General features: G+C 71.1%; 174 protein-coding genes, 6 pseudogenes and 1 riboswitch (2 of these 181 cut by a window edge). Of the genes and pseudogenes, 88 read left to right on the forward strand and 92 right to left on the reverse strand.

Annotated features, from left to right (window positions below):
- From ACZ69M_RS35030 to ACZ69M_RS35050, 5 genes are all read left to right on the forward strand, one after another.
- A protein-coding gene (locus ACZ69M_RS35030; protein WP_470056312.1) for a DUF4188 domain-containing protein crosses the window boundary here: on the forward strand, positions 1-186 show its end. The gene continues 306 nt to the left of window position 1, outside the view; the window shows 186 of its 492 coding nt (coding positions 307-492); its start codon lies off the left edge, out of view; it ends in the stop codon at positions 184-186.
- An 807-nt stretch (positions 187-993) separates the two neighbouring features.
- Positions 994-1821, forward strand: a complete 828-nt coding sequence (locus ACZ69M_RS35035; RefSeq protein WP_470056314.1) for a ZIP family metal transporter — start codon at positions 994-996, stop codon at positions 1819-1821.
- 699 nt (positions 1822-2520) lie between these two features.
- Positions 2521-2698, forward strand: a riboswitch (M-box (ykoK) riboswitch).
- A 304-nt stretch (positions 2699-3002) separates the two neighbouring features.
- Positions 3003-4379: a magnesium transporter MgtE N-terminal domain-containing protein gene (locus ACZ69M_RS35040; protein WP_470056316.1), complete on the forward strand. Its 1377-nt coding sequence runs from the start codon at positions 3003-3005 to the stop codon at positions 4377-4379.
- Entirely contained in the window at positions 4376-5665 is a 1290-nt protein-coding gene (locus tag ACZ69M_RS35045; RefSeq protein ID WP_470056318.1) for an NRAMP family divalent metal transporter, read from the forward strand. Before ACZ69M_RS35040 ends, ACZ69M_RS35045 begins: the two co-directional genes overlap by 4 nt.
- Positions 5666-6157: 492 nt before the next feature.
- A complete protein-coding gene (locus ACZ69M_RS35050) occupies positions 6158-8197 on the forward strand; it encodes an SGNH/GDSL hydrolase family protein (RefSeq protein ID WP_470056320.1) in 2040 nt (679 codons plus the stop codon).
- Positions 8198-8615: 418 nt separating this feature from the next.
- Here ACZ69M_RS35050 and ACZ69M_RS35055 read toward each other — a convergent pair whose 3' ends face one another.
- The 7 genes and pseudogenes from ACZ69M_RS35055 to ACZ69M_RS35085 all read right to left on the reverse strand — a co-directional run bounded on the left by ACZ69M_RS35055 (position 8616) and on the right by ACZ69M_RS35085 (position 20705).
- On the reverse strand, positions 8616-9836 hold the full coding sequence (locus ACZ69M_RS35055; RefSeq protein ID WP_470056322.1) for a lactonase family protein: 1221 nt from the start codon (positions 9834-9836) through the stop codon (positions 8616-8618).
- Positions 9837-10284: 448 nt separating this feature from the next.
- The gene (locus ACZ69M_RS35060; protein ID WP_470056324.1) at positions 10285-11583 is read right to left on the reverse strand and encodes an ArsB/NhaD family transporter; all 1299 of its coding nucleotides are present in this window, start codon (positions 11581-11583) and stop codon (positions 10285-10287) included.
- Between the two features lie 39 nt (positions 11584-11622).
- Positions 11623-11906 (reverse strand): annotated as a pseudogene (locus tag ACZ69M_RS35065) (cation:proton antiporter); the annotation flags it as partial.
- 503 nt (positions 11907-12409) lie between these two features.
- Complete coding sequence (locus ACZ69M_RS35070; RefSeq protein WP_470056326.1) at positions 12410-12874, reverse strand: CBS domain-containing protein; 465 nt, start codon at positions 12872-12874, stop codon at positions 12410-12412.
- Positions 12875-13027: 153 nt separating this feature from the next.
- A complete protein-coding gene (locus ACZ69M_RS35075; protein WP_470056328.1) occupies positions 13028-17866 on the reverse strand; it encodes a DNA repair ATPase in 4839 nt (1612 codons plus the stop codon).
- A gap of 79 nt (positions 17867-17945) precedes the next feature.
- On the reverse strand, positions 17946-20024 hold the full coding sequence (locus ACZ69M_RS35080) for a flotillin family protein (RefSeq protein WP_470056330.1): 2079 nt from the start codon (positions 20022-20024) through the stop codon (positions 17946-17948).
- Between the two features lie 66 nt (positions 20025-20090).
- Positions 20091-20705 (reverse strand): hypothetical protein, encoded by a 615-nt coding sequence (locus ACZ69M_RS35085; RefSeq protein WP_470056332.1) that lies wholly within the window; start codon positions 20703-20705, stop codon positions 20091-20093.
- 249 nt (positions 20706-20954) lie between these two features.
- On the opposite strand from ACZ69M_RS35085, the gene ACZ69M_RS35090 reads away from it, so the two are divergent.
- Positions 20955-22013 carry a PucR family transcriptional regulator gene (locus ACZ69M_RS35090; RefSeq protein WP_470056334.1) on the forward strand — a complete coding sequence of 353 codons (1059 nt, stop codon included), beginning with the start codon at positions 20955-20957 and terminating at the stop codon, positions 22011-22013.
- Between the two features lie 30 nt (positions 22014-22043).
- On the opposite strand, the pseudogene ACZ69M_RS35095 reads toward ACZ69M_RS35090, so the two are convergent.
- From ACZ69M_RS35095 to ACZ69M_RS35115, 5 genes and pseudogenes are all read right to left on the reverse strand, one after another.
- Positions 22044-22305 (reverse strand): annotated as a pseudogene (locus ACZ69M_RS35095) (hypothetical protein); the annotation flags it as partial.
- A 244-nt stretch (positions 22306-22549) separates the two neighbouring features.
- A pseudogene (locus tag ACZ69M_RS35100) lies at positions 22550-22666 on the reverse strand (TfoX/Sxy family protein); the annotation flags it as partial.
- 43 nt (positions 22667-22709) lie between these two features.
- Complete coding sequence (locus tag ACZ69M_RS35105; RefSeq protein WP_470056336.1) at positions 22710-23159, reverse strand: SRPBCC family protein; 450 nt, start codon at positions 23157-23159, stop codon at positions 22710-22712.
- Between the two features lie 13 nt (positions 23160-23172).
- Positions 23173-23595: an SRPBCC family protein gene (locus tag ACZ69M_RS35110; RefSeq protein WP_470056338.1), complete on the reverse strand. Its 423-nt coding sequence runs from the start codon at positions 23593-23595 to the stop codon at positions 23173-23175.
- Positions 23596-23680: 85 nt separating this feature from the next.
- Complete coding sequence (locus ACZ69M_RS35115; protein ID WP_470056340.1) at positions 23681-24109, reverse strand: SRPBCC family protein; 429 nt, start codon at positions 24107-24109, stop codon at positions 23681-23683.
- 113 nt (positions 24110-24222) lie between these two features.
- On the opposite strand from ACZ69M_RS35115, the gene ACZ69M_RS35120 reads away from it, so the two are divergent.
- From ACZ69M_RS35120 to ACZ69M_RS35140, 5 genes and pseudogenes are all read left to right on the forward strand, one after another.
- Positions 24223-24537, forward strand: a complete 315-nt coding sequence (locus ACZ69M_RS35120; RefSeq protein ID WP_470056342.1) for an ArsR/SmtB family transcription factor — start codon at positions 24223-24225, stop codon at positions 24535-24537.
- Positions 24534-24980 carry an SRPBCC family protein gene (locus ACZ69M_RS35125; RefSeq protein WP_470056344.1) on the forward strand — a complete coding sequence of 149 codons (447 nt, stop codon included), beginning with the start codon at positions 24534-24536 and terminating at the stop codon, positions 24978-24980. Before ACZ69M_RS35120 ends, ACZ69M_RS35125 begins: the two co-directional genes overlap by 4 nt.
- A gap of 863 nt (positions 24981-25843) precedes the next feature.
- Positions 25844-26950, forward strand: a complete 1107-nt coding sequence (locus tag ACZ69M_RS35130) for an alpha/beta fold hydrolase (protein WP_470056346.1) — start codon at positions 25844-25846, stop codon at positions 26948-26950.
- A 115-nt stretch (positions 26951-27065) separates the two neighbouring features.
- Positions 27066-27293, forward strand: coding sequence for a hypothetical protein (locus tag ACZ69M_RS35135; RefSeq protein WP_470056348.1), 228 nt, complete (start codon positions 27066-27068; stop codon positions 27291-27293).
- 26 nt (positions 27294-27319) lie between these two features.
- Positions 27320-27466, forward strand: a pseudogene (locus ACZ69M_RS35140) (transposase); the annotation flags it as partial.
- A 503-nt stretch (positions 27467-27969) separates the two neighbouring features.
- Here the strand turns inward: ACZ69M_RS35140 and ACZ69M_RS35145 are convergent.
- From ACZ69M_RS35145 to ACZ69M_RS35190, 10 genes are all read right to left on the reverse strand, one after another.
- Positions 27970-28524, reverse strand: coding sequence for a TetR/AcrR family transcriptional regulator (locus ACZ69M_RS35145; protein ID WP_470056350.1), 555 nt, complete (start codon positions 28522-28524; stop codon positions 27970-27972).
- 258 nt (positions 28525-28782) lie between these two features.
- Positions 28783-30027 carry an NAD(P)/FAD-dependent oxidoreductase gene (locus ACZ69M_RS35150; protein ID WP_470056352.1) on the reverse strand — a complete coding sequence of 415 codons (1245 nt, stop codon included), beginning with the start codon at positions 30025-30027 and terminating at the stop codon, positions 28783-28785.
- A 109-nt stretch (positions 30028-30136) separates the two neighbouring features.
- Positions 30137-30934 (reverse strand): 3-(cis-5,6-dihydroxycyclohexa-1,3-dien-1-yl)propanoate dehydrogenase, encoded by a 798-nt coding sequence (gene hcaB, locus ACZ69M_RS35155; protein ID WP_470056354.1) that lies wholly within the window; start codon positions 30932-30934, stop codon positions 30137-30139.
- A 2-nt stretch (positions 30935-30936) separates the two neighbouring features.
- Positions 30937-31311 (reverse strand): bifunctional 3-phenylpropionate/cinnamic acid dioxygenase ferredoxin subunit, encoded by a 375-nt coding sequence (locus ACZ69M_RS35160; protein WP_470056657.1) that lies wholly within the window; start codon positions 31309-31311, stop codon positions 30937-30939.
- Between the two features lie 5 nt (positions 31312-31316).
- On the reverse strand, positions 31317-31883 hold the full coding sequence (locus tag ACZ69M_RS35165; protein ID WP_470056356.1) for an aromatic-ring-hydroxylating dioxygenase subunit beta: 567 nt from the start codon (positions 31881-31883) through the stop codon (positions 31317-31319).
- 5 nt (positions 31884-31888) lie between these two features.
- Entirely contained in the window at positions 31889-33226 is a 1338-nt protein-coding gene (locus ACZ69M_RS35170) for an aromatic ring-hydroxylating dioxygenase subunit alpha (RefSeq protein WP_470056358.1), read from the reverse strand.
- A gap of 239 nt (positions 33227-33465) precedes the next feature.
- On the reverse strand, positions 33466-34488 hold the full coding sequence (gene dmpG, locus ACZ69M_RS35175) for a 4-hydroxy-2-oxovalerate aldolase (protein ID WP_470056360.1): 1023 nt from the start codon (positions 34486-34488) through the stop codon (positions 33466-33468).
- On the reverse strand, positions 34485-35429 hold the full coding sequence (locus ACZ69M_RS35180; RefSeq protein WP_470056362.1) for an acetaldehyde dehydrogenase (acetylating): 945 nt from the start codon (positions 35427-35429) through the stop codon (positions 34485-34487). Before ACZ69M_RS35180 ends, dmpG begins: the two co-directional genes overlap by 4 nt.
- Positions 35426-36238 carry a 2-keto-4-pentenoate hydratase gene (locus ACZ69M_RS35185; RefSeq protein WP_470056364.1) on the reverse strand — a complete coding sequence of 271 codons (813 nt, stop codon included), beginning with the start codon at positions 36236-36238 and terminating at the stop codon, positions 35426-35428. The genes ACZ69M_RS35180 and ACZ69M_RS35185 overlap by 4 nt, the downstream gene beginning before the upstream one ends.
- 251 nt (positions 36239-36489) lie before the next feature.
- On the reverse strand, positions 36490-37308 hold the full coding sequence (locus tag ACZ69M_RS35190) for an IclR family transcriptional regulator (RefSeq protein ID WP_470056366.1): 819 nt from the start codon (positions 37306-37308) through the stop codon (positions 36490-36492).
- A 484-nt stretch (positions 37309-37792) separates the two neighbouring features.
- Here ACZ69M_RS35190 and ACZ69M_RS35195 point away from each other — a divergent pair, with 484 nt between their 5' ends.
- Positions 37793-37927, forward strand: coding sequence for a hypothetical protein (locus ACZ69M_RS35195; protein WP_470056368.1), 135 nt, complete (start codon positions 37793-37795; stop codon positions 37925-37927).
- A 52-nt stretch (positions 37928-37979) separates the two neighbouring features.
- Positions 37980-38966: an aldo/keto reductase family protein gene (locus tag ACZ69M_RS35200; RefSeq protein ID WP_470056370.1), complete on the forward strand. Its 987-nt coding sequence runs from the start codon at positions 37980-37982 to the stop codon at positions 38964-38966.
- A 469-nt stretch (positions 38967-39435) separates the two neighbouring features.
- Here the strand turns inward: ACZ69M_RS35200 and ACZ69M_RS35205 are convergent, their stop codons facing one another.
- The 4 genes from ACZ69M_RS35205 to ACZ69M_RS35220 form a co-directional block, all read right to left on the reverse strand.
- Positions 39436-40314, reverse strand: a complete 879-nt coding sequence (locus ACZ69M_RS35205) for a VOC family protein (protein WP_470056372.1) — start codon at positions 40312-40314, stop codon at positions 39436-39438.
- 48 nt (positions 40315-40362) lie between these two features.
- Positions 40363-41205, reverse strand: coding sequence for an alpha/beta fold hydrolase (locus tag ACZ69M_RS35210; protein ID WP_470056374.1), 843 nt, complete (start codon positions 41203-41205; stop codon positions 40363-40365).
- Between the two features lie 353 nt (positions 41206-41558).
- Complete coding sequence (locus ACZ69M_RS35215) at positions 41559-42578, reverse strand: aldo/keto reductase (RefSeq protein ID WP_470056376.1); 1020 nt, start codon at positions 42576-42578, stop codon at positions 41559-41561.
- 47 nt (positions 42579-42625) lie between these two features.
- Positions 42626-43522 (reverse strand): helix-turn-helix transcriptional regulator, encoded by an 897-nt coding sequence (locus ACZ69M_RS35220; RefSeq protein WP_470056378.1) that lies wholly within the window; start codon positions 43520-43522, stop codon positions 42626-42628.
- 290 nt (positions 43523-43812) lie between these two features.
- On the opposite strand from ACZ69M_RS35220, the gene ACZ69M_RS35225 reads away from it, so the two are divergent.
- The 4 genes from ACZ69M_RS35225 to ACZ69M_RS35240 all read left to right on the forward strand — a co-directional run bounded on the left by ACZ69M_RS35225 (position 43813) and on the right by ACZ69M_RS35240 (position 46632).
- Positions 43813-43995, forward strand: coding sequence for a hypothetical protein (locus ACZ69M_RS35225; protein ID WP_470056380.1), 183 nt, complete (start codon positions 43813-43815; stop codon positions 43993-43995).
- 173 nt (positions 43996-44168) lie between these two features.
- Positions 44169-45053, forward strand: coding sequence for an aldo/keto reductase (locus tag ACZ69M_RS35230; protein WP_470056382.1), 885 nt, complete (start codon positions 44169-44171; stop codon positions 45051-45053).
- 90 nt (positions 45054-45143) lie between these two features.
- A complete protein-coding gene (locus ACZ69M_RS35235; RefSeq protein WP_470056384.1) occupies positions 45144-46211 on the forward strand; it encodes an NAD(P)-dependent alcohol dehydrogenase in 1068 nt (355 codons plus the stop codon).
- Positions 46212-46260: 49 nt separating this feature from the next.
- On the forward strand, positions 46261-46632 hold the full coding sequence (locus tag ACZ69M_RS35240; RefSeq protein WP_470056386.1) for a DUF2255 family protein: 372 nt from the start codon (positions 46261-46263) through the stop codon (positions 46630-46632).
- Between the two features lie 243 nt (positions 46633-46875).
- Here ACZ69M_RS35240 and ACZ69M_RS35245 read toward each other — a convergent pair whose 3' ends face one another.
- Entirely contained in the window at positions 46876-47298 is a 423-nt protein-coding gene (locus tag ACZ69M_RS35245) for a hypothetical protein (RefSeq protein ID WP_352053317.1), read from the reverse strand.
- A gap of 365 nt (positions 47299-47663) precedes the next feature.
- On the reverse strand, positions 47664-48827 hold the full coding sequence (locus ACZ69M_RS35250; protein WP_470056388.1) for an NAD-dependent formate dehydrogenase: 1164 nt from the start codon (positions 48825-48827) through the stop codon (positions 47664-47666).
- Positions 48828-49037: 210 nt separating this feature from the next.
- On the opposite strand from ACZ69M_RS35250, the gene ACZ69M_RS35255 reads away from it, so the two are divergent.
- From ACZ69M_RS35255 to ACZ69M_RS35280, 6 genes are all read left to right on the forward strand, one after another.
- Positions 49038-49607, forward strand: coding sequence for a fluoride efflux transporter FluC (locus tag ACZ69M_RS35255; RefSeq protein ID WP_470056390.1), 570 nt, complete (start codon positions 49038-49040; stop codon positions 49605-49607).
- Positions 49595-49972, forward strand: a complete 378-nt coding sequence (crcB, locus tag ACZ69M_RS35260) for a fluoride efflux transporter CrcB (protein WP_470056392.1) — start codon at positions 49595-49597, stop codon at positions 49970-49972. The genes ACZ69M_RS35255 and crcB overlap by 13 nt, the downstream gene beginning before the upstream one ends.
- Positions 49973-50119: 147 nt before the next feature.
- Complete coding sequence (locus ACZ69M_RS35265; RefSeq protein ID WP_470056394.1) at positions 50120-50398, forward strand: FmdB family zinc ribbon protein; 279 nt, start codon at positions 50120-50122, stop codon at positions 50396-50398.
- Positions 50399-50588: 190 nt separating this feature from the next.
- Positions 50589-51224, forward strand: coding sequence for an AmiS/UreI family transporter (locus tag ACZ69M_RS35270; RefSeq protein ID WP_470056396.1), 636 nt, complete (start codon positions 50589-50591; stop codon positions 51222-51224).
- A 27-nt stretch (positions 51225-51251) separates the two neighbouring features.
- Positions 51252-52502, forward strand: a complete 1251-nt coding sequence (fmdA, locus tag ACZ69M_RS35275; RefSeq protein WP_470056398.1) for a formamidase — start codon at positions 51252-51254, stop codon at positions 52500-52502.
- A 119-nt stretch (positions 52503-52621) separates the two neighbouring features.
- On the forward strand, positions 52622-53122 hold the full coding sequence (locus ACZ69M_RS35280; RefSeq protein ID WP_470056400.1) for a hypothetical protein: 501 nt from the start codon (positions 52622-52624) through the stop codon (positions 53120-53122).
- Positions 53123-53548: 426 nt separating this feature from the next.
- On the opposite strand, the gene ACZ69M_RS35285 is transcribed toward ACZ69M_RS35280, so the two are convergent.
- Both ACZ69M_RS35285 and ACZ69M_RS35290 read right to left on the reverse strand, forming a co-directional pair.
- Positions 53549-54592 (reverse strand): NAD(P)/FAD-dependent oxidoreductase, encoded by a 1044-nt coding sequence (locus tag ACZ69M_RS35285; protein ID WP_470056402.1) that lies wholly within the window; start codon positions 54590-54592, stop codon positions 53549-53551.
- Positions 54553-57078, reverse strand: a complete 2526-nt coding sequence (locus tag ACZ69M_RS35290; protein WP_470056404.1) for a twin-arginine translocation signal domain-containing protein — start codon at positions 57076-57078, stop codon at positions 54553-54555. The genes ACZ69M_RS35285 and ACZ69M_RS35290 overlap by 40 nt, the downstream gene beginning before the upstream one ends.
- Positions 57079-57475: 397 nt before the next feature.
- Here ACZ69M_RS35290 and ACZ69M_RS35295 point away from each other — a divergent pair, with 397 nt between their 5' ends.
- From ACZ69M_RS35295 to ACZ69M_RS35345, 11 genes are all read left to right on the forward strand, one after another.
- Complete coding sequence (locus ACZ69M_RS35295; protein ID WP_470056406.1) at positions 57476-58522, forward strand: magnesium and cobalt transport protein CorA; 1047 nt, start codon at positions 57476-57478, stop codon at positions 58520-58522.
- Positions 58523-58835: 313 nt separating this feature from the next.
- Positions 58836-59252 carry an SAV_915 family protein gene (locus ACZ69M_RS35300; RefSeq protein WP_470056408.1) on the forward strand — a complete coding sequence of 139 codons (417 nt, stop codon included), beginning with the start codon at positions 58836-58838 and terminating at the stop codon, positions 59250-59252.
- A 69-nt stretch (positions 59253-59321) separates the two neighbouring features.
- The gene (lysA, locus tag ACZ69M_RS35305; RefSeq protein ID WP_470056660.1) at positions 59322-60713 is read left to right on the forward strand and encodes a diaminopimelate decarboxylase; all 1392 of its coding nucleotides are present in this window, start codon (positions 59322-59324) and stop codon (positions 60711-60713) included.
- 133 nt (positions 60714-60846) lie between these two features.
- Positions 60847-60936: a K(+)-transporting ATPase subunit F gene (gene kdpF / locus ACZ69M_RS35310; protein WP_470056410.1), complete on the forward strand. Its 90-nt coding sequence runs from the start codon at positions 60847-60849 to the stop codon at positions 60934-60936.
- The gene (gene kdpB, locus ACZ69M_RS35315) at positions 60936-63101 is read left to right on the forward strand and encodes a potassium-transporting ATPase subunit KdpB (RefSeq protein ID WP_470056412.1); all 2166 of its coding nucleotides are present in this window, start codon (positions 60936-60938) and stop codon (positions 63099-63101) included. The genes kdpF and kdpB overlap by 1 nt, the downstream gene beginning before the upstream one ends.
- Positions 63102-63103: 2 nt before the next feature.
- On the forward strand, positions 63104-63991 hold the full coding sequence (locus ACZ69M_RS35320) for a potassium-transporting ATPase subunit C (RefSeq protein WP_470056414.1): 888 nt from the start codon (positions 63104-63106) through the stop codon (positions 63989-63991).
- A 2-nt stretch (positions 63992-63993) separates the two neighbouring features.
- Positions 63994-65643, forward strand: coding sequence for a potassium-transporting ATPase subunit KdpA (gene kdpA, locus ACZ69M_RS35325; protein WP_470056416.1), 1650 nt, complete (start codon positions 63994-63996; stop codon positions 65641-65643).
- Between the two features lie 106 nt (positions 65644-65749).
- Positions 65750-66037 (forward strand): serine hydrolase, encoded by a 288-nt coding sequence (locus ACZ69M_RS35330; protein ID WP_470056418.1) that lies wholly within the window; start codon positions 65750-65752, stop codon positions 66035-66037.
- 445 nt (positions 66038-66482) lie between these two features.
- Positions 66483-67292, forward strand: coding sequence for an SDR family NAD(P)-dependent oxidoreductase (locus ACZ69M_RS35335; RefSeq protein ID WP_470056420.1), 810 nt, complete (start codon positions 66483-66485; stop codon positions 67290-67292).
- 25 nt (positions 67293-67317) lie between these two features.
- The gene (locus ACZ69M_RS35340) at positions 67318-67401 is read left to right on the forward strand and encodes a 50S ribosomal protein bL37 (protein ID WP_470056662.1); all 84 of its coding nucleotides are present in this window, start codon (positions 67318-67320) and stop codon (positions 67399-67401) included.
- Between the two features lie 61 nt (positions 67402-67462).
- Positions 67463-68239: a GNAT family N-acetyltransferase gene (locus ACZ69M_RS35345; protein WP_470056422.1), complete on the forward strand. Its 777-nt coding sequence runs from the start codon at positions 67463-67465 to the stop codon at positions 68237-68239.
- Between the two features lie 15 nt (positions 68240-68254).
- On the opposite strand, the gene ACZ69M_RS35350 is transcribed toward ACZ69M_RS35345, so the two are convergent.
- The 4 genes and pseudogenes from ACZ69M_RS35350 to ACZ69M_RS35365 form a co-directional block, all read right to left on the reverse strand.
- Positions 68255-69454, reverse strand: coding sequence for a cytochrome P450 (locus ACZ69M_RS35350; protein WP_470056424.1), 1200 nt, complete (start codon positions 69452-69454; stop codon positions 68255-68257).
- Between the two features lie 31 nt (positions 69455-69485).
- Entirely contained in the window at positions 69486-70859 is a 1374-nt protein-coding gene (locus ACZ69M_RS35355; protein WP_470056426.1) for an NAD(P)/FAD-dependent oxidoreductase, read from the reverse strand.
- Positions 70849-71058, reverse strand: a complete 210-nt coding sequence (locus ACZ69M_RS35360; RefSeq protein WP_470056428.1) for a ferredoxin — start codon at positions 71056-71058, stop codon at positions 70849-70851. The genes ACZ69M_RS35355 and ACZ69M_RS35360 overlap by 11 nt, the downstream gene beginning before the upstream one ends.
- Before the next feature lie 76 nt (positions 71059-71134).
- Positions 71135-71398: pseudogene (locus ACZ69M_RS35365) on the reverse strand (saccharopine dehydrogenase); the annotation flags it as partial.
- 240 nt (positions 71399-71638) lie between these two features.
- Here ACZ69M_RS35365 and ACZ69M_RS35370 point away from each other — a divergent pair.
- The 6 genes from ACZ69M_RS35370 to ACZ69M_RS35395 all read left to right on the forward strand — a co-directional run bounded on the left by ACZ69M_RS35370 (position 71639) and on the right by ACZ69M_RS35395 (position 80296).
- Complete coding sequence (locus ACZ69M_RS35370; protein ID WP_470056430.1) at positions 71639-74548, forward strand: AfsR/SARP family transcriptional regulator; 2910 nt, start codon at positions 71639-71641, stop codon at positions 74546-74548.
- Positions 74549-74662: 114 nt separating this feature from the next.
- Positions 74663-75460: a helix-turn-helix domain-containing protein gene (locus tag ACZ69M_RS35375; protein ID WP_470056431.1), complete on the forward strand. Its 798-nt coding sequence runs from the start codon at positions 74663-74665 to the stop codon at positions 75458-75460.
- Positions 75439-77337 (forward strand): AfsR/SARP family transcriptional regulator, encoded by a 1899-nt coding sequence (locus ACZ69M_RS35380; protein WP_470056432.1) that lies wholly within the window; start codon positions 75439-75441, stop codon positions 77335-77337. Before ACZ69M_RS35375 ends, ACZ69M_RS35380 begins: the two co-directional genes overlap by 22 nt.
- A 172-nt stretch (positions 77338-77509) precedes the next feature.
- The gene (locus ACZ69M_RS35385; RefSeq protein WP_470056434.1) at positions 77510-78421 is read left to right on the forward strand and encodes a helix-turn-helix domain-containing protein; all 912 of its coding nucleotides are present in this window, start codon (positions 77510-77512) and stop codon (positions 78419-78421) included.
- A gap of 138 nt (positions 78422-78559) precedes the next feature.
- Complete coding sequence (locus ACZ69M_RS35390) at positions 78560-79531, forward strand: alpha/beta hydrolase (protein ID WP_470056436.1); 972 nt, start codon at positions 78560-78562, stop codon at positions 79529-79531.
- 42 nt (positions 79532-79573) lie between these two features.
- Positions 79574-80296 carry an alpha/beta fold hydrolase gene (locus tag ACZ69M_RS35395; RefSeq protein WP_470056438.1) on the forward strand — a complete coding sequence of 241 codons (723 nt, stop codon included), beginning with the start codon at positions 79574-79576 and terminating at the stop codon, positions 80294-80296.
- 51 nt (positions 80297-80347) lie between these two features.
- On the opposite strand, the gene ACZ69M_RS35400 is transcribed toward ACZ69M_RS35395, so the two are convergent.
- A complete protein-coding gene (locus ACZ69M_RS35400; RefSeq protein WP_470056440.1) occupies positions 80348-81841 on the reverse strand; it encodes a sensor histidine kinase in 1494 nt (497 codons plus the stop codon).
- Positions 81838-82602 (reverse strand): response regulator transcription factor, encoded by a 765-nt coding sequence (locus ACZ69M_RS35405; protein WP_229889185.1) that lies wholly within the window; start codon positions 82600-82602, stop codon positions 81838-81840. Before ACZ69M_RS35405 ends, ACZ69M_RS35400 begins: the two co-directional genes overlap by 4 nt.
- A gap of 91 nt (positions 82603-82693) precedes the next feature.
- On the opposite strand from ACZ69M_RS35405, the gene ACZ69M_RS35410 reads away from it, so the two are divergent.
- From ACZ69M_RS35410 to ACZ69M_RS35455, 10 genes are all read left to right on the forward strand, one after another.
- The gene (locus tag ACZ69M_RS35410) at positions 82694-84037 is read left to right on the forward strand and encodes a ferredoxin reductase family protein (protein WP_470056443.1); all 1344 of its coding nucleotides are present in this window, start codon (positions 82694-82696) and stop codon (positions 84035-84037) included.
- A gap of 10 nt (positions 84038-84047) precedes the next feature.
- The gene (locus ACZ69M_RS35415; RefSeq protein WP_470056445.1) at positions 84048-84506 is read left to right on the forward strand and encodes an FMN-binding protein; all 459 of its coding nucleotides are present in this window, start codon (positions 84048-84050) and stop codon (positions 84504-84506) included.
- Positions 84507-84510: 4 nt separating this feature from the next.
- A complete protein-coding gene (locus ACZ69M_RS35420; RefSeq protein ID WP_470056447.1) occupies positions 84511-85233 on the forward strand; it encodes an FAD:protein FMN transferase in 723 nt (240 codons plus the stop codon).
- Positions 85230-85505, forward strand: coding sequence for an AbfB domain-containing protein (locus ACZ69M_RS35425; RefSeq protein WP_470056449.1), 276 nt, complete (start codon positions 85230-85232; stop codon positions 85503-85505). Before ACZ69M_RS35420 ends, ACZ69M_RS35425 begins: the two co-directional genes overlap by 4 nt.
- Positions 85506-85975: 470 nt before the next feature.
- Positions 85976-93115, forward strand: a complete 7140-nt coding sequence (locus ACZ69M_RS35430; RefSeq protein WP_470056451.1) for an SDR family NAD(P)-dependent oxidoreductase — start codon at positions 85976-85978, stop codon at positions 93113-93115.
- Positions 93116-93159: 44 nt separating this feature from the next.
- The gene (locus ACZ69M_RS35435; protein WP_470056664.1) at positions 93160-97677 is read left to right on the forward strand and encodes a beta-ketoacyl synthase N-terminal-like domain-containing protein; all 4518 of its coding nucleotides are present in this window, start codon (positions 93160-93162) and stop codon (positions 97675-97677) included.
- Entirely contained in the window at positions 97667-98014 is a 348-nt protein-coding gene (locus ACZ69M_RS35440; protein WP_470056453.1) for an acyl carrier protein, read from the forward strand. The genes ACZ69M_RS35435 and ACZ69M_RS35440 overlap by 11 nt, the downstream gene beginning before the upstream one ends.
- 1 nt (position 98015) lies before the next feature.
- Positions 98016-98822, forward strand: a complete 807-nt coding sequence (locus tag ACZ69M_RS35445; protein ID WP_120985773.1) for an alpha/beta fold hydrolase — start codon at positions 98016-98018, stop codon at positions 98820-98822.
- Complete coding sequence (locus ACZ69M_RS35450; protein WP_470056456.1) at positions 98823-100010, forward strand: glycosyltransferase; 1188 nt, start codon at positions 98823-98825, stop codon at positions 100008-100010. It abuts the gene before it with no gap.
- Positions 100007-102145, forward strand: coding sequence for an ABC transporter ATP-binding protein (locus ACZ69M_RS35455; RefSeq protein ID WP_470056458.1), 2139 nt, complete (start codon positions 100007-100009; stop codon positions 102143-102145). The genes ACZ69M_RS35450 and ACZ69M_RS35455 overlap by 4 nt, the downstream gene beginning before the upstream one ends.
- Before the next feature lie 98 nt (positions 102146-102243).
- Here ACZ69M_RS35455 and ACZ69M_RS35460 read toward each other — a convergent pair whose 3' ends face one another.
- The 3 genes from ACZ69M_RS35460 to ACZ69M_RS35470 all read right to left on the reverse strand — a co-directional run bounded on the left by ACZ69M_RS35460 (position 102244) and on the right by ACZ69M_RS35470 (position 105701).
- Entirely contained in the window at positions 102244-102438 is a 195-nt protein-coding gene (locus tag ACZ69M_RS35460; protein ID WP_470056460.1) for a Sec-independent protein translocase subunit TatA/TatB, read from the reverse strand.
- Positions 102439-102461: 23 nt separating this feature from the next.
- The gene (locus ACZ69M_RS35465; protein ID WP_470056462.1) at positions 102462-104225 is read right to left on the reverse strand and encodes a hypothetical protein; all 1764 of its coding nucleotides are present in this window, start codon (positions 104223-104225) and stop codon (positions 102462-102464) included.
- Positions 104226-104486: 261 nt separating this feature from the next.
- Positions 104487-105701, reverse strand: a complete 1215-nt coding sequence (locus ACZ69M_RS35470) for a cytochrome P450 family protein (RefSeq protein ID WP_470056464.1) — start codon at positions 105699-105701, stop codon at positions 104487-104489.
- 246 nt (positions 105702-105947) lie between these two features.
- Here ACZ69M_RS35470 and ACZ69M_RS35475 point away from each other — a divergent pair, with 246 nt between their 5' ends.
- From ACZ69M_RS35475 to ACZ69M_RS35485, 3 genes are all read left to right on the forward strand, one after another.
- Entirely contained in the window at positions 105948-107183 is a 1236-nt protein-coding gene (locus ACZ69M_RS35475; RefSeq protein ID WP_470056466.1) for an ankyrin repeat domain-containing protein, read from the forward strand.
- Between the two features lie 199 nt (positions 107184-107382).
- Positions 107383-107835 (forward strand): SRPBCC family protein, encoded by a 453-nt coding sequence (locus tag ACZ69M_RS35480; RefSeq protein WP_470056468.1) that lies wholly within the window; start codon positions 107383-107385, stop codon positions 107833-107835.
- Positions 107836-107899: 64 nt separating this feature from the next.
- On the forward strand, positions 107900-110857 hold the full coding sequence (locus ACZ69M_RS35485) for a SpoIIE family protein phosphatase (RefSeq protein ID WP_470056470.1): 2958 nt from the start codon (positions 107900-107902) through the stop codon (positions 110855-110857).
- Between the two features lie 48 nt (positions 110858-110905).
- Here the strand turns inward: ACZ69M_RS35485 and ACZ69M_RS35490 are convergent, their stop codons facing one another.
- The 5 genes from ACZ69M_RS35490 to ACZ69M_RS35510 all read right to left on the reverse strand — a co-directional run bounded on the left by ACZ69M_RS35490 (position 110906) and on the right by ACZ69M_RS35510 (position 117551).
- Entirely contained in the window at positions 110906-112057 is a 1152-nt protein-coding gene (locus tag ACZ69M_RS35490; RefSeq protein ID WP_470056472.1) for an XdhC family protein, read from the reverse strand.
- Positions 112058-112113: 56 nt separating this feature from the next.
- A complete protein-coding gene (locus tag ACZ69M_RS35495; protein WP_470056474.1) occupies positions 112114-113571 on the reverse strand; it encodes an NCS2 family permease in 1458 nt (485 codons plus the stop codon).
- A gap of 109 nt (positions 113572-113680) precedes the next feature.
- Positions 113681-116065, reverse strand: coding sequence for a xanthine dehydrogenase family protein molybdopterin-binding subunit (locus ACZ69M_RS35500; RefSeq protein ID WP_470056476.1), 2385 nt, complete (start codon positions 116063-116065; stop codon positions 113681-113683).
- A 2-nt stretch (positions 116066-116067) separates the two neighbouring features.
- Positions 116068-116652, reverse strand: coding sequence for a (2Fe-2S)-binding protein (locus ACZ69M_RS35505; protein ID WP_060901054.1), 585 nt, complete (start codon positions 116650-116652; stop codon positions 116068-116070).
- On the reverse strand, positions 116652-117551 hold the full coding sequence (locus ACZ69M_RS35510; protein WP_470056478.1) for an FAD binding domain-containing protein: 900 nt from the start codon (positions 117549-117551) through the stop codon (positions 116652-116654). Before ACZ69M_RS35510 ends, ACZ69M_RS35505 begins: the two co-directional genes overlap by 1 nt.
- Positions 117552-117893: 342 nt before the next feature.
- Here ACZ69M_RS35510 and ACZ69M_RS35515 point away from each other — a divergent pair, with 342 nt between their 5' ends.
- Positions 117894-119621, forward strand: a complete 1728-nt coding sequence (locus tag ACZ69M_RS35515; protein ID WP_470056480.1) for a PucR family transcriptional regulator — start codon at positions 117894-117896, stop codon at positions 119619-119621.
- A 149-nt stretch (positions 119622-119770) separates the two neighbouring features.
- On the forward strand, positions 119771-120544 hold the full coding sequence (locus ACZ69M_RS35520) for a hypothetical protein (protein WP_352048393.1): 774 nt from the start codon (positions 119771-119773) through the stop codon (positions 120542-120544).
- A 63-nt stretch (positions 120545-120607) separates the two neighbouring features.
- On the opposite strand, the gene ACZ69M_RS35525 is transcribed toward ACZ69M_RS35520, so the two are convergent.
- Positions 120608-120907, reverse strand: a complete 300-nt coding sequence (locus ACZ69M_RS35525; protein ID WP_470056482.1) for a hypothetical protein — start codon at positions 120905-120907, stop codon at positions 120608-120610.
- Between the two features lie 132 nt (positions 120908-121039).
- Positions 121040-121882 carry a GntR family transcriptional regulator gene (locus ACZ69M_RS35530; RefSeq protein WP_470056484.1) on the reverse strand — a complete coding sequence of 281 codons (843 nt, stop codon included), beginning with the start codon at positions 121880-121882 and terminating at the stop codon, positions 121040-121042.
- 156 nt (positions 121883-122038) lie between these two features.
- On the opposite strand from ACZ69M_RS35530, the gene ACZ69M_RS35535 reads away from it, so the two are divergent.
- Together ACZ69M_RS35535 and ACZ69M_RS35540 are read left to right on the forward strand one after the other, a co-directional pair.
- Entirely contained in the window at positions 122039-122917 is an 879-nt protein-coding gene (locus ACZ69M_RS35535; RefSeq protein ID WP_470056486.1) for a (2Fe-2S)-binding protein, read from the forward strand.
- A gap of 318 nt (positions 122918-123235) precedes the next feature.
- Entirely contained in the window at positions 123236-124285 is a 1050-nt protein-coding gene (locus ACZ69M_RS35540) for a DUF2637 domain-containing protein (protein ID WP_470056488.1), read from the forward strand.
- A gap of 64 nt (positions 124286-124349) precedes the next feature.
- On the opposite strand, the gene ACZ69M_RS35545 is transcribed toward ACZ69M_RS35540, so the two are convergent.
- The 3 genes from ACZ69M_RS35545 to ACZ69M_RS35555 all read right to left on the reverse strand — a co-directional run bounded on the left by ACZ69M_RS35545 (position 124350) and on the right by ACZ69M_RS35555 (position 129029).
- Positions 124350-124832: an ATP-binding protein gene (locus tag ACZ69M_RS35545; RefSeq protein ID WP_352048390.1), complete on the reverse strand. Its 483-nt coding sequence runs from the start codon at positions 124830-124832 to the stop codon at positions 124350-124352.
- 478 nt (positions 124833-125310) lie between these two features.
- Complete coding sequence (locus tag ACZ69M_RS35550) at positions 125311-127053, reverse strand: pyruvate dehydrogenase (RefSeq protein ID WP_470056490.1); 1743 nt, start codon at positions 127051-127053, stop codon at positions 125311-125313.
- Positions 127054-127136: 83 nt separating this feature from the next.
- On the reverse strand, positions 127137-129029 hold the full coding sequence (locus ACZ69M_RS35555) for a PP2C family serine/threonine-protein phosphatase (RefSeq protein WP_470056492.1): 1893 nt from the start codon (positions 129027-129029) through the stop codon (positions 127137-127139).
- A 476-nt stretch (positions 129030-129505) separates the two neighbouring features.
- Between ACZ69M_RS35555 and ACZ69M_RS35560 the strand changes: the two genes are divergently transcribed.
- The 3 genes from ACZ69M_RS35560 (at position 129506) to ACZ69M_RS35570 (ending at position 133504) form a co-directional block, all read left to right on the forward strand.
- Positions 129506-130486, forward strand: a complete 981-nt coding sequence (locus ACZ69M_RS35560; RefSeq protein ID WP_470056494.1) for a helix-turn-helix domain-containing protein — start codon at positions 129506-129508, stop codon at positions 130484-130486.
- A 36-nt stretch (positions 130487-130522) separates the two neighbouring features.
- The gene (locus tag ACZ69M_RS35565) at positions 130523-131005 is read left to right on the forward strand and encodes a DUF456 domain-containing protein (protein ID WP_470056496.1); all 483 of its coding nucleotides are present in this window, start codon (positions 130523-130525) and stop codon (positions 131003-131005) included.
- Between the two features lie 186 nt (positions 131006-131191).
- On the forward strand, positions 131192-133504 hold the full coding sequence (locus ACZ69M_RS35570; RefSeq protein ID WP_470056498.1) for a glycosyl hydrolase family 95 catalytic domain-containing protein: 2313 nt from the start codon (positions 131192-131194) through the stop codon (positions 133502-133504).
- Here the strand turns inward: ACZ69M_RS35570 and ACZ69M_RS35575 are convergent.
- Positions 133501-134751 (reverse strand): SGNH/GDSL hydrolase family protein, encoded by a 1251-nt coding sequence (locus ACZ69M_RS35575; protein WP_470056500.1) that lies wholly within the window; start codon positions 134749-134751, stop codon positions 133501-133503. The genes ACZ69M_RS35570 and ACZ69M_RS35575 overlap by 4 nt on opposite strands.
- Positions 134752-134947: 196 nt before the next feature.
- On the opposite strand from ACZ69M_RS35575, the gene ACZ69M_RS35580 reads away from it, so the two are divergent.
- Complete coding sequence (locus tag ACZ69M_RS35580; protein ID WP_075031088.1) at positions 134948-135316, forward strand: PPOX class F420-dependent oxidoreductase; 369 nt, start codon at positions 134948-134950, stop codon at positions 135314-135316.
- A gap of 36 nt (positions 135317-135352) precedes the next feature.
- On the forward strand, positions 135353-136093 hold the full coding sequence (locus tag ACZ69M_RS35585) for a Type 1 glutamine amidotransferase-like domain-containing protein (protein WP_470056503.1): 741 nt from the start codon (positions 135353-135355) through the stop codon (positions 136091-136093).
- Positions 136094-136118: 25 nt separating this feature from the next.
- On the opposite strand, the gene ACZ69M_RS35590 is transcribed toward ACZ69M_RS35585, so the two are convergent.
- From ACZ69M_RS35590 to ACZ69M_RS35600, 3 genes are all read right to left on the reverse strand, one after another.
- Positions 136119-137519, reverse strand: a complete 1401-nt coding sequence (locus tag ACZ69M_RS35590; protein ID WP_470056666.1) for a bifunctional transcriptional activator/DNA repair enzyme AdaA — start codon at positions 137517-137519, stop codon at positions 136119-136121.
- A 191-nt stretch (positions 137520-137710) separates the two neighbouring features.
- On the reverse strand, positions 137711-138820 hold the full coding sequence (gene rsgA / locus ACZ69M_RS35595) for a ribosome small subunit-dependent GTPase A (protein WP_470056505.1): 1110 nt from the start codon (positions 138818-138820) through the stop codon (positions 137711-137713).
- Positions 138821-139391: 571 nt separating this feature from the next.
- Positions 139392-142109: a SpoIIE family protein phosphatase gene (locus tag ACZ69M_RS35600; RefSeq protein WP_470056507.1), complete on the reverse strand. Its 2718-nt coding sequence runs from the start codon at positions 142107-142109 to the stop codon at positions 139392-139394.
- Between the two features lie 158 nt (positions 142110-142267).
- Between ACZ69M_RS35600 and ACZ69M_RS35605 the strand changes: the two genes are divergently transcribed.
- Positions 142268-142774 (forward strand): hypothetical protein, encoded by a 507-nt coding sequence (locus ACZ69M_RS35605; RefSeq protein ID WP_470056509.1) that lies wholly within the window; start codon positions 142268-142270, stop codon positions 142772-142774.
- 37 nt (positions 142775-142811) lie between these two features.
- Here the strand turns inward: ACZ69M_RS35605 and ACZ69M_RS35610 are convergent, their stop codons facing one another.
- The 13 genes from ACZ69M_RS35610 to ACZ69M_RS35670 all read right to left on the reverse strand — a co-directional run bounded on the left by ACZ69M_RS35610 (position 142812) and on the right by ACZ69M_RS35670 (position 167107).
- Positions 142812-144941, reverse strand: a complete 2130-nt coding sequence (locus ACZ69M_RS35610) for a hypothetical protein (RefSeq protein ID WP_470056511.1) — start codon at positions 144939-144941, stop codon at positions 142812-142814.
- The gene (locus tag ACZ69M_RS35615) at positions 144938-147073 is read right to left on the reverse strand and encodes a hypothetical protein (protein ID WP_470056513.1); all 2136 of its coding nucleotides are present in this window, start codon (positions 147071-147073) and stop codon (positions 144938-144940) included. Before ACZ69M_RS35615 ends, ACZ69M_RS35610 begins: the two co-directional genes overlap by 4 nt.
- Positions 147074-147131: 58 nt before the next feature.
- Positions 147132-149726 carry a hypothetical protein gene (locus ACZ69M_RS35620; protein WP_470056515.1) on the reverse strand — a complete coding sequence of 865 codons (2595 nt, stop codon included), beginning with the start codon at positions 149724-149726 and terminating at the stop codon, positions 147132-147134.
- Positions 149723-153271, reverse strand: a complete 3549-nt coding sequence (locus ACZ69M_RS35625) for a tubulin-like doman-containing protein (RefSeq protein ID WP_470056517.1) — start codon at positions 153269-153271, stop codon at positions 149723-149725. The genes ACZ69M_RS35620 and ACZ69M_RS35625 overlap by 4 nt, the downstream gene beginning before the upstream one ends.
- A gap of 136 nt (positions 153272-153407) precedes the next feature.
- Positions 153408-155681 (reverse strand): VWA domain-containing protein, encoded by a 2274-nt coding sequence (locus tag ACZ69M_RS35630; protein ID WP_470056519.1) that lies wholly within the window; start codon positions 155679-155681, stop codon positions 153408-153410.
- 99 nt (positions 155682-155780) lie between these two features.
- Entirely contained in the window at positions 155781-156329 is a 549-nt protein-coding gene (locus ACZ69M_RS35635; protein WP_470056521.1) for a Pycsar system effector family protein, read from the reverse strand.
- A complete protein-coding gene (locus ACZ69M_RS35640; RefSeq protein WP_470056523.1) occupies positions 156326-157423 on the reverse strand; it encodes a hypothetical protein in 1098 nt (365 codons plus the stop codon). The genes ACZ69M_RS35635 and ACZ69M_RS35640 overlap by 4 nt, the downstream gene beginning before the upstream one ends.
- Positions 157416-159935: a hypothetical protein gene (locus tag ACZ69M_RS35645; protein WP_470056525.1), complete on the reverse strand. Its 2520-nt coding sequence runs from the start codon at positions 159933-159935 to the stop codon at positions 157416-157418. The genes ACZ69M_RS35640 and ACZ69M_RS35645 overlap by 8 nt, the downstream gene beginning before the upstream one ends.
- Before the next feature lie 5 nt (positions 159936-159940).
- Positions 159941-160795 carry a hypothetical protein gene (locus tag ACZ69M_RS35650; RefSeq protein WP_470056527.1) on the reverse strand — a complete coding sequence of 285 codons (855 nt, stop codon included), beginning with the start codon at positions 160793-160795 and terminating at the stop codon, positions 159941-159943.
- 114 nt (positions 160796-160909) lie between these two features.
- Complete coding sequence (locus ACZ69M_RS35655) at positions 160910-161623, reverse strand: Crp/Fnr family transcriptional regulator (protein ID WP_470056668.1); 714 nt, start codon at positions 161621-161623, stop codon at positions 160910-160912.
- A gap of 419 nt (positions 161624-162042) precedes the next feature.
- Positions 162043-163542 (reverse strand): cellulose binding domain-containing protein, encoded by a 1500-nt coding sequence (locus tag ACZ69M_RS35660; protein ID WP_470056529.1) that lies wholly within the window; start codon positions 163540-163542, stop codon positions 162043-162045.
- Between the two features lie 346 nt (positions 163543-163888).
- Positions 163889-165235 carry a radical SAM protein gene (locus ACZ69M_RS35665; protein ID WP_388144900.1) on the reverse strand — a complete coding sequence of 449 codons (1347 nt, stop codon included), beginning with the start codon at positions 165233-165235 and terminating at the stop codon, positions 163889-163891.
- A gap of 864 nt (positions 165236-166099) precedes the next feature.
- Positions 166100-167107, reverse strand: a complete 1008-nt coding sequence (locus ACZ69M_RS35670; protein WP_470056531.1) for a hydroxyacid dehydrogenase — start codon at positions 167105-167107, stop codon at positions 166100-166102.
- Between the two features lie 197 nt (positions 167108-167304).
- Here ACZ69M_RS35670 and ACZ69M_RS35675 point away from each other — a divergent pair, with 197 nt between their 5' ends.
- From ACZ69M_RS35675 to ACZ69M_RS35720, 10 genes are all read left to right on the forward strand, one after another.
- Positions 167305-168555, forward strand: coding sequence for an FAD-binding protein (locus ACZ69M_RS35675; RefSeq protein ID WP_470056533.1), 1251 nt, complete (start codon positions 167305-167307; stop codon positions 168553-168555).
- A gap of 93 nt (positions 168556-168648) precedes the next feature.
- Entirely contained in the window at positions 168649-169884 is a 1236-nt protein-coding gene (locus ACZ69M_RS35680) for an ROK family transcriptional regulator (protein ID WP_470056670.1), read from the forward strand.
- Positions 169885-170075: 191 nt separating this feature from the next.
- Positions 170076-171338 (forward strand): ABC transporter substrate-binding protein, encoded by a 1263-nt coding sequence (locus ACZ69M_RS35685; protein WP_470056535.1) that lies wholly within the window; start codon positions 170076-170078, stop codon positions 171336-171338.
- 32 nt (positions 171339-171370) lie between these two features.
- A complete protein-coding gene (locus ACZ69M_RS35690) occupies positions 171371-172333 on the forward strand; it encodes a carbohydrate ABC transporter permease (protein WP_470056537.1) in 963 nt (320 codons plus the stop codon).
- Entirely contained in the window at positions 172330-173211 is an 882-nt protein-coding gene (locus tag ACZ69M_RS35695; protein ID WP_470056539.1) for a carbohydrate ABC transporter permease, read from the forward strand. Before ACZ69M_RS35690 ends, ACZ69M_RS35695 begins: the two co-directional genes overlap by 4 nt.
- Positions 173212-173253: 42 nt before the next feature.
- Positions 173254-176121: a glycoside hydrolase family 2 TIM barrel-domain containing protein gene (locus ACZ69M_RS35700; RefSeq protein ID WP_470056541.1), complete on the forward strand. Its 2868-nt coding sequence runs from the start codon at positions 173254-173256 to the stop codon at positions 176119-176121.
- Entirely contained in the window at positions 176114-177286 is a 1173-nt protein-coding gene (locus ACZ69M_RS35705; protein WP_470056543.1) for an MFS transporter, read from the forward strand. The genes ACZ69M_RS35700 and ACZ69M_RS35705 overlap by 8 nt, the downstream gene beginning before the upstream one ends.
- The gene (locus tag ACZ69M_RS35710) at positions 177283-178278 is read left to right on the forward strand and encodes an ABC transporter ATP-binding protein (protein WP_097286714.1); all 996 of its coding nucleotides are present in this window, start codon (positions 177283-177285) and stop codon (positions 178276-178278) included. The genes ACZ69M_RS35705 and ACZ69M_RS35710 overlap by 4 nt, the downstream gene beginning before the upstream one ends.
- Positions 178279-178349: 71 nt before the next feature.
- On the forward strand, positions 178350-179084 hold the full coding sequence (locus ACZ69M_RS35715; protein WP_470056672.1) for an ABC-2 family transporter protein: 735 nt from the start codon (positions 178350-178352) through the stop codon (positions 179082-179084).
- 62 nt (positions 179085-179146) lie between these two features.
- Positions 179147-179947 (forward strand): ABC transporter permease, encoded by an 801-nt coding sequence (locus ACZ69M_RS35720; protein ID WP_470056674.1) that lies wholly within the window; start codon positions 179147-179149, stop codon positions 179945-179947.
- Here the strand turns inward: ACZ69M_RS35720 and ACZ69M_RS35725 are convergent.
- Positions 179937-181223 (reverse strand): MFS transporter, encoded by a 1287-nt coding sequence (locus ACZ69M_RS35725; protein WP_470056545.1) that lies wholly within the window; start codon positions 181221-181223, stop codon positions 179937-179939. The genes ACZ69M_RS35720 and ACZ69M_RS35725 overlap by 11 nt on opposite strands.
- 121 nt (positions 181224-181344) lie before the next feature.
- Between ACZ69M_RS35725 and ACZ69M_RS35730 the strand changes: the two are divergent.
- Together ACZ69M_RS35730 and ACZ69M_RS35735 are read left to right on the forward strand one after the other, a co-directional pair.
- Positions 181345-181974, forward strand: a pseudogene (locus ACZ69M_RS35730) (class I SAM-dependent methyltransferase).
- A gap of 119 nt (positions 181975-182093) precedes the next feature.
- Complete coding sequence (locus ACZ69M_RS35735; protein WP_470056547.1) at positions 182094-183500, forward strand: vanadium-dependent haloperoxidase; 1407 nt, start codon at positions 182094-182096, stop codon at positions 183498-183500.
- A 582-nt stretch (positions 183501-184082) separates the two neighbouring features.
- Here ACZ69M_RS35735 and ACZ69M_RS35740 read toward each other — a convergent pair.
- A complete protein-coding gene (locus tag ACZ69M_RS35740) occupies positions 184083-184949 on the reverse strand; it encodes a polysaccharide deacetylase family protein (protein ID WP_470056549.1) in 867 nt (288 codons plus the stop codon).
- Positions 184950-185089: 140 nt separating this feature from the next.
- Here ACZ69M_RS35740 and ACZ69M_RS35745 point away from each other — a divergent pair, with 140 nt between their 5' ends.
- Positions 185090-185353, forward strand: coding sequence for a hypothetical protein (locus tag ACZ69M_RS35745; protein WP_470056551.1), 264 nt, complete (start codon positions 185090-185092; stop codon positions 185351-185353).
- Here the strand turns inward: ACZ69M_RS35745 and ACZ69M_RS35750 are convergent.
- From ACZ69M_RS35750 to ACZ69M_RS35775, 6 genes are all read right to left on the reverse strand, one after another.
- Positions 185346-187655 (reverse strand): peptidoglycan recognition protein family protein, encoded by a 2310-nt coding sequence (locus ACZ69M_RS35750; protein ID WP_470056553.1) that lies wholly within the window; start codon positions 187653-187655, stop codon positions 185346-185348. The genes ACZ69M_RS35745 and ACZ69M_RS35750 overlap by 8 nt on opposite strands.
- Positions 187656-187847: 192 nt before the next feature.
- Entirely contained in the window at positions 187848-189962 is a 2115-nt protein-coding gene (locus tag ACZ69M_RS35755; RefSeq protein WP_470056555.1) for a transglycosylase domain-containing protein, read from the reverse strand.
- A 501-nt stretch (positions 189963-190463) separates the two neighbouring features.
- The gene (locus ACZ69M_RS35760; protein ID WP_470056557.1) at positions 190464-191318 is read right to left on the reverse strand and encodes a helix-turn-helix domain-containing protein; all 855 of its coding nucleotides are present in this window, start codon (positions 191316-191318) and stop codon (positions 190464-190466) included.
- Positions 191319-191761: 443 nt separating this feature from the next.
- Entirely contained in the window at positions 191762-192715 is a 954-nt protein-coding gene (locus tag ACZ69M_RS35765) for an alpha/beta hydrolase (RefSeq protein WP_470056559.1), read from the reverse strand.
- A gap of 76 nt (positions 192716-192791) precedes the next feature.
- Complete coding sequence (locus ACZ69M_RS35770; RefSeq protein ID WP_470056676.1) at positions 192792-193253, reverse strand: cupin domain-containing protein; 462 nt, start codon at positions 193251-193253, stop codon at positions 192792-192794.
- A 2-nt stretch (positions 193254-193255) separates the two neighbouring features.
- A complete protein-coding gene (locus tag ACZ69M_RS35775) occupies positions 193256-193714 on the reverse strand; it encodes a nitroreductase/quinone reductase family protein (RefSeq protein WP_470056561.1) in 459 nt (152 codons plus the stop codon).
- Between the two features lie 191 nt (positions 193715-193905).
- Between ACZ69M_RS35775 and ACZ69M_RS35780 the strand changes: the two genes are divergently transcribed.
- Positions 193906-194445 carry a hypothetical protein gene (locus tag ACZ69M_RS35780; RefSeq protein WP_470056563.1) on the forward strand — a complete coding sequence of 180 codons (540 nt, stop codon included), beginning with the start codon at positions 193906-193908 and terminating at the stop codon, positions 194443-194445.
- A 26-nt stretch (positions 194446-194471) separates the two neighbouring features.
- Here ACZ69M_RS35780 and ACZ69M_RS35785 read toward each other — a convergent pair whose 3' ends face one another.
- Entirely contained in the window at positions 194472-194966 is a 495-nt protein-coding gene (locus tag ACZ69M_RS35785) for a DUF1877 family protein (protein WP_470056565.1), read from the reverse strand.
- 185 nt (positions 194967-195151) lie between these two features.
- On the opposite strand from ACZ69M_RS35785, the gene ACZ69M_RS35790 reads away from it, so the two are divergent.
- Both ACZ69M_RS35790 and ACZ69M_RS35795 read left to right on the forward strand, forming a co-directional pair.
- Entirely contained in the window at positions 195152-195811 is a 660-nt protein-coding gene (locus ACZ69M_RS35790; protein ID WP_470056567.1) for an RNA polymerase sigma factor, read from the forward strand.
- Positions 195812-195898: 87 nt separating this feature from the next.
- Positions 195899-196633: a hypothetical protein gene (locus ACZ69M_RS35795; protein ID WP_470056569.1), complete on the forward strand. Its 735-nt coding sequence runs from the start codon at positions 195899-195901 to the stop codon at positions 196631-196633.
- Positions 196634-196682: 49 nt separating this feature from the next.
- On the opposite strand, the gene ACZ69M_RS35800 is transcribed toward ACZ69M_RS35795, so the two are convergent.
- The 3 genes from ACZ69M_RS35800 to ACZ69M_RS35810 are packed head-to-tail and all read right to left on the reverse strand — an operon-like array spanning position 196683 to position 203025.
- A complete protein-coding gene (locus ACZ69M_RS35800) occupies positions 196683-197666 on the reverse strand; it encodes a tetratricopeptide repeat protein (protein WP_470056571.1) in 984 nt (327 codons plus the stop codon).
- A complete protein-coding gene (locus tag ACZ69M_RS35805) occupies positions 197663-202195 on the reverse strand; it encodes a hypothetical protein (RefSeq protein ID WP_470056573.1) in 4533 nt (1510 codons plus the stop codon). The genes ACZ69M_RS35800 and ACZ69M_RS35805 overlap by 4 nt, the downstream gene beginning before the upstream one ends.
- Positions 202192-203025, reverse strand: a complete 834-nt coding sequence (locus ACZ69M_RS35810) for a hypothetical protein (RefSeq protein WP_470056575.1) — start codon at positions 203023-203025, stop codon at positions 202192-202194. Before ACZ69M_RS35810 ends, ACZ69M_RS35805 begins: the two co-directional genes overlap by 4 nt.
- A 333-nt stretch (positions 203026-203358) precedes the next feature.
- On the opposite strand from ACZ69M_RS35810, the gene ACZ69M_RS35815 reads away from it, so the two are divergent.
- Positions 203359-203877, forward strand: coding sequence for a Pycsar system effector family protein (locus tag ACZ69M_RS35815; RefSeq protein ID WP_470056576.1), 519 nt, complete (start codon positions 203359-203361; stop codon positions 203875-203877).
- A 17-nt stretch (positions 203878-203894) separates the two neighbouring features.
- On the opposite strand, the gene ACZ69M_RS35820 is transcribed toward ACZ69M_RS35815, so the two are convergent.
- Positions 203895-204605, reverse strand: a complete 711-nt coding sequence (locus tag ACZ69M_RS35820) for a Crp/Fnr family transcriptional regulator (protein WP_470056578.1) — start codon at positions 204603-204605, stop codon at positions 203895-203897.
- A 313-nt stretch (positions 204606-204918) separates the two neighbouring features.
- Between ACZ69M_RS35820 and ACZ69M_RS35825 the strand changes: the two genes are divergently transcribed.
- Positions 204919-208239 carry an AfsR/SARP family transcriptional regulator gene (locus ACZ69M_RS35825; protein WP_470056580.1) on the forward strand — a complete coding sequence of 1107 codons (3321 nt, stop codon included), beginning with the start codon at positions 204919-204921 and terminating at the stop codon, positions 208237-208239.
- 259 nt (positions 208240-208498) lie between these two features.
- Here ACZ69M_RS35825 and ACZ69M_RS35830 read toward each other — a convergent pair whose 3' ends face one another.
- The 4 genes from ACZ69M_RS35830 to ACZ69M_RS35845 form a co-directional block, all read right to left on the reverse strand.
- Entirely contained in the window at positions 208499-209521 is a 1023-nt protein-coding gene (locus ACZ69M_RS35830) for a DUF418 domain-containing protein (RefSeq protein ID WP_470056582.1), read from the reverse strand.
- A gap of 188 nt (positions 209522-209709) precedes the next feature.
- Complete coding sequence (locus ACZ69M_RS35835; RefSeq protein WP_470056584.1) at positions 209710-210225, reverse strand: hypothetical protein; 516 nt, start codon at positions 210223-210225, stop codon at positions 209710-209712.
- Positions 210222-211928 (reverse strand): PHP domain-containing protein, encoded by a 1707-nt coding sequence (locus ACZ69M_RS35840; RefSeq protein WP_470056586.1) that lies wholly within the window; start codon positions 211926-211928, stop codon positions 210222-210224. The genes ACZ69M_RS35835 and ACZ69M_RS35840 overlap by 4 nt, the downstream gene beginning before the upstream one ends.
- A gap of 119 nt (positions 211929-212047) precedes the next feature.
- Positions 212048-212500, reverse strand: coding sequence for an ATP-binding protein (locus tag ACZ69M_RS35845; RefSeq protein WP_470056587.1), 453 nt, complete (start codon positions 212498-212500; stop codon positions 212048-212050).
- 114 nt (positions 212501-212614) lie between these two features.
- Between ACZ69M_RS35845 and ACZ69M_RS35850 the strand changes: the two genes are divergently transcribed.
- Together ACZ69M_RS35850 and ACZ69M_RS35855 are read left to right on the forward strand one after the other, a co-directional pair.
- Positions 212615-213442 carry a helix-turn-helix domain-containing protein gene (locus ACZ69M_RS35850; protein ID WP_470056589.1) on the forward strand — a complete coding sequence of 276 codons (828 nt, stop codon included), beginning with the start codon at positions 212615-212617 and terminating at the stop codon, positions 213440-213442.
- The gene (locus ACZ69M_RS35855) at positions 213439-213681 is read left to right on the forward strand and encodes a DUF397 domain-containing protein (protein ID WP_470056591.1); all 243 of its coding nucleotides are present in this window, start codon (positions 213439-213441) and stop codon (positions 213679-213681) included. Before ACZ69M_RS35850 ends, ACZ69M_RS35855 begins: the two co-directional genes overlap by 4 nt.
- Positions 213682-213718: 37 nt before the next feature.
- Here the strand turns inward: ACZ69M_RS35855 and ACZ69M_RS35860 are convergent, their stop codons facing one another.
- Both ACZ69M_RS35860 and ACZ69M_RS35865 read right to left on the reverse strand, forming a co-directional pair.
- Positions 213719-214102 carry a VOC family protein gene (locus tag ACZ69M_RS35860; RefSeq protein WP_470056593.1) on the reverse strand — a complete coding sequence of 128 codons (384 nt, stop codon included), beginning with the start codon at positions 214100-214102 and terminating at the stop codon, positions 213719-213721.
- Positions 214103-214319: 217 nt separating this feature from the next.
- Positions 214320-215417, reverse strand: coding sequence for an alanine racemase (locus tag ACZ69M_RS35865; RefSeq protein WP_470056595.1), 1098 nt, complete (start codon positions 215415-215417; stop codon positions 214320-214322).
- Between the two features lie 120 nt (positions 215418-215537).
- Here ACZ69M_RS35865 and ACZ69M_RS35870 point away from each other — a divergent pair, with 120 nt between their 5' ends.
- Positions 215538-216143: a TetR/AcrR family transcriptional regulator gene (locus ACZ69M_RS35870; RefSeq protein ID WP_470056597.1), complete on the forward strand. Its 606-nt coding sequence runs from the start codon at positions 215538-215540 to the stop codon at positions 216141-216143.
- Complete coding sequence (locus ACZ69M_RS35875; protein WP_470056599.1) at positions 216136-216933, forward strand: alpha/beta fold hydrolase; 798 nt, start codon at positions 216136-216138, stop codon at positions 216931-216933. The genes ACZ69M_RS35870 and ACZ69M_RS35875 overlap by 8 nt, the downstream gene beginning before the upstream one ends.
- Positions 216934-216954: 21 nt before the next feature.
- Here ACZ69M_RS35875 and ACZ69M_RS35880 read toward each other — a convergent pair whose 3' ends face one another.
- Positions 216955-217398 (reverse strand): CAP domain-containing protein, encoded by a 444-nt coding sequence (locus tag ACZ69M_RS35880; RefSeq protein ID WP_470056601.1) that lies wholly within the window; start codon positions 217396-217398, stop codon positions 216955-216957.
- Between the two features lie 294 nt (positions 217399-217692).
- Positions 217693-218469 (reverse strand): isocitrate lyase/PEP mutase family protein, encoded by a 777-nt coding sequence (locus ACZ69M_RS35885; protein WP_470056678.1) that lies wholly within the window; start codon positions 218467-218469, stop codon positions 217693-217695.
- Positions 218470-218637: 168 nt separating this feature from the next.
- Between ACZ69M_RS35885 and ACZ69M_RS35890 the strand changes: the two genes are divergently transcribed.
- Positions 218638-220038, forward strand: coding sequence for a hypothetical protein (locus tag ACZ69M_RS35890; RefSeq protein ID WP_470056603.1), 1401 nt, complete (start codon positions 218638-218640; stop codon positions 220036-220038).
- Here the strand turns inward: ACZ69M_RS35890 and ACZ69M_RS35895 are convergent.
- Together ACZ69M_RS35895 and ACZ69M_RS35900 are read right to left on the reverse strand one after the other, a co-directional pair.
- Positions 219983-221713, reverse strand: coding sequence for a DUF2264 domain-containing protein (locus tag ACZ69M_RS35895; protein ID WP_470056605.1), 1731 nt, complete (start codon positions 221711-221713; stop codon positions 219983-219985). The genes ACZ69M_RS35890 and ACZ69M_RS35895 overlap by 56 nt on opposite strands.
- A gap of 78 nt (positions 221714-221791) precedes the next feature.
- Positions 221792-222835: a rhamnogalacturonan acetylesterase gene (locus ACZ69M_RS35900; RefSeq protein ID WP_470056607.1), complete on the reverse strand. Its 1044-nt coding sequence runs from the start codon at positions 222833-222835 to the stop codon at positions 221792-221794.
- Positions 222836-223024: 189 nt separating this feature from the next.
- On the opposite strand from ACZ69M_RS35900, the gene ACZ69M_RS35905 reads away from it, so the two are divergent.
- Entirely contained in the window at positions 223025-224695 is a 1671-nt protein-coding gene (locus ACZ69M_RS35905; protein WP_470056609.1) for a rhamnogalacturonan lyase B N-terminal domain-containing protein, read from the forward strand.
- Between the two features lie 2 nt (positions 224696-224697).
- Here the strand turns inward: ACZ69M_RS35905 and ACZ69M_RS35910 are convergent, their stop codons facing one another.
- Positions 224698-226107: an RICIN domain-containing protein gene (locus tag ACZ69M_RS35910; RefSeq protein ID WP_470056611.1), complete on the reverse strand. Its 1410-nt coding sequence runs from the start codon at positions 226105-226107 to the stop codon at positions 224698-224700.
- A 159-nt stretch (positions 226108-226266) separates the two neighbouring features.
- On the opposite strand from ACZ69M_RS35910, the gene ACZ69M_RS35915 reads away from it, so the two are divergent.
- Complete coding sequence (locus ACZ69M_RS35915) at positions 226267-228363, forward strand: autotransporter (protein ID WP_470056613.1); 2097 nt, start codon at positions 226267-226269, stop codon at positions 228361-228363.
- Between the two features lies 1 nt (position 228364).
- Here the strand turns inward: ACZ69M_RS35915 and ACZ69M_RS35920 are convergent, their stop codons facing one another.
- Positions 228365-230158, reverse strand: coding sequence for a leucine-rich repeat domain-containing protein (locus tag ACZ69M_RS35920; protein WP_470056615.1), 1794 nt, complete (start codon positions 230156-230158; stop codon positions 228365-228367).
- Between the two features lie 47 nt (positions 230159-230205).
- A protein-coding gene (locus ACZ69M_RS35925; RefSeq protein WP_470056617.1) for an aminoglycoside phosphotransferase crosses the window boundary here: on the reverse strand, positions 230206-230686 show its final stretch. It continues 821 nt past the right edge of the window; 481 of the gene's 1302 nt are visible here — the last part of the coding sequence; the start codon falls outside the window, past its right edge; the stop codon is at positions 230206-230208.

Genomic DNA, 230686 nt, shown 5'->3' on the forward strand with positions numbered 1-230686 from the left:
CGACGAGCACGCGCCGGGAAGGGTCATGTGGGTATCTGGCACGAGACGTTCATCGTCCCGGCGGGCTCCTATGAATCGGTGTACGTCGACATGCCCGCGTACGGCCTCGGCGCCGCGACGGGTGTCGTACCGGTCGGCCGGCGCGGCGACACGGCGGCCCAGCGCCTGAGGGCGGGAGAGAGGTAGGCGTCCGTTCCGCGAGAATCGCTCACGCAGGGGACCTCGGTCGTGGGTGTGCAGGGATGGTGCCGAGGTTCAGGTGGCTGGCCGTGACAGCGCCGTATTCCGTGATGGTGGGTGCCTCGCGCCCGTAGGCGAGCAGGATCATTCTCAGCGAGGCCAGGCCGCACGCCCAGTTGGACCATTCCAGCCTGTCTCCCAGTGCCCACCGCGGAGCCCGTGCCGGTCGAAGGCCTACTCACCCGTTTCGATGACGCACCCGTCATCGTGTCCGTCACCGAGCAGCTCCCCGACGACGGACGTTCGGGAGGCCACCTCGTCATCCTTCGCGGCTACGGGGACAGCCCCCGACCCGCCCCGCCCCGCCATGTGCAAGAACCACGGGGATGCCAGACATCCCGACCCACCGACGAACGCCTTCGTTCCGGTACCCGGCTGCCGGCCCTGCGTCTCCGTCGAAGGTGTCGCCCGGGCGGCCCGGCGCCGCGAGGGCGGCCTCACCCTGCGCGACTGGCTGCCAGAGCCACCCGGTCGGCTCATCGACCATTTTCGGCTGAAGCTCCTCATTCATTCCGATTTCACGCGAGTCGCTTCCTCTCCATCCATACGAGTAACGACGCTCGACGGATTGATCGGCGCGGCGTTCGCCCGCCCCGACACGACTGCCCGGCCCAGGAGCGGCCCTCGGAGCTCACCTCGCCCCCGCGTAATGACTTCACCAAGCTTGCGCGAAATGGCGCTTCAAGGGTTGTTAGGCAAGCCTCATCTAACCTTTACTCACTCCGCGTCCCCGCACGTCAGACCGGAGTCCCCATGTCCAGCGCGAACATCACCCTGCTCGGCGCCATCGCCGGCTTCACCATCTACCTCGGCCTCCCGATCGGCCGGCTTCGCACAGCCACCCCCCGCCTCAAGGCGGGCCTGAACGCCGTGGCCATCGGCATCCTCGTCTTCCTCGTGTGGGACGTGCTGACCCACGCGTGGGAGCCGGTCGACGAGGCGCTCAGCCGGCACGAGTGGGGAACGGTCGCTTCCGGGGGCGGCACCCTGGCCGTGGGCCTGACGATCGGTCTGGCCGGTCTCGTGCATTACGACAGCTGGATCAGCCGCCGCCGGGCGGCCGCCGACCGCCCGTCGGGACCCGGCGCCGCCGCCACCGCCGAGCTGGCCCCGAAGGTCCGCAGCCAGGCAGGGTCCCTGGCGCTGATGATCGCCACCGGTATCGGCCTGCACAACTTCGCCGAGGGCCTGGCCATCGGAAACTCCGCCGCTCAAGGCGAACTCTCCCTGGCCGTCCTGCTCATCATCGGTTTCGGCCTGCACAACGCCACCGAGGGCTTCGGCATCGTCGCCCCACTGGCAGCGGAAGGCGAACGCCCGTCCTGGCCCACCCTCCTGTGGCTCGGCCTGATCGGCGGCGGCCCCACCTTCCTGGGCACGCTCGTCGGCCAGCACCTGGTCAACGACACCCTGTCGATCGCCTTCCTGGGCCTCGCCGCCGGTTCGATCCTCTACGTGGTCATCGAGCTGCTGGCCGTCGCCCGCAGGACCGGACTGAAGACACTCACCACCTGGTGCATCCTGCTCGGCCTCCTCCTCGGCTTCGCCACGGACGCCGTCGTCACGGCGGCCGGAGCCTAACCGGTCCGGCAACGCGAGCCGATAGCTGGCCCTGCCGCACACGACACACCCCTGGTGCCCCACCGTGGGCATCAGAACGGCACGAGGAGATGCACCACATGACCCACGTCGGTGACGACGCCGACAGGACATGGTGCATCTCGGAGGTCGACATCTTCCGCGACCTCAGCGAGCAGAAAATGGACGCCCCCGCGCGGCCGGCCGAGGCGCTTCCCGGGGCCGACTCGCTTGTTGGAGGCCACTGGGTCAACGCGGCTTTCGGCGCAGCGGTGCACAGGGTGGCCGTGGCGCGGCGTCGCTGGTGTGACAGTCTTCCGGCGCGGTGCCCGCGTCGGCGGCCGGGGAGGTGTCGGTGCGCTGTCCGCACCGGAGCGGGATCGGGTGTGTGGGCGCGCGGCAAGTACCGTGGCGCACGCGATGGCGTACGACGGCGGTGATGGCGGCGCACGCACGGCGAACGGGGACCGAGCCAGGGGCCGCCGCTCCTGGTCATGGTAGGAGCGTGGTGTGAGTCCGGTATGACGACGGTGCCGGCGCAGTAGGCACGACCGGCCCAAGGAGCAGGCGGCGCAGGCCGCCTCGACGGGCCGGTTGCCGTGAGCGGAGGGCGCGACCGTCGTTGTGTGGCCGCTCTTACCGATGGTGACCGGCGCGTTGGTGGCGGTGACCGCGGCAGGCGTATGCTGTGCGCGGTTTGAACAGGCACCTCGTTCGGTGAGGCGTCTTCACGGACACAGGCCACTGACCCGACGACGTCGAGAGACGCCCAGGTTCAGGACACCTCTCCCCGGCCTAAGGGGTGAGGCCAAGTGGCTTCCCGCCCGGAGGGTGGGATTACGCCGTGGAGTGCCAAAGCTCTGACGAGTTGGGGTGTACCAGGAGCATCGCGTCCTGGTCGCTCCTTGCCGAGTCGTTGTGACGCCTTGGGTGTCCCGGCCGGAGGGAGGCGAGTGATGGACAGTAGTCCCGGCCATAGTCGGCCCTCTTCCGCGTTGTCCTCGTCCTTGCCGTCCTGCCGCGGCACGAGGCAGCCGATCGCTCCCTGACCGCCGTCCGGCACCGTCGTCGGCCGTCCGCTCGCGCCTGCCCGCTCCCGAGCCTGCTCGCGTGATTTCCCTGGCCAGGGGCGCCTGCGCTGTCCGGTGCCGCCCGGCGCCCCGCCGTCTCGTCGGGGCAAGGAGGTGTTCACCTTGGCCACCAACACTCTGCTCATGTCCACCAGCGCCCGCCTGCGCGGCCGCCGCGTCCAGCTGGAACGCCGCGCCACCGCTTCCAAGGCGGTGCGCGCGTCCCTGGTCTCGCTGGCCGGGCTGATCGGCGGGCCGGTCACCAACCAGGCCGGCGAGGAGGTCGGCCGGGTCGTCGATGTCGTCGCCCGGCTCTACGGCGCCGAGCCCTACCCGCCGATGACCGGCCTGGTCGTACGGGTCGGCCGCCGTCACGCCTTCCTGCCCGCCGACACCGTCGAGAAGGTGCACTCCGGGCGGGTCGCGCTGCGCAACGCGCGCCTGGACCTGCGCGAGTACGAGCGCCGCCCCGGCGAGGTGCTGCTCGCCCGCGACGTGCTCGACCACCAACTCGTCGACGTCGATGGAGTGCAGGTCACCCGCGCCGCCGACCTCTATCTGGCCCCGCTCGCCGACCGGGTGGTGCTGGTCGGGGTGGACGTGTCGCTGCCGACCCTGCTGCGCCGGCTCGGTCCGCGCCGCTGGCAGTCCCGGCCGACCCCGGAGCGGGTGCTGGACTGGCAGGCCATGGCGCCGTTCGCCGAGCACGCCACCGACGGACCCGCCCAGGTCCAACTGCGTGCCTCCCGGGGCGCGTTGCACCGGCTGCGACCCGCGGACCTGGCCGACCTGCTTGAAGACCTGGGCCGGGCCGAGCGGCAGCAGCTGCTCCACATGCTGGAACCCGCCGCCGCGGCGGACGCGCTGGAGGAGATGGAACCGGCCGAGCTGGAGAACCTGCTGCGCGAGGCCGAACCGGAGCATGCCGCCCGGCTGGTGGAGGAGATGGAGCCGGACGAGGCCGTGGACGCGCTGCGCGACCTGCACGAGGACGAGCGGGAGCGCCTGCTGGAGCGCATGCCCGCCGCTGAGGCCGGGCACCTGCGCCGCCTGCTGGCCTACCCCGAGGACACGGCCGGCGGTGCAATGACCACGCTGCTGGTCAGCGCCCACCGTGAGCAGAGCGTCGCCGAGGTGCGCGCGGTACTGGCCGCGCAGGCCGAGCACCGCACCGAGATCGATGCGATCGCCGTGCTGGACGACGACGGCCGCCTGGTCGCCGACGTCGCCCTGTTCGATCTGGCGGTGGCCGAGGACGCCACCAAGGTGGCCGATCTGACCGGCTGGCTGGCCCAGTTCGGCCCGCCGGCGACCGTCCATCCGGACACCCGTCTGACGGAGGCGGCCGAGCAGCTGGTCGCCGCCCGCGTCTCCTCCCTCCTCGTCGTCGACGACGAGGACCGCCCATTGGGCCGCATCCTCGCCGACGACGTCCTGGACACGCTGTTGCCCGAGAGCGGGCGCCTGCACTTTCGGAGGTTCCTGCAGTGACCCCCGAGCTGGACACCACTCCGGCCCAGTCCGCCGTCCCCGTCACGCGGCGACGTGGCCTGGGGCGCCTCGCGGTGATCGCCGCGGTCGCCGGGCCCGGCCTGGTCGCCGCGAACGCGGGCAACGACGCCGCCGGCATCGCCACCTACGCCTCCGCCGGGTCCCAATTCACCTACGGCACGCTGTTCTTCATGGTGCTGGTCACCATCGCCCTGGTCATGGTTCAGGAGATGGCCGTACGCCTCGGCGCACACACCGGAAAAGGACTCGGCGCCCTGATCCGCGAGCAGTTCAGCCTGCGGCTGACCGCGCTTGCCGTGTTCTGCCTGTTGCTGGCCAACACTGGCCTGGTGGTCTCGGAGTTCGCGGGCATCGGCGCCGCTTTCGAGCTGCTCGGCGTGCCGAAGTGGGCGGTCATCCCGCCGGCCGCGATCCTGCTGTGGTCACTCGTCCTGTTCGGCTCCTACCGGTGGGCCGAACGCATCTTCCTGCTCATGTCGCTGGCGTTCTTCGCCTACCCCATCGCGATGATCCTCGGCCATCCGCACTGGGGCGAGGTCGGCAAGCACCTGATCGTTCCGCACATGGAGCCCAGCAAGGACTTCATCCTGCTCGCGGTCGCCCTGATCGGCACCACGGTCAGCCCGTACATGCAGTTCTACGCGGCTGCAGGCGTCGTCGACCGCGGCGCCAAGCCTGAGGACTACCGGCTGATCAAACTGGACGCGGTGCTGGGCGCGGTGTTCGCCTGCGTCATCAGCCTGACCATCATCATCGCTACCGCCGCCGTGATCGGCGGCACCGGCCCGCTCAACTCCGCCGCCCAAGCCGCCGAAGCCCTCAAACCGGTCGCCGGACAGAACGCCGAACTCCTCTTCGCCCTCGGCCTGATCGGCGCGTCCGCCCTCGCGGGCGCGGTCGTCCCGCTGTCCGCCAGCTACGCCATCGGCGAGGCCGCCGGCGTGGAACGCTCCGTCTCCCGCAGCTTCCGCGACGCGCCCCTGTTCCTGGGCCTGTTCACCGCCCAGATCGTGCTCGGCGCGGTCGTCGCGATGACCCCGGTCGACGTCATCCAGCTGCTCATCGGCACGCAGGTCCTGCAGGGCCTGATCAGCCCCATCGTCCTGGTCTACCTGCTGGTCCTCACCAACCGCCGCTCCCTGCTCGGCGCTGCGGCCAACAGCCCGCGCTACCGCATCGCCGCGACCACCGTCGTCGGCGGCGTCGCGGGCATGTCCACCATCCTGCTCGTGCAAACCGTCCTGGGCTGGTTCGGCCTCGGCTGACTCCAGCCCAAGAGGAAGGCCCCGCAAAGAATCGCAGCGTCGTGGCCCACGCCGGAACCCTCGGTCAGTTGCGAGAGGCGGTGGGTTCTCACGTCGGCGACGGTGATCCTTCAGCCCGACTCGAAGGCCGAGCGTTGAGCCCCATCGCGGCAGCAGGGTTGAAGCTGGTACGGCCCCGGCACCGGTGCCGAAGTCCATCTCCTGCGGGAAGTCGGCACAAAGCGTAAAGAATTTTCCCAAGAAGAACAAAAGAACCACCCGCTCCGGAACACATCTCGGCTCACATGAGCCAAAAGCGGACTACAGGCGGGCGCTTGGCGATCAATAAGTGATGGACCGCGCACACACCGACCTCCAGAATGCACAGCGGCGCGGACCCACCGGGGGACCGCCTGAGCCCCGGGAAGGGCCCCGACCTCCATGTCCGTCTTTCGCTTACCCATACCTGTCCCCAGACGTCCCGCGTCAAGGCCGATCGCCGCCGTCATCGTCGTGGCCGCGGCCCTGGCTGCCGGGTCACTGACGACCACGGCGCCGGCCCACGCGGCGTCCGGCGCCCCGGCTCAATCACCCCGGGCGACATCGCACAGCACTCGCACCCAGTCCGCCGCCCGACTCACCTGTGCGATCAACGACACCAGCGGCTGCCTGAACAACACCGCCACCAGCACCTTCACCACCACGACCAGCCCTGCCGACGCCGACGGTTCCGGCAACAGCTTCAACGCCACCGACCTGACGAGCACAGCGGGCTGGCAGAGCGGCAAAACCGTGACCGTCGACGGCGCCACCATTACGCTGCCGAATTTCGGCACCGGCACCTACGACAACATGCTGGCCTCCGGCCAGACCGTCACCGTGCCCAGCAGCGGCGCGGTCAACACCGGCGACGCCCTGGTCTTCCTCGTCTTCGCCACCGGCGGCGCCGCCAAGGACACCGGCGGCACCATCACCTACGCCAAGAACAACTGCGTGGACCAGAACAACCCAACCGATCAGCCTTACCAACTGGACACCGTGCCCGACTGGCTCTCCGGCCCGTCCTCCGCGGCCTCGATCACCCTGGTCCATGAGAACCACAGCGACAACACCCAGACCAGCCCGAGCTCCGGCCCGAAGGTCTACGCCATCAGCGTCCCGCTGGCCTGCCCCGGCTCGGTCATCAGCAGCGTCTCCCTGCCCCTGTTCACCGACGGCGTCCAGGCAGGCCAGCCCACCCCGCACATCCTCGGGCTGGGCATACGGCCGATGACCGTCACCGGCAGCGGATCCAGCGCCCAGCACTGGGTCGGCACCTGGGCCTCGGTCCAGGACACCGACAAGGTGCAGTTGTCCAACGACAGCACAGCCACCGTCGACGACCAGACGCTACGCATCCCGGCCCACATCAGCATCGGCTCCGACAGCGGACACGGGGCACGCATCCACTTGTCCAACGCGATGGGTGCCACCCCGGTGACCTTTGACGCGGCCTCCGTTGCCTTGCAGGACACCACCGCAGGCGGCGCCACCGCAGCCGCGGCACCAACAACGCTGACCTTCGACGGTTCCGCCTCCGTCACCATTCCCGCAGGCGGCGACGCCACCAGCGACCCAGTCACCCTGACGGTCCAGCAGCAAGCAACCGTACTGGTCAGCTTGCAGGTGCACGGCTCGGTGTCCGCCATGCCCGGCCACTCTGTGGCCCGGACTCCCGTCTGGGTCAGTGACCCCGGCAACCGCACCGGTGACACAGCCGCCGCCCACTACCTGCAGACCACCTACACCGGTCTGCCGTACCTCTCAGGCATCGACGTCACCACCTCCACCTCAAACCCCACCGGCTCGCTCGTCCTCTACGGAGACCAGAGCGTCAACGGGGACACCGCAAGCGACGACGGCCGGCATCACTTGAGTGATGCGATCACCAACACCCTGGTCAACGATCCCCACGGGGGCACCTCCGTGGACTACGGCGTGCTCAACGCGGGCACCCACAGCAATAGCCTGCTGCCGCAGATCACCGACAGCACCAATCCGTTCAACGCGCCCAACCCCCTGGACCGCAACGTGTTGGTCCAAGGCAACGTGCGCACCGTCCTCGTCTCCACCGGCGCCGCCGACCTGCTGAACTGCACCAGCAACGCCGACACCTGCGCCACCGACGTGGAGAAGGGACTGGCTTTCCTCAAGACCCAGCTGAACTCGTACTACACCGACGACAGCCAGATCTACATCAACCAGCAGCCGATCACCCAGAACTCCAACATCACCGTCTACCTCGCCACCATCCCGCCGTTCACCGCCGCCCACCCCGGCACCGCGACTCAGGAGGCCGCCCGCGAGCAGGTCAACAACTACCTGCTCGACAGTTACCCCGGCGAGTTCCTCGACTTCGCCGCAGCGGTCTCCACCGACGGCACCGCCACATCCTCGACCGTCAAGGCCGCCGACCTCTCGGACGGCAACCCGTCCGACGCGTACTACGCCGACCTCGCCGACCGATACGTCAACGACGTCGACTCCGGCGCACTCCTCTACCCGCCCAACTGACCCCACTGCCGGCCCCAGGCGCCGCCGCTCCCACCACCGCATGGCTGGCGATTGCGCGCTGTTGCGGAGGAAGGCATCAACGGGCCTCGTCACGGGGCTCCAGCGTCTCTCCGAGTACGGCGATCCTCCGGCCGCCTCCGGCCTCGGTCGTGCCGCCGTCCGCCTCGGTCATCAAGACTCACCGTGCCGTCCTGCCCACACGCCCGGTCAGGGCTTCACCGTCGCCCGCGACCGCGAGACGGCGCTGACCCGAGCGGGCCTGGTGCTGTGCGCCCTGAAGCGCTTCCGTAGGCGCGGATCGATCTGCTGGACGCGTGCCGTTCCAGCGGCCGGATCGCCGCGCTCACACCTACCGGTGCCTGGCGCCCCGGGCAGGGACCGTCCTGTCCGGGGCGCCGGTGCCGCGATGGCCGCTTCTTTACACCGCGGCGATGCCCTCCATGCCGGACTCGGCGAAGGGGGGCAGTCCAGTGGTCGTGCCGACCTTGGTCAGCGAGCCGTTCCGGCCGATGCGGAAGCCGTCGACGGTGCCGGACGTCGCGTTCTGCACGTACAGGAACCTCTCGTCCTTCGTCACCGCCAGGTCGATGACGCCCTGGGACTTGGCCGATGGCGGGGTGGCGACCCCGACGTCGTTGGTGAGCGTCAGCCTGCCGTGACGGTCCGTGCGGTAGCCGGTGACGGTCGAGTTGCCGGTGTTGCCGCCGTAGAAGAAGTCACCGGCACGCTCCAGCCAGCACAGCGTGTTCTGACCGTTGGGCAGGGACTTCTGGACGACCTTGAGCCTGCCGTCGCCGCGTACCTCGTACGTACTGACCGTGGACTCCTTGGCCTCGGCCACGAGCATCCGGCCGGCCTTGTCGAAGGTGACCGCGAACGGGACGGCACCGGCGGAGCCGTTGACCACCGCCCGCCGCGCGGGGCGTGCGTCGCGCGTCATCGGGAAGACTTCGACGGTGTTGGCGGACTTGGTGGTGACGACCAGTTCGCGGCCACCGGGAGTGAACGCGACCTGCCCGGGCGAACTGCTGAACAGCGGCACCTTCTTGTTGTCCAGCCCGAGGGAACGGTGAGCGTCACTCAGCGGTACCAGGCCCTTGGTCGTGATCCGGAAACCCTGGACGCTGCCCGCTCCGCCCGCGTTCATGACGTACGCGAGCCTTCCCGTGACGGCGATCGACGAAGGGAAGTCCCCGCCCGAGCGCACCACCCTGCGGTCCGTCAGCTTCTGTCCCTCGACTCGGAAGGACGTCACGGTGCCGCTGCCCGCGTTGACCGCGATGAGCAGGCCGGACCGGTCGTCGTAGACGAGCGAGCCCTGCGAGGCGAGCGAGTCGGTGGGCGCGTCGACCTGGTCTCCGCCCTTGCCACCGGTCGCATAGCTGCCCGCGGGACTCAGCCTGCCGTCCTGCGCGCGCTTGAAGACGTGGACCGTGTTGCCGTCGAGTTCGTTGCCCTGCACGAACACCGCGTGGTCGGCTCCGGCCTTCGCGCTCCCCGCGTCGTCGTGCCCACGGGAGACCTCTCCCGCCGAGGCGACGGTCACCGTCGTCACGGCCGCCGCCGCGGCGAGGATTCCCGCTCCGACGACGGTCAGCTTGACCTGTAAAGGTGACCTGCGCCTGTTGTGCCTGCTCATACGTCACTCCTCGGGCCTTCGCCACCACCGGGAGCCGGTGGAGGGCAGGACCAGAGTTGCCCATGAGGTGATCGAGGCATGAGGGATTCGACTGCCACGTCAGCTTCCCGTAATAACTCCATGTGCCCTCTCCCGGTCCGCGGCGTCCGCCATCCGGCAGGGAGGCGAACTCGGCCTTGGGCGTGGAGCAGTGGTGTGCGAACGGTCAGGTGGCGTAGTCGGGCCGGCGCGGGTCTGTCACGGATCGGCCGTGGCCGGGATGCCACCCGGGGACGCCGGGCCGGCACCGCGTCCACGTCCATCTCGGGGAACACGGAGCCGCGACAGGCCAGTTCCCCGCGCGGGACCTGCTCCAGGCCGTGCGGGGTGCCCCGTACCGGGCTCGGTGATCGCTCCTACGAGATGCCTGCCGAGACACGCGACCGTACGCCGCGCAATCGGCCGCGAGTCAGCCGAAGGCGAAGTAGCGCAGCCACACGTAGCCGAGGGAGATGGTCACGGTGACGGCGGTGACGATCAGGCCGTACTTGGTGAACTGCCAGAAGGTGATGGGCTGGCGGTTGCGTTCGGCTATGCCGAGGACGACGACGTTCGCGGAGGCGCCGATCGCGGTGGCGTTGCCGCCCAGGTCGGCGCCGAGGGCGAGGGCCCACCACATGACGTGGTCGCTGCCGCCCCCCATGTTGTGCACGAGATCGCTGGTGATGGGCGCCATGGTGGCGACGTACGGGATGTTGTCGACCACACCTGACAGCACCGCCGAGGCGCCCAACAGGGTCAGGGAGCCGCCGAGTTCGTTCGTGCCGATGATGTCGGCCAGCGCCTTGGAGACCTCGTCGATCACACCGGTGTCGATCAGGCCCCCGATCATGATGAACAGGCCGGCGAAGAAGGCGAGGGTGGGCCACTCGACTTCGGACAGGACCTCGCTCGTGTCGGCGGTGGAGACGGCGACGAGCAGTCCGGCGCCGAGCAGGGCGACGACGCTCGGCTCGTAGTGCAGCACCGGGTGCAGGACGAATCCGGCGACCACCAGGGCGAGCACGATCAGGCCCTGGATCAACAGGCGTGGGTCCTTGATGGCCTCGCGTTCCTCCAGGGCCATGATCTCGGCGGCGCGGTCCTCGTCGTACACGAACGCCTTGCGGAACATCACCCGGCACAGCACGACGAGGACGACGACCAGCACCGCGGACAGCGGGGCGAGGTGGACCAGGAAGTCATTGAAGGTCAGGCCCGCCCGGCTGGCGATGATGATGTTCGGTGGGTCGCCGACCAGGGTCGCGGTGCCGCCGATGTTCGAGGCGAACACCTCGGCGATCAGGAACGGCGCGGCGGGCAGCGCGAGACGCTCACACACCAGCAGGGTCACCGGGGCGACCAGCAGGACCGTGGTGACGTTGTCGAGGAGGGCGGAGGCGACCGCGGTGATGACGACGAGCATGGCCATCACCCGGAAGGCCTTGGCCTTCGCCTTCTTCACGGACCAGATGGCCAGGTACTCGAACATGCCGGTCTTCTTCAGCACGCCGACGATCATCATCATGCCCATCAGCAGGAAGATGACGTTCCAGTCGATGCCGGAGTCCTCGGAGTAGAACGCCGAGACGTCGTCGGTCGCCCCGATCGCCAGCATCAGGCCCGCGCCGCCCAGGGCCACGGCGACGCGGTGGATCTTCTCGCTGATGATCAGGGCGTACGCACCGACGAACACGACGATCGCCGCCCAGCTGTGCCAGTCGTTCACAGTCCTCCGATGACGGGGTCCAACAGGTTTCCCCTACGGGGTCGTCCAGTGCAGGTCCACCAGGTAGTGGGTGACGAGCGCCATGAAGACGAACGCGAGCGGGCATGCCCAGGCCCAGGGAGTGCGCCGGGTGCCTCCAGTCGGCGCGCAGCTTGGGCAGCGAGACGTGCACGCCGTCTGTGGATCAGCCCGAGGAAACCGTCACTGACGAGCGCGCCGCCCACCAGGAAGGGGAAGGACGTGGGGAGCACGGTGCGAGCCGCCAGGCCCGACAACAGCACCGCCACCAACAGCGCGGCCCCGAACACCACCACGAGCACCATGCCGAACGCCCCGATCGGAAGAGAGAGTGATCCCCTGCTCGCCGACCAGGCTTCCCGGCACACCGCCGGGAACCCTACAGGCCCTTGACGCGTCTTTAACAGACTCTTGGCGCGCACTTTGAAGGCCGCCAGGTTGCCGGATTCCGGCAACCTGACAGCAGAGTCCACCCGGGCGTCGGAGTACTCGAACCACCCGGCCCGAGCGGCGGCCACCGCACTCTTCGCCCGGGCGGACCGGGAAGTCCGGTCGGCGGTCGGCCACCCGCCGGCACAGAGCCTCGAATGCCGGATTCGTCGTCCGCTCACGACCCCCACGAGCACCGAGGATTGATGGACCTCGGCAGGGTGACCTACCTCAGCAGCGACGGCTGTACGGCCTTGGTCATGGCGTTGCTCGCGGCACGGCACCCGGGTGACCGTCACGCACGCTGACCCGGCTGGGCCTCACCCGCGTCCTCGACATCTGCGAAGAGGCCGGCCCATATCGCCCGTGACGGTGGCCGTCAGCACGCCGCGGCGGCGAGCAGCCGCTCCAGCAGGTGCGAGGCAGTGATGACTCCGAGCAGCCGCGTACCGCTCTTGTCCTTGTCGACCACGGCCACCAACGGGCTGCGGACCCGCGCCATCTGGGCGGCGACCTCCAGTGCCGTGTCGTCCGGGGCGGCGACGGCGGGCGGCGGCGCGGTCTTCGACAGACAGTCGCGGACCTTGCGTCCCGCGAGCGCCTCGCACAGCCGGTCGGCGTGGCGCTCGTCGACGACCGCCGCGAGCGTGGGGTCCTCCACGACGTACCCAGGCACCAGGATCTTGATCATCTGGGAAGCGGGCAGGATCGCCTTCGGCGCGCCCCGCTCGTCCACTACGAGAAGCGCGGGCAGCCGGTGTTCGGCCATCAATCGTGCGGCGTCCAGGGCATCGCTGTCGACGCCGACCGTCTCGTACTCCACCGCCAGGTCACGCGCACGCACCCTCGGCTCCTGTCTCGCTCTCGGCCCACCGGCAGACACGGCCACGAGGACGTGCCACCAGGCCGGCACTTCGAACGATACAACCGGCCCGCCAATACAGAGTGTGCCCGAGGACCGGCCTTTCGCCGCTCGGCCGTTCCATGCCGTCATCGGCTAGATGCAGTCCGACGGGTGGTGAGGGTCGGCGGCCCGGTCGATCGCGGACTCGACGGCGGAGATCCGGTCGGCGAGCAGGCCGAGCGCGGCGACCGCGCGGGACAGGGGGGCCTCGTCCGTGCCGCCGAGGGCCTGCGCACGGAGATACGCGGCCTTCACCTCCGTCCAGCGGAGCGCCTGTCCGGGGCTGAGGGTGCCGCGCAGTTCGGCCAGTTTCAGCAGGTTCGCCTCCGCGCCGGTCGTGAGGGTCTGCGCCTCGGCCGTGTAGTGGTCGTCGATGACGGCGCCGAGTTCAGCGTCGTTCATGACCGGCTGGATGCGTTGGGCGATCTTGTTCATGGTGCGGTAGGAGCCCTGGAGCCGGAAGGGCGGCTCCGTGCGGGTGGCGTCGGTCCGGGCGGCGGAGGCGATGTAGGCCGCGTTGACCGCGAGGACGGTCGCGCGGGCTGTGAGCAGATGGCGCAGGACGGCGAGGATCCGGTCCAGTTCGGCGGCGGCGTACGGGTGGGTGAGGCGGTCGGCGCGGGCGGTCGTGTCGCCCTCGGCGAGTCGGATCAGCAGGTCCAGGTCGGTGCGCTCGCGCCCGGCGAGCGGCGCGAGGACCGGGTTCGCGGTGAGGGCGTTCTCGACGAAGCTGACGGCGAAGGCGTCCTCCTTGCCGGTCAGGACGTCGCCGAGGTTCCGGACGTCGGCACGGTTGGCGAGCATGTCGGGGACGTGGAAGCGGCTGCCGGACTCGGTGTAGGGATTGCCCGCCATGCAGACCGCGAAGCGCTTGCCGCGCAGGTCGTAGGTGCGCGGCTCGCCGTTCCACACGCCCTCGACTCGGCGCGTGGCGTCGCACAGCGGGATGAACCGCTGGAGCAGCTCGGGCGAGGTGTGCTGGATGTCGTCCAGGTGGAGAAGGGTGTTGTTGCCCGCTTCCAACGCGAAGTTGATCTTCTCCACCTCCTGGCGGGCGGTGGCGTTCGGAGCCTCGGCCGGGTCGAGCGAGGTGACGGCGCTGCCGAGCGAGGGCCCGTTGACCTTGACGAGGACGAGGCCGAGGCGGTCGGCGACGTACTCCATGAGGGTCGTCTTGCCGTAGCCGGGCGGGGAGATGAGCAGGAGCAGGCCGCCGGTGTCGGTGCGCTTCGCATCGCCTGTGGTGCCGAGCTGTCTGGCGAGGTTGTCACCGATGAGGGGGAGGTAGACCTCGTCGATGAGGCGGCCCCGGACGAACGAGGACATCACCCGCGGGCGGTACTCGTCCAGCCGTAGCCGGGTGCGTTCGGCGGTCACGAGGGTGGTGCGCTGCCGCTGGTAGGCGCGGAAGGCCGGGGTGTCCTCAGCCCTGAACTCGCGGGTACGGGCGAGGAGTTCGTCGATGCGGATGGTCAGAGATCGGTCGGTGATGCGCGGATGCGTGCCCAGCAGCCCCCTGACCGTCTCGGTCAGCGGCGCGTCGGACTCGTAACGCGGCAGGTCCGGGCACAGTTCGGCGGCCACCGCCTCGGCGAGGTCTCCGGGGGTGATGTCCGTGCCGGTGGCGGAGGTGTACGAGGACAGCCACGCCTCGACGAGCTGGCGGCGCGCGGCGAGGTCGCCGAGGGCTGCGAGGTCCTCGTCGTAGGCTGAAGTGCCCACTGTGCGGCGGAACTTGTCGAGCAGGGTGCGGGTGGCCGTGCTGACGACGAAGCCGTCGGGGTCGGTCGTCAGCTCCTCGAAGAGGTATGCGGCGGACGCCTCGCCGACATGGAGCGCCAGCTCCGCCCGGAAGTCGGCGATCGCGGGGGTGAGGCCGAACGTGTCGCGGGCGCGGGCCAGCGCCACCGCGCGGCGTTTCAGGGTCGCGCGCTCCTCGGCGGGAAGCGTGTGGGCCCAGAACAGCTGGGCGGCGGCGCGGGCGGCGGGCTCGTGACGGAGGAGGCCCGCCCTCTCGTGCAGGCGCAGCACCGCGGTGAGGATCGCGGTCGCGTCGTGGTCGTGGACGCCACGCTCGTGGCCTTCGTCGTACGCCGTCTCCGCGGCCTGTCGTACGAGGTCGGGGAGGTCGGCGTCCGCGAGGGCCGCCGGGCCGTGCTCGTCCAGCAGCCGGGCCGCGAGGTGCTCGGCGCGGTAGACCTGGGGCGATTCGGAGGGCAGCAGCCGGTCCCAGTACGGACGGGTGGCGGCGAAGTCCGGGTCCGTGACCGGAGAGCGGTAGTCGGTGCCGGTGAGCGCGAAGGCGAGGCCGTCGGCGGCCGGGACCAGGGTGAGGTCCAGGGGCTCGGTGTTCACGGCGAACCGGTGGCCGCCCAAGCGGATGACGCGGCCGTCGTCGGTGTACAGGTCGGTGCGGTCGCGCAGGGCGCGGAACGCTTCCTGGCGGGCGGCCTTCAGCCGGCCGTCCAGTTCCTCCGCCCGTACCCGGTCGCCGAGTTCACGCAGCTCGTCCGCGGTGCGCCGGACCTTGGCGACCATCGGGTCGGAGGCGAAGTACGTACTGACCGCGTCGGTGTCGGCGAGCGCGGCGCTTCGGCGCGCGACCGTTTCCAGGACCCGGTACGCCGAGGCGACGAGCTGCTCGGCCCGGCGGGCCCGGGCGTCGGCGAGGGTCTGCTTGCGGGCCGCGAACGCCTCGTACACCTCGGTCCGCTTGTCCGCCAGCTCGCCGAGAAAGTCGTCGAACTCCGGGAAGCGGGCTTCCAGGTTCTCCACCTGCACCAGCAGCCGCGCGAGTTGCTCGTCACAGGACTCCGGGCTCCCCGCGGCGGCGAGCGCGCTCGTGACCGACTGGCCGAGCAGAGCGAACTCGGCGGCGAACTCGGCGCGCCCTTCGTGCTCGAGGAGTTCGCGGCGGCGCGCGTCGAGCGTGGCGCGGGCGCGGTTGACGCCGCCCAGTACCTCGGCGACGCGTTCCAGGACGGACGTCCGCACCGTGGCGTCGCCGATGTCCAGTCCCGCGACGACCTCGGTGACGGTCCGCAGTCCGTCGGTCAGTTCGTCGACGCGGGTGGTGACCGGCGCCGCCTCGGCGACGGTGGCGAGCGACTCGGCTTCCGCGACGAGCTGCTCGACGGCCTGGTGGTGACCGGTGAAGGCGTCCTCGCGGGCCAGGAAGGCGACGGCACGCTGCCCGAACGAGGCGAGGTCGGCCTCCGCGTCGGCGGCGAGCTCGTCGATACGGACGGTGTCGGCGTACCGCAGCTCCTTGAGCGTGAGCAAGTGACCCTGGGCGCGGCGAAGTTCGGCCAGACCGCTCACCCAGGCCGGGGCGTCACGGGGCGCCTCACCGCGCAGGCGCCGTACGACCGTGGCGATGTGCGCGGCGGCCTCCGCGAGTGCGTCGGTGGCCTGGCGGGTGAGGGCCTCGACCGTCTCGAATTCGGCCAGTACCTGCTCGGCCGTGGCGCGGACCGCGTCCAGTGGGGTGCGCAGGTCACCCAGGTCGGCGTCGCCGAGCCAGTGGTAGGTGTCGGCCGCGCGGACACAGGCGGCGAGCAGCGCCTCGTACACCTCGGCTGTCGGGGCGGTCTCCGAGACGGTACGCGTGAGGGACAGGCAGTCGGAGATGCCCCGTACGAGGTCGGCGTTGCCGACACGTCCCAGCGCACCCGCTGCGGAAGGCTGGGCATCGGCATAGGTGTCCGAGACGTACGGGGACCGCCAGAGCTGCAACGGGTGCACGCGTGCCGGCTCCTCGGAGTCCGCCCGCAGCACCGTCAGCGTGCCGTCGTCGAAGAGCGCCCAGCCGTGGCAGGTCAGCGGGGTCGCGACCTCCTTGCGGATCATGTTGTAGGGGAGCAGGAGGCTGCGGCCCTCCACACGCGCGTGGAAGACGAAAAGGACGTCCTCGCCGTTGGGCGAGCGGATCACCCGCTCGTACTCCAGGGCTGCCGTATCCACCGGGGCGGCGGTCCCGTCGAACGTCTTGTACGCCCCCGTGGCCAGGCAGTAGCCGTCGGGGAAGACGATTCCCTGGTCCGCGGGGAGGCGGCGGCACGCCTGCCCGATGCCGTCGAGGCGCACCACGGACCTGGTGAGTGTGTTGAAGACCAGGTAGCGGTGCGCGTCCTCCTTGTAGGGGCGGATGCGGAGCAGAGTCAGGGCGCCCACGCGCGCGTACGCGATGTCCGCGTCGGCGAGGGACTGGAGCGGTTCGTCGACCGGCTCGGCGTAGATCCCCTCTCCCGTCTCGGTGTTGTCCTCAATCTTGACGGTGAGGGTGCCACCGACCGTCTCGACGAAGACCTCGCCCTCGATGGAGACGTGCGGGTGGCGGCCGAGGACATGGTCCTCCCGTGTCGTCTCGCGCCACTCGAAGTCGTGCGAGGGCGGGAAGACGTGATCGCGCTCACCGCGTGCGTCCAGGAACGACGCCCGGCCGTCGGCCGAGAGGGCCCACCGAAGGACGCGGATGTCGTCGGCCTTCTCACCGGTCTGGAAGACGGCCAGCAACTTGCCGTCCACGTGCCGCAGTCGCAGGAGGTGAGCCGCACGGTAGTAGCGGTACAGAGCGGCGAGTTCACGTACGAAGGCGGGGTCGTCGAGGAGGCCGGGGACGGCGTCCTCGGGCAGCCGGTTGAGGTCTCGGTCGTGCAGCGCGAAGACATCGCCCACCGTCGTCTCCGGCCTGGGGCCGAGCAGGACGTTGTATCCGAAGAGCAGAACGTCACCGACGGACACGATGTCGCGGGGCACGCAGTGGTGCTCGGTGAGGATGCGTTCGGTGCCGGTGAGCTCCAGCCGGGTCGAGCCGAACTGCTCGGTGCGGCGGGTGTTGAGCGCCTCGGCACGCCGGGCGAGTTCGCCTGCCTGTGCGGCGAGCCGGTCGCGCAGCACGTCGTACGTACCGGTGTCCAGGCCGGTGGTCATGGAATCCCTTTCAGGAAGGCGGGACATGAGGTCCGGAGCCGCCGTCCCCTGTTCGGCGGCTCCGGACCTGGCTTGGGGCTCAGACTCCGGCGCTGCCGTTCAGGGCGGCGAGTGGCATGTCGGAGAGACCCAACTCACCGGCCTTGTCGAGCAGTTGCTGCACCTGCCCGGCGCCGGCGCCGCCCGTCTTCATCAGCTTCGTCAGCAGTGCGGAGACCGTCAGGTTCTGCACGTCGGCCGTGGACACCGAGGAGAGGATCCGGCTCAGGTCGTCGGTGAAGCTCGACGTGCCGTCCAGCCACGGCTTCGCCAGCGCCTGCGCGGTCTCGGAGTGCCGCATGAAACCGTCCACGCCCTTGCCGAGTGCGATCGAGGAGACGAGGCGGTCGAAGAAGACCGACTCGCCGCCGACGATGTTGATGTCGGCGTTCTCCAGGCCGGTGGCGAGCACCGTGGCCTGCGCCTCGGCGACCTGCCGCTGGACTTCGAGTCCGGCCAGCCGGATCTCCTTCTCGGCCTGGATCCGCAGCCGGTACTCCTCGTGGCCGCGGGACGCGTCGTCCAACGCCGCCATCGCGACGGCCTTCTGGCTGAGGCCCTCCGCCTCGGCCTTGAGCTTCTCGCCGATACCGGTGGCCTCGGCGAGCGCCTTGGCCCGCGAGCCCTCGGCCTCGGCGCGCAGCCGGGCCTCGGTGCCCTCCGCCTCGGCACGCAGCCGCGCCTCGGTGGCCACGGCTTCGGCACGGCCGGCCTTCTCGGTGACCTCGGCCGCCTTGTCGCGGACCTGCACGTCGGCGAGACCCGCGGCGGCGGACTCGGCCTGGATGCCCTCGGCGAGCCGCAGTTTGGCCCGCGCGTCGAGGTCGGCCGACTTCAACCGGGCGTCGGCAAGCGTCAGTTGCTCGGCGGCGCGGTGCTTGGCCGCGGTCTCCGCCGCCTCGGCCGCCTTGATGTCCTTGACCAGCTTCTCCTGGGCCTGCGCCTCGGCGGCGATGATCACGGTCTGCCGTCCGCGCTCGGCTTCCTCCACGGCCCGCAGCTTCTTGATGGACTCCTCCTGCTCGGCGACCGTACGGTCCACCGCGACCCGCTCCCGGATGACCTCGGCGATCTCCCGCTTCTCGGCCTCGACCTCCTTGTCGGCGGCGATACGGGTGAGGCTCGTCTCCCGTTCCCGGGCGATGACCTCCAGCAGCCGGTCCTTCTCGATGCGCTCGTTCTCGACGGCGATGACCCGCTCGCGGTTCTTCTGCGCGACGGTGATCTCGCGGGCCTGGTTCTCGCGCTGGATGCCGAGCTGCTCCTCGGTGCGGATGAACGCGCCCTGCGAGCCGAGCCGCTCCTCCTCCTGTACCTTCGCGGTCGCGGCCTCCTCGCGGGCGCGGAGGGTCTCGACCTCGCGCCGCTGCTTGATCTCGGCCTCGGCCTGCCGGCGCTCCAGCTCCAGGATGGTCTCCCGGGCGTCGACGTTCTGCCGGGTGATCTCCTTCTGCTCGGTGCGCTGGAACTCGTTCGTGCGGACGTGCTCGATCGTCGTCAGTTCGGTGATCTTGCGGATGCCCTGGGCGTCGAGGATGTTCTGGTTGTCGAGCTGCGTCATCGGCGTCTGCTCGAGGAAGTCGATGGCCGCGTCGTCGAGGTGGTAGCCGTTGAGGTCGGTGCCGATGACCTGGATGATCCGGTCCCGGAACTCCTCGCGCTTGGTGTACAGGTCGACGAAGTCCAGCTGCTTGCCGACCGTCTTGAGGGCCTCGGAGAACTTCGCCGCGAAGAAGTCCTGGATCGCCGCCGCGTCGCTCGCGGTCTCGGTGCCGATGGCCTGCGCGACCTTGATGACGTCCTCGACCGTCTTGTTGACCCTGACGAAGAAGCTGATGTGGATGTCGGCGCGGATGTTGTCCTGGCAGATCAGACCCTCGCGGCCGGTACGGCGGATCTCGATGGTCTTCACCGAGATGTCCATGTACTCGGCCTTGTGCAGCACCGGCAGCACCACGGCGCCGGTGAAGGTGACATCCACCTTCTTCGTCTTGGAGATGATCAGCGCCCGTCCCTGCTCCACCTTGCGGAACAGCCGGCCGACCACCAACAGCATGGTGATCGCGATGAGGAGGACAACGGCGACGAGCACGCCGATGCCCAAGGAGATGACATCCATGGCAAACGTCCTTGAGGCGTAAGGAACTTCAGGCGGGTGAGAAGAGGCGGAGCGGGCACGGTCGGCTCACGTGCCGTGGCCCCGCGGGTCGAGCGCCGTGTCGTACGGCGCGACCCAGAAGAACTCGCCCACCTCGTCGTAGGCGTACAGCAGGCCGGTACTGCCGCTGGTGAGGGCCTCCTCCGCGGTCTGGCGCACCTGCACCACCGCTGTGGAGCCGTCCTTCGCCGCGACCTCGGCCTGCCCGAACCCGGCGTCCACCCGCCCCGTGCGGATGGTGCAGGTGAGTCCCACGAAGTCCAGCCGGGACGGGCCCGGTTCATCGGGGAAGAGGTGGCGCAACGGCCGTACGAGCAGACGGGTCACACGCCAGGCGATCAGCAGTGCCCCCGCCAGGACCACCAGCCCGGCCGGCCCGCGGACCAGCCCGGAGGGCACCAGGGGATCGAGCAGGACGGTCGCGCTCAGACTCAGGAACCAGCCGATCGCGGTCACCAGGGAGAAGACGACCGTGACCGGGACCCCGCCCATCCCCCAGGCGTCGAAGTGCACGTGGCCGTCGAAGCCGTGAGACTCCGCCGCTCCGACCGCGACCAACAGCCAGAAGCCGACGACCACGACGAGCGCGGCCGTGAACAGGATGGTGGGAAACCCGCTGACGGCCACGAGAAACGACCACATGCTCCTGCCCCCCGCTCGTCCTGTTGTGCTGCCGGCTTGTTCCGGTGGGTGCACGGCTCCCCTCCGGCCCTCGGTGCCGGACACCGGCAGGCGTCCGGCACCGAGACCATCCGCCGTGCTCCCCTGCGCACATCGTGCATGTCAGGTACCGGCCAGCGCATTGCCGGTTCCCGGCAGTGTTCACTAAGGTCTGCATGCCGGTCGCCGCTAAGAAGTCGTCACCGGGCCGTCAAGAAACCGGGGGACGACGTGACGGAGCGGGAGATACCTGAGCAGTATCTGGAAGGCTATGCCCGGATACTGGCCGACGTCTCGGCCACCGGCCGCCGCCTCACCCGCGACGAGATCGAGTCACGCCGCACCCTTGGCGAACAGGCCGCCGACGCCGGTCACGGCCTGCGCGCCCTCGTCAGCGCCCACCTGTCCGCCGCACGCGCCGCCTGGCCCACGACGCCCGGTTCCGTCGACAGCACACTTGCCGCGATCCAACAGGTCATCGACGCCTTCGCCGAGGGCTTCGAACGAGCACAGTTCCTCGCCGTACGGAAAGAGGAGGCGGCGCGCCGCGAGTTCATCGACGACCTCCTCTACGGCCGCAGCGACCTGGGCCGCCTCGCCGAGCGCGCCGAGCGCTTCGGACTGCGCCTCTCCCACGCGCACGTCGTCGCCGTCGCGCAGGGCACGACGGCCTACGACGAAGGCGCCGCGGTGCCACGACAGGTGGAACAGTCCCTCATCGCACGGTTCGGCGACCGGAGCATCCTGCTCACCACCAAGGACGGCCGGATGCTGTGCGTCGCGCCCGGCGACCAGGACGACGTCCTCACCTACTTCGCCAAACAGGCGTACGCGGCCACGGACGGCGGACGTGTCGCCATCGGCCGCCCCCAGACCGGCCCCGGCGGAGTCGTCCAGTCCTACGAAGAGGCACTGAACACCCTCGAACTCGCCGAACGCCTCGAACTCGACGACCCGGTACTGCGCGCCGCCGACCTGCTCGTCTACCCCGTCCTCACCCGGGACCGCCAGGCGATGGCCGACCTCGTCCTCGACGCCCTAGGCCCGCTCACCACCGCCCGCGGCGGTGCCCAAGTCCTCCTGGACACCCTCACGGCGTACTTCGACTGCGGCTGTGTGGCGGCCGAAGCGGCCCGCCGTCTCTCCCTGAGCGTGCGCGCCCTGACCTACCGCCTGGAACGCATCCACAAACTCACCGGCGCCAACCCCGCCGACCCGGCCCACCGCTACACACTCCAGACCGCGGTCATCGGCGCCCGACTGCTGAACTGGCCCGCCCAGAGCCTGTGACCCGGACGAATCAGCGATAGTCGGGGTTCGGGGCGTCCGGACGACAGCCCGCGTCCCATTCCGTTGGCCGACCGCGTCCAACCCTCGCGTGAGGGCCCGGTCCGCCCCCGCGTACAAGGGCACCAGTACCAGATCGTGCAGGAGCGCCACCCCCACGAACCACGGCGCCACCCCGAACCAGTCCCCCCGCGAGCAGCCGCACCCCGGCGTACCCGGCGAGCGCGAACGAACAGGCCAGCAGCGGGATCTGCAGCGGACTGCCCAGGACGGGCTTCCCGAACGGCCACCGCATCACAGGTCTCCGCGACTCCTCGGACGGCACGCCGTCGCGGGTCATTGGGGCGGCTGGCCCGCTGCGAAGGTCTGCCCCTGCTCGATCCAGGCGTGGAGGGAGCGGTCCTCGGGGAGCACGGACGCGGCGACGACGACCCAGCCGCGCATGGGCGGCCGGTGAGGTCGAAGGCCCGCGTGCCGGGCCGGGCCAAGGCGGCGTCGGGCCCGACCCGGACCATCAGCTCGTCCCCGATCACTCCCACCGCCATGTTCCCGTAGTGCAGGAACGCCAGGCCGCCGAACATGCGTTTCTCACTCATCGCCGGATCGGCGCCCAGCCGGGCGCGGATCCGTTCCGCCGGCCCTTCGTCGTATGCCATACGCCATCACAGACCTCGGGTCGTCAGGAGCGAGGGGGTCGGGTCATTCCTGGGCTTGCAGCCTGCGTTCGAGGTCGCGCAGGTCCTTGCCGAGGGAAGAGCGGACCTTCCTCCTCATGAGAGGCGCGGCCAACCGGTAGTACCGGCTGGAGTCGCCCTGTACGCGGATGCGCGCGAGCGTGCCTTTCGGATGGGGGCCGAAGGTGTAGGTGACGTGCATCGGTATCGGTCCGGCGACGGACACCATGTCCAGCAGCCGCCCTGGTTCGTGGGCGGCGACGCGGAGCACGTAGTCGATGCGCTTGCCGAGGAAGTACGCCGTACGGGTCACCTCCGCCCCGACGCCGAACCCGCCGCCGTCCGCCTCCCGGGTCAGGGCCGCCTCGCGGATGCCCTGGGTCCACTCGGCATCGTGGCGCCAGTCCATGGCGTAGGCCGCCACCTGGCCGGGCGGAAGCGGGATCGGCCTCTCGGCCGTCACGTCGATCGACATGACCCGTCCCCGCTCAGAGGGTGAAGAAGGGCTGCGCCGTGCCCGTCTCGGCGTACTGCTTGAGCCGCGTCATGAGCCCGCTCCAGGTGTCGTCCGTGTGCGGGAGGTCGGGGTCGTCGGCGGCGAATCCTGCGTGCCGGAAGTCCACCTGGGTGCCAGTCCCGTCGGGGGTGTCGGTCAGCTGCCAGGTGATGACGGTGCCGGACCAGTGGGGCGGGAAGGCGCCGATCGACGTCCACACGATCTCCTCCTTGTCCGCGCGGTCCCGGCGGAGCCGGAAGGGCTCGGGGATCTCCGGGAAGTCGAAGAGGAGGACCTCGCCCTCGCGGTTCACGCCGGTGGTCCACCAGCCGGTGAGGCCGTCGTGGGTGTTCAGCGCCTCGTACACCTTGGTGCGGTCGGCGTCGATGTCGGTCCGGAGGGTGATCTCGGACATTGTGCTGCTCCTTGCGTGTGCGGGAAGAACGGGGCGGGGGCGAACGGGGCGGGGGCGAACGAGGCGGGGGCGAACGGGGCGGGGCTCAGAGGGTGAAGTACGGGACCGGGGTGCCGGTCTCCACGTACTCCTTCAGGCGGCCGAACATGCCCGCCCAGCCCATCGTGACCTCGCGGAACATGTCGTCGATCCCGGCGAACCCCATGTGGTCGAACCGGACCACCGTGCCGCCCTCGGGATGGGCCTCCAGGGCGTAGACGATCTCGGTGTCGATCCACTGCGGCGGTCCCGCGACCACGGTCTGTGCCAGGCGCTTGCCCGCCGCGGCATCGTCGATGCGGAAGTCCCAGGTCATCGGTGCGCCGGGGAACGACAGCCGGTGCAGGGCGCCGACGCCCTCGCCGATCTCGGCTCCGGTGGTGAACCAGCCGACGACGCCTTCGGGGGTGGAGACGGCGCGGTACACGGTCTCCGGGTCGGCGGCGATACGGATCTGCAGGGCGATGTCGGGCATGGTGACGTCCTTCTCGTCGGGGGTTCGGCGGCGCGCCGAACCCTTCGCTTTAGCTCACACTAAAATGACTCTGGGTGACTTGGCAAATTGCAGTGGGCGCTAAAATGAGTTGTATGGATGCGGTACGGGCGGTCGCCGAGCCCAGGCGGCGCGAGATTCTGCGGCTGGTCTGGGACTCGGAGCTGTCGGCGGGTGAGATCGCCGAGCGGTTCGACGTCACCTTCGGCGCGGTCTCCCAGCACCTCAAGGTGCTCAGGGACTCCGGCCTGGTTACGCTGCGCCAGGACGGCAAGAAGCGGTTCTACCGAGCGGACCACGAGGGCATGGGCCCCCTGGCCGACTACCTGCAGTCCATGTGGGCCACCAAGCTCGACGCCCTCGCCGAACTGGCCGAGGCCGCCGAGCGTGCGGAGGGAACGGACGCATGAGCGTGAGCGGCGACGCCGTGGTCACGGTCGAGCGGCACATCGCCGCCCGCCCCGAGATCGTGTTCTCCTTCTTCACCGACCGGGACAAGTGGCTGTCCTGGATGGGCCGGGAGGGTGAGTTCGTGTTCGCGCCCGGCGGTGCGTACCGTACCCACGTCACCGGCGAGAACGTGGCCGAAGGCCGGTTCGTCGAGGTGGACCCGCACAAGCGACTGGTGTTCACCTGGGGCTGGGCCGAGGGCGGAATGCCCGTGCCACCCGGCTCGACCACCGTGGTGATCACCCTGCAGCCCACCTCGGACGGCACCCTGCTGCGCCTGGTCCACCGCGGCCTGCCCTCGCCCGAGGCGTGCGCCGCCCATGAGGAAGGCTGGAATCACTACGTGCAGCGCCTCGCCGTACGAGCCGAAGGCCGCGACCCGGGCCCCGACCACTGGATGTGACCGTCGCGCCCGCTCACCCACACCATGGGCCGTCCCCTTACGGAGGGGTGATGTGCCGGGCGTGGACCCGGGGTGCGGCGGGTACGCGGTCTTTCCGTGACTCGCCGGTCTCGACCCGGCCGAGACCGACATGCGCGCGATCCTGCTGGTCGGCTCTGGCCGAGCGGCCGCCACTGAATCCACGTCCGTGTGCTCCCGCAATCGATTCCTTCCAGCCCGCGCTCGCTTCCAGGGCCCGGTCGGCCGTCAACCTCCGAGAAAGGATTCCCGCACGCCTCCGAGTCCGCGGCGTGCCCATAGCGTGCCCGTAAGACCGGTCAACCGCGGTCAACAACGGTGCGACCCCGCACTCTCGGGCCGCCAGGAAAGATCACAGAAGCCTCAGAACGACGAATAGACCGAGGCCCGCCGCTATGTGGGACTCGACCTGCCGGCCAAGACCGGACCAGGACTGATGCTCCTCGTCCTCCAGCCGAAGCCGATGGCTCGCGCTTGACCGAACTGCCGAACACCTTTGTTCCGGAGGGTGGAACTCCACCCTGGGGCGCCGTCGCCTCAGCACCAATAGTCGTCCTCATGAGGATGGAGACGCCCGCTGTTTCGTCGCCCGGCATCAGCCGTACGACGGAGGGTCTGCGGGTCACGGCCACGAAGCGCAGCCCTTGCGCCCCCAACAGTGACCTCATCAGGCGCGACAGTCTCTTCGCTGCCTTCGCTGCCTTCGCTGCCTTCGCTCCCTTCGCCGTCCAGCCGCGACAAACCTGACCGGGAAGCCTCGGCTCTCGGCGGTTGGCCAGTGTTGATGCGACCTTCCTCGACGACGGGCTCCGTCTCCGCACATCTACAAGAAACGAGAACCGAACATGGCGAACGACGTCTCCGTCGGACCAGATCTCACCGATGAGGGCATCATCGACCTTCCCGGACTGGCGAGCCGCTGGGTTCGACTGGCCGACGGCAGCCGAGCCCACTACGTGACGTGCGGCGACAAGGGCCCCGCGGTCATCCTCCTGCACGGCGGCATCGAGGGGTCGTCAGGATCCGCCGGCTGGCGCTGGATGGCACCATTCCTCGGGGCCAACGGATTCCGTGTGTACTGCCCCGACCGCCCGGGCTTCGGGCTGGCGGACACCAGCAAGCCGGAGTATCTGGATGCGGGCCCCAAGGCTCAGATCGACTTCGTGAAGATGTTCGCGGATGCCTTGTGCCTTGACCGGTTCCACCTCAGCGGCAACTCCATGGGATGCGTCGTCGCCGCGCATTTCCTGGTGAATCACCCCGAGCGCGTTTCGAGCGTCGCCTTCATCGCCGGCTTCCTGGGCAACGTGTGCGAAGAACGCTTCAGCCCGAAGGAGGGGCGGTTCACCCCCAACCCCGACTACACGATGCCGAAGTTCGACGGCACGCACCAGGGGATGAAGGACCTCATGGACGGCATCATCTACAAGCCCGAAGCCGTGTGGCCGGAAGTGGTGGAGATGCGCGTTCGGGCGGCACTGGCTCAACGCGAAGCCCGGGAGCAGGCCGGGTTGCCTCCACTGTTCCCCGCCGGCCTCTCGACCAACGATCCGAACATGATGCAGATCATCTCCACGAAGGACCGCATCACGCGTCTGACGGTTCCGATGATCTATCTCTACGGGATGAGCGACGTGCTGCTTCCGGTCGAAAACGGCTTCAGCCAGGAGGACCACGTCCCGAACATCCAGTTCTTCTACCCGGATCACACCGGTCACCAGGGTCAGACCGACCGGCCGGAGCTGTTCAACCAGACATTCCTGGAGTTCTTCCGCGACGGGAAGGTCTCGTGGGACACCGCGCGGACGGCCGGCGTCTCGCTGCGGCGGCCGGTCGATCCGCGCTACGTCGAGGAGCCCGCCGACGGGTTCCCCGAGCCGCGGCCCGAGTTCTACACCGACATCGAAACCCTTCGGAGCGGCCTCGCCGAGGTGGGTTGGGGCGAGGAGTAGTTCCGGACTCGTAGCAGCTCGGCGTTCCGGTGGGCTGAACCGCGCCGCTGGGTGCAGCCACCGGACGGCGAAGGATCGCGAACCATGGCTCGTCAAGGTCGAAGCAGATGGGGCGATGGGCCGCCCGGCTGAACTGCACGACGCGATCAACACGGAGCCGGGTCGAGAAGGCACGCCCGTTTTCAGCGTGGCCAACACCGACGGTTCCACCGAGTCCGGCTCCCTGATCGACGAGATCGTGCGGGAGGGCGCTCGACGGATGCTCGCCGCCGCGCTGGAGCAGTTCCCCGTCGGCACGGCCGGCCTGCCGGCGGCGACCGTGACCCGGCTGACCAGGCAGTGAAGTGACGGCCATGCCGCTTTCCAGGACGGACGTCCACCGAGTCGTGGGCCGGCCTGCTGCTCGACTGCCGCCGACGCGGCATGCGCAACCCCGAGTTGGTGGTCGGTGACGGCGCGATGGGCCCGTGGAAGGCCCTGGCCGAGATGTTTCCCGCCGCCCGCCATCAGCGCTGCTCGGCGTGCGCGCGGTCCTCTGCGATCGAGTCCACGTTCTTCACCGTCAAGTTGCGGACCCAGGTCACTCACGGATCCGGGCCGGACGATGGTCCGGTCCGCGGTGCGCCACCCGTTCCTGGCTCGGCGCCTTCAGGAGTGGTTTCGTACCGAAGCGCTCCAGATCCTCGCCGAAAGGGGTCGCACAAAGCGGATCCGCGACACCGGCAGAGCGAGCCTCGAACAACTGGGCAACCGCTGAACCGCGCGTCAACTCATCCACAGCTCTTGGTCATTGCTTCCCCTGTCGAACGAGGCGCCGCAAAGGAGCGCGAGCCGCGTCAACCGCTCACACTGCGAGGGTCGTCCTCGCCCTGCCGGTGGCACAGAAGCAGGCGGTTCACAGTCCGCCAGGCGCTCTCAGCGGCGGACCGAGAGGGCACGAAGGGTGAATCGAACGGCCGTATTCTGAAGACCGGCGCGGAACGGCCGGCCCCGTACGGACGCAAGAAGCGCGGGCGCCGTCAGTCGCCCAGGCACGCCTCGATCATCCGCATGATCCGACGCTCCATCGCTGCGGCGACGTCGGGAGAAAGGCCGGCTGCCCCTTCCTCGCCCATGAGCGTGCCGAACCCGAAGAGGCCGAGCCCCATGGTGATCGACTCGAGCAGGCGCATCTTCGCCTCCGCCTCATCGTCGCCTTCCAGGAGCAGGCGCCAGGGCTCGCGCAGCCTTCTTTCCAGTTCACGGCTGAGGAGCTTCCCGCCGTCCAGGTCGATGGACCGCACGAGAGCGAGCGCGGGTGTCCTTTTGTCGGCGTCCTGCCAGTAGGCCATCAGACGGTTTGCGAATTCGCTGATCTCTGTCCCGGGTTCCACAAGGCTGAACTGGGACTGGGCCACCAGTTCGAACAGCGCCCGCTTGGAGACGAAGTACCGGTTGACGAGGGCCGGGGTGACGCCGGCGTCGTCGGCGATCTCCTGAAGGGTCACGTGGGCGTAGCCGCGTTCGGCGAACCGCCGCGATGCCGCTTGCAGGATGTCGTTGCGTGTCGCGGCCGAGTCCTTGGTGCGCTGCACGTCACGCCGCTTCGAACGAGCCGGTCGCGTACCCTCCGATGGACCAGCTGAGCTCATACATTCCAGTCTGCCACACACGTTGTTCGTGTCCTGGTCAACGAGTGCCGCACCCCGGAGAGCGGTTGCCGGCCTCGGTTCCGCAGCTGACCAGAACGAACTCTTCCGGGGCGTTGTTGTCCGCAGGGCTTCAAGGCCGTGCCCTCGGCCGCGGGCCCCCCGCCGCCCTGCGCACCGGTGTCCCTCCCCGGACACGGGCGGCTACCGGGCCGGCACGGCCGCGGGACGCGGCAGCCGACGGGCCAGCGCCCTCAGATCGGTGGACGGGTCCGTGAGCACGTCGGGCGCCACCGCTGCCCCCATGTCGAGGATCGCCTTCGCGGCGCGGACCGCCTTCGTCTCGTCGAGACCGGCGACGGCGGCGAGGCGGCCCTCACGGAGCCAGAACGCCAGGAACCGCTCGGGTGTCGCGCCCTGCCTCAGCACCATGCGGTCCCCCTGACGTCCTCGGCCGAACATCTGCAGAGACTTGCCGTACTGGTCGGACCAGAAGTACGGGGCCGCGTCGTTGACCGTGGGGTGGCCGACCATCGAGGCACCCACCGCGGCGCCGTGGCGCATGGCGACGTCCCAGTGCTCGATCCGCCCGCGGAGACCCGTGCGGGGGTGGACCTGACTGGCCACGTCGCCGGCTGCCCAGAGCCAGGGGTGATCGGTGCGGCCGAGTTCGTCCACAACGACGCCGCCGTGACAGGTGGCGCCCGCGGCGAAGGCGAGTCCGTCGTTCGGGACCACTCCGACACCGACGATCACTGTGGCGGCGGGCAGCCGTTCACCTCCCGTCAGCACGACTTCATCCACGGCGTCGCGGCCGACGTACGTCTCCACGGTCCGGCCGCTCATGACGCGCACGCCGTGCTCTCGGTGCAACTGCGTCATGAGCTGGGCGGCCCCCGGTCCCAGAGGGCCGAGCAGGGGCAGTTCCGTCGCCTCGACGACCGTCACGTCGATGCCCATCGTCCGGGCCACCGCGGCCGCTTCGAGCCCGATGAACCCTCCACCGACCACGACCAGCGGCCCGCCCAGGGCCAGGCCGGCGAAGATGTGCCGTGCGTCGTCCGCGTTGCGCAGCGTGTGCACATGCGCCAGCCGCTCTCCCGGCGTGCCCAGACGCCGTGCGGAGACGCCCGTGGTGAGCAGCACCCGGTCGGCGGGCAGTTCTCCGCCACCGGCCAGGACGACCCGTCGGCGTACGTCGTCCAGCCGCTGGACCGGGGTGCCGAGGAGCAGATCGATCCGGTGATGCGTGTAGTGCTCCTCGGGGAGAATGGGCCGCAGGGCCTTCTCGGTGTCCGCCACCTTCGACAGGGGCGGCTTCTCGTAGGGGAGCAACGGCTCGGCGTCGACCACGGTGATTCTGCCGTCGAAGCCGTTCTCGCGCATCGCCACGGCAGCCGATACACCGGCGATGCTTCCTCCGATGATCACGTGGTGGGACTTGGACACGGTGGCCCTCTCGGTCGGGGTGCGCGCGGGCCGCCGAAGGCGCGAGCCTTTCGGCGGCCCTGTGACGCACGGTCGGATGGTTGCCGGGAGTTCGATCGCCCCGGCCGGTTCACGGAGCAGTGGGCCGTCGGGGAATCCCGACGCTGCTCACGTCGATGACGGTCCCCGTCACGGTGGAGGACTCCTCGCGTGCCGCCAGGAGGACGTATGAACCCACGTAGTCCTCGGGCCGGATGTCGAGGTGCAGGGCTGTGGAGTTCCTGATGATGTCCCTGATCGGAACCGCTTCCTCGATGGAGGTGGCGGCCAGGCCCATCGACTCGGGTCCGCGCAGGTCCGTGGCCATGCCGCCCGGCGCGACCGCGTTGACGCGTACGTCGGGGGCAAGTTCGTAGGCCAGTTGCCTGACCAGACCGACTCCGGCGTGCTTGGACGCGACGTACAGCGGGCCTCCGCCGCGTGGGTAGAACGACGCGTTCGACAGCGTGAACACGATCGATCCACGGGACTCTCTCAGCGCCGGCAGCGCGGCTTTGGCTCCGAGCAGACAGCCCTTCACGTTCACCGCGAACAACTCGTCGAAACCCGACGCGAGCTCGTCGGGGGTGCTGTCGGGCAGCGATCGGCCGAAGTCCCACAGCCCCGCGTTGCCCACGAAGGTGTCGAGCTTTCCCCACCGGTCGACGGCGGCCTCGCAGGCCCGGAGATTGTCCTCGTAGCGGGTGACGTCACCCACCACGGTGATCACCGAGTCGCCGAGTTCGGCCTTGAGCTTGTCGAGTTTCCCCTTCGACCGGTCGAAGGCGACGACGCTCGCGCCTTCGGCGGTGAAGCGGTCGGCGATGGCGCGCCCGAGCCCGGAACCCGCTCCGGTGACGACCACGGACGCGTTGGTGAGCCGTCCCACGATCATCCCTCCTTCACCAGGTAGTTCGAGGGGAGCGCGACGAAGACGACGCCATCGACGCAGGACACCGGATGGGTGGCCACGGGTGTGGTGGCCGGGGGTGACACGACCTCGCCGGTGCGGAGGCTGAACTTGGCCATGTGCAAGGTGCATTCGACGACACAGCCCTCGACCCACCCGTCCGCGAGCGAGAAGGTCTCGTGCGTGCAGGTGTCGTCGATGCAGAAGACCTCGCCCTCCGCCGCGAAGACGGAGGTCGGCGGAACGGTCGTGAGCTTGAAGCCTTCGTCCTCCGGCAGGTCGTCCACCGCGCAGGCACGCACCCAATTCCTGTCGGGGAGTTCGGGCAGGGTCTGGAGAAGAATGTGCTGGGTCATGGTGCTCACAGGAAGATGCTGAGGCTCGGCGCGAGGAGCGTGGTCTGCTCCAGGACGATCTTCCGAGACGCGATCCGGTAGGGGTAGCCGGTGGTGGCGTCGGCGGGGCGCAGGCTGTCGAAGCGCTCGCCGACGAACCAGTCCTGGTGACGTTCCAGGCGGCTGCGGTAGACGTAGAAGTTGGAGACGACGTCGAGTTCCCCGGAGTTCGAGCCGGGAGTGACGCGGACGTTGGTGATGAGCCGGCGGGTGCGGGAGGGCGGCTCCTCCGACCAGGAGATGCCGGAGGTGTAGCGGCGCACACGGCCGGTGAGGAAGTACTTGTCGTCGTCGATGAGGGCGGTCTCGTCCTCGCCGGCGATCTCGCGATGGCGTTCACGGTGGGTGCGTGTCATGCGCGTGGGCAGCCAGTAGTGGACGTCCTCGGTGAAGAGGTCGATCCACTCCAAGTAGCGGTGCTGGTCGAGGAGTTCGGCCTCGGCGTAGAGGAACTGCTCGACGGTGTGCTGAGTCTGCAGGTCGGTGGCCCGGAACACCGTGGCGGGTGTCTCGGTGCGGTCGATGGTCGTCATGGCGCTCACACCTTCTCCGTGAGGGCGGCCCCGGCGGCCTCACGCGCTCGGTCCGACTCCTGGATCTCCGCCCACGGCTTCCCGGTCACCAGGTCGCTCCACCGCCGGTAGAAACCGCGCGCCGCGTGCTCCGCGTACACGTCGTTGGACTCCCCCGGCAGCCCGTGGACGTCACGCTCCTCGTAGCCGAGGCCCATACCCGTGTGGAACTTGTTCTGCCGCGCCTTGAAGCCGCGCAGCACGTGCTGGATCTCGGTCCAGTTCTCGCCGTCGTCGGTCTCGAACGACCCCGCCGGACTGAACGTCCGCTGCGTGATCTTCCGCATCTCGGCCTTGACCTCGTCCGGGGCGTTCTTGGGCAGGTAGCTCCAGGCCCACACCTCGATCTGCCCCGGCCCGCGCGGGTGCCAGACCCGCATCGTCGAGAGACCGAAACCGAGCCAGGAGAAGTTCGGGAAGATCGTGTTGTGGTTGTGCACCTTCAGCGCCCGGTCGAGTCCGAGCCGTTCGATCGTCTCCTCTTCCCTGCTCTTCATCCACTCGTAGGTCCGCTGTGTCATCTGGGCCGACTGTGCGACGGGCTCCGGCATGAAGAAGCCGCCGGACCCGTGCCCGTTGCCGCCGAACTGTCGGCCGGGCATGGCCGGGCTACTGAAGACGGCACCGCCCTTGGGGTCGTCGGTCAGTGCGATCATGGCCGAGGCGTGCGACACCGGCGCGTGGTACATGTCGCTGGCGAACTGCTCGCCGGCGAACTTCCAGTTGCAGTCGATGACCCACTTGGTGGTCCCCGGAGCCAGCTCCAGGCCGCCGTCGAAGCGGTCGACGACCGCGTCGAAGTAGAACGCCATGTCGCCGAGGTACTCGTCGAACTCCGGCGTCTCCTCCGACCACGTACCGAAGTAGAAACCCCGGTAGTTCGCGATCCGCGGGACCTTCAGAGCGCCCCACCGGCTCTTGTCGATCTCGTTGTGGTACGCCCGCTCCTCCAGCGGCACGTTGATCAGGTTGCCCTCGAGGTCGTAGGCCCACCCGTGATACGTGCAGGTGAAGGTCTTGCTGGTGCCCGCGTCCGACCGGCAGATCCGCATCCCACGGTGCCGGCACTGGTTCAGGAAGGCCTTCACGGACCCGTCCCGCTGCCGGACCACCAGAACCGGGTCCTCGGCCATGTACGTCTGGATGAAGCTGCCGGGCTTCGGCAGCTGCGACTCGTGCGCGAGGAACAGCCAGGTCCGCCCGAAGACGTACTCCAACTCACGTTCGTACACATGCGGATCCGTGTAGATCCGTGGATCGTTCCATCCCCGATCGGGGTCGACCATCGTGCTCAGGTCAATCATGTCCGCTCCTGCTGGAGGCGATGCGACTCGTTCAGAAGGAAGCCTGCGGCAATGAGTCCCGAAGACGAACAGCCCCGTTCAGAGGGGTGGAACAGTTCGACGGCGCGTACCCGCCCGGCGTCGTGGGTGAGGTGTCGCCGCTGGTCAGCGGCCTGTCGGAAGGCACGTCAAAGGGCGCCTGCCACCGTGACGACGATGACGGGCGCCCTTTGACGCGCCTGGGTCGAACGGCCCAACGGTCAACCAGCTACGGAGTTCTCGGCCAGGAGCGTGAGCGCGATGTCGATGATCATGTCCTCCTGGCCGCCGACCAGCCCCCGGCGGCCGCACTCCATCAGGAGGTCACGGACGTCGACGCCGTACTGACGCGAGGCGTTCTCGGCATGACGCAGGAAGGACGAGTAGACACCGGCGTACCCGAGAGTGAGCGTCTCCCTGTCGACCCGGACCGGCCGATCCTGCAGCGGCCTGACCAGGTCGTCAGCGGCGTCCTGGAGCTTGAACAGATCGCAGCCGTGCTTCAGCCCGGACAGGTCGGCGACGGCGATGAACGCCTCGATCGGGCAGTTTCCGGCGCCCGCGCCGTGGCCCGCGAGCGAGGCGTCGACCCGGTACACGCCGTGCTCGACGGCGACGACCGAGTTGGCGACGGACAGCGAGAGGTTCTCGTGGGCGTGGATGCCGATCTCGGTGGCAGGATCGAGCACGTCCCGGTAGGCACGGACCCTGGCCTCGACGTCCTTCATGGTCAGACGGCCGCCGGAGTCGGTGACGTACACGCAGTGCGCGCCGTAGGACTCCATCAGCTTGGCCTGCCTGGCCAGTTCCTCGGGCGGGGCCATGTGGGAGAGCATCAGAAAGCCCGAGACGTCCATGCCGATCTCGCGGGCGGAGGCGATGTGCTGCGCGGCGATGTCGGCCTCGGTGCAGTGCGTGGCCACCCGGACGGAACGCACCCCCAGGTCCCAGGCCCGCTCGAGCTCGTGGATCGTGCCGACGCCGGGCAGCAGCAGGGTCGTCAGCCTGGCCCGCTTCACCACGGAGGCGGCGGCCTCGATCCACTCCCAGTCGGTGTGCGAACCAGGGCCGTAGTTGAGCGATCCGCCTGCCAGTCCGTCGCCGTGGGCGACCTCGATCGCGTCGACGCCGGCGTCGTCGAGAGCCGTGACGATGCGCTGGACGTCCTTGGGGGTGATGCGGTGCCGGACGGCGTGCATGCCGTCGCGCAGGGTCACGTCCTGGACGAAGATCGAGGTGGTCATCGGGCCTCCGTCCCGGCGGCGATGCGCTCGGCGACCTGCAGCGCTGCCGACGTCATGATGTCGAGGTTGCCCGCGTAGGCGGGCAAGTAGTGAGCGGCGCCCTCGACCTCGAGGAACACCGACACCTGATGAGTGGGCCGGGGGCCGCCGTCCTCCACCAGCGTCCGCACCGGCTGGTCGGCGGGGATCTCGGCGATCTGGACGTCCTGCTTGAGCCGGTAGCCCGGAACGTAGGCCGCCACGTCCGCGACCATCTTCTCGATGGACCCGCGGATCTCCCGGTGCTGCCGCGGATGCGGCGCGTCGACGAGACAGAAGACCGTGTCCCGCATGATCAGAGGCGGTTCGGCGGGGTTCAGGATGATGATCGCCTTACCTCGTCGGGCTCCGCCCACCTCGACGATGGCCGCCGAGGTGGTCTCGGTGAACTCGTCGATGTTGGCCCGGGTTCCGGGTCCTGCGGACTTGGCGGCGATGGACGCGACGATCTCGGCATACGCCACCGGGACGACCCGGGACACGGCGGCCACGACGGGAATCGTCGCCTGACCGCCGCAGGTCACCATGTTCACGTCGGGTGCGTCGAGGTGATCGCCCAGGTTGACCGCCGGTATCACGTAGGGGCCGATCGCGGCGGGAGTCAGGTCGATCAGCTGCTTGCCGTAGGGCGCGAGCTTGCCGGCGTTGTACTCATGGGCCTTGGCCGATGTCGCGTCGAAGACAATGCCGATGTCGTCGAACCCGGGCAGGGCAATGAGTCCGTCGACGCCTTCGGCCGTGGTGGCGAACCCCAGCCGTGCGGCCCGCGCAAGGCCGTCGGACTCCGGATCGATGCCCACCATGACGCTCATCCGGAGATGCCTGGCCGTTCGCATCACCTTGATCATCAGGTCGGTGCCGATATTGCCCGAACCGATGATCGCGACCTTTGATCCGCTCACGACTCTCCTTCGCCGAAACTCACGGTCACCGCGCCGAGGGGGGAGATCCTCGCGGTCACCTTGTTGCCTGCCGCCACCGGACGCATGGGGCCGAGAGCGCCGGACAGGATCACCTGGCCGGCGAGGAGCGGCTCGCCGAGCTCGCGGGCCTGACGGGCGAGCCAGGCGACCGCCTTGAGCGGATCCCCGAGGCATGCGGCACCGTTCCCGGCCGACACTTCCGTGCCGTCGATCGACATGGACATCTCGACATCGCGGGGCTCGAACTCATGCAGCCTCATGCGCCGCGGTCCCAGGACGAATGCGCCGCTGGACGCGTTGTCCGCCACCGTGTCGGCGAAGCTGATGTCCCAGTCGTGGATCCGGCTGCCGCAGATCTCCAGGGCGGCGACCGCGTAGTCGACCGCGTTGCGGACCTGGGCGATGTCGAGAGGACCTTCGGACAGGTCCTCGGCGAGGACGAAGGCGACTTCCGCCTCGACACGTGGCTGCATGAGGGAGCCGATCGGGACGGTGTCGCCGCCGAGATAGGCCATGTCATCGAGCAGGATGCCGAAGTCCGGCTTGTCCACGCCGAGTTGCTGTTGCACTGCTTCCGAGGTCAGGCCGATCTTCCTGCCGACCGCGGCCGCGCCTGCAGCGAGCCGCGACGCGACGACACGGCGCTGGACGCCGTACGCGGCGTGGAGGTCATCGGGGCCGATGAGGTCCCGCACGGGCGCACAGGGCACCCGGGACGCTTCGGCGTGGAGCAGGCGCTGGGCAGCCTCCTCCAGCACCGGTTCCGAGAGGGTGATGGACTCTTTCATGCCCCGATGGTCGGCGAGCGGGCCCGGTGGAGAACACAGTGGAGTTCCACGGGACGGCACAGCGTTCACACCACTTCGGGTGGCCGTGACCGGGCGGGGCGGGAGCATGTCCGTCGAGGCACAGACAGAGAGGCAGCGGCACGGCAAGTCCGGTCGTCGGCCACGGATCGGTCGTGGGCCATGCGTCCGCGCTGCTTCGGACAGGCGCGACGGGAGTGCGCACGCCCTCCGCGTTCCGCTCGTGCCACAGGTCAGGCAGCGGCACGGGAGAGATCGCGGGCCATGCCGATGAGCTGGGGTGCGTAGCGTTTCAGGCTCTGCGGCCGGAAGGTACAGACGGAGATGGCCGCCACGGCCGTATGGGTCTCGGGATCGAGGATCGGCACGGCAATGCAGTGCAGTCCGTCCTGCAGCTCACCCTCGTCGTACGCGAGGCCGTCCCCGCACACCCGCTCCAGCTCTTGTTCGAGTCGGGCCGCCGTATGGATGGTCCGAGCGGTGAACCGTCGGAACGGACCCGACATGACCCGTTCCACCTGTTCGTCCGAGGCGTACGCGAGCATGGCCTTGCCCAGCGCGGTGGAGTGCGCGGGCCGTCGCGTTCCGACGGCCGTGGGAGAGCTTCCGGTGTTGTGGCCAAAGAGCTTCTCCAGGTAGAGCACGTCCGTACCGCTCAGGGTCGCCAGGTGCACCGTGTCGCGGGTGCCGGCGTACAGCTCTGTCAGGTAGGGCATCGCCCGGCGCCGCAGACCGGTGGATCGGATGGCGCTGGACCCGGCCCGGTTACCGACCTCGAACAAACGCTCGGTAAGGCAGTAGCGCGTACCGATCTTCCGGACGAATCCACCCTCGACCATGATCGAGAGGAGCCGGTGCGCCGTCGATTTCGGAACACCGACCGCCTGGGCGAGTTCCGTCACGCCAAGAACGGTCTTCGGCCCCCTGAAGGCATCGAGCAGGACCAGGACCTTCGCCGCCGAGGTGTCCGCAACCCCCGCCCTGCCCGCCGCCGCGGACCCGGCGGGTCCAGAACCAGGCACGCCGACGGGGACGCCGAACAAATCGCTCACTGATGTCGCCTCCCTTGCCGACGCCCAGCATGTAAATCACCATTTACATGTACGACATCTACGCCCGCTCGGGGCGGGGTGTCAAGCCGAGGAACGGAAGGCGGGCCGGGCCGCGCGGACGGACTCGGCGGCCAAGACGCAACCTGCCGTGAGCGAGCCGACGGCCACACGGGCCTCCTGACATCGCGGGGCGACGACTCTTCGGGGCCCGCGGCCGACGCGGTGCATCGGGCAGCACGAAGGGATCCGGGTCGCCACTCCGCTGCCGATGTGGCGTCAAACCCCCGGCAGGAGCAGGAATCGTCCTCGCCGCGCGGATCGCTGCCCGGCCGATCACGGCTCGCCGCGCGTTCCGCGGGCCAGAACACACGCACGCAACGACGCCGACCACCCGTGCACGACGGTCGGTTGAGGCCGAGCCCGGCACACGGACCTCCGTGGCCCCGGCAACGCCCGTACTCCGCAGCCCAACAGAGGGGACGTCATGCGACCGCAGGCAGGGAAGTACGAGGCGCGCCCTCGCGACGTCGTCGCCGAGCACGTACGCCGCTACGAAGGGACGGGGGACCTGCGCGCGGGCCCCTTCGAGGGCCGGCCGACGATCATCCTCACCACCTGACCACCGCCAAGAAGTGGAGGGACTCGCCGGTATCCGCAAGTAGGGTCGCGTCATGGAGTTCCGAAATCTCGGCTGCAGCGGCCTGACGATCAGCGAGATCGCGTACGGCAACTGGCTCACCCACGGTTCCCAGGTCGAGGAGGACGCCGCACTCGCCTGTGTGCGCGCCGCCCTCGACGCGGGGATCACCACCTTCGACACCGCCGACGTCTATGCGCAGACGCGAGCCGAGTCCGTCCTCGGCCGAGCTCTCAAGGACGAACGCCGGGAAGGCCTGGAGATCTTCACCAAGGTCTTCTTCCCGACCGGTCCGGGCCCCAACGACCGGGGCCTGGGCCGCAAGCACATCATGGAGTCCATCGACAACTCGCTGCGCCGGCTGCAGACCGACTACGTCGACCTGTACCAGGCGCACCGCTACGACGCCTCCGTCCCGCTGGAGGAGACCATGGAGGCGTTCGCCGACGTGGTCCGCTCCGGCAAAGCCCTGTACATCGGCGTCTCCGAGTGGACCCCCGAGCAGATTCGCAACGGTCACGCGCTCGCCCGGGAGCTGCACATCCCCCTGGTCTCCAGCCAGCCGCAGTACTCGATGCTGTGGCGTGTGATCGAGGACGAGGTCGTGCCGACCTGCGAGGAACTGGGCATCGGGCAGATCGTCTGGTCGCCCATCGCGCAGGGCGTCCTCACCGGCAAGTACGCACCGGGCGCCCCGCTGCCGGCCGGCAGCCGCGCCACCGACGAGAAGGGCGGCGCGAGCTTCGTCGGCCGGTTCCTTCAGGACGAGGTCCTGGAACGCGTCCAGCGCCTCAAGCCGCTCGCCGAGCAGACCGGGCTGTCCCTGGCCCAGCTGGCCGTCGCCTGGGTCCTGCAGAACTCCAACGTCTCCGCCGCCATCATCGGCGCCTCCCGACCCGAACAGGTCGCGGAGAACGTCAAGGCGGCAGGGGTCAAGCTGGACGCCGAGCTCATGAAGGCCATCGACACGATCCTCGACCCTGTCGTGGAGCGCGACGCGGCCAAAGCCGGACGGATCTGACGTTTCGCGCGCCGCCGTCTCGCCTCAGATGTGCGTGCCAGATCCCGCGTCTGCGGCATGACGGGCCGGACAGGTCCTGGTTGGCGACCTGGAGGTAGCCGTCGACCATGAAGGCCGGCAGCCCGCCGTTGGTTCCGGTGACGCGGACGGTGTCGAGCGACGACAAGTCGGCGGGCTGCCGTCGTGGCAACGGCAGCCCGCCGAAGCGGGCCAAGGGGCGGACCCGCTTGTCGCCGGTGCGGACGGCGACGGTCAGGGGCCGGGCGGCCGTGGATCCGCTTTCGCCCGGCGCGATGAGTGCGATGAGTGCTCCGGGAAGCGAGCGGTGGCCCAGGGACGGCCGCCTCGCAGGCGGTTGTTCCGGCCGCGCGTGAGCGGACCACTGCCCATGCCCGGAGTCGAGGCAGGCGATGCGTACGGAATGATCAGCAGGCCGGCGCCAAAGACCGGCCGAGGCAGGCCGGGTGACTCACACATCCGGCTCGTCGGGATCGGCCTTCCGGTGACCCCAGTAGCTCGCCGAGTCGTAGCGGGCCGGTGCCCAGGTCGCGTCGTCGATCAACTTGCCGCCGTACCCGTACTCGACCTGGAACCCGGAGGGCGTCTTCACGTAGAACGACAGCATCTCGTCGTTGGTGTGCTTGCCGAAGGTCGCCGCGATGGGGGCCGCACCGTCCTGGACCTTGTCCCAGGCACGCCCGATGAGGTCGAGATCGTCGACCTCGAACATCAGGTGCCCGACGCCGGTCAGCCCGGGGATCGGGGCGAACGCGAACGAGTGATGGCGCTGGTTGGCGTGGAGGAACGTGCCGCTGAGGCCGGGGCCGAAGTCGATGAAGTCGCTCAGCCTGAAGCCCAGGAGCTCTTGGTACAGCTTGCTCTGGGCCGCGCCGTCCGTGGCGAACTGGAAGAGGTGGCCCATGCCGCCCGCCCCGGTGACGAACCGGGCTCCGGTGGGCGAGACGAAGCGCTGCTTCGACTCCATCAGGCCCCAGAAGAGCTCCAGCCTCTGGCCCGCAGGGTCGTCGAATTCGACGAGCCCACTGACCTGCCGCTCCTTGACCGCGTCGGCGCCCGCCCGCTTGACGGAGTAGCCGTTGCTCTCCAGCAGCTCGGAGATCTCCTCCAGCTCCCGCGGGCCCTTCACCTCCCACCCGATCGCCGTGACGCCTTCCGCGTCGCCGCGACGGATGTCCAGGCGGTACGCCTTCTCGTCCATCCGCAGCACGAGCCTGTCCGGCGTCTCCACGGCCGGCTGCAGGCCGAGCAGCTCGCAGGCGAACGCCTTCCAGGCGGCGAGATCGTGTGCCTCGACGACCACGTATCCAAGGCCGATGACCTCAGCCATGTCCTGCCCCTTCCTGAAGTTCCGCTGTGTCCGGGCGAGTTGCCGGGATCACGGGGTGGAGACGAAGTCGGCCACGAGCCGGTTGAACTCGTCGGCGTGTTCGAGCTGCAACCAGTGACCGCACCGGTTCATCAGCACCAGACGGGAGTCGGGGATCAGCGTGACGAGCTTCAGCGCGCCCTCGTAGTGCACGACCCGGTCGTCCCGTCCGTGGAAGAGCAGGGCGGGGACTCGGATCCCGGCGATCTCCTGCGGGGTGGCGGCGCTGCGGCGGATTCCGCCGAATCCGTCCGCGAGGAAGTTGGCCAGGTGGTCCGGGCGCCTGCGCGCCTCGTCCGAGCGCTGGCGGATCAGCTCGTCGGTGACGAAGGCCGGGTCGTAGGTCATGATCTCGACCAGCTCGCGAATCGTCTCAGGCGACGGGTCGCGGTATCCCTTGAGCAGGACCTTCAGGCCCTCGCTCGGGCCGTCTCCGGCAGCGAAGAGGGAGGGGCCCGAGGCTCCGGCGCCCATGGTGATCAGATGCGAGATCCGGTCGGGGTGCCTGACCGCGAAATTGACGGACGTGAAGCCCCCCATCGAGTTCCCGACGAAGGCCGCCTTGTCGATCTCCAGGGCGTCGAGCAGTTGCAGTGCCGCTTCGACGTGGTCGCGGTCCTCGGAGGTGACGGCGTCGGACGCGCCCCAGCCCGGCATGTCGACAGCGATCACGCGGAAACGGTCGGCGAGCGTCTTCATGTTGGGGCCGAAGTTGCTCCAGCCGGTGGCGCCCGGGCCGCTGCCGTGCAGCATCAGGATCGGCTGTCCCTCGCCCGCCTCGTTGTAGTGGATCTTCCAGTTCTTCGTCTGGACCGTACGGCTGGTGCCCTCGGCCGTCAGCGTCTGCGGCATAAGAATCTCCTTCGTAGCTCGCGCCCACCGATCTGGCCTGTCGCACGTCCCTGGTTCGACTGTGGATCGGGTGGGCCGACGTGGTTCACACTGCGCTGTTGGCAGTGGGCGTCGGAAGCGCGATGTTCCACATCGCGGCACAACCAGGGCCCGGCAGGAGCCGTGAGACCGCTCGGGACGAGCAACGGGCCGCTCCGGTCAGGAGCGGCCCGTTGGACCACCTTGGCGCCGGAGCCGCGCCGGCCGGTCGAGCGGGTGACCCGGACAGCAGCGGGCACGGCACCCTGGTCGACGCGAACGGCCGCCGGGTGACTGCAACGGCGGCCGTCCGTGACCCATGAATCCGCCTCGTGTCAGCGACGCCGCTGGTCGGCCCGCAGCTCGAAGTCGCCGTAGCTGTTGTCGACCGGGTTGACCGTGACCCCGGGGGCCACGATGTCGTCGATGGCGTCGAGCACATCAGCCGGGAGTGTGACGTCGGCGGCGGGCAGGAACGCCTCCAACTGCTCCATGGTGCGCGGGCCGATGATCGCCGAGGTGACGCCGGGGTGGTTGATGACGAAGGCGACGGCGAGCTCGATGAGTGTGAGGCCGGCCTTCTCGGCCAGGACGGCGAGCTGCTCGACGGCGTCGAGCTTGCGCTGGTTGGCCGGGGCGCTCATGTCGAAGCGGGCCTGGGGGCGTGCCGCCGAGACAGGCCCCTCGGAGGTGTTCTTGCGGTAGCGGCCCGAGAGCCAGCCGCCGGAGAGCGGGCTGTAGGTGAGGGTGCCCATGCCGTGCCGGCGCACCGTGGGCAGCACGTCCTCCTCGATGCCGCGGACCAGGATCGAGTACGGCGGCTGCTCGGTCACGAACCGCTCCAGGTGCCGCTCCCGGGAGACCCACTGGGCCTCGACGATCTGGGAACCGGAGTACGAGGAAGAGCCGAGGTAACGGACCTTGCCCTGGCGCACGAGATCGGAGAGGGCGCCGAGGGTTTCCGAGACGTCGGTGTCCGGGCTGGGGCGGTGGACCTGGTAGAGGTCGATGTGATCGGTGCCCAGGCGCCGTAGGGAGTTCTCCACCGCGCGAATGATCCAGCGCCGTGAGCCGCCGCGCTGGTTGGGGTCGTCCTGGTCCATCGGCATGAAGAACTTGGTCGCCAGGAACACGTCCTCGCGCCGGCCCTTGAGCGCCTTGCCGACGATCTCCTCCGAGACACCGGCGGAGTAGACGTCCGCGGTGTCGACGAAGTTGATGCCCGCGTCGAGGGCACGGTGGATGATCCGGATCGAGTCGGCCTCGTCCTCGTTGCCCCAGGGGCCGAACATCATCGCGCCCAGGCAGAGCGGGCTGACCTGGACGCCGGTGCGGCCGAGCGGTCGGTACTGCATGAAGCGGTTCTCCTCGTTCGTGTGGTCAGTGGGTTCCGGACGCACGGTCAGTCGGTTCCGGAGGGGACGGCCATACCGGTGGTCGTCCAGCCGGCGAGGAGGCCGAGGGCCTCCCGCTCCGGAGAGTCCGGTTCGGGGGTGTAGAAGTTGAGGCGCAGTCCTGGGTCGGACGGCAGCTCCATCGCCTCGTAGGGCAGGGCGAGATCGCCGACCAGCGGGTGATGGAGTTTCTTGACGCCGGAGCGGTGGAACTTCACGTCGTGGCGGGCCCACCGGCGGGCGAACTCGTCGCTCCTGGTGGTCAGTTCTCCGATCAGGTCGGTGAGCGCCTTGTCGTGCGGTGCCCGGCCCGTCTCGGTGCGCAGGAAGGCGACCGCGTCGTCCGCCCCCTTGTCCCAGTCGACCCAGAAGTCCTTGCTCGCGGGGTCCAGGAACATGAAACGGGCGCTGTTGACCGGCCCCCGCTGGACGAACAACGGCGAGTCGAAGACCGGGGCGTACAGCGCGCGTCCCAACACGTTGGCGGCCACGATGTCGAACCGGGCGTTGCGTACGAACGCCGGCACACCGGTCATCGAGTCCAGCAGCCGCAGGATCGTGGGCCGCACCCGGGAGGAGGTCACCGTGGTCCGCCGGCCCGACGGTGTCGACGCGCGGGCCAGGTCGTAGAGGTGGGTGCGCTCGGCCTCGTTGAGCTGCAGGGCGTGTGCGAGGGATTCGAGCACCGAGTCCGAGGCGCCGGAGAGGTTTCCGCGTTCGAGACGGACGTAGTAGTCGACGCTCATGCCCGCGAGCAGGGCGACCTCCTCACGGCGCAGACCCGCGACGCGGCGGTTCCCGCCGTAGACCGGCAGTCCGGCCTGCTCCGGGGTGATCCGTGCCCGCCGGGTGCTCAGGAACTCGCGGACCTCGGCGGCCAGGTCCTTCTTGTCAGCGCCGGCCATCGTCGGACTCCGCACGGATGTGCCGCGGCGCTGCCGGAGGGCATGACGCGAGGCGGATGGTGGCTTCGGCGGGGGCCAGGGACACGGGGAACTCCTCCTGATCGGCGAACATCTTGCGCCGGCCTCTTCACCGTAGGTCCGTTGGCCACGGCCTGCGAGGTACTGCCAGTACCCGGAAGAGCAGTGACTCCCACCTGCGGGCCCGCGCGCTGTTCCCTGGAGAGGACCGAGAGCGGGCCACCCGGAACCGGGCCCGGCTCCCCGACTCCGAACCGACCTGAAGGAGCACCGTGCGCGCAGCACTCATGTACGAAGCCGACGACGTCCGCGCCGGGCATGTCGCCGACCCGGTCCTCAGGGAACCCACCGACGCCCTGGTCCGCATCACCGCCGCCTGCGTCTGTGGCAGCGACCTCCACCCGTACCGGGCGATGGACGCGCGCGAGGCTCTCAAGGTGCTGGTACGGCCATGAACAGGCACCCTTCGATCAGCACGGCCGACGCGCCTGTACGCCTCGACGGCACCTCGTCCACCGTCCGGACAGGGCCCCGCTGACCGGCTCCGCCGTCCTGCTCGCGCCCGCACTCGTGGCCGTCTCGACCCTCATCGTCCCCACCCGCGCCCCTACCACCCAAGGACACCCTGATGCAGACCCTCACCCTCAACAACGGCGTCCAGATGCCCGCCCTCGGACTCGGCGTCTTCCAGACCCCGCCCGACGAGAGCCGGGCGGCCGTCACGGCCGCCCTCGACCTCGGCTACCGGCACATCGACACCGCCGCCGCGTACGGCAACGAACGCGAGGTCGGGCAGGGCATCCGCGACTCCGCGGTCCCCCGCGACGACCTCTTCATCGAGACCAAGATCTGGATCAGCGACTACGGCTACGACGAGACCCTGCACGGCTTCGACAAGAGCGCCACGAAACTGGGTGTCGACCGGATCGACCTGCTGATCCTGCACCAGGCCCTGCCGTCGGACTTCGACAGGACCCTCGCGGCCTACCGTGCTCTGGAGAAGCTCCTGGCCGACGGCAAGGTCCGGGCGATCGGCGTCAGCAACTTCATGGTCGACCACCTGACCATGCTGCTCGACGCCACCACCGTCGTCCCCACCGTCAACCAGCTGGAGATCCACCCCTACTTCCAGCAGCGCGCCGTCCTCGCCTTCGACGACGAGCACGGCATCCTCAACCAGGCGTGGTCCCCGATCGGCGGCATCACCTTCTATCCCGGCTACGGCGAGGACCGCCGCAGCGTCCTTGAGGACCCGGCCGTCACCGCCGTCGCTGATGCGCACGGCAAGAGCCCCGCCCAGGTGCTGCTGCGCTGGGGCATCCAGCAGGGCCGCTCGGTGATCCCCAAGTCGACCAGGCGCCACCGGATCGCCGAGAACATCGACGTCTTCGACTTCGCACTCACAGCGGACGAGCTGAAGGCCCTCGACGCCCTGGAGACCGGCCGGCGCGGCGGCCCCGAACCGGAGGCCATCACTCTCGCGAACTACGGCCGCGCGATCCCGGAAGCCTGATCGTCCTCCCCGTACCTGCGAACCCCGTACCTGCGAAGCCGTACCTGCAACCCCGTACCGACGACCCCGTACCTGCGAAAAGGAATCACCGTGTCCACCACCGTCAACGCGTTCGGCGCCCCCGAGGCGGGCCGGCCGCTCACTCGCGTCACCATCGAGCGCCGTGACGTCGGCCCGCACGACGTCAAGGTCGACATCCTGTACTGCGGCATCTGCCACTCCGACATGAACTACGCCGACGGCACGTTCGGCCCGCTGCCCATCAGCCCGCTCGTGCCCGGTCACGAGATCGTCGGCCGGGTCACCGAGACCGGCTCCGACGTCACCCGCCACCAGGTCGGCGACCTGGTCGGTATCGGCTGCATGGTCAACTCCTGCCGGGAGTGCGAGAACTGCCAGGCAGGCCAGGAGCAGTACTGTCTGGGCGGCAACACACTGGTGTTCGGGGCCCCCGACCCCGCCGAGCCCGGCGCCCACACCCAGGGCGGCTACTCCGAGGCGATCGTCGCACCCGAGGACTTCGTCGTCCGCGTGCCGGAAACCCTCGACCCGGCCGCCGCCGCTCCCCTGCTGTGCGCCGGCATCACCGTCTACTCCCCGCTCAAGCGGTTCGGCGCCCGGCCCGGCACCAAGGTCGCGGTCGTCGGCCTCGGCGGACTCGGCCACCTCGGCGTGAGGATGGCCAAGGCCATGGGCGCCGACGTGACCGTCCTGTCCCAGTCCGACAGCAAGCGCGAGGCCGCAACGGCCCTCGGCGCCGACCACTACGCCGTGACCGGTGACGGCTCCGCGTTCACCGAGCTGGCCAACACCTTCGACATCATCCTCAACACCGTCAGCGCACCCGTGTCCCTGCCCGACTACCTCGGGATGCTGCGCCTGCACGGCACCATGGTGAACGTCGGAGTGACGACCGAGCCGATGCCGATGGAGGTCTTCCCCCTCCTCCAGAACGGCCGGTCCTTCGTGGGATCACTGTTCGGCGGCATCGCCGAGACCCAGGAAATGCTCGGCTTCGCCGCCGAGCACGGTGTCACGGCCGACATCGAGCTGATCGACGCACAGGACATCAGCACCGCCTACGAGCGGATCCGCGCCTCCGACGTCCGCTACCGGTTCGTGGTCGACGGCGCGACCTTCGCCGGTCGGAAAGCGTGACACGCACCACGGACAACGCTCGAACAACACCCCACGGAAGGTGAGGATCATGACCGCCTGGAACGACTCGGACCTGAGGAAGGTCGGCTCGGCGGAGGAACTGGACCTCGCGTCCGAACGCACCGACGGCACACTTCGCGCCCCGGTGACCATGTGGGTCGTACGGGCGGGCGATCACCTCTACGTCCGCTCGGTCAAGGGCGTCGACGGCCCCTGGTACCGGGGCACACGCTCGGGCAGCCAAGGACGTATCGCGGCCGGAGGCGTCCGGGCCGAAGTCGTCTTCCACGAAGCCGGACCCGGCGAGTACGCCGCCGTGGATGCCGCCTACCGGGAGAAGTACGGCCGGTACACGAGCATCGTCGAGCACGTCCTGACCGACCGGGCCCGCGCCGCCACCCTGCGTCTCGAACCCCGCTGACCCACGTTCGAGCGTCGTCCGAGCGTCGAGAATCGCCTGCGGCGGCGGACCATCGTCACCCGCGCGATCGTCGCCATACCGTGGAACCGCAGGTCAGGCCACCCTGGACGGGCAGGCCGTCGGCTCGGCAGCCGGTTCCAGGATCGCGACGCACTCCACGTGCGAGGTCATCGGGAGCACGTCGACCACGGCACCGCGTGCCCTTGGACTGCCGGAGGCTCGCTCCGCAGCCGCTCGGGCTTCTCAGAGCTTTCCGCCGATCTCGCATGCCTGGCACGGCGGCCGGCCGCAGGTGCACTGCGTGATGGCCTCGAGGACGTCGCGATCGTGGTAGAGGCACTCGTCCTTGCAGGTGTGGCGCGGGATGAACCCTGCCGGGATCTCACCGGGCCACGGCTCGTGACCGTCCCGGCAGCGCGCGAACCGCTCAGGGTCGGTGGAGTGCAGGTCGTGCATGCGCGACCGCGCCTCGTCCTCCAGTTCCCGCACTCGCTCCACCAGGCTCTTCAGCTCGGTGGCGATGCTGGAGTACCGGTCGGCGCCGGTCCTTACGTGTGCGGCCCGCAGGGCCATCGCCGCGTTGCCCAAAAACCGGCCGGCATCCTGAAGATCGGTCACGTGATGCAACTGAATGCCGTTCACGCCCCGGACCCATACGGCGTCCATGCTGCTCACTGATCCACCTTCCCGACGTTCGCCTTGATTATCTTGCGAAACAGTATGCGCGGCGCCGGAGCGTCCGCATAGAAAAAATCTGTCTGTTTAGCAAACTAAAGGTCTCGGCCGCGCCCCGCCAGCAAATTCGTGGTGAGTCGGATCACAGGAGGTACGGGCTCGCAACAGGCACGACATAGCCGAAGGTCCATTGCCCACTCATGTGGTGGATCTTCGGCTTCATCTTCCAATGGATCTTCTGATGATTTCCGCCGCCCGCAATTGAGCCGGAATTAACAGGGTTCCCTGTCGGTAAGACGCCGACCACAGGCGTCGCCATGCCCGGTGGCAACAGCGTCGTTCCGGCTCAATATGCGCTATCCGGCGACCGTGTAGGAGCGCGCTCCCGTCCCGGCGAGCCCACCGCCGTCGACGATCAGGTACTCCGGGCGGATGGGGCGCCCGTCGAACCAGCATTCCAGGATCTCCCGGGTACCGGCGGCATAGCGGGCCTGCGCCGCGAGGGTCGAACCGGACACGTGCGGCGTCATCGCCTCGTACGGCATGGTGCGCCAGGGATGGTCGGGCGGTGGCGGTTGCGGATACCAGACGTCACCGGCGTAACCGGCCAGTTGGCCGCTGTTGAGGGCCCGCACCACGGCATCCCGGTCGACGATGAGCGCGCGTGCGGTGTTGACGATGTACGAACCGCGCTTCATGGCCCCGATCAGGTCGTCGTCGAAGAGGTTCTGCGTCTGTGGATGCAGCGGAGTGTGGATCGAGAGCACGTCGATCGAGGAGGCCAGCGAACGCACGTCGGGATGCCAGGTCAGCTCCAGTTCCTCTTCGACCTCCGTGGGCAGCCGGTGCACGTCGCAGTAGTGCAGCTTGACGTCGAACGGCTTGAGGCGGCGCAGTACCGCCTGGCCGATACGGCCGGAACCGAGGACGCCGACGTCCATGCCTTCGAGGTCGTAGGCGCGCGCGACGCTGTCGGCGATGTTCCAGCCCTTCTTGGCGGTCACCCAGTCGTGGGCCGGCATGTAGTTGCGCACCAGGGTGAGGATCTGCATGACGGCGTGCTCGGACACGCTGATGCTGTTGCTGAAGGTCACCTCCGCCACCGTCATGCCGTGGGCGATGGCGCTGGGCAGGTCCGTGTGGTCCGACCCGATGCCGGCTGTGATCGCGAGTTTGAGCCGGGGAGCGGAGGCGATCCGCTCGGGGGTCAGATACGCGGGCCAGAAGGGCTGCGAGATCACCACGTCGGCGTCGGGCAGCTCACGGTCCAGGGTGGAGTCCGGTGCTTCCTTGTCGCTGGTGACGACATAGGTGTCGCCTCGGTCCTCCAGGAACCGGCGTAGTCCCAGTTCTCCAGAGACGCAGCCGAGGAGCTGCCCCGGGGTGAAATCTATGGATTGTGGAGTCGGCGTTGTCTGACCGCCCGGATATCCGGTGATGACCGGAATCTCGTCGCGGGCGTAGTCGGGAGGATAACCGCCCACGGGGTCGGGATAGAGCACCGCAATGATCTTTGCCATGGCTGTCCTCCATCGGTGAGGCCTCCGCTCCGGCTGAACCGGTCGGGTACCGATGATCACGAATTTTAGTTGAGCAGGCGTCGGCGCTGCAATCCCCGCGGATACCATGGAGGGTGCGCCAGTGGATAAGGATGCGGATATTCGATGGGGCCTGCGCCGGGAGTCGGGGCGACAGAGCGTACCGATCCGTATTCCGTGCGGAGGCTTCTGATGCGGGCGTACGAATCCGGGCCCGAGAGGGAATCCCGAGGGCCTACACACATCTCCGGTACCGAGCCCGAGCCGCGAGCCGAGCCCGAGCCGGGAGGCGATCCAGCGCCGTCACGCGAGCCGTTCCGCTCACGTCTGCGCAAGGGCGTCCTGGCGGCGGTCGCGCTCGGCGGCGTTCTGGGCGGGGCGGCCCGTTACGGACTTGGACTGATGTTTCCCGCGCCTCGGGGGGCGTTTCCGTTGACGACGTTCGCCATCAACGTGTCCGGTGCGTTCCTGCTGGCGCTGCTGCTCGTGTATGTGCTCGAGATCTGGCCGCCGACCCGGTACGCGCGACCGTTCGCCGGCGTCGGGTTTCTCGGCGCCTTCACCACTTTCTCGACGTGGATGGTCGACACCGATCACCTTCTGGGTCTCGGCCACTACGCGCTCGCGGCGCTCAACGTCTTCGGCAGTCTGTTCGCCGGCCTGGCCGCGACCACTCTGGGCCTGGCGATCGGCAGGATGGCCCTGGCCCGGCGGTTGCGGCTCACCGCGCGGCGCGGTCGCTACGGCTGGTGGATCCGGTGATCACCCTGGTCGCCGTCGGTGCCGCGGCCGCGGTCGGGGCAGTCGCACGCTACGTACTCGACCAGTACGTGCAGTACAGACACCCGGGCCTGTTCCCGCGCGGCACGTGGCTGATCAATATCACCGGTTCGTTCGTGCTGGGCGTAGTGGCGAGCCTCGGCGCGCGGCACGGGCTGCCGGAGCAGGCCGTACTCATTGCCGGTGTCGGATTCTGCGGCGGCTACACAACGTTCTCCACCTTCAGTTACGAATTGGTCCACCTGCGCGAGAAGGGACAGGTCGGAAGGTCTCTGCTGTACGGCACTTCGAGCCTCGTGGTGGGTCTGTCGGCGGCAGCGGCGGGGCTCGCCGTCGGGTCGCTCTGAGAAAGGTCAGGCACAGCCGTCGGCGACTTGACACGTAGATTTACGAGACGTCTCCTTGATAGTGAGAAACATGATGTGGCGCGCCGATCCGGGCACGCCGCACCCGCTCGGGGTTGGCCAGCGTCCACCGACATCCGGAGGCTGCTGATGGCAACCTACGAATATCTATGCAGCCGCTGTGGGCCCTTCGATGTGAAGTTGGAAATCGGGACGGCGCCCAAGGCTTACGGTTGCCCTGTTTGCGCGGGCACTTCGAGACGTGTGTATTCCTCGCCCGGTCTCTCGCTGACCTCTCACGCGGTCGCCGCCCTCCATCTCTCGGAGGAGCAGGCGCGTGAGGCCCCGGCAGTGGTCTCCCAAGTGCCGCCACGCAGAAGGGTGCCACGGCACCCTCACCCCGCACTCGCGCGGCTGCCGCGTCTCTGAGGGCGGTGGTCGACAAGGCAGAACGTCTCATGCGGGTTTCGACGTCGGAGCACGACGGCGTTCCCGTAGTGGTGCGCGATTCGGAATCACGGAAGGGGCGCCGGGAGCCGAGCCGTATCCTCGGCAACTCATCGGCGGCCTGGGCTCCACGAGATTCCGCCCCCCACGCGGACTTAGGAGGTGTGTCCCCGTGGGAAACGTGGGACTGCTCTTTGTCGGTGCCGTTCTGTTCATGAACGGGCTGTTGCTGCTGGGGAAGGCCGACGCCAAATCCGCAGCAGTGTTCAACCTCTTCGTGGGTGGGCTGCAGGTTCTGACGCCGACCTACCTCATCTTCACGGCCGGCGATGACCCCATGAAGATTCTGGCGGCATCCGGCATCTACCTGTTCGGATTCACCTATCTGTACGTGGGAATTGTCCTGCTCGCCGACATCGACAACGTCTGCGTAGGCTACTACTCCCTCTTCGTGGCGATCGTCGCCCTAGGGTATTCGTTCGCCAATTTCCACCTCTTCAAGGACTACCCGTTCGGAGTCATCTGGCTCTACTGGTCCTTCCTGTGGTTCCTGTTCTTCCTGACGCTCGGTCTCAAGAAGAAAGAGCTGTCCACGTATGTGGGCTGGGTGACGGCGATCGAGGGCTGGGTCACCGGTGTCATTCCTGCGGCGCTGCTGCTGTCCGGCTACTGGAAGCACACCACGGAGATCGCCATCGCCCTCGGGGCCTTCGGTGTCGTCGTCTTCGCGGCGCTGTGGCCGCTCACCAGGAAGTCGCGGCAGCCGGTCACGGCTGGATCGGCCGGAAGTACGGGCACAACGTCCTGACCGGATCAGAACTAATGAGGAGCTGTCATGCCCGAAAATCTCTTCAGCGTGGACCACAGCAAGTCGATGCGTGACCAGGCCGTGCCCGGCCACAACAGGTGGCACCCGGACATTCCCACCGTCGCCATGGTGAAGCCGGGAGCGGAGTTCCGCGTGGAGTGCCGCGACTGGACCGACTGCCAGGTCGGCAACAACGACAACGCCAACGACGTACGCGACATCGACCTGACCATCCCTCACATGCTCAGCGGACCGATAGGCGTGGAAGGTGCCGAACCCGGCGACCTGCTCGTCGTCGACATACTCGACCTCGGCCCCGTGCCGCAGCAGACCGGGGACGCGGCAGGCCAGGGCTGGGGCTACACCGGCATCTTCGCCAAGGCCAACGGCGGAGGCTTCCTGACCGACTACTTCCCGGACGCCTACAAGGCGGTATGGGACTTCCACGGACAGCAGGCCGTCTCCCGCCACCTTCCCGGGATCCGCTTCACCGGAATCACCCACCCCGGGCTGTTCGGAACCGCCCCTTCCACCGAGATGCTCGCCCGCTGGAACGCCCGCGAGAAGGCGCTGATCGACACCGACCCGAACCGGGTCCCGCCGCTCGCCGTACCGCCGGACGCCACCAACGCACTCGCCGGCACAGCCACCGGGAACCTCGCACGGCGCATCGGTGAGGAAGGCGCGCGCACGGTGCCGGCCCGCGAGAACGGAGGCAACCACGACATCAAGAACTTCACCCGGGGATCGAGGGTCTTCTACCCCGTACACGTCAAGGACGCGAAGCTGTCCGGCGGCGACCTGCACTTCAGCCAGGGCGACGGAGAGATCACCTTCTGCGGCGCCATCGAAATGGGCGGCTTCATCGACTTCCACGTCGACCTGATCAAGGGCGGCATGGAGACGTACGGCATCTCCACCAACCCCGTGTTCATTCCGGGCAACGTCGAGCCGAGGTACACGGAGTTCATGACCTTCATCGGGATCTCCGTCGACCACGACACGGACACGAACTATTACCTGGACGCGACACTGGCCTACCGCCGTGCCTGCCTCAACGCCGTCGAGTACTTCAAGAAGTTCGGCTACAGCGGAGAGCAGGCCTACCTGCTGCTCGGCTCCTCCCCCATAGAGGGGCGCATCAGCGGCATCGTCGACATCCCCAACGCCTGCTGCTCGCTGTACGTACCCACCGCTATGTTCGACTTCGACGTGCGGCCGACCTCCGCCGGCCCGATGAAGGCCGACCGTGGCGAATGCGCGCTGACCACGACCTGAACCGCACATCAGGGGCGTCACCGAAACCTTCGGTGACGCCCCATGGCTGGACCTGTTCCATGGCCAGTGGGCTCGGCCGGAAAACGTTCACGCGGACGGTCGTTGCCACAATGACGGCCATGCGGAGCATCGAGTTTCTCAACTACCCCTTCGGCCAGTCGTCGGAGCTGCTGTGGGGCTTCCGTCTCGACGGCACGGATCTGCGCGTGCACGCCGCCGACGCCACTCGCGACCTCTGGCGCCAGGAGTGGGAGGAGGAATCCCGGTCCGAGGAGGAGCGCTTCCTCCTCACTCAGCATGCCGGCCTCTTTCTCTCCGAGGTCGACGACCCCCTACGGCATTTCCTCGGGGACCCCACGCCGGAGTTCGCTGATCCCTCCACCGGCACGACCCCGGTCCTGGGCTGCTCCTGCGGCCTCTGGGGCTGCTGGCCCCTGCTGGCGGTCATCACCACCACTCCGGCAACCGTCACCTGGGCATCCTTCCGCCAGCCCTTCCGGAAGGAGTGGGGCGAGCTGTCCATGGGCCCGTACGTTTTCGACCGCGCCGCCTACGACGCCGCGCTCGCGGAGCCGGTCCTCCTCTCCGAAGACCCGCTGCTCGTCACGGGGAGGAGCTAGCCACGCCGCTTTCGTTGACGGTGAAGTGTCCGTTCGCGGCGCCGTTGAGCAGGGGCGGCCTGGTCGGCCGCCGTAGGGCGTTCCCGATTGCGGGGTACAGCGCGGTCCGGAGCAGCCCTCCAGCAGCCACACGCCTCGCCCGGTTCGCGACCACTTCGGTCGCCGGGTCGCACACCCACCAGGCGCGGTCTCATAGGGCTCGGGGCCGTGCCGCATGGCATCTCCCGACCGGGCTGCCGTCTGTCGGTACGGCACGGAGGGATACCCACGGCTGGTGCCCGCTTGTCGTCCGGGGGCTGTCAGCAGCATCCTTCTGTGCGTGGTGACGCCCTGCCAGGCGGAGCAGCCGAACGGATCGACGTCGGCGCCTGCCCGGGTTCCCGGACCCGGTGGGCGGATCGCCGCGCCCACCGCGCCGTGCGCGCGTCAGCCGAACCCGTGGGCGCCGAGCTCGGCGTAGCGGGCGGCCAGTTCGGCCATGTCGCGTTCCGCTCCCTCCCGCAGCCAGCGCCCGTACATCCCGGCCGCCTCACCCTCCTTCAGGACGTGGCCCGCGACCCCCGAAGCCAGCGAGCCCGCCGTCCAGCCCGACAGGAGGGCCCGCAGCACCCCGTGCGACGAGGCGGGGTCCAGCAGGGCGCCCGCGTCCCCGGTCACGAACCAGCCCGGCCCGGCGGCCCTCGGGCACAGCCGCCAGCTGACGTCCGCGGACCGGGCCGGACCCTCGGGCACAAGGCCCGCGAACTCCTCCGGGGGCCCGCCGCGCGGCCGCCCCTGCTCCGGTACGAAGTCCAGCCGCATCCACTGGTACCGGCCGCGGCCCACCCGCGCGGTCCACGTCCAGCCGGAGCGGTCCGCGGCGATCGCCGGAGCCGCGTCCCGCTGCGGGCAGGACCCGGTCGCGTAGCCGTACCGGATCAGCAGTTGTGGCGAGCGCGGCGGGGCCATCAGGCCGAGGGCGCGGCTCAGCCAGCGGGCGCGGCCCGTCGCGTCGATGACGGTACGGGTGCGCAGCGGCGCGGCCGTCCCGGCCAGCCGGACCCCGGTCACCGCGCCGCCCTCCACCACCGGTTCCCGTACCCGGCAGCCGAGGCGGACCTCCGCGCCCGCCTCCCGGGCCCGGTCCATCAGCAGCGCGTCCAGCCGTCGGCGGTCCACCTGGAAGCCGTGCCAGGGCCCGCTCTCGTCCCGCCCGAACGGCTGGAACCGGGGCTCCGTGCCCCACCCGACCGTGATCCCCTCGTGCCGGGCTCCGACGGCGTCCGCGAATCCGCCGGGCAGCAGCCGGGCCAGCAGGGTCTCGGCGCCCGGGTGCAGGGCCTCGCCCGGGCGGGCCACGGGTGCGGCCAGGCGCTCGGCGAGCACGGTCCGCAGCCCGGCGGACGCGCAGACGATCGCCGCCGCGCATCCGGCGGGCCCGGCCCCGGCGATCAGGACGTCGGCGTCGGTACGGAAGTGTCGCGCCTCCACGGGCCTCCGTCCCTTCGCAGCAGTACCGTACGGCCGTCGGTGTAGGCCGCGACGTCCTCGGCGATCTCCACCAGCACCTTCTGGATGCTGCCGGGATCGCGGCTCTCGGCCCCGGGCCGGTAGACCCGGAACCGGTACCGCCGCGGTCCGGCCAGGCGGCCCCCGGCGGACCGTCCGGCCTCCGCGAGTCCCGGGTCGCCCGCCTCCACCGCGGTGAACGACAGGACCGCCCATGCCGACTTGGCCTTCAGGATCTCGATCACCGCCCGGTCCCCGAAGCGGGTCACGAACTCCGGGTCGTGGATGCCGAGGCTCCAGTAGACCGCCGACATGGCCAGCACGCGTGCCTTGGTCTCGGCGAGGTCCACACGCGCGGTGAGATACGCGGTGAGCCGGTCCTGGGTGGTGATGTAGTCGGCCCGGTCGATGTCCTGATACGCGACCACCGCCCGGCCGCCGACGGCCCGGACCTCGGGTCCCCTGATCCCGTCCCACGGCAGCCGGCCCAGTCCCCTGACCTCCTCCATGCCGATCTCGGCATCGGTCAGCGGCACGATCGTCGGCCACGGGTAGGGGAAACCGGATGCGTGCTTGAGCGGGGTGAAGGTCCGCGTCGCGTCCGGTGCCACGGCGGGCCAGTAACTGCCCAGTGCGGCGCAGAGCTTGGCGTCCTCCAGGAACGGCGTGCCGAGGCTGTACGCCTGCATGAAGCGCTGGAGCGGGGCCCCGGGCTCGTTGTAGACCAGTCCCTGGCTCACCTCCCAGCCGGGGTCGGTCACCCCGGCCGCCGCGTCGGGGAGGCCCGAGTACCGGCCGCGGGCGTCGTCGGGCAGGGGGCGGGCCACCGGGTCGCCGGGCGCGGGCTGCCCGACCACCGCGGTGAGGGTGTCGTCGTAGATGTCGAAGCCCTTGGGCAGGGTGATGTCGCCGGCGAAGCGGAACTCCGAGAGCGGCCGCGGCGGCAGGGTCCACAGGGCGTCCCGGGTCTCCTGGGGCACCGAGGTGCGCCACCACACGGCCAGGTCGTGCTGGTTGACGCAGGGGAAGAAGTCGGGGGGCGCGACGCTGCAGAAGGCGGGCTTGAAGGTGTCGATCTCCGCCGCGAGTTGCGGGCACTGGACGGAGACGAAGCCGTCGCCGGCGAAGTCGATCCAGTGCTGGGCCCGGTAACCGCCCTCGTGGATGATCGTCTCCATGTCCGGGTTGAGGTTGAGGTCCTCCAACCGGCCGTCGTCGTGCAGGCGGTGGCGGATGTTGACGTACTCGGGGGAGCGCCGGTCGTTGTCGGGGACGGCGCCCTGCGCGTACGTCGGCTCCGTCTCGACCGCGCCCGGGATGAGCTGGACGGAGGAGAAGTACAGGATGCCCGGGTCCTGGACCAGGTCGGAGGAGACGTTGAAGGTCAGCCACTTGCCCGCGAACCGGGCCCGGTCGGCGAAGACGTGCGGCTGCGGGGCGAGGACGCCCGAGCCGTGGGCCTGCTGCGCCGGGAGCAGTGCGGCGATCTTGTCGTCGCGGATGGTGAAGGGGAAGGCGTCCAGATCCTTGCCGGTCCACTCGGTCGGATAGCCCTGCTCCCGCAGGAAGAGGTGCATCCGCTTGAGTTTCTCGTTGACCATGCGGGAGTCGAGGGAGAGGGACAGGTCCAGGCCCGCGACGCACTCCCGGCCGGGGAACAGCTTGTGCAGCGGTACCCAGAAGGTCCGCTCGTCGTCGCCCGACACGACGTTCCGGGGCCCGAAGCGCCGGCTGTCGGCACCGGTCACCTGCATGGCGAGGTACGGGGCGAAGCGCTGCGGCACCGTGTGGAAGACGAACGGCCGCTTCGGGTCGAGGGGGGCGAACTGGCGGCCGCGGGCGTCGTAGCGGGGGCCGGTGGTACCCATGCGGGTGATGCCGGTGCGGGAGAAGCAGAGGTCGGCGTGGCGGCCGTGCACGGAGCCGGTCGCGTCGCGGTAGTCGAGGGCGAAGACGACGACGCCGAGGCGGTTGTCGCCGGCGATCCCCCGGAGCCGGTCGAGGGTGGGCGGGTGCACCCCGTAGACGTAGTTCTCGACGGCTTCGGTCTCGGCGAGGGTGGGGAACGCGCCGAGGGCGCGCCCGCGGCCGTCGGTGAGCACGGCCGCCGCGGCGAAGGCGTGATAGAGGAGGCTCCGCGCCGGGTTGCCCGGCTCGATACCGCGGGCCGGCAGGGACGGTGCGAAGTCCCCGAAGCCGGGCACCGTGCGGTCGAGTGCGGGGATCGGCTTGGCCAGCTCGGCAGCCAGGTCGCGGGCGCCGATGTCCAGGACCCCGCGGGTGACCGTACGCAGGAGCGTCCGCCAGCCCTGGTCGGCGAGGCGGGCGCAGGCCTGCGCGACGGCTTCGGCCAGAGGTCTCGACGATGGTGACGCCATGGCCTCGTACTGCACGGTGAGCCCGGGAAATCCGAGGAGGAGCCCGCCCGCGGCGGCCCCCTTCATGAGATCGCGCCGAGAGAGCTCCACGCCGTTCGCCTCCTGGGATGTGCCGGATTCCCCCTCACCGATCGGTGATTCTGACGGCTGGGACGCGGGGGGTACGCGCGCGACGCGGGATTGCCGCCCAATGGGTCAGCCGGTTGCCGCGCCGCGCCGGGTTGACCGTGGGGGTGTCCTGGCCGACATCAACCGTCTGGAGCAGTGGCGCGGCCGCCCGCCGGGTGCGTGCGGGCCGGCCCTGCGCGACGGCCGCGGCCTCGGGCGATGCGTCGGCCTCCCCCAGCGCACGCCGACTGCCCGCAGCCTCCCCGGGTGACGACCGCCCGGTCGGCACCGGCCGCGCCCCCGACGTGACTCGCGTCCTCGTGGAAACATGGCAACGGGCCCTACGCGCACCAGGCCGCACCCGTCGGGAGGAGACACCATGACGGCCGGCAGTACACCACCGGCACCTCCACCGCCGCGGTCGAACCCGGACTCCGTGGTCGACTGCGCCCTGTACGAACACGGCAAGCGCCGACCGGGCCTCCTCCCCCTCCACCAGGCGATGACGGCCTGCCACGCCACCCCGGACAGCTTCGTCTGGATCGGCCTGCACGAACCCACCGAGGACCAGCTCCAGACCGTCGCGCGCGCCTTCGGCCTGCACCCCCTGGCCGTCGAGGACGCCCTCGAGGCCCACCAGCGCCCCAAGCTGGAACGCTACGAGGACACCCTCTTCCTCGTCATGAGGACCGCCGTCTACCTCGAGCACGAACACCTCACGGCCACCAGCGAGATCGTCGACACCGGCGAGATCATGGTCTTCATGGGCGAGGGCTTCATCGTCGTCGTACGACACGGCCCCTCCCGCCGGCTCACGGGCGTCCGCCGTGCCCTGGAAAGCCGTCCCGAACTGCTCGCGCACGGTCCCGCCGCCGTCCTGCACGCCATCGCCGACACCGTCGTCGACCAGTACCTCGAGGTCGTCACCGCCGTCGAGACGGACGTGGACGAAGCGGAGGGCTCCACGTTCGCGCCCCAGCAGGCCCACGACATCCGCCGCGTCTACCAGCTCAGACGCGAGCTCCTGCAGCTCCGGCGCGCGGTGGCCCCACTCGCGGGGCCGATGCGGGAGCTCGCCGGAGGCCGGCTGCCCGGGGTGGACAAGGACGTCGCCACGTACCTCCGCGACGTCAGCGACCACCTCACCCAGGCCGTCGAACGCATCACGACACTCTGCGAGGTGACCGACACCGCTCTCGCCCTCACCCTCGCGCAGACCGGCGTCCAGCAGAACTCCGACATGCGCCGCATCAGCGCCATCGGCGCCCTCATCGCCGTACCCATCGGCATCGTCGGCGTCTACGGCATGAACTTCGACCACATGCCCGAACTCCACTGGCCCTTCGGCTACCCCCTGGTGATCCTCGGCATCATCGTCATCTGCGCCGTGATCTACCGGGCCTTCCGACGCAACGGCTGGCTCTGAGCGGCGTCAGCGCTGAGCAAGGCCAAGAGGCGGCGCGTCGTTGCGGTGGCTTGGCCCGCCGGCGCTCGATCTGCCGGGGCGCGCGCTGGTCGAGACGCTGCGTTCCGGTCGGCATGTCCGCCGGCGCGATCCCTCAGGCGCCCGCTGACCAGGCATCCTCCTGCCCATCAGCGTCGCGTTATGGGTCGGGGGCAGCGCGTCAAGCATCCATCAGTGAGGGGCCCCGTACCCGGCGGGGCGGGCATAGCTTCATCGAAGCGCCCGGCCGATCCGACCGGGCGGCGCACGTCGCCTTCTTCGAGGAGCAGCAACCATGTCTCCAGTCGAGCATTCCGAGGACCCGGAGCCTTCCGAACGCTTCCCGGCCGGACTTCTCTTCGTTCCTGTCCGGTCGGGGCCCGCGGGCTGTACGGCCCGGTTCTTCCGCACCCCGCTGGGCGGCCGTACGGCCGTCGGCTTCACCTCGGCGGCCAAGCTCACCGCCACTCTCGGCACGGACCAGGCCTGCATCCGGCTCTCCGAACCCGCACTGCGCGCCCTCGCCGCGCCCCTGGGCGTCACCGCCCTCACCGTCGACCCGCAGTTCTCCGCCCCCTCCGCCGACCGCACCGCGGCCACGGCCCGTGAACGCGAGAACTCCTGGCGCCGCTGGCATCCCCAGCACGTCGGCGCCCTGCGGGTGACCGGCGCCGCCGCCGTCGTCGCGTGCCTGAACCTGCTGATCGGCTGAGGAGGCGCCATGTCCATTCAGGAACTGCCCGTCCAGGAAACGCACGTGCAGGAACGGCCCGTTCAGGAAATGCCCGTTCAGGACAAGCCTGTTCAGGAACCGCACCGGGCACCCGGGGCCGACAGCCCCGGCGAAGGAGCAGCCCACGTCGACGCACGCGACGCCGAAGGCCTCTCCGTGTGGCCCCGCTCCGCCCGCCCCGAACCCCACGGGGACGTCTGCGTCGGCGGTGTCTCCCTCGCCGAGGCCGCCGACCGCTTCGGCACCCCGCTCTACGTCCTCGACGAACAGGAGGTCCGCGAGCGCTGCCGCGCCTACCGCACCGCGTTCCCCGACGCCGACATCGTCTACGCCGCCAAGGCGTTCCTGTGCCGGGCCATGGCCCACTGGGTCCAGGAAGAAGGCCTCGGTCTGGACGTCTGCTCCGCCGGAGAACTCGCGCTGGCCGTCACCACCGGCTTCCCGCCCGAGAAGATCGTGCTGCACGGCAACGCCAAGAGCCCCGAGGACCTGAGTACCGCGCTGCGCCTCGGTGTCGGTCGCATCGTCGTGGACAGCACCTCCGAGATCGCCCGGCTCGCCGCGCTCACACCCCCCGGCACCCGCCAGCCCGTCATGGTGCGCGTGGTCCCCGGCATCGTCGCCGGCGGACACGCCAAGGTACGCACCGGCACCGACGACCAGAAGTTCGGCCTCTCCCTCACCGACGGCTCCGCACAGCATGCCGTCACCCGGATACTCGACCAGCCGCACCTCGAACTCGTCGGCCTGCACTGCCACATCGGCTCGCAGGTCGCCACCGTGAAACCGTACGTCGCCGCCGTGCGACGCATGACCGGACTGCTCGCCCGCATCCGCGACCAGCACGGCATCACCCTCCCCCAGCTGAACATCGGCGGCGGCCACGCCATCGCCTACCGCCCCGGCGAAGAAAGCCTGAACATCTCCGTCCTGGCCGGACGGGTCCGCGCCGAACTGGAGGACGGCTGCGCCCGCGCCGGGCTGCCCGTGCCCCGGCTCACCCTGGAGCCCGGCCGGGCCGTCGTCGGCCCCGCCGGCGTCGCCGTCTACCGGGTACTGGCCGTCAAGCGCACCGGCTCCCACACCTTCGTCGCCGTCGACGGCGGCATGAGCGACAACCCCAGGCCCGCGCTGTACGGAGTGCGCTACGCACCCCGGCTCATCGGCCGCCCCTCCTCCGCACCGCCCCGCCTCGTCACCGTCGTCGGCCGGCACTGCGAAGCCGGCGACATCCTCGCGGACGAGGTCGCCCTCCCCGGCGACGTACACCCCGGCGACCTCCTCGCCGTCCCGGCAGCCGGCGCCTACCACCTGTCCATGGCCTCCGGCTACAACCTCGTCGGCCGCCCACCCGTGGTCGCGGTCCGCGACGGCATCGCGCGCGTGCTCGTACGACGTGAATCGCTGGACGACATGAGCCGCCGGGACGTCGGACTGTAGCGCCGGGTTCCTTCCCCGGACCTCCGCCGGGCTCCCGCGCGGCGGAGGGCTGCCCCTTGCGCAGCACCCGTAGTCCGAAAGATCAGCAAATGCTCCCTATTCGCATACCTCTATGTGTGAGGACGAGGTCTCGATGACCGTCGAAAACGCCGTCGGCCTGATCGTGGCCGTCTCACTGCTCGCCTACCTGATCGTCGCCCTGATCAAGCCGGAGAAGTTCTGATGTCCGCTCCCGTCCGGACCCGGCCCGCGCCCGTACCGGACTCCCCTCCGCCGAGCCCGGAACAACCGCGCCGGGTCGGCGCCGGAATGCTCGATCCGACGCAGCTGTGGCGCGCGCTCCCCCAGGCGCTGCGCAAGCTGAATCCGGTCACCCTGCTCCGTAACCCGGTCATGTTCGTGACCGAGGTCGGTGCCGCGCTGACCACGGGTATCGCGGTGGTCCACCCCAGCCTCTTCGGGTGGCTGATCACCGGCTGGCTGTGGCTGACGGTGGTCTTCGCCAACCTCGCCGAGGCCGTGGCCGAGAGCCGCGGCAAGGCACAGGCCGACTCGCTGCGCAGGACCCGGCAGCAGACCACCGCCTGGCGGCTCGCGGGCTGGGAGTCCGGGGCGCCTCAGGACGCCTGTCTCGAAGAGGCCGTCGCCGCGTCCGAGTTGAGGCGCGGCGACATCGTGTCCGTACCGGCCGGGGAGCTGATCCCCGGCGACGGCGACGTCATCCAGGGCGCGGCGAGCGTCGACGAGTCGGCGATCACCGGTGAGTCCGCGCCGGTCATCCGCGAGTCGGGCGGCGACCGCAGCGCGGTCACCGGCGGCACTCGGGTGCTCTCCGACCACCTCGTCGTCCGGATCACCCAGCAGCCCGGGGAGAGCTTCCTCGACCGGATGATCGCCCTGGTCGAGGGCGCCGACCGGCAGAAGACCCCCAACGAGCTGGCGCTGAACCTGCTGCTGGTCATGCTGACCTTCGTCTTCCTGGTCGCGGTCGTGACCCTGCAGCCGATGGCGATCTTCTCCAAGGACGCGATGGCCGCCGCGCACGACACCGCGGCCCTGACCTCGAACGGTGTCACCGCCATCGTGCTGGTCTCGCTGCTCGTCTGTCTGATCCCGACCACGATCGGCGCGCTGCTCTCGGCGATCGGCATCGCGGGCATGGACCGGCTGGTGCAGCGCAATGTCCTCGCCATGTCCGGCAGGGCGGTCGAGGCGGCCGGTGACGTCAACACCCTGCTGCTCGACAAGACCGGCACGATCACCTTCGGCAACCGGCGGGCGAGCGCGTTCCTCCCGGTCGGGGCGGCCCCCATGGAGCGGCTGGCGCGGGCCGCGCTCCTTTCCAGCTTGGCCGACGAGACGCCCGAGGGCCGTTCCATCGTCGAGTTCGCCTACGAGAGACACGAGTTGACCGAGCGGGTCGCGAACGGCGCCGAGTGGGTGCCGTTCACCGCCGCCACCCGCATGTCGGGAGTCGACCTTCCCAGCGGGCAACGGCTGCGCAAGGGCGCGGCGGCATCGGTCGCGGCCTGGGTGCGCGAGCAGGGCGGCGAGGTTCCGCTCGCGCTGGAGGCGATCGTCCAGCAGGTCTCCGCCTCGGGCGGTACGCCGCTGGCCGTGGCGCAGTCCACGCACGGCGGCCGGGCCGAGGTACTCGGTGTCGTCCACCTCAAGGACGTCGTCAAGCCGGGTCTGCGTGAACGCTTCGACGAGCTGCGCCGGATGGGCATCCGTACGGTGATGATCACCGGCGACAACCCGGTGACCGCCAAGGCGATCGCCGAGGAGGCGGGCGTCGACGGCTTCCTGGCCGAGGCCACGCCCGAGGACAAGCTGGAGCTGATCAAGCGGGAGCAGGCCGGCGGTCACCTCATCGCGATGACGGGCGACGGCACGAACGACGCACCGGCGCTCGCACAGGCGGACGTGGGCGTCGCGATGAACACGGGTACGTCGGCCGCCAAGGAGGCCGGCAACATGGTCGACCTCGACTCGGACCCCACGAAGATCATCGAGATCGTCGAGATCGGCAAGCAACTCCTCATCACCCGGGGCGCGCTCACGACCTTCTCGATCGCCAACGACATCGCCAAGTACTTCGCGATCCTGCCGGCGATGTTCGCCGCCGTGTACCCGGGGCTCGACCGGCTCAACATCATGGCTCTGCACTCGCCGCTGTCCGCGATCCTCTCCGCGGTCGTCTTCAACGCGGTGGTCATCGTGGCGCTGATCCCGCTCGCCCTGCGCGGTGTCCGCTACCGGCCTTCCTCAGCCTCGGCCCTGCTCACCCGCAACCTGTGGATCTACGGACTCGGCGGCGTGATCGCCCCGTTCCTGGCCATCAAGTTCATCGACTTCGCCCTCGTCCAGTTCATCCCGGGGATCTGACCATGGCACGCTTCCCGCACTGGCTCGCCCAGCACATCGCAGCGCTCCGGGTGGTCCTCGTCCTGACTCTGCTGACCGGCCTGGCCTATCCGCTGGCCATGGTGGCGGCGGCCCAGGTCCCCGGACTCGACGGCAGGCCGGAGGTCACCGGCGCCGACGGCGCACCGGCCGGATCCCCGCTCATCGGCCAGTCCTTCACCGACGCCAAGGGCAACCCCGTCAAGAAGTACTTCCAGTCCCGGCCCTCCAACGCCGGTACGGGATACGACGCCGCGGCGTCGGGGGCCGGCAACCAGGGCCCCGAGTCCGTCGTCGACGCCTTGGACAAGCCGAGCCTGCTCACCCTGGTGTGCGGGCGCAGCAAGGCGGTCGGCGACCTCGAAGGCGTCGACGGTTCGCGCCCGTACTGCACGGACGACGGCGTCGGCGCGGTCCTCGGCGTCTTCCACGAGGGCGGCACGAGCGGTCGTGTCACCAAGGTGGTCAGCCTCGACCAGGCCTGTCCCGCGCAGCCGTTCCTCGCCACGTACAAGGGAGTTCGCGTCTTGTGCGCGAAGCCCGGCGCGGACTACAGCCACGCCGTGACCGTCCCTGTGCGTGGCGACGCCCCGGCGGACCCGGTCGTCCCCGCCGACGCGGTCACCGCGAGCGGCAGCGGCCTCGACCCGCACATCAGCCCGGCGTACGCGAAGCTCCAGGCGCCGCGCGTCGCCCATGAGCGTGGCGCGAGCGTGGCCGACGTACGGGGACTGATCGCGAAGTACACCACCGGGCGTGCGCTCGGTGTGCTCGGCGAGCCGGGCGTCGATGTCGTCGAGCTGAACATCGCGCTCGACCGCAAGTACCCGACGACCGCGACCACCGCGTCGTCTCCGAAGCAGGGAGCCTGATCATGGCGGCCTGGATCCAGGCATCGATCGTTCTCGCCGTGGTCGTGGGGCTGCACGTCCCGCTCGGCGACTACATGGCCCGCGCGCTCGACGGCGGGAAGCACTGGCGGGGCGAGAGAGCTCTCTACCGCGTCTGCGGCATCGACCCGGACAAGGAGCAGACCTGGCGGCACTACCTCACCGCCCTGCTCGCCTTCTCCGTCATGAGCGTCGCGGCGCTCTTCGCCCTGTTCACCCTGCAGGGCAAGCTGCCCTGGTCGACGGGGCACGAGGGCATGCCGTGGCGGCTCGCGCTGCACACCGCCGTCTCCTTCACGACCAACACCAGCTGGCAGAACTACGCCGGTGAGTCGGCCACCGGACATCTCGCCGTCATGGCGGGCCTGGGCGTCCAGGCGTTCGCGTCGGCGGCGGTCGGTATCTGCGTGGCTCTCGCGCTGGTCCGGGGTCTGGTCCGGCGGTCCACGGACGACCTCGGCAACTTCTGGGTCGACCTGCTGCGCACGATCTTCCGCGTCCTGGTCCCGATGGCGGTCGTCGGCGGCCTGATCCTCATGGCGGGCGGTGTCATCCAGAGCCTCGGCGACGGACACACCGTCACCACGGTCGCGGGTGCCAAGCAGACGATCCTCGACGGGCCGGTGGGCTCCTGGGAGCCGATCAAGCTGTTCACCGGTGACGGCGGCGGCGTCTTCAACGCCAACAGCGCCCACCCCTTCGAGAACCCGAGCGCCTGGACCAACGCCTTCGAGATCGTGCTGATGCTGCTCATCCCGACGGCCTGCGTGCGCATGTTCGGCCGGATGATCAACAGCCTGAAGCAGAGCTGGACCCTGCTCACGGTCGTCGGCATCCTCTTCGGCCTGCTCCTCGCCGCGGGCACGCTCGCGCAGAGCGCCCACACCGGCACGGTCACCCAGGCGGTCGGCGGACCGTACGAGGGCACCGAGACCCGCTTCGGCATCCCCGGCTCGACACTCTTCGGCGTGGGGGCCACGGGTTCCGCGGACGGCGCGGCCAACTCCTCGTACGACAGCTTCTCCGGCCTCGGCGGCGGTGTGCTGCTGTCCGCGATGATGCTCGGTGAGATCGCTCCCGGCGGCACCGGCAGCGGGCTCTACGGCCTGATCATGGTGGTCCTGGTGGCCGTCTTCGTCGGCGGTCTGATGGTCGGCCGCACGCCCGAGTACCTGCGCAAGCGGATCGGGTACGGGGAGATGCGGTGGGTGGTCGTGTACGCGCTGATCCCGCCGACCGTGATCCTCGCGTGCACGGGTGTCGCGCTCGCCTTCGGCGACGGCCAGACCTCCATGGGGAACCCTGGAGCACACGGTCTGACCGAACTCATCTACGCGTACACCAGCAATACCAACAGCAACGGTAGCGCGATGGCCGGTTTCAACGGCGCCACCGACTTCCACAACCTGCTGATGGTGTGCGCGATGCTGGCAGGGCGGTATCTCCCGATGGTCGCCGTGCTGGCCCTGGCCGGACGCCTCGCCAAGCAGCAGCCGGGCGTCGTCACGGTCGGCACGCTGCGCGCCCAGGGCGTCAACTTCGTCGTCCTGGCCACCGCCGCGGCCGTCGTCCTGGCACTGCTCAACTTCCTTCCGGCGCTGTCCCTGGGCACCCTCGCGGACGGCCTGCTGTAGCGGCCCGAGCACCGGCTGAGCCTGCGATCCCTCACAGGCTCGGCCGGCACGACGCGGACGACGACATCGGTAGTGGGTTCGTGGCTGAAGACGGGGGTCCCACGGCGTGACGAACGTCGGGAACCCGCTGCCCGTCGACCGGGACACGCTGTTCGTGCTGGGCGCGGTCACGAAGACCGTCACGGCGACCGCGCTGATGCGCCTGGTCGCGGAGGGACGGGTCGACCTGGACGCGCCGGTGCGCCGGTACGTTCCCGAGCTCGTACTCACGGACGGGCGGGCCGCGGCGGAGATCAGTCACGAGCCGTCCGACGTCACGCCACGGACGGTCGTCCGTGTCCCCGTGCCGCTCAGTCCGGAACCGGTTTCGGTCACCGGCGTCGTCCGTTGGTGATCCCCTGACGTTTTCTCAGGTGACCTTGACGGTGCCTTGATGTGCCCGCGCCCTCGGCCGCATTCCTCACCCGAAGGCATCCGAATGGCCTCCCGGCGGCCACCACGCCCTGTCAGCCCGAACGGTCGCCGTCCTCTCCGACGTCCGTGCACGTCAGGAGCACGTATGGGAAGGGGAGTTGCTCTTGCCCAGGGCGTGCGGGGCGGCTTCCATGGAACCTGTGAACAGCGCATGGCTTCTCTTCGACCGGCCGCCGAGTCCCGGCGCGACCCGTCGTGCGCCTCGCTGCCCGGAAACGCCCGCGTCCGCCCTCCGCTGACGCCGACGCGCTGTCCGCAGCCCTCGGGGCGCCGTGATTCGTTCCGGCGCCCCTTCCTTCATACCCGCACAGGTCCGGCGTCCCCGTGGCTGAGGCCGCCGTCGTGCCCGCAACCTCGGATGGACCATGTCTGACTCCACCCTTTCCTCGCGTACCGTCCTCGTCACGGGGGCCACCACCGGCATCGGCCTGGAGACCGCCCGGCAGCTCGCCGAACGCGGTGCCACCGTGCTGCTGCACGGCCGCACCGCCGAGGAGGCGCGCGCCGCCGCCGACCGTCTGGTCGCCACGGCAGGCATCGACGCCGCCCGACTGCGCCCTGCGGCAGCCGACTTCACACACCTCGACGAAGTCGCATCCCTGGCGAACCAGGTCGTCGCCCAGCACCCGCACCTCGACGTCCTCGTCAACAACGCGGGCATCGCGGCGCCCGAGCGGCACACCGTCACCACGGACGGCAACGAGATCGCCTTCCAGGTCAACTTCCTCGCCCACTACCTCCTGACCTGCCTGCTGGAACCCGCGCTCACCAGCAACTCCGGCGGCCGAGTCGTCAACGTCTCGTCGTCCCTGCACCGCACCGCGAACATCCAGTGGAACGACCCGAACCGCGCCCGCCGCTACTCCCGGCTCGCCGCCTACGCCCAGTCGCAGCTCGCGCTCACCGTCTTCGCCGCCGACCCGCGCGTCACCGCGGTCTCCGTCCACCCCGGCGTCTGCGACACGGCGCTGATGCCGCTCTACGCCCACGAAGGCGTCACGCCCGCCGAAGGCGCCACACACGTGGCCCGGCTCTGCGACCCGGCCGTCGAGATCGTCAACGGCGCCTACTACGACCGCGCCGAACGCGTCATCCCGGCCCCGGCCGCCACCGAGGACCGCACGATCAAACGCCTCAGCAGACTCGCCGACCTGCTCGTCGGCCGCACCGCTTGAACTTCCCTTCCATACAACGGAGTTGATGCCCACGTCGAAGCGCGCCCGCAAGAAGAGGGCCCGCCGCAAGAAGAGAGCGAACCACGGCCGCAAGGCCGGTCAGCGCTGAGCCCCCGGGGCGACCCCAGCACACACCGGGGTCGCCCCGTACGCGGTGAAAGGCAACCCCCGTGATCCAGCTCCTCCCTCACCAACTTCCCGCCCTCTCTCGGTGGTTCCCCGCCGCAGCGCCCGGACCCGCCGCCCTCGCCGAGCACGCCCTGGCCACCGGGACCGGGCAATGGTGGGCCGACCGGGCCGTGCACCCACGCACCGTCGCCGTACGCTGCGCCGACCACGCCCTCCTGCGCGGAGACCCCGATGCCCTCACCGCCTCCGGCCTCACGCCGCTGGCCGACTGCTGGATCGACGCACCCGACCGCTTTCTCCCCGCCCTCGCCACCACCTTCGACCGGGTCACCCCGTGGGAGCGCATGGTCTACGTACAGCGCGTGCCGCCCTCCTCGACACCCCGTCTCCCGTGGGGCGTCACGGTGCGACGGCTGGCACCCGAGCACGCCCCGGCCCTCGCCGGGCTCGGCACCGACGCGGCCTGGATCCACGGCACATGGGGCGGACCGACCGCTCTCGCGGCCTCCGGTCTCGGCTGGGCCGCCCTCCACAAGAACCGCATCCTCGCCGTCGCCTGCGCCTACCTCCTGAGCAGCACACACGAGGACATCGCCTGCCTCACGGTCCCCGAGCACCGACGCGAACACCTCGCCCTCGCCTGCGTCACCGCCCTGTGCACGGACATCGCCGCCCGCGGCCACACCGCGAGCTGGTCCTGCTCCCGCGACAACCGCCCCAGCCGCCTGCTCGCCTGGACCGCCGGATTCCGGCTGGAACGCGAGTACGTGCACTACGCGACCGGAAACCCCGCGCGGCACGACCACCTCACCGCATAGCCGCCGTATCGCCGGTCATAGGTGGACGGTCAGGTGGCGGGGGCCGCGGAGCATGGCGTTCTGCCGGTAGGGGGGCGGGTCCTGGACCAGGCGGGCCGCGGCGAGGTGGGGAAGCAGCGCGCCGAGCGCGGTCTCGGCTTCGATGCGGGCGAGTGGTGCGCCGTAGCAGAGATGGATCCCGCTGCCGAAGCCGAAGTGCTCGTTGTCCGGGCGGGTGGGGTCGAAGCGGTCGGGCTCGTGGAACCGCTTGGGGTCGCGACTGCCCGAGGCCAGCGCCAGTACGACGGACGTGCCCTCGGGGATCGTGGTGCCGGCGACGTCGATGTCGGCGAGGGGGATCCTCTCGCGCATGTGGACCGGGGGTTCGTAGCGCAGCAGTTCCTCCACCACGCGCGGCAGCAGGTCGGGTTCGCGGCGCAGCCGGTCCAGCTCGTCGGGCCGGCGCATCAGGGTGAGGACGCCGTTGGTGATCAGGTTGACCGTGGTCTCGTGTCCGGCGATGAACAACAGGATGGTGGTTTCCGCCAGTTCCTCGACGGTGAGCCGCAGGGCGGGGTCCGGTTCGTTGACGAAGTCGGAGAGCATGTCGCCGGTGGGACGGCCGCGGCGCTGTTCGGCGAGGCCGACCAGGTAGCGGCCCATCTCCTGCCGGCCCTGCAGACCCGCCTTGTCCCGTTCGGTGGTGTCCTCTTCGGGTCCGATGTCGGCGGACGCGACGATCGCTTCGGTCCATCCCTGGAACAGTGCCTCGTCCTCGCGCGGGACGCCCATCAGCCGGCAGATGACGGTGATGGGCAGGGGGTAGGCGAAGTCGTCGACGACGTCGATCTGCTCGCGGTCCCGGAGCGCCTCGACCAGTTCGTCGGTGATGTGGGTGATCTCCTCGCGCATGGCGTCGACCCGGCCGGGGGTGTGCGGCGGCCCGAACGGCCGCATGGTCAGGGTGCGCAGTCTGTGGTGCTCGGGGTCGTCGAGCCGCAGGAACGGCGGCGTCGGCCCCTCGTCGGACGGCGACGGGGTGGTGCCGCTGCGCGGATCGGCACTCATCCGGGGGTCGTGGAGCAGAGCGGCGATCTGGTGGTAGGTGCCGATCAGACAACTGCCGTCCGCCTGCCACACCACGGGACCGGCCTCGCGGAGTTCCGCGTACAGCGGGTAGGGGTCGGGGCGGTTCGCGTAGTCGGAGATCCGTGCCAGCAAGGTCTCGGAGGCCATGATGGCTCCTCGTGGTCGGGCGGGACGTGGGTCAGCGCGTGGGAGGCACCACCGTCAGCCGTCGATCGGGCAGGTACCCGGTGAGCGCCACGGTGGGGCCGTGCGAAAGGACGCTCGGGTCGGGCACGTCGGACGGAATGGTGACGTCGGCCGCGATCGCGCGGTCCGCCGCGCCGGGCGGGGGTGGGAACGGAGCGGCCGTCTCGATCAGGTGCTTGTAGTAGTCGAGCGACTTGGCCATGTCGACGGTGACCGCGGCGGTGACCCGTCCCTGGTAGCCGTAGACCACCGCCAGACGGCGCGCCTCCAAAGAGCCCTGGGCGACGACCACGTGGTCGGAGTAGGTCGGCACGCCCACCGACTTGATGTTGAGCCCGAACTGGGTCGACCAGAACGTCGGGACGGCGAGGTGCGGACGCCGCAGCGGCCCCGGACTGACCATGTTGTGGGCCGCCACCTCGGCCTGCTCGACCGCGTTGCCCCAGTGCTCGAGGGAGAGCATCTGGTACCCGAACAGCGGGTGCGGGAACCGGGAGACGTCACCGGCCACGAAGACGTCGTCGGTGACGATCCCGTACATGTTGAAGGCCCGGCACCCGGCGTCGCAGGCGATCCCGCGCGGACCCGCCGCCAGCCCGGACTCCGCCAGCCACTCGACGTTGCGGACCGCCCCCAAGGCCACCACGCACACATCCGCCTCGACACGACTGCCGTCGGACAGGTCCGCGCCGGTGAACCGGCCGTTCCCGTCCCCGCGCAGAGCGGTGACCGTCACTCCGGTGCGCAGGTCCACGCCGTGATTGCGGTGCATGGCTGCCGCGAGTTGCGCCAGGGTGCCGCCGAGCGCGCCCACCAGGGGCGCGGGGCCCCGTTCCGCGACCGTGACCTCGATGCCCCGCTCCCGGCAGGCGGAGGCGATCTCCGAACCGGTGAAACCGGCACCGATCACCAGCACCCGCTCCGGCCCGGCGTCCAGCCGCTCGGCCAGCTTCCCGGCCTCGTCACTGGTGCGCAGGGTGAACACGCCGTCCAGGGAGGCCTCATCCGGGTCGGGCCAGGGGCGTGCCCGGGTCCCGGTGGCGATCAGCAGCCGGTCGTACGGCAGCGACTCGCCGTCGGCCAGCATCACCCGTTTCTCCAAAGGATCCACGCCGGTGGCGGCCACTCCCAGTCGCCAGTCGGCGTCCGGGTCCCGGCGCATCGGCAGCGCCGTGGTGTGCGCCGGCGCCTTGCCGAGCAGTACCTGCTTGGACAGCGGTGGCCGGTCGTAAGGCGCCCAGGGCTCGTCCCCGACCAGGGTCAGTGAGCCGGTGAAGCCCTGCTCGCGCAGCGTCTCCGCGGCCCGCAGCCCGGCCAGTGACGCCCCGACGATCACGATGCGGCCGTCGCTCAGATCACCGGGCACCGGCGCTCACCCCTTCACCGAGAAGGATCGCCTGGACCGGGCACGCCGCCGCGGCCTGGCGCACGCGCTGGACCTGGTCGTCCGGGACGGCCGTGGCGTACAGCAGTCCCTCCTCGCCGTGCAGCTCGAACATGTCCGGTGCGAGGAACACGCACTGCGCATAGCCCTGGCAGCGCGTGAGATCCACAACGGTCTGCATCCTCACCACCTCCTCCGTGGCCTCGCCCCCTCATTTCCAGCATGCGGGGAGATCCGCAGGCCCGCACGGCCACCGCTCATCGCCGTCGCGTGCCGCTGCGGCTTCCGCCCTGCCCGAGCAGTTCGAGCGAGATGTGCGGGGACAGGGCGCGCAGGAAGTCGGGCGCGTCGAAGATCTCACCGGCGGAGACGACACCGACCGTGCGGGTCCGGCCGGACAGGATGCGGTGGACCGCCTCCACCGCGAGCGGCGCGCTGACGGCGTAGATGTCCCGGCCGCGTGCCACAGCGCGCCGCTCGGTGCCACCGGAGCGTACGACGACGTCGACGACGAAGGTCTGGCCGAGTCCGTACGACCGCCGTCGGAGGCGGTCATCGCCGTGGACACCGCCCACGAGCACCCCGACCCCGTGCACCGGCTCGGTGACTGGCAGCGGGTATGACGACCGCCCCCTGCCGCCCGGGAAGACTGTGACGCGCGGTAACACACGCTGTGACGTAGGGTCAATCCCTGGGGCGGAATTCCTGGGGCGAAATTCCTGGGGTGGAATCCCTGGGGGGATTCTTTGAGGAGGGGCGAATTGGGGCTGGAGCCGGTGCGCTTCTCGGTTCTGGGGCCGGTCCGTGCCTGGCGGGCGGGAACGGAGCTGGACCTGGGGCGTCCTCAGGAGAGGGCGCTGCTGGCGCTGCTGCTGGTGCGGGCCGATCAACCGGTCGGCATGGACGAGATCGTGGGCGCGCTGTGGGGGCACAGCCCGCCGCACACCGCTGTCAACGTGGTGCACCGTCTCGTCGGTGCGCTGCGCAGGCTGCTGGAGCCCGGACTGCCCGCACGGGCGACGGGCCGCTGGCTGGTACGGGACGCGGGCGGCTACCGGCTGCTCACCGACAGCGGCTCCCTGGACCTCCTGCGCTTCCGTGAACTGCGGGACCAGGCCCGGCAGGCCGCCGCGGAGGGGGTGCCCGCACGCAGCGCGAAGCTGTTCGCCGAGGCGCTGTCCCTGTGGCAGGGGCCGGTCGCCACCGGGATCGGCGCACGGGTACGGACGCACGCGGCGTTCGGCCTGCTCAGCCGCGAGTACGTCACCGTCGTACGGGAGGCGGCCGACGCGGCGCTGCTCGCCGGTGTCCCCGGCACGGTCCTGCCCGCACTGCGCAGGGCCGCCGCCGAGCATCCCTTGGACGAACCGCTGCTGTCACGGCTGATTCTCGCGCTGGCCGCCGGCACTCGTCGTGCGGAGGCGCTGAGCACCTACCGGGAGGCCTGTGCCCGGCTCGCCGGTGAGCTGGGCATCGACGCGGGTCCGGAGCTGCGCGAAGCCCACCGGACGGTACTGCTGAACGACCCCGGCACGGCGGCGAAGGACGTGTCCCGGACGGACGTGGCCGAGGCGGGCGCGGTCGCCCCCGGGGCCGAGGAAACGGGCCCGGGTTCCGCCGGTCCACGGACACCTCCGGTGCCGGTCCCCGCCCAACTCCCCCACGACCTGCCGACGTTCACCGGGCGGGAACCCGAACTGGACGAGGCACTCGGGCCGCTCACCGGTGAGAAGGCGCCCGCGGAGACGGTGGTGATCAGCGCCATCGGCGGCATGGCCGGAATCGGGAAGACCACGCTGGCCGTGCACTGGGCCCATCAGGTCGCCGACCACTTCCCCGACGGGCAGCTCTACGTCAATCTGCGAGGGTTCGACCCGTCGGGCGCCGTCATGAGCGCGGCCGAGGCCGTGCGCGGGTTCCTGGACACCCTGGGCGTGCCACCCGAGCGCGTCCCGCACGGCGTGGACGCCCAAGCCGCGCTCTACCGCAGCCTGTTGGCCGGGCGTCGCTTCCTCGTCCTGCTGGACAACGCCCGCGACACCGACCAGGTGAGACCGCTGCTCCCCGGCACCCCCGGGTGTCTCACCCTCGTCACCAGCCGCAACCAGCTGTCCGGCCTTGTGGCCGCGCACGGAGCCCGCTCACTGACCCTGCGTCCCTTCGACGCCGACCAGGCCCGCGCCTTCCTCGCCCGACGGCTGGGCGCCGCGCGCGTCGACGCCGAGCCCTGGGCCGTGGCCGAGATCACCGCTCTGTGCGCCGGGCTGCCGCTCGCCCTGGCCTGCGTCGCCGCCCGCGCGGCCACCCACCCGGACTTCACGCTGTCGGCGATCGCCGCCGAACTGCGCGAGGCGCACGGCAGTCTGGAGGCCTTCGCCCACCCGGACACCTCGGCGGACATCGGCGCGGTCTTCTCCTGGTCCCTGGCCGCCGTCTCCGCCCCGGCCGCCCGGCTCTTCCGGCTGCTCGCCCTGCATCCCGGCCCCGACCTCTCCGTACCGGCCGCGGCCGCCCTCGGCGGACGTCCGGTGCGCGAGACCCGGCGGCTGCTGAGCGAGCTGACCGGCGTCCACCTCCTCAACGAACACGCTCCCGGCCGGTACGCCTTCCACGACCTGCTGCGCGCCCACGCCACCGAACTCGTCCACACCCAGGACTCCGAGGAAGACCGCGGCGCGGCCGTCCGGCGGCTGTTCGAGCGCTGTCTGCACACCGCCCGCGCGGCCGGTCTGCTGCTCGCCCCGCACGACGACCCGATGCCGCTGGAGCCGCCCACTCCCGAGAGCGTCCCCGAGCCGCTCGCCGACGACACCGCCGCGCTGGCCTGGCTCACGGCCGAATACGCGGGGCTGCTCGCCGTCGTCGACGCGGCCGCGGGCTCCGGTCACGACCGGCTCGCCTGTCTGCTCGCCTGGTCCCTCGAGCCCTTCTTCGACCGGCGCGGAGCCTGGCACGACTGGGCGGTCGTCGAGCAGACCGCGCTCGATGCCGCCGAGCGGCTCGGGGACCCGGCGATGCAGGCCCGCGGACTGCGGGCGCTGGCCCGCGCGGAGGGCAGGCTGGGCCTGCACGACCGCTCGCGCCCACGTCTCGAACGCGCTCTGGAGCTCTTCACCGGGCTGGGAGACGCGGTCGGACGGGCCGACACCCACCGAAGTCTGGGCTGGGAGAGCGAGCAGCGGGGCGACCTGCCCGGTGCCCTGCGCCACAACCAGCTGGCCCTGGAGCTGTTCCGGAGCGCCGGCCTGCGAGCCGCACAGGCCAGCGTCCTCAACTCGGTGGGCTGGTACCACGCCCTGCTCGGCGAGCACCGGCAGGCGCTGAGCCACTGTTTCGAGGCCCTGACCATGCTTCAGGACCTGGGGGACCGCTACGGCCAGGCGGGCACCTGGGACAGCATCGCCTACGCCTACCAGCACCTGGGCCGCCATCCGCACGCCCTGCTCGGCTACCGCAACGCGCTCTCCCTCTACCGGGAGCTCGGGGTGCCCTATCCGGAGGCCGAGACCCTCACCCGCCTCGGCGACACCTACCTCGCGATGGGCAACCACGGGAGCGCCCGCGCATCCTGGCGAGCGGCCCTCGTCCTGCTCACCGAACTCGGCCACCCCGACGCCGAACAGGTACGCGCCCGACTGCGTGCACGCGATGAACGACTCGGCTCCGCCTGAACGCGCGCGAACGCCCGGATCGCGCAGACGCCCGCGATCCACAGGGGCGAGCATGGACGTCGAGCATTTCCTCAGTCAGGGCCCTGGGCCCGACATCTCACCTCGGGGGTCCTCATGATCGACTCGGTGATGTCACGCGACACCGCACCGGTCCGTCGTCTCTTCCGGCTGCCGGACACGACCGACGACGCGTTCCTGCACCTGGGACTGCATATCCAGGGCTCGGTCTCGGTGACAGGGGGCGGCACCCAGGTGTTCCTGGCCCCCGGCGACCTGGTGTTCCACGATCCGGCCCGGCATGACCACCTGCGTTTCAGCGGCCCTTGCCGGCTGACGGTCTTCCGGGTGCCCCGCGGTCACCTGGGCGTGTCGCCCTCGGACCTGCACCGGATCATGGGCCGTCGCGTGCGGGGCGACGAGGGCGTCGGCGCGCTGGTGTCCAACTTCCTCTCGGCGCTCGCCGCCGAGAGGGACTTCCGCAGGTCGAGGACGGGCCACCGGCTCGCCCGCTCCGCCGTCGACCTCGTCGCCGTACTCGTCATGCAACTCCTCGGGGAGGAGACCCCCGACGCCTCGGACGTCGCCGCCGGGACGGTGTCGCGGATCCAGGCCTTCATCGAAGAGCATCTGACGGATCCGGATCTGTCACCGGAGTCGATCGCGCTCGCCCACCACATCTCCGTCCGCTACCTGCACAAGCTCTTCCGGCAGGAGGGCACCACGGTGGGCCAGTGGATACGGCGGCGCAGGCTGGACGCGTGCCGGCGCGAGCTGGGCCGCAGCGCGAACCGCAGGCCGAGCGTGGCCGCCGTGGCGCTGCGCTGGGGGTTCAGCAGCCCTTCGCACTTCAGCCGCGCCTTCCGGGACGCCTACGGCATGTCCCCCAGCGCATGGCAGAGTGCGACAAGGTGATGCGGTTCGAGGTGCTGGGTCCGTTGCGGGTCCGGCGGGCCGAGCGGGAACTCGACCTGGGGTTCCCGCAGCAACGCGCCCTCCTGGGGCTGCTCATGGTGCGGGCGGGGCGGCCGGTGCAGGTGAGCGAGATCGTGGATGTGCTGTGGGCGAGCCGTCCGCCGGCCAGCGCCCCGAACGTGGTGCGCCGGTATGTCGGTGCGCTGCGGCGGCTGCTCGAACCGGGGCTGCCGCCCCGGGCGCCCGGCCGTCGTCTGCCGCGCCGCACCGGTGCCTACCTGCTGGACGCGGAGCCTGACGAGATCGATCTGCTGCGGTTCCGCGAGCTCACCCTGCGGGGCAAGCGGGCGGTCGCCACCGGTCGGCCCGAGGTGGCGGTACGGCAGTTCGTCGGGGCCCTCGGCGAGTGGCGCGGGCCGGTGGCGATGGGGCTCCCCGCGTCGGCTCGCGAGCACGCCCTGTTCCGTGCCGTGGAGCACGAACTCGTGCTCACCACACGGATGGCGGCCGACGCGGCCCTGCTGTGCGGCGCGGCGGGCCTCGTGCTGCCGAGCCTGCGCCGGGCCGTCGACCTCGAGCCCCTGGACGAGTCCCTGCACGCCCGGCTCGTGATGGTGCTGGCGGCCTGCGGACTGCAGGCCGAGGCACTGACGGCGTACGAGGAGGTACGGCGCCGGCTGGACGCGGAGTTGCGGGTCGCCCCGGGCGCCGAGCTGAGCGCGGCCCACACCCGGGTGCTCCGTCAGGAGGTGCGCGCGTCCACGCCCCCGGTGCACCGACCGGTCAGGACAACGCTGTCCGAACCGGTGCAACTCCTCGCCCGGCCCGCCCAGTTGCCGCCCGGCCTGACGGTCTTCGCCGGCCGGAGCGAGGAACTCGGGGAGCTGACCGCCCTCGCCGGGGCGACTGCGTCCTCCGAGGCGCCCGGGACGATCCTGGTCAGCGGAATGGCGGGCGTCGGGAAGACCGCGTCGGTCGTGCGCTGGGCCCATGAGATCGCGCCTCGGTTCCCGGACGGCCAGCTCTACGTCGAGCTGCGCGGCCACGATGCGGCCGCCAGGCCCGCGCAGGAACCCGTGGAGGCGCTGCGCGGGCTGGTGGTGGCACTCGGTGCACCGCCCCGGCACCTCCCGGACGACATGGCCGCGCTCACGGACCTCTACCGCGAGCTGCTGGCGGACCGCCGGGTCCTCGTCGTGCTCGACGACGCTGCCCGCACCGAGCACGTACGCCCGCTGCTGCCCACCGCCCCGGGCTGTCTGGCCGTGGTCACCAGCCGTCACCGGCTGCCCGGTCTGATCACCTCCGGGGCCCGGCCGCTGCACCTGGAACTGCCGTCCATCGCCGACGCCCGCGCCGCGCTGGCCCTGCGCGTCGGCTCCGAGCGGCCGGCCGCCGAACCCGGGGCGGCCGAGGAGATCATCGAACGCTGCGGCCGGCTGCCGCTGGCCCTGGCCATCGTGGCCGCGCGCGCCGTCAGCCGCCCCGACTTCCCGCTGGCGGCCCTCGCCGCCGAACTCCGCGCCGCGCACGGGAGCCTCGACGCCTTCGCGGGCGTCGGCGGGACGGCCGACGCCCGCGCCGCGTTCGCCGCGTCCCACCGGTCGCTGCCGCCCGGCGACGCCCGGCTCTTCCGCCTCGTGGCGCTGCACCCCGGCCCCGGCATCGCGGCGGACACCGCCGCCGGGCTCGCCGGTCTGTCGCCCCGCGAGGCCCGGCCGGTCCTCGACCGTCTCGCCGACGCCCATCTCGTGTGCGAGGGCGCGCCGGGCCATTTCACCGTGCACACCCTGCTGCGCGCGTTCGCCGCCGAGCTCGCGGAGGCCGACGAGGCCGCCACGACGAAGTCCCTGTCACTCCCGCGTCACTCTTTTTGAACTTGCCCCGACCTACTCTCCGAGCGGAGTGGACGACCGTCCCACGAGGCGTCGTCGCTCCTCTCGACAGTTCGGCAGGGCTCGGAGGCAACGGCGGATGACGTCCAGTATCAGCATCGTTCGGACCGACCGCGGTGAGACGGATGAGACAGGTGAGACCGAGAGGTGCCGCATGCCCATGGGCCTCGACATCGTCGTCTCGGGCACGGCGCCCGCGGAGCTGCCCGGGGCGGGCCGGCCCTACCCGGCCCGGCGGGCACACCGGTTGGTCGCCCGGGACAGCGGCGAGTACCTCTTCGTCGGCATACGGGGCGCGGCAGGTGTACGGGGCGGGAGCGGCGTACGAGGTGGGAGCGGCGTACGAGGCGGGGGCGGCGCGCACGGTCCGCGGCAGCCCGAGGACGTCTTCCTCGGGCCGGGAGACATCTGCTTCTACGACGCGCACGGTCCGGCGACGCTCGACTTCCCCGAGCGGTTCCGCATGAAGGTGTTCCTCGTGCCGTACGAGTCGCTCGGGCTCGACGCGGCCGACGTGACCCGGCTCGCGGGGACACCGGTACCCCGGGTGTCCCGGCTGGGCAGCCTGCTGTCACCGTTCCTGTCGGAACTCGCCGACACGGCCTCCTCGTCCCGGCCACCGGTCGGCGACCTGCTCGCCTGGAACGCCGTGAACGTGCTGGCCACCCTCGCCGCCGAGCGGCTCCGGGACGCCACCGCGACGCCCGACGCCCGGACACCGCTGAGGGCCCGGATCCTGGAGTTCATCGACCTGCATCTGACCGACGAGGACCTCTCCCCCGAGACGATCGCCGGGGCCCATCACATCTCCGCGCGCTATCTGCACCGGATCTTCCAGGACGAGGGCACCACGGTCGGCCGGTGGATCCAGCGGCGCCGGCTCGAGGAGTGCCGCCGGGACCTGATGATCCGGGCCCGGGGCGGTCGGACCATCGCGGCGGTGGCCAACCGCTGGGGGTTCATGAGCGCCACCCACTTCAGCCGGGTCTTCCGGGCCGCGTACGGCATGTCGCCCAGCGAGTGGCGGGACACTGTCGGCCGCGGCACGCCCGCCGGGCGCCGCTGAGGTGATCGACGCGTTGGGCGCTGTGAGTTCAGCGGCGGTGCGCTGACGGACCATTCGCGCCCGCACCGCGCCTCTAGCGTGGCTGCGAGGCCGGAGCATTGCCCGGCGTACCCAGGAACAACGCTTCAGGAGATACCCATGTCCGACGCCGTAGAGCCGGTCAAGCCTGTACTGGAACCGGCGGCCGCCGCTTTCGCGGAAGCCACCGCCAATCCGCCGTACCTGTTCGACCTCGCCCCGGCGGAGGGTCGCAAGGCCGTCGACGAGGTGCAGTCCGGCGAGATCGACAAGCCGGCGGTCGACGAGGAGTGGATCACCGTCCCGGGCGGTCCGACGGGCAGCGTCCGCGCGCGGATCGTCAAGCCCGCCGGGGTCACCGGCACCCTGCCGGTGATCCTGTACATCCACGGCGCGGGCTGGGTGTTCGGCAACGCCCACACCCACGACCGCCTGGTCCGCGAACTGGCCGTCGGCGCCGAGGCCGCCGTGGTCTTCCCCGAGTACGACCTCTCGCCCGAGGCCCGCTACCCGGTCGCCATCGAGCAGAACTACACCGTCGCGCAGTGGGTCGTGCAGCAGGGCGCGACCAAGGGCCTGGACGGCAGCCGCCTCGCGGCGGTCGGCGACTCCGTCGGCGGCAACATGACCGCCGCGCTCACCCTGATGGCCAAGGAGCGCGGTGATGTCCCGCTGCTCCAGCAGGTCCTGTTCTACCCGGTCACCGACGCGAACTTCGACACCGGCTCCTACCACCAGTTCGCGGAAGGCTACTTCCTGCGCCGCGACGGCATGCAGTGGTTCTGGGACCAGTACACGACCGACGAGGCCGACCGCGCCCAGATCACCGCCTCCCCGCTGCGCGCCACCACCGAGCAGCTCACCGGCCTGCCCCCGGCCCTGGTCATCACCGGCGAGGCCGACGTCCTGCGCGACGAGGGCGAGGCGTACGCCAACAAGCTCCGCGAGGCCGGCGTCGCCGTCACCGCCGTGCGCTTCCAGGGCATCATCCACGACTTCGTGATGCTCAACTCCCTGCGCGGCACCCACGCCGCCGAGGCCGCCATCACGCTGGCCACCCGCACGCTGCACACCGCGCTGCACGCCGGCTGACCCGGTCCACAAGACCGCCAAGACCGCCAAGGAGACACAGTCATGTCCGGAAACACCACTCCCACCGCCCTGCTCGTGCACGGCGCGTTCGCCGACGCCGCCAGCTGGTCCGGCGTCATCGCGGAACTGCAGAACCACGGCATCCCCGTCGTCGCGCCGCCGAACCCGCTGCGCGGGCTCGCCTCCGACGCCGCGTACATCGCCTCGGTGGCCGCGCAGATCGACGGCCCCGTCGTGCTGGTCGGCCACTCCTACGGCGGCGCGGTCATCACCGTCGCCGGCACCGCGGAGAACGTGGTCGGCCTGGTCTTCGTCGCGGCGTACGTCCTCGAGGAGGGCGAGAGCCTCGGCGAGTTGCAGGGGCGCTTCCCCGACTCGCCGCTGGGCAGCAGCCTGAAGCAGGCCACGTATCCCGTCGAGGGCGGCGACCCGGCCGTCGAGGTCACCATCGTCCCCGAGGCGTTCCCGTCCGTCTTCGCCGCGGACGTCCCCGCCGAGGTCACCAAGGTGCTCGCGGTCGCCCAGCGTCCGCTCGCCGCCGGCTCGTTCACGGAGACGGCCACCGCCGCCGCGTGGAAGACCAAGCCCTCCTGGGCCCTGGTCGCCGCCGCGGACCAGGCGATCAACCCCGAGGTCGAGCGCTTCGGCGCGAAGCGTGCGGGGGCGACGATCCTGGAGGTCGAGGGCGCCTCGCACGCCGTCGCGGTGTCCCGGCCGAAGGTGGTCGCCGAGCTGATCCGCGACGCGGTCCGCGCGAGCGGCTGAGCGACCGGCTGAGCGAGCCGACGGCGGCCGTGCGGATGTACTCCCCCGTAGTCACGGGAGCGCGGGCGGGAGGGGGAGGCGGATCGTGAACGTCGTCGAGCCGGGGCGGCTGGTCACCTCGATGGTGCCGCCGTGTGCACGGACCAGTGAGCGGGCGACCGCGAGGCCCAGCCCGCTGCCGCCGCGGTCGCGGCTGCGGGCCTTGTCGACGCGGTAGAACCGGTCGAAGACCCGCTCCTGGTCGGCGGCCGGGATCCCGGGCCCGGAGTCGCAGACCCGCACGACCGCCGTGCCGGACGAGCCGACGCGCACCGCCTGCCCCGCCCCCGTGGCCGACACCTCCAGACGCACCTTCGTCCCCGCCGGGGTGTGCATGGCGGCGTTGGTGAGCAGGTTGTCGAGGACCTGACGGATACGCAGGGGGTCCAGGCGCAGGCGCACCGGGTCGGGGCCGGCCGTCACGGACAGCACGTGCTCCCCTCGTCCGGCGCGGAAGGCGTCCGCGGCCTCCCGCGCCAGTTCCGTCAGGTCCGCGTCCTCCAGCCGCAGCGGTGTCTCCACCTCGGCGGCGTCCAGGCGGGCGAGGAGGAGCAGGTCGTCGAGGAGTACGCCCATCCTGGCGGCCTCGGCGCGCAGCCGGGCCAGGTGCTTCTCGCGCTCCTCGGGCTCGTTGGCCGCGGCGTACTGGAAGAGGTCCGCGTAGCCGCGTACCGACATCAGGGGCGTCCGGAGCTCGTGCGAGGCGTCCGCGACGAACCGGCGCAGTCGCTGCTCGGCCTCGGTCCGGACGGCGAGCGCGTCGTCGATGTGCTCCAGCATGGTGTTGAACGCGGTGCGCAGTTCCTCGACCTCGGGTCCACCGCGCCCACCGCCGGCCCGCACCTCCAGCCCCGCCGAGCCGGTGAGGTTGTGCGAGGTGATGCCGCGGGCGGTGTGGGCCATGTCGCTGAAGGGCTTCAGCCCGCGCCGCAGTACCGTCCGGCCGATCACGACGAGCCCGAGCAGGGCGAGCGCGAAGGTGACGACCTGGACCGTGATCAGCTGCCGCACGGTGGCCTGCATGTCCCGCATGGGCGCCGCGGTGACGAGGACGACGCCGGGTTCGACCTCGCAGGCACGCAGCTTGTACGTGCCCTCCCCCGCGATGTGCGCGGTGCGCAGCAGGTGCGCGTCACCTCCGTCCGGCAGCGCCTGGGCGACGGCGGTGAGCGCGGCGGTGTCGGCGGGGACGTCGGCGGGCTTGCGCAGGACCGCCGTACGGCCCTGGACGTCGTACACGGCGGTGAACCAGCCGTAGTAGGGCCGCCGCTGGACGATGCCGTGCGCCTGGGCGTCCTTGGACTGGGTGACCTGGACGAGCTTCATCTGCTCGCCGAGCTGACGTTCCAGGTACTCCTTCATGTACGTCGTCAGGGCCGTGCCGACGACGGCGAACACGACGAGGGACAGCACGCCGATGCCGAGGGCCAGCCGGGTGCCCAGGCGTGTGCGGCGGTAGGCGCCCCGCAGACGGCGCAGCGCACCGCCGGTCCCGGGGCTGCTCACTCGGCGACCTGCCGCACCACGTACCCGACGCCGCGCACGGTGTGGATGAGCGACTCGCCGCTGTCGGTCTCGCCGTTGCCGTCGAGCTTGCGGCGCAGCCGGCTGACGACGAGTTCCACCACGTTGGAGCGGCCGCCGAAGCCGTACTCCCACACGTGGTCGAGGATCTGGGCCTTGGTGAGGACGGTCGGTGACTTGCGCATGAGGTAGCGCAGGACCTCGTACTCGGTCGGGGTGAGGGTGAGCAGCCGGTCGGCGCGGCGTACCTCCCGGGTGTCCTCGTCCATCGTCAGGTCGGCGACCTGGAGCACGGAGCGCTGGAAGCCGGGGCCCGCGGCGCGCCGCAGGACGGTCCGCAGCCGCGCCATGAGCTCCTCCACGGCGAACGGCTTGACGAGGTAGTCGTCGCCGCCTCGGGTCAGGCCGGCGACCCGGTCCGCGACGCCGTCGCGGGCGGTGAGGAAGACGACGGGCACCATCGTCCCGGACTGCCGCAGCCGGTCGAGGACGGCGAACCCGTCGAGGCCGGGCAGCATCAGGTCGAGCACCACGATGTCGGGGTGGAACTCGGCGGCCCGGCGCAGCGCGTCCTCTCCGGAGTACGCGGTCATCGCCTCCCAGCCCTCGTAGCGGGCGACCGTCGCGACGAGGTCGGCGATGGGAGGGTCGTCGTCCACGACCAGGAGGCGCACTTTTTCCACCTGCTCATAGTGCGTGACGTGGCCGCCGACGCCATAGCCGCCGACATCTCTGATCCACATCGATAAAAACTTGAAAGTTGAGCGACAGGAAAACGACAGCTCCCACCGGGCAGGCTCGGTGTCCCCACACCCGAACGAGGAGTTGCTCTCCGTGACCACTGTCGAACGTGTCCAGCCGCCCCCGACGGTGATACGCCCGAAGGTGGTGGCCCGCACCGGGCTGTACGCCCTGCTGGCCGCGAACGCGGCCGTCGTGACCGTGTTCTTCCTCCAGGCCGGGCCCGGCTCGGACACCCTGATCATGCTCGGCCGGCTGGCGGGCCTGTACGGGGCGCTCCTGATGGCCTTCCAGCTGCTGCTGGTCGCCCGTCTGCCGTGGCTCGATCACCGGATCGGCATGGACCGGCTGACCTCCTGGCACCGCTGGGTCGGCTTCGGCCTGCTGTGGACACTGCTGTCGCACGCGCTGTTCATCACCCTCGGCTACGCGGGTGCGGCGGCGCGGCCGGCGGACTTCTGGGACGAGCTGGTGGAGCTGGCCACGACGACCGAGGGCGTGCTGCGGGCGATCGTCGCGCTGGCCCTGATCCTCGTGATCGGCGGGGTGTCGGCGCGCTTCGCGCGGCGCCGGCTGGCCTACGAGACCTGGCACTTCATCCACCTCTACACGTATGTGGCGGTGGTGCTGGCCTTCACGCACCAGGTCGCGGTGGGCACCACCTTCACCACCTCGTCCGCGGCCACCGCTTACTGGTGGGGCCTGTGGGGCGTGGCGCTCGGTTCGGTGTTCCTGGGCCGGGTGGTCCTGCCGGTGTGGCGGAACCTGCGCCACCAGCTGCGGGTCTCGGCCGTCGTCCCCGAGTCCGACAACGTCGTCTCGATCTACGTCACCGGGCGCGACCTCGACCTGCTGCCCGCGCGGGCGGGGCAGTTCTTCCTGTGGCGGTTCTTGACCAAGGACCGCTGGTGGCAGGCGAACCCGTTCTCCCTGTCGGCCGCCCCGGACGGCAACCGGCTGCGGCTGACCGCGAAGACGGCCGGCGAGGGCACCGCGGCCCTACGGCACCTGAAGGTGGGCACGCGGGTCTTCGCCGAGGGCCCCTACGGCGCCTTCACCACCCTGCACCGCACCCGCTCGGAAACCCTGCTCGTCGCGGGCGGCGTGGGCATCACCCCGATCCGGGCGCTGCTGGAGGACCTGCACGACCATGTCGTGCTCATCTACCGGGTGGCCACGGACCGGGACGCGGTGCTCCTCGACGAGCTCCGGGAGCTCGCGTACGCCAAGGGCGCCGAGCTGCACGTGGTGACCGGACCGGCCACGCCGGACAAGCTGGCGCCGCGCGAGCTCGCGCGGCTCGTGCCGGACGTCGCCGAACGGGACGTCTTCGTGTGCGGGCCGCCCGCCATGACGAGCGCGGTGCTGCGTACCCTGCGCGACCTGGGCGTGCCCAAGCCGCAGATCCACTTCGAGCGTTTCAGCCTGGCGGGATGAGAGAGACACCGTGAAACGAGCACTGCCTGTAGTGGCCCTGTCCATCGCCGGTCTGATCCCGCTGTGGCGCTACGCACCGTCGAGCGGTACGACGATCACCGAGGTCGCCGCGCCCGCCTCGACTCCGTCTTCGTCTTCTTCTTCGGCACCTTCCCCGTCCTCGTCGTCCTCGTCGTCCTCGTCGCCCTCGTCGCCCGCGGCCTCCCAGGTCGTCCGGGTCGTCCAGGGGTCCACCGTCAACACATCCAAGGGCGCCGTGCAGGTGGAGGTGACCTTCGAGGGCGACAAGATCAGTTCGGTGCGGATGCTCCAGCAGCCGAACCACCCGCAGACCACGGCGGCCGTGCCGAAGCTGATCCAGGAGACGCTCCAGGCACAGAGCGCCGACATCGACTCGGTGTCCGGCGCCACGATCACCAGCGACGGATACGTCACGTCGCTGCAGGCCGCCCTCGACGCGAAGGGATAGCGGGATGCGGCGCGTCGAACAGGTCATGGGGTTCCCGGTCTCGCTGCGGATCGACGACGAGAGCGCGTCCGAGGAGACCGCGGACCCCGTGTTCGCGTGGTTGCGCGAGGTCGACGCCCGCTTCAGCCCGTTCCGTGCGGACAGCGAGGTGTCCCGCCTCGGCCGGGGTGAGCTCACCCCCCACGAGCTCAGCCCGGACCTGACCGAGGTCCTCGGCCTGTGCGAGGAGTACCGGGTCGCGACCGGCGGCGCGTTCGACGTGCGGCTGCCCGGCCGCGGCCTGGATCCCTGCGCGATGGTGAAGGGCTGGTCGGTACAGCGGGCCGCGAACCTCCTCAGCGCTCGGGGGACTTCCCGGTTCTGTCTGAACGCCGGCGGTGACGTGGTGGCCGCGGGCGGTCCCTGGCGGGTGGGCGTACGCCATCCCGAGCGGGCCGACCGGCTGTGCACGGTGCTGGAGATCACCGACGGCGCGGTCGCGACCTCCGCACGCTACGAACGCGGCGACCACATCCTCGACGGGCGCACCGGCCGTCCGGCCACCGGGCTGCTCAGCGTCACCGTCGTGGCGCCGTCGCTGACCGAGGCGGACGCGACGGCGACGGCGGCGTTCGCGATGGGCGCGGAGGGCGTCGAGTGGGCCGCGTCGCGCGCGGGGTGCGAGGTGTTCGCGGTCGACGCCGAGCGCAGGGTCCTGCGGACGGCGGGGCTTCCTGTGGCCGGATGACCACCCCTCCACCCCCACCCGAAGATCCCGTCACCGCATCCAACGACCACCGGAGGGCGGGCCTCGCCGACACGGCCTCCGGTGTCTCGTTCGAGTCGTACAGCGGCGCCGGCCGCTACCTCCGGCACTACGACTACCTGCTCTGCACCCAGCCCGCCGACACGGCGCTCGCCAGGGCGGACGCGACGTTCTACGCCGAGTGCCCCATCCCGGCACCTTGGGATCCAGCACGGCCCGGCCGCTCCCGCGGCCGGGCCGTGCTGTCGAAATGAGCCAACTTACCGGCGAGTACGAATCGTGGCCATTCATCCTCAAGTGCCGAAAATCCCACCCTTCCACCCCACGTGAATTTTGATTATGAAGAGGGGAACTAATAAAAGTTTCAATTTACAGCGGGGGAAACAGTTCGTTTCCGCAAGATCGAAGTGGACCCCGTGTTCGACACCGCGCCAGCAGGCATTGCCGCAGGCCGAATCGAGGTCGCGGCGCCCACCGACCAGCGGTCACCGACCCCCTCAACTCCCCGGTACGAGGCCTCTGTTGCCAGCTCGCACCTGGCTCGGCAACGGCTGTGTCGACCGTGTTACGTCCGGTAATGGAAGCCTCCTTGAGAGTTTGACTTTCACGGTGATGCGCAATAAGCATGAGCGTGCTTCGCATCAGCTGTCGGCTTGTTGTGAAGCGCAAGCGCTCTCCGCTCTCCCCCACCAATCCTCACCCTCGTGCGATTTGGAGCGTTCGCGTGCCTGTGTCGAAGTTCGATACTTCCGGCCTGTTTGCCGTAGAGGACATCGTCATCGCCCTGAACCCGTTCGCCGTCCCCTCGGCACGGGTCACGGCGGCCGCCGTACGGGCGGGCGGTCTCGGGGTGCTCGACCTCACCGCGGGTGGGCGCCGGGCGGCGGCGGAACTCGCGCTGTCCGAGGAATGGTCGGCCGCCGGTTTCGGCGTACGGCTGTGCGACAACGATGCCTTTCCCGCGCGGGACCTCCCCGCCTGTGTCCACACCGTCCTGCTGACCGCCGACGCCTCCTGCACGCCCGCCGACTTCCCCAGCCACCGCGTACTCGTCGAGGTGACCGGCCGCGCCCAGGCGTTACGGGCCGCCGCGGCCGGGGCGCACGGGCTGATCGCCCGGGGCCACGAGGCGGGGGGTCCCGTGGGCGAACTGAGCACCTTCGTACTGCTCCAACAGCTCCTCGGCGACGAGGAGTTGGACCTGCCGGTCTGGGCCTGCGGCGGCGCGGGCCCGCACACCGCGGCGGCCGTCGTCGCGGGCGGCGGGGCCGGTGTCGTCCTGGACACCCAGCTCGCCCTGCTCGCCGAGGCCGAGGCCGAACTGCCCGCCGGGACCGCCGCGCTGCTCGCCGGGCTCGACGGCTCCGAGACCACCGTGGAGGACGGCCGCCGAGTCGTACGGCGCCGGGGCGCCCAGGAGGGCACGCCCGCCCCCGAGGTCGGTCAGGACGGCTTCCTCGCCGCCCGTTTCCAGGAGCGCTGGGGCACCGTGCACGCGGCGGTACGGGGCGTACGGGACGCCGTCCTCGACGCGTTGAAGAGCGCGGGACCCGGTCTCGACCCGGCGAAGAGCGCGGGTGCCTCGCCCGGCCCCGACGGCTCGGGCAGCCGCCCGTTCGGGAGCGAACTGCCCGTCGCCCAGGGGCCGATGACCCGGGTGAGCGACCAGGCCGCGTTCGCCGCCGAGGTGAGCGGCCACGGCGGGCTGCCCTTCATCGCGCTCGCGCTGTCCGGCGCCGAACAGACCCGCGCCGTACTGGAGCAGACCAGGGACGCGCTCGGCGAGGCGCCCTGGGGCGTCGGCGTCCTCGGCTTCGCCGCCGAGGAGATCAAGGCCGCCCAGCTGGAGGTCGTACGGGAGATCCGCCCGTCCCACGCGATCATCGCGGGCGGGCGTCCCGCGCAGGCCGCCGCGCTGGAGGAGGTGGGCATCTCGGCCTTCCTGCACGTGCCGTCGCCGGGGCTGCTGAAGCAGTTCCTGGCAGCGGGCGCCCGCAAGTTCGTCTTCGAGGGCGCCGAGTGCGGCGGACATGTCGGACCGCGGGGCAGCTTCCCGCTGTGGGAGGCGCAGCTCGGCGTGCTCGACGACTTCCTGGCGGGCGCGAAGAACGCCACCGCCGGCGAACTCCAACTGTTCTTCGCGGGCGGGGTGCACGACGAACGCTCCGCCGCCATGGTCACCGCGCTCGCCGCGCCGCTGAGCGCGCGGGGCGCCGCCGTGGGCGTGCTGATGGGCACGGCGTACCTGTTCACCGAGGAGGCCGTGAGCGCGGGCGCGGTGCTGCCCCTGTTCCAGCGGCAGGTGATCGACGCCGAGCGCACCGACCTCCTGGAGACCGCCCCCGGACACGCCACCCGCTGTGTCCACAGCCCCTTCACCGACGAGTTCACCACGGTCAAGGCGGACCTGGCCGCCCGCGGGACACCCGGCCGCGAGGCCTGGGAGCACCTGGAGCGGCTCAACGTGGGACGGCTGCGGCTGGCCAGCAAGGGCATCGAGCGGGTCGACGGCGGGCTGAGAGCGGTCGGCGAGGACAGACAGCTCGCCGAGGGCATGTTCATGGCCGGCGAGGTCGCCGTGCTGCGCTCCGCCGTCACCACCGTCGCCGAACTGCACGCCTCGGTCACCAGCGGCGCGGCCGGCTTCCTGGCGGCGCGGCGGGAGGCCCTCGGCATCGGGGAACCCGCCGCCGAGCCCTCCCCCGAACCGCTGGACATCGCGATCGTCGGCATGGCCTGCATGTTCCCCGGCGCCCCCGACCTCGCCACCTTCTGGGCGAACGTACTGGCGGGCGAGGACGCCGTCACCGAGGTGCCCGCGACCCGCTGGGACGCCGAGCTCTACCACGACCCCCGGGGCGCCGGGGAGAAGACCCCGTCGCGCTGGGGCGGCTTCCTGCCCGAGATCCCCTTCGAGCCGCTGCGGTACGGCATCCCGCCCGCCTCGCTGCCCGCCATCGAGCCGGTGCAGCTGCTCGCCCTGGAGGCGGCGCGCCGCGCCCTGGAGGACTCCGGCTACGGCAGCCGCTCCTTCGACCGGGCCCGCGCGTCGGTCGTGTTCGGCGCGGAGGCGGGCAGCGACCTCTCCCACGCGATGACCCTGCGCTCCGTCCTGCCCGCCTACCTGGGCAGCCTGCCGCCCGCCCTGGACGAACGGCTGCCCAAGCTCACCGAGGACTCCTTCCCCGGCATCCTCGCCAACGTCATCGCGGGCCGGATCGCCAACCGCCTCGACCTCGGCGGCGCCAACTACACCGTGGACGCCGCCTGCGCCTCCTCCCTCACCGCCGTCGACGTGGCGTGCAAGGAGTTGGTGAGCGGGACGAGCGACCTGGTGCTGTGCGGCGGCGCCGACCTGCACAACGGCATCAACGACTACCTGCTCTTCGCCTCCGCGCACGCCCTCTCGCCCTCCGGCCGCTCCGCGCCCTTCGACAGCGCGGCCGACGGCATCGCGCTCGGCGAGGGCGTCGGCTGTGTCGTCCTCAAGCGGCTCGCGGACGCCGAGCGGGACGGCGACCGGGTGTACGCGGTGATCAAGGGCGTCGGCAGCGCCAGTGACGGCCGGGCGCTCGGCCTGACCGCGCCCCGGCCCGAGGGCCAGTACAACGCGCTGACCCGGGCCTACCGCAACGCGGGCATCTCGCCCGCCGAGGTCGGGCTCGTCGAGGCGCACGGCACCGGCACCGTCGTCGGTGACCGCACCGAACTCGGCTCCCTCACCCGGGTGTTCGAGGAGGCCGGGGCTCCGCCCGGCGCGTGCGCGCTCGGCTCGGTCAAGTCGCAGATCGGGCACACCAAGTGCGCGGCCGGACTCGCCGGACTGATCAAGACCTCGCTCGCCCTGCACACCGGTGTGAAGCCGCCGACCCTGCACCTGACCGAGCCGAACCCGGCCTGGGACGCGCAGAGCAGCCCGTTCGCCTTCCACACCGAGGCCCGCCCCTGGTCCGCCGCCCCGGCCGAACGAGTGGCCGGGGTCAGCGCCTTCGGCTTCGGCGGCACCAACTTCCACGTCGTCCTGCGGGCCTACGCGGACGGGCCGCCTCCGGTCACCTCGGCCCAGCACTGGCCCGCCGAGCTCTTCACGTTCCGGGGCGCGGACGCGGCGGCGGCGGTACGGGCCGCCGCCGAACTGCTCGCCCTCGTGGAGGCGGATCCCGGACCGTACGAGCCGTGGCGGCTGCGGGACTTCGCGCTCGCCGCGTCCCGGCGCGCGGAGGCGGCCACCACCCGGAGCACCGCGAGCACGGCCAGCACCACGGGCACGGCAAGCACCGCGAGCACCGGCGGTGCGCGGACCTGGATCGCCCTCGTCGCCGGGTCGACCGAGGAGCTGACGGCGCTGCTGCGCCGCGCGGTCGCCGGTGAACACGCCCCGAAGGAAGGCCTGTTCGCCGCCGACGAGGACGAGACGGGTGACGTGGCCCTGCTCTTCCCCGGGCAGGGCAGCCAACGGCCCGGGATGTTCGCCGAACTCTTCGTCGCCTTCCCCGAACTCCAGCGCCACCTGCGGCTCGACGAGACGACGGCCCGTGTCCTCTTCCCGCCGGCCGCCTTCGACGAGACGGGCCGCAAGGAGCAGCAGGAGCGCATCACCGACACCACCGTCGCGCAGCCCGCGCTCGGCCTGACCGGGCTCGCCGCGTTCCAGCTCCTGACCAGGGCGGGAGTGCGCCCGGCCATGGCCGCGGGCCACAGCTACGGCGAGCTGGCCGCGCTGGCCGCGGCGGGCGCCCTCACCCCGGACGCGCTGCTGCGCACCAGCCGCGCACGCGCCGCCGCCATCCTGCGCGCCACCGGCGAGGGCGACCCCGGCACCATGGCCGCCGTCGCCGCCGGCGAGCCGGAGGTCGCGGCGGCCCTCACCGCCGCGGGCCTGGCCGGCCCGGTGGTGACGGCGAACCGCAACTCGCCGCGCCAGACGGTGATTTCGGGTCCCACCGAGGACGTCCTCACCGCCGTGGAACGACTGCGCGCCCAGGGGCTCGGCGCCAAGCGCATCCCGGTCGCCTGCGCGTTCCACAGCCCGCTGGTCGCGGCGGCCGGCGAGACCTTCGCCGAGGTGCTCGCCGAAGTCCCGTTCGCCTCCACCGACTTCCCGGTCTGGTCGAACCGTACGGCCACCCGCTACCCGCGGGGCCCCGAGGAGATCCGGGCCGAACTCGCCGCGCAGATCGGCTCCCCGGTCCGGTTCGCCGACCAGATCGAGGCGATGTACGAGGCCGGGGCCCGGGTCTTCGTCGAGGCCGGACCCGGCTCGGTGCTGACCCGGCTGGTGGGTGCGGTCCTCGGCGACCGGCCGCACCGCACGGTCGCCCTGGAGGACGGCCGACGGGCCGGACTCGCCGGGTTCCTCGCCGCGCTCGCCCAACTGGCCGTCGCCGATGCGGACATCAGGACGGCGTGGCTCTTCCAGGGGCGGGACGCGATCCCCGCCGACGCCCGCGCCCCGCGTCCCCGGCGCGCCGCGTGGACGGTCGACGGCCATCTGATCCGTACGGCGGACGGCGCGATCCCCGCCGCCGCACTCCACCCCGCCGAGCGTGTTCCGGAGGCCCTCGTGACCCACAGCAGCCCGGTCGGACCGGTGGCGGCGGCCACCGGATCCGAGGCCCTGATCAGCGAGTTCCTGCGCACGAGCCGGGAGATGATCGCGGCCCAGCGGGATGTGATGCTGGGGTACCTGGGAGCGGATCCGGGGGTACGCCCCGCGGCCCCCGCGCCGAGCACGTACACCGGTGCCCCGGTCACGTACACCGATGCCCCGGTCACGGTGACCGCGCTGCCCGCCGCCACGCCGGTTGCGGTGGCCGTACCGGCAGGCGGCTCGGTGCTGTCGGTCGTGCTGGAGGTGATCGGCGAGCGCACCGGCTATCCGGTCGACATGATCGAACCCGACCTCGACCTCGAAGCCGACCTCAGCGTCGACTCCATCAAGAGAGCCGAGATAGCCGGCGAACTCGCCACCCGCCTCGGCCTCACCGCGACCGGCGACACCGACGTCGAAGAGCTGGCCAAGGCCCGTACCGCCGCCGCGATCACCGCGCTGGTCGAGCGGGTGACCGGCTCGGGTGCCACCCCGGCGCCCGTTTCCGCCCCCGCCGCAGGGACCGCACCCGCCGAATCCGTCCTCGCCGTCGTCCTCGACGTGATCGGCGAACGTACCGGCTACCCCGTCGACATGATCGAACCCGACCTCGACCTCGAAGCCGACCTCAGCGTCGACTCCATCAAGAGAGCCGAGATAGCCGGCGAACTCGCCACCCGCCTCGGCCTCACCGCGACCGGCGACACCGACGTCGAAGAGCTGACCAAGGCCCGTACCGCCGCGAGTATCGCCGCGCTGGTCGCGGGCGCCCGGGGTGAGTCGGCCAAGCCCGCGGGCCCGGAAGCCGGGCCTGCCGCCCCCGATCCCGTCGTCGTGGCGCCCAAGCGTCTCGTGATGCGGGAGTTCGACCTCGCCCCCGCCGATCCGGCGCCCTCCAGTGACCTGCTGATCGGCCGCAGTTTCCTGCTGCTCGGTTCCGGACCGGTCGCCGCGGCGCTGACCGCCCGCCTGACCGTGCACGGCGCCCATGCGGTGACCGCCGAAGAACCTCCGGGCGACGGAGAGTTCGACGGGATCGTGCACCTCGTCGCGCCGGAAGCCCCGCCCGTCCTGCCGGACGTCTTCCCCGCCTACCAGCGGGTGCTTGCGGGCAATCCGCGCTGGGTGCTCGCCGCGGGCGCCTCCCCCGGGCTGCGCGGCTTCTTCCGCTCGCTCGCCCGGGAGTACCCCGACACGGTCGCCCGGGTCGTCGAGCACGCGCCCGGCACCGCGCCCGAGGACATCGCCGCGGAGTTGGTGGCCGAGCTCACCGCGCCCGGCCACGAGCCGGTCGTCCTGCGCTCCCCCGGCACGAGGCGCGGACTGCGCATGGCCGAGGAGGGGCTCGGTCTGCTCGGCAGCACGGGCGCGGGGCCGGCGGGGGACGGTGTGGCCGAGGCCGCCGCGCTCGGCCTGGACGCCGACTCGGTCGTCCTGCTGGTGGGCGGCGCCCGGGGGATCACCGCCCGGTTCGCCGCGACCCTGACCGCCGCGAGCCGCTGCCGGATCGAACTGTTCGGCCGCACCGCCCTGTCCGAGGGCGCGGAGGACCCCGCGCTCGCCGCCGCGGACACCGCCGGTGAACTGCGGAGCGCGCTCATCGCGGGCGGGCTGCGCGTCCCCGCCGAGATCGAGCGGGCGATCGGCCGGATCCAGGCCGAACGCGAGGTGCGCGCCACCCTGCGCACTCTCGCCGCCCTCGGCTCCGAGGTCCGCTACCGCGCCGTGGACGCCCTGGACGGCGACGCCGTGCGCCGGGCGGTGAAGGAGATCCACGCCGAGCACGGGCGACTCGACGGCGTCGTGTACGCGGCGGGCGTGATCGAGGACAAGCTGATCGCCGAGAAGAGCCCGCGCTCCTACGACCGGGTGTTCCGTACGAAGGTCGACGGCGCACGCGAACTGCTCGCCGCGCTGGGCGAGTTGCCGGACGGGGAAGGCCCCCGGTTCGCCGTGCTGTTCGGCAGCATCGCCGCGACCCTCGGCAACCGCGGCCAGTCCGACTACGCCGCCGCCAACGACGCCCTGGAGACCCTCGGCGCCCGCTGGGCAAAATCCGGCAGCGGCCGCCGCGGGCTGACCGTCCACTGGGGTCCATGGGCGCCTACCGGCGACGGCAACCACGGCATGGTCACCCCCGAGCTGATGCGGCACTACGCGGGCCGCGGCATCCAGCTGATCGACCCCGACGAGGGCACCATGAGCCTGCTGCGCGAGCTGGCCTGGGGACCCGAGGGCGACACCGCCGTCGTCTACACGGCGTCGGGCTGGTGACCGAGGTGACCGGCCCCCGCGCCGAACCCGTCGCCATCGTCGGCATGTCGGTGCTCTTCCCCGGCGCCCCCGACCTCGCCACGTACTGGCACAACCTGGTCTCCGGTGTCGACGCCATCACCGAGGTGCCGCCCGGCCGATGGGACGCCGAGGAGTACTACGCGCCCGGCGCCGAGCCCCGTGCCGACCGGGTCTACTGCCGGCGCGGCGGCTTCGTGGACGAGCTGGCCGAGGTGGACGTCACCGAGTTCGGGATCATGCCGGCCGCGGTCCCGGCCACCGAGCCCGACCAGCTGATCGCGCTGCGGGTGGCCGCGGCGGCCCTCGCCGACGCGGGCGGCCAGGGCCGACTGCCCGCCGACCGGCATCGGGTCGGTGTCGTGCTCGGCCGGGGCGGCTATCTCACCCCTGGCCTGGTCCGGCTCGACCAGCGGGTGCGGACCGCGAGCCAACTCGTGCGCACCCTGGGCGAACTGCTGCCGGACCTCGGCGCCGACCGGCTGGAAGCGGTGCGGCAGGCGTTCACCGACCGGCTCGGGCCCGAGGCACCGGAGTCCTCGATCGGTCTCGTGCCCAACCTCGCCGCGTCCCGGCTGGCGGGCCGGCTCGACCTGCGCGGTCCCGCCTACACCGTGGACGCCGCCTGCGCCTCCTCGCTCATCGCCGTCGACCACGCCGTGCGTGAACTCGGCAGCGGGCGCTGTGACGTGATGCTGGCGGGCGGGGTGCACCACTGCCACGACATCACCTTCTGGAGCGTGTTCAGCCAACTCGGCGCGCTCTCCCCGAGCGAGCGCATCCGGCCCTTCGACCGGGGCGCGGACGGCGTGCTGATCGGTGAGGGCACCGGCGTCGTCGTCCTCAAGCGGCTCGCCGACGCCGAGCGGGACGGCGACCGGATCTACGCCGCGATCACCGGCACCGGCGTCGCCTCCGACGGACGTACGACCAGTCTGATGGCGCCCGACTCCGGCGGCCAGGTACGCGCGGTCCGCCACGCCTGGGAGGCCGCCGGGCTCGACCCGTCCACTCCCGGTTCGATCGGTCTCCTGGAGGCGCACGGCACCGCCACCCCGGCGGGCGACGCCGCCGAACTCACCACGCTGGCCGAGGTGTTCGGACCACCGCGGACGGACACCTCGGGGGAGGCGCAGGACGCGCCGGACGCCGTCATCGGCTCGGTGAAGTCGATGATCGGCCACACCATGCCCGCGGCGGGCGTGGCCGGGCTGATCAAGGCCGCACTCGCCGTCCACCACCAGGTGCTTCCGCCGACCCTGCACTGCGACGACCCGCATCCGGCGCTCGCCCGTACCCGGTTCACCCCCATCGGCGCCGCCCGGCCCTGGCGGACCGACGACCGGCAGCCGGTGCGCCGGGCCGCCGTCAACGCCTTCGGGTTCGGCGGCATCAACGCGCACGTCGTGCTCGAAGAGGTCGCGGTCGCCCGACGGCCGGCCGAGGTGTACGAGCCGGAGCCGGTGCTGCGGCTGACCGCGCCGACACCCGAGGCGATGGCCGCGCTCCTCGACCGCTCCGACTCCGCGATCATCGCCGCCGGTCTCGACGAACGCGCCCCCGCCACCGATCCGGTGCGGCTCGCCGTCGTCGGACCGACGGCCAAGCGGCTGGCGCTGGCCCGCAAGGCGGTCGCCAAGGGGAAGGGGTGGCGCGGTCGGGGCGACGTGTGGTTCGTGCCGCGTCCCCTGCTGGGCCCCGGCGGCGGCAGGCTCGCGTTCGTCTTCCCCGGCCTTGAGGCCGAGTTCGCGCCCAACTCCGAGGACGTCGCCCGGCACTTCGGGCTGCCCTGGTCGCGCGCCGTCACCGACGCCACCGTGGGTGACGTGGGCCGGCAGGGCACCGGCGTCTTCGAGCTCGGCCGGCTCCTCGACACCGCGCTGCGCCGCCTCGGCGTGGTCCCGGACGCGCTCGCCGGGCACAGCCTCGGCGAGTGGACCGCGATGGCCGCCGCCGGGATCCACCCTCCCGAGGAGGTGGACGCCTTCCTCGCCGACTTCGACCCCGACGCGCTGAGCGTCCCCGGGCTGGCCTTCGCCGCGATCGGCGCCCCCGCCGAGGTGGTACTGACCGAGCTGGACGGCCGCGGGGACGTGGTCCTCTCCCACGACAACGCGCCCCACCAGTCGATGATCTGCGGCCCCGAGCCCGCCGTCGCCGCACTGGTCGAGGTTTTCCGGTCCCGGGCGGTGATCTCGCAGATCCTGCCGTTCCGCTCCGGCTTCCACACCCCGATGCTGGAGCCCTACCTCGGCCCGATCAGGAAGGCCGCCGAGGCCTACACCCTGCGCCCGGCCGCGCTGCCCCTGTGGTCCGCGACGACCGTCGCCCCCTACCCGGACGAACCGGCCGCGATCCGCGAGCTGTTCATCCGCCATCTGCTGGAGCCGGTCCGCTTCCGGCCCCTGGTGGAGACGATGTACGCGGCGGGCTTCCGGGCGTTCGTCCAGCTCGGCGCGGGACAGCTCGGCTCGCTCATCGACGACACCCTGCACGGCCGCGACCACCTCGTGGTCCCCGCCCACTCCCCGCACCGCCCGGGCCTGCCCCAACTCCACCGTGTGGCGGGCGCGTTGTGGGCGGACGGGGCCGCGCCGGACCTCGTCCCGCTGCTGGGCGGCGCCTCGACCGTCGCACCGGCCCGTACGGTACGCCGTCCGGGCCGTCCCGTACGGCTCGACCTCGGCGGCGCGAACGTCTCGCTGGACGCGGAGACCCGCGACCGGCTGAGCGCCACGCTGGCCCGGCCGCCGCACACCGCGCCCCATGATGCGGGTGCCCTGGCGGAACAGGGCCCACTGGGCGCGGAGTTGTCGGCGCTGCTGCGGGACGCGACGGCCCTCGCCTCGGACGTGGTGACGGCGGGGCGACGCGGACGCGGGGCCCCGCCCCGCCCCCGTACGAGCGGCACGTCCCCGGACAACGGGGCCGATGTCCGTACGGCCGAGCCCGCCACCCCCGAACCCCAGCCCGGCCCCCGGCCAGACCCCCGGCCCCTCGAAGCCACCCTCCGCGTCTCCGTCGACACCATGCCGTACCTCCTGGACCACTGCTTCTTCCGGCAGCCCGCCCAGGCCGATCCCTCCGACCGCTGGCCCGTGGTCCCCGGCACCACCGTGATCGCCCACCTCATGGAGTTCGCCGAGCGGGCCGCGCCCGGCCGGCGCGCGGTGGCCGTCCACGACGTACGGCTGCACCAGTGGATCACCGCCACTCCGGCCGTCGACATCCCCGTACGGATCGTCCCCGAGGGCCCGGACACAGTCACCGCCTCACTCGGCCCGTACGCCCGCGCCGTGGTCGAACTCGCCCGGGACCGGCCCCGGTTCACGCCTCCGGAGCCCTGGACCTTTCCCGCCGCGCGGGAGGAGAAGCCCGAGCTGACCGCGGCGGAGCTGTACGCGCGCCGCTGGATGTTCCACGGCCCGCGCTTCCAGGGCCTGGACGAACTGACCGCGGTCGGCGACCGGCACGTACGCGGGGTGCTTCTCACCCCGCCCGCGCCGGGCGCCCTGCTGGACAACGTGGGCCAGCTCCTCGGCTACTGGATCATGGCCCGGCAGCCGGTGCGGACGACGGTGTTCCCGGTCGGCATGAAGGAGATCCGCTTCCACGGCCCGCACCCCGCTCCCGGCGAGCGCCTGGAGTGCCTGATCCGGATCACCTCCGTCACCGACGCCACCCTCGAAGCGGACATGCAGCTGGTCCATCGGGGGCGGGTGTGGGCGGAGTTCAGCGGCTGGCAGGACCGCCGGTTCGACAGCAATCCGCGCATCCGCAAGGTGGACCGGGAGCCCGAGCGGTACACGCTGTCCCGGATGCAGCCCGGCGGCTGGGCGCTGGTCCACGAGGAGTGGCCCGATCTGGCCACCCGCGAGCTGATCATGCGCAACATCCTGGCGGGCGAGGAACGCGAACGGTACGCGGCGCACGCCCCGCGCGGCCGAAGGCAGTGGCTGCTCGGCCGGATCGCCGCCAAGGACGCCGTACGGAACGTGCTGTGGGACGCCGGGGCGGGCCCCGTCTACCCGGCCGAGGTCAGGGTCGGCAACGATCCGGCCGGCCGCCCCTTCGTGACCGGCGGCTACGGCAGGACCCTGCCCGGACTGCATGTCTCCATCGCCCACCGCGGCGAGACGGCGGTGGCGATGGCCAGGAGGGAGGGTCCCTGCGGCATCGACATCGAGGAAGTCACCGACCGCCCCGAGGGCACCCTCGCCGTGGCCCTCACCACCGCCGAACGCGAGCTGCTCACGTCGCTCGTCCGCCGGCCCCAAGGAGCCCCCGAACGGCTCTGGTTCACCCGTTTCTGGGCCGCCAAGGAGGCCGTCGCGAAGGCGCGCGGCACCGGACTCGGCGGCGAGCCGAAGCGGTTCGAGATCATCTCGGCCGACGGCGACCGGCTGACCGTCCGCACCGCGGGCGAGGAGTACCGCGTGCGGCACTGTGCGCTGACCACCCCCCGGCCGTCCGCGGGGCCCGGCAAGGAGTACGTCGTGGCCTGGACGGCAGTCAACGATCAGGAGAACGAAGATGACCACTGAACTCGACCGTCCCGTGGGCCAGTCGGACAGGGGAGAGGCCTCGGCGCCCGACGCGGCGACCGCGCTCGCCGACATCTCGGCCATCCTGCGCACCGTCCTGGAGGAGTACGGGCTCGACGATTCCGAGATCACCCCCGGCACGTCCTTCCACGACGATCTGGAGCTGGAGAGCATCGACCTCGTCACCCTCTCCGCCCAACTGCTCGAGTTCTACGGCGAGCGCGTCAACTTCGCCGCGTTCATAGCCGACCGCGGGCTGGAGGAGATCATCGCGCTCACCGTCGGCGATCTCGTCGGCTACGTCGTGGACTCACTGGCCGTCGCGGAGGTGGGCTGACATGGCGACGATGCGGGTGAACGGCATCGACGTACACGTCCAGCGGCTGGGCCACGAGAGCGGCTCCCCGCGCCCCGTCGTGGTCCTCATCCACGGCCTGCTCATCGACAGCCTCGCCAGCTACTACTTCAGCCTCGCGCCGCGGCTCGCCGAGGAGGGCCTGGACGTCGTCATGTACGACCTGCGCGGGCACGGCAAGACCTCCCGGCCGCCGACCGGCTACCGGATGGAGGACTTCGTCGACGACCTCGACGGACTGCTGGACGCGCTGGCGATCGACCGCCCGGTGCACCTCGTCGGCAACTCCTTCGGCGGCGCCGTCGCGTACGCCATGGCCGCCGCCCGCCCCGAGCGGGTCGCGAGCGTGATCGCCATCGAGGCGGAGCCGCCGGCCCGGGCCTGGGCGCGGAACATGTACGAGGGCCTGGTCGGCGAACAGGGCGGACTGGTGGTCCAGCAGGTCACCCAATGGCTGCGGGAGAACCCGGGCGAGCGCAACGCCCGGCCGTTCCGGGCGGCGGGCCGGGTGCTCGACGAGACCGCGCTCGCCCAGGAGATCCCGCTCAGCGCTCTCCTCGACGAGGACCTGTCCGCGATCCGCTGCCCGGTCTTCGCCATCTTCGGCGGCGCGTCCAAGCTGTCGGCGCAGACCGGGATGCTGGAGGCCTCGCTCCCCCACTGCCGTACGGTCGTCCTGCCCGACCTCGGCCACTCGGTGCTGGTGGAGGCCACCCAGCAGACGTACGCCCTCGTCCGCGACTGGCTGCTGCTCGGCCAGGAGGCGCACGCGCTGCGGGAGGCCCGCTAGATGGGCCGGTTCCTGTTCGTGGTGCCGCCGCTGGTCGGGCACGTCAACCCGGCCGTGGGCACCGCGGCGGCACTCGCGGGACGCGGGCACGAGGTCGCGTGGGCGGGCCACCCGGAACTCGTCCGCGCGCTCGTCGGATCCGACGCCGTCGTCTTCCCCTGCGCCCTCCCCGAGGACGGACTCTCCCGGCCCGCCGACCTGAAGGGGCCGGCCGCGTTCCAGTTCCTCTGGGAGAGCTTCCTCGTCCCGCTGGCGGACGCGATGGCGCCCGGGGTACGGGCGGCGATCGAGGCGTACGACCCCGATGTCGTCGTCTGCGACCAGCAGGCGGTGGCGGGTGCGCTGGTCGCCGAGTCCCTCGGGCGCGTCTGGGTGACCTCGGCCACCACCTCCGCCGAACTCGTCGACCCGCTGGCCGGTATGCCGAAGGTCGCGGCGTGGCTGGACGGGCTGCTGGCCCGGTTGCGGAACCGGATCTGCGACGGGGCCGGCTCGGCGGATCCCCGCTTCTCCCCGCACGGCGTCCTGGCGTACACCACCCGTGCGCTGCTCGGCCCGGCCGAACTGCCCGACCGGGTCTGGCTGGTGGGCCCGTCCGTCGCCGCCCGCCCCGCGAGCGGCGACGACTTCCCCTGGGACTGGCTGGACGCGTCGCCGCTGCCCACCGTCCTGGTCAGCCTCGGCACGGCCAACAACGACGCCGGGGCCCGCTTCCTGAACGCCGCCGCGCAGGCGCTCGGCGGACTGGCGGGCCGCGTGCGGGCGGTGCTCGTCGACCCCGGCGGGCTCGTCGAGGGCCCGGTCCCCGACACCGTCCTCCTGCGCCCCCACGTTCCCCAACTCGCCCTCCTCCCCCGGCTCGACGCGGTCGTCTGCCACGCCGGGCACAACACCGTGTGCGAGGCGTTGTGGCACGGTGTCCCGCTCGTCGTGGCGCCGATCCGCGACGACCAGCCGATCGTCGCCGGGCAGGTCGTGGACGCGGGCGCCGGGGTACGGCTGCGGTTCGGCCGCGCCGACGCGGCCAGGATCCGCGCGGCGGTCGAGACGGTCCTCGACCCGGCCGGGGGCCACCGGAAGGCGGCCGAGGCCGTCGGTGAGTCCTTCCGCGCCGCGGGCGGCAGCACCTCCGCCGCCGCCCGCCTCGCGGCACTGCCGTCCGTGACGCGCGCACGAGGCGGCGCATGAACGACAACGGCACGACCGAGCACCGGCCGCCGGCCGACGGCCGTCGTCCCGACCCGGCCCGGGGCACCGCCCACACCGAGGACCACGGCCCGACGACGCCCAAGACGCCCGGGCCGGGCCCGCGGGCGCGCCCCCTGGCGCCGGGCGCGGACACGCCCTCCGCCGAGCGGGCGTTCATGCCCTCCCCCGGGAGACGCCCCCGTACCCCGACCGGCGCCGCGCCCGGGCCGGCCGTGCCGGACCCGCGGGGCGGCTTCCCGGCAGCGGCCGAGGAAGCGGCGCCCAACCCCTCCGCACACCGCACAGCGGCCCGCGCAGACACGCCTCGCGCGCAGCCGCACCCCGGCATTCCCACCGGCGCCGCGCCAGGGCCCGGAGTCATCGAGTCGCCTCCGCCCACCGGCTCGTTCGTCGCCCTTCTCGGCTACGCCCGGCCCCACTGGCGTGTGCTGCTGCTCTCCCTCGTCCTCACTCTGCTGGCCGGCGTGTCGGGGCTGGTGCAGCCGAAGTTCGCGCAGGCGATCCTGGACCGGCTGGACGGTGGCGGCAGCGTGGTCGCCCCGGTCGCGCTGCTCGCCGTGTTCCTGGTCGCGGGCGCCCTGCTCACCGGTCTCAACGCCTGGCTCCAGCAGCGGACTTCGGAGCGGGTGGTGCGGGAGGTGCGGCGCGGTCTGGTGCACCGCCTGATCCGGCTGCGGGTCGCCGAACTGGACCGGCGGGCACCGGGCGACCTGATCGCCCGCGTCACCTCCGACAGCACACTGCTCAAGAGCGCCGCCACCGAGGGCCTGATCATGACAGTCAACGGCGTCCTGACCTTCGCCGGGGCGCTGTTCATGATGGCGACGCTCGACGCGCGTCTGCTCGGCGTCACGCTGCTCGTGCTGACGACGGTCGGTGTCGTGATCACCGTCGTCCTGCCCCGGATCAAGGCGGCCGTCGCCCGCTCCCAGGCGTCCGTCGGAGCGGTCGGCACCGCCCTCGACCGCACCCTCGGCGCGGCCCGCACGGTCAAGGCCAACGGCGCCGAGGGCCGCGAGACGCGCACCGCCGAGGACGCGGTCGACGAGGCGTACGCCGCCGGGCTGGTCGGCGCCCGCTACAGCGCCCTCGTCACCATGGTCGGCGGCGCCGCCATCCAGAGCGCGTTCCTGGTGGTGCTCGGCGTGGGCGGCACCTTCGTCGCCCACCACTCGATGTCGGTCTCCGAACTGATCGCCTTCCTCCTGTACGTCTTCTTCCTGGCGAGCCCGGTGTCACAGCTGGTCGGCGGCGCGGCCCAACTCCAGCAGGGGCTGGGCGCGGTGGGCAGGATCCAGGAGGCGGGCGCGCTGCCGGTCGAGGACGACATCGACGCGACCGAACCCGCGCACACCCCCGCCCACGCCGCGCCACCTGCCGTCGAACTGACCGGGGTCGAGTTCGCCTACCCCGGCCGCGCCCCGGCCCTGCGCGGCGTGAGCTTCACCGTCCCCGGCGGCACCCGGACCGCGCTGGTCGGACTGTCGGGCGCGGGCAAGACGACCCTCTTCTCCCTCCTCCAGCGCTTCTACGAGCCGACCGCGGGCACCATCAGGATCGGCGACCAGGACATCGCGGCCCTGCCGCGCGCCGAGGTCCGGCGCAGGATCGCGTACGTCGAGCAGGACTCCCCCGTGATGGCGGGCACCCTCCGCGAGAACCTCCTGTACGCGGCGCCCTCGGCCACCCGGGAGCAGCTGGCCGAGGCGCTGGCCGTCACCCGCCTCGACACTCTCCTCGCCCGCCTTCCCCAGGGCCTGGACACGCCCGTGGGCCCGCGCGGCGTCACCCTGTCCGGCGGGGAACGCCAGCGCCTCGCCATCGCCCGCGCCCTGCTGCGCCGCCCTCAGGTACTTCTCCTCGACGAGGCGACAGCCCAGCTCGACGCCCGCAACGAACAGGCCCTCGGCGAACTCGTCGCCCGCACCGCGGGCCGCTGCACGGTCCTGCTGATCGCCCACCGGCTGTCCACGGTCACCGACGCCGACCAGATCGTGGTCCTGGAACACGGCGACGTCCGCGCCGTGGGCACCCACCACTCCCTGGTCGACGACGACGATCTCTACCGCGAACTGGCCACCACCCAACTCCTGGCCGCCGAGCCCCCGGCGTGAACGCTGACGAGGTCCGCTCGCGGCCGGCGCCGCCCCGTGGGCGAAGTCGGTGACGCGAGTGATCAGGCCGGGGACACTGGCAAACCCGAACAGCCCCATCAGAAACACCGGTATCGCCGACGCGACGCCGCTGCCGGCGAGCAGACCGAACACGGCCAGGGTGATGGCGAGTCCAGGTTGCCGATGACGAACAGCGCCACCAGGCCGGCGATCAGGAACTCGGTCAGCCCGATGCCGAACCCGCCGAGTGCCGGCGCGATCAGTCCACTCGGTATCCGCCGCTCCGCGATCACGGGGCCAGGGTGCGTCTCGAACTTCACCTCAGCGTCAACCGGTACGTCAGCGGTGAGCGCCCCGTGATCAGTACCCGCACCCCGTCCGGGGTCAGGGAGCCGTTCAGCCAGGCGTAGCGTTCGCCCGGGTCGACCACCGCGGGTTGGCGGCCGCCCTTGCCGTTGCCGGGGCCGAAGATGATGTGGTCGGTGCCGACGGCGTAGGTGGCCTCGCCGGAGACGAGCTGGAAGGTGTCCGGGGAGCCGGGGACGGGTTCGAGGCCGTCCCCGGTCAGGGTGCCGCCGGGGCGGAAGCAGAGTTCGAGGGCGAGCGGGCTCGCGCAGCCCTCGCCGGAGAGGTCGAAGGAGATGTCCCAGGCTCCACCGCCGACCTCACGGACCAGGACTTCGGTGCGCAGTGTGCGGTACTCCTTCGGGCGGTGCGGGAAGTCCATCGCGGACCAGAAGCGGCTGTCGTCGGTGAGGGGGTAGGCGCCGTCGGGGCGGCGGTGCTCGGGGGGCAGCGGGTGGTGGAAGGCGCCGCGGACCTCGGCGTGCAGCCGCCAGCCGTCGTCCGTGCGCTCCAGTCCCTCCGCCCGGAAGTGGCCGAGCGCGAAGAACCGCGGGGCCAGCCGGAGCGAGTCGAGGATCGCGGCTCCCTTGCGCATCTTGAAGAAGGTCGGGTTGGTGGACAGGCCGGACGAGATGGCGTGCAGTTCCGGGAAGTCGGTTCCGCCGAAGACGCTCGCCGTGTGCGTGCCGCGGCGGACCCGGACGAGGCGGCAGCTGTCGTCGTGGTGCTCGAAGTCGTCGGGCAGGGAGGTCACTTCGGGCAGGGGGGCGGCCAGCTCCGGCCGGTCCAGGACCTGGGCGAGGCGCTCACCGATCGGGGTCTCGCCGAAGGTCTGGTCGGTGCCGCGCTCCTGGAGCAGCGCGGCCACCGCCGCGAACCGTCCGTCTCCGTCGCGCAGCGCCATCTCCCGGTACTGGAGCCAGAACTCGGGCAGGTGGCAGATCCTCGTCTGGTCCTGGCGGCGCGAATGGACCGTCTCCACCTCGCCGTTGGGCTCGATGACGTAGAGGTTGGCGGCCAGGTTGTCGCGTACGTGCGCGTAGAGGTCCGTACGTCCGTAGTGGCGGGCCAGTACGAGCAGCGCCGGATTGGTCACCGCGGCCGAGTAGTTGGGGCTGCGTTCGCTGTACTCGCCGCCGGGCAGCTGGTCGATGCCCTCGGCGAGCCAGGTCTCGATGCGCTCGGGGTAGGCGGGGTCGGGCCAGCGGGCGTGGATGCGGGCGAGGGCCGCGCAGACCAGCCAGCGGTGGTTGGCGGTGTGGACGCCACCGGTGGCGAGGGAGGGGCCCGCCAGGCGCAGGATCCGCTCGATCGTCGCCCGCAGTCCGGTGGTCGGCTCGTGGGCGTCCTCGTCGAGCAGGTGGTGGATCAGGCTGAGGTCGACGATCGAGAAGGCGGTGTCCGCCGGGTTGCCGTCCGCCCCGTGCTCCCACAGCCCGTTGTCGTACTGCTCCTCGGCGAGCGCGTCGGCGAGTTCGGCGGCGGGGCCCAGGAGCACGGCGGAGTGGTGGTACACCGAGCCCTCGTGCACGTACACCGAGACGAGGGTGCGCAGCGCACGGGTGGCCGCGCGGGCCTCGCCGCCGTCACGGAGTTCGACGAGATCGGCGGCGTACCCGTCGAGGACGGCCTTGGCGCTGGTCTCGGCGGTCGCGGTGAGCAACTCGACGAACGCGGTGTCGAGGGGGACACCGGCGTCGGCGAGCGCGGCGAGGAAGGTCTTGCGGGCTGTCACTGGGGCTCCTCGGAAAGGTCGCGCTTGCTCTTCTACGTCGCTGTGGTCGATGTACTCGTCCGTGTCCTCGATGCCATCGCCCCTCCCGTGGGGAAAGCGCTTGCACCTGGAGCGATCCTAGAGAATGTACGGATGTCACTACAAGACGTACGCCGATCCACGGGACGGATCGGGGGAGGCCGAGCCGGCAGGCCGGGCAGCAGGACGCACTCCCGCCCTGTCTTGAGGAACGGAACGGTACGTGTGCGTGACCGTGCCGCGTCAGCCCAGCCGCACCGGCAGTACCCGGTAGCCGTGGCCGATGAAGGACTCGCCGAGGCGGGCCGGGCCGCTGGTGTCGTCGAGGCTCAGGTCCGGGAACCGGGCGAAGAGCGCGGGGAGCGCGAGGGACGCCTCCAGCCGGGCCAGCGGGGCACCGATGCAGTAGTGGACGCCATGGCCGAAGGCGAGGTGCTCCTTGTCCGCGCGGCCGAGGTCGAAGCGGCCCGCGCTCTCGCCGTGCCGCAGGGGGTCGCGGCCGGCCGCCGCGTACGTCGCCAGGATCGCGTCGCCCCGGGCGATCAGCGTGCCGTCGGGGAGCTTGATGTCCTCGACGGCGTACCGCAGCGGGAGGTTGGCGATGGAGGGCGCCCAGCGGAGGGTCTCCTCGATCACCTCGCTCCAGGGGATCTCACCGCCGCGCACCCGGAGCAGCTGCTCGGGGTGGGTCAGCAGGGCGTGGACCGCGTTGCCGATCAGGTTGACCGTGGTCTCGTGGCCCGCGCCGATGACGAGGAGGAGGGTGTCGATCAGTTCGCTCTCGGCGAGCTGCGAACCCTCCTCGTCCCGGGCCGTGATCAGGGCGGTCGTCAGGTCGTCGCCCGGCCGCTCACGCTTGGCGGCGACCAATTCGGCGAGCAGTTCGTGGATCTCCCGGTAGGTGGCCATGGCCTGTTCGGGCGTGATGGTGGTGTCCATGTTGGCCTCGATGAGGCGCGCGGTGTCGGCGCGCCGGCCCTCGGGCAGGCCGAACAGCTCGCAGATCACCTGCATCGGGAGCGGGTGCGCGTAGGCGGACCGGAGGTCGACCCGCCCGTCGGGGGCCTCGGCCATCCGGTCGAGCAGCGTGGCGGCGAGTTCCTCGATGCGGGGCCTGAGCGCGTCCGTACGGCGTTTGGTGAACGCGGGCGAGACGAGTTTGCGCAGCCTGCGGTGGTCGGCGCCGTACGCGGTGAACATGTTGGTCACGCCGACCCAGAGGGTGATCCAGCTCTCGCGGTACTCGCCGCTGATCCAGGCGGGCCAGTGCTGGTTGGGGTCCTTGGAGACCCGGTCGTCGGCCAGGAGCCGCTTGAGGATCTCGTACCGGGTGGGCGCCCAGGCCCTTATCCCGCCCGGCAGTTCGATGAGGGCCGCGGCACCGCGCTCGCGCAGCAGATCCGCCTCGCCGTGGAGGTCGGCGCCCGCGGGGTCGATGACGTGGGGCTGGTCCGGCACGTGGACTCCTGCTCTCTGGGTCTTTGGATCTCTGGATCTCTGGATCTCTGGACCGGTTGATCATGGGGGTGCGGTGCAAACGGGGAGTACTCCCCGGATAGCCTGGTGGCCGGCGGACGGTGTGTCAACAGCACGGGAGTGAGCGGGAGTTGTCCGTGGGGGGCGAAATCGACGGGCGGGTGCTCGGGCGGCGCGGTTAGCATCTCGTGCCGTGGGGCGGGGCTCTGGTGAGGGAAGCGGGGGCACATGGGCGGGGAGTCGCTGACGGCGGCGGTGCGAAGTGGGGACGTGAAGGCGGTGACGGCCCTCCTGGACGCCGGTGCCGATCCCGACGCCGTCGACGACCGGGGCACGCCCGCGCTCTGCCTGGCGGTGGACGGCTTCGACCTGGCCACTGTCGAGGTCCTGATGCGCTCCGCCCCGCTGGACCGGGTCGTGGACGGCCAGACCCCGCTGCTGCGGGCGGTCGACCGTGGCGCCTCCGACATCGTGAACGCACTCGTCAACCATGGGGCGCAGCTGTGGCACAAGGACCCTGAAGGACGCGACGCCCTCGCGCTGGCCCGGTCCTGGCACGAGACGGATGCCGTGGCCGAGCTGCGCCGCAGGAGCGGTTCGGCGGGAACGGTGCGGCGCGAGACGGTTCGTGACGAGCACGGGGTGAGCGTCGAGGAGCTGACGCTGGCCGGCCCGACGGTCCGTACCGGGCACAGCGCGATCCTGACGGCGCTGGAGCCCCGCTACGGGATCAGGACCTCGTTCACCGAGCTGCTGTCGAGGGCACTGGCCGAACCGGACGTCGACCACGAGATCTGGTGGGTGACGACGGATGTCCTCCAGCAACGCCGGGATCGCGCCACGTGGGACATGTCCGCCGCCCTGCGGGACCGGCCGGACCCGCGGGAGCGGTACTTCGGTGCGGAAGTGCTCCGCCTGTTCAACCTGTTCGACTACAGCGACGAGGCACCGTTCGACGCCCCGCTGGTCGATCTCTTCCTGCCGTGGGCCGCGCGTGAACCGGATCCGCGCGTGCTGCGGCCCCTGACCGCGGGACTGTCCGGCGCCCTGGATCCCCGCGCCGAGCGACCCCTGCACGACCTCGCCCGGCATGCCGACAGCAGGGTCCGGGGGTGGGCGGTCTTCGGTCTGCGGGACGGAGTCGACGCCGGGCGTCGTGACGCCCTGGCCACGGTCCTCGCGTGCACCCGGGACGAGGCGGCCGAGGTCCGCCGGGGGGCCTGCGCCGCACTGGCCTCCGCGCCCGCGGATTCCGAGGTCTCGGACGCGCTCGCGGCGTGCCTCACCGACGAGACGGAGGAGGTACGGGTCACCGCGGCCGTGCAGTTGGCCCTGCGCGACGATCCGCGCGGGGACGAGATCCTGGCCGCTCTCGCCACCACCGACGAGGACGGTCCGTACTTCGGGCAGCTCTACGACGTATGGCGGCACCGCCGGGCATCGGACTCGGCCACGGCGCGCTGATCCGCGGGGTCGTGGGTGGGTCGGGGCCGTGCCGGTACGCCGAGCCCGTCGCCGCCGGATCAGACGTGGGCCGGGCAAGGGAACCGCTGCTCGATCCGAACGTGAGCGACGGGCTTGCGACGTACCGCCACGGCCCCTCGCGTCGCCGGGCGGCTGCGGGTGCGTGGGGGGGGACGGTCGGGCCGCCTACGATCGCGCCGTGGTCCTCTTTCAGCTGGAACGCGTGTCCCCTTCTTCCGTCGAAGAGAGTTGGCGTCGCCTCACCGACTGGCCCCGGCATGCCGCCGTCGTCCCGCTGACCCGGGTCACCGTGCGCACGCCGCCGCCGACCGGCGAGGGCACGGTGTTCGTCGCGCGGTCGGGGGCGGGCCCGTTGGTCTTCGACGACCCGATGGAGGTCGTCACCTGGCGGCCGCCCCGGGACGGGGGCGCGGGAAGGTGCCGACTGGTCAAGCGCGGCACGTTCGTCACGGGGTGGGCCGAGATCGAGGTCCGTGCGGTGGCGGGCGGGGGCTCGCGGGTGCTCTGGCGGGAGGATCTGAACGTGCGGTGGCTGCCGCGGTTCTTCGACCGGCCGCTGGGGTGGGCGGGGCGGTGGATGTTCGGGCGAGCGGTGGAAGGGCTGCTGCGGCCGGCTTTCCCAAGATCCTGACGCTCCGTGCCCGCGGCGGGTCGCGCGGCGGTGCATGAAACGGGGGAATTGTAGGCTTTACATCATGAATACACGGCTGGCTCTGCTCAGCGCGGTGGACCCCGGTGTCACGGAGAGTGAGATCTTCCGGCTGGCGCTCCAGCACGCGGTGGGGGAGCTGGGTGCCCTGGGGGGAATGATCCATCTGCGGGGCCCCATGTCCGCCCTGCGCCTGGTGTCGGAGGCCGGCCTTCCCGCGGCCCTCACCCGGCCCTGGGAGATCATCGACCAGGAAGGCCCGTTGGCCCCGGCCCGGGCCCTGCACCAGGGCCGGGGTGTGTGGATTGCGCCGGGATCCGGCGAACAGCCCGGATCCGGCGCGGTCTCATGGCCCGGGACCGGGCTGGCGGCCGTGCCGGTGTTCAGCGGTGACCGCGGTATCGGCGCGCTCACCGTGGTGATGGGCGACCAGGGGGAGCCCACCGTCGAGCAGTGGGGTTTCCTTCAGGCCGTGATCGCCTGGACCGAGGAGCGCATGCGGCAGGCACCGCCGCCGGCTCGGCCGCCCCGGGAGGGACTGAGCGGTGACCGGCTGCGGCAGGCTCTGGAGGAGGTCCGGGTCGGCTCGTGGGACTGGAACATCGAGACCGGCGAGCTGGTCTGGGACGAGGCCGCCCTGGAGATCTACGGCACCAGGCCGGCCGAGTTCACCGGCAGGATCGAGAACTGGATGAGGATCGTCCACCCCGACGACCTGGCGCCGACCCTGGGGGCCGCGCAGAAAGCGCTCCGGGACCGTACGGTGTTCGAGGCCGAGTACCGGGTGCGTCGCCTGGACGGCACCTACGGATGGACCAAGGCCCGCGCCCGGGCGACCTACAACGCTCGGGGCGAACCCGTACGGATGATCGGCGTGGGGTGGGAGAGCGACGAGTCCCGCTCCGCCCGCGACGCGCTGAGCCGGGCTCTTCGCCACATGAGCGACGGCTTCCTCGCCGTGGACGACCGCTGGCGGATCACCTTCCTGAACCTGGCGGCCGAGCGCATGCTGGGCTCCTCCGAGGAGGAGCTGTTCGGCCGCGTCCTGTGGGAGCTTCCCTCCGTCCGGCAGGTCCCCGATCTGGAGAAGCGCTGCCGGGAGGCCGCCGCCGCGCAACAGCCCGCCGGCTTCGACGTGGATGCTCCGAACACCGGGCGCCGCCTCCACCTGCGGCTGGTCCCGGGAGCCGACGGCCTCACCCTCTACTTCACCGACGTGACCGAGATCCGTCGCCACGAGGACGAACGGTCCGCCGCCGAGCGGGCCGCCGCCGAGCGCTCCGCCCGGATCGCCGAGCTGACCGAGTCCCTCGCCAAGGCGACGACCTCCCGGGACGTGGTGGACGCGGTCGCGCAGCATGTGCTGCCGCCGTTCGGCGCCACCGGCCTCCTGGTTCAGGCCATCGAGGGCGACCGGACGTACAACGTCGGCGCCGTCGGCTATCCGCCCGCCTTCCTCGACACGATCAACGGCCGTATGCGGGTGGCCCGCGACCCGGTCTGGGACCCGATCCTGACCGGCACGCCGCTGTTCATCTCCTCAGCCGCCGAGTACAGGGCCCGCTACCCCGAACTCGCCGTCCGGCCGCGCCAGGCGGGCAAACAGGCCTGGGCGTTCATGCCGCTGACCGTGTCCGGGCACACGTTCGGGTCGTGCGTGGTCTCCTTCGACCGGCCGCGCCGTCTCGGCGACGAGGAGCGCACCCTGCTGACCGCGATCAGCGCCCTCGTCGCCCAGGCCCTGGAGCGGGCCCGGCTCTACGACGCCGAGCACACCCGTTCCCAGGAACTCCAGCGCAGTCTGCTCCCCAGTGGCCTGCCCGAACTGCCGGCGTGCACCGCCGCCGCCCGTTATCTCCCCGCCGGACAGGGCATGGACGTCGGCGGCGACTGGTACGACATCATCCCTCTCTCCGGCGGCCGGGTCGCCCTGGTCGTCGGTGACGTGATGGGCCACGGGCTGCCCGAGGCGGCCACCATGGGGCGGCTGCGCACAGCGGTCCACACCCTGGCCGACCTCGAGCTTCCCCCCGACGAGATCATGAGCCACCTCAACGACATCGTCGGCGGCATGGCGAAGGAGTCCTACGCCACCTGCCTGTACGCGCTCTACGACTCCACCACCCAGATCTGCTCCCTCGCCCGCGCCGGGCACCCCCCGCCCGCCGTGGTCCACCCCGACGGCAGTGTGCATTTCCCCGAGGCCGCCCCCGATCCGCCGCTCGGCGCGGCGGAGCCGCCCTTCGAGACCTTCGAGATGACGGTGCCGGACGGGAGCCTGCTCGTCCTCTACACCGACGGCCTGGTCGAGTCGGCCACCCGCGAGATCGACGACGGCATGGCCGAACTCGCCCGGCTGCTGCGCGCCGCGCACGAGGGTCCCGGCGGCACGGTGGCCGACCTGGAGCGCCTCTGCGACACCGTCACCGCAGGACTGCTCCCCTCCGAGCACTCCACCGCCGACGACGCGGCCCTCCTCATCGCCCGCCTGCACGCGCTGACCGAGGACGACATGGCTTCCTGGCTGCTCCCCGAGGACCCACGAGCGGCCGGGCAGGCCCGCCGCCACGTCCGCGAGCAGCTCCACACCTGGGGCCTGGACGGCCTGACGCCGACCACGGAACTCCTCGCGAGCGAACTGGTCGGCAACGTCGTGCGCCACGCGAAGGGACCCGTGCGACTGCGCCTGCTGCACGGCCCCGAGCTGGTCTGCGAGGTCTTCGACGGGAGTCTGACCGTGCCGCGCATCCGCCGGGCGTCGGAGACCGACGAAGGCGGACGCGGACTGCAACTCGTCACGGCGCTGTCCCGGCGCTGGGGCACCCGCTACACGGCGACCGGAAAGTGCATCTGGACCGAGCAGCCGCTGTTCGGCCCGGAGGGCCCGACAGGGCTGCCCACCGATGTCCTGGACCTTCCGCTCCTGGACACCGAGGAGTTCGCCCGGGACCTCGACGAGCTCACCTCCGGGGACCGGGAACTGCCGGGCCCGGCCCCCCAGTAGCCGACCGGCGGCCGCACCGCCCCCGCACTCCCCCGACGCCGACGCGGCTCAGGCCACCGACCCGATCCGCCGCGCCGGAACCGACATCGCGTCGTGGTGGATCGGCGTGTGTGCCCCGGTGAGCGACACCCCGCTCCCCCCGCGCCGGTCGGCCACGATCTCCGAGGCGATGGACAGGGCCGTCTCCTCCGGCGTGCGGGCGCCCAGGTCGAGGCCGATGGGGGACCTGAGGCGCGCCAACTCCAGCTCGGTGACGCCGACTTCGCGCAGGCGGTCGTTGCGGTCCAGGTGGGTGCGCCGCGAGCCCATCGCGCCGACGTACGCGACCGGAAGCCGCAGTGCGAGCCGCAGCAGCGGTACGTCGAACTTGGCGTCGTGGGTGAGGACGCACAGGACGGTCCGGGCGTCCACCTCCGTGCGCTCCAGGTACGTGTGGGGCCACTCGACGACGATCTCGTCGGCGTCGGGGAAGCGGGTGGCGGTCGCGAAGACCGGGCGGGCGTCGCACACCGTGACGCGGTATCCGAGGAACTTGCCCATGCGGACCAGCGCCGACGCGAAGTCGATCGCCCCGAACACGATCATGCGCGGGGGCGGCACGGACGACTCGACGAGAACCGTGAGCGGTGCTCCGCAACGAGAGCCCTGCTCTCCGATCTCCAGGACGCCGGTGCGGCCCGCGTCCAGGAAGGCGCCCGCCTCGCCGACCACCGTGCGGTCCAGCTCCGGATGGGCGCCGAAGCCGCCCTCGTACGAGCCGTCGGGGCGGACGAGCAGCGCCCGGCCCCGCAGTTCGGCGGGACCGCTGACGATCCGCGCGACCGCCGCCGCCTCCCCGCTCGCGGCGGCGGCCAGCGCGGAGCCGAGCACCGGCCGGGCGGGGTCGCCCGCGCGGACCGGTGTGACGAGGATGTCGATGACGCCGCCGCAGGTCAGACCGACGGCGAAGGCGTCCTCGTCGCTGTATCCGAAGCGCTCCAGGACACTCTCGCCGTCCTCGAGCGCCTGCCGGCACAGTTCGTAGACCGCGCCCTCCACGCACCCGCCGGAGACCGAGCCGATCGCCGTGCCGTCGGAGTCGACGGCGAGTGCGGCGCCGGGCCGGCGGGGCGCGCTGCCGCTGACGGCCACCACGGTGGCCACGGCGAAGTCGCGTCCCTGCTCGACCCACCGGTGCAGCTCTTCGGCGATGTCCAGCATGTCTCGGTCTCCTTGACTGGGGGGTGCGTGGAGGGTCGTGGACCGGAAGAGGCGTGTCAGTGCACGCCCATCCAGCTCTCGAGCGGATTCAGGGCGAAGAAGACGAGGAAGATCGCCGCCAGGCCCCACATGAACGCCCCGATCTCCCGGGCCTTGCCCTGGGCGATCTTGATGGCGACGTACGACAGCACTCCGGCCGCGACGCCCGCGGTGATGGAGTACGTGAACGGCATGACGACGACGGTCAGGAAGACCGGGATCGCGGTGGCGCGGTCGGCCCAGTCCACATGGCGGGCGTTCATCATCATCATGGCGCCGATGACCACCAGTGCCGCCGCCGCGACCTCGCCGGGGACGATCGCCGTCAGCGGGGTGAAGAAGAGACAGGCCGCGAAGAACAGACCCGTGACGACGGAGGAGAGGCCCGTACGGGCACCCTCGCCGACCCCGGTCGCGGACTCGACGAAGACCGTCTGGCCCGACGCGCCCGCGACCCCGCCGACCGCTCCGCCCGCGCCGTCGATGAACAGCGCCTTGGACAGGCCCGGCATCCGGCCCTGCGCGTCGGCGAGCCCCGCCTCCGTGCCGACGCCGATGATGGTGGCCATCGCGTCGAAGAACCCGGCGAGGACCAGCGTGAAGACGATCATGCCGACCGTCATCACTCCGACGTCGCCCCAGCCGCCGAACTCGACCTTGCCGAAGAGTGAGAAGTCCGGCATCGAGACCGCGCTGCCGTGCAGTTCGGGGGCGCCGCTCGCCCACTGCCTGGGGGCGATGACGCCGAGGGCGTTGAGGACCACGGCGAGTAGGGTGCCGCCGACGATGCCGATCAGGATCGCGCCGGGGATGCCGCGCGCCTGGAGCATGAAGATGGCGAGCAGCGTGGCGGCGAAGAGCAGGACCGGCCAGCCGGCGAGTTCACCGGCCGGGCCGAGGGTGACCGGGGTGGACTTCCCCTGGTGCACGAATCCGGCCTTGTAGAAGCCGATCAGCGCGACGAACAGGCCGATGCCCATGGTGATGGCGTGTTTCAGCGCCAGCGGGATCGCGTTCATGATCATCTCGCGCAGGCCGGTGACGACCAGGAGCATGATGACCGCTCCGTAGATCACGCACATGCCCATGGCCTGCGGCCAGGTCATCTGCGGGGCGACCTGCGAGGAGAGCACTCCGGAGACGGAGAGTCCGGCGGCGAGGGCCAGGGGCACCTTGCCGAAGAAGCCCATCAGGAGCGTGCTGAAGGCCGCCGCGAACGCGGTCGCGGTGATCAGCGCGTTCTGGCCGAGCGTGTGCCCCGCCGCGTCCTTGCCGGACAGGATCAGGGGGTTGAGCAGGAGGATGTACGCCATCGCCATGAAGGTGGTGACGCCGCCGCGCACCTCACGCGCGACCGTGGATCCCCGCTGGGATATGTGGAAGTAACGGTCGAGCCAGGACCGCCCGGCCGGGACGCGGGTACCCGCACCCGCTTCGTCGGCGACGGTCCTGGGCTCCACTGACTGCTGGGTCATGGTGCCATCTCCCAAGGTTCACAGGGGCACCCGCGTCAGCAACCACGGTGGTTGCTGCGGGATTTGGGATGGTGCACGACCCGGGGGACGGCCCGAGACGAACAGAGGGTTACTTGCCGGTCAGGTGCTCGGGACGTACCGGCGTCCTGTTGAGCTCCAGACCCGTCGCGTTCCGGATCGCCGCGAGGACGGCCGGGGTGGACGACAGGGTCGGGGCCTCGCCGATGCCACGGAGCCCGTACGGGGCGTGGTCGTCGGCGAGTTCGAGCACGTCGACCGGGATGGTCGGCGTGTCGAGAATCGTGGGGATCAGATAGTCCGTGAAGGAGGGGTTGCGCACCTTCGCGGTCTTGGGGTCGACGATGATCTCCTCCATGACCGCGATGCCCAGGCCCTGGGTGGTGCCACCCTGGATCTGGCCGATGACGGACAGCGGGTTGAGCGCCTTGCCGACGTCCTGGGCGCAGGCCAGCTCGATGACCTTGACCAGCCCGAGCTCGGTGTCGACCTCGACCACCGCGCGGTGCGCGGCGAACGTGTACTGGACGTGGCCGAAGCCCTGTCCGGTGCGGAGGTCGAAGGCCTCGGTCGGGCGGTGCCGCCACTCGGCCTCGACCTCGACGGACTCGTCGCCGAGCACGTCCACCAGGTCGCAGAGGACCTCGCCGCCGTCGGTGACGACCTTGCCGCCCTCCAGGAGCAGCTCCGCGGTCGCCCAAGCGGGGTGGTACGTACCGAACTTGCGGCGGCCCAGCTCCAGGACCTTCTCGCGGACGAGTTCGCAGGAGTTCTTGACGGCGCCACCGGTGACGTACGTCTGCCGCGACGCGGACGTCGAACCGGCGCTGCCCACCTGGGTGTCGGCCGGTTGGATGGTCACCTGGGTGACGCCCAGCTCGGTGCGGGCGATCTGCGCGTGGACGGTGACGCCGCCCTGGCCGACCTCGGCCATCGCGGTGTGCACGGTCGCGACCGGCTCGCCGCCGACGACCTCCATGCGGACCTTGGCCGTCGAGTAGTCGTCGAAGCCTTCGGAGAAGCCGACGTTCTTGATGCCGACCGCGTAGCCGACGCCGCGTACGACGCCCTCGCCGTGCGTGGTGTTGGAGAGGCCGCCCGGCAGCTGCCGTACGTCGGCCGCCTCGCCTGCGGTGAGCCACTGCTGCTCCGGCGGCAGCGGCATCGCCTTGACCCGGCGCAGGAGTTCGGCGACCGGGGCCGGCGAGTCGACGACCTGTCCGGTCGGCATGACGGTTCCCTGCTCCATCGCGTTGAGCTGACGGAAGGCCACCCGGTCCATGCCCACCATGTCGGCGAGCTTGTCCATCTGGGCCTCGTAGGCGAAGCAGGCCTGTACCGCGCCGAAGCCACGCATGGCGCCGCAGGGCGGGTTGTTGGTGTAGAGGGCGATGGCCTCGATGTCGACGTCGTCGACGACGTACGGGCCCGCGCCCAGCGAGGAGGCGTTGCCGACGACCGCGGGGGAGGCGGAGGCGTAGGCGCCGCCGTCCAGGACGATGCGGGCCTTCAGGTGGGTGAGCTTGCCGTCCTTGGTCGCCCCGTGCTCGTAGTACAGCTTCGCGGGGTGGCGGTGCACGTGCCCGAAGAAGGACTCGAAACGGTTGTAGACGATCTTGACGGGCTTGCCGGTGCGCAGGGCGAGCAGACAGGCGTGGATCTGCATCGACAGGTCCTCGCGTCCGCCGAACGCGCCGCCGACGCCCGAGAGCGTCATCCGGACCTTGTCCTCGGGCAGGCCCAGGACGGGCGCGATCTGGCGCAGGTCGGAGTGCAGCCACTGGGTGGCGATGTAGAGGTCGACGCCACCGTCCTCGGCGGGCACGGCGAGACCGGACTCGGGGCCCAGGAACGCCTGGTCCTGCATGCCGAAGGTGTACTCGCCCCTGACGACGAAGTCGGCCTTCTTGGCGGCCTCTTCGACGTTGCCGCGGACGATCGGCTGACGGTGCACGATGTTGGGGTGCGGGACGTGGCCGATGTGGTGGTCGTCGCGGCCCTCGTGGATCAGGACCGCGTCCGGCGCGGTCGCGGACGCCTCGTCCGTGATGACCGGCAGCTCGCGGTACTCCACCTTGATCTTGGCGGCGGCACGGCGCGCGGTCTCCGGGTGGTCGGCGGCGACGATCGCGACCGGCTCACCGTGGTGGCGGACCTTGCCGTGCGCGAGGACCGGGGTGTCCTGGATCTCCAGGCCGTAGTTCTTCACCTCGGTCGGCAGGTCGTCGTACGTCATGACGGCGTAGACGCCGGGCGTCGCGAGGGCCTCGCCGGTGTCGATGGAGACGATCTCGGCGTGGGCGACCGTGGAGCGCAGGATCTGGCCCCAGAGCATGTCCTCGTGCCACATGTCGGACGAGTACGCGAACTCGCCGGTGACCTTGAGGATGCCGTCGGGGCGCAGCGTCGACTCGCCGATGCCGCCCCTGGTCTTGGAGCCCTGCGTGAGGTTGGTGGGTGTACCCGTGGTTCCCATGGTCAGACCGCCTCGGACTGCCGGGCGGCCGCGAGGCGGACCGCGTCCATGATCTTCTCGTAGCCGGTGCACCGGCACAGGTTGCCGGAGAGCGCCTCGCGGATGTCCGCGTCGGTCGGCGTGGGGTTGCGCTCCAGCATCTCGTCGGCGGCGACCAGCAGACCCGGGGTGCAGAAGCCGCACTGGACGGCGCCGGCGTCGATGAACGCCTGCTGGATCGGGGAGAGTTGTCCGCCCTCGCCGGTGTGGGAGTCCTGGGGCTTCGACTCCCAGCGCCTGGCCTCGTCCAGCGAGGTGCCGCAGGAGCCGGTGGCGCAACCGCCGTGCTCCGCGCGCTGCTTGGCGAACTCCGCGAGGCCCTCGACCGTGACCACCTCGCGGCCCTCGACCTGGCCGGCCGCGACCAGACACGAACACACCGGCACACCGTCCAGGCGGACCGTGCAGGAACCGCACTCGCCCTGCTCGCAGGCGTTCTTGGAGCCGGGCAGGCCCAGCCGCTCGCGCAGCACGTACAGCAGGGACTCGCCCTCCCACACGTCGTCGGCTTCCTGGGGACGGCCGTTGACCGTGAAATTGACACGCATTACGCGACACCGTCCTTCTGGAATGTCTGGCCGTCAGTGCCGCGGTAGGACTCCCAGGTCCAGGTCAGGGTGCGGCGCGCCATGATGCCGACCGCGTGGCGGCGGTAGCTCGCGGTGCCCCGGACGTCGTCGATCGGGTTGCAGGCGGCGGAGCAGAGGTCCGCGAACTGCTTGGCGACCGACGGGGTGATGATCCTGCCGTTGTCCCAGAAGCCGCCCTCTTCGAGCGCCGCGTTCAGGAACTCCTCGGCGGCCTTGGCGCGGACCGGCGTGGGCGCGGCGGAGCCGATGCCGGTGCGGACCGTACGCGTCTCGGGGTGCAGGGCCAGGCCGAAGGCGCAGACCGCGATCACCATGGCGTTGCGGGTGCCGACCTTGGAGTACTGCTGGGGGCCGTCGGCCTTCTTGATGTGGACGGCGCGGATCAGCTCGTCGGGCGCGAGCGCGTTGCGCTTCACGCCGGTGTAGAACGCGTCGATCGGGATCAGACGCGTTCCCCGTACGGACTCGGCCTCGACCTCGGCGCCGGCCGCGAGGAGGGCGGGGTGGGCGTCGCCGGCCGGGGAGGCGGTGCCGAGGTTGCCGCCGACACCGCCGCGGTTGCGGATCTGGGGAGAGGCCACGGTGTGGGAGGCCAGGGCCAGGCCGGGAAGCTCGCCGCGCAGGTTCTCCATGATCCGGGTGTACGGGACGGAGGCGCCCAGGCGCACGCTCTCCTCGCCGACCTCCCACTCGCTCAGCTCGCCGACGCGGTTCAGGTCGAGGAGGTACTCGGGCCGGCGGTGATCGAAGTTGATCTCGACCATCACATCGGTGCCACCCGCAATCGGCACAGCGGTGGGGTGCTCGGCCTTCGCGGCGAGCGCCTCCTCCCAGCTGGCGGGGCGAAGGAAGTCCATGAGTGGCTCTCTTCTTCGTATCGTGGGTCGTTCTGATCAAGCCAGATCGTGTGCGGCGGCCCGGGCTCGTTCATGAGTTGTTCACGTGGAGTGAGGTCAGTACACCGCGCTGTCCTCCACCGGGGTCAGTCACCGAAACCATGAAGGAGTTGGCTGGCCAGGGCGGTCATCTTGTAGATTCGTATAAACGGAGGTCATCAGTAACCTCCTCGTTTTCCTATGGAAACGACAAGAAACATCCAGCACACGCTGGGACCAGGGAGTACGGCTCGCGGACCCGCTCGCCCATTGCTCACCTTCAGATCCATCGTAGATTTCGAGACAAGAACGGCGGCGACGAGAATGCGGCTGCGCGCACTGCTGGACACCGACGCGCTGGGCCTGCGGCTGCTCGGCGGCGAGGACGAGCTGGACCGCACCGTACGCGGTGTGATGACCACGGACCTCAAGGACCCCAGCCGCTACCTCTCCGGCGGCGAGCTGGTCCTCACCGGGCTCGCCTGGCGCCACGGCGCCGAGGACTCCGAGCCTTTCGTACGGATCCTGGCGGCCGCCGGGGTCGCGGCCCTCGCCGCCGGTGAGGCGGAGCTCGGCGACATCCCGGAGGACCTCGTCCTGGCCTGCGTCCGGCACCGGCTGCCGCTGTTCGCCGTGCACGAGTCGGTGGCGTTCGCGACGATCACCGAGCATGTCGTGCGACAGGTCTCGGGCGAGCGCGCCGGGGACCTCGCGGCCGTGGTGGACCGGCACCGGCGGATGATGACGTCCGGCCCGGCGGGCGGCGGCCCCGACGTGGTCCTCGACCTGCTCGGCACCGACCTGGACCTGCGGGCCTGGGTGCTCTCCCCCACCGGACGCCCCATCGCCGGTTCGAAGCTCGCCGGGGCCGCGCTGCCCGCCGACGTGTCCGCGAAGCTGGCCGCGGAACACCTCGCGGCGGCGCGCACCGGGCGGCGCGGACCGCACCGGGTGCCCGTGGGTACGACGACGTACTCCCTCTTCCCGATCCGCTCCTCCGGGCGCTCCGCGGCCGCCTCCCGCGATGTGCGCGAGACGGTGCTCTCCGACTGGCTGCTCGCGGTCGAGGCGGACGCCGGCGACTGGCCCGCGGAGCGGCTCGACCTGCTCCAGGGCGTCACCCAGCTGATCGCGGTCGAGCGGGACCGGCGGGACGCGGCGCGCACGGTACGGCGCCGGCTCGCGCAGGAGGTCCTCGAACTGGTGCAGACGGGGGCGGCACCCGCGGAGATCGCGGCCCGGCTGCGCGTCGCCGCGCCGGTGCTGCTGCCCGGGCTCGGCGCCGCACCGCACTGGCAGGTGGTGGTGGCCCGCGTCGAGTGGGACGAAGCGGGGGGCGGGTCCGCAGGGCCCTCGGTTGAGGGTGGTGGCGGGAGACGGGCGGGCGGGATCGAGGGCGGGCCGGTCGCCCAGTCGCTCCTGGAGGAGATCCTCGTCGACCCGCTGACCAGCGGCCCCGAGCCCTCCGACCGAATCGCCGTCGCCCATACGGGTGAGGAGGCGATCGCGCTCGTCCCTCTTCCGGCGGTCTCCGCGGAGCACGACGGCTCCGAGTCGGGCGTGCTCGCGGACGCCCTCCTGGAGGCCGTACGCGACCCGCTGTCGGCCGGCCTGAACGACGACGGGCGGCTCACGCTCGGGGTCAGCGCCGCCGTGCACTCGGCCGAGGGACTGCGCGGCGCCCTGGAGGAGGCCCGGCACGCGCGCCGGGTCGCCGCCGCCCGCCCCGGCCGGGTCTGCGCGGCCGGACACCAGGAGCTGGCCTCGCACGTCCTCCTGCTGCCCTTCGTGCCGGACGACGTACGCCGCGCCTTCACCGCGCGCCTGCTCGACCCGCTCCGGGACTACGACCGCCGCCACCGCGCCGAACTCATCCCCACCCTGGAGGCGTTCCTCGACTGCGACGGCTCCTGGACGCGCTGCGCCACACGGCTCCACCTGCACGTCAACACACTGCGCTACCGGGTCGGCCGCATCGAGCAGTTGACGGGCCGGGACCTCTCCCGCCTCGAGGACAAGCTCGACTTCTTCCTCGCGTTGCGCATGAGCTGAGGTCACGGGTCCGTGCGGCGCGTGTCAGCAAGTGCCGCACCAGTCCCACGACTTTGTGAAATCCTTCACCCACCCCCTTGGCCGGGTGCCGCGATCCGTGCTGAGATGCCACCACTCAACAGCTCAATGGCGTGCTCGGGGAGGGCAACGTGGCGCATACCGCCATGTCTGGTTCCGGAACGAACGCAGGGGACGATCCACTCCAGACCGCGGTATGGCGGCTGCGCTCGCGCGCCTGCTGGGTCGACGCGGCCGCACTGCTCCAGCCCGGGACGGCGGGTCCCGCACTGCAGAGAGCCTCGCTCCTCGTCGAGCGGTGCCTGTACACCGAGCAGGGCTGGGCCGAGGCGGAGGACGCGCTGCGGACGGCGGAGGCGGTGGCCCAGAGCGACGACGAGCGCGGGGCGGCGGCCTGTGAGCGCGGGCAGCTCGCGTACGCGGCCACACTGCTCGGGGTGCGCGACCGCGCGGACGAGGCGCGGGCCGCGCTCGGGCGGGCCGCCGCGCTGATCGCCCCGGGGGCGCCGGGGCGGGCGCTGCTGGACTTCCGGCGCGGGCTGCTCGCCGAGAACCTCGCGCAGTCGCCGCAGGCCGCGCGGGCCGCCTACCGGCGCGCCCACGCGGGCGCTGTCGCCCAGGGCGACCCGCTTCTGCTCTCCTTCACCTGGCGGCACCTGGCCGGACTCGCCCTGCGGGACGGGGAGTTGGCCGAGGCGCGGCACGGGTTCGGTGAATCCCTGCGGATCCGGGAGGAGTTGGGGTACTTGGTCGGCACGGCTCCGGCACTGGCCTCGCTCGCGGACGCCGAGACCGAGCCGGAGGCGACTCGGTTGCGGGCGGAGGCGGGGCGGCTGTTCCGGTTGCTCGGGGGTGTGCCCACCTGGCTGGCCAGGCAGTTGACTCCGCCTGCGGCGACGGCTTGAGGTCGCGAGGGCCGCGGATTCGTCGTGGCTGGTCGCGCAGTTCCCCGCGTTCGCCGGAGCGGGTCAGTTGCTCTGGACGTGTGCCAAGAGGTTGCGGGCGAAGTTCCCCACCGCGGTGCGGAGTTCGGGGTCGTGGGCGACGTAGACCGCGACCCCGACGATGATGATCAGGACCAGGAGGCCACGCAGGCCGCCGCCCCGGGCGCCGGTGTGCGGCACGGGGCGGTGCATGTGGGGCGCCCCGGTGTGACGGGCGTGGGCCTGGGCCATGTCGTGCGCCGCGCGGTGGTGGCGTACGTGGTTCTGATGGATCTGCTGGGCCTGCTGAGCTTGCTGCATCGCCTGCCAGGACGGGTCGGGCATCGTCTTCTCCCCCGGTGTGCTGCTGGTACCGGGGGACACGCGTGCGGGGCCGCCCGGGTTCCCGGCGGCGCGTCCTGTTGCCAGGCGCCCACGGAGCCGTGACGTCCGCCCAGGGAAGGGGACGTACCGGCCCTAGCTGTCGGCGAAGTGCTCTCGTACGAGGGACTGGACCGCCGAGAGGTCCTGGGCGGTCAGGGCGTCCAGGAGGGCGAGGTGCTCGGCGGCGTCGGCCATGAGGTCCGCGCGGCCGCGCGGGACGGGGCCGCCGGCGAGGGGCCACTGGGCGCGGCGGTGCAGGTCGTCGGCGATCTGCACGAGCTGGTCGTTGCCGGCGAGGGCGAGGATCGCGTGGTGGAATGCGCGGTCGCACTCCGCGTAGGAGGCACGGCAGCCCGCGGACGCGGCACGCGCCGCCGCCTCGGCGAGCGGGCGCAGTTCGGCCCAGCGCGCGGCGGGCACCGTGCGGGCGAGGCGCAGCACCACCGGGACTTCGAGGAGGGCGCGGATCTCGGCAAGTTCGGCCAGCTCGCGCGTCCCGCGCCGGACGACCCGGAAGCCCCGGTTCGGTACGACCTCGACGGCACCTTCGAGGGCGAGCTGCTGCATCGCCTCGCGTACGGGTGTGGCGGACACCCCGAAGCGTTCGCCGAGCACGGGCGCGGAGTACACCTGGCCGGGGGCGAGCTCGCCCGCGACGAGGGCGGTGCGCAGGGCGTCGAGGATCTGCCCGCGGACCGAGGCCCGCTGGACCACGGGGCGCGCGCTCTCCACGCGGGGGCGCGGAACGGGCGGCTCGCTGTGGGTGTGCTCGCCACGGGCCCCGGTCGCGGACCGGGACTCGTCCGAGGCGACGCCCCGCTCCCGCTCGACGTCCGCCATCCGCGCCTGTGCGGGCACCCGGACGGACGCCGTACGGATGTCCGGGGCCGCCGACCCGGTGGAACCGCGCGCGCCCAGCGAACCGGCCTGCTCCACGGGGTCCTCCTCCGGGCTTGGTGGTACTTGGGGGTCATTGCGGCGGTTGTTACCCGTCCGTCAAGCACCATAGGCGCACATGGCCCCAGTTCAAACATCCGATATTGAGGGTAAGGTAAGCCTAACCTGTTAATGATCGTGAAGCGGGGTACCCGTATGTCCGCTCCCGCCCTGGCCAGGGGCCCCCTGGGCCTCGCCGACGGCGACCCCGCCCGCTCGGCCGTCACGGACGCCTACACCCGGCTGACCGAGGTCTTTCCGGGGCTGAGCGTGCGGGAGCTGGGACACGGGGAAGCGGCCCCGGAGGGCGAAGGCTGGGTCGGCGCCGCCGGGCTCGCGGCGGGCGGGGCGGACCTCGACACCTTCCTCGCCTGGGACGAAGCGCAGGTCATCAGGGACTACGGACAGCAGGCACGCCCGGACGTGGTGGCGAGCTTCGGGCTGCACCGGTACGCCTGGCCGGCCTGTCTGCTGATCACCGTCCCGTGGTTCCTGCTGCGCCGGGTGCCCCGCCTCCCTGTGGAGCGCGTCACATTCCAGCGCACGCTCGGCCGGATGGCGGTCCGGGTCGAGGAATTCGCCTGCCTGCCGGGCGACCCGGCGGCCCGGCTGCCCGGCGCCCGGGTCGTCCCGGACGAAGAGGCACTGCGGGCCGAGGTGCGGGCGGCGGCGGCCGAACACCTGGAGCCGGTCCTCGGCGGCTTCGGCCCGCGCATGCGGCGCCGCGGCCGGGCCCTGTGGGGCATGGCGACCGACGAGGTCGTCGAGGGTCTCTGGTACGTCGCCGAACTGCTCGGCGAGGAACGGCGCGCGCGGCGCGAGCTGGAGCTGCTGCTGCCGGGAGCGACCCGGCCGTACGTCGGTTCCGCCGCGTTCCGTGAGCTGAGCGGCCCGAACGGGGAGTCCCTGCCCACCCGCGACCGGGCGAGCTGCTGCTTCTTCTACACCCTGGATCCCGAGGACACCTGCGTCAACTGCCCGCGCACCTGCGACACGGACCGCATCGCCAAGTTGACGGCCACCACGAGGGATTGAGCACCGGCCCTGGCGTTCGGACGGGCCTTCCGGGTGCTCTAAGATCAACTCCGACTGAGACTCCCGACGGGTGCCCGACAGATGACAGGCACTTCACAACTTCCTCACTTGTCGCAGGAACTTTCCGTAGAACCATCCGTACGGGTAATCTTATTCGCACTCAGCTCCCGTCCCTCGCGCGGCAGTTCGAGCAGAATGTCGCCCTGCGCATCCCCTTGCACTCTCTTGGCGGCCTCTTGCCCCGAAACCCCCTGAGGGTCGACGGGCGTGGGCCAATATGGCGGGCGTTACGCCCTATCCCAATGCAAGGGACCCCAGATGAGATTGACCGACATATCGCTGAACTGGCTGCTTCCGGGCGCCGTTTTGCTCCTGGGACTGCTGGCGGCGGTGGCGGTGCTCGCGCGCAGCAAGCGGTCCGGGGAGAACACGAGCAGCAACAACGACGACTCGTGGGAGCGCAGCGAAGAGCGTCGCAGGCGTAAGGAAGCCGTCTACGGCACGGCCTCCTATGTGCTGCTCTTCTGCTGTGCCGCGGTCGCCGCGGCGCTCTCCTTCCACGGCCTCGTCGGCTTCGGCCAGCAGAACCTCGGACTCACCGACGGCTGGGAGTACCTCGTCCCGTTCGGTCTGGACGGCGCGGCCATGTTCTGCTCCGTCCTCGCCGTGCGCGAGGCCAGCCACGGTGACGCGGCGCTCGGCTCCCGGATACTCGTGTGGACCTTCGCCGGTGCCGCCGCCTGGTTCAACTGGGTGCACGCTCCGCGGGGTGTGGACCACTCGGGCGCTCCCCAGTTCTTCGCGGGCATGTCCCTGTCGGCCGCCGTGCTGTTCGACCGGGCGCTGAAGCAGACCCGCCGTGCCGCGCTGCGTGAGCAGGGCCTGGTCCCGCGTCCGCTGCCGCAGATCCGTATCGTCCGCTGGCTGCGCGCGCCCCGTGAGACGTACAGCGCCTGGTCGCTGATGCTCCTGGAGAACGTCCGCACGCTGGACGAGGCGGTGGAAGAGGTCCGCGAGGACAAGCGCCAGAAGGAGCAGAACCGTCTGCGCCGGCGGAACGAGGAGCGGGTCGAGCGGGCGCACCTCAAGGCGCTCAGCCGCGGTCACCGGGGCCTGCCCGGCCGTGGTGGTGGCGGCGGTGGCCGGCAGCAGTTGGAGACGACCGTGGAGCGTGCTCCCGCGCAGGCCACCGCGGAGCCTGCCATAGCGCCCGAGCTGCCCGTACGCTCACGGCCCTCCCTTCAGCCCGTCCGCAAGAGTGGTGACCCGATCACGGTCGATCTCACCGCGGAGGACGACACCATGGCCCTGCCGCGACTCGACTCCCTGGAGCGCAAGCTCAAGGACCTGGAGCAGCAGTTCGGCTGAGAGACCGGGGTGGTCCGGCCGTTGAACGGCCGGACCCCGGACAGGAATCACGGCGGCGCGGTGACTACACCGCGCCGCCGTCCAGTTCGAACCAGACCGACTTGCCTACGCCGTGGGGGCGTACCCCCCAGGCGTCCGCGAGGGACTGGACCAGGACGAGGCCTCTGCCGTGCGTACCGTCGTCGGCGATCGGTACCCGCAGTCTGGGCCTGCGTCCCACGAAGTCCCTTACCTCCACGCGGAGTCCGCGGGGTCCGACGGTGGCCGTCAGGACCGCGTCGTGGTCGGTGTGGATGAGGGCGTTGGTGACGAGTTCGCTGGTCAGCAACTCGGCTATCTCGGACTTCTCCGGCTTCCCCCAGTGCCGTAAGAGTTCCCTCAGTGCTCTGCGGGCCTCTGGCACCGCCCGTAGATCGGCCCTGGCCAGCCGCCGCCTGAGCTGCGGGGCGGCCGGGTCCCTCGTTCCGTCGGTCGCTTCTTCCTCCACTGCCTGTGCCGAGGAGGCCCCGATGGCCACGGGACCGCCCCCTCGTACCTGCCTCTTCATGACCCCCGCCTGCATGCCGATGTCGGGTTCCCCTCCTGATCGAACATGTTCACGGGAATCCATGCCCCATCGGGGACGCGGCAGTCATCTCGAATGGTCAACCACCGGCCAATCCCGAGCGGAAGCACGGCGTCACGCCGCAACGGTGGCCCGTGGGGCTCCTCCGCCCTGACGTCAGGGCTCTGCGGGGCCGGCCCGCGCGACGGCGATCCGCCCCGTGGACAGCCCTGCTTGCCCTGCTCAACGCCTGTTGAGGCGCACGGTCCGGCCCCGGCGCACGGCGGCGGCGCGCCCGGCGGATCCGCACCACCCGGCGCCTCCCCTCCCCGGCGGCGTGTCGACCGCGGGCGCTCGGCCCATCTACCGACTCTCGGCTGCGGGTATGGCCGTACTCGACGGGGAGTCGGCGCGGCGGCCCGAGTCCGGTGCTGGTGGTGCCGATCCGCTTACGGAGCTCGGTGGCGGGCCAGGGAAACGGTCAGGGACGCGGCACGTTGCGCAGGTTGGAGCGGGCCATCTGCACCATCCGGCCGACGCCCCCGTCCAGGACCATCTTCGACGCCGACAGGGCGAACCCGGTCACCATCTCCGCGCTGATCTTCGGCGGGATGGACAGGGCGTTGGGGTCGGTGACGACGTCGACGAGGGCGGGACCCTTGTGCTTGAAGGCGGCCTTCAAGGCGCCGGTGAGGTCCTTGGGCTTCTCGACGCGCACGCCGTACGCCCCGCACGCACGCGCGACGGCCCCGAAGTCGGGGTTCTTGTTCGTGGTCCCGTACGAGGGCAGCCCGGCGACCAGCATCTCCAACTCGACCATGCTCAGGGCGGAGTTGTTGAAGAGGACGACCTTCACCGGCAGGTCGTACTGGACGAGGGTGAGGAAGTCGCCCATCAGCATGGCGAACCCGCCGTCTCCGGACATCGAGACGACCTGCCGGCCCCGGTCGGTGAACTGGGCCCCGATCGCCATCGGCAGCGCGTTCGCCATCGAACCGTGCGAGAACGAACCGATGACCCGGCGGCGGCCGTTGGGCGAGATGTAGCGGGCCGCCCACACGTTGCACATCCCGGTGTCGACCGTGAACACCGCGTCCTCGTCGGCGAGTTCGTCGAGGACGGAGGCCACGTACTCCGGGTGGATCGGCACGTGCTTCTCGACCTTGCGCGTGTACGCCTTGACGACACCCTCGAGCGCGTCCGCGTGCTTCTTCAGCATCTTGTCGAGGAAACGGCGGTTCCCCTTGGGCTTCACCCGGGGCGTCAGACAGCGCAGGGTCTCCTTCACATCGCCCCACACCGCCAGATCCAGCTTGGAACGGCGGCCCAGGCGCTCGGGCCGGACGTCGACCTGGGCGATCTTGACGTCGTCCGGGAGGAAGGCGTTGTACGGGAAGTCGGTGCCGAGCAGGATCAGCAGGTCGCACTCGTGGGTGGCCTCGTAGGCGGCGCCGTAGCCGAGCAGACCGCTCATACCGACGTCGTACGGGTTGTCGTACTGGATCCACTCCTTGCCCCGCAGCGCGTGTCCGATCGGGGACTTGATCTTCTCCGCGAACTCCATGACCTCGGCGTGCGCGCCCGCCGTGCCGCTGCCGCAGAAGAGCGTGATCCGGTCGGCCTCGTCGATCATCGCGACGAGCTTGTCGATCTCGGTGTCGCCGGGGCGGACAGTGGGCCGGGAGGTGACGAGGGCGGTCTCCAGCGCCTTGTCCGGGGCGGGCTCGGAGGCGATGTCGCCAGGGAGGGAGACGACGCTGACGCCCGACTGGCCCACCGCGTGCTGGATGGCGGTCTGCAGCAGCCTCGGCATCTGCTTCGGGTTGGAGATCATCTCGTTGTAGTGACTGCACTCGCGGAAGAGCTGGTCCGGATGGGTCTCCTGGAAGTAGCCGAGGCCGATCTCACTGGAGGGGATGTGCGAGGCGAGGGCGAGAACCGGGGCCATGGAGCGGTGCGCGTCGTACAGACCGTTGATGAGGTGGAGGTTGCCGGGGCCGCAGGAGCCGGCGCAGGCGGCGAGCTTGCCGGTGATCTGGGCCTCGGCGCCCGCGGCGAAGGCGGCCGTCTCCTCGTGCCGGACATGGATCCAGTCGATCGCCGCGTTGCGCCGGATCGCGTCCACCACCGGGTTGAGGCTGTCGCCGACGACTCCGTACAGGCGCTTGACGCCCGCACGGACGAGGATGTCGACGAACTGCTCGGCGACGTTCTGCTTGGCCATGCTGCACGCACCTCTTTGTGATCCATGGATCCGGCGGGTCCCTCGGTTCATCCGTCGGGTCCATGAATTCACACGGCGCGCCGTTACGCCTCCCAAACGGCCGCGACGGTCCGGTCGTCGGCGTATCCCTTGACCCGTACCTGGGTGTCGGCGAGGAACGCGGCGAGGCCGGGCGGCTCGCCCGCCGACCACCGCTCCGTCAGGTGCTCGCAGAACTGCGGTTCGCCGCGCAGGGGCTCCGCGAGGCCGCCGGTGCACAGCAGCAGCGTGTCACCCGGTCGGGCGACGGAGGCGCGGAAACGGAAGGGTTCGCGGGGCGGTTCGGGGGCCGGTTCGTAGGGGCTCGGGGGTGTGGTGATGCCCAGGTCCATGGTGAGCCGGTCGCCCTCGGGGGTCTCGTGCGGCAGCGATCCGAAGCCGACCACGGCCTCGCCGGTGGTCTCGGCGACCCGCGGCTCGATGTCCTGCCACTCGCCGTCCCGCAGCCGGAACAGGCCGCCGGCGCCGACCCCGAAGAAGACGCGGGTACGGCACTCGGGGTCCCCGGTGAGCAGCAGGCAGCGCAGCCCGGCGGTGTACTCCTCGGGTTCGATGCCCTGTTCGGCGGCGCTCGCGCGCAGCTTGCCGAGACTGCGGTCGGTGAGCCGGTGCAGGCCCGACTTCAGGTCGCCGCGACGGGCCGCCCTTATGTCCTCGGCCAGCCGCGCGTGACTGCGGCCCACGGCGCGCCCGATCCACCGGCACGCCTCGGCCGCCGCCCGGTGCGCGCCGGGGGTCGCCCGGGCGCCGGTCGCCATCGCCACCAGCACCAGCGCGTGCTCGCCCGTTCCGAAGCGGGCGGTGAGCAGGGAGTCCCGGCGGGGCTCGCCCCTGAAGCGCGCGGAGTCGCCGCGCACGGAGGCCGCGCGCAGGGTGCTCGCCCCGTAGCGCGCCCCTTCCATGACGGTGTCGGCGACCAGGTCGTCGAGGTCGTCCGGATCGGCGGGCGGGAGGGCGGTGGGCTCGGCGTCGTAGGTGGGCGGGCCCGAACCGACGTAGTCGACGGGGGGTGGCTGCTGGGGGACGGTGAGGACCGGCTCGAGGACGGCGTCCACGGGGGCGGCTGCGCCGGGCGGGGCGTGGTCCGGCGGCGCGGTGGGGCGCGGCGGGACCGCCGCGCCGGGTGATTCGTTGGACGTACGGCCATGGAGCGACTCGGCGTGGAACCCGGGCGGCGTCGGTCCCGGCGGAAAGGCCGCGGGGGTCGGCGGTTCGGCGGGCGGACGCTCCCAGGAAGCCGGGGGCTCTTCGTCTCCCCCCGAGGAGCGCGGATCCACACCGCTCCGAGAGAAGCCGGCGGCCTCACTGCTCCACCAAGGGGCGGGCGCCGCATCGGCCGGCGAGGGACCGGAATCGTCCCCGCTCCCCGAATCGCCCAGGTACCCGCTGCTCCACGAAAGGTCCGGTTCCCCGTCACCCCGGGAAAAGCCGGATCCCTCCCCACCACCCCCCGAGGAACCACGGCCCTCGCCACCCCACAAAGGACCGGAATCCTCCCCGCTGCCCGAACGGCCGTAGTCTTCCCCGCTCCCCGTGCGGCCGTAGTTCTCCTTGCTCCCCGAGGGGACGGCGTCCTCGGTTTCCGAGGGGCCCGGGGCGGCGTCCGCGCTCGTCGAGGGGGGCAGGTTCTCGGCGGGCCGTGCCGGGTCGAGGAAGCGGTCCGGTGGGTCGGACCGGGGCTCGCGGTCCCTGCGGGCGAGGCGCCGGCCCAGTGCCTCGCCGCGCGGGGTGGCGCCGCGGCCCCGTTGCTCGGGGACGACGGGAGACCCGTCCGGCTCGGGTGGCGCGGTCCCCGATCCCACCGTCCCCGCGGCCGACGCGAAGCGGTCGTCGAGGGAATCGGCCGCGGGCGTGGGCCCCGTGTCCCCGGTGGCGTCGTACAGCTGCCTCCACCAGTCGTCCTCGTGACCGGTAGGCCTATCCCCCTGCTGGCTCATGCCCCTAATTGTCCACCGCGAGAGCCGGATGAAAACGGGGCATCCGGAAAAACCGGCCACGGGACTGGTAGTCGAACGGCATGTCGGGTGACGCATCGAATGGCCGTACGAGTGGGAGGGCTTGACGAAATGTCGGACGTCGCGTCGGACCGGACGTCGCGTCGAAGCCGCCGGACGATTCCACCCCCCACGGGAGAACCGCCCGGCGGCGCCCTGAGTGTGACCTGCTTCCCTGAGGTTCCCCTGTGACGCGCGTTGCCGCGCTCCCCAAGGCGCCACTCCCAAGATCACTCCGCCCACGTCCACGCAGGCCGGTCCGGCCCAAGTCGGGCATTACGGGCGGCTGTTGCTGCCGCGGTGCCGTGATCTTGGCAGAGTTACGGGTGCTGCGGCGATGATGTGCCGAGGCGGGTTTGCGCCGTGGCCGATTTCCGCCAGGTCACGGCCGGAACGGGATTTGGGGAGGGCATCGCCGCATGCTGGGAGCGATAGGTCTGGACGAGACGCACGAGTCGGCGTACCGGGCACTGGTGTCCGTGGGCGCCGCCGACGTGCCCGACCTCGCGCGGCGGCTCACGCTCGGCGAGCACGACACCGAGCGCGCCCTGCGCCGACTGGAGCGGCACGGTCTCGCGGCCCAGTCCTCGGGCCGCCCGGGACGCTGGGTCGCGGCGCCGCCCGGCGTCGCCCTCGGCGCACTGCTCACCCAGCAGCGACACGAGCTGGAGAAGGCGGAACTGGCGGCCGCCCTGCTCGCCGAGGAGTACCGCGCCCAGGCCACCGAACCCGCCGTGCACGACCTGGTGGAGGTGGTGATCGGAGCGGCGGCGGTCACCCAGCGGTTCCTCCAGCTCCAGCTCGGCGCGGCCACGGAGGTGTGCGCGCTGGTCACCGGGACTCCGATGGTGGTCTCCGGGATGGACAACGACGCGGAGGAACAGGCCGCGGGACGGGGCGTCGGCTACCGCGTGGTGCTCGAACGCGCCGTGCTCGACCAGCCCACCGGCCTCACCGAACTGTCCGCCGCGCTCAGCCGCGACGAGCAGGTACGGGTCGTGGACAAGGTGCCGACCAAGCTGGTGATCGCCGACCGGACGCTCGCGATGGTGCCGCTCACCTCGCACATCGCGGAGCCCGCCGCCCTCGTCGTGCACGCCAGCGGGCTCCTGGAGCTGCTGTCGGGCCTGTTCGAGTCGGTATGGCGGGACGCGCTGCCGCTGCGGCTCGGCAGCCGGGGCGTCATGGAGCAGGAGCCGGACGGCCCCGACGTCACCGACCTGGAGATCCTCTCCCTGCTGCTGGCAGGGCTGACCGACGCGAGCGTCGCCAAACAGCTCGACCTGGGCCTCAGGACCGTACAGCGCCGGGTGAAGCGGCTGATGGAGCTGGCGGGCGTCACGACCCGGCTCCAGCTGGGCTGGCACGCCTACGAGAAGGGCTGGGTGGCCCGCGACTGACCTGCGCTCTCGCGCCCGCTCAGTCACGCTGGGCAGATGGGAGTGTGGGAACTCCTGCTGGTCGGCGTGGTGATCGTGCTCGGCCTGTGCGGAGTGCTGGTGCCCGGTGTGCCGGGGTCGTGGCTGGTCTGGGCCGCGGTCCTGTGGTGGGCCCTGTCCGACCCACGGGCCCTCACCTGGGGCGTACTGGTGGGCGCGACCGTGGTCCTGGTGCTGGCCCAGGCGATCCGCTGGGGGCTGCCGCCCCGACGGCTCCGGGAGGCCGGCGCCACTCCCCGGATGGGCGTGTACGCCGGGGCCGGGGCGCTGCTGGGTTTCCTTCTGCTGCCGGTGGTCGGCGCGGTCCCGGGCTTCCTCGGCGGGATCTACCTCTACGAGCGGCAGCGGCTGGGCGGGCACGGCCCGGCGAAGGCGGCGGTGGGGACGGTCATGCGGTCGGGCGGCTGGAACGTCCTGACGGAGCTGTTCGCCTGCCTGCTGGTCACGGCCGCATGGCTGGCCACGGTGATCTGGGGCTGACAGCGCCGCCAACGGCATCCAACGAAGCCAACGGAGCCAACGGAGCCAACGGAGCCAACACATCGGATCTCTCCCTTCATATTGACGGGCTGCAGTCACTTCTCTACGTTGCATCGCGGGATAGCTCCGATGAATCGATGAATCTCGCCCGAAGTGCAGTCGCTAGAGCCGCCTGGAGGCACCCGCATGCCCAGCCCGTCCAGACGTACCGTCCTCGCCACCGGATCCGCCCTCGGCGGCACCCTGCTCGCCGGAGGCCTGCCCGCCCAGGCCCGGGCGGCCGATCACGCGGACACCTCCGACCCCTGGCGTACCGTCCTCGACGACGCCGATCTGGTCTGGCAGCGGATGCCGAAGACCTGGTACGAGGGCCCGTACCTCGGCAACGGCTTCCTCGGCTCCGGGATCTACGCCGAACCGGGCGCGGAGACGGGTTCCTTCTCAGCCGTGCGCTTCAACGTCCAGCACTCGCAGGTGCAGGACCACCGCCCCGAGTTCGGCTCCCTCTTCGGCCTCGCCCGTCTGCCCATCGGCTGGTTCACGCTGGAGCCGGTCGGCGCGATCACGGGCCTGGACTGGCGGCTCGGCCTGCGCGACGCCGAGCTGACCGGCACGCTCACCACGGACAAGGGCACGCTCACGCTCCGCGCCCTGGTGCACAACTCCCGCTCGGTGCTCGCCGTCGAGGTGACCCCGAGCGAGGGCGAGCGCGACTTCCGCTGGGTCTTCCACCCGGCGGACGCGATCAGCCCGCGCGCCGCCTTCAAGCCCCTCCCGGACGGCTACCAGGGCAACCCGCCCGCCGAGGTCGCCACGCACGACGGCGTCTCCACCGCCGTACAGCCCCTGCTGTCGGGTGGACAGCATGTGACGGCGTGGCGGGAGCGGGCGCGGGGCAGAGCACGATGCCTGTACGTGCATGTCGCGCACTCATATCCCCAGTCCACGGCGCTGGGCCGGGCGCTCGCCACCGTGCGCGGGGCGTCGGCGCTGCCGTACGACCTGCTGGCCGGAACCCATCGCGCCTGGTGGCACGCCTACTACCGCAAGAGCTTCCTCTCCCTCCCCGACGCGCGCATCCAGCGCTTCTACTGGATCCAGCTCTACAAGGCGGCGTCGGCGGCCCGGCGGGACGCGCCCGTGATGGCGACCAGCGGCCCCTGGCTGGAGTCCACGCCCTGGCCCAACACCTGGTGGAACCTCAACGTCCAGCTGGAGTACTGGCTGATCCACGGCTCGAACCATCTCGAACTCGACGCCGTGACCCGGGCGTTGAGCGAGTTCCGGGACAATCTGTCGAAGGAGGTGTCGGACCGGTACCGCGCCGACTCGCTCGGCATCCCGCGCACCACGGACCCGCAGCTCGTCAACGGCGCGGCGGGCACCCTCACCGGCTACGGCGTCGGCATCCCCGGCCAGGACCCGCCCACTCCCGAGGTCGGCAACCTCACCTGGGCCCTGCACAACGTCTGGCTCAGCTACCGCCACACCATGGACGAGTCGATCCTGCGGGACGTCCTCTTCCCCCTGCTGCGCAAGGCGGTCAACTACTACCTGCACTTCCTGGAGCCTGGCACGGACGGGAAGTTGCACCTGCCCGCCACCTTCTCCCCCGAGTACGGCGGCAACTCGCGTGACTGCAACTACGACCTGATGCTGCTGACCTGGGGCTGCCGCACTCTGCTGGAGTCGGCCGAACTCCTCGGTGTCGACGACGAGTTGGCACCGCGCTGGCGCGAGGTGCTGGCCAGGCGGGTGCCGTACCCGACCGACGCCAACGGCTTCATGATCGGCTCGGACATCCCCTTCGCGAAGTCACACCGGCACTACTCGCATCTGCTCGCGGTGTACCCGCTGTACGAGCTGACCGGCCGCACCCCGGACGAACTGGCCCTGATCGAGAAGTCGTTGGCGCACTGGGTGGGCTTCGAGGGCGCTCTCCAGGGCTACACCTTCACGGGCGCCGCCTCGATGTCCGCGCTGCTCGGCAAGGGCGAGGACGCTCTCAAGTACCTCGGCCAGCTCATGACCCGCTTCATCCAGCCCAACACCATGTACAAGGAGTCGGGCCCGGTCATCGAGACCCCGCTGTCGGCCGCCCAGTCCCTGCACGACATGGTCTGCCAGTCCTGGGGCGGCGTCGTCCGGGTCTTCCCCGCCCTGCCCGCCGAGTGGGCGGACCTGACGGTCCACGACTTCCGCACCCAGGGCGCCTTTCTGCTCAGCGCGGTACGCAAGGGCGGCGCGACCCGCTGGGTCCGGCTGGTCAGCGAGGCGGGCGCGCCCTGCGTCGTACGGCACGGCGTCGCGGGCGCGATCGACGTGCGGGACGGGCGGGGCCGGCCGCTGCGATACGAGACGGTGGGCGACGGAACGATCCACGTCGCCCTGCGCCGCGGCGAGTCGGCGCTGATCACCGCGAAGGGCGAGCGCCCGGACCTGACCGTCACGCCGGTACGGCCGAACGCGGACGCTCCCCGGTGGGGGCTGCCCGCTTAGAGAAAGAGCGTGTCGAGGTCGATGTCGTCGGCCAGCGCCTGCATCCCCGTGTCGTTGAAGTGGAGGTGGTCGCCGGGGTCGTAGGCGGGAAGGATGCGGTGCGGGTCGGCCGGGTCTCGGACGACGGCGTCGAAGTCCGCGACCGCGTCGAAGAGTTCGGCGTTGCGGATGAAGGCGTTGACCGTCAGCCGGACCGCCTCGCGGGACTCCGTATAGGCGCTGTACCCGCCGTACGGGGTGATCGTGGCACCGACGACCCGGATCCCGCGGGCGTGGGCACGCTCCACGATCCGGCGGTAGGCGTCCTCGATGGCGAGGGGATCCGTCTGCTCGGGTGTGCCCTTGATGTCGTTGATGCCCTCCAGCACGATCACCGCGCGCACCCCGGCGCGGGAGAGCGCGTCGGCGTCGAGGCGGGTCAGGGCGCTCGGGCCGCCGTTCTCGCGCAGGAGGCGGTTTCCGGAGATCCCCGCGTTGAGGACACCGAGCCGGCGGTGCTCGGGGAGCATGCGCAGACGGGCGGCGAGCAGGTCGGGCCAGCGGTGGTTAGCGCTGGACGTCGAGCCGGTGCCGTCGGTGAGGGAGTCCCCGAGCGCGACCACGCTGCCCGCGGCGGGGGCGCCCAGTACGTCGACACCGGTCACGTAGTACCAGTTGTCGAGGGTGACGGTGTACGCGGTGCCGGGCTCGTCGGCGGTCCGGTCCCCTTCGCGGGCCAGGAAGTTGGCCTGGAACGCGGAGCGGTGGTAGGTCGCCGGGCCGGAGTCGGCGGGGGTGTGGACCGAGATCAGGAGGTTGGCGTCGGCGGGGATCGGGAGGTCGACGGGGTCGCTGACCATGTCCTGCCCCACGGGGACCGTCACGGACCGGCGGCCGGCGAACGTGGCGACGCGCAGCGACCCCGGGGCGGCGTTCGGGCTCATGGGTCTGCCCCACTCCTGCAACGCGACGGTGACGGCGTCGAGTTGGAGCGGGGCGGTGCCGAGCCGGTTGGAGACGCGGACGCGGGCGGCGCTGCCGCCGACGCTGGTGTGCACGACGTTGCGGATCGAGGCGCCGGGCAGGGCGGGGGCGGTTCCGGAGGGGGCGGTCTCCCAGGTGCCCGTCCAGCGGGCCTGCTCGTCGTGGCCGTGGCCGTGGCCGGTGAGGTGGGTGGACCCCGCATCGGCGCTCGCGGCCGGCGGGACGAGCGCCAGAACGGTCACCAGGGCGGTGAAGAGATGGCGAGCCTTGATCACGCGGGTCATGCGGTATCGCTTCCCTGCCCCCCGGGCCGGTCAACGAAAGGTCACACCGTTGGCCGTGCCCACTCACCCGCTCCACTGATTCGTAGGACCTATCGTTCGATCGTCCCGAACAGAGCGACGTCCGAGCCGCTTTGGGGCGGGAGACCTAGGACCAGGACCCGATGCGGTCCGTGCTCGGGCGTGTTTGGCTGCTTCCATGACCGAATTCAGCGAGGCGGAACGCGCCTACCTCACCACGCAGCGGCTGGGTCGGCTGGCCACCGTCGACGCCCACGGGCAGCCGCAGGCGAACCCCGTCGGCTTCTTCCCGCAGGACGACGGGACGATCCTGATCGGCGGTTACGCGATGGGCACCACGAAGAAGTGGCGCAACCTGCGCAAGAACCCCAAGGTGGCGCTCGTCGTCGACGACATCGTCAGCCACCAGCCGTGGAAGGTGCGCGGCATCGACATCCGGGGCGAGGCCGAACTCCTCACCGGCCCCCACGACTTGGGTCCGCACTTCAGCGAGGAGCTGATCCGTATCCATCCCCGGCGCATCCACAGCTGGGGCCTGGAGGACTGACCGGAGCCCCGGCGGCGCTTGGTAGGGTCACCGACCATGACCGCCACGGAACCCACCGTCCTGGCCACGTCGGGTGGTCACCGCGTCGGCAGCCGCACCTGGCTGACCTTCGACGCGCTCGTCCACCACGCCGTCGAACTGTCCGGCGTGCACGGGCGCCGGCCCCGGGTCATGTACGTCGGAACCGCGATCGGCGACGCCGAGCACTTCGCCGCCCGGATGAGCGAGGCGGCTCGCGTGGCGGGCTTCGACCTGACGCCGCTGCGCCTCTTCCCCATGCCCAACTTCGATGACATCGAGGCGGCGGTGCTGGAGCAGGACGTGGTGTGGGTGATGGGCGGTTCGGTGGCGAACCTGCTCGCCGTATGGCGCGTGCACGGACTGGACGCGATCCTCCGTCGCGCGTGGCAGGCCGGGGTCGTCCTGAGCGGGGTGAGCGCCGGTTCGATCTGCTGGTTCCAGGGCGGCACCACCGACTCCTTCGGCCCCGAACTGCGCCCGCTCACCAACGCCCTCGGCTTCCTGCCGTACGGCAACGGCGTCCACTACGACACCGACCCCGGCCGCCGCCCCCTGATCCACCGGCTCGTCGCCGGGGGCACGCTGCCGCTCAGCCACTGCACCGACGACGGCGTGGGCCTCGTCTACCGCGGCACCGAACTCGTCGAGACCGTCAGCGAGACACCGGGCAAGGGGGCGTACGTCGTCCGGCGGGAGGGGGACCGGGCGGTCGAGGAGCGCGTGGAACCGCGCCTGCTCCCGGCACCGCGGCACTGACGTTCCCGACGGCCACCCGGGGACATCACTCCAACTCCCCCGCCGCCCTGAGGTGTTGAACGGCGTACGAGCGCCACGGGCGCCACGCGTCCGGCACATCCACCCCCGGCGGCACCACGTCGGGGTCGCCGAGCGCGCGCATACGGATTTCGGCGGCGGTCGTGCCGTCCAGCCCTGGCAACGCCAGCAGCGCCTCCTGCGCCTCGTCGCGCTCCGCGCCCGCGTCCAGCCGCAGGGTGCCGTCGGCGAGGGCAGCGGTGAGCGCGCCGAGGGGGCCGTCCGGTTCGGCCTCCGCGAGGACGGCCGGCTCCGGGAACACATGGGTGAGCGTGCCGCTCGGGGCGTCCAGCGCCTTCCCGTACCGCCGCACCAGCCGCTCGGCCTCCGTCCGCCCCACCAGTGCGCGCACGGCCAGTTCGTCCGGATCGGCGGCACCCGGCGAGCGCAGGCCGGGGCGCGCGGCGACCAGCGGGGCCAGCCGGGGATCGGCGCCCAGCCGCTCGTCGACGGCGTACGGATCGGCGTCGAGGTCGAACAGCCGGCGCAGGCGCTGGACGGCGGTGGTGAGGTCGCGCAGGTCGGTGAGGTGGAGCCGGGCGTCGAGCCAGCCGCGCGAGCGTTCGTCCACCGCGACGATTCCGGTGCCGTACGGGAGGCGGAGGGTGCGGCGGTACGTACGACGGCCGGGGGTGCCGTCGATGTCCTCGACCCCCGGGACCGCCTCGTGGGCGAGCAGGTCGAAGACGGCGGCGGACTGGTACGGGCCCCGGTGGGCGAGGCGCAGGGGGATCCCGGCGGTGGGGGTGACGGTGCGCCGGGCTCCGCTCCCACCCCTCGGCGTGGCGGCCGCGCGCAGTTCGCTCGGCGTCAAGGCGTACACCGCGCGGATCGTGTCGTTGAACTGCCGGACGCTGGCGAACCCGGCCGCGAACGCGATCTCCGTGATCGGCAGGCCGGTGGTCTGGAGCAGGACGCGGGCGGTGTGGGCGCGCTGGGCGCGGGCGAGGGCGACGGGGCCCGCGCCGACCTCCGCGGTGAGCTGCCGCTGCACCTGGCGGGCGCTGTATCCGAGCCGGACGGCGAGCCCTCCGACCCCCTCACGGTCGACCACGCCATCCCCGATGAGCCGCATGGCGCGCCCTACGACGTCGGCCCGCACGTTCCACTCCGCGGAGCCGGGTACGGCGTCCGGGCGGCATCTGCGGCAGGCTCGGAAGCCCGAGCTCTGCGCCGCGGCGGCCGTCGTGTAGTACCGCACGTTCTGCCGCTTCGGCGTCACCGCCGGGCAGCTGGGCCGGCAGTAGATCCCGGTCGTCTCCACCGCGAAGAAGAACTCCCCGTCAAACCGGGCGTCTCTGCTCCGCACCGCCTCGTACCTGGTCTCCGCGTCAATCACACCTACCAGTCTGCGCCGCCCCCACTCCATCCACTGGCGGCTTTCAGACACAGCACTCGGCCCAAAATCCGATCCCGCAATCAAACGACCCGGCCGGGCGGGCAATGCGGGGCGCAGCCCCCGCCTCAGGGGCGCGGGGAACTGCGCGCCCACCCCCACCGGCCGGAGAGCCCACCCAGGGGGGCCTGGGGCGCGGCCCCGGGCCCCCGTTCCGCGCAGGCTCAGTGCCAACGACCGCGTTTGGCGTCCATCGCCGCCCTCCCCTCCGCCCCCTTCCGCTTCCAGTCCCGTCGAATCTCCGCCCGCACCCGCGCATCCGTCTTCGCGACGATCCGCTGGTTCTCCCGCAGCAGCTTGCGATAGCTGGCGAGGCGGCGTTCGGGAAGGACACCGGAGTCGACGGCGGCAAGCACCGCGCAGCCTGGCTCCGCTTCGTGCGCGCAGTCGTGGAAACGACAGTCGGCAGCCAGCTCCTCGATCTCGGAGAAGACCTGCCCGACGCCGGTCTCGGCGTCCCAGAGGCCGACCCCGCGCAGTCCGGGCGTGTCGATGAGGACACCCCCGCCGGGGAGGGCGAGAAGGTTGCGGGTCGTCGTGGTGTGGCGGCCCTTGCCGTCCACGTCACGCGCGGCCCGTACGTCCATCACGTCCTCGCCGATCAGTGCGTTGGCGAGGGTCGACTTGCCCGCGCCGGACTGTCCGAGGAGGACGGACGTGCCGCCCGACAGCACCGCCGCGAGGACGTCCAGACCCTCCCCGGCGCTGGAGCTGACCGGCAGCACCGGGACCCCGGGTGCCGTCTTCTCGACGTCCTGGACCAGGTGTCCGAGCGTCGCCGCGTCGGGCACCAGGTCGGCCTTGGTGAGGACGACCAGGGGCTGCGCACCGGACTCCCAGGCCAGCGCGAGGAATCGTTCGACGCGGCCGAGGTCGAGTTCCAGGGCGAGGGAGACCGCGACGACGGCGTAGTCGACGTTGGCCGCGAGGATCTGCCCCTCGGAGCGCTTGGAGGAGGTGGAGCGTACGAAGGCGGTACGGCGTGGCAGATACGTACGCACGTAGCGCGGGTTGCCCGCGGGTTCGACGGCGACCCAGTCCCCGGTGCACACGACCCGCATCGGATCGTTCGGCGTCACGAACGCGGTGTCCGCGCGCAGCACCCCGTCGGTGGTGACCACGTCGCACTGACCGCGGTCGACCCGGATCACCCGCCCGGCCAGCAGCCCTTCGGTGGCGTACGGGGCGAACTCGTCCGCCCAGACGTCGTCCCAGCCGTAGGGAACGAGCGCGGCGAACGGTGAAGAGGGGAAAGCGAGAAAAGCGGAAGTCAAGGGAGACCCTTCACAAGGGCGGCCCCGGCACGCGCGCTCGGGCGCGGAGAGAAGAGGAAGGTCAGCCGGTGGCCACGGAGGTGGACTTGATGAACTTCTGGATGCGGGCAGCGCCCATCTCGAAGACAGCCATCGGTCACACCTCCCGAACCGGAAACCAATCCACCAGCGGCAACCCCAGGTCGCCGCTCGAACAGTACCGACTCTAGAGATACACGGGCCGCAGCACCATCGAATTACGCCCGGCAAGGTCGAGCCCGGTCGACTGATCCAGGACTCCAGGTACTGACAGAGACAGGCGTGAGGCAGGTGCACATCCTGGCGCACAGCATGGGCAACCGGCTGCTCACCGATCTTCGCGGCTCCCGACGTCGACGCGGAAGTGTTCCGGCAGAGGCTTCCTCGCATCTCAGCACTTCGCGGCCGACGAGCTGCCCATGGTGAGCGTCCTGCGCAAAAGCGCCGAGAACGTCAACCTGTCTCTGATGTACCTCGACGAAGCGGTCTTCTGACATGCCCCTCAGGGTCAGCCGGTGGCCACGGAGGCACACGGGTCCGCGGCGCCATCGAATTACTGCGCACCCGACAGCGATCCCGGGCCGGGCTGCCCGGTGGTCCGTGGCAGTGCCTGTTCGGCCCAGATCACCTTGCCCTGGGGGGTGTACCGGGTGCCCCAGCGCTCGGCCATCTGGGACACCAGGAACAGGCCCCGGCCTCCCTCGTCCATGGTCGCCGCGTACCGCAGATGCGGTGAGGTGCTGCTGCTGTCGGCCACCTCGCAGATGAGCGTACGGTCGTGGATCAGCCGTACGTGGATCGGCTCGGAGCCGTAGCGGATGGCGTTGGTGATGAGCTCGCTCAGGATGAGTTCCATGCTGAAGCCGAGCTCGGACAGGCCCCACTCGTCGAGCTTCTGGGACACGGTCTCGCGCATCCCGGCGACGGCCGCCGGGTCGAGCGGCACGTCCCAGTCGGCGATCCGGTCGGGCGGCAGCCCCCGGGTGCGGGCGATGAGCAGGGCGACGTCGTCCTTGGGGCGCCCGGGCAGCAGTTCGTCCAGCACGGCCTGGCAGCTCTCCTCGGGCGACCGGTCGGGGTGCCCCGCCAGCGCGTCGCGCAGCAGCTCCATGCCCACGTCCAGGTCGCGTCTGCGGTCCTCGATGAGGCCGTCGGTGTACAGGACGAGCTGGGCGCCCTCCTCGATGTCCAGTTCGGCGGTCTGGAACGGCAGGCCGCCCAGGCCGAGGGGAGGCCCGGTCGGCACGTCCACGAAGGTGACGGTTCCGTCGGGGTGGACGAGCGCGGGCTCCAGGTGGCCCGCACGTGCCATGACGCAGCGACGCGTCACGGGGTCGTAGATCGCGTACAGGCAGGTGGCGCCCACGACGCCCGCGGCACTGTCCGTGCCCTGCTCGTCCTGGTCGATGCGGCCGACCAGGTCGTCGAGATGGCTCAGCAGCTCGTCGGGGGGCAGATCGAGGGTGGAGAAGTTGTGCACCGCGGTCCGCAGCCGCCCCATCGTGGCGGCTGCGTGCAGACCGTGGCCGACCACGTCGCCGACGGCCAGCGCCACCCGGCTCCCCGGCAGGGGAATCACGTCGAACCAGTCCCCGCTCACGCCCGACTGGGCGGGCAGGTAGCGGTAGCCGACGTCGAGGGCGCTCTGCTCGGGCAGGGCCCGCGGCAGCAGGCTGCGCTGGAGGGTGACCGCCACCGCGTGCTCGCGGGTGTAGCGGCGGGCGTTGTCGATGCTGACCGCGGCACGGGCCACCAGTTCCTCCGCCAGCGACAGCTCCTCCTCGTCGAAGGGCCCGTGCTGCTTGGCGCGCCAGAAGTTGGCCACGCCCAGCACGACACCGCCGGCCTGGATCGGGGCGGCGATGAGGGAGTGGATGCCGTAGTCGACGATCTCCTTGGTGCGCTCCGGGTCCTGCGCGTGCCAGCCCACGGCGGTCGACAGGTCGGTCACCAGTTCGGAGCGGCCGCTGCCGTAGCCGCGCGCCTGGGGCGTGGAGGGCACGAAGTCGATCAGTCGGCCCCTTTCGTAGAGCGGATGGTCGTTCCGGAGGCCGCACACGGCGATGCGTCGCAGGTCCGTCGCCGTGGGGGCCGGCTCCTCGCCGTGCAGCACGGCGTCGGCCAGGTCGACGGTGACGAAGTCGGCGAATCGGGGGACGGCGACCCGTGCCAGCTCGTCGGCGGTGCGCCGTACGTCCAGGGTGGTGCCGACGCCGAGTCCGGCGTCGTACAGCAGCTTGAGCCGCTCCCGTGCGACCTCCGCCCTGCCGGTGACCGCCTGGAGCTCGGTGGAGTCGCGCAGTGTCACCACCGTTCCCTCGATGCCTCCGTCGCGCCCCGTGGGCCGCTGGTTGACTGCCAGCAGCCGCTCCCCGGCGAAGTGCACCTCGTCGGTGGCCTCGCGCCCGGAGACGAGCAGCTCCACTGTCCCGGGGTCGAGGTTCGACAGCTCCGAGACGAGTCGCCCCTCGGCGTCGGGGGGCAACTCCAGCAGCCGTCTGGCCTCGTCGTTCGCCAGCAGCAGCCGCCCGTCGCCGGCGACGATGAGCACTCCTTCGCGTACGGAGTGCAGCACCGTGTCGTGGTGGTCGTACATGCGGGTCATCTCTTCCGGGGCCAGGCTGTGGGTCTGCCGTCGCAGCCGCCTGCCCACCAGTGCCGTCACCCCGGTGGACACCACGAGTGCCCCGGCCCCGGCGCCCAGGATGATCGGTAGTTGCCGGTCCACCTGATTGGTCACGTTCTTGACCTTCAGACCGGCCGACACCAGGCCCACCACCTTGCCCCCGGTGTCCTTGACGGGGACGGTGGCCTGCACCTCCTCGCCGAGCGGCCCGTGCACGCTCTCCGTATAGACCTGCCCCGCCAGCGACGGCCCGATGGTGCCCACGAACCGCTTGCCGATCAGGCCCGGTATGGGGTGGGTGTAGCGGATGCCCTTGGTGTTCATGACCACGATGAAGTCGACCCCGGCGGCCTTGCGGGCCGCCTCGGTGAGTGGCTGGAGGATCTTGCTCGGGTCGGGGCTCTGCAGTACCGCCACGATCCCGGGAGCGTGCGCGAAGGTCTCCGCCGTGGCTACGGAGCGGCGCTTGGCCTCGGCGGTGGTGTCCCGCTCCGACTGGAGGGCAAGGGCGAACACACCGCAGGCCACGAGCAGCACGACCAGGGCCACCTGAAGAAGGAACACCTGCCCGGCTACGCTTCGCGGGCTTCTGCTGATCAGCGGCCTGAGTGAAAAGCGTCGAAAAGCGGCGAAACGATTCGCCATGTGACCTTTCTAGCACTGGTGATCCCGAGCGGCCATGGCCCACCCGTGGCCCACGACCGCCCGGGGGCGCGCCCACCCGCCGAGGGCAGCGGCACGAGCGCGATCGGCGCCATCTCTCTGCTGTACCGTCTCCGGGAACGATCACCGGGAGGGGCGGGATGACGAATGATCTCCGGTTCGGCTGGGAACTGAGCGGCACCGGCTGGGCGACCTGCCGCATCGCGGACAGCTCTTCGGAGTGGCAGAGCTTCGCCAGCTACTGCACCGATGCCCTGGCCGACCTGCTCCATGGTGTCGCGGGTCTCTACGGCACCATCGCCGTCCAGCGCTTCTCCTTCGACCTCGAACCGGCCGAAGCCAGGTGGGTCCTGCGAAGCAGGGGCTCGGATGTCGACATCGCGATCTATCGGTTTCCCGACATGTCGACGAGCTTGGACGCGCCCGACCGAGAAGGCACACTCTCCTGGACCTCCACGCAGACCCGCGGCCTCCTCGGGCACGTCGTCATGGAGGCCGCTCAATCGGTGCTTCGGCTCCACGGCGAGGACGGCTATCTGACGACGTGGCTTCAGCACCCGTTTCCCGTCGCCGCCCTCCAGGACCTCCGTCGACTGCACCTCCAGCACGACGGGTGTGAACGCGAGCACGATGTGGCGCTTCCGTAGCCTGGGCACATGTGGACGTACATGGACACACACGGGTTCACAGGGCGATCAGGACGGTGGTGATGAGCAGGGCGATCACGGCGAAGCCGACTCCCATCACGCAGCCCGGGTTGTTCGTCAGGTCGGAGAGCCGGGACAGGAGGGTGGGGGGTCTCGGCGGGGTGGAGGAGGGTTCCGGGGCCGTCGTCGGGGCCGGGACGGTGTAGGGCGGCTGGGAGGCGGAGAGCGGCTGCGGGGCAGAGGGCGTCTGCGGGGTGGAGGTGGGTCGCTCGCCCCGGCTGAGCACGTCGCGCAGGATCTGCTGCCACAGGACCGGCGGCAGGTCGGGGACCTGGCCGTTCGCCGGGGCGATGATGCTCTGACGGAGCCAGTTGCCCCCGGTGGGGTGGCTGTCCCGGGTCATGCGGTGGAGCAGCTCACGCAGATCGCGCAGATAGCGCTCTTCCCGGGCCAGCGGGGCGACGGCCCACGTGAAGAGGTCGGCGGCCCGGGTGACCATGGCCGTTCTGGAAACGGGTTCCGGGCCCTGTCCGTACGGCGTGAAGTACAGGCCGTTGTGGAGCACCTCCGCGCACAGGTCGTGCCGCATCTCCGGTCGGCGCTCCTGGAGGCGGAGCTCGTTGCCCAGCTCGTCGAGCAGGAGTTCCACGGACTCCGGTGGCAGATCGGCGGAGCGCAGCTCGCCCAGGAGCAACTCGTCGGGCAGGGTGCGCAGTCGCGCCGCCAGGAGGCTGCGTTGCATGTGGTTCCCGCGCCAATGGTCACGGAGGTCCTCGTGGAGCCCGTACGCCTCCTGGGCGGGAGTCCGGACCGGCGCCTGGACCGGCGCCCGCGGCGGGCGTGGAGGTGCCATGGGGGGAGAATCCTCGGGTGCCGAGGCCGCGTAGGTGTCCGGATACGGGTCGGCGTACGAGTCCGGATGCGTGTCCGAGAACGCGTCCAGGTGTGGGTCGAGGTGCGCGTCGGGGTACGAGTCGGGGTACGCGTACGGCTTCGGGAGCGGCGGCGGGGGCGTCGTCTCGGCCCATTCTCGGCCCTCGGCCCGTTTCCGGTCCTCGGCCCCCTCGTCCCCCTGCCCGACCGGGCCCGGCTCCGCGGCGCGGGGCGCGGGTGCGGGCGCGGGCGCGTCGGTGCGCGTGCCGGTCCGGCGGTCGGTGCTGAGGATCTCGTGCAGCAGGACGCGCCGCCGCGCCCACTCCAGTCCCGCGCCGCCGGCGAGCTCATCGACCAGCTGGGGCACCCCGGCGGCGGCGTCGGGATGCGCGAGGAGGTGGTCCACCAGTCGGGCGGCCGCCTTGTGCTCGAAGTGGGGGGTGACCCGACGGCCCGTGACCCGGGCCAGCGGACCGGCCCCGCCCGCGTCCGGCTCCCAGTGCGGGACACACGTCAGACGCAGCTGATGGGTGTCCACCGTGTCGTGGGTGGCGAACGTCCACTCCTGCCCCAGCCAGCGCCCGAAGAGGAGGAACAGTCCCAGATACACCACCGGCACGGTGTCCTGGTCCGGCCAGCCGGGCTGCCCCTTCTCCTCCGCGAGCAGCGACACCCGCTGCGCCGGATCGCGCAGCCACTCCGCGGCGACCAGGATCAGCGCGTGCTTGACCGCCGGCAGCAGTTCCAGCATGGCCGGAAGCCGCTTGCGCGCCGCCGCGTCGAGCTTGGCGCACTCGATCGCGCGAAGGCCTCCGGAGGCCTTCTCGGCGGACTCCCGGTTGCCCCAGCCGCCGTAGGAGAGGCCGAGGCACTGGCGGGTCTTCAGGGTTCCGGGGTCACCGATCAGGACATGGCTGATCGTGCTGGGCCGGCCGCCGCGGTCGGTGGTGGGCCAGCGCTGGACGAGCATGACGTCGCCGTCGTGGGACAGGGTGCGTACGACGCTCTGCCGTGCGGCGGCCGTACCGGACACCCACAGCAGCGGGCCCAGCTCCCGGCCCAGTTCCTCGGCGCGTTCGGCCGGGCAGGAGTGGGCGACAGCCTTCATGCCGGTGCCCTGGCGGCCCTGGTTGCCGTCCCACCGGAAGACGACCTGGTGCACCGAGCCCCCGGCGCCGCCACCGCCCGGCCCGTGCGCGCCGGCCCGCTCCCCGTGGGCGGCCGGACTCCTCCGGTCCCGGAAGTCGCTCGTTCGATCCTGGAAATCGCTCGCTCGATCTTGGAAGTCGCTCACTTCGCCTCACCTCGCACGGATCCCGCGGCTCCCACCGCTCCCCCGGTTCGTCCGGCCCTCGCCGACGGCACCGCCTCGAACGCGGGCGTCTCTCCCACGGCGAACGCCTCGGCGCCGCCCGGCACTTCGACCATCCCGTGCAGCGCCAGCAGCGCCAGCAGCGGCTCCAGCACCCGCCGGGGCCCCGCCCCCGCCGGATAGCGGCCCTGGTCCTCCTGGCCGCCGGTGGCCGACGCGACATGCAGGGTGCACCGGCGGATCGCGTCGAAGGGGCGCAGCCAGGCCGGGCCGGCGTGCTGCCGCAGCAGCCCGTACACGTCCCGGCTCTCCTCGCGCGTCCGTTCGGGGTCGAGTGAGGTGGCCGGTGCCCGGCCCAGCCATCGGTCGACGGGCGGCTGGAACCGCAGGAGGTCCGCCTTGCCGAGCACCATCGCGGCGGCGACGTCCAGATACGGTCCGTTCTTCGGCAGCCGGTCGAGAACGGTGCCGAAGGCGAGGTCGCCGTCCCGGTTCACCTCCACACCCCAGCGTTCCCTGGCGTGGTCCAGATGCGGCAGCGGAAGGGCCAGCGCCGGGTCGACGACGAAGATCAGGGCGTCGATCCCGAGCAGGAAACGCAGCGCGGCGTCGGTCCGCACGAGGTCCTCGCCGCCGAGGTCGAAGAACGCGACCGGCCGTACCTGCCCGTGGGCGTCGGTGATGAGGAGGGACTCCACGAAACGCGCGAAGCCGTCCAGGCCGAGGGCGCCGGTGTGGTCGAGGACCTTGCCGTTGCGCAGCGGCTGCACCCGTTCCCGTACGAACCGAGCGTGCTGCTCCGGGTTGACGGACTGCCACTTCAGGCCGAACGGCTCCAGGCCGCCGTCGGTGATCTCCGCGATCATCTGGGTCAGCAGATGGCTCTTGCCGGTGGACGACTGGCCGACCATCGCGACGGTCAGCGGGCGGCCGTAGGTGAGGTAGGGCACCGGGATGAAGTGCTCGGGGAAGTCCCGGTCCGCGGTGCACTTCTGGACGGCACCGCGCATGACGTCCTGGCGGCGCAGGGCGTTGCCGATCGTCGAGACGTCCAGCGGCTTGTACTGCATCCGGCTGTCGGTGACGAAGAGCGAGGCGAGGTCGAGCTGGATGTGTTCCAGGCAGTACGGGCACAGCACCTGGCCGTCGCTGCTGCGCCCGGCCGGTGTCCCGGACCCCTGGTGGGTGACGGGTGCCTCCCGCTTGAGGCGCAGCGCCTGCTCGAACGCCTCCCGGTGCGCGCGGGTCTCGTCGGCGGGCACGGTGAGCGTGACGCGCCGGGCGGCCCCCGGCGCCAGCAGGTCGAGCAGGTGGGCGGGGGTCGGCCGGTCGGCCGCCAGCGGGGCGAAGGCGCCCCGCAACGTCTCGGCGAGCACCCGGTGTTCGCCCAGGTCGGTGGGTGCCCGGTCACCGGGTCCTGGCCGGCCGGTCACCAGCTGGTAGAGCACCTGGGCGGCGCTCCACACCGCGTCCCGGGAGTCGACGAGCCCCTCGCCCCTGCGCTGCTCGGGCGAGCAGTAGGGCGCCCGGCCCCACCGGGTCCTCGGCCGTCCGGTACGGGCCGCCCCCTCCAGTCCCCAGAGCTGGACCGAGGCGCCGTCCCAGAGCACGGTCGCGGGCGAGATGCCCCGCAGCACCAACTCCTGGCTGTCCAGCAGGCACAGGGCGAGCATCAGGTCGCGGGTGAGGACCCGTTGGTCGGTCGCGGACATCACATGGGTACGCGCGATGGCGGCGCCGCGCGGCGCGGCGTACAGCAGGAACGGCTCGGCCGCGTCCAGTTCGTAGCCGACGATCCTCGGGAAGAGCGCCGTGTACTCCGTGTCGTCGAGGGCCCGGTGCAGGTGCAGGGCGGTGCCCGCCTCCGCGTCGAGCAGGGCGCGCGCGGCCGGGTTGGCCGCGTCGGCGGCGTTCAGGCGGACCTGGACGCACTGCTGCCCCTCGTCGTCGAGCAGTCCGTTGCGGATCAGCTGGGGCAGCAGCGGATCGCGGCGGGACTCGGGGCCGAAGCGGACGGAGGCGACCCGGCGCCGGCCCGAGGGGACGGTGAACGCGAGCGTCTTCCAGCGCGGACCGTCCGGCTCCGGCAGGCGGGGTTGCGAGGTGCTGGTCACCAGCGGTTGCCGTCCTCTCGGTCGTACGGGTGCGCCGGGCCGGGATGCAGGGTGCGGGTCACCAGCTGTCGCCGTCCTCACGGTCGTACGCGTTCTCTCGGCCGTACGCGTCCGCGACGTCGTACGGATCGAGCCCGTCGGCCGGGGAGTTCTGGCGGGAGCGGACGGTGTCCACCACGCCCATCCGCAGCGGGGTGAGCCTGACCAGGCCGGCGTAGCGTCCCGAGGAGGTCCACAGCGTCTGCTCCGGTGGTACGCAGCCGGTGGTACGCCAGGTCTTCTCGACCTCGTCGCGCACGGCCTGAGGAGCGAACCTGATCCAGACCGCGGCCGCCGGGTCCCGGCTGAGCAGCGTTCCCTGCTCGGGTGAGGAGAGCTGGACCACGGCCTGCCGGTCCGCCTCCGTGCCGACCAGGTCGGCCACCCGGCGCGGGTCCGTGCCCAGCAGGTTCGCCGAGCCGGCCCGGGTGCGGTGGTCGGCGGCGAACGGGGGCGGGGCCAGTACGCCGTTGTGCTGGAGGTGGCGGCGGGCCGTCGAGAGCAGGTCGCGGACCCGTTCCTCGGTGCGCCGGACGGCGAGGGCGCCGGCCTGGCCGCGCTCGACGGCACCCCAGTAGGGCTCCATCGCCACCATGGCGGCGTCCGTCAGGTCACCGGCCAGGGCGGCGACGAGTTCCGGTCCGCCCTCACCGTTCTCGCGGTCCAGCCAGCGCGGAACCCCCGCGGTGCGCTCCGCCCGCGGGTCGGCGGGCCCCGCGGACTCACCCCGCGCGCCGGGCTCGCTCCAGGAAGCCCCGTCCTGCCAGGCGTAGGCGCTCGCCCAGTCGCTGTCCCCGTCGTCGGGCACCGAGAACGCGTCCGTCTCCAGGACCGAGGCACTGGCCAGCCAGTCGTCCGCGTCGAGCGGCTCGGGGCCGGGCGCGCCGGTGACCGTGGGCCGCTCAGGCTCGGGTACCGCCTCGGCCGCCGCGGCGGCGGCCGTCGCCCGCAGCATGCCGGCGACGGACCGGGCGGCGTCGGCGCAGTGCAGGCGCTCCTCGACGGCCCAGTGCTCGCGGACCGCCTCGGCCAGCAGCGCGTCGAGCCCGGCCAGGGACTTGCGCAACGCGGCGGTGGCGTGGAAGGCCGCCCAGGAGTCGATCGCGGCGCGCCACAGCCGGCGTGCCGTCTCCACCGCGACACCGAGGCCCGCCACGAGACCGACGGCGCTCAGCCAGAGCGGGGGCTCGACCGCGTACGCCAGCGCCACACCGGCCGCGGCGCCACCGAGTGCCGCGGCCCGGGGCCCCCAGCCCCAGCGGGACGGGCGTCCGTCGCCCCGCAGCCTGGACGCGCCGAGCAGCGCCACCGCGAGGAAGACCAGCGGGACGGCGATCGCCAGCGCCGCCAGAGGTCCCCGCCACAGGCCGCCGAGCAGCCCCGCCACGGCCGCCGCGGGCAGCGCGCCGCGCCCCGTGGCCACGATGCCGTTCCCCACGACGGGCCGCCGGGACACCGCTTCGGTGGAGTGGTCGGCGAGTTTGCGCACCAGTGCCGAACCCGGTACGGGCTCCACCCGCCCGGCAAGGCCGGTGAAGCGCTGGGCCACGGACCGCAGGGCGAGCCCCTGTCCCAGCAGCTTTCCGGCGAACTCCCGCAGTCCCTCGCCGATCCGCTCCCCCATGCCCTCGGCCGAGGGCACCCGCAGACCGAGGGCCCCGAGCCGGGCCGCCGTCTCGGCGGCGGACGGCGCCGTACCGGATCCGCCGCCGCGCAGGGCCGTGCCGACGAGGTCCCGGTACTCGCCGAGCGCCTGGTGCGCCTGGTCGAGGTCCGCCTCGAACGCCTGCCTGCGGGAGGCCCACAACAGCCCGGGCAGGGACCGCAGTCCGGCCAGCGCGTCCTCGGCGTAGTCGAGGGCCTGTGCGCAGGCGGCGTATGTGCTGTCCGCCACGCCGCCCGGCTCCCGGTGCCGTTGGTCGCGGCCGCCCCGGCCCGCCACCAGACTCCGCAGCGGCTCCGGCAGATCGGCGCCGGAGGAGGCGGTCACCAGCAGGTCGGGGGCGAGTTCCGTGTCCTCGCCCGCGAACCTGAGGAGCGCGTCGCGCCAGGCCCGGTCGCGCACCTCGAGGGGCAGGTCCTGCTCCAGCAGCCGCACGCCGGGTGCGGCGACGGCGTCGGGCAGTGTCCCGAGGCCGTCGAGGACCTTCAGGTAGACGTCCGGGACCGACAGCACGTCCACCAGGACGGCGAGCGCCTCCGGGGCGTCGGGCTCGGGCTGTTCCAGCGCCGTGCGCGCGGAGCGCAGATCGCCCGCCCACAGCAGGGCGGTGTTCGAGGCCCGCAGCACCGCGGGCCGTACCAGGCGCCGGTCGGGCTGGAAGGCCTCGTCCTCGCCCGCGTACGAACCGGGTGCGCTGCCCACCAGCAGGACCAGGATCCTGACCTCGCCCACGGCCCGGTAGGCGGTGAGCAGTTCGTACTGCCGCTGGTGGTCGGTCAGTCCGGCGGGGGTGTCGATCACCAGGAACAGCGGGTCGTCGGGTTCGGGCAGCCCGGCCCGGCCCAACTGCCGGGCGACACTGGCCCGCAGGGCCTTGGCGGTGTCGAGTTCCGCCGCGCCGCTGCGCAGGTCCAGCTGGATGACGGTGCCGAGATCTTCGGACGTCTTCACTCCGGGTCACCGTCCCAGGGGTTGCGGCGGAGGCGTTCGCGCTCGCCGTCGTCGCCGTACGGGCCGGGGTCACCGGGCTCGTCCCAGGGCACCGAGGGCCGGTCGGCGCCGCCGGAGCGCCCGTTGACGCGGTCACTCCGATCACCGCGATCGCCCCGATCACCGCGATCGCCCCGGTCATCGCGACCGGCCCGGTCACCCCGATCACCGCGATCGGCGTCGTACCTGTCGTCGTACCCGGCGTCGTAGTCGTCCACGGACGCGCGGCGCGGACGTTCCTCCGTGCCGCTCGGGTGCTTGTCGAAGGAGGCACGCGGTGCGGTGCCCCAGTCGTCGTCATCGGACACGACTCGCCGGGGTTCGGGGAACTCCTTGCGCACGCGCGCCGCGGGAGTTCCCCCGCGTACGTGCTCCAGCAGCGTGCGCAGTGTCGGCTGGACGGCGCGCTGGTCCCCGAACTCGGTGTCCAGCGCGGCCGGCAGTGTCTTCGCCCAGAATTCCCAGAGCGGGCGCACCCAGCCCTCGACCCGCTCGCCGCCGCGCTCCCGGCGCTCGGCCAGCAGCTCCAGCTGACGCGGGGCGGTCTTCTCGACGAGTTCGACGAAGAGCGGATGCGGTTCGCTCACGCTCCTGGCGAGACCGAGCGGCTGAGCCCCCATCAGCTCGCGGCAGTAGTCCTCCACGGTCCGTTCGTCGTCGAGGACGGTCCAGCGTTCGTACGACCGCAGCAGCTCCGCCCAGCTCGACACCCCGCCGGGGAAGTCCCCCAGCCGCAGCCGGACGCCGGGCACATGGGCGCCCTTCTCGGGGTGCAGCCGCAGCCTCAGCCGCTCCGGCGACGCCGGGTTGCCGTCCACCACGTCGACCTGGCCGTTCCACATGCAGCACAGCAGCCGATGCAGGATGACGCGGCGGTCCTCCTCGCTGCTGACCATCCAGCTGTCCCGGTAGCCGAGCCGCTGCCGCCAGCGCAGTACGTCCTGGGCCTGCTCGGAGTCCTTCGCCCTGGCCCACTGGCGCAGCACCTTGCGGGCCTCGGGGACCTGGGTGAGGCTCATCTCGCTGCGGAAGAGGACCACGGTGACGGAGTCGCTCTCCACTCCGCGGTACTCCACGGAGTTCTTGGCGTCGGTCGGCAGCCGCAGCGCCTTGCCGAGGTACTCCTGCACCTCCTCCACGGCCTGCACCCGCGGGTGCGTGACCAGGACCCGCAGCAGTCCGGTGCCCTCCGGGGTGAAGCCCACCGGCAGCAGCCCGGTCAGCTTGCGGCCGAACAGGTCGAGTGCCTCCTTGCTGACCTGGTCGGCGGCGTCCGCGTCACCCGCCGCGGCGGCCAGCAGGGTGCCCATGGCCGGCAGCAGCGGGCGTTCCTCCAGGTGTTCGCCGCTCTCCGCGAACAGCCGGGTGATGCGGCCCTCCAGCTGTGCCTTGACGACCGCGACCGCGTTGTCCGGATTGCGGCGGCTGAGGGTGTGGACCTCGCGCCAGGTGTCCCCGTCGATCATCCTGAGCAGGAGCGCGGCCTCGTCGTCGTTCTCGCGCATTCCCTCCCTGCGGATCAGCCGGGTGACGACGTCCTCGTAGAAGTGGTTGAGGGTGCGCTGCGGCGGCAGCAGATACGAGATCCCGGTGCGGTCCTCGTACAGTTCGAGGCCCTTCTGCGCGGAGATCTTGCGTTCCTGGTCGGAGTGTTTGCGGAAGGCGTTGACCAGGCGTCCGAGGTCGGCCCCGGCCGTGTTGGCGGGCGGCTGCCACTGCTGCTGCTGTTCCCGCCAGGCCTCGTGCCACACGGTCCGGCTGCGCCACTGGTACCAGAGGTCCTGCTCCTGGAGGGCGGCCTGCACGTCGTCGTCGCCCCAGCGGGCCGGTGACATACCGGCCAGCCTGCCTTTGATCCTGGGGGTCTTGGGCGGCTGATCGGTCACGCCCGGCGGGCGCTGGGGGGCGCGGGAGCGGCTGTCGAGCATGCCGAGGAAGCCGAGCCGGGCGATCGGTTCGTCGCTGTCCTGGACGCCTCTGACGATGCGTTCGGCGAGGAAGGGGTCGACGGTCAGAAGGAGTTTGTCGATGGCGGGGCGCGGGGCGAACCGGTCGGCCATCGAGGCGGCCTGGCGGTCGGCGATGGACTGGAGGTCGGACAGCAGCCGCTGCATGTCCGTGAGCCGTTCGCCGAGCGCCTGCTCGATGGCCTTGCCACCGCGCGGCAGCGGATCGGGCTCCGGGACGGCCAACTGGGCGCGTTCCCACAGCTCTTCGAGGTGGGAGTCGGCGAACAGCTGACGGATCAGCGGCACCGCGTTGTCGCGCAGCGCGGTACGGGGCCGCTCCACGAGGTCGGTGACCGCCTCCCGCAGCAGGCGGCCCGCCACCAGGTCGGCGAGTTGGTCCATGGGGGCGGTCATGGAGGCCACCAGGCTGGTGGAGACGCCCTGCCGGCCGATGCCGGTGGGGGACACGGCGCTGCGGTGCACACCCCGGTTGATGAAGCTCGCGGCGAAGGTCTGGAAGTCGTCGTCGGCCGCCGTCGCCCGGCCCCGGGGGCGGCTGTCGCCCAGCTCGGTGCCGATCAGCGACATCACCAGGGAGACGATGGAGCGGCGCAGGTCGTCCTGGCGGATGCCGGCGGTCGGGCTGAACAGGAAGGCCGTGGGCAGGATGCCGGTGCGCAGCCGGATCGGTGTCGTGCCCGGGTAGCGGATGCCGAGCCCGGAGTCGAGGTCGAGATCCAGGTCCCCGATCTCCGTTCCCTCGCTCGGCGCGTTCTGCGCGTCGACCAGCCGGAACAGGTCGACCAGCGCGCGGGCCGCGTTGAGCTCCGCCTCCCGTCCGCCGCCGCCCGCCGAGGAGAACGAGGACGGCATCACGACCAGCGGGTAGATCTTCACCCCGTCGAAGCGGCGCAGCTGGAAGGCGTGGTTGATCAGGTGCAGATAGTCCAGGAAGATCCCGGCGCCGGTGCCGCCGGCCACCGAGAAGGCGACGAACACGTCGCAGCCGTTGACCTTGCCGCCGCCGAGCTCGGCCAGTTCACCGGCCGACTTGGCGATCGCGTCGATCGCCTGGAGCAGCGGTTCGAGAACCGGGGCGAGACTGTGCCGGAGCGTGGCGAACAGGGCGGCCCGTCCGACGGTGGGCAGTTGCCCTGCACCGTTGTGCAGCGGGGTGACCTTCGGTTCGTCGGTGCGCGGCGGCAGCCAGTCGGCGACCTCGTCGCGCAGGCTCGCCCGGAGCATCTTGGTCAGTTCGGGTGACGCGTCGAAGTTCGGCAGCAGGTTGTGGGTGGCCCGGGAGGTGCGGGAGTACGCGGCCCGCAGCGAGGGGTCCACGTTGAACTGGGGCAGCCGCTGGAGGTCGGACTCGCTGTAGTCCGCGTAGACGAACTGGAGGCAGTCGGGCAGCTGGTAGGGGGCGTGTCCGCTGAGGTGGCTGAGCGCGACGCCGTCCGGCCCGCACAGCTCGGCGCGCAGTTTGCGTTCGAGTTCGGCGCCGACCAGGCCTCCGGTGCCGCCCAGGCCGACGAAGAGCATCGGCTGGAAGATCTTCATGGGTTTCCTCCCCGCTTGCGGCCGCCCTGGCGGCCGGTTCGTGCTCGGTACGTCCGTGGAGTGCGCGTGGCACGGCGGCCGGGCCGCGGTGCGGTGCGCGGGGGCGGCCCGGTGACACGTCGGGCCGCCCGTGGCGTCACAGGTACGACCCGTACGAGCTCCCGCTCTCGCCGGTACCGGTCGCGGAGGTGGTGGAACCCGCGGTCGTCCGCGTGGAGGGCCGCGGTCGGCGGACCTTCGAGGCACGGGTGTCCTCGCCGAGGGCCAGGCTCAGCGTGTCGGTCAACTGGACCTGGCCGCGGGCGGGCAGCGGGGTCCGGCCGCCGCCGCGCTTGCGCAGCACCGCTCCGCCCTCGGGGCTGCGCTGGACGGCGTACGGGCCGTGGGCGCGCCGTTCGATGCGCGGGCTGCGGTGGGGTTCGACGACGGCGAACTCGTACCACTGCTTGTGTCCGTGTCCTGCGAGGTGCTCGCCGAGGACGTCGCCCTCCGCGGAGACCAGCCGCAGCACCAGGCCGAACGGGTCCCTGCGGGTGCGGCGCTGGCGCAGCCAGGCGAGGACCGCCACGGTGGCCAGCGCGATCAGTGCGGCGGCGGACACGAACGCCCACCAGTACTTCGCCCAGATGCCCGGCTCGGGTGTCACCCGCACCGAGAGCGGGGTGCGCACCAGTGTCCGGTCGTGGTCGGTGGTGTCCACGACGGTGACCGTGCCGCCGAGTTGCAGTCCGCTGTCGCCGAGGCGGTCGCCGAAGACGTCGCGGGGGGCGACCTCGACCGTGACCTTCCGGGTGCCGGACTCGCCGGGCTTCACCTGGATCTCGGCCGGGGTGACGGTGAGCAGTCCGGACTTGAGGTCGGCGACGGACAGCCGCAGGGTGTGCGGGGTGTCGCTGGTGTTGTGGACGGCCAGCGTGCCGGTGACCGTGGAGCCGGGGTGGGTGTTCGCGGTGGGCAGTTCGAGCGCGGTGGTGACGGGCAGTGCGCCGGGGGCGATCTCGCCGCCCTCACTGCGGGTGTCGGCGCTCAGCCCCGAGGCCGTCAGCGTGCCGCTCACCTTCAGTGCCCCGTCGGCGCTCCCGGGGATCTTCACGGAACCGGTGAAGGAGCCGTCGCTCGCCTTGGAGTCGGGCCCCTGGCCGTCGTCGGTGAGGCGCAGCGCCAGCGGGTCGAAGCCGTCGCCGGTCAATTCACTGCGGACGCGCAGCCCCTCGTAGTCGTGTGCGTCCTTGATCTCGTAGCCCTCGCGGGTCTGCAGGCGCATGGTCACCGTGACCTTGTCGCCGGCCTGCGGGGACGGCGGGTCCATGGTGATGGCGCCGCGCAACTCGCCCTGCCACAGCACGCTGACCGCGACGGGCAGGGAGCGGTGGCCCTCCGGCGCCTCGGCCTTCACGCGCCAGGTTCCGGGCACCGGATCGACGATCTTCAGCGCCTCCACGGTGCCGCTGCCGCCCGCCAGCTCGAAGCCCGACTTGCGGTACGTCCCCGTGGTGGGGACCTGGTGGCCGTTGGGGTCGAAGTAGGTGATCTTCACCTGGGGGTCGCCCTTGTCGACGACGATGCTGCCCACGGTCGCCAGCGGCGAGATGGCGATCTCCAGGGTGGCCGGGGGCCGCTTGCTGGGGCCCTGTTCGTGGCGCAGGCAGTGGGCGGCGGCGAAGATCTTCTCCAGCATGGGGCCGACGTCCTTGGCCCCGGAGACCTTGCCCGCGCTCGGACGGGCGGAGGGCAGTGCGACGCAGCCCTTCTGGTATCCGCCGGCGGCCATCCGGTCGAGCTGCGCCTTGTCCGGGTCGGATCCGAAGCCCAGCGGCCAGATCTGTACGTGCTGGGCGGCGGCGTTCTCCAGCGCCTGCGTCAGCTGCCGTTCGCCCTCGTCCTTGCGGTGCGCGGGGTCGCCGTACTTGGGGCTGTCCTGGACGTCCAGCTTTCCGTCGGTGAGCAGGAACAGCACGCGGGGCTGGGAGGGATCGGTGCCGGTGGTGAGGTCGTGGACTCCCTGGCGTATCGCGCTCGGGAAGTCGGTGCCGGTGCCCTCGTTCTTCGTGCGGCCGCGCAGCTTGTCGACGCAGGTGCCGATCGTCTCGCGGCCCGCCGCGTCCAGCGTGGTGCGCGGGCACACCGGGTCCACCGCGCGCTGGGCGTCGGACTCGGCGGCGGCGAAGCCGAAGACGGTGGCGTGGGAGGACGAGGAGACGTCGCCGAGCGCGATGCGTGCGGCGGCGGCCTTCTCGGCCTTCATGTCCTCGGGCGCGAGGCTGGCGGACTCGTCCACGGCGATGGAGTAGTTGACCGCCGGGAAGGCGGGTTCGGAATCCGCCGCCGGCACCGGATCATGACCGGCGGGTGCCAGCAGGGACACGAGCACCGCCAGTCCGCCGAGCGCGCCGACCGCGCGGCGGCGCACCCGGCCCCTTCCTGTCTGCCGTCTTCCCGTGATGCTTTCCACGGCCGTCCCCCTGGTTCCTTGGTTCGTCTCTGTGTCGTGTAGGTGCTGTGCCGCGTGTCAGCGGGCGGTCAGGCTCCAGGCCAGCGCCAGCGCCGTGGCAGGGGCGAGCGAGCCCACTCCCCAACGGATGGCCCGGTACTTGGCGGACAGGATCGAGCTGACGTCCACGGCCTGGACGAGCAGCCATCCGGCGGTGTCGCGTCCGGCCTCGGTGACGTCGGCGGTCAGCCCCGCGAGATCGCGGGGGGCGAGCAGGTCGCCGAAGTACGTCACCCCCTCCCGGCCGCGGACCGTGCGGGTGCGCGGCATGAGCGCCCCGACCAGCGCGGTCACCGCGACCACCCAGAGCACGCTCGCGAGGATCAGCGTCACGTCGGCGAGCCCGCCCCAGTCGGGCGGGCCGTGCCGCCCGATCAGGAACGCGGGCAGCGCCAGCGTTCCCGAGAGCAGTACGGCCGCCTTCGCGTCGGCGCGGCCGAGATCCTCCCTGACCGTGCTCAGCAGCCGTTCGGCGATGCGCTCCCCCCGGTCGGACCCGTGCGGACCCCCGTCCGGCACGGGCCCGACCGGGTCGGGGGAGGTGCGCGGCGGGCCGTCGCCGGTCACCGGTCCTCCTCCGCCCAGGACCATCCGTCGTCCCGGGAGCGTGTGCGACGGCGCGGCGGTTCGGGTTCGGCGTCCTGGGGGTCGCCCGAGTAGGGCTCTCTCGCGCGTGGTCCCCGGTCCGCCCGGGAGGGCGGTTCGTCCGCCACCCAGTCCGGGGTGAACGGCTCGTCGGCGGCCGGCGCCAGCTGCGGGGTCTCGCGACGGGCGGGCAGCGAGCCGATGGGCCCCTGGAGGGGGTGGCGGCCCTGGTTGAGGAGGTTGAGGGCCTGTGTCTCCATGTCGTTGGACTGGATCTGGCCGCTGGCGACCATGGCGAAGAGCCGGTCGACCCGTTCCTTCTCGTCCTGCCGGCCCTCCTGGCGGATCTTCTCCAGGAAGTCCTTGGCCGCCTCGGGTTCGGCCGCCAGCATGTAGCTGAGCTGTTCCAGCTCGCCGCCCTGCAGCATCTTGCGGAACGAGGCCTGGTGCACCCGGGTCACCTCGGCCGAGGCGTGCGCGTCCCGGATGCCGTCCATGTGCTCGATCGTCCGGTCGTCCACCCGCAGGCGGACATACAGCCGTACCCGCATGCCGAGTTCGGTGCCCAGCTCGGCCCAGCGCCCGCCGGCGCACTCCAGGGTGATGGCTCGGTCGGCCTGTTCGGCCTGGGTCACCCGGTAGGCCGAGGACACCTCGCGCAGCCGCTCGAGGACCGGGGCGGTGAGCCGCTGGGCGACGTCGGTGACGACCTCGGTGGCGGCCAGATGGGGATCGGTCACCGTCCAGTGGATGTCCACCTCGGCCTTGAAGAAGGTCGTGCCGCCCGCGGCGGGCAACTCCATCTGAAGTGTCGTCACATAGGTGCCGAGCGCGATCTCGCAGACGGTGTACGGCCGGGCCAGCGCCCGCTTGTCGACGTGCCGGACACCGGAGACGGTGACCACGCTGTAGCCGCCGTTGCGGTAGAACAGCACCGAGGCCTTCTGGGCGCTCACCTGCGGGTATCCGCCCGTCGGCGCGTACTCCCGCAGGAAGGGACCCGCGGGCCCCGCGGCCGCCTTCCGCGCCCTCAGCCGCTCCCTCGCCTTCGCCCGCGCGTCCTGGTCCTCAGCCATGGCTGTCCTCCTCGCCCGTCCTCTCCTTCGGCGGGACGGCGAGCCACCACAGGGCGCGCGCCTGAGCGTCGGGGAGCGGATTCTCCGGATCGTTCATCATTCGGCGCAGCAGCCAGTCCAGCCGCCGTCGGTCGTTCTCCTCGGTCGCCAGCGCGGGCAGCAGCGCCGCCAGCCCCGGCCGGGTCCCCTCGGTGCCGTTCCCGCGCACCGCCGAACGCAGCAGGGACTCCAGCGCGTCCAGGGCCACGTCCTTCGAGCGCGCCGTGTTCAGCGCACTCCACATCAAGTCGGCCATGGGAGGCACGAGTTCGGGGCGGGGGACGGCGAGGGCGAGCGGCAGTGGCCAGTCGGCGCGGGCGGCCAGCGGGGAGTCGGGCTCGTCGGACAGCACCTCGTCCACGGAGGTCACGGCGAGCCGGACGGTGGTCACCAGACCGAGGTCCTGGTACGCCGGACGCTTGTGGTGGGTCCAGTCGGCCACCCGCCGCAGCACCTTGGCACCGTCCGGGAGCGCCAGCAGCCGTACGGCGTTGAACGAGGCGACCGCCAGCTGCTCTCCGTCGTCGCGGACCCCGATCCGGGCCAGGGCGTCCAGGGCGTCCTCCGTCGTGTCCGCGGCGTTCCCGTAACCCAGTGCCATCGCCGCGGTCCAGCGCAGCGGCTTCGTCCCGTACCTGCTCCAGTCGTCGACCAGTTTGCGCACCGCCTTGCGGTGCGACGCGTGACCGGCCGCCTGGTCGAGGGTGGTGGCCGCGAAGATCCTCCGGCGGGGGGTTGCCGCCTCGGCGAGCGGGCGGATCAGCTCCGCGTATCCGTGGTCGAAGTCCCGTGCGCACAGCTCCCCGGCGGCCACCGCGGCGCGCATCCACACCTGGGGGCGTGGATCGTCCGCGAGCAGCCGCAGCCAGCGCACGATCGGTGCCCGGACGGGGAAGTGCCGGTCCCAGATCTCGGTGAGCACCGCGGAGGGCAGGGCGGATCCCCGGTACCAGATCAGCCGGGCCGGAACCTCGGTCCCTGCCACCTCGAGCCGGCCGTCGGTCAGTTCGGCGCGCGAGAGAGCGAGATCGGCTTCCGGGTCGTCGCAGAACAGCGGGCGTGCCGGGGTGTGGTCCGGATCGCACTGCACGGACAGTTCCCAGGTCAGCAGGTGGGCGGCGGCGGCCACGGCGCTGTGCGAGGCGCCGCCCAGTACGGCGAGCGCGATACGGAACGCCACCGGGTGGAACAGGGCCGCCGTACCCGGCCGGCCCGCGCCGTCCTCCGGCCCGGCGGGGGGCGCCGTCAGCGCCCGGTCCACTGCGGCGAACCACTCCTGGGCCTGGTCGGCGGCGAGGCTCCGGCAACCGGCCAGCAGTTCGTCCCGGGAGACCTCCCCCAGCTGGTGTCCGGCCAGCAGCGAGGCGAGCAACTCGGCCTCGGCGGGGCGCAGATCCTTCAGTCCGACCGCGTCCTTGACGTCCTGGCGGACCGACAGTTCCTCCGCCTCTGCGAGCAGGTCCTCCAGCCGGACCTCACCGTCCGGGGCGGCGGCGGCATGCTCTTCCAGCCGTTCCCGTAACCGGGTGGTGAGCAGTTCCTGGGTGGGTGCGGGAGGGCAGAGCTTGCCGTACCGCCCGGCCAGCAGCGGGTTGGCCGCCGACCCGACCGTGACGACGACCACCGCGTACGACTCGCACCGGGCCAGGGCCGCGGCGAGCCCGTCGAGGTCCATCTCGTCCGGGGGCAGCGCACCGGGCCCGGTGAGGGAGAGCTCCAGCAGATACCCGGTGCCGCGTCGCGTCTCCTCGCCCTCACCGGCCAGGGAGCCCGCCAACTTCCGCACCCCACCGTCCGGATCGACCCGGCGCACCCGGGATCCGGTCCCGGGTTCCGTGTCCGTGGCGTCCGCCGCGGGGCCGGTGACCTCGTCGAGGAGCGAGAGCGCGGTGCTGGTGCGTCCGGTGCCGGGGGCGGCGACGAGCACCAGCAGCCGACGGGTGCCGAGGGCCTTGCGCAGCTGCACGTATCCCCGCGGTTCCACATGGACGCGGCGGAGCCTGCGCAGTTCCTCGTCGGGCACGGGTCCGCTGCGCATCCCCGCACCGGAGTGGCGTGCGTCCATCCGCAGGTGGATGTCGCCGATGTGGGCGCTCTGGAAGTACGAACGGTCGAAGCTGTTCAGGTCCCGGCCGGTGTCGAACAGCATGCGGGTGGCTCGGCGGGCCCGCGAGGCGGCGGCGAGGTCGGTGGTACCGTCCTCGCCCTGCTCCTCGGCGAGCGGGTCGCGGGTGTGCTCCTTGAACCGCCCCGCGGCGCGCTCGCGTTCCTCCTCCTGCTTCTTCTCCTGGTCCTTCTTGACGTCGCCCTCTTCCTGGGCGTCGTTGCCTGCGGCTCCCTCGTCGCCTTCGGCCCTGCCCTCGTCGCCACGGGGCGGGTCGTTCCTGGCCTTCCCGTCGGCCTCGGGCGCACGGGCGTCGGCCCCCTTCGGGGGTGCGGGCTCGGCGCCGCCCGCCTGCTGATCGTCGCTCACTTCGATCAGCCCTTCCGTCGGCCGGCGTCACCGGTGATCCGCCCGATGTGCACGGGCTGCTGGTAGACGTTGTCGCTGTGCTGCGACATGTCGCCGTGGACGGTGTAGTGGGCGCCGGGAGCGTCGGCGCGGTCCTCGCCGTCGACGCCAAGGGTGTCCTCGACGGGGTCGCCACCCCGGGTGTCGTCGATGTCATCGCCACCCCGGGTGTCCTCGACGTCATCGGCGCGGTCGGCGTCAGGTGCTGCCGGTGCGGCGGTGGGGATCTCGGGAGCGGGCCGGCCGGGAAGGTGGAACCAGGCGGTGACCTCGCCCTCCTTGAGCTCCAGGCGGGCGGAGGAGTAGTGCGCGGGCTCGATGAACTTGCCGCCGCTGCTGACCACGTCCTCGTAGAGCGACTGGGAGGTCACCAGCACGAGGTCGGCCCGCTCGGCGTCCAGCAGCCGCCGGGCAAGCGGCGAGTCGGCCAGCCGGCAGGCGAGGTCGACCGCGCGCCCGCTGATGCCCCGGCCGTCGTGCCGGACAGGCCCGACGTGCATGCCCACCCGAAGCCCGAGGGGGACGCGCAGGCCGCGGTTCTCGTCCCGCAGATTCTCGTGCACCTCGACCATCCACAGGCCGAGCAGCCGGGTCACCGCGATCCGTCCGGCCACCGACAGCAGCACGCCGTCGCCGCGGTCCTCCATGTGTACGGCGTCCCGCGCCACCTTGGCGTGCGTGAAGGCCGCCTCCAGCACCCGGTAGATCCGCTCGCGCATGCGCTGCTTGTCGACGTCGTCGTATTCCCCGGAACGCCGGGCGTCGACGCTGATCACCAACTCGTAGCGTGCTTCGGTGAGATCCATCGCGTCGTGGTCCACCCCGTGCCCCCTTGTTCTCTCCACTTGCCGTCCCCCTCAGCGTCGGGCCCGGGGACGAAGGCCGTCTGTAGCCGTTTACACACGACGAGGCGTGGGTTACGGCAAGGCGTGGGTCTACTCCTGATGACCGTCCGCGAGGAGTGCGAGCAGTTCGGGGTCGAGGATCTCCACCATCCGGTTGCCGGTCCGCACGACGTGCTGGGTGCGCAGCAGCTTCAGTGCCTTGGCGACGGCTTCCCGGGTGGCTCCGATGGTGGCGGCCAGTTCGTCCTGGGCCAGTTGGACGACGGTGCCCGTGTGCGTGGCGCCGCCCGGTACGGCCGCGTGGTAGGGGCCGGACGGCTCGGCTCTCGACAGTTCGGTGAGCCGGCTGGCCAGCCGTTGCAGCACGGTGAGCGAGGCGAGCGCGGACCGCTCCTGGTCCGCGCTGCGCAGCCGGAAGGTGAGCTGGCGTATCACCAGACCGCTGACACGGGGGTGCAGGGCGAGGAACCGGCGGAACGCGTCCCCGGAAATGACCTGGGTCTCGGTCGGACCCAGCGCGCGCACGGTGGCGCTGCGGGGATGCGGGTCCAGGGCGGCCATCTCGCCGAGCAGTTCACCGGGCCCACGCAGACCGAGTATCAGCCGCGTGGCGCCCCGGTCCGTCGCCACGGAAACGGTCACCCAGCCCCGAATGATGATCAGGACGTGACTGGACCGGTCGCCCTCCGTCAGAAGATGGGCATCGGCCGCGTAGTGCTTCCGGCTGCCGAGAGCCATCACGCTCTCGCGCTCCTGAGGGGTCAGAGCGCGTGCGAAAGCCAGCTCATTGCCGAGCAGCCCCATGGCCACGCCCCCCGCCGCAATCATGCCGCCTGACTTTTCAGAGGCGTTGATGGTGGCAGAGCAAAGCATTGAGCCGAGTGAATTACGCCAGATCGGCCGTACTGGTCGGTAAGTGCCGAAGTGCCAGGTGGGTCGCCCGGGGATGCCGTCCCCTCAGGACGCCCCCACCACCGGTGACCGCGGCCGATCCGTCCGCCTCCACTCCCGCCCCACCGACGACCCTGAGGTCAGGACCCACGCCGCACGGCCGGTCCCGTCGGTACGGGGAACCGGCCGGGGCGGCGGACTTGGCGAAAAATCAGGTTTCCGCCGCCGGAGGGGTGGTGGGGAGGTGGTGACGAGGTGAGAGGACGGTGTCTCACACCGGCTCGCTGCGCGTCACAGCGGCTCGTCGCGCGTCACACCGGTCGGCCGGATGTTCAGCCGGCGGCCTGGCAACTGGCCTTGTTGAGGGTGAAGTTGCGCGCGGCCGAGTTGGAGCCGGTCCAGGAACCGAGGAAGCCGAAGGTGAAGGTGCCGTTCGCGGCGACGGTCTTGTTGTAGTCGGCGGCGGTGGCCGTGACGTGGGAGTCGTTCTGGGTGTAGGTGCCGTCCCACATCTGACCCACGCGCTGGCCGTCCTTGAAGGTCCAGCCGAGGCTCCAGGTGGCGAGGGCCTTGGTGGAGGTGACGGTGACGGTGGCCTGGAAGCCGTCCGGCCACTCGCTCACGATCTCGTACTTCACCCGGCAGTCCGGCGCGGCACCCTTCGTGGAACCCTGCGCGCCGCCCTGCTTCCCGGCGGGCGACGAGGACTCGCCCTGGGCCTCCTGGTCGGAGTTGCCCGCCGGACGCGAGGTCGAGTCCGCCACCGCGGGCGAACCCGTCGTCCCCGACCCCGACCTCGTCTTCGAGCCCGAGGGGAAGGAAGGGCCCGGGTCCGCCACGGACTGCCCGTCCGTCGACTCGCCCTGCGCGGCGTTCGCGTCGCCGCCCTTCGAGCCGCCGAAGGGCATCAGCGAGACCGTGAGCGCCAGTGCGGACACGAGGACGGCCGTGACCAGGATCCCGGTCCTGCCGATCCGGGGCCGGACCGGCTTGCCCTCGTTCAGCCCCGTGTCCACCGTCGCGTCCGTGCGTCCGCCGGTCAGGCCGGCCTCGGCGGCCCGGCGCCGCCGTTCGAGATACGCGAGGCCGCCCCAGCCGATCACACCGCTGGAGAGCGCCGCGGGCAGCCCGCCGCCGTGCAGCCGCAGACAGGCGGCGGCCTCCGCACACTCGACGCAGCGCGCCATGTGCCGGGAGAGGTCGTCGGGCGTCTCGGCGCTGGGTGAGCGGGTGACCGCGTCGAGGAGCCGCGCATAGCTGCGGCAGTGGGCGTTCATCGGCGTGTCGAGGTGGTTGCGGTGGCAGCGGTCCCGGAACAGCGCCCGCACCTGGGCGAGTTCGGAGGACGCTGCCGCCGGATCGAGACCGAGCCGCCGGGCCACCGCGGACATCGGCAGCGACTCGACCTCGGCCAGCCACAGCAAAGCGGCGTCCGGCTCCTGCATGTCCCTGAGACCGCGCAGCGCGAGCGGGCGGTGCAGCGGCGGTCCGATGTAGCGGGCGGCCTTGTCGGAGTGGAGCCACAGGCGCAGGTCGGGGTCGAGCCGATGGCCGAGCCCGTTCGTCTCCCAGGCGGCGGCCACGGTACGGACGGAGGCCAGCAGCAGCGGAATGCGGGGCAGCCTGAGCGCCCGGCGTCCGGTACCGGTACTCTTCGATGCCGCGGTGGCGGCGCGCAGTTCGTCGATGCCGTGTGTGAACGCCTCGGTCGCCAGCCGCGTGGCCGAGGCCGAACCGGACGTGCACAGATCGGCGTACGACAGGACCGCGTCCCAGCACTCCGAGAGCAGTGCGGCCTCGGCGGCGTTCTGGGGGGTCGGCAGGTCGGGCATGGGGGGCTCCTGCATCAACTGCTTCCAGGTGCAACGTCTACAAACGTCTGACCAACGTGATCGTCAACTCACCCTCTGTACAAGGGAGTTGAGGCCGTCTCAACGACGGGGCCCCGAGCCTTTCACGCTTCCCACACAACTGACAAGCGAGGTATTCAATTACGGTGGCAAGCGGTTGCGGCGCCGTTCGTCCGAGCGCGCGCAGCCTCCCTCCCGCCGTATGGAAGGTGATACGGAAGGGAGGCCGATACGTCTCGATCGCCGTCGACTTTTAAGAGGTTCTACTCAGAGGTTCTACTCAGAGGTTCCGCTCAGGGGTTCCGCTCAGAGGTTCCGCTCAGAGGTTCTACGGAAGCTTCGGCTCGGCCGCTTCCGCCACCGCGGGTTCCCGCGCCGGGAGGCTGTCCATGAAGGAGCTCACCGAGAAGACCGCCTGGCCGGGTCCGGGCGGGCCGTATCCGGGCGGGGAGGACAGCCCGAAGTCCTCCATGGTCGAACGGTAGGCCTCCAGCAGCCGGATGTGGTACTCCAGCGGCGCGCCCTGGGGGTTGGCCTTGCCGAGCGGGGTCGTGGGCTCCGGGCACCAGGTGGTGAAGCGGGGCGTGATGCCGTGCGACATGAAGAAGCGCAGCCCCTCGGTGGTGGAGGCGATGGCCTCGTCGACGGTCGTGAAACCGAACGGCTCCGCCATCTCCACGCCGGCCACGAAGTTGGGGATCACGTTGCGCGCGCCGAAGACCTCCGCGGAGTCGAGGATGCGCTTGTGCCACTCGTCGCGGCCGACATAGCGCTCCTTGCCCGGGCAGTACAGCTCGAAGAGCCGCCGGTCCCACACCTCGTAGTTGGGGTGGTAGATCTGCACGCCGTAGTCCTTGAACCGCTGCACGTCGTCGCGCGGCAGCGCCTGCGCGACGACCTTGCCGATCCAACGCCCCGGGAAGCGCTCCTCGATGGCCTTGGCGTAGTGGCCGTAGAAGTCGGCCTCGTCGCGCCCCTGCAGTTTCGAGGTGATCGCGCCGCCGGTGAGGGTGTACGCGGTGGAGGCCTTCGCCGTGTCGTACCGGTCGATGATCTCCAGGGCTTCGAGGACCTCCTCGACGTCCTTGACCCCGGTGTACGGGCGCCCCGCCGCCTTGTGCTGGCGCCAGTTGTGGTTGATGTCGCAGTACTGGCACTCCTCCTTGGCACCGAAGTACTGGCAGACGCGGAAGACGGTGAGGTAGATCAGATAGCCCCACTGGATGGTGGGGGCGACCTCCATCACGGACTTCCCGTTGGAGAGCGTGTGCCGGTAGTACTCGGGCATCGGCGGCACGCCGACGTCGGCGATCCGCTTCCCGTCGAGGTAGAGCCCGAGCATCCCTTCCTCGTCGGCGGCGACGCGGTAGGGCGAGGCGGGGTTGACGCGTACGGAGACGACCGTCCGGCGCAGGTCGTACGGGCCGCCCGTGAGGATGATCTCCTCGGGCGGGCGGCGCAGGGCGGCCTCGCCGAGCTCGGGCAGGGTGCCGTGGTCGAAGGAGAAGATGAAGTACGACTTCGGCTTGACGTCACCGTCCTCGTTGTCGGAGAGCGCCGACTCGTCGAAGGCCACACCTCCGCGGAGCAGGTCCTCCTTGAAGACGGCCTCCCGCGGTACGTGCGGGAACCGCTCCATCAGATCCTCGACCAACGCGGTGCGGCTGCCGACCATCCCGTTCTCCTCGCTCCCGACTCGTTCAAGTCCTCGTGCTCGACTCCTCACGGTATGCCCCTGCCTGCGCGCCGGCCGTGCCGGGTCCCCTCGCGGCGCGATGCGCCTCCGGCGGCGGTACAGGGTCTGACTCGGGCACGCCCCACGTGGCCGCCGGCAACAGGGCCCCGCCCCAGAGCCCGAAAACCACGTCGAGGACACCCGTACAACCTCTCCGAGAACCAACGCGACGAGCCCCCACGGGTGAGCCGGGACGAGCCCCGGGCCCAGGCCCAACGGCTGATGAGGACCAGAGCCCCAAGAACTGCGCCGGGGCGCAACCCCGGGCAGGGGTCAGGGGCGCAACCCCGGGCAGGGGTCAGGGGCACAACCCCGGGCAGGGGTCAGGGGCACAACCCCGGGCAGGGGTCAGGGGCACAACCCCGGGCAGGGGTCAGGGGCGCAACCCCGGGCAGGGGTCAGGGGCGCAACCCCGGGCAGGGGTCAGGGGCGCGGCCCCAGACAGGGGGCCAGGGGCGCCGCCCCGAGTGGGGGTCCCGGGGACGCGCCCTGAGCGCGAGCCCGGAACAGAGCCCCGAGCGCGAGCCCGGAACAGAGCCCCGAGCGCGGGCCCCTATTACAGGCCCAGGTGGGGCCCCGGGGACACAGCCCCGAGTGGAAGTCCCAGGGGCACAGCCCCCAGCGCGAGCCCGGGGCACAACCCCGAGCGGGATCCCACGGGCACGGCCCCGGAGAGGGAGCGAGGAGCGCAGCCCCGGGCAGGGGGACCGGGGGCACAGCCCCCGGGGATGGGATGGGTAGGGGTGGCGGGGGCGGGGGCGGGGGCGGGGGCGGGGGCGGGGGCGGGGGAAGTCTCGGGCCCAGTCACGCCCCGCGGTCCAACACCCCCGCATCCACCGCGAACTCCACCCCCGCCCCTGCAACAACCCGCTCCGCCTCCGAGAGAACCGTCAGACCCAGCCGGGTCAGCTCGTTGCCCTGGGAGCCGGCGAGGTGGGGGGTGATGAAGGCGTTGGGGAGGTCGTAGAGGGGGGAGTCGGCCGGCAGCGGCTCGGGGTCGGTGACGTCGAGAATCGCACTCACCCGCTCGGCCCGCAACGCGTCGATCAGCGCGCCGTGGTCGACGAGCGAACCCCGCGCGGTGTTGACGAGAACCGACCCGGCCGGCATCAGACCGAGTTCACGGCGACCGATCAGGTGCCGGGTCTCGGGAGTCTCGGGAGCGTGGACGGTGACGATGTCGCTGGTGGCGAGCAGGTCGTCGAGCGGGAGGAGAGGGACCCCCAGCTCGGCCGCCCCGGCCTCGTCGACGTACGGGTCGGTGAGGCTCACCCGCAAATCGAAGGGACGCAGCAGTTCGATCACACGGCGGCCGATACGGGACGCTCCCACGACACCCACGCGGCGGCCGTAGTTGCCGATGCCGGGAACGAGGGCCCACCCGGGCAGGGAGCGCCGCGCACGCAACCGGTCGCGCTGCGCGAAGAGGTCCTTGCCGGCGAGAAGGATCACGGCGAGGGTGTATTCGGCGACGGGCAGCGCGTTGGCGACGGCGGCCGAGGACACCACAAGGCCGCGGTCCCAGACCGCCGGGGTGGTGAAGCCCTTCACCGAGCCCGCGGAGTGCAGCACGGCACGCAGCTTCGGCGCCGCGTCCAGCGTGACCGCATCCAGCCGCGGGCAGCCCCAGCCGGTGATCAGGATCTCGGTCCCGGCGAGCGCCTCGCGGACACGGGGCCCCGAGAAGTCCTCGGCCACCAGCGCGGGATCGATGTCCACGACCTCCCGCAGTCGGGACATCACCTCGGCCGGAAAGACCTGCGGCACGTTCTCGGCGGACATGGCGAACATCGCCACGGGACGCTCGGGCAAGGAGTCAACCCTCCGGCTCGGTGACTACGGGACAGGGCGACACAGCAAGCGCTCTCTACCGCTTCTACCGTAACCGCAGCCCGCCACGCACGACAGGGTACGGGCCCGGGACACCGGACCGGCCGACCCCGGGGTAGTTTCCAGCAGTGGCCATCGCACGGCCGCGCACGGCGACTTCCCGGGGAGGCACGACAGGGATGACAGAAACCCTGACCAACTGGGCCGGCAACATCACGTACACCGCCAAGGAACTGCACCGCCCGCACACGCACGACGCCCTCGCGGCGCTCGTCGCGCAGAGCGCACGCGTCCGCGTCCTGGGCAGCGGGCACTCGTTCAACGAGATCGCCGAGCCCGGCGACGACGGCGTACTGGTCTCGCTCACCGCGCTGCCCCCGACCGTGGACGTCGACTCGACCGCCCGTACGGTGCGGGTCGCGGGCGGCGTCCGGTACGCCGAACTGGCCCGCCGGGTGCACGAGCACGGGTTCGCCCTGCACAACATGGCCTCTCTCCCGCACATCTCCGTGGCGGGCTCGGTGGCGACCGGCACCCACGGCTCGGGCGTCACCAACGGCTCCCTCGCCTCCGCCGTGCGCGAGGTCGAGATCGTCACGGCGGACGGCTCGACCGTCACGATCGGCCGCGACGACGCGCGCTTCGACGGTGCCGTGACCTCCCTCGGCGCACTCGGTGTCGTCACCGCCCTCACCCTCGACCTGGAACCGGACTTCGAGGTGAGCCAGCACGTCTTCACCGAACTTCCCCTCGCCGGGCTCGACTTCGAGACGGTGGCGGCGACGGCGTACAGCGTGAGTCTCTTCACCGACTGGGGGCGTCCGGGCTTCCGGCAGGTGTGGCTCAAGCGCCGTACCGACCAGCCGCTGCCCGGCTTCCCCTGGGCCGCGCCCGCGACCGAGGCGATGCACCCCGTGCCGGGCATGCCCGCCGAGAACTGCACCCAGCAGTTCGGGGTGCCCGGACCGTGGCACGAGCGGCTGCCGCACTTCCGGGCGGAGTTCACCCCGAGCAGCGGGGCCGAGCTGCAGTCCGAGTACCTGCTGCCGCGCCCGCACGCGCTCGCGGCGCTGGGCGCTCTCGACGCGATCCGCGAGCACATCGCGCCGCTGCTCCAGATCTGCGAGGTGCGCACGGTGGCCGCCGACCGGCAGTGGCTGAGCCCCGCCTACGGCCGGGACACCGTGGCCCTGCACTTCACCTGGGTCGAGGACACGGCGGCCGTCCTGCCGGTGGTGCGTCGGGTCGAGGAGGCGCTGGAGCCGTTCGGCCCCCGGCCGCACTGGGGCAAGGTGTTCACCACGCCCGGGGAGGTGCTGCGCGGGCGCTACCCGCGAGCGGACGACTTCAGGGCCCTGGCCGAAACCCTGGACCCGGCGGGCAAGTTCACCAACCCCTTCGTGCGGGACTTTGTTCAGCCCCTTTCCTAACCCCTTGTGGAACGTCCTCGCCAGGCCATAGCCTTGCGCCGCGCCGGGCCCCAGCCCCGCTGTGCGGTACGGAGGACCGAGGTGGCAAAGCAGGTGAAGCGGACATCGCGCGACATCCGCACCGCGAACCGCTACGAGGTGCTGCGCCAGATCATCGCCGCGTCCCCCACCTCACGACAGGAGTTGGCGGCGGCCACCGGGCTGAGTCTGGCCACGGTCGCCACGCTCGTCGGTGAACTGCTCGACCTCGGGATGCTGACCGAGGTCGGGTTCGAGGACTCCGCGGGGGGCCGCCCCCGGGGACTCGTGGCCGTCAACGCGTCGGGGGGCGCATTGATCGGCGTCGACATCGCGGAGACGTACGTCCGCGTGGAGCTGTTCGACCTCGCGCTGAACGTGCTCGCCCGCGCCGCCGAGGACATGCGCCCCGGTGAGAGCCGCCCGGAGCAGGTCGTCGGGCATGTCGCCGCGGCCGTCGGCTCGGTGGTCGCGCAGGCCGGGGTCGAGGGCGCGCGCGTCCTGGGCGTCGGGGTCAGCGTGCCGGGCCAGGTGGACCGCGACACCGGCATCTCCGAGTACGCACCGAACTGGGACTGGCACGACGTGCCGCTGCGCGACCTGCTGGCCGAGCACATCGCCTACCCCCTGCACCTCGACAACCCGCTGCGCGCCTGCGCGGTCGCCGAGCTGTGGTTCGGCGCGGCCCGCGGTCGCGGGGACGCCGTCGTCGTCAACCTGGGCACGGGGGTCGGTGCCGGGCTCGCGCTCGGCGGCGGGCTGCACCGCGGGGTGAGCAACAGCGCGGGCGAGTGGGGCCATACGACGCTGGTGCTCGACGGGCGGCCGTGCCACTGCGGCAACCACGGCTGCGTGGAGACGTACGTCGGGGCGCCCGGGATCATGCGGAACCTGCGGGAGTCGAGCCCGGAGAGCCCGCTGCTGCATCCCGAGGACCAGACCGCCACCATCGACGCCCTGTCCCGCGGGGTCGCCGCCGGCGACCCGGTGGCGCTCCAGGTCGTCCGGGACACCGCCCGCTATCTCGGCGCGAGCATCGCGGACCTGATCAACCTCCTCAACCCCGAAGTCGTCGTGCTCAGCAGCTGGGTGGCCGCCACGCTCGGCGAGCCGTTGCTGCGCGAGGTGCGTGAGGCCGTCGCCCGGCACGCGCTGCGGCGACCGCTGGCCGCCACCGAGATCGTCCTCTCCCCCATCCCCACCGACCCGGTCTGCCTGGGCGCCGCGACCTTCGCCCTGGAGGGCGCCCTGAACCCGGTGGGCCACAAGCCCGCCGCCGGCAGGACCGTCCCGCGCCGCACCGCTCTCTAGGGGGCCGTGGGCCCCCGGGGCCGACGGTCCGCCAACTCACCCTGCTCACGGCCCCGTTCGATCCACCGAACCGCAGACAACGCTTCGAACAGACTTCGTCCAACCCCTTGCCGAAGCCTTAACCGAAGGTTAGCGTCCCGCACCTCACAGCGATTTCGAGCCGCAGCCGTACAAGAGACAAGGACGTCACCATGTCGGCAATGAGCAGCAACTGGGACCGTCGATCCGTCCTGCGGGCCGCAGCGGGGCTGGCCGCACTGGGACCGCTGGCCGCGTGCGGAAGCAACAACGGGCGTTCCGGTGGCGGGAGTTCGGGCAAGTCCATCAAGCAGTACTTCCACGCGTACGGCGAGGCCGGCGTCGAGGACGCCCTCAAGCGGTACGCGAAGGGCTACGACAAGGCCGCGGTGAACACGCAGTGGATCACCAGCGCGGACTACGAGAGCAAGCTCTTCTCCGCACTGCTCACCGACAACGCCCCCGACGTGTTCGAGTTCCACCCGCAGATCCAGCTCATCAAGAGCGGTCAGGTGGCGGACCTGAGCGACATCATCGATCCGGTCAAGTCCGACTTCAACCCGGCCGACATCGCCTCGCACACGGTGGACGGGAAGATATACGGCGTCCGGATGATCGACGACCCGCAGTTCTTCTTCTACCGCAAGTCCGTGCTGGAGAAGGCGAAGATCCAGCCGCCGACCACCCTCGACGAGCTGATCGAGGCCGCGGCGAAGCTCACCACCGGCAAGGTCAAGGGCCTGTTCATCGGCAACGACCTGCACGCGGTCATCAACCCGCTGATCTGGTCGTCCGGCGCCGACACCCTCGACGCGAAGAACCAGATCGCGTACCACACGGAGGGTGTCAAGGAGGGCATCAAGAAGATGCGCCGGCTGTTCACCAGCGGCCACCTTCTCCTCGACGCCCCGACCGACTACTGGGACCCCTCCGCGATCGTGCAGGGTCTGACCCCCATCCAGTTCTGCGGTATGTGGGCCATGCCGGTCATGCAGAAGGCGCTCGGCGACGACCTCGGGATCTTCCCCTTCCCGAAGGTCACCGACTCCGGCAAGCAGTCGGTCGTCAACGGCGGCTGGTCGATGTTCGTCAACGCCAAGGGCAAGAACGCCGACCTGGCCAAGGAGTACGTGAAGTGGCTGTGGATCGACCAGAAGAAGTACCAGGAGGACTTCGCGCTGTCGTACGGCTTCCACATCCCACCGCGCGCCTCGATCGCCGCGTCCGCCACCAAGCTCAAGACGGGCCTGCCCGCCGAGGGCGTCAAGCTCTTCAACGACTTCGGACACTTCGACAACATCGGCTGGACCCAGGCCATGATCACCGCGCTGGAGGACGTCTTCGCCAACTGCGTCCGCAAGAACGGTGACCCGGAGGCCGAGCTCTCCAAGGCCGACACCACCGTCAACCGCGAGCTCAAGAAGCTCTTCGGATAGGCCGGGACGGAGACAGACGGACGGGTAGCGACATGTCGACCACCACCACGCGCGGTGTCGCGCGCCCCGCCTCGGCCAAGGCCTCACCGGCCAGGCCGCGGCGGAGGCTGCGGGGCAGCAGCACCTTCAACTTCTGGCTCTTCACGAGCCCTTTCCTCATCGGCCTGACGGTCTTCGTCTATGTGCCGATCGGCTGGAGCCTCTGGCTGAGCTTCTTCGAGGCGCGCTTCACGGTGACGCCGAGCAAGTTCGTCGGTTTCGACAACTACTGGCAGATGCTGCAGGACAGCAAGTTCACCGGCTCGCTCGTCACCTTCACCGTGTTCGCCGCCTTCATCGTGCCCGCCACCTGGGCGTTGTCGCTGGGCCTCGCCCTGCTGGTCAACCGGCTGCGTTTCATGAAGGCGTTCTTCCGGTCCGTCTTCTTCCTGCCGACCGCGTGCAGTTATGTCGCCGCCGCGCTGATCTGGAAGATGTCGATGTTCAGCGGGGTCCGCTTCGGCCTGATGAACACGGTCCTCGGCTGGTTCGGCGTCGAGAACATCGCCTGGCTCGCCAACCCCGATCCGCCCTGGTACTGGCTGGTCATCGTGACGCTGCGGCTGTGGCTGCAGGCCGGTTTCTACATGATCCTGTTCCTGGCCGCGCTGCAGAACATCCCGCCGGAGCTGTACGAGGCTGCCGCCATCGACGGTGCCAAGCCCGGCTGGCAGACCTTCCGATACATCACCCTGCCGCAGCTGCGGGCCACCTCGACCGCGGTGATCCTGCTGCTGGTCATCGCCGCCTATCAGGCCTTCGACGAGTTCTTCAACCTGCTGGCGAAGACGACCTGGGGCCGGCCGCCGCTCGTCGAGCTGTACTACACCGCGCTCGGCGAGAGCCAGGACTACGGCGAGGGCAGCGCGGGCGCGGTGATCCTCACCCTGCTGATCCTCATCGTGACACTGGCTCAGGGCAAGTTCCTGGGCTTCGGAAGGGGTGACGACAAGTGACCGCCACCGTGCCTCCGGTCGCTCCGGTCGACAAGCCGCGCCGCGTCAAGCGCGGCAGCGTCATCGGCAACACCGGCCTGTACATCTCCATCGGCGTGGCCGCCCTGCTCTTCCTGGTCCCCTTCTATCTGATCGTCCGCAACGCGCTGTCGACGGACCCCGAAATCACCGGCGAGAACTGGAAGTTCTTCCCCACGAGTCCCCAGTGGGGCAACGTCACCGAGCTGTTCCACGACACGACGGTCGATTTCGGCCGTTCCCTGTTCAACTCCGCGGTCGTCGCCGTGCTGATCACGGTGGGCACCCTGCTGGTCTGCTCGCTCGCCGGCTACGGCCTGGCCCGTATCCCCTACAAGCACGCCAACAAGATCTTCTACATGGTCCTGGGGACCCTGATGGTGCCGCCCGCCGTCACCTTCGTGCCGAGCTTCGTACTGGTCTCCTCGCTGGGCTGGGTGGACAGCTACCGGGGTCTCGTCATTCCGGTGCTCTTCAGTGGTTTCGCCTGCTTCCTCTTCCGGCAGTACTTCCTGGGGTTCCCCAAGGAGTTGGAGGAGGCGGCGCGCGTGGACGGGCTCGGCTACTGGGGCGCGTACTGGCGCATCGTCGTACCGAACTCCCTGAACTTCTTCGCCGCGATCGCGACCATCACCTTCATCAGCGGCTGGAACGCCTTCCTGTGGCCGCTGGTCATCGGCCAGGACCCGAGCGCCTGGACGGTGCAGATCGCGCTCTCCTCGTACATGACCAACCAGACCGTCAACTACCACCTGATCTTCATGGCCACCGCCATCTCCATCCTGCCCCTGGTGTTCGTGTTCCTCTTCCTCCAGCGCTGGCTGGTGCAGGGGGTCGCGCAGACGGGCATCAAGGGCTGATCGACACGCCAGACGGGCACCAAGGGACGATCTAGGAGACCGATGTCTTTCCGCACGACTTCCGCCATTGACTACGTCGAGGACGTCTCACCGGGCAGTGGGGCGCTCCCGCCACGCGCCCGGTACGCGTCCTCGGACGCGCGGTCCTTGTCACTGAACGGCAGTTGGCGCTTCCGTCTGTCCCCCACCGCCGACGCCGAGGACGACTCGTTCGCGGCGGAGGGGTTCGATGCCGGGGACTGGACCGAGGTGTCCGTCCCCGGCCACTGGGTCCTCCAGGGGCACGGCTCACCGATCTACACCAACCACCTCTACCCGTTCCCGGTCGACCCGCCGCGCGTGCCGACCGGGAACCCGACCGGTGATCATCTGCACACCTTCGACCTGTCGTCCGACTGGCCCGCGGACGGCGGGGCGATGCTGCGCTTCGACGGGGTCGAGTCCTGTGCCCGGGTCTGGCTGAACGGCGCCGACATCGGGGAGTTCAAGGGGTCGCGGCTGCCGCACGAGTTCGCGGTCGGCCACCTGCTCAAGCCGGGCGGAAATGTGCTGGCGGTCCGTGTCCACCAGTGGTCGGCGGGCTCGTACCTGGAGGACCAGGACCAGTGGTGGCTGCCGGGCATCTTCCGGGACGTCACGCTCCTGCACCGCCCGGCGGGCGGCGTCCTCGACTTCTTTGTGCACGCCTCCTACGACCACGCCGAAGGCCTCGGGACCCTGCGCGTCGACTCCGACGTCGACGGCCGGGTCACCGTGCCCGGCCTCGACATCGATGTCGCGACCGGCGAGTCGGTCACCGTCCCGGTGCTGCCGTGGACGGCCGAGACACCGCGGCTGTACGACGGCGTGCTCGCGACCGAGGGCGAGCGCGTCGCGCTGCGCGTCGGCTTCCGCACGGTCGCCCTGGAGGACGGCCTGATCAAGGTCAACGGCACACCGCTCCTCTTCAAGGGCGTCAACCGGCACGAATGGCACCCGGAGCGGGGCCGCGCCCTGGACCTGGAGACCATGCGCGAGGACGTGCTGCTGATGAAGCGGCACAACATCAACGCGGTGCGCACCTCGCACTATCCGCCACACCCCGCCTTCCTCGACCTGTGCGACGAGTACGGCCTGTGGGTCGTCGACGAGTGCGACCTCGAGACGCACGGCTTCACCGAACAGGCCTGGCGCGACAACCCCGTCGACGACGACCGCTGGACCCCGGCCCTGCTCGACCGGGCGGCCCGCATGGTCGAGCGCGACAAGAACCACCCCTCCGTCGTCGTCTGGTCCCTCGGCAACGAGGCCGGCACCGGGCGCGGGCTGACCGCCATGGCCGAGTGGATCCGCGGCCGGGACGGCTCACGCCTCATCCACTACGAGGGTGACATCGACTGCCGTGACACGGACGTCTACTCGCGGATGTACGCCGACCACGCCGAGGTCGAGAGGATAGGACGCGGCCTCGACGGCGGCACCCACAAGCGCCGGGGACTCCCCTTCATCCTCTGCGAGTACGGGCACGCCATGGGCAACGGTCCCGGCGGGATCGCGGACTACCAGCACCTGTTCGAGTCGTACGACCGCATCCAGGGCGGCTTCATCTGGGAGTGGATCGACCACGGCATCAAGGACGAGCGGTACGGGTTCGCCTACGGCGGCGACTTCGGCGAGGAGCTGCACGACGGGAACTTCGTCTGCGACGGGCTGCTCTTCCCCGACCGGACCCCGTCCCCGGGCCTGGTCGAGTACAAGAAGGTGATCGAGCCGGTCCGGATCGTCCGTGACGCGGCGGACGGGAGCGTGCGGGTCACCAACGGCTACGACTTCGCGGATCTCTCCGCGCTGGCCTTCGAATGGTCCTACCAGGTCGACGGGGAGACCGTCGGGGCGGGTGTCCTGTCGGTGCCGGAGCTCGCCCCGGGCGAATCGGCGGACGTGAAGCTGCCGGATCCGCCGGCCGATTCAGGGGGCGGGGAGACCGGGTGGACGATACGGGCGACGCTCGCGGCCGACACCGCGTGGGGGCCGAAGGACCACCTGGTGGCCTGGGCGCAGTTCCCTGTCTCGGCACGGCCCTTGACCGCCGTGGCGCAGAGCGACGGACCGGTCCTCGGCGAGGGGCAGATCACCCTGGGCCCGGCGGCCTTCGACGCCCGTACGGGCGCGCTGCGGTCGATCGGCGGGGTCGATGTGAGGGGGCTGCGTCTGGACGTGTGGCGTGCGCCGACCGACAACGACAACGGGGCGGCCTGGCAGCCGGATCTGCGCTACGGCCCGCTCTGGCGGGAGCTGGGCCTGCACCGGATGCAACACCGGCTGGAATCGGTGGAGTTGGGCGACGACGCGCTGACCGTGCGGACCCGGGTGGCGCCCGCCGCCCGCGAGGTGGCCCTGCGCACGGTCTACCGGTGGACGTCCGACGGAACACGGCTGCGGCTGACCGTGTCCGTGGCACCCGAGGGCGACTGGAGGCTGCCGCTGCCCCGGCTCGGGATCCGGCTGGGGCTCGCGGGCTCGGTGCACGGGGCGAGGTGGTTCGGGGGCGGCCCCGGCGAGGCCTATCCGGACACCAAGTCGGCCTCCATGGTGGGGCGTTGGGAGTCCACCATCGACGGACTCCAGACGCCGTACGTCCGTCCGCAGGAGAACGGCGCTCGGGCCGATGTCCGCTGGGTGGAGATCGGCGGGCTGCGGGTCGAGGGCGAGCCGGAGTTCTGGTTCACCGCGCGCCGCTGGACGTCGGAGCAGCTCGACGCGGCCGAGCATCCGACCGATCTGAAGGCCGGTGACACGGTCTGGGTCAATCTCGACCACGGGCAGCAGGGCATCGGCTCGCAGTCGTGCGGTCCGGGCGCGCTTCCGCAGTACCAACTGCGGTCCGCACCCGCCGAATTCACGTTCCACTTCTCGGAGATCCATGGCTGACACCCTCACGGGGACCGCGGCCGGCCGGCAGCTTTTCAGCCGGCCGGCCGCGGTCGCGTCGTGTATCGGATTCGTCCTCATCGGCATGCTGCAAGCGCTCTACGGCCCGGCGGTCCCGGGCCTGCGCACGCAGTACGGCCTCTCCCCCTCGGCGGCGGGCCTCGGTCTGAGCCTGCACTTCACCGGGGGTGTCGCGGGCGTCCTCGCCTTCAACGCGATCCACTCCCGGATCTCCAACAGGGCGATGCTGGCGGCGAGTTACGCACTGATGGCGGCGGGCGGCGCGGGCTTCGCGCTCGCCGCGAACTGGCCGCTCGCGCTCGCCGCCGCCTTCCTCGGCGGCCTCGGCTTCGGCGGGATCGACTACGGCCTCAACCAGCTGTTCGCGGTCGGCTTCGGCGACCGTTCGACGGCCATGCTGAACGTCCTCAACGCGCACTTCGGCATCGGCGCGGTCCTCGGCCCGGCGCTGGTCGCGTGGCTGGGGCCCGACGACTACCCGTACGCCTTCGGCGCGTGCGCGGTGCTCGCGGGGGCGCTGATCCTGTGCACGGGAGGGGTGCGCGGCGAGGCGCCGCCCGTCTCACCGGCCGGGCGGCCCGCCGCTTCCGGTGGCCTGCTCTCCCGCGTCCTGGTGGGCTTCCTGCTCCTCTACATCCTGAACGTCGGCGTCGAGGCGGGCGTCGGCGGCTGGGAACCCACCCATCTGGAGACCGTCGGCTACAGCGCGACGGTCGCCGCCTCCGCCACCTCCGTCTACTGGCTGATGATGACCGCGGGCCGCTTCCTCGTCGTCCCCGTCACCCTGCGGTACGCGCCCGAACGCATCCTCGCGGTCTGCGCGGCCGGGATGACCGCGTGCCTGCTGCTGGCGCTGATCCCCGGGGCGGCGCCGGTGGCGTACGCCGGTGTGGGTCTGTTCATCGCGCCCGTCTTCCCGACCGGCCTGCCGTGGCTCAACAAGGCCCTCCCCCGGGCGAAGAGGGCCGGGGCCTGGGTGATCGCGGCGTCGATGATCGGCGGGGTGGCGGCTCCTCCGCTGCTCGGCGTGGGCATCGAGACGTCGGGGATCCACGCCGTCCCCTGGCTGCTGACCGTTCTGTCCGCGGCCTCGCTCGTGGCCACCCTGTGGCTGATCGCACTGACCCGGAAGGCGTCCGCATGAGCGGCAGCATCCAGGTCCGGGGGCTGTCCCGGACCTTTCACACCACCGTGCGCCGCCCGGGCTTCTCGGGCGCGCTCAAGTCCCTCGTCAAGCCCGAGCGGGTCGCGAAGGAGGCCGTCTGCGACGTCACCTTCGAGGTGGCGCCCGGCGAACTGCTCGCGCTGCTCGGCCCGAACGGCGCCGGCAAGTCCACCACCATCAAGATGCTCACCGGCATCCTCACCCCGACCTCCGGCGAGGCGCGCGTCGCGGGAGTCGTCCCGTACCGGGAGCGCGAGCGCAACGCACGCAACATCGGGGCGGTGTTCGGACAGCGCACCCAGCTGTGGTGGGACCTGCCGGTGCGTGAGTCCTTCGCGATCCTGCGGGACATCTACGGAGTACCGGAGCGTGAACACCGCGTCCGGCTGGGCGAGTTCGACGAGCTGCTCGCCCTCTCCTCCTTCTGGGACACCCGCGTACGCCATCTCTCCCTCGGCCAGCGGGTGCGCTGCGACCTCGCCGCCGCGCTGCTGCACGACCCGCCCGTGGTGTTCCTCGACGAGCCCACCATCGGCATGGACGTGGTGGTCAAGGAACAGGTGCGCGGCTTCCTCAAGCACCAGGTGGAGGAGCGTGGCCGGACCGTGCTGCTGACCACGCACGACATGACGGAGGTCGAGCGGCTCGCCGAGCGGGTCGTGCTCATCAACCACGGTCGGCTCGTCCTCGACGGCACCCTGGACGAGATCAGGCGCAGGTTCGGCTCGACCTGGCAGGTGCGGGCCACGCTCGCCGATCCACAGGCGGCGATCGCCCCGCCGCCGGGCATCGCACTGCTGCGCCGCGAGGGCCCCCAGGTGGTGTTCGGGCCGGACGGGCCCGGCGCCCCGACGGTCCACCAGGCGCTCAAGCAGGTCGTCGAGCGGTACGAGGTGACCGACCTCGCGATCGACGAGGCGGACCTGGAGGACGTGATGCGGGCGGCCTACGTCCAGGCGGAGGCCGCGTGAGCACGGCCGTCCCCGGCGGCTGGCGGGCCGCCCGGGTCACCCCGCTCGGCGAGCTGCACACCCCGCCCCGGATGACCGCCGCGCTGCTGCGTCTCGTCGTGCAGGTGGTGCTGGTGGCCTCGCTGTGGCGCGGCCTGTACGCGTCGACCGGCACCACCGCGGGCCTCACCCGCGACCAGGCCGTCACCTACGCCGTGCTCGCCGTACTGGCCACCCGGATCAGGGCGTTGGACCAGTACTCGGGCCGGGACACCGTCCAGCAGCACATGCACTTCGGCACCATCGTGTACTGGTATCTGCGCCCGCTGCCCCCGCAGCGCTACTACGCGATGCGGGCGCTCGGCGAGCAGCTCTACGGATTCGTCTGGGCGTTGACCGGATACGCGGTGTGTCTGGCCGTCGGGTTCGTCCAGCCGCCCGGGTCGGCGGCCGTCGCGGCGGTGTTCGGGCTGAGTGTGCTGCTCGGCCAGTGGGTCCTGTACTACGTGATGCTGGTCATCGACCAGCTGTGCTTCTGGACGCTGCGCAACGGCGCCGCGATCCTGATCCTGGTCTTCGCGCAGAACCTGCTGTCCGGGGTGTACGCGCCGCTGTGGTTCTTCCCCGACTGGTTCATCACGCTCAGCCGCTTCCTCCCCTTCCAGGCGACGCTGAGTGTGCCGCTGTCGCTGTACGTGGGCCGGATCCCGGTCTCGCAGGCGGGTCCACAACTCGCCCTGCAGGCCGCGTGGGTGGTGGCTCTCGCCCTGTTCACCCGGCTGCTGTGGCGCCGGGCCGCCCGGCGTGTGATCTCACAGGGAGGCTGAGCATGACGGACGGACCACACATGACGCACAGGCCGAACACGACGGACGGGCTCGGCACCTCCCTGAATTCCCTGCGGATCGTGTGGCGCATCACGCGTCTCAACTTCCGCGCACAGCTGGAGTACCGCTCCGAGTTCCTGCTGATGATCGCGATCGGCGCGATCTGGCAGGTGTCGGTGATCGTGTTCGCGACGGTGCTGCTCACCCGGTTCACCGGGATGGGCGGCTGGGCGAGCCAGGACGTGCTGCTGATCGCGGCGACGCGGATGCTGGCGCACGGTCTGTTCGTGCTCCTCCTGGGCCGGGTGCACGGACTGGCCCGGCACATCCAGGAGGGCGTGATCGACACGTATCTGGTCCGCCCGATGCCGGTCCACCGGCAGCTCCAGCTCTCCGTCTTCCCCACGAACGCGATCGGCGATCTGACGGTGGCGACCGGGCTGATGGTGGGGGCGCTGACCCGCAGCCAGCTGGACTGGAACGCGGCCCGGATCTCGTACCTCGCCGTCTGTGTGCTGGGCGGAATGCTCCTGGAGGCGGCGCTGTTCACGGCGGTGGCCTGCGCCTCGCTGCGCTTCCCGGCCGCCGACTACTGGGGGCGCTGGCTGGAGGAACTGCTCGGCACGTTCGGCAGCTATCCGCTCAACGTGCTGCCGCGCGCGGTCGGCGGTTTCCTCACCTTCGGGCTGCCGCTGGCCTTCGTCGCCTACTTCCCGGCCGCCGTGCTGACCGGACACGGCGGCGACTCGGGGGTGCCGTACTGGCTGGCGGCGGCCTCACCGCTGGTGGGACTGCTCGCCTATCTGGGCACGCGGCTGCTGTGGCGCTGGAGCCTCGGCCACTACTCGGGGGTCAACGGCTGACGACCGGTGCGCCGGCCCCGTCCGTACGGGGCCGGCGCACCGGGGTGAGCAGGGCCAGCAAGGCGACGAGCACGCAGCAGGCGCCCGCGACCACACCCACCGCCGCCGTGCCGTGGCGCGCCGCGGCCCAGGTGAGGACGGCCGCGCCGGCCGGGGCCGCCGAGTAGTGCAAGGTCCAGAACGCCGAGGTGACCCGGCCGAGCAGATGCTCCGGAGTCACCTCCTGCCGCAGCGACATGGAGCAGGTGCCCGCCACGCTCCCGAAGCCCAGGAAGACCGCGGTCAGGGCGGCGACGGCCGGCACGCCGGGGGCCCAGCCCAGACCCGCCAGCGCGCATCCGCACACCGCCACCGAACCGATCCAGGTCGGGCCGAAGCCCAGGCGTCGGCGCACCCGGGCCACCAGGAGCGCCCCGGCGATCGTGCCGAGCGCGCCGACCGCGAACACGGTGCCGACCGCCGCGTCGTCGCGGCCGAGATCGTGCTTGAGGTGGTAGATCAGCAGGTCGTTCAGTCCGAGTGTCAGGAAACTGAAGAAGGACAGCAGGACGGTCAGCACGCGCAGCACCGGATGCCGGACCAGGAAGGACACCCCTGCGAGCAGATCCGTCCACAGCCGCCGGACCGCTCCCGCTCCGGCCACGGGTCCCGGTGCGGGGCGGGTGCTGCCCTTGAACCGCACGAAGCCGACGCAGGCGGCCGACACACCGAAGCTCGCCGCGTCCACGCCGACGGCGGCGGCCGGCCCGAGCCACGCCGCCACCAGCCCCGCGCACACCGGACCGGCCACCCCGGCCGCCGCCGCGGTCGCGTTCAGCCTGCCGTTGGCCTCCGTGATCCGCTCGACGCCGACGAGGTTGCGGACGACGGTGACGTAGGCGACGGAGAACAGCATGCCGACGGCCTCGCACAGCGGCAGGACCACGTAGAGCAGCCAGATCCGCGGTCCGAAGACCCAGACCAGCGGAATCACCGCGTACAGCGCCATACAGACCAGGTCGCAGGTCACCAGCAGTTTCCTGCGGTCCACCCGGTCGACGACGACCCCGGCAAACACCCCGGCCACGACCGAGGCCGCCCCGCCGACGGCCGTCAACAGGCCCATCTGCGCGACGGATCCGGTCGCGTGCAGCACGAGCAGCGGCAACGCGATCAGGGCGAAGGAGTCCCCGAGGACCGAAAGAGTCTGCGCGACCCAGAAGACACCGAAGTCACGGTCCCGCCGCAGCGGCTGTGGCGGTTCGTCGTCAACCGTGCCTTCCGCGGCCCGCTCCAAAGCCCTGGACTCTCTCCCGCGCCACGCCCTGAACGTCACCGCGCCGGCCCCCGTCACCCGATCCAGTCGCCGACCAGCGTAGAGCCTGTCCGGCGCATCATGTGACTACCAGGCTGCGACGATGGAACACTTGACCGACGTGTCCGACAGCTCCGCCGAGGCGTACTCGGCGGAAACCGAGAACAACCTCGTGAACGCGTACTACGCGCGGCCCTCGATGGTGGCCCTCGCCGGAGACGTGGCCGGCCGCCGGATCCTGAACGCCGGTTGCGGCTCGGGCCCCCTGTCCGCCGCCTTGCGCGACCGCGGTGCCGTCGTCACCGGAATCGACGCCGGCGCCGGGATGCCGGCGTTGGCGAGGCGGCGGCTCGGTGACGACGTAGCCCTGCACATGGTCGACCTGAGCGACCGTCTGCCGTTCGCCGACGGTGCGTTCGACGACGTGGTCGCGTCGCTGGTGCTGCACTATCTGGAGGACTGGGGGCCGACACTGGCCGAGTTGCGGCGAGTGCTCAGGCCCCGGCGGCCGGCTGATCGCTTCGGTGGAACACCCTTTCGTGGCCTACACGTTCCAGCAGCCTCGGCCCGACTACTTCGCGACCACCAGCTACACCTTCGACTGGACCTTCAACGGGCAGTCCGTCCCGCCGCCCGTGACCTGTTCCCCGACGACTTCCATGACCTCTCGACCAAGACCTGCTTCCTGTTCTTCGTCGTCGAGGTGCCGCCGTCGGCTACCGGCTCGCGGTAAAACCCCGGACCGGGGTCACCAGGGGAGCGGGGGGGGAGGGCGCCCCAGGTCTGCCCGATTCGCGGCGAGTTGTCTTGCTCACGCAGTGGGCCGTTGCTAAGCCTTGGGCACTCAACTCTATGGAGGACGCTGTGTATCAAAAGGCCACTCTTCCCGCTCCTCCGCGTTCACGTGTCCGGGGATTCGTCTGCGCCGTCACGGCCACCGCCCTCGTCACGCTCACCGCCGCGGCGAGTCCCCCCGACGCGGACATCCGGACCGCGGCGGCCCCGGCAGCCGTGGTCCGCGAGTGGAACGCCATCGCCACCGACACGATCAAGACCAGCCTCGGCCCCCGTCCCTCCGGGCAGGCGGCGATCTGGGAGGGGTTCGTCTCCGTCGCCGTGTACAACGCCGTGGTGGGGATCGAAGGCGGCTACGCCCTGTACAAGTGGCGCGAGCGCGGTCCGGCCAAGGCGTCCTCCGCGGCGGCCGCCGCCACCGCGGCCCACGACGTGCTGCTCGCCTGCTTCCCTGCCTTCAAGGAGCGGCTCGACACCGCCTACGCGAACTCACTCGCCGCTCTTCCGGCCGGTCAGGCCAGAGACCGGGGCGTTGACTACGGAAGGCGCGCCGCTGCCCGCATCCTCGAACTCCGGGAAGGGGACGGAAGGTTCGCGGACGTTCCGTCCACCGCTTCCCCCGCACCGGGGGTCTGGCGGCCCACCCCGCCCGCGTTCCAGCCCTTCATCGACACCTGGCTCGCCAGGCTCCGCCCCCTCCTGCTCACCTCCCCGCAGCAGTTCCGCCCCGGTGGACCACCCGCCCTCTCCTCGGCCGCCTACGCCGAGGACGTCCAGGAACTGAAGACCATGGGCGCGAAGACCGGCTCGGGCAGGAGTGCGCGGCAGACCGAGACCGCCCTCTTCTTCAGCGGCAACCTGGTCGAACAGGCCCAAACGGCCGTACGAGACCGCGCCGCCCGGCACCGGCTCGGCATCGTTGAGACGGCCCGGCTGTTCGCCGCGGTTAACGCGGCGGCGACCGATGCCGTCGTCACGGCATGGAACACCAAGCTCCACTACGGCTCCTGGCGGCCGATCACCGCCATCCGCCTCGCCGACACCGACGGCAACCCCGCGACGACGGCGGATCCGGCCTGGGAGCCGCTGCTCATCACCCCACCACACCCGGACTACATCGCCGGCCATACGACCGTCGCCGCTGCCGTGGCACGCGCCCTGACCGGCGTCCTCGGCACCTCGCACATCGACCTCTACGTCCCCTCCGAGGTCACCGGCACCACACGGTTCTACGGGTCCGCCGACAGCCTCAACCGGGATGTCGTCGACGCCCGTGTGTGGGGCGGCGTCCACTCCCGCACGGCGGACGTAGCCGGCTGCCGGGCCGGCACCCGCGTGGCCGCCTGGGCGCTGGCCCACTACTTCCAGCCGGTCGCCAAGGACGGCACCCTGCTGTCCCCGCCGACAAGAACGGCCCGGCAGAACAAGCTCGCCGAGCCCAAGTGCGGCGACGACAACGACTGAACCTCTCTCCTGGTCGGCAGGCACTCGGGCGTCAGGGCGCATGCGGATGCACCGTTCAAGACGCAGAGGGGGAACGGCCCTGCGCACGTGATCGTGGTGGGCCTCGTGCGTGAGCGGGGGCACGTCCGTGATCGACCCCGTCCACTGGTCCGCGTAGCGGTGTACCGCCTCGCGGGGCAGGGGCGTGGGAAGGCGGCTCCCGCCCGCGTCCAGTGGGACCCGCGACAGGTTCAGCCCGGCCCGGTCAGGTCGCGGCGCTGCTACCGCGGCTGCCCGTCCTGCGTGTCCACAGGGATGTGAAAGCGACCGAGCACGAGTAGGCCACGCCCCTGGCCTTCACCCAGGTCAGCCCGTCAACAGACGGCAAGGGCCCGCAGCTTCCCAAGCTGAGAGCGGGGCGTGCAACACCATGTGAGTGAGAAGTGCGGCGATCGGAGTTGCGACGGGGCCGCGGTGGAATCCTCAGCTGTTCAACGGCTACCGGAGCGGCTCGGCCGTCGCGGACCGGTCCACGTACGTCTGGGCCGGGCCCGATTTTGTCGTCGAGGGCATCCCCCGGCAGCCGTAGGGCGGTCGCGTGGGCTACAGGTAGTCCTCCAGGCGGGCGACCGTGAAGCCCTGTTCCTGGATATGGCGTAGCAGGTTCGCCGTCATATGGGTCATCGTCGTGCCCTTGAGCTCGGACGGCCCGCGGAAGTGGGCCAGAATGATGTCGCCCGGGTGGAGCTTCTTGACGGCGCCCTGGTACTGCATGTTCTTGATCTGCATGGACTCGCGCCAGAGGACGATCTTCTCAATGCCGCAGGACGCCGCGGCGGCCCGGGTGTCCTCGTTCCAGTTGCCGTAGGGCGGACGGAACAGCCTTGGCGTGGTGCCGTATTGGTCCTTCAGCTTCTTCTGCTGGCCGCAGATCTCCTGCTTCTGGGCAGCCGCGCCCAGGGTGCGGAGGTTCGGATGGGTCAGGGTGTGGTTCTGGATGCTGTTGCCGAGTCGCTGGAGCTTCTTGAAGTAGCCGTAGTCGGCGCGGATGACGGAGTCCGTCAGGAACATCGTGAAGGGGATCTTCAGCTCCCGCATCATCGTCACGAACTCCGGGTCCTTCTCCGCCCCGTCGTCGAACGTGAGGAAGACGATGTTCTCCTTGGTGGGTATCTCGCTGATCACCGGCACCCGGCCCCCAGCAGCCGCCCGCCCCGTCGGCTTGGTCGCGGGCGGGGCGGGCGGGGCGGCCAGTGGTTTGATGCCCCACTTGCGGTAGGCGGCCTCGGCGCCCACCTGCGCGCCCGCGTCGCCGCGGGGAATCCGTGCGGACGGTGCGGGCCGGGCCGCCGTGCCGGGACGGGAGTCCGCCGAGGGTTCGGCCGCGCAACCCGTCACAAAGCCCGTCGCGAGAAGAACACAGGCCAGCACCGCCCCACTGATTCGCCTGTCCACCGTGTGCCACCCCATGTCGTCCGTACGCTGCAGCCCGTCCGCTCTCCTTGATGGCGAACAGATGTCCGAGGTTCCATTCCGGGCGCGACGGACGGCACCGAGCGCCGGTCCGCAACCAGCGGTGGTCCGGGCGCGAGGCGCCGCATACGAGGGGCGTGGCCGAGCAGGGCGACCCCGTCGACATCTGGCGGCCGTCCACGGACGGCACGTTCAGCTGCACCGACCGTCCGAAGGCCAAGGGCGATGTCCAGTGCACCGTCCAGTACGCGTGCGACGCACGGCACGCCGGTGCCTATGACACGGCCACGGTCGACATCACCTCTGGCCGAGTCCCTTCCACGTCGCGCCACGGCTCCGGGCATGAAGCGGCCTTCACGACCACGTACGCCGGTCGTGAAGGCCGCTTTGGGGCTACTTGATGTAGACCAGGCTGTCGGTGGTGACGGTGGGACGGCCGCTGGTGCCGACCACGACGATCTTGATGGTGTGCTTGGCGGCGGCGGACCAGGTCTTGGTCCAGATCGCCTGCCGGTACAGGGTGGTGGAAGACTTCAGGTCCACGGTGGAGATCTTGGTGCCGTCGACGTAGACGTACGCCTGGCCGGAGCCGGCGGCGCGGGAGACCACCCAGGCGACGGAGCGTCCGGTGAAGGTCCAGGAGAGGCTGGCGCCCTTGGAACCGCTGGAGTAGGACCGGCCGCCGAGGTAGCTGGTGGAGGAGCGGGTGGTCCAGCTGCCGGACTTCGTGGCGGCGGTCTCCTGAAGGATCACCGGGGAGTACGAGGGAGAGGACGTGCGGTAGTTGCCGGCGTAGTCGTAGGCCCGCATCGACCAGACGGTGGCGGCGCCGGACTTGGCGGTACGGCTGGAGGTGGTCGTGGTCGGGCCGAAGGTGGCGGTGGTGGGCGACAGCAGCTTCACATAGCGCAGGGCCTTGTCGTCGGTGGCCTTCCAGCCGAGAGCGACGGGGATGGCACTGGTGCTGACGGTGCCGGAGCTCAGGGAGAGCTTCGGGTTGGTGGTGAAGGTCGGTGCGGTCGTCTCCGCTGTGACGGCCAGCGCGGCACTGGTCGCGGTCCTGCCGGACTGGTGCACGGCCCGCACGGCGACGGTGTGGCTGCCCAGGGCCAGGGTGGCGCCGGCGGAGGTGGCGGTGCCGGAGGTGGTCGCGACGGTCTTGCCGTCGACCAGCAGCTCGAACCTGGAGATCAACGACGCCGGTGTGGTGGCCGTCCAGCGGACGGTGATGCCGCCCTTGGTGTAGTACGTCGAGCCCGAAAGGCCCGCGCCGTCGACCGAGCTGACCTTCAAGCCCTGCACCGGGCCGGCTGCCCAGGTGCGGATGGTCGGCAGTTGGTCGTAGAGCAGGCCGCCGGGGCACTGGGTGTTGTAGCCGTCCCGGTGGCCGGAGATCCGCTGGAAGGTGTATTGGCTGCCCGCGGTGAAGTTGGTGTTGAAGTAGTTGTGCTGGCTCGCGCCTGCGGTCAGCCGGGTGGTTCCGGCGGGATCGGCGCCGTACTGGCCGAGCTTCCAGGCCGCCAGGCGGGCCACTGACGCCAGCGTGGCGTTGGTGGCGCTGGTGGAGGTGTAGTCACCGAGCACCGCGACGCCTGCGGACTCCCGGTTCCAGCCGTAGGTGTGTGCGCCGAACACCGGAAGACCGACGCCGCCCTTGCGGCCCTCGAAGATGGTGCCGCATTTGTCGACGAGGAAGTTGTAGCCGATGTCCTTCCAGCCGCTGACCTGGACGTGGTACGCGTAGATGCTCCGGATGATCGACGCGGAGTCCGCGCAGGAGTAGTCGTTGGCCCCGTCGGTGTGGTGGACGAAGACCGCCTTCACGTCCGCGTTGTACTCCGGCGCCTCGGGGCTGAGCGACTCGTCGGCACCCCAGTCGGCGCGCGAGACGATCGGCGGCTCGGGCACGGTGGACGGCGGCGCCGAGGGCGGCACGCTGGAGGACGGGCTCGGCGACGGCGACACGGTGTCCGTGGGGGACGCCGAGGCGGAGGGCGGGACGGAGGACGAGGCGGAGTCGGTGGCCGCGGGCGTCGTGTCCGTCGCAGCCGGGGATGTGGTGGTCTGGCCGTCCGTCGGCGTGGCGGTGGAGCCGTCGCCGGGCGCGGCGGAGTCGGTGGGCGAGGCGGAGTCGGTGGGCGCGGATGCCGTGGCGCCGGGACTCTCATCGGCGACGAACGCGGCCGGCTCGGCGGTGCCGCCGGCCTTGGTCTCGGCGTCGGTCACCACCCCCGGGTCGACCAGGTTGACCTCAAGGCCCTTGGGCAGCGCGGAGCTGCTGGTGCCGTTCTTGCGGATGACCTGCACCTGCATGCCGTCGGAGGGGCCGACCCACAACGGCTCGGACGCTCCGCGCACTCCGGCGCCGGGGTTCTCCAGCGGGTCGACGTTCAGTTCGAGGTCCTGCCAGGCGCTCCACTGCCCGGTCGCGAGGCTGCGGGTACGTACCTGCGCCGCGCCGTCAAGCCGCTTGCCCGCCCCCGTCCAGGAGACGCCGAGCATCGAGAACCGCTCGGTGTCCGTGCGCGGCAGCTCCCGCTTGTCGCCCGTGCTGCCTTTCAGCGCGAGGTCGTACACCTTCGCCGGCCGCTTGGCCCGGCCGGCCGCGCCGGGATCGGAGGACGGGCTGGCGACGGCGTAGGTCACCACGCCCCCGCCTCCCAGGACCACCGCACCGAGCGTCAGCCACGCCCGTCGTTTCATGTTCAGCGGTCTGTACACATGCGACGTACGACGACCCACGACGTATCCACCCCTAGAAGGCCCGGAAAGGCCACAGAAAAAGCCGTATGAGGCACACCAGTCACACAGGTGGCCGCCCTCTACAGCGCACCGTGTCCGACGAACATCACGGGGCGACAGACCGCTGTGACGCAGGTCACTGCGCTGTCGTGGTCAACGGCACCGGTGGTGGTGGCACTTGGGGCGCGTTGCCGGGGCGCCCGGTGCGGGGGCGGCAGTGCTGGTCGCCCTCTTGCCGGTCTTGCCGGTCTTGCCGCTCCGCTTGTCGGGGGCCGCGGACGAAGAGGGCGTGGGAGCGCCGGGCTCGTCGGTGCCGTGGCCGAGGGCGACGGGGGCGGGGAAGGGGGCATCGGGCAGACCTGCGAGGGCGTCGCGCATGTAGTGGGTCCAGATCTCGGTGGGGATGTCACCGCCGAACACCTTCTGCAGACCACCCACGCCTGCCAGGGACTGCAGCTGTGGGTGCTTCGAGTCCTCCCGGAAGAGGACGACAGAGGTGGCGAGTTGCGGGGTGTAGCCGATGAACCAGGCCGAACGGTAGTCGTCGGTGGTCCCGGTCTTGCCCGCCGCGGTCCTGCCGAGAGCCTGGGCCTTGGTACCCGTGCCCCGGGCGATGACGCCCCTGAGCACGTCGGTCACGTTGTCGGCGACCGATGCCGGCAGGGCTCTCGCGGGGGCGGGGGCGGAGAAGCCGGCCAGTGCCGAGCCGTTGTGGGTGACCTTCGTCACCGAGTACGGGGAGGCCCGCATCCCGTCGGCAGCGAAGGTCGCGTACACGCCTGCCATGCGAATGGCGCTCGGTGTCGAGGTGCCGATGTAGAAGCCGGCGCTGGGGGCGGCGAGACTGCCCGGGCGCAGGCCGAGGGTTTGTGCCGTCCTCGCCACGTTCCCGTAGCCGACGTCCTCTCCCAGTTGCACGTAGGGCGTGTTGACCGACTGCTCCATGGCCTTGCGCAGAGAGATGTAGCCCCAGCGCTGGGGGGTGTCGTTGTGCTGGTGGAGGAGTCCGGTGGGGTCCTTGGGGTCGGCGACGAGGTTGCCCTGCTGGTCCTTGATCTCGATGCCGTCGTCAGCGTTGAACCTGCTGGCCGCAGTGATCGGCCCCGGGGACTTGCCGGGTTGCAGTACGGCTCCGTGCTGGAGCGCGGCGGCGAGGACGACGGGCTTGAAGGTCGATCCCACCGGGACGCCGGAGGTGTCGGCGTTGTCCGAGTAGTGGGCGTGGTCGAAGCCGGGGCCGCCGTAGACGGCAAGGATCCTGCCGGTCGTGGGTTCCACCGAGGCTGCTCCCACCTGGACGTCCCGGTCGACGGAGCGGTGGGCGGGGTCGAGGCGTTGCGTGCGCACCGCGGCGACAGCCCTCGTCAGTTCCGCCGTCTTCTTCCTGTCGAAGGTGGTGTGGATCTGGTAGCCGCCCCTGCTCAGGCTGCTGTCGGTGATGGTCGGGTCGTGTGTCTCGGCGTACGACCTGGCGAGTTGGACCAGGTAGCCGGTCTCGCCCGTGAGTCCCGAACCGGGGGTCCACCTCCTGGGTACCGGGAATCCGGCGGCCGCGTACCGTGCCCGTTGTTCTGCCGTCAGCTTGCCGGTCTTCACCATCCGGTCGAGCACCCAGGACCAGCGTGCTTCCGCCTGTGCCCTGGCCGCGGGATCGGAGTCCGCGTGCTGGAAGAGGCTCGGCTCGTTGACCGCTGCGGCGAGGAAGGCTCCCTGGCTCACGTCGAGCCTGTCCGCGGGGAGGTCGTAGTACATGCGGGCCGCGGCCTGGATGCCGTTTGCCTGACGGCCGAAGAAGGAGGTGTTCAGATACCCCTGGAGGATCTGCTCCTTGGTCATGGCGGCGCCGATCTTGGTGGAGATCAGCAGTTCCTTGAACTTGCGCGAGACCGTCTGCGACTGATCCAGGTAGGTGTTCTTGACGAACTGCTGGGTGATCGTCGATCCGGACTGGACGGAGCCGCCCTCGGCCATGTGGACGACGGCGCGGAGGATTCCTTGCGGGTCGATGCCCGGGTCGGTGTAGAAGGAGGCGTTCTCCGCGGCGATGAAGTCCCACCGCACGTCGGCGGGTACCTGCGAGAGCGAGACGTTCTGCCGGTTGACGCTGCCGTCGGTCGCCAGGACGGTGCCGTCCGACCAGTAGTAGACATTGTTCTGCAGCAGTGCCGTGGGATTGGGGTCGGGGATGGTGACCGTGGCGTAGGCACAGCCGACCGCCGCTGCCGTGCTGCCGAGGAGGAGCACGAAGAGCGCCAGCAGTTGGCGCACCGACGGCAGCCAGCGGCGCGGGCCCGTCCTGTCTCGGCGCGGGTAGTCGATCCAACGTTTCTTCTGTAGCGCCCTTCTCCTGTCACGGCCGGGCAGGTCCTGTCGTGGGGCCTGGTCAGGATGTGCGGCACGGCGGCCCGTGGCGCGGTCACCCCCGGCACGTGTGCCGCCGACGGAACGCTGCGGCGGTCGGCGCCGGTGTCCGCTCATGGACTCTGATCACTGTCCTCTCGGTACCACTGTGGTGTCTCGGACGAAGCCGGGCCGCACCGGAGGTCCGTCACGAGTCGTGCCTCCTGCCCTGGCCGACCGACGTGGTCGTCCGCATGGAAAGAGCGAACTCGGCCGGAAGTGTTACACCTCGGCCTCGCCGTACGGACCGGCTGGACCGAAACTTCGGCGAGCGAGTCGGGCCGGGCGATCAGGCGTCACTTGTCTCGAAGAGTCGCAGCCCGCCGAACGAAGGGCGCCCAGTGGTCGCGGTAGTCCCGCGCCGATGAATTACCGGGCGCAGGCCGCGCGCAGGGCGTCCAGTTTCTCGGCGTCGTCGGTTCCGGTGATTGCCGTGTAGGTGACGATACGGAGATCCGAGCCGGGGACCATGAGGACGTCGAGGTCGAGGGTCAGGTCTCCGACGACGGGATGTTCGATGGTTTTGCGGTCGCCGGTGTGGAGGCCCGCGGTGCCGTTGGACCACAGGTGGGCGAAGCGGGGACTGGTGTGCAGCAGCCGGTCGACGAGCGAGGTGAGGCGGGCGTCGTCGGGGTGGGCCGCGGCCGTGATCCGCAGGTCGGCGACGAGTGACTCCTCCTCGGCCTCGTCGCCCGCCCAGGACCGAACTGGCCAGGCGGCGATGGAATCGACCCGGTGACCGCCGCGGGAGCGGAACATCCCGGCGACGAGATTGTCCTGGTCCCAGCCGTACGTACGGGGGTCGCCGATGGCGGCGATCCACATCCGGTTCCAGCTGACCAGCGTCCAGTCGGCGGCGTAGACCGCGACCGGCACGTCGCCCAGCTGCTGGACGAGCCGGTGGACCCTCGGGGGCACGTGCAGCGGCACTTCGCCGCCGGGGGGCGGCGCGAGGTTGGCGCAGCGGAACAGGTGATTGCGCTCGGCGATGTCCAGACGCAGGGCCCTGGACAGGGCGGAGACGACCTGGGAGGAGGGGTTGCGGGCGCGGCCCTGCTCGAGCCGCACCACGTAGTCCACCGACAGACCGGCCAGGCGGGCCAGTTCCTCGCGCCGCAGACCGGGGATGCGCCGGTCGGTGGGGGCTTCCAGCCCGGCCGCCAAGGGAGGAAGGCGCTCCCGCCAGCCTCGCAGAGCGGTGCCGAAGTTGTTCGCCGGTGCCATGCGGTCATCATCATTCGGATGCCTTGCTCGCGGCAGACCTCCTTTCCCACATCTGGGTAAAACCCTTCAGTGGCACGGGCGTTCGTGCCGGTGCAGCGCCGAGGGGCGCGACCGGTCGTGGTGACAGGTGTCGGTTCCGGCCTTCTGGCCGTAGAAGTGGGTCATGGGCGCATCGGTGATCAGCGAGTCCTGGTTGGTGATCTCCAGGCGGATACTCGATGAATGGGAACACCGCGTGAGCAGGCAGGTGCCGCAGCGCCTTCTGGTACGGGGAGGCGCCGAGGACGACGGGGAACGGCCCCTCGCTGCCGACGGGAAGGCAGACGTCGGCCCGGACGAGATCCCCGGCGCGGGTGCGGACCTCGGTCTCGAAGGGCATCACCTTCACATCGACCACAGCGGTTCCACTCCTGCTGCTTTCGGAGTCCGGAGGATGATCGCGGTCAAGAGGGGAGCGCGGCGTCCGGCGTGGCGTCCGGCTCGGTCTCGGCGGCGGCCTTCGAGGCGGCCGACCACTGGGCCCGGGTGAAGGCGGCGGCGGAGTCCAGCGCTTCGCCGGCTTCGTCGAGCATGACGGCGAACGACTGGAAGACGTGCGGGACTTGGGGCCACACCTGGAGTTCGACACGGACGTCGTCGGCGGCGGCGCGGGCGGCCAGCCGTACGGCGTCGTCCAGCAGGATCTCGTGCGAGCCCACCTGGATGAGCAGCGGCGCCAGGCCCGTCAGGTCGGCGAAGACCGGGCTGGCCAGCGGTTCGGTGCCGGCCGTCCGCCCGAGGTAGTCACGGGCGCGGGTGCGCAGAGCCTCCGGGGTCAGTGCGGGGTCGAGGTGGGCCCTGCCGGTCGCGCCGGCACCGGACACCGTGAGGTCGGCCCAGGGCGAGAACACCGCGGCGGACGAGGGCTGGGGCAGGCCCGCGTCCCTGAGGGCGACCAGTGCCGCGACGGTCAGTCCACCGCCCGCGGACTCGCCGACGAGGGCGATCCGGGCGCTGGGGACACCCTGTTCGAGCAGTGCGCCGTACGCGGCCACGGCGTCCTCGACGGCTGCGGGGAACGGGTTCTCGGGGGCCAGCCGGTAGTCGACGCAGACGGCACGGGCGCCGCAGCGCCGGGACACATCCGCGGCCAGGCTCGCCGCGTCGGCCGCGGAGCCGATGGCGTACGCGCCGCCGTGGAAGTACAGCAGCACCCTGGACGGATCGCTGCCCGGCGCTTCGACGGTGACGACCGGGACGCCGCCGAGCTGCCCGGGGGTCGTCGTGACATCGGGGGGCAGCGGTATCGAGGTCATCATCTTGTGGAAGACGGCGCGCGCTTCGGCCACGTCGCCTCCGACGTCGAGCGGGGCGTGGCGGAGCATCTCGTCGAGGTCGCGGCGTTGCTGCCCGGACATGGCTGTGCCTTTCGATGGGGCGGATGCAGGGGTGAGGCGGGGGTGCGGCGGGAGTGTGGCGGGGGTGTGCCGCCGCTCAGCGCGGCGGGCCGAGGATGATCTGGCCGTACAGGTCGGCGGCCTCGGCCATCCGGTCCCTGGAGATCTCGAACCCCTCGGGCCGGGCGGTCGACATGTCGCGTCCGGCGTGCCGGAACATGCCCTCGATGCCTCCGGGCGTGCAGATCATCAGCAGGTCGGCGGTGTCGGAGGTGATCCGGTAGCCGTGCGGGACGTTCTTCGGCAGGTAGACGATGCCGCCCTCCGACAGCTCCATCTCCTCGTCGTCCGACCACAGCAGCGCGGTGCCCTTGATCAGCATGAAGATCTCGTCCTCACGGGTGTGCATGTGGTACGGCGGCGCCTCCCCCTTGGCGACGCTGAACCGTCCCACGGTCAACTGGCCGTCGGTGGCCGCACTGTCCAGGAGCACGGCGAACTGACCGCCATCGAGCCATTCGAGCTTCTGCTGCTGATCGGGCTGGGCGAGATAGGCCATGCTCACGACGGCGTCCGTTCTGTGCGATCGGCGGGCACCCTGCCCTCACCTGTGGGGATGAGCGCGACGACGGGGATCACCCGCCGCGTCCTGCGCTGGTAACCGGCGAAGCCGGGGTAGCGGCCGGCCTGTTCGGCGAAGGCGGTGTCGCGCTCGGCACCTCGCAACTCCACGGCCCGTACGGCGACGACGTCGTCGCCCACCTCGATGCGCACCTCGGGATGCGCGAGCAGGTTGTAGTACCAGTCCGGATTGCGGTCGGAGCCCGCCTTGGAGGCGAAGACCAGGTAACGGCCCTGGTCGGCCAGGTACATCATCGGATTCACCCGGGCGGCACCCGAGCGTGCCCCGACGGTGTGCAGCAGCAGCACCGGGGCCCCGGAGAACCCTCCACCGAGCTGACCGTGATGGGCGCGGAACTGCTCGATATTGCGTGCGTTGAAACCGGCGGTGTCAACCATGACCTCTCCGGTGAGAGACGGACGGGTGGCCTGCCGGCCGGGCGGAACGCCGTGCCTGTGCAGGACTCCGAACCCAGGCGGCCAGGGGCGGCGGCCTTCGGCGGATCGCCTCCCCGCAGCGATCTTCCTCTTCCGGAACCGACCGCCACCAGAGGCCCGGATAGGACCAGCAGTACCACCGTCGATTCGCGTTGATCGGCAGAGCCATCGCCGGTGGCGGGGAACTCCTCGACCAGTACCGGCGTTCGGGTGCGCACAAGACCGGGCGTGGCCAGCACCGCGGCACCGAGGAACAGCACGCCGCCGGTGAACAGGCCGACGATCCGGGATCGGCGGTGCTTCCGCGTGAACACCCTTGCGCTTTCCCGCTGTTCGGGCAGATGGACGACCGGCACATGGGCTCCGAGGTCCAGCCCCAGCCCCGTCCCCGTCGCCGCGGGCCGGAACCTGACGGGTCGGTCCTGCCGGTCGGTGAACTCGATCACGGGCGTCAGGAAATCGTCCGACGGCGCCTGCTCCTGGTCCGCCACCACCCCCTCGGCGTGAACGCCGTACCGACGCAGCCGCGCTTGCAGCCGCACCACCCGCACGGGCCCCCGCACGGGCCCCGCACCAGAACGACGCGGCACCCGGCCCTACGGTTCACGAAGGCGCACGGGCACACCGGCTCCTCGGACTCACGTGGTCATGCCAGAGCCAGCGGCTCGCTCGCCGCCCGGGCGAGCCGGTAGCGGACCTTCTCGCCCTTCCGCGCGCCTCAGGCCGGCAGCCGCTTCACCACAGCGTCCCCGCACTCGGCCGTCTGTGCGTAGAACGCCCTCAGCTCCTGGTGCGCCGCCGCGAACGCGCACCATGTCTCGGACTCCGCGGTCACGCCGCCGTAGCGCGGCAGCAGTTCGTCGCGGGCGAAATCCCACAGCGCGTCGAAGTCGGCCATCGCCAAAAAATCGGCCACCCGGCGGGCCTGGGCCGCCGTCAGCACCAGGAACGGCGGCTTGTGCCGGTCACTGCGGAACACCCGTCGGCCACCGAGCACGACCTGGCCCTGGGGCCGACCCTCGGCAGGATGCGCGGGAGCGCCGGCATAGATGCGCTCCTGGTCCAGATAACGCTTGCCCAGCGCCCCTTCACGGTGCCGGCCGACCCGGTGCCGGACGGTCTCCGAGTCGTCATCGAACAGTCGTTCAAGCCAGGTCGTGCTGTTGCGCAGTGCGGGAGGCGGCACCGCTCGCAGACGGAGGTAGGTACTCATGCCAGAGGGAGCGCACGGGGACGCCGAAGCATTACGTGGCCCGACGGATCCCGTGCCAGGGAAGGCACCTCGACCGTCGCGCGGTGAAGGGGCGCCCGGGCGTTGTGACACTTCTGTGAGATCGCACGCTGGTCACCATGGGGCCGTCGATGCGACCGGAGCACGACGGACGGCAAGCACTCGCCATGAACCCGGTACGAACGAGGACAGTCTTGGGCCAGGTACGACAAGCCCGGCGCGTACAGGCGTACGACGGGGAATTGGGCGCGGCAGTCGCGCGGGCCCAGGACGGCGACGAGGCCGCTTTCGCGGTCGCCTACCGGATCGTGCAGCCGGGGCTGCTCGGCTATCTGCGCGGCCTGGTCGGCGACGACGCGGAGGACGTGGCCTCCGACGCCTGGCTGGAGATAGCCCGCGACCTCGGCCGTTTCAAGGGGGACGGGGCCGGGTTCCGCGGCTGGACCTCGACCATCGCCCGGCACCGGGCGCTGGACCATCTGCGCCGCCAGCGCGTACGGCCCCGGCCAGGAGGGACCGAACAGGACGTACTGGACCTGCCCAGCCGGCACAGCACCTTTGAAGAGGCTCTGGAGTCCCTGTCCACCGAGCGGGCGCTGGAACTGGTCCGCGGGCTGCCGCGGGACCAGGCCGAGGCCGTGCTCCTGAGGGTCGTCGTCGGCCTGGACGGTCCCGCCACCGCTCGCGTCCTCGGCAAGCGCCCCGGAGCGGTGCGCACTGCCGCCCACCGTGGCCTGAAACGCCTCGCCCGCCAGCTGGGCGCCGCCGGCGAAGCGGAGGAGGGTGTGACGGATGAGGCTTCCCGAACGCTGGGGAAGTCGAAATGAACGGCAACAGCAACAGTGACCGACGGACAGGCATCACGCCCGGTACGCCGAACGAATCAAACCGGTCGAACAGGAACGGAAGCGGACATGGGTGAACGGCTGAGCGGCGACGGAGCACCGGGCCGTCGACGTGTGCACCCCGGCAGCGCCGCGTCCGGCCCGCGGGAGGTGCGTGACGCCACCACGCTGGAAACGATGCTGGGCGCCGCCCTACGCGAAGGTCATCTCGACCCCGAGGCCGAGCAGCGGGCCCTGGCCGGCTTCCGGGCCACCCACGGCTCAGGCGCGCACCGGGCGCGTACCCGGCGCCGGGACGACTGGCGGCTGCCCTCGGAGCGGCGTGCCAGGCGTCCTGTGAAGATGACGTTCGGCGTGGTGTTCGCCAGCCTCACGCTGGGTGGAGTCGCGGTCGCGGCCATCGGTTCCGTCGGGTCGTCCACGGACGGTGACGGTGCCGGTGCCGGGCGAGGGGCCGCGCACCCGTCGGCGGTCGCCCCGGACCAGCCCGGCGGTAAGGGCTCGTCGGCACCCTCCGGCGGCCACGGACCGACGGACGGCCCGGCAACCGCCAAGAACACCGAAGCCCACTGCCGCGCCTACGAGCACATCAAGGACCGCGGCAAAGCGCTCGAGGCGACGGCCTGGCAGCAACTCGTCACGGCCGCCGGCGGTCAGGACAACGTCGCCGCGTACTGCTCCGAGCAGCTGGCGCGGGCGACGGCCGCGCCGGGCAGGTCCACCGGCAACGGCAAGGGCGGAGCGAACAACGCGGCCGGAAACGGCCAGGCGAGCGGCGGCAAGGGCAACGGGAAACACAAGTAGCCCCCGCCGTGCCCGATCCGTGCCCGATCCGTGCGCGTCCCGGGGCGCCTCAAGGGGGCGGCAGGAAATTCGGGATCCCGCCGTGCACTTCATCGGCTTCCTTGTCCCGCCCGAGCGCACGGAGGTTCATCTCCAGACGCGTGCGCGTGTGCTTGGTACCCGAGTAGTCCTTTCCGGCCACTGCCTCGATTCTCGGCAGCAGGCCGGCGTTGATGGCGCGTGCCGCCTCGTAGTCGCCGAGCTTGTGCAGGGTGATGGCGATGCCCGCCTGCGCGTCGAGCGTCGTCAGGGAGTCGTCTCCCGACACGCGTCCGTAGCGCCGGTGGATCTCCTGGTACAGCGTCAGCGCCCTCTCCAGCTCCCCGAGCCCGAAGAGGCTTCCCGCGAGGTTCTGCGTGGCCAGGATCGTCGTCCGGTCGTCCTTGCCGAGCCGGCGCTCACATCGCAGCACGGTGCCGGTGTTCAGCCGGAACGCGGCGCCGAAATCCTGGAGTTGGTTGAGACACGCGCCCATGTTGCAGGCTGCGAGGAGGGTGTCGGGATGGTCGTTGCCGTGCTTCTTCGACCGCAGCCGAAGAATCCTCTCGAACACCGGCCGGGCCTTTTCCGAGTCGTCGAGTGCGTGCAGGCAGGCGGCCAGCCGTCCGGCAGCCTCCAGTGTGTGGTCGTGCGACTCCCCGATCCACGTCCGCCAGTCCCTGTGGACGAGCTCCGCCAGGAGAGCACCGGGAGCGGCCTGGTCGGCCACGTAGAGATACCGCAGGACGCTGATCACCAGAGAGCGGAACCGCTCCGGTTCGCTGCTCGGCACACCGGCCTCGCGCAGATAGCCGAGCAGCGTCTGTACGTCCGCCGTGATCAGTTCGTACGAGGCCCAGGCGCTCGGATCGTCCGGGTCGAGGTGCGGCAAGGCCGCGAGCCGGTCCCGGGCCGTCCGGCACACCGCGGCCGACTCTCCGGCGGTACTTTTGCGGAACAGGTTCAGGACGTCCGTGTGCGCCTTCCGCACCGCGGGGTCGACGGGATGTGTCATGCCGCACCCTGCCCGTCCGGACGGCCCGCACGGGCGACGGCGGTGGCGACGAGTGGCGCCAGCCGGACACCGTCCACCACGTCGGGCGCCGTACCCGTGGGAGAGGTACAGGCGAGACCACGGGCGACCGCCGAGCCGAGCGTGGCCGCCGCGTCGGTGCCCAGTGCCTCGATCACGGCGTCCGGCGCGTGTTCCAGCAGTGACATGGCGAAGGACCAATTCGTCGAAGCGACTTCGTAGAACTTGCGCAGCGCGACCGCCGGCGCGCGCTCCAGCAGGACGGGAAACAGACGGGCCACCGCATCGGCCGGGATCCAGCTTTCGCCCGGCCAGTGGAGTGTGCAGCGGCCGGCCTCGTGCAGGAGGGCGACGGGGTCCACCAGGTCACCGAGGAGCGGCGAGGCTGCCAGGGCGGCCAGTGCGTCCACCCCGATCGCGGATCCGTCCCAGGCCGTCGCGACGACCTCTTCTCCCAGTTCACGGAGTTCGCGCTCGTGTTCCGGCCTGACCTCCACGGCGAAGACGAGCAGGTCGGCGGCTGCGGGGAGCGGACCGTCGTCGAGCATCTTGCGTACCTTCCGTGTGAACGCGGAGCTGAGAGGTGCTCCGGGCTCCGGGGTCACGAGGTCCACGGCAGCGTCGTAGACCGGGTCCTCGAAACGTATGTGCCGCGGCTTGGCGCGGTAGCCGGGCACCTCGCGGGCGATCCGGTGTTCCTGGTAAGCGGCTGCGGCCAGTGCGCTCCTGGTCGGCGCGTCGGTCTTCGTCAGGTCCTGCACGGGGCTGAGGTTCAGCAGATGGAATTTTGTGAAGTCGGGATGAGGGCGCTTGCCCGCGATCAAGTCGTTGGCGTACACCACGGACCCCCATGCGAGAAGAGATTGCCCATAGGCGTGCTCGAGGTAAGCCAGCCCTTCAAGTCCTCGCATGTCCTCCATCCGGCAGCCCAGGGCATGCACGGCCAGCTCGAAGCGGACACGGTAGTCGGCACGGACGTACGCCAACGCGTAGTTCTCCCCCACCGTCGCTCGCATCTCGGCGACGCCGATGGTCCATCGGTAACGCGGCAGTTCCCCTAGTGCGCGATCGATTTCCTTCGAGAAGGCGTCCGCGTCGCTGCCATGATGTGAATCGCTGCTGTCGGGGCCATGGGCGGCGCGGTGCAGTTCGGCGAAACCGATGGCACGCTCGGCGGGATCGGCGATCGAGCCGATGAGGGCCCCCGCGCGGGGAAGGTCCCGGTGCGCAAGCCGTCCCGCGAACCGGCGTACGACTGCGGCCGTGCTGCTGTGCGCCCCCAGTTCGACGGCGCGGACCACGTCGGCCGGGGTGCGAAAGAAGTGGTTCCGCGCACGGGTGGACCAGTGCTGGTCGACGTTCATCCAGGCCGCGACGCCGAAGACGTTCACCTCTTCCGCCTGGTTTCTGGCGGGAGGCTCGCTCGACTCGTGAGTGTCACTCGCGAGGCTCTCGCCGGCACCGTCGCCGCCTCTGAGCGGGGCGGGGTTCTCCACGCTGCGCAGCGCCTCGTCCAGGATCACGGCGGCCTGGGTCTCCTCACCCCGGGCGAGGTGGAGTTGGGCCACGCAGGCGAGAACCGAATACCGGTCGCGGCCATGCACGGCCGAGGCCGCAGGCCCGGTCGAGCCCCCGGCGCCACGACTCCATGACAAGTCGTCACTCCAGTCGTCGCTCCAGTCATCGCTCCACCCGGTCTGCTGGATACCCCTGGCCATCTGTGCCGCTCTGGCCAGGTCGTACGCGGCCATACGCCGTACGACGCCGATCAGGTCGTCGTCGCGCCGCATGCTGCGGAATCCGTTCGCCCGAGGATCGGCGGACGGCCCGGGAACGGCGGCGTGGGCGCGTTCGACGAGCCGCACTTCCTCCGCTCGGTCCGACTCCCCGAGGGCTTTCATGGCGTCGAGCCTCGTCCAGGTATTGAGGGCCTTTGCCTGGTACCGGTCGAGGAGAGTCCGTGCGCGCTCGGGCATCCCCCAACGGGTCCAGAGCCCCGCACCGTCAAGGACGGCGCGCTCCGTGATGCCATTGACCACGACCGTGTCCAGGCGGGCGAGCAGGAAACGGGCCGTGGTCCGGTCGACATCCGCCAACACCCTTGCCGCTTGGGCCAGTTGGGGGCCGAGCTCCTTCTCGTCCCCGACCACGAAGACCTGGGCGCGCACCTCGGCGAGGACGGCCCGGCTGGTATCCGGGGCGTACGCCGCCCATGCGGCGGCCAACCTCGCAAGGCCAAGGAGACGGACTGCCGGGCCCACGCTCTCCAGGGCCGCCTCGGCCTCCCACAGCAGCTCGACGGCCCTTGCGGAGTCCGCACGCTCGGCCAGCTCCAGGTAGTCCGCCCAGCGCTCACCGCTGATGCCGCCGATGAGTGCCCGGGCCCGGTCCACCTCCTGCTCGGCGGCGGCGACCGCCGCGGCGCGGTACACAGCGTCCGGTTCCCGCTCCGGGCCCTTCGATCGCGGCGCCGTCTCCTGTCCGTGCCGCCACAGTCGCAGGGCGCGTTCGAGGTCGCGAGGCGCCAGCTGCCGTGCGGCCACCTCGATCGCTCTCCACGCATCGATGTCGCTGTTGCGGCCGACGCCCTGGCTCGGAACCGACAACGCGGACTCGACGAGCATGTCGAGCAGGTCGTCGGCCGAGGGTGTGCCGGGGCCGGGACGCGCGTGCCGCAGGATCTCCACGAAGGCCATGAACTGCCACAGCGACGGACTGATCCCGTTCGCGTGTTCCAGCGCGTCCTTGACACGGCCCGTCCGGGCGAGCAGCCCGATCACCCGCGGCGGCAGCGCACCGCTGGACTGCGCGGCCTGGTGGCGTACGACGCCGAGGTACGTCATCGCGGGCAGACCGGTGGCCACGGGTGCGGTGTCGGCCATGTGATGGGCGATGCTGTCGACAAGTTCGAGAAATCGGCGCTCAGCCTTGAACTCGGTTCTGACGGCGCGCCGCAGACCGGCGCAGACCAGGTCGGCAGCCTCGGCGAAGACACTCGCGCCGGACTTCAGGATGTGGGCGGCGAGGTAGGTGAGGCCGTAACGGTCCACCAGGGACCAGTCCACGTCCGCCCAGTTGGGCGCAGTGCCTCGGTAATGGCGGGCGATCTGTTCGTGCCATCTGGTCTCGTCGACCCAGCACTCCGGGTGCTTCTCACGGGCTTCCTCTCCGGCGAGGAACTCGTTGATGGAGGTGTGGAAGAAGGCGATCCGGTCGCTTCGGCGGTCCAGGAGCCAGCGCAGGCTCGCGAGGACCTTTCGCGCGGACGCGTCTCGGACAGGGGTGCCGGACAGAGCCATGAGCTGCTCCTCCGTCAGTGCCTCTCTCGCCACGGTCAGTACGCCGACGATCGGCAGGCCCGCCCCTGCCCAGTCGTCGGCCGGCTCACCGGTGCCTGCCCTCGGCCTGGTCATGAGTTCCTCGCGGACCAACTCCACGAAGAAGCCGTACAGTCCCGGCAGCCGGCCCGGTACGCCGTTGAAGGCGAGCAGCTTGCCGACGAGTTCGTCGTCGCGTTCCTCGGTGGCGTCGATCAACGCCCGCGTGTAGGTGGCCAGATAGAGGAAGTTTCCGGCGGACCGCTGGACAGCCTGCCGCTTCGTGCTGCCCGGGAGGTTGCCCCTGGCGCGCTCGGCGGCGAGAACGGCCGGCCGCTCCAGGACAAGGTTCGCGTAGGTGTGGAGGTCGCCCACAACCTGCGGTGAGCCGGCGTCGATGACCACATCGGTGAGCCGTTCCTCCCGGGCCGACCGGAACAACCGGATCCCGGCGTGCGGCCGGGAGGTCATGATCACTTTGACGTTGGCGGGCAGTTCGGGGGAACGGGTCAACCAGTGCAGCAGCCCTTTCCTCGGCTCCGCCGTGTGGTCGTCGGCTATCTCGTCCAGCGCGTCGAGCAGGATGACGATCCTGGCCTCGGGGTCCTGCTCGGCCAACACCTGCGCGGGCCCGATCAGCGCCAGGTGCGCCAGGTTGTCGGGGTCGAGAAGACGGGGCTCCAGGTGCGCCGTGCCGATGTCGACGCCGATGACCTCGCCCTCCACGTTGCCGAGGCGCTGTTGGACCTCCAGGGTGGCGGTGCGGTGGAAGGGTGAGACCTTCAGGTCGTCGATCCTGATCCCAATGACCCGGCCCTCGGCCTGTACGGAGTCGATGTGCTGCTGGACGACGACCGAGAGGCGTTCCAGTTCGAAGAGCTCCGGGCGCACCCGTGCGAGCTGATGTCCGATGCTCAGCAGAAACGACTCGGTGTCCCCGCCGGTGACCGCGGTCCGGCTGTCCCGTCTGAAGAAGTAGCGGAGCCGGTCGGGATGGGCGCGCGCGATACCGGCGAGCAGGCTGGTCTTGCCCGCTCCCGGCTCGCCCGTCACCAGGACGTACTGGTCCTCCTCCGACTTCAGGGCCCGCTCGACCTCGTCGTACAGCCAGGCGCGCTCGACGAAGTCCGCCCCCGTGCGTGCCCGGACCACGTCCTCGAAGGCGCGGCGCGCCCGGGTCCGTCCGGCGCTCACCTCTTGTCCCCGGTGGTTGTCTGTTCCACCCCGACCACTACTGCGCCGGGCCCCACTTGGCCGGCCTTGACGGTGCCCTCGAAGGCGCCCGCGGGCCGGTCCGTGCGCACTCCGGCCACGTACGCATCCTTCACATCGCCCACGTCCGCATGGCCTCGCACCACGTCCGCCTCGCGCCGCTCGTCCTCGGCAACAGCGGACCGCAGGTCCAACTGCCGTACATCGGCACCGGGCAGCCAGATCCAGGCCGCCCCCCGGTACTCCTTCTCCTTGACGGGCACCTCCTGGAACTCGTGCTCGCCGAGGGTGGTGTACGCGTTCCTCTTGACGACGTCGTGGAAGACGGTCGCCGACAGGCCGACGGCCAGACAGGCGCCCGGCATCTGATCGAGGGCAGCGCGCAGGGCCGCGCAGTCCCGGATGCGACCGATCTCGACCGGCGCACTGCCGACGAAGCCGTTGGCTCCCGGCGAGGTCTCACCGAAGTGGACGGCCGCCCTGAGCCTGAGCCGTGTCGCCGGCGCCCGCCCGCTGTTGAAGGCCCGCAGACTCGCCTCCAGACTCCGCATGAAGTCGTCGACCAGGGCCGGCTCCGAGGCCTTCTTGGGCAGGACCGCGAACAACGAGTCACCGCCTACCTGGGTCTTCCATTTCGCACGCTTCAACTTGGCCGCGTCGGCCGCCTCGTCCAGCGACCGCTTGATCGCCTCCTGGAACTGGCGCTGCGTCAACGTGTCGGCGCCGCCGTATCCCTTCGCATCGACGGCCAGCAGCAGTCTGCGCTCGAAGGCTCCCGCATCGCCCGGCTCGTCCTTACCGTTTCTCGCCATGACACCTCTCGGTACACGCACTTCGGGGGGAATACCGGCGCTTCACCCAACCCCACCGCAAACCGGCGGGGTTGCTCCACAACAGCCCGGCGCCCGCTCCCCCCTTGCGGGCGCCGGCCATTGAAGTCGTACATCCGGGCCCCGGTGGGGACCCTGTATTTCCACGGGGTTCCGCGTGGTTTCACGGAATGCCGGGATCCGCTGGGACTCGCCGTGCGGCGGGGAGAAGGACCGTGTACTGCGGCCCGGGAACCCGTAGAAGTAGCTGGTGCGGTCGCGGCGATCGCCCGCTTACTGGACTGAGCACGCCGCCGCCGATCAGAGGAGATCTCCATGGCGCCAACGGGACAGGACGCCGACAGCCGCCCCGCGCAGTACATGTTCACCGCGCTGCAGACGACCCACCAGCACGCGGACGCCAAGGCCGGCATCCTGGCGGCGGTGCAGGCCGGGCTGGCCGGCACGGCAGGGGCGTGGAGTCGTGGGATCGTGCGCGTCTGCGAACAGGGAGGCGCGGCCGGAGTGTTCGCAGGGACGCTGTTGGCCCTGTTCGTCTGCGGACTGATCGGTGGGGCGGTGAGTCTGGCAGCGGTGCTGAGTCCGAGGCTGCTGCGGGATCGGACCGCCAACCGCTACAGCTTCGTCCACCTGGAGTCGGGCCCCGACATCCTGCCCGCCGAAGGCGTGCCCGCGGACGAGCCGGCGGATCGCCGGGAGTTGTCGCACACCGTGCGGTTCCTCGCCCACGTCGCCGTTCTCAAGTACCGCTGGCTGGCGAGGGCGGTGGCGTGCACGGCCGTCATGGGCGTGAGCGCGGGGCTGAGCGTGGCCCTGCAGCCGGTACTGGGCTGACGTCCGTTCGGCCGCGGTCATTCGTCCACCAGGTCCGCGAGCCGCCTGAACCGGGGCAGGTCCCTGATGAGGGTGGCACGGTAGCCCGTCTCCACCAGGTCCTCTTCTCGCAGTTCGCGCAGGACCTTTTGGATCGTCGTCTCCGCGGCGCCGATCAGCGTGGCAAGCTCCGGCTGCGTCAGCCGGATGTCGATCACCACCCTGTCGGACCGGGGAGTTCCGTAGGACGCGGCGAGCTCCACCAGTACCCGGACCAGACGCACTTTCGCCGGATACCCCCGAAAGTCCAGCCGCCTGCGGTTGGCCCAGCGCAGCCGGTCGGCGACAACCGCGGTCAGGGCCATGGAGACCTCGGGACGGCGCAGCAGCAGTTCCCTCAGCGCGCCGTCCGGCAGCACTCGGGCGGTCAGCGGACCGCACGCGGTGACCGTCGCCGAGCGCGGGGCGGACCCGTCCATGGCGGCCATCTCGCCCACCGTGTCGCCGGCGGCCCTGACGGCGAGGAGCGAGGTCTCACCGTTCTCCACGACCGCCGTGACCTTCGTGAGTCCGGACAACAGCAGCAGTACGTGCCGGTCGTTCATCCCCTGCCGCAGCAGCACGGCATCCGCATCGAAGCGAACCTCGGTCCCGAGGCCGAGCAGTTCCCGCCGCGCCGGGGGAGGCAGCCTCCCCAGCAGACTGCGCACCGGCCATTCCCCGGACCAGCCGGCCACCGTCACGTGCATCCGCCGTCTCCTCCTGCGTTCAGGCATGGTCACCGAGAAGAGCCTCTCCGAGACAACCGCGGGAGACCCGACCGTCGACCACTGGCCATCAAGACCTTTCCGCAGCGCGGCGTTCCCAACAAGATCCCTGTGCACCTGCACGTGCTCTCCACCGATACCCGCACCCGGCGCACCGTCGCCGCCGACAAGCCGCCCGCGTACCGCCTCCCCTTCCGCTTCGCTCACTCGGGCCCCTCTTGGTTGTGCGGGTTGTGCGATGTCGTGTCCCTCAGAGTCGCCGGGCGTGCTGCAATGCCGATGAATTTTCGATGACGTGGACGACGTGGGAAGCGGGGGCTACGGAGTGGACGACGGATCTCCTCAGCTGCTTCGGTTCGAGGTACTCGGGCCGTTACGGGCATGGCGGGGCGACACGCCGCTGGAGCTGGGGCCGGTCAAGCGGCAGGCCGTGCTGGCCGCGCTGCTGCTGCGCCAAGGGGCCGTGGTGAGCCGTGAGCGGCTGCTCGACGCGGTGTGGGGCGAGGAGCCTCCCGCGGGCGGCCACAAGGTGCTGCCCACTCACGTCAACTCGCTGCGCAGGGTGCTCGATCCGGAGGGCACCCCGCCCGCGAAGTCGGTGATCCGCAGTGGCAAGGGCTGGTACCGGTTCGTCATCGACGGGGTACGGCTCGACACGGCGGATCTGGAGGCGCGGGGTGACGAGGCACTGCGTACCGTCGCGTCGGGCGAGCCTGCGACCGCGGCCGACCAGTTGTCCGCGGCCGTCGCGTTGTTCCGGGGCGAGCCTCTGGCCAACCTGCCGGGCCCCTTCGCGCAGGAGGAGCGGCAGCGTTGGGAGGAACGGTGGCGGACACTGCGACTGGAGTGGCTCAAGTGCCTTCTCGTACTGGGCCGGTTCGGGGAAACACTCGACAACTTCGGCGGGCTGTCGTCCGCGTCCGACCGCTACGACGAGCCGCTGACGGCCCTGCGCATGCGGGCCCTGTACGGCTGCGGACGTCAGGCGGAAGCGCTCAGAGCCTACGAGGACATGCGCGTACGACTGCGTGACGAGCTCGGAGCCGATCCCGGTGAGGAACTGCGCCGGGTGCACGAAGCGGTGCTGCACCAGGACGACGTCTTCCTCCTGCGTCCGCCCCCGCCGGTGCCCTCCGCACCGCGCGAGAGCGCCGTGCCCGCCGAACTCCCGCACGACACACCGGGTTTCGCCGGCCGCACCGGCGAACTCGACCGACTCCACTCGCTGCTCGCGCCCGGGCGAGCGCACGGGGCGGCGAACACCGTGGTCATCTCCGCCATCGGCGGGGCCGCCGGCATCGGCAAGACCGCGCTGGCCGTGCACTGGGCACACCAGGTCCGCGACCGCTTCCCCGACGGCCAGCTGTATGTCAACCTGCACGGCTTCGACCACGACCGGCAGCCCCTCGAACCCGGCGAGGCGCTTGAACTGCTGCTGCGCAGCCTGGGGCTCGCGGCCTCGGAGATCCCCCCGCACCACGAGGCCCAGGGCCGCGTGTTCCGGACCCTGCTGGCCGACCGGCGCATGCTCGTCCTGCTGGACAACGCGGCCTCGCCCGAGCAGGTACGTCCCCTGCTGCCGTCCGGCCCGACCTGCTGCGTCCTCGTCACCAGCCGCAACCGGCTCGGCGACCTCGTCGCCCACGACGGCGCCCACGCCCTGCCCCTGGATCTCCTCCAGCCGGACGAGGCCCGCGCACTGCTGCGCCGGACCCTCGGCACGGATCGGACCGACGACGACAAACACGCGGTCGACGAACTGATCCGGCTCTGCGGCAGCCTCCCTCTGGCCCTGCGCGTGGCCGCCGCCAGGCTCGCGGGCGATCCGGCCCTGCGGACGGCCGACCTCGTCGCCGAGATGACCGAGGGCAACAAGCTGGCGGCGCTGGTGCCGGACGGGGGCACCACCTCTCCTTTGCGTACGGCCTTTTCGGTGTCGTACCGGGTCCTGGCACCAGGCGCACGCCGGCTGTACCGCCTGCTCGGCCTCTTCCCGGGCGCGGAGTTCACCGCCGAGGCCGCAGCGGCGCTCCTGGATGCGCCACTGCCGCAGGCCCGGCGCCTGATCGGTGCGCTGGCCTCGGCCCACCTGATCGAACCCGCGACGGCGGGGCGTTATCGGTTCCACGATCTCCTTCGTGAGTACGCACAGGAGTGTGCGCTGGTGGAGGAGACGGCATCGGACCGTGAAGCCGCCCTCGAACGGCTGCTCATCCGGTACCTGAACGCCACCCGAACCGCCGCGGGGTCCGGGCTCTTTCCGGAGCTGCCCGACAGCCTCCGCGCCGGCAGACACCCGGGTGTGCCGTCGGCCATCGCGCCCGGACAATGGCTGGACGCGGAACGGGCGAATCTGCTCGCCGTCATCAACCATGCCGCCCACCACGGCCCCCGCCCCGTCGCCTGGCACCTGGCCTCCGCGCTGTTCAGCGACTTCTGGATCCATCTGCCACGGAAGACCTGGCAGACCACCGCGCAGACGGCACTGGACGCGGCCGAGACCGAGGGGGACCTGTTCGGCCAGGCAGCGATGCACTCCAGCCTCGCTGCGGCGCGGTGGGACCGGGGGCATGTCCGACAGGTGATGGAACACTCCACACGCGCACTGGACATCAGCCGTGAGCTCGGCTGGGCGACGGGCGAGGCGTCGGGTCTCGGCCTCAGAGGCTTCGCGCATTGGAGCATGGCGCGCCTCCACAGTGCGCACGACGATTTCACCGCCGGCCTGCGCATCTTCCGTGAGACCGGGCATCGCTACTTCGAAGGATTCGGGATGGTCGGCCTCGCCATGGCCTGCCGGGATCTGGGCCGACTGCACGAGGCCGCCGATCACCTCGAACGTGCCGTCGACCTCGAGGCGGAGGTCAGCTGGTGGGACGCCAGCTCGGCCCTGCAGATCCTGGGTGGGGTGTACTGGGAACTCGGTCGTCTCACCGAGGGACTCGACCTCCTCGGCCCGGAAGTGACCTCCGACAAACGGGCGGGTTACCGCGACGGCCACGCGATGATGCTCGGCGCCATCGCGAAGATCAATGTCGAACTCGGCCGTCACGGCGAAGGGTTGGAGCAGGCCCAGCGAGCGTTCGCCCTGGTCGAGGACACGAAACGACACTGGGTGCAGTCCGGCATCCTCAACACGGTCGCGGCCGCCCGCCGACGACTGGGACAGCTGGACCGGGCTCTTCAGTCCGGCGAGCAGGCTCTCGCCCTGGCCCGCGAGGCACGATTCCGACGAGCCGAGGCGGACAGCCTCCTGTGCCTCTCCCTCACCTACGGGGAAACGGGCCGGTACGACGAGGTCCGCACCCATGCCGAACAGGCGCTGGCCCTGGCCCGCGACCACTCGTTCCGCGTGGTGGAGGGCCAGGCCCTGACGGCCCTGTGCGAGACGGCGGAGGCCGAGGAAGCCCACGGCACCGCCGTAGAGCTAGGCCAGGAGGCCCTCGCCGTACACCGCGAGACCGGCCACCGACTCGGCGAGGCCCGCACCCTCATGGCACTCGCCCGCGCCCACCGGAAGACCGGCGCCGCCGCCGAACTGATGAGGCAACAGGCACGAGCCATCTTCTCGGACGTCGGCGTGCCCGAGTCGGAGTACGCGGATCTCGACCGGTGACGTCGCCTCGGCCGAGCCCGTCGGTCCCGTTCCCGACGTAGCCCCGAAGAGGCGGTCGAGGGAACCCTCGGCGATGAAGCGTGAAGTGCCGCGGAACGAAGAAGAGCTCCAGTCCGTCCGGCGTGACCTGAGGGGGTATGGTCCGAGTCCTTCTCGTACATCTGAGAGTCGATGCGGAACTCGGCGGGACACGGCCGCGACCGCGCCGCTGCGCCGTACGCCGCGCTCGCGTGTTACGAAAGTGCTGGTCACAGCCAGGTCAGCGACTGAGCGGTACCGGGCTCCACCACGTCACGCAGCGCAGCGCCCACTCGAAGGGCCCGTACCGGAACCGGGCCAGCCACCAGTGGCTGATCGCGGCCTGTGCGGTGAGGACGACCGCCGCCAGAACCATGGCGGTGCCCCAGTGGGCGGAGTGCCGCAGGCCGAGTGGGCCGGCGGCGGCGACCACGACGAGTGTGGCGGTGAGGTAGTTGGTCAGCGCCATCCTGCCCAGCGGCTCCAGGACCGCCGACAGCGGTCGGCCCAGCCGGGTGCGCAGCACGAGCAGCACGGCGATGACGTACGAGAGGGCGAACAGGAGGCCGGCGGCCGCCGCGATCCGGGTCGCCAGCTGACCGCCGGGCGGATAGGTGTGCTGCCACCAGCCGGCGGCGGCCGCGGCCGGGACGGCGAGGGCGAGTACACCGGCAAGCTGACCGGAACGGCGGTCCAGCGTCCGGGCGACGCCGAGTCGCGCGACGGCCAGACCCAGCAGGAACAGTCCTGGAATGCTCGCGATACCGCCCGATGCGGCGGTGACCGAGGCGATGAGCCCCAGCAGGCCCGCGGGCAGGACGAGGCAGGTCGGCAGCCATGAGGCGGGCAGCAGGATCAGCAGCCCGACGAGCGCGTACGGCAGCAGCGCCTCACCGGGATGGATCTGCTGGTGGGCGAGGCCGAGGAGGCCGAGCGCCACCAGTCGGCGGACCAACAACAACCGGGGGTGTGCGGACCTCCTTTCGGCGCCCTCCAGAAAGATCGCGAAGCTCAGCCCGAAGAGGAACGAGAAGATCGGGAAGAACCGCTGGTGGACGAAGGACTCCAGGAAGTCCGCCATGGGGTGCTGGGCACCGTCCGTGGATCGCATCCGTGTGATCTGCGGGATGTTGACCAGGAGAATGCCGCAGAGCGCGAAGCCCCGCAGGGCGTCGACGGCTGTGATCCGAGGCGACGCCTGAAGGCCGGTCGCCGCGCCGGGGGTTGCCGGGGGCATGGTGGCAGCGGTGTCGGTGAGGTTCATGGCAGTACGGTGCCGCGAGCGCGTCGTCCGCCGCCTCGGCCGAACGGCGGGTCCAGGTCGGCCGAATGGCCGATACGGGCGCGGGCCGGGCCCGGCCGTATCGACCTCGAGGGGCTCAGCTCCGTTTCACGCTCCCCGTCGCTCACGCCCAGGCCGCGATCTCCCCGCGCTTGCGCCTCCTCGTCGGGTCAGTGGTCCGCGCAGCACGGTGTCGGGTCCGGGACCTCGAACGGGACCAGTGTCCCGCCCGCGGCCGGCATCGCGGCCAGGACCAGTCGCCCTTCGCGCCACTCCGGTCGTACGTGATCGCGGGTCACCAGGCGCTGGTCGGGCGGCGGCGCGTCCGCCGTACCCAGCACCACGACCCGGTCGATCGCGGAGTGCGACAGCAGTTCCGCGACCGTCAGCGTGCCGGTGAGGTCCACGGCGCCGGGGTACAGCACCGCACGGCCCCTCGCGTCCGGGGCTCCTTGTGACACCTCGTACCCCTGGGCGCCGAGCCGTTCCCGGACGGTCTCCAGGAGCGCGTGCGACGTCGTGGCGAAGGACAGCGCCACGCGCGGCCGATCACCGCGCACCAGGTGGGTGCAACCGAACGTGCCCTCGGGGAGGGCCAGTTCGGTCGCGATCGCCTGGAGCAGGTGATCGGCCTCGCGCAGGGTCTTCACCTCGGTGTCGACCCCGATGACGTACCGCGGGTTCACGACGGCAGGACCCACACCGGGTTGGAGTAGAACCACAGGTCCTTCCACGGGTCCGCGTCGCCGACGACGTCCACGGCCGGGCCCGCCGGGTCGATCGCCGCGCCCATCAGACCGGTGGCGGAACGGTTGCCGTCGGTGCCGCGCAGCCGGACGTACACCGGGCGGTCGATCGCGCCCAGGGAGTACGACAGACGCACCACGCCCGTGGACTTGTTCACCTCGTACGACTGGACGACCTTGGCGGTCGGCGCGGTGAAGGTGTCCTTGTCCGTGACGGCGCCCGTGACATCGCCCTGGATGACGTCCACACGGGCCAGCTTCGGCACGAAACCGGCCCAGTTGGGACCGTCGGCGAGCGCGATGTCGACCGTGAGTGTGACCTTCTGCCCCTTCTTGACGTGCAGCGCGCCGCCGAGGGTCGCCCAGCGGTTGCCGCCCGCCACTCGCGCGTCGAGGCCGCTGATGAGCTGCCCGTGGTCGACCCACACGCGCCCGGCGCGGATGCCGTCCATGACGGCGGCGTACGAGAAGCCGTCGGCACCGACGTGGGTACGGCTGTACTGGCCGGGCCAGTAGTCGCCCTGGGTGAGGTCGACCTTGCCGCCGTAGACCGGGTCGGTGTGCTTGCCGTTGGCGAGGAAGTCGCTGTCCGGGCCGCCCCGTACGGCGGTGTCCGTGTACACCTGGTGGGAGTCGGAGTTGGCGGTGATCCACCAGGGCTTGCCCTCGGCGAGGAGGCTGTCCCACAGGCCGCCGACCGTGGCGGTCATCCAGTCGAAGCCGCCCCAGGTGCGGTAGCTCTCCGGCGGGTAGCCGGCGAAGGAGTCGAGGCTCGGGCTGTTGTCGTACAGACCGCGCCCGCTGCCCATGCCGTACGCCTTCGGGATGCCGCCGCCCTGGTGACCCGGCGCGCCTTCCATGCCGACGGCGATCTGGTGGGACGCGGGGGTGGCGTCGCGCCAGGCGCGGATCTCGTGCGGGGAGTCGATGCCCTTGCGCGCGGGGTGGTTGGCCAGCATCAGGATGTCCTTGACGCGACGCCGCTGGACCTGCTCGGCAAGGAAGTTGAGACCCGCGACGGCGAGCGCCTCGTTGGCGGGCGTCGAGCCGCTCGCGTTCTTCACGCTGCCGTCGTAGGAGGTCTCGAACTCCTTGAGGACCGAGACCTCGTTCCTGCCGGGGTGAACGAAGACCGTGCCGTGCTCGGCGCCCGGGATGTTCCACTCCAGGCCCTGGAAGACGAGCGTGTCCTCGTACTTGTCCCGGGCCTCCTTGATGTCCGGGTTGACCTTGTCGACACCGATCTTGGCGTGCGTCTCGCTGCCGTGGTCGGTGATGACCATCCAGTCCAGGCCGTGCCGGGCGCCCTGACGGACCTGGTCGCCGACGCGGTACTTGCCGTCGCTGCTGTACTGGGTGTGGATGTGGTGGTCACCGGACAGCCAGAGGAACCCGTTCCGTCTGCGACCGTTCGTCGAGCTGGAGGCGTACGCCGGGGCGGCAGCCCCCTGCGCGAGAACGCCACCGGCGGCGAGTCCCGCGCCGAGCAGTCCCGCGCGGCGCAGCATCGAACGGCGCGACTGCTGCTCGGGGGTCAGGGCCTCGTCGGGTACGGAGGTGTCGAAGGCGGCGGGCAGCTTCTCGCCCTCGTGGCCGTGGCTGTGATCGTGACTGTGACCGTGGTGGTGATGCCCGTGCCCCATCGTTGCCTCCTGAGTTGTGCACCGCGCGTGCGAGCGTTCGCCACGAGGAGATTCGGTGCGGAACGTGAACGGGGGACGGCGGGCGCGTGTTCGGCGGGCGATGGGGGCGAGTCGACTCACTACTCGCACCTCAACTGCGCACCCAGGCCCACCAGTAGCTCCGCCCACACGACCTTGTAGGCCGGCCCGGTCCCTTGCTCCACACCCCACCGCTCGGCCAGCGCGGCGACGATCACCAGCCCTCGCCCGCCCTCGCCGTCCGGCTCCCGCAACACCGGCAGCCGCTCGGTCCGCCCGTCGGCCACCTCCACGCGTACGACGCCGTCCCGCAGCACCAGCCGTACGCGGAAGCTGCGCCCGCGCACGTGCCCGTGCCGTACGGCGTTCGCGGCCAGCTCGGCGACGACGAGGACCACGCTCTCGCTCGCCCGGCCGTCGTACGCGAACCCCCACGCGTCCATCCGGTTCGCGACCAGCCGCCGCGCGAGCCGGGCCCCTCGCGGGGTGCTGCTGAACAGCTGCGTGAACGTACGTACGGTGACCGGTTCTTGGGCCCGGGTGTCTCCTTGCATGGCTCAACGGTCCCGGGGATCACGAGGGTCGACCAGCTACGCCACTCGTACGGCGCGTTCTGTAGGAGTTGACTCTATGGACAGTACGAGTCACTGTCCGTAACCATACCCGTCATGACCAACAGCACCACGAACGAGCCCGAACCGTCGGACGGTCTCAAGACGTTCGGCCTGGTCCACAAGGCCTGCCGCAAGCGGGCGGGGCTGACGCAGGAGGAGTTCGCTCCCCTGGTGGGGTACCAACCGTCCACGGTGGCGTCGATCGAACAGGGAAGGCGACTGCCGCCGCGGGCGTATGTGGAGCGGGCGGAGGAGGTCTTGGACGGCTTCGGTGTGCTCCGGGCAGCGGCGAAGTATGCGACGAGGCAGCCGGGTTTGGCGTCCTGGTTCCGCGAGTGGGCGGAGCTGGAGGAGCGGGCGATCAGTCTCTATACGTTCGAGAACCGGCTCGTGCCGGGACTGCTCCAGACAGAGGGGTACGCACGCACTCTCTTCAACGAACGGGTGCCCGCCCTGACGGACGCCCAGATCGAGGCCCAGATCGCCGCCCGCGCGGACCGCCAGCAACTGCTCACCGAGCGGCCCAACACGGCGTTCAGCTTCATTGTCGAAGAGCACGTCGTGCAGCGGGGAACTGGCGGTCCGGGGGCAACGCGCGAGTTGATCGACCACGTCCTGACAGTCGCAGAACTGCGCAACGTAGAAGTGCAGTTAATGCCGCTGACGCGCCATGTCCACGCCGGTCTCAACGGCCCTGTGCAACTGCTGGAAACTCCGGAGAACGAGTGGCTCGGCTACTGCGAGGGGCAGGAGAGCGGCCAGCTTATCGCCAATCGGAAAACGATCAGTGTGCTCCACATGCGCTATGCGAAACTGCGTTCACAGGCTCTCACCCCGGAGGACTCCCGGAGCCTGCTGGAGCGCATGCGAGGAGCATTATGACCACCACGGAACTGGCCTGGTTCAAGAGCACCTACAGCGGCGACAGCTCTGGCGACTGCGTCGAAGTGGCCCTCGTCTGGCGCAAGTCGACGTACAGCAGTGGCAGCCAAGGCGACTGCGTCGAGGTCGCCACCTGCCCCACCACCATCCACCTCCGCGACTCCAAGAACCCCTCCGGCCCTCAGCTCACCCTCTCCCCCACCACCTGGACGGACTTCCTGGAGTTCGCCGCGCGCTGAACACGCCTAACGCCTCCCAGGAGCACGCCACAGAAGGTCAGGACGTCAGGGCGGCGCGCTCGGCGGCGTTGCGCTCGACACAGAACTCATTGCCCTCGATGTCGGCGAGAGTGGCCCAGCCGGAGCCGTCGGGGCGGCGGCGGTCGGCGACCAGGGTGGCGCCGAGGGCAAGCAGGCGCTCGACCTCCTCGTCCCGCGTGCGGTCCGTGGGCTGGATGTCGAAGTGGATCCGGTTCTTCACCGTCTTTCCCTCAGGAACAGCGATGAACAGGATCGAGATGCCCTCGGCCTCGACCAGGGCCTCGGGGTCACCGGGTTGGTCATCGTCACTGATCTTGGTACCCAGCACCTCGGCCCAGAAGGTTCCGAGCCGGTAGGTGTCCGCGCAGTCGATGCTGACATGGTGCACAAGAGAAGCCATGGCCGACACTATGGCGGGTGGCCACAGGATCTCCCAACGGTTTTGGCCTTGGCCCGCGGAACTTGAGCCAGATCCCAGTAGCCACCGGCAGCGGTCCCCGAGGGACCACGCCGATGAGCAGACCGCTGAGCGCCGCCACCTGGGCGCCGAGACTCACCATGACCGCACGCTCGCCACAGATGGCCCGGCAGGGGGCGCCGCCCGGGATGACGGTCGATCAGGTGTTGGCGCCGCGTGCCGTCACCCGCCACCGGTCCAGTTCCACCCCTTGGCGGGCGATCACCAGCTCCTCCGCGAGGTTCACGGGTGTGCAGACGTGGTTGGGGACGACGGCGACGACCGAGCCGAGGCGGGGGGCGGGGACACCTTCCGGGAGGTGGACCACCGCGTGGTGCTCCCAGAGGGCGGTGATCGTGGCCTCGGGATACTGGGGGAGGTAGCCGTGGCCGGTGACCCACGCGGAGCGGTCCGCGCCGAGGACCTTGCTGCCCGCGTCCAGGACGAAGCGGTCAGGGGCGGGGACGCTGATGACTGTCGAGGCGGCCGCGAGGGCCAGGTCGTCGACACCGCAGCAGCCCATGGCCAGTTGCTGGGCGTCGTTGAAGACGTAGACGCCGGGGCGGAGTTCGTCGACCGGGCCGGGGCGCCAGCGGCCCGCCGTCGGGGTCGAGCCGCCGCTCAACACCCGGGGCTCCAGGCCTAGTTCACGTAGGACCTCCGCCGCCTCGGACAGGGACCGTTCCTCGTCGCGGGCCGCCCGCTCCCGGGCGTCGGGGTCGTGGCCGTATCCGTGCCCGGGGAAGGTGAACGCGCCGAGCACGCTCAGACCGGCGTCCGACGCGGCGCGGGCCACCCGACCCGCGTCCGCGGCCGGCACCCCGGTCCGTGCCGTCCCGCAGTCCACCTCGACCAGCACCTCCACCGGGCGGTCACTCCCGCGCACCGCGTCCCCGAGCCGCCGCGCCGCCTCCACCGAGTCGACGCCGACCCGCAGGGCGACCACGTCGGCCAGCCTGCGCAGGCGCCGCGCCCTGCTCTCGTCCGGCCAGAGCGGATACGCGATGAACAGGTCGTCCACGCCCGCCGCCGCGAACGCCTCCGCCTCGCTCAGGGTCGCCACCGACAGCCCGTGCGCACCCGCCCTGAGCTGCCGCCCGGCGATCTCCGCGCACTTGTGGCTCTTGGCGTGCGGCCGGAGCGTGAAGCCGCCGGTCCTCGCCGTCTCGGCCATGCGGGCGATGTTCCGGTCCAGTACGTCGGCGTCCACGACCAGTACGGGCGTGACGAGCCCTTCGGGCAGTTGCTGCTCAAGCATCACTACGTCCTCCCCACTCCCGCTACAGCCTCCCACTCCCCTTCCACCTGTGTACACTAGGCATCTACCTAGGAACCCTAGGCAGAAACCAGACAAGCCAGTGCTCCAGAGGTGGTCCACATGGCCCGTGCCGGGCTCACGGCCGACCGTGTCGTCGAGGCCGCGGCCGATCTCGCCGATGAGGTCGGGTTCGAGAACGTCACCCTGTCCGCCTTGGCGCGCCGGTTCGGGGTGAAGGACGCGAGCCTGTACTCGCACGTCAAGAACCTGCGGGATCTGCGGACGCGTGTCGCGCTGCTGGCCTCGGGCGAGATGATCGACGGGATCGCGATCGCGGTGGCCGGGCGGGCCGGCAAGGACGCCCTCGTCGCCTTCGCGGGCGCCTACCGGACATACGCGCTCGCACACCCCGGCCGCTACGCCGCCACGCACACCCCGGTCGACCCCGCCGTCGGCGCCGCGTCCGACGCGTTCCGGCGTACCGCCGAGATCACCTACGGCATGCTCCACGCGTACGGCCTGTCCGAGCCCGACCTCACCGACGCCGTACGGCTGTTGCGCAGCACCTTCCACGGTTTCTGCGCCTTGGAGGCGATCGGCGGCTTTCACGCCGCCAGGGACGTACAGACCTCGTGGGAGCGGGCCCTCGACGGCCTGCACACGGCCCTGGAGCACTGGCCACGGAGCGAGCGGCAGACCGGACAGAAGGAAGAAGACCATGCGTGACGGACACTACGACGTGTGCGGCAGCGGGCCCCTGCTGCTGATCATTCCCGGCGGGGCCGGTCATCCCATGGGGCTGGAGGGTGCCGTCGCGCGCCTTTCCGAGCGGTTCACCGTGGTGACGTACGACCCGCTCGGGCTGTCCCGCGGCCCGCTCGACGGGCCGGTCGAAGACCAGCGGGTGGAGGCGTGGAGCGACCGCGCCCACCAGCTGCTGGACTCCCTTCTCCCGGACGGCGAGTCCGCCTACGTCTTCGGGAGCAGCGCCGGCGGGATTGTCGCCCTGGACCTGCTGGCCCGCCACCCGGAGCGGCTGCGGCACGTGGTCGCGCACGAGCCGCCGAGCATCGGTGTGCTGCCGGACGCGGCCCGGCAGCACACGATGATCACAGAGGTGTACGAGATCCACCGTACGGAGGGAGTGGCGGCGGCGACGGCCCGGCTCGGCGCCGGTCTGGAGGGCCGGAGCTGGGAGCCCGGTCCACGCCCCGCGTCGGCTGTCCCAGACGGGCGTGAGAACACACAGAGCACGTGGAACACGCCGATGGACATCTTCCTCGGCCACGTCCTGCGCCCCTTCACCTCCCACGCCCTGGACCTGAACGCCCTGAAGGGTCGGTCCTCCCGGCTCACGCTCGGTGCCGGAAGCGACTCCCGGGGCCAACTCCCCTTCCGCACCGCCGCCTTGCTCGCCGAGCTCAGCGGCGGTGACTTCGTCGAGTTCCCCGGCGGTCACCTCGGAGTCCTCCAGCACCCTGCCGCCTTCGCCGACCGGCTGGCCGAGGCACTCTGAGTCGCCCGGCGGAGGGAGGGATCAACCAGGCGCCGCGAAGAGCAGTATCGAGTACTTTCCGCTGACGGCAACGCCGGTGTCCGTGAACGAGCAGTTGACGATGTTGCCCTTGTGGCCCGCGCTGTTCATCCAGCCGTCGACGACCTGCTTGGCGCTGGTGTCTCCCCAGGACATGTTCTCCGCTGACGGCCCAGCGCTGTAGCCGGCCTCCTTGATGCGCGTCTGTGGCGTGGAGCCGTCGGAGCCCGTGTGGTTTGTCAGGTTGTTCTTGGCTGCGTCGTCCGCGAAGACCTTGGCGGCATGGGTCAGCTGCGCGTTCTCATGGAGGGCGGGGCAGTTGACCTTGGCGCGTTCGGCGTTGACCAGTTGCAGGATCTCGCCGGGCGAGGTCTGCAGGGCGCGCGGCACGGATGCGGGCACGGTGGCCGTCGCCGCGGCGCCTGCGCCGGCCGCTGCGGTGAGCACCAGCAGAGGGGCCGCGCACGCGGCAACGCAGACACGGCGTATTCGATTGCTCTTGGTTCGCACGGGATTCCCTTCCGTAAGGGGCGGTCGGCAAGTCCCCGACAGTCGCGTGCGACGCGACGCGAGGATCGTGACGGCACCCTCCCCGCCCTTGGCCGTCACCAGCCCGCGGCCTCTTTCGCCGCTCGGGTGAGGGGCATGACAACGCCTCCTCGTACAACATCCACACTAAGCCCCACCATGCGGGCTCACGAGTCGGGCGGCTTCCGGGCAGATCACACATCCTTGGCGGGCCTAGGATGTGCGGTCCTGATTGCTGAGTTCCCGCACCTCGGCGTATGTCGGCGCGGTGCCCCGCGGCGGGCGGCCGGACCGGATGTCCGCCATCGCGTCCAGTGCCGCGCCCAGTGCGCGCCGGTAGAGGTACGAGCCCAGGCTGATCCTGCGTACGCCGAGGTCGGCGAGGTGGGAGACGGGCGGGCCCGCGGGCGAGTAGAGGATGTTCAGCGGTACGTCGAGGGTCTTGAGCAGGGCGGTGACGCGGGCCGGGTCGGTCAGTCCGGGGACGAACACACCGTCGGCGCCCGCCTGTTGGTAGGCGTCGAGACGGCGGACGGTCTCCCGCTCGTCCGCGCCGTCGCCGAGCCAGTGGGTGTCGGTGCGGGCGTTGACGAAGAGGTCCGGCACGGCTGCCTTGACCGCCGCGATCTTCGCCGCGTGCCGGTCTGGGGGGCCGAGTCCGTCCTCCAGGTTGATGCCCACCGCCCCGGCGGCGGCCAGTTCGCTCGCCAACTCGGCTACTTCGGCCGGGTCTTGGCTGTATCCGTCCTCGGCATCCACGGACAGCAGGTAAGGGGCGCCCCCGAGTTGCCGCGCGAGCCGCACGGTCGGATCCCGGGTCGCCGCGGCCCCGTCCGGCAGTCCGGCCGCCGCGGCGACACCGAGGCTCGTCGTGCCGATCGCCGCGAAGCCCTGAGCGGCGAGGAGCGCGGCCGAGGCGTGGTCCCAGGCGTTGGGCAGGAGAAGGGGCGCGTCGGCGTGGTGGAGCGCGGCGAAGGGAGTAGCGGTCATGTCGGCCTTCCACGTCGTGTCGGCCTTCCACGTCATCTCGGCCTCCCAGGGGAGTCGCTCATACCCGCAACGCTAAGCGCGCGACCCTTCGGCGCCCGCCGAACCGTATCCACCACCACATCCCGAAAAGCGCGGCAACCTTTCGCCGCGCGGCGGCGACCACCCGGCATGACCAACGCAAGACCCACCCCATCGCACCGCCGCCGCCACCTGGCCCGTGAGCCGCTGGCGGCCGGACTCGGGGCCGTCGGTGTCCTGGCCGGTGCCTGGTACGCGACCGCCACACCGACGACGACCACGACGGCCGCCGCCCCGCAACTCGCGGCCGTCACGAACACCACGGTGAACCTGGCCGCCAAGTTCCCGTACCTGTCCGCGGGGTACAACAACGCCCGCGAGTGGACGCGCACCGCGACCGCCGTCGCCCCGAACGGCACCCTCCGCGTGGCCTGGCCCGCGTCCGACGGCGTCCACGTCACCCCGCTGACGGCGGCCGGAAAGCGCGCCGGCGCCGACACGGTCGTCAAGGGCACCAAGGAGGTCGGCGGCCTGATCGCGCACAACGACGGCTTCGCGCTGCTGACCCGCGTCTCCGACACCAACAAGTGGAAGGAGACGGCGGCGGCCCTCATCCGCTACAAGAACGGCACCCAGGCCTTCCGTACGAAGCTCACGGGGACCGCCTCGCACGACACGGCCCCGCTGCTGGACGGCCAGCTCACCTGGAACGGCACCAAGTACGGCACGTACTTCGTCGTGCACGGCGCGGGCGGCTTCGCGGACGGCCACTTCGGCGACAAGCTGAGCTATGTCAGCGCCAAAGGCGCGAAGCTGACGGGCGGCTGGAGCTGGGGGTGCAGCCACAACGAGGGCATCGCGCTGCATGCCGAGACGACCGGCGCGTTCACCTCCCTGTGCTTCGACGACTGGCGCTCGGGCCTGTTCGTCTCGACGGGCATCGGCGCCCCCGACAACGCGCCCGCCGTGCAGCGCGAGCAGTGCTGGGCGGGCTACTGCGGCGGCACGTTCGCGGGCCGTACCGGCGACCTGGTCAAGTCCTCGACGGGCCGGTACGCCACCGCCTTCGCCTCCCGGGGCGCCGCCTCCGCGGCCAAGAACCCGGACGACGCGAGCGGGCGCGGCTGGACGGTGAAGCCGAAGACGTCGACCCACCAGGTGACGGTCGCCTTCCTCAAGAACCGCAACACTCCTGCGGGCAAGCCGGTCCGCCTCACCAGCGCCGCCGGCACCGAGAACGTCAACGTCCACATAGCCCCGTACGGCAAGGACCGGCTTCTCGTCTCCTGGGAGTCCCTGAAGAACGCCAAGTGCTCGGCCGGCACCTGCACGGGCACCTTCACCGGCACCCATCTGCGCCTGATCGACTGGAACGGCATCCTCAAGACGCCGGACAAGGTCGTCCAGGCGCGTATCTCCGGTGATATCGCGACCCTCAAGGACGGCACCCTGACGTGGGCGTACGCCCCCGTCACCCCGTCCTACGCGAGCGCCCTCACCGGGGCTTCACCGACCACGACGACACTGAAGGTCGCCCGTCTGAAGCCCTGAACCGGAAGCACGTCGAGGGGCCCGAGAGCCAGCTCACGCGGACGTCGTACTCCCCCGGCCCCTCTCCCTCTCCCTCCACGGACACGGACACGGACACCGACACCGACTCCGTGAGGGGCAGGGGGTCCGGCTCACCGGTGAGCCGGGCGAGGGCGACGAAGAGGGTGGCGCCGCGTCCCGTGACACCGGCCGAGTCCAACAAGCCATGCACGGGAAGGAGTTCGGCGTGCACGCCGTCGCCTTCCGGCCACCCTGTGACGCGTACCGGCGTCCCCGGGTCCGCTCCCGCCACCAAGTGGGCCCGCACCTCCACCGCTCCCCGCGCGACGACCAGGTTCACGACCCGCGCTCCCCCACCCGCCGTGTGCCGGGACGCCACCCAGCCGTCCCCGGCGCCCAGCGGCTCGATGTCCGTCCGGCTCGGATCGCCACCGACGATCACGCTGTTGTCGTACGACGCCGAGGGCGCGGTCGCGGTCGAGTACGCGAGCCGCGTGTAGTAGGGGTCGTAGCGGACGTCCTCGCTGCCGTGGTTGTGGAGTCGGACCAGGCCGTCCGAAGTCGTGCTCTGGAGAAGCCAGTTGGGCGGTCCGACGGGGGTGACGGCGTCGGCGCGATCGGTCGGGCCCGGCTCCTCCCGCGCCGTCCACACCTCGTGGTCCGGTGGGAGGAGCAGGCCGACGAAGGCCTTGCTCGCCCAGTAGGGGGAGGCCGGGCCCGAATAGCCCTGGAGGACCGTCTCGTCGGGGCCGTGCCAACCGAGGGTGAGCAGGCCACGGTCGTCGACCGCGCCCCGGTCGAGGAAGTGGCGCAGGGCGCCGGACGCCAGGCGCCGGGTCTCGCCCGGCGACAGCGGCGTACGGCCGGTGAGGGCGCCGAGCCACAGCGGGGCGGTCGTCGCGAAGCGGTAGGTGAGGGAGCGGCCCTGGCGCATCGGGGCGCCGTCGCCGCCGAACAGCCGGGCGTAGTCACCGAGATGGCGGGAGAGCCGGCCGCCGTACAGGTCGAGGAGCCGGGTGTCGTCCGCGAGCCACGCGTGCAGCACCGGATACAGGTGCATCGCCCAGCCGTTGTAGTAGTCGAAGGCGCGGCCGGGGCCGTCGGTGTACCAGCCGTCGCCGACGTACCACTCCTCGATCCGCTCCAGGCCCCGATCGATCGCGCCCCGCGACGCCTCGGGCTCGTGGCCGATCTCCGCCAGGAAGCCGCCGACGGTCACCGGGAACAACTCCCAGTTGCAGGCCCAGGGTTCGGCCGTCAGCGCGTCGCCGAGCCAGGCCGCGGCCCGCTGCCGCACACCATCGTCCAGGCGGTCCCACAGCAGCGGCCGGGTGAGGCGCAGGGCGAGGGCGATCGAGGCGGCCTCGACGAGGGGCTGGCTGCGGTCCTCGACGCGTGGCCAGACGCCGGCCGTACCGGCGGCGAGTCCGTCGGCGTACCGCTCCAGGGCCTTCTCGTCGCGGCGGAAGGCGGCCAGGAGCAGGGTGCGGGCGTAGCCCTCCAGGCCGTCGGAGAGCCGGCCCGACCAGCTCGTGTGCGTACCGGGGAGGTGGTAGAGGGCGCCGTCCTCGGTCGCGTAAGGGGCGACCGCGGCGAGCAGGGAGTCGGCCGCCGCTTCCCAGTGTGCGCGGGTGTAGCCGGTGTACGGGCTGAGGGTGCGGTCCTCGTCGGTCATCAGTGGCGCTCCGTGGCTTCGCGGCTCGATCGGGTGGTGCCTGGGGCGCCCCGGTTCCGGACGGGACGCCCCAGGAGTTCATCCCACCCTCACCTGGCGCTCGGGCACCAGATGCTGGGCGAGGAGTTCGTCGCGGACGAGGCCCGCGTAGACCGTGGCGCCGTGCACGGAGGTGTGTGTGTTGTCCCGCTTCTCGTTGTAGAGGTAGATCGCCTTGGAGCCCTCGACGCCCAGCGACTCCACGAGGGCCTTGGTCCTGGCCGTCAGGTCGATGAGGGGCACGTGCTCGGCGGCGGCGACCGAGCGGATGACGGCCGGGTGGTTCACACCGAGGCCGTTGACCAGCAGCGCGGTGTCGTTGTTCAGGGTGCCGTCCGCGTTGAACCAGCGGCGGACGATGGGGGTGACCAGGACCGGGTCGCCGCCCCGCGCGCGGACCCCGGCGACGAGGGTCTCCAGGTTCGCGCGGTACGTCGGCTCGTCGGTCGTCTTGTCGTTGTGCGCGAGCTGGATGAGGACCAGGTCGTGGCGCCGGATGAGCGGCTGCACGGTCGGGAAGAGCGCGGGGTTCTCGAGGTAGGTGACCGTGCTCTCCCCGGAGTCCGCGTAGTTGGCGACCGAGACACCCTTGCGGAGGTACTGGGGCAGCTCCTGGCCCCAGCCGGTGTAGGGGTCGCCGGACTGGTCACAGACGGTGGAGTCGCCGACCAGGAAGATCTGACGGGTGCGGGGGACGGCCGGGGTCACCCGGATGTCGGCCAGCGCGGGCGCCGAGCCGCCGAGGACCAGATCCAGGCCCGGGGTGCCGACGGGGCCGGTCGGCTCGCCCTCGGGGGTGCGGACGTTCACCGTGAAGCTGCGGGTCACGGGCTTCCCGGCCGCCGAGGCGGTCTCGGGCAGCAGCGCGCGGCGCGTCTCACCACTGACGCTCGTGCTCGCCGCGCTCTCCCCGCCGAGCCGTACGCGCACGTCGTACGTGCCCGGCGCGACGTCGAAGTGGCACGCGGTCGCGGTGCAGTTCTCCAGGCCGAGGGCGCGGGGCCCTCCGTGCGCCTGCGCGGGCGTGACCGACAGTGCGGTGACAGCGGCCAGCACGGCCACGCCTTGGATGAAACGTCTCATTGCGGCTCCTCCAACAGGACGACAAGACCTGGCGGCAGGACCGTACCGCTCTCCGCAAGCGCTTTCTAGTGTCCGGCATGTTTTCACATGATTGCCAACTCCCAAGCAGCGAAAGCCCTTTCGCGAAATCGATTCAACTGTCAGTCTTCCGGACACCCGCACACCCCCACCTCCGAAGGAGGCACCCCCATGTCCGGATCCACCGACAGATCCCTCGGACGCCGCACCTTCGTCCTCGGTACGACCGCGGCGGCCGTGAGCGCGACGGCCCTCACCCCGACGGCCGCCGCCGCGAGCTTCGGCTACACGGACGACGGCTCGAACTACGTCGTCGACACCGGCGCGAACCTCGTCTTCAAGGTCAGCAAGACCAACGGCGACCTGACCTCGCTCGTCTACCGCGGCACCGAGTACCAGGGCTACGGCGGCAAGAACTCGCATGTCGAGTCCGGCCTCGGCACCTCCACCGTGACCATCGCGCAGTCCGGTTCGACGATCCTCGTCTCCGTCGCGTACGGCACGCTCAAGCACTACTACGCGGCCCGCAGCGGCGAGAACAACGTCTATCTGTGGACCAACAAGGCGGACACGTCGGTCAGCGCCACCCGTTACATCGTGCGCGTCAAGGCGGGCCTGTTCCTCAACGACGAGCCGGACTCCTACACGTACGCGCCCACCACCATCGAGTCCGCGGACGTGTTCGCGAAGTCCGACGGCCAGACCCGCTCGAAGCACTACTCGAAGCTCCGGGTCATCGACTACAACTCCATCGGCTGGACCACCGGAAGCGTCGGTCTGTGGATCGTGCGCAGCAACCACGAGAAGGCCTCCGGCGGCCCGTTCTACCGCTCCCTGCTGCGGCACCAGAGCGCGGACGGCGGCGGGCTGTACGAGATCCTGTACTACGGCGAGAACCAGACGGAGTCGGAGCGCTTCGGCCTCCAGGGTCCGTACGTCATCGCCTTCACGGACGGCGGCGCGCCCTCCTCCTCGCTGTACGCGGGGAACCTCACCACCTCCTGGGCGGACTCGCTCGGCATCTCCGGGTACACGGCCGCGAGCGGCCGGGGCCGGGTCGCGGGCGTGGGCATCTCGGGGCGCGACACGGCGTACGCGTACACGGTCGGACTCGCCAACTCGGCGGCGCAGTACTGGGGTTCGGCGCGGGCCTCGGACGGCTACTTCTCGATCGCGGGCGCGCTGCCGGGGTCGTACACCCTCACGGTCTTCAAGGGCGAACTCGCGGTCTACTCGTCGTCGGTGGCGGTCACCGCGGGCGGGACCACGACGCTGAACAGCATCGCGATCCCCACCTCCAACGACCCGTCCCACGCGAGCGCGATCTGGCGGATCGGCACCTGGGACGGCACGCCGAGCGGTTTCAAGAACGCGGACCTGATGACGTACGCGCATCCGTCGGACGTGCGGGCCGCGTCCTGGACAGGCAACGTGGTCGTCGGCAGCGGCACCGAGACCTCGGCGTTCCCCTGCTACCTGTGGAAGGACGTCAACAGCGGCATCATCGTGTACTTCAAGCTGACCGCCGCCCAGGCCGCCGCCGCGCACACCCTGCGCATCGGCGTGACCACGGCCTACGCGAACGGCCGCCCGCAGATCGTGGTCAACGACACCTGGACCTCGGCCGTCCCCTCGCCGCCCACCCAGCCGAGCACCCGGTCGCTGACCGTGGGCTCCTACCGGGGCAACAACTACACGTTCACCTACAGCGTTCCCGCGTCCGCCTGGCTGACGGACACCAGTGCGTACAACACGCTGAAGATCTACGTGGCGAGCGGCTCGGGGTCGACCTCCTTCCTCAGCGCGGGCACCTCCATCGACGCCGTCGATCTACTGACCTGACGTCATGTTCCGCGCGTCCACTGCTGGTTGGTCCCTCCGTTGCAGGTGTACGTGATGATCGCGGCGGAGTTGGCGGTGGACGCGCCGGACACGTCCAGGCACTCGCCGCTCGCCCGGGCCTTGACGAGCACGTAACTGCCGGACGTGGTCAGGCTCCACTGCTGGGCGGTGGCGCCGGTGCAGTTCTCCTGGGTGACACTGGCGGAGTTCTCCTGGAGGCACAGGGAGCTGCCCCGGCCCATGAGTGCGTAGTAACCGGTGCCCAGGTCCTTGAACCACCACTTCTGGTTGGTGCCGCTGTTGCAGGTGTACTGGCTGATCGCGACGCCCTGCCACAACGACTGGCTGGGAACGTCCGCGCACTTGGCACTGTTGCGGGAGACGAGCGTGTTGTACGTGGCGCTCGTCCCGGCGATCGTGCCGGCGGCGGTGTCGACCGAGATCTCCGGGTACCAGGACATGGACATCGAGGTGGAGGTCGGGAAGGTCAACGGCAGCCAGACGTAGCGCGAGTCGTTGACCGTGCCGCCGAAGGAGTTGCCCCACCGGTCGCCCATGTACAGGTACGAGGTGCCCGAAGTCCCCTGGACCGGAAGGACGTACGCGGTCTGCGAGTTGTACGTCGTCGAGTCGCCGACGTTGGTCATCGCGGTCCAGGGGCCGGCGATGCTGGTCGCGGTGGCGTACTGCTGCTGGTTGGCGTTCCAGCCCGTGGCTGCCGAGGTCAGCATGAAGTAGACGCCGCCCCGCTTGAACAGCGCCGGTGCCTCGCGGTGGCCGCCGACCCAGGGGTTGGCGACCAGGCTGTCGATGCCCGTGTAGTCGGCGGTGAGCTTGTAGATCTGCAGGTCGTAGTTCTCGCGGGCCGCCGACACCATGTAGCCGGTGCCGTCCGTGTCGACGAAGGTCGTGATGTCGCGGGACATGTACTGGCCGAGCGGCTGGAAGCTGCTCTGGTAGGTGTAGTTGCCGTCGACCGTGTCCGAGACGGCGACGGCGGCGCGCGCCTCGCTGTAGTCGACGCCGTTCTCCTTGTGCATCCACATGACGAACTTGCCGGTGGACGCGTTGTAGATGACCTTCGGCCGCTCGATGTAGGCGGTGCCCAGCTCGGAGGCGCTGGACTGGGTCAGTACGTGATTGCGGAACTCCCAGTTCTTCAGGTCGGTGGAGCGGTAGGCGTCCACGTACTTGAAGGTGTTGTCGGCGTTGCGGTCCTCGCCGAACCAGTAGTAGTAGCTGCCGACCTTGATCACCCCGCCGCCGTGCGCGTGCGCGGCGTTGCCCGAAGTGTCGGTGAACTGGGTGCCGTTGGTGAGGGTCTGGGCCGCCGCCTGGGCCGGTCCTGCGGTCGCCAGTGCCGCGGCGAACGCACAGCACAGGGCGACAAGGATTGCGTACACACGTCTCATCTGACGCCTCTCGGAGGGGGGTCGAGATTTCGTACGGCATCTGACATCACGAACGCCGAAAAGGTAAGGGTGTGTTACGGGAAGGTCAACGGGTCGCGCGTGACAAAGATGGGCGCGAGATTTCTGTTATCGCCGCCGTCCGCGTACGTCTCCGATGACGTGCGCAGCCATACCCACAAGACAGCAGCGGTCGCCGGGGCCCTCGCCACGGTCGCCCTCACACTCGGCGCCCCCACCGCCGCGGCCGCCGGCGGCCGTGACGTCACCGCCGACGTCCTCGCGGACCGGGACGTCACGCTCACCGGCGACACGGTGGTCACCGTGCCGTCCGGCACGACGACGTACGACGGGGTGTTCCGCGGCCGGGGCACCCTCACCGTGCGCGGCGGCGGCACGCTGATCCTCACCAAGGACAGCGACTTCACGCTCCCGGCGGCCCGGCAGCGGCAGAAGGTGACCACCCAGGGCGGCAACCACCCGTATACCACCGTGAGCAACCCCGACCCGCCCGCGATCACCGTCGAGCGGGGCGCCACCCTCCAGTACGGCAGCGGCGGCGGCACCGGTCTGATCGGCCACTTCCCCTACAACACGCCCGGTTACCAGCTGAACCAGCTCAACGTGCGCGTCGACGGCACCCTGCGCCTCTCCCTCACCCGCACCTTCAACATCGGCACCATCAGCGGCTCGGGCCTGGTCACCCAGCCGCGCGACATGTGGGGCACCCTCGACCTGGCGGGCACCCACCCCTTCTCCGGAGTGATCGACAACGGCACCGGCATGGCGGTGGGCCGCCCCGAGTACCCGGTGGCGCTCCCGAACGCCCGCGCCATTCTCAACCAGGGCTCCTGGATCATCGACACCCCGCTGCACCAGACGATCACCCTGCGCCAGAACTTCTACCAGCGCGCCTACGGCAGCGACGTCAACGTCCACTCGCGGCCCGGCAGCAAGGTCGTGCTCACCGGCCAGTACGGCTACAGCGACCAGGGCGGCGACACCGACCCGTCGTTGAGCGACCCGGGCATCAACTGGCGCCCCGTTCCTCATCAGTTGAACAAGCGCGGCACCAACATCGAGGGTGCGGACGTCCAGTGGGGCGACGGAACCACCCACAGGATCTTCATGCCGGGGACGAAGGACACCGTCTACATCAACCTGCACATGGCGAGCGGCGTGCGGTCCCGACTGACCTTCGCCTACGACGGTCCCGTCACCCTGGGCGCGCCCATCGGCGGCGGCCGGTACCACGACACACTCGCCGCGCCCGGCGCCGGGGACGTCGTGATCAAGGGGACGCCCGGCAACGACGTGACCTTCGCGGCACAGCAGTACTACGACGGGTCGACGACCATCGAGAAGGGCGCCGTGCTGCGGCTGGGCTCGGGCGCGCGGGACGGTGACGGCTCGCTGATGACGGGCACCGAGCGCAGGCGGATCGTCGACGACGGCACGCTGGTCGTCCGCAACACCGCGACTCCCTTGTCGCTGTCCCGTGTCGGCGGCGTCGGCGGGCTCACCCAGTCGGGCGCCGCGACGACGACCCTGACGGGCGGCGAGGTGTCGTACACGGGCCCGACGACGGTCACCAAGGGCACGCTCGCCCTGGCCTCCGGCGCCACACTCGCGCACAGCAAGGCGATCCGGCTCACCTCGGCCGGTGCGCGGCTGGACGTGCGGACGACGGGACTTCGGGTGTCCACGTCCCTCAGCGGCAAGGGCACGGTACGGGGCGCGGTCGTCAACGACGGCGAGGTCGCGGGCGCCGTCACGGTGACCGGCGACTACACGCAGGGCGCGAAGGGCACGCTGGTCCTGCGCGAGGGGCCCCTGAAGGTGACGGGCGCGGTCCGGCTGGCCGGGGACCTCGATCTGTCGGCCGCCGGGACCGGCCCCGCCCGCGAGATCAGGGTGCTCGACCACACCGGCCGGGCGAGGACGACCGGCGCCTTCTCCGGCCTGCGCGAGGGCGCCGCGGTCGCGCTCGCCGACACCACGTACCGGATCAGCTATCGCGGGGGCGACGGCAACGACGTCACCCTGAAGGCCGTACCGAAGCACCGGACCGCGGATCCGTCCCCCGCCCCGTCCGGCGCCGCGTCCGTGCGGAACTCCACCGCCGTCGGTGAGAGCGGGAACGCGAACGCGTGGTGGCCGCTGCTGCTCGCACCGCTGCTGGGCGCGCTCGCCGTGCCGGTGGTCCGGCGGGGGCGGTCACGCCGACGCGGCGGACGACGGCACGCCGCCTCCCGGTGAGTCACGGGTGGCCGACGGTCACGCCGCGTTCCGCGAGTTCCGTCATGACGGGATCGGGATCTCCTTGGTGCTCGCGGTACCACATGCCGTAGGGCATGGTGACGCGCTTCAGGGACGGCAGGCCGAGCAGGGGGCGGCAGTCCTCCAGGTCTCGGCAGTGGCCCAGGTTGATCTCCGTGAGTTCGGACAGCCCCGTCAGCGCGCCGAGGTCCCGCAGCTCGGACAGTCCCCGGACGTCGAGATCGCGCAGGCTCGTGTGGCCGGCCAGGCGGGACACGTCCTTCCAGTCCAGGCCGGACAGGCGCAGCGTCTCGATTCCCCCGGCGGGTACGTCCTGCGCCAGGGGGCAGCTGATCAGACTCAGACTCCGCAGGTCGGGGCACTCCTCCAGGGCACGCAGCGAGTCCAGGACGGGGTTGCGGGAGAAGACCGCCTCGCGCAGCGGGGAGCCGGCCAGGCCGTCGGCGTCCGTGAGCAGGGGGCAGTTCAGGACGGTCAGCCTGCTCAGCGCGGGCAGGCCGCCGAGACCGTCGAGGTCGGTCAGGGACGGAAGGTCGTGGATCCAGAGGCTGCTCAGCGCCGTCAGGCCGGAGAGTTCTCCGAAGGTGCGCAGGTTGCGGCAACCGGTGACCGACAGATCAGCGAGTCGGTCGTGGCCCACGAGGCCGAGTGGGGACAGATCGCGGAGCTGCTCCAGCCCGTTCATGGCGAGCTCTTCGAGCAGCGGAAGGTCACCGAGCGCGGAGAAGTCCGCCAGGGACGGGCAGTCGAGGAGGCCGACCGTTTTCAGAAGGCGGAGCGACGCGATGTCCCGCAGGGAGGTGAGCCGTTCGCTCCCCCGGAGGTACAGGCGGGTGAGGTTCGTCAGTGTCGACAGTCCGCTCAGGTCGGCCAGTTCGGGGCACCCATCGATGCCGACCTTGGTCAAGCGAGGATGGACCCCGAATCCGTCGACGCTCTTCAGGCGGGGGCATTCGTCGAGGGTCAGCTCGGTCAGGCCGGACAGCGCGTCGATGCCCCGCAGGTCGCGGAGTTGGCCGCAGCTGCGCAGGTCGAGGTGGGTGACGGCGGGCACGTCGCGCAGGCCGGTCAGGTCGCGGATGCCGGTCCAGCCGAGGTCGAGGTGGGTGAGCCGGCGCAGCCCGGACAGCTGACCGGCGTCCTTGAAAGCCCGGCAGCCGCGCAGCGTGAGGGTCTCCAGGGCGGGGAAGGCCGCTCCGAAGCCGGGTGTGGAACGCACCTTGGTCATGCTCAGGTCCAGCTCGCGCAGTCTGCCCAGGGTCAGCAGCGGGGCCGTGTCCGCGACGGCCCGGCAGCGGTGCAGATTGAGCCGGGTCAGTTCGGTGAGGCCGCCGAGGGGCGTGAGGTCCTCGATGCCCGCGCACCCGTTGAGATCGAGATCCCTCAGCTCGCCGAGCGCGCCGACCTCGGTGAGGTCCGTGATCTCCTTGAGGCGGTCGAGGTGGAGGCCGCGGAGCATGGTGAGGTGCCGCAGTCCGCTGAGCGAGGCCGTGCGCCGCAGCCGCAGCTCGGTGCGGCCCTCGCGGCGCAAGGCCGGGGCGAGCAGTGCCTCGCAGAAGCCGTCGGGGTCGGCGGCCGTCGGCCACAGCCGTAACAGCAGCTCCGAGGAGTAGTCGGCGATCCGGGCGAAGCGGACGGCCAGGTCGAGCGCCTCCCCGTCGTCGGCGAGCGTGACGAGTTCCCGGACGGCCTTGCGGGCCTGGGCCGGTCTGGCCCTCTCCAAGAGGGCGCGCAGCGAGTCGAGTCGGGGTGCGGTGCCGTGGTCCGAAGTCATGAACGGGACTGTAGGGGCAGGGTCCGACAACGACCCCGCGCCCTTCGTCAACGGCCGGTCGGTGCCGGTGGGAAGCCCAGGAGCGGGGCGAGTTCACGTGCCTCGGCCGCCCAGCCGGCGAGGAAGGAGAAGGCCAACCCCCGCTCCCGGTAACGCCGTTCGGCGGGCACCTCCCCTTTGCCGCCGTAGTCGGGCTGGTGCGCCTCGTCGGCGCGGGCGAGCATCAGGGGCACGAGCCAGTCGTACTTCACCGCCGAGGCGCACATGCCCAGGCGTACGAGGCGTTCGTCGCCGCGCCAGCCGCTCTCGCGCAGCCCGTGCACATGGGCCTCGTACGCGGCCGCCGCCAGCTCGGGCAGTCGGGCCGCGGGGAGGAACAGGTCCCAGACGGTGTCGGGGATGTAGTTGCCGAGATCCTCGCCGAGCGCGCCGTCCCCGGCGAACGCCCAGTCGATGAGCGCGCTGTCCGGTCCGTGGGACACGACGTTGGCGGGCCACTGGTCGAGGTGGCTGAAGACGCGGGGCAGG

The sequence above is a fragment of the Streptomyces sp. NPDC107454 genome, assembly GCF_055582885.1.

Bases quoted from the DNA above. Each gene is read 5' to 3' on its own strand.
- ACZ69M_RS35395 (WP_470056438.1), top strand. From the start codon at position 79,574: ATGTCCGGAAACACCACTCCCACCGCCCTGCTCGTGCACGGCGCGTTC.
- ACZ69M_RS35785 (WP_470056565.1), bottom strand. From the start codon at position 194,966: ATGAGTACCTACCTCCGTCTGCGAGCGGTGCCGCCTCCCGCACTGCGC.
- ACZ69M_RS35085 (WP_470056332.1), bottom strand. From the start codon at position 20,705: ATGTGGTCGTTTCTCGTGGCCGTCAGCGGGTTTCCCACCATCCTGTTC.
- ACZ69M_RS35450 (WP_470056456.1), top strand. From the start codon at position 98,823: ATGGGCCGGTTCCTGTTCGTGGTGCCGCCGCTGGTCGGGCACGTCAAC.
- ACZ69M_RS35215 (WP_470056376.1), bottom strand. From the start codon at position 42,578: ATGCAGTACCGACCGCTCGGCCGCACCGGCGTCCAGGTCAGCCCGCTC.
- ACZ69M_RS35845 (WP_470056587.1), bottom strand. From the start codon at position 212,500: ATGCAAGGAGACACCCGGGCCCAAGAACCGGTCACCGTACGTACGTTC.
- ACZ69M_RS35405 (WP_229889185.1), bottom strand. From the start codon at position 82,602: ATGTGGATCAGAGATGTCGGCGGCTATGGCGTCGGCGGCCACGTCACG.
- ACZ69M_RS35420 (WP_470056447.1), top strand. From the start codon at position 84,511: ATGCGGCGCGTCGAACAGGTCATGGGGTTCCCGGTCTCGCTGCGGATC.
- ACZ69M_RS35800 (WP_470056571.1), bottom strand. From the start codon at position 197,666: ATGACACATCCCGTCGACCCCGCGGTGCGGAAGGCGCACACGGACGTC.
- ACZ69M_RS35515 (WP_470056480.1), top strand. From the start codon at position 117,894: ATGCGGCTGCGCGCACTGCTGGACACCGACGCGCTGGGCCTGCGGCTG.
- ACZ69M_RS35640 (WP_470056523.1), bottom strand. From the start codon at position 157,423: ATGGCTGAGGACCAGGACGCGCGGGCGAAGGCGAGGGAGCGGCTGAGG.
- ACZ69M_RS35590 (WP_470056666.1), bottom strand. From the start codon at position 137,519: ATGGAGTGGGGGCGGCGCAGACTGGTAGGTGTGATTGACGCGGAGACC.
- ACZ69M_RS35250 (WP_470056388.1), bottom strand. From the start codon at position 48,827: ATGGCAAAGATCATTGCGGTGCTCTATCCCGACCCCGTGGGCGGTTAT.
- ACZ69M_RS35910 (WP_470056611.1), bottom strand. From the start codon at position 226,107: ATGAGACGTGTGTACGCAATCCTTGTCGCCCTGTGCTGTGCGTTCGCC.
- ACZ69M_RS35850 (WP_470056589.1), top strand. From the start codon at position 212,615: ATGACCAACAGCACCACGAACGAGCCCGAACCGTCGGACGGTCTCAAG.
- ACZ69M_RS35360 (WP_470056428.1), bottom strand. From the start codon at position 71,058: ATGCAGACCGTTGTGGATCTCACGCGCTGCCAGGGCTATGCGCAGTGC.
- ACZ69M_RS35500 (WP_470056476.1), bottom strand. From the start codon at position 116,065: ATGGGAACCACGGGTACACCCACCAACCTCACGCAGGGCTCCAAGACC.
- ACZ69M_RS35335 (WP_470056420.1), top strand. From the start codon at position 66,483: ATGTCTGACTCCACCCTTTCCTCGCGTACCGTCCTCGTCACGGGGGCC.
- ACZ69M_RS35375 (WP_470056431.1), top strand. From the start codon at position 74,663: ATGATCGACTCGGTGATGTCACGCGACACCGCACCGGTCCGTCGTCTC.
- ACZ69M_RS35815 (WP_470056576.1), top strand. From the start codon at position 203,359: ATGGCGCCAACGGGACAGGACGCCGACAGCCGCCCCGCGCAGTACATG.
- ACZ69M_RS35570 (WP_470056498.1), top strand. From the start codon at position 131,192: ATGCCCAGCCCGTCCAGACGTACCGTCCTCGCCACCGGATCCGCCCTC.
- ACZ69M_RS35830 (WP_470056582.1), bottom strand. From the start codon at position 209,521: ATGAACCTCACCGACACCGCTGCCACCATGCCCCCGGCAACCCCCGGC.
- ACZ69M_RS35490 (WP_470056472.1), bottom strand. From the start codon at position 112,057: ATGCTGGACATCGCCGAAGAGCTGCACCGGTGGGTCGAGCAGGGACGC.
- ACZ69M_RS35035 (WP_470056314.1), top strand. From the start codon at position 994: ATGTCCAGCGCGAACATCACCCTGCTCGGCGCCATCGCCGGCTTCACC.
- ACZ69M_RS35840 (WP_470056586.1), bottom strand. From the start codon at position 211,928: ATGGGGCACGGGCATCACCACCACGGTCACAGTCACGATCACAGCCAC.
- ACZ69M_RS35135 (WP_470056348.1), top strand. From the start codon at position 27,066: ATGGGCCGCCCGGCTGAACTGCACGACGCGATCAACACGGAGCCGGGT.
- ACZ69M_RS35735 (WP_470056547.1), top strand. From the start codon at position 182,094: ATGGAGGACGCTGTGTATCAAAAGGCCACTCTTCCCGCTCCTCCGCGT.
- ACZ69M_RS35740 (WP_470056549.1), bottom strand. From the start codon at position 184,949: ATGGGGTGGCACACGGTGGACAGGCGAATCAGTGGGGCGGTGCTGGCC.
- ACZ69M_RS35115 (WP_470056340.1), bottom strand. From the start codon at position 24,109: ATGCCCGACATCGCCCTGCAGATCCGTATCGCCGCCGACCCGGAGACC.
- ACZ69M_RS35295 (WP_470056406.1), top strand. From the start codon at position 57,476: ATGACGGCCGGCAGTACACCACCGGCACCTCCACCGCCGCGGTCGAAC.
- ACZ69M_RS35675 (WP_470056533.1), top strand. From the start codon at position 167,305: ATGACAGAAACCCTGACCAACTGGGCCGGCAACATCACGTACACCGCC.
- ACZ69M_RS35810 (WP_470056575.1), bottom strand. From the start codon at position 203,025: ATGGCGAGAAACGGTAAGGACGAGCCGGGCGATGCGGGAGCCTTCGAG.
- ACZ69M_RS35625 (WP_470056517.1), bottom strand. From the start codon at position 153,271: ATGAAGATCTTCCAGCCGATGCTCTTCGTCGGCCTGGGCGGCACCGGA.
- ACZ69M_RS35565 (WP_470056496.1), top strand. From the start codon at position 130,523: ATGGGAGTGTGGGAACTCCTGCTGGTCGGCGTGGTGATCGTGCTCGGC.
- dmpG (WP_470056360.1), bottom strand. From the start codon at position 34,488: ATGACCACCTCGATCTTCGTCCAGGACGTGACCCTGCGCGACGGCATG.
- ACZ69M_RS35765 (WP_470056559.1), bottom strand. From the start codon at position 192,715: ATGTCCGGGCAGCAACGCCGCGACCTCGACGAGATGCTCCGCCACGCC.
- ACZ69M_RS35860 (WP_470056593.1), bottom strand. From the start codon at position 214,102: ATGGCTTCTCTTGTGCACCATGTCAGCATCGACTGCGCGGACACCTAC.
- ACZ69M_RS35885 (WP_470056678.1), bottom strand. From the start codon at position 218,469: ATGACCGCTACTCCCTTCGCCGCGCTCCACCACGCCGACGCGCCCCTT.
- lysA (WP_470056660.1), top strand. From the start codon at position 59,322: ATGCCCGTTCAGGACAAGCCTGTTCAGGAACCGCACCGGGCACCCGGG.
- ACZ69M_RS35545 (WP_352048390.1), bottom strand. From the start codon at position 124,832: ATGAAGAGGCAGGTACGAGGGGGCGGTCCCGTGGCCATCGGGGCCTCC.
- ACZ69M_RS35600 (WP_470056507.1), bottom strand. From the start codon at position 142,109: ATGGCGAATCGTTTCGCCGCTTTTCGACGCTTTTCACTCAGGCCGCTG.
- ACZ69M_RS35525 (WP_470056482.1), bottom strand. From the start codon at position 120,907: ATGCCCGACCCGTCCTGGCAGGCGATGCAGCAAGCTCAGCAGGCCCAG.
- ACZ69M_RS35220 (WP_470056378.1), bottom strand. From the start codon at position 43,522: ATGGCCGGCGCTGACAAGAAGGACCTGGCCGCCGAGGTCCGCGAGTTC.
- ACZ69M_RS35230 (WP_470056382.1), top strand. From the start codon at position 44,169: ATGCAGACCCTCACCCTCAACAACGGCGTCCAGATGCCCGCCCTCGGA.
- ACZ69M_RS35710 (WP_097286714.1), top strand. From the start codon at position 177,283: ATGAGCGGCAGCATCCAGGTCCGGGGGCTGTCCCGGACCTTTCACACC.
- ACZ69M_RS35380 (WP_470056432.1), top strand. From the start codon at position 75,439: ATGGCAGAGTGCGACAAGGTGATGCGGTTCGAGGTGCTGGGTCCGTTG.
- ACZ69M_RS35865 (WP_470056595.1), bottom strand. From the start codon at position 215,417: ATGCTTGAGCAGCAACTGCCCGAAGGGCTCGTCACGCCCGTACTGGTC.
- ACZ69M_RS35855 (WP_470056591.1), top strand. From the start codon at position 213,439: ATGACCACCACGGAACTGGCCTGGTTCAAGAGCACCTACAGCGGCGAC.
- ACZ69M_RS35340 (WP_470056662.1), top strand. From the start codon at position 67,318: ATGCCCACGTCGAAGCGCGCCCGCAAGAAGAGGGCCCGCCGCAAGAAG.
- ACZ69M_RS35715 (WP_470056672.1), top strand. From the start codon at position 178,350: ATGACCGCCGCGCTGCTGCGTCTCGTCGTGCAGGTGGTGCTGGTGGCC.
- ACZ69M_RS35775 (WP_470056561.1), bottom strand. From the start codon at position 193,714: ATGGTTGACACCGCCGGTTTCAACGCACGCAATATCGAGCAGTTCCGC.
- ACZ69M_RS35255 (WP_470056390.1), top strand. From the start codon at position 49,038: ATGCGGGCGTACGAATCCGGGCCCGAGAGGGAATCCCGAGGGCCTACA.
- ACZ69M_RS35690 (WP_470056537.1), top strand. From the start codon at position 171,371: ATGTCGACCACCACCACGCGCGGTGTCGCGCGCCCCGCCTCGGCCAAG.
- ACZ69M_RS35820 (WP_470056578.1), bottom strand. From the start codon at position 204,605: ATGCACGTGACGGTGGCCGGCTGGTCCGGGGAATGGCCGGTGCGCAGT.
- ACZ69M_RS35445 (WP_120985773.1), top strand. From the start codon at position 98,016: ATGGCGACGATGCGGGTGAACGGCATCGACGTACACGTCCAGCGGCTG.
- ACZ69M_RS35300 (WP_470056408.1), top strand. From the start codon at position 58,836: ATGTCTCCAGTCGAGCATTCCGAGGACCCGGAGCCTTCCGAACGCTTC.
- ACZ69M_RS35455 (WP_470056458.1), top strand. From the start codon at position 100,007: ATGAACGACAACGGCACGACCGAGCACCGGCCGCCGGCCGACGGCCGT.
- ACZ69M_RS35505 (WP_060901054.1), bottom strand. From the start codon at position 116,652: ATGCGTGTCAATTTCACGGTCAACGGCCGTCCCCAGGAAGCCGACGAC.
- ACZ69M_RS35705 (WP_470056543.1), top strand. From the start codon at position 176,114: ATGGCTGACACCCTCACGGGGACCGCGGCCGGCCGGCAGCTTTTCAGC.
- ACZ69M_RS35790 (WP_470056567.1), top strand. From the start codon at position 195,152: ATGAACCCGGTACGAACGAGGACAGTCTTGGGCCAGGTACGACAAGCC.
- ACZ69M_RS35055 (WP_470056322.1), bottom strand. From the start codon at position 9,836: ATGAGCAGGCACAACAGGCGCAGGTCACCTTTACAGGTCAAGCTGACC.
- ACZ69M_RS35160 (WP_470056657.1), bottom strand. From the start codon at position 31,311: ATGACCCAGCACATTCTTCTCCAGACCCTGCCCGAACTCCCCGACAGG.
- ACZ69M_RS35320 (WP_470056414.1), top strand. From the start codon at position 63,104: ATGGCACGCTTCCCGCACTGGCTCGCCCAGCACATCGCAGCGCTCCGG.
- ACZ69M_RS35350 (WP_470056424.1), bottom strand. From the start codon at position 69,454: ATGGCCTCCGAGACCTTGCTGGCACGGATCTCCGACTACGCGAACCGC.
- kdpA (WP_470056416.1), top strand. From the start codon at position 63,994: ATGGCGGCCTGGATCCAGGCATCGATCGTTCTCGCCGTGGTCGTGGGG.
- ACZ69M_RS35795 (WP_470056569.1), top strand. From the start codon at position 195,899: ATGGGTGAACGGCTGAGCGGCGACGGAGCACCGGGCCGTCGACGTGTG.
- ACZ69M_RS35905 (WP_470056609.1), top strand. From the start codon at position 223,025: ATGTCCGGATCCACCGACAGATCCCTCGGACGCCGCACCTTCGTCCTC.
- ACZ69M_RS35280 (WP_470056400.1), top strand. From the start codon at position 52,622: ATGCGGAGCATCGAGTTTCTCAACTACCCCTTCGGCCAGTCGTCGGAG.
- ACZ69M_RS35510 (WP_470056478.1), bottom strand. From the start codon at position 117,551: ATGGACTTCCTTCGCCCCGCCAGCTGGGAGGAGGCGCTCGCCGCGAAG.
- ACZ69M_RS35475 (WP_470056466.1), top strand. From the start codon at position 105,948: ATGGGCGGGGAGTCGCTGACGGCGGCGGTGCGAAGTGGGGACGTGAAG.
- kdpB (WP_470056412.1), top strand. From the start codon at position 60,936: ATGTCCGCTCCCGTCCGGACCCGGCCCGCGCCCGTACCGGACTCCCCT.
- ACZ69M_RS35425 (WP_470056449.1), top strand. From the start codon at position 85,230: ATGACCACCCCTCCACCCCCACCCGAAGATCCCGTCACCGCATCCAAC.
- ACZ69M_RS35560 (WP_470056494.1), top strand. From the start codon at position 129,506: ATGCTGGGAGCGATAGGTCTGGACGAGACGCACGAGTCGGCGTACCGG.
- ACZ69M_RS35440 (WP_470056453.1), top strand. From the start codon at position 97,667: ATGACCACTGAACTCGACCGTCCCGTGGGCCAGTCGGACAGGGGAGAG.
- ACZ69M_RS35535 (WP_470056486.1), top strand. From the start codon at position 122,039: ATGTCCGCTCCCGCCCTGGCCAGGGGCCCCCTGGGCCTCGCCGACGGC.
- ACZ69M_RS35245 (WP_352053317.1), bottom strand. From the start codon at position 47,298: ATGGACGCCGTATGGGTCCGGGGCGTGAACGGCATTCAGTTGCATCAC.
- ACZ69M_RS35750 (WP_470056553.1), bottom strand. From the start codon at position 187,655: ATGAAACGACGGGCGTGGCTGACGCTCGGTGCGGTGGTCCTGGGAGGC.
- ACZ69M_RS35205 (WP_470056372.1), bottom strand. From the start codon at position 40,314: ATGGCTGAGGTCATCGGCCTTGGATACGTGGTCGTCGAGGCACACGAT.
- ACZ69M_RS35550 (WP_470056490.1), bottom strand. From the start codon at position 127,053: ATGGCCAAGCAGAACGTCGCCGAGCAGTTCGTCGACATCCTCGTCCGT.
- ACZ69M_RS35485 (WP_470056470.1), top strand. From the start codon at position 107,900: ATGAATACACGGCTGGCTCTGCTCAGCGCGGTGGACCCCGGTGTCACG.
- ACZ69M_RS35770 (WP_470056676.1), bottom strand. From the start codon at position 193,253: ATGGCCTATCTCGCCCAGCCCGATCAGCAGCAGAAGCTCGAATGGCTC.
- ACZ69M_RS35390 (WP_470056436.1), top strand. From the start codon at position 78,560: ATGTCCGACGCCGTAGAGCCGGTCAAGCCTGTACTGGAACCGGCGGCC.
- ACZ69M_RS35900 (WP_470056607.1), bottom strand. From the start codon at position 222,835: ATGAGACGTTTCATCCAAGGCGTGGCCGTGCTGGCCGCTGTCACCGCA.
- ACZ69M_RS35210 (WP_470056374.1), bottom strand. From the start codon at position 41,205: ATGCCGCAGACGCTGACGGCCGAGGGCACCAGCCGTACGGTCCAGACG.
- ACZ69M_RS35875 (WP_470056599.1), top strand. From the start codon at position 216,136: ATGCGTGACGGACACTACGACGTGTGCGGCAGCGGGCCCCTGCTGCTG.
- ACZ69M_RS35895 (WP_470056605.1), bottom strand. From the start codon at position 221,713: ATGACCGACGAGGACCGCACCCTCAGCCCGTACACCGGCTACACCCGC.
- ACZ69M_RS35585 (WP_470056503.1), top strand. From the start codon at position 135,353: ATGACCGCCACGGAACCCACCGTCCTGGCCACGTCGGGTGGTCACCGC.
- ACZ69M_RS35185 (WP_470056364.1), bottom strand. From the start codon at position 36,238: ATGAAAGAGTCCATCACCCTCTCGGAACCGGTGCTGGAGGAGGCTGCC.
- ACZ69M_RS35920 (WP_470056615.1), bottom strand. From the start codon at position 230,158: ATGACTTCGGACCACGGCACCGCACCCCGACTCGACTCGCTGCGCGCC.
- ACZ69M_RS35170 (WP_470056358.1), bottom strand. From the start codon at position 33,226: ATGATTGACCTGAGCACGATGGTCGACCCCGATCGGGGATGGAACGAT.
- ACZ69M_RS35435 (WP_470056664.1), top strand. From the start codon at position 93,160: ATGTCGGTGCTCTTCCCCGGCGCCCCCGACCTCGCCACGTACTGGCAC.
- ACZ69M_RS35700 (WP_470056541.1), top strand. From the start codon at position 173,254: ATGTCTTTCCGCACGACTTCCGCCATTGACTACGTCGAGGACGTCTCA.
- ACZ69M_RS35495 (WP_470056474.1), bottom strand. From the start codon at position 113,571: ATGACCCAGCAGTCAGTGGAGCCCAGGACCGTCGCCGACGAAGCGGGT.
- ACZ69M_RS35080 (WP_470056330.1), bottom strand. From the start codon at position 20,024: ATGGATGTCATCTCCTTGGGCATCGGCGTGCTCGTCGCCGTTGTCCTC.
- ACZ69M_RS35580 (WP_075031088.1), top strand. From the start codon at position 134,948: ATGACCGAATTCAGCGAGGCGGAACGCGCCTACCTCACCACGCAGCGG.
- ACZ69M_RS35125 (WP_470056344.1), top strand. From the start codon at position 24,534: ATGAGCGTGAGCGGCGACGCCGTGGTCACGGTCGAGCGGCACATCGCC.
- ACZ69M_RS35385 (WP_470056434.1), top strand. From the start codon at position 77,510: ATGCCCATGGGCCTCGACATCGTCGTCTCGGGCACGGCGCCCGCGGAG.
- ACZ69M_RS35870 (WP_470056597.1), top strand. From the start codon at position 215,538: ATGGCCCGTGCCGGGCTCACGGCCGACCGTGTCGTCGAGGCCGCGGCC.
- ACZ69M_RS35130 (WP_470056346.1), top strand. From the start codon at position 25,844: ATGGCGAACGACGTCTCCGTCGGACCAGATCTCACCGATGAGGGCATC.
- ACZ69M_RS35265 (WP_470056394.1), top strand. From the start codon at position 50,120: ATGGCAACCTACGAATATCTATGCAGCCGCTGTGGGCCCTTCGATGTG.
- kdpF (WP_470056410.1), top strand. From the start codon at position 60,847: ATGACCGTCGAAAACGCCGTCGGCCTGATCGTGGCCGTCTCACTGCTC.
- ACZ69M_RS35760 (WP_470056557.1), bottom strand. From the start codon at position 191,318: ATGGCACCGGCGAACAACTTCGGCACCGCTCTGCGAGGCTGGCGGGAG.
- ACZ69M_RS35110 (WP_470056338.1), bottom strand. From the start codon at position 23,595: ATGTCCGAGATCACCCTCCGGACCGACATCGACGCCGACCGCACCAAG.
- ACZ69M_RS35660 (WP_470056529.1), bottom strand. From the start codon at position 163,542: ATGCCCGACCTGCCGACCCCCCAGAACGCCGCCGAGGCCGCACTGCTC.
- ACZ69M_RS35200 (WP_470056370.1), top strand. From the start codon at position 37,980: ATGGAGTTCCGAAATCTCGGCTGCAGCGGCCTGACGATCAGCGAGATC.
- fmdA (WP_470056398.1), top strand. From the start codon at position 51,252: ATGCCCGAAAATCTCTTCAGCGTGGACCACAGCAAGTCGATGCGTGAC.
- ACZ69M_RS35240 (WP_470056386.1), top strand. From the start codon at position 46,261: ATGACCGCCTGGAACGACTCGGACCTGAGGAAGGTCGGCTCGGCGGAG.
- ACZ69M_RS35165 (WP_470056356.1), bottom strand. From the start codon at position 31,883: ATGACGACCATCGACCGCACCGAGACACCCGCCACGGTGTTCCGGGCC.
- ACZ69M_RS35890 (WP_470056603.1), top strand. From the start codon at position 218,638: ATGACCAACGCAAGACCCACCCCATCGCACCGCCGCCGCCACCTGGCC.
- ACZ69M_RS35105 (WP_470056336.1), bottom strand. From the start codon at position 23,159: ATGTCGATCGACGTGACGGCCGAGAGGCCGATCCCGCTTCCGCCCGGC.
- ACZ69M_RS35605 (WP_470056509.1), top strand. From the start codon at position 142,268: ATGACGAATGATCTCCGGTTCGGCTGGGAACTGAGCGGCACCGGCTGG.
- ACZ69M_RS35655 (WP_470056668.1), bottom strand. From the start codon at position 161,623: ATGGGGCTGCTCGGCAATGAGCTGGCTTTCGCACGCGCTCTGACCCCT.
- ACZ69M_RS35120 (WP_470056342.1), top strand. From the start codon at position 24,223: ATGGATGCGGTACGGGCGGTCGCCGAGCCCAGGCGGCGCGAGATTCTG.
- ACZ69M_RS35075 (WP_470056328.1), bottom strand. From the start codon at position 17,866: ATGACCACCGGCCTGGACACCGGTACGTACGACGTGCTGCGCGACCGG.
- ACZ69M_RS35540 (WP_470056488.1), top strand. From the start codon at position 123,236: ATGAGATTGACCGACATATCGCTGAACTGGCTGCTTCCGGGCGCCGTT.
- ACZ69M_RS35575 (WP_470056500.1), bottom strand. From the start codon at position 134,751: ATGACCCGCGTGATCAAGGCTCGCCATCTCTTCACCGCCCTGGTGACC.
- ACZ69M_RS35195 (WP_470056368.1), top strand. From the start codon at position 37,793: ATGCGACCGCAGGCAGGGAAGTACGAGGCGCGCCCTCGCGACGTCGTC.
- ACZ69M_RS35555 (WP_470056492.1), bottom strand. From the start codon at position 129,029: ATGAGCCAGCAGGGGGATAGGCCTACCGGTCACGAGGACGACTGGTGG.
- ACZ69M_RS35685 (WP_470056535.1), top strand. From the start codon at position 170,076: ATGTCGGCAATGAGCAGCAACTGGGACCGTCGATCCGTCCTGCGGGCC.
- ACZ69M_RS35665 (WP_388144900.1), bottom strand. From the start codon at position 165,235: ATGGTCGGCAGCCGCACCGCGTTGGTCGAGGATCTGATGGAGCGGTTC.